Origin of the sequence: Pseudomonas sp. 22490 (assembly GCF_052044465.1) — a bacterium.
Taxonomy (GTDB): domain Bacteria; phylum Pseudomonadota; class Gammaproteobacteria; order Pseudomonadales; family Pseudomonadaceae; genus Pseudomonas; species Pseudomonas aeruginosa.
The window spans coordinates 1-169,992 of sequence record NZ_JBQENS010000015.1; the positions used below are offsets into that span (position 1 = coordinate 1).

At 65.0% G+C, this 169,992-nt stretch carries 146 protein-coding genes, 2 tRNA genes and 4 pseudogenes; 77 read left to right on the plus strand and 75 right to left on the minus strand.

The genetic code is table 11. The annotated features are described in order from the left end of the window. The 4 genes from ACTJJX_RS17665 to ACTJJX_RS17680 form a co-directional block, all read left to right on the plus strand. On the plus strand, positions 1-482 hold a 482-nt coding region (locus tag ACTJJX_RS17665; RefSeq protein ID WP_440782013.1), incomplete at its 5' end, for a bacteriophage T4 gp5 trimerisation domain-containing protein. A gap of 49 nt (positions 483-531) precedes the next feature. Beyond that, positions 532-4,485, plus strand: a complete 3,954-nt coding sequence (gene tse5 / locus ACTJJX_RS17670; RefSeq protein ID WP_016852727.1) for a type VI secretion system effector Tse5 — start codon at positions 532-534, stop codon at positions 4,483-4,485. Further along, positions 4,482-4,673 (plus strand): hypothetical protein, encoded by a 192-nt coding sequence (locus ACTJJX_RS17675; RefSeq protein WP_003090543.1) that lies wholly within the window; start codon positions 4,482-4,484, stop codon positions 4,671-4,673. The genes tse5 and ACTJJX_RS17675 overlap by 4 nt, the downstream gene beginning before the upstream one ends. A gap of 162 nt (positions 4,674-4,835) precedes the next feature. After that, positions 4,836-5,798 (plus strand): threo-3-hydroxy-L-aspartate ammonia-lyase, encoded by a 963-nt coding sequence (locus ACTJJX_RS17680; RefSeq protein ID WP_003090528.1) that lies wholly within the window; start codon positions 4,836-4,838, stop codon positions 5,796-5,798. A gap of 7 nt (positions 5,799-5,805) precedes the next feature. Here ACTJJX_RS17680 and ACTJJX_RS17685 read toward each other — a convergent pair whose 3' ends face one another. The 3 genes from ACTJJX_RS17685 to ACTJJX_RS17695 form a co-directional block, all read right to left on the minus strand. Then, entirely contained in the window at positions 5,806-7,047 is a 1,242-nt protein-coding gene (locus tag ACTJJX_RS17685; protein ID WP_016852728.1) for a dienelactone hydrolase family protein, read from the minus strand. A gap of 182 nt (positions 7,048-7,229) precedes the next feature. Further along, on the minus strand, positions 7,230-8,159 hold the full coding sequence (locus ACTJJX_RS17690) for a LysR family transcriptional regulator (RefSeq protein WP_003162124.1): 930 nt from the start codon (positions 8,157-8,159) through the stop codon (positions 7,230-7,232). A 22-nt stretch (positions 8,160-8,181) separates the two neighbouring features. Continuing rightward, on the minus strand, positions 8,182-9,156 hold the full coding sequence (locus ACTJJX_RS17695; protein WP_440782014.1) for a quinone oxidoreductase family protein: 975 nt from the start codon (positions 9,154-9,156) through the stop codon (positions 8,182-8,184). Positions 9,157-9,381: 225 nt separating this feature from the next. Between ACTJJX_RS17695 and ACTJJX_RS17700 the strand changes: the two genes are divergently transcribed. The 12 genes from ACTJJX_RS17700 (at position 9,382) to ACTJJX_RS17755 (ending at position 19,559) form a co-directional block, all read left to right on the plus strand. After that, a complete protein-coding gene (locus ACTJJX_RS17700; RefSeq protein ID WP_016852730.1) occupies positions 9,382-10,134 on the plus strand; it encodes a class I SAM-dependent methyltransferase in 753 nt (250 codons plus the stop codon). A gap of 589 nt (positions 10,135-10,723) precedes the next feature. Then, the gene (locus tag ACTJJX_RS17705) at positions 10,724-11,527 is read left to right on the plus strand and encodes an ABC transporter permease (protein WP_003131067.1); all 804 of its coding nucleotides are present in this window, start codon (positions 10,724-10,726) and stop codon (positions 11,525-11,527) included. Then, the gene (locus ACTJJX_RS17710) at positions 11,517-13,244 is read left to right on the plus strand and encodes a GspE/PulE family protein (RefSeq protein WP_016852731.1); all 1,728 of its coding nucleotides are present in this window, start codon (positions 11,517-11,519) and stop codon (positions 13,242-13,244) included. Before ACTJJX_RS17705 ends, ACTJJX_RS17710 begins: the two co-directional genes overlap by 11 nt. 4 nt (positions 13,245-13,248) lie before the next feature. Further along, on the plus strand, positions 13,249-14,436 hold the full coding sequence (locus ACTJJX_RS17715) for a type II secretion system F family protein (protein ID WP_003097729.1): 1,188 nt from the start codon (positions 13,249-13,251) through the stop codon (positions 14,434-14,436). Between the two features lie 53 nt (positions 14,437-14,489). Then, entirely contained in the window at positions 14,490-14,924 is a 435-nt protein-coding gene (gene gspG, locus ACTJJX_RS17720; RefSeq protein ID WP_003110089.1) for a type II secretion system major pseudopilin GspG, read from the plus strand. Then, on the plus strand, positions 14,893-15,303 hold the full coding sequence (locus tag ACTJJX_RS17725; protein WP_003097723.1) for a prepilin-type N-terminal cleavage/methylation domain-containing protein: 411 nt from the start codon (positions 14,893-14,895) through the stop codon (positions 15,301-15,303). The genes gspG and ACTJJX_RS17725 overlap by 32 nt, the downstream gene beginning before the upstream one ends. Beyond that, complete coding sequence (locus tag ACTJJX_RS17730; protein WP_003110087.1) at positions 15,303-15,728, plus strand: PulJ/GspJ family protein; 426 nt, start codon at positions 15,303-15,305, stop codon at positions 15,726-15,728. Before ACTJJX_RS17725 ends, ACTJJX_RS17730 begins: the two co-directional genes overlap by 1 nt. Next, complete coding sequence (locus ACTJJX_RS17735; RefSeq protein ID WP_016852732.1) at positions 15,725-16,315, plus strand: PulJ/GspJ family protein; 591 nt, start codon at positions 15,725-15,727, stop codon at positions 16,313-16,315. The genes ACTJJX_RS17730 and ACTJJX_RS17735 overlap by 4 nt, the downstream gene beginning before the upstream one ends. Then, the gene (locus tag ACTJJX_RS17740) at positions 16,305-17,384 is read left to right on the plus strand and encodes a general secretion pathway protein GspK (RefSeq protein WP_016852733.1); all 1,080 of its coding nucleotides are present in this window, start codon (positions 16,305-16,307) and stop codon (positions 17,382-17,384) included. The genes ACTJJX_RS17735 and ACTJJX_RS17740 overlap by 11 nt, the downstream gene beginning before the upstream one ends. 646 nt (positions 17,385-18,030) lie before the next feature. After that, positions 18,031-18,414 (plus strand): hypothetical protein, encoded by a 384-nt coding sequence (locus ACTJJX_RS17745; RefSeq protein WP_060774333.1) that lies wholly within the window; start codon positions 18,031-18,033, stop codon positions 18,412-18,414. Beyond that, positions 18,414-18,998, plus strand: coding sequence for a GspMb/PilO family protein (locus ACTJJX_RS17750; protein ID WP_003097715.1), 585 nt, complete (start codon positions 18,414-18,416; stop codon positions 18,996-18,998). The genes ACTJJX_RS17745 and ACTJJX_RS17750 overlap by 1 nt, the downstream gene beginning before the upstream one ends. Before the next feature lie 264 nt (positions 18,999-19,262). Continuing rightward, positions 19,263-19,559: a VF_A0006 family four-cysteine protein gene (locus tag ACTJJX_RS17755; protein ID WP_009877656.1), complete on the plus strand. Its 297-nt coding sequence runs from the start codon at positions 19,263-19,265 to the stop codon at positions 19,557-19,559. 75 nt (positions 19,560-19,634) lie between these two features. On the opposite strand, the gene mvaU is transcribed toward ACTJJX_RS17755, so the two are convergent. From mvaU to norR, 3 genes are all read right to left on the minus strand, one after another. Next, positions 19,635-19,988 (minus strand): histone-like nucleoid-structuring protein MvaU, encoded by a 354-nt coding sequence (mvaU, locus tag ACTJJX_RS17760; RefSeq protein ID WP_003090506.1) that lies wholly within the window; start codon positions 19,986-19,988, stop codon positions 19,635-19,637. Between the two features lie 307 nt (positions 19,989-20,295). Further along, complete coding sequence (queD, locus tag ACTJJX_RS17765) at positions 20,296-20,652, minus strand: 6-carboxytetrahydropterin synthase QueD (RefSeq protein ID WP_003090505.1); 357 nt, start codon at positions 20,650-20,652, stop codon at positions 20,296-20,298. 100 nt (positions 20,653-20,752) lie between these two features. Next, positions 20,753-22,306: a nitric oxide reductase transcriptional regulator NorR gene (norR, locus tag ACTJJX_RS17770; RefSeq protein ID WP_003113388.1), complete on the minus strand. Its 1,554-nt coding sequence runs from the start codon at positions 22,304-22,306 to the stop codon at positions 20,753-20,755. A 154-nt stretch (positions 22,307-22,460) separates the two neighbouring features. Here norR and hmpA point away from each other — a divergent pair, with 154 nt between their 5' ends. The 3 genes from hmpA to ACTJJX_RS17785 are packed head-to-tail and all read left to right on the plus strand — an operon-like array spanning position 22,461 to position 25,134. Further along, positions 22,461-23,642 (plus strand): NO-inducible flavohemoprotein, encoded by a 1,182-nt coding sequence (gene hmpA / locus ACTJJX_RS17775; protein WP_003113387.1) that lies wholly within the window; start codon positions 22,461-22,463, stop codon positions 23,640-23,642. 54 nt (positions 23,643-23,696) lie between these two features. Beyond that, a complete protein-coding gene (ppyR, locus tag ACTJJX_RS17780; protein ID WP_003090502.1) occupies positions 23,697-23,954 on the plus strand; it encodes a psl/pyoverdine operon transcriptional regulator PpyR in 258 nt (85 codons plus the stop codon). Continuing rightward, positions 23,941-25,134: an NnrS family protein gene (locus ACTJJX_RS17785; protein ID WP_003122598.1), complete on the plus strand. Its 1,194-nt coding sequence runs from the start codon at positions 23,941-23,943 to the stop codon at positions 25,132-25,134. Before ppyR ends, ACTJJX_RS17785 begins: the two co-directional genes overlap by 14 nt. Here the strand turns inward: ACTJJX_RS17785 and ACTJJX_RS17790 are convergent, their stop codons facing one another. From ACTJJX_RS17790 to ACTJJX_RS17800, 3 genes are read right to left on the minus strand one after another with little or no spacing between them, the layout of a single operon-like run. Continuing rightward, on the minus strand, positions 25,135-25,401 hold the full coding sequence (locus ACTJJX_RS17790; RefSeq protein WP_003115326.1) for a DUF5329 domain-containing protein: 267 nt from the start codon (positions 25,399-25,401) through the stop codon (positions 25,135-25,137). It abuts the gene before it with no gap. Then, positions 25,385-26,278 carry a hypothetical protein gene (locus tag ACTJJX_RS17795; RefSeq protein ID WP_003116712.1) on the minus strand — a complete coding sequence of 298 codons (894 nt, stop codon included), beginning with the start codon at positions 26,276-26,278 and terminating at the stop codon, positions 25,385-25,387. Before ACTJJX_RS17795 ends, ACTJJX_RS17790 begins: the two co-directional genes overlap by 17 nt. A gap of 26 nt (positions 26,279-26,304) precedes the next feature. Beyond that, complete coding sequence (locus ACTJJX_RS17800) at positions 26,305-27,387, minus strand: hypothetical protein (protein ID WP_003113385.1); 1,083 nt, start codon at positions 27,385-27,387, stop codon at positions 26,305-26,307. Between the two features lie 214 nt (positions 27,388-27,601). On the opposite strand from ACTJJX_RS17800, the gene ACTJJX_RS17805 reads away from it, so the two are divergent. The 5 genes from ACTJJX_RS17805 (at position 27,602) to ACTJJX_RS17825 (ending at position 30,628) form a co-directional block, all read left to right on the plus strand. Continuing rightward, entirely contained in the window at positions 27,602-27,910 is a 309-nt protein-coding gene (locus ACTJJX_RS17805) for a PepSY domain-containing protein (protein WP_003090497.1), read from the plus strand. Next, a complete protein-coding gene (locus tag ACTJJX_RS17810; RefSeq protein ID WP_003097704.1) occupies positions 27,910-28,224 on the plus strand; it encodes a PepSY domain-containing protein in 315 nt (104 codons plus the stop codon). Before ACTJJX_RS17805 ends, ACTJJX_RS17810 begins: the two co-directional genes overlap by 1 nt. Further along, positions 28,224-28,895 carry a two-component system response regulator CarR gene (gene carR, locus ACTJJX_RS17815; RefSeq protein ID WP_003090494.1) on the plus strand — a complete coding sequence of 224 codons (672 nt, stop codon included), beginning with the start codon at positions 28,224-28,226 and terminating at the stop codon, positions 28,893-28,895. The genes ACTJJX_RS17810 and carR overlap by 1 nt, the downstream gene beginning before the upstream one ends. Next, positions 28,892-30,229 carry a two-component system sensor histidine kinase CarS gene (gene carS, locus ACTJJX_RS17820; protein WP_003090493.1) on the plus strand — a complete coding sequence of 446 codons (1,338 nt, stop codon included), beginning with the start codon at positions 28,892-28,894 and terminating at the stop codon, positions 30,227-30,229. Before carR ends, carS begins: the two co-directional genes overlap by 4 nt. Positions 30,230-30,319: 90 nt before the next feature. Continuing rightward, positions 30,320-30,628, plus strand: coding sequence for a hypothetical protein (locus tag ACTJJX_RS17825; RefSeq protein WP_003116713.1), 309 nt, complete (start codon positions 30,320-30,322; stop codon positions 30,626-30,628). A 4-nt stretch (positions 30,629-30,632) separates the two neighbouring features. Here the strand turns inward: ACTJJX_RS17825 and ACTJJX_RS17830 are convergent. Both ACTJJX_RS17830 and ACTJJX_RS17835 read right to left on the minus strand, forming a co-directional pair. Then, a pseudogene (locus ACTJJX_RS17830) lies at positions 30,633-31,169 on the minus strand (methyl-accepting chemotaxis protein); the annotation flags it as partial. Between the two features lie 321 nt (positions 31,170-31,490). Further along, positions 31,491-32,777, minus strand: a pseudogene (locus ACTJJX_RS17835) (PDC sensor domain-containing protein); the annotation flags it as partial. Positions 32,778-33,035: 258 nt separating this feature from the next. Between ACTJJX_RS17835 and ACTJJX_RS17840 the strand changes: the two are divergent. From ACTJJX_RS17840 to ACTJJX_RS17850, 3 genes are all read left to right on the plus strand, one after another. Next, complete coding sequence (locus ACTJJX_RS17840; protein WP_003113382.1) at positions 33,036-34,361, plus strand: Na+/H+ antiporter family protein; 1,326 nt, start codon at positions 33,036-33,038, stop codon at positions 34,359-34,361. Between the two features lie 113 nt (positions 34,362-34,474). Then, positions 34,475-36,160 carry a methyl-accepting chemotaxis protein gene (locus tag ACTJJX_RS17845; protein WP_009876647.1) on the plus strand — a complete coding sequence of 562 codons (1,686 nt, stop codon included), beginning with the start codon at positions 34,475-34,477 and terminating at the stop codon, positions 36,158-36,160. A gap of 159 nt (positions 36,161-36,319) precedes the next feature. Next, the gene (locus ACTJJX_RS17850; RefSeq protein WP_003113380.1) at positions 36,320-37,378 is read left to right on the plus strand and encodes an AI-2E family transporter; all 1,059 of its coding nucleotides are present in this window, start codon (positions 36,320-36,322) and stop codon (positions 37,376-37,378) included. 47 nt (positions 37,379-37,425) lie between these two features. Here the strand turns inward: ACTJJX_RS17850 and ACTJJX_RS17855 are convergent, their stop codons facing one another. The 28 genes from ACTJJX_RS17855 to ACTJJX_RS17990 all read right to left on the minus strand — a co-directional run bounded on the left by ACTJJX_RS17855 (position 37,426) and on the right by ACTJJX_RS17990 (position 70,438). Further along, positions 37,426-38,829 carry an RtcB family protein gene (locus ACTJJX_RS17855; protein WP_003116715.1) on the minus strand — a complete coding sequence of 468 codons (1,404 nt, stop codon included), beginning with the start codon at positions 38,827-38,829 and terminating at the stop codon, positions 37,426-37,428. Between the two features lie 119 nt (positions 38,830-38,948). Next, positions 38,949-39,758 carry a class I SAM-dependent methyltransferase gene (locus ACTJJX_RS17860; RefSeq protein ID WP_003113379.1) on the minus strand — a complete coding sequence of 270 codons (810 nt, stop codon included), beginning with the start codon at positions 39,756-39,758 and terminating at the stop codon, positions 38,949-38,951. A gap of 114 nt (positions 39,759-39,872) precedes the next feature. Next, entirely contained in the window at positions 39,873-41,333 is a 1,461-nt protein-coding gene (nuoN, locus tag ACTJJX_RS17865; RefSeq protein WP_016852735.1) for an NADH-quinone oxidoreductase subunit NuoN, read from the minus strand. A 7-nt stretch (positions 41,334-41,340) separates the two neighbouring features. Continuing rightward, positions 41,341-42,870: an NADH-quinone oxidoreductase subunit M gene (nuoM, locus tag ACTJJX_RS17870; RefSeq protein ID WP_003097684.1), complete on the minus strand. Its 1,530-nt coding sequence runs from the start codon at positions 42,868-42,870 to the stop codon at positions 41,341-41,343. A 27-nt stretch (positions 42,871-42,897) separates the two neighbouring features. After that, on the minus strand, positions 42,898-44,745 hold the full coding sequence (gene nuoL / locus ACTJJX_RS17875) for an NADH-quinone oxidoreductase subunit L (protein ID WP_003097681.1): 1,848 nt from the start codon (positions 44,743-44,745) through the stop codon (positions 42,898-42,900). Next, positions 44,742-45,050, minus strand: a complete 309-nt coding sequence (gene nuoK / locus ACTJJX_RS17880; RefSeq protein WP_003090475.1) for an NADH-quinone oxidoreductase subunit NuoK — start codon at positions 45,048-45,050, stop codon at positions 44,742-44,744. Before nuoK ends, nuoL begins: the two co-directional genes overlap by 4 nt. A gap of 45 nt (positions 45,051-45,095) precedes the next feature. Beyond that, complete coding sequence (nuoJ, locus tag ACTJJX_RS17885; RefSeq protein ID WP_003090473.1) at positions 45,096-45,596, minus strand: NADH-quinone oxidoreductase subunit J; 501 nt, start codon at positions 45,594-45,596, stop codon at positions 45,096-45,098. 11 nt (positions 45,597-45,607) lie between these two features. Then, a complete protein-coding gene (gene nuoI, locus ACTJJX_RS17890; protein WP_003090467.1) occupies positions 45,608-46,156 on the minus strand; it encodes an NADH-quinone oxidoreductase subunit NuoI in 549 nt (182 codons plus the stop codon). Positions 46,157-46,167: 11 nt separating this feature from the next. Next, positions 46,168-47,163, minus strand: a complete 996-nt coding sequence (nuoH, locus tag ACTJJX_RS17895; RefSeq protein WP_003090465.1) for an NADH-quinone oxidoreductase subunit NuoH — start codon at positions 47,161-47,163, stop codon at positions 46,168-46,170. Further along, positions 47,160-49,877, minus strand: a complete 2,718-nt coding sequence (gene nuoG / locus ACTJJX_RS17900) for an NADH-quinone oxidoreductase subunit NuoG (RefSeq protein WP_003122603.1) — start codon at positions 49,875-49,877, stop codon at positions 47,160-47,162. The genes nuoH and nuoG overlap by 4 nt, the downstream gene beginning before the upstream one ends. A 131-nt stretch (positions 49,878-50,008) precedes the next feature. Then, positions 50,009-51,355 (minus strand): NADH-quinone oxidoreductase subunit NuoF, encoded by a 1,347-nt coding sequence (gene nuoF / locus ACTJJX_RS17905; protein WP_003097674.1) that lies wholly within the window; start codon positions 51,353-51,355, stop codon positions 50,009-50,011. Continuing rightward, positions 51,352-51,852, minus strand: coding sequence for an NADH-quinone oxidoreductase subunit NuoE (gene nuoE / locus ACTJJX_RS17910; protein ID WP_003090460.1), 501 nt, complete (start codon positions 51,850-51,852; stop codon positions 51,352-51,354). The genes nuoF and nuoE overlap by 4 nt, the downstream gene beginning before the upstream one ends. A 1-nt stretch (position 51,853) precedes the next feature. After that, on the minus strand, positions 51,854-53,635 hold the full coding sequence (gene nuoC / locus ACTJJX_RS17915; protein ID WP_003090458.1) for an NADH-quinone oxidoreductase subunit C/D: 1,782 nt from the start codon (positions 53,633-53,635) through the stop codon (positions 51,854-51,856). A gap of 80 nt (positions 53,636-53,715) precedes the next feature. Next, positions 53,716-54,393, minus strand: a complete 678-nt coding sequence (locus tag ACTJJX_RS17920; RefSeq protein ID WP_003090455.1) for a NuoB/complex I 20 kDa subunit family protein — start codon at positions 54,391-54,393, stop codon at positions 53,716-53,718. A 10-nt stretch (positions 54,394-54,403) separates the two neighbouring features. Next, on the minus strand, positions 54,404-54,817 hold the full coding sequence (locus tag ACTJJX_RS17925; protein WP_003090452.1) for an NADH-quinone oxidoreductase subunit A: 414 nt from the start codon (positions 54,815-54,817) through the stop codon (positions 54,404-54,406). Positions 54,818-55,416: 599 nt separating this feature from the next. Continuing rightward, positions 55,417-55,971, minus strand: coding sequence for a DUF4442 domain-containing protein (locus tag ACTJJX_RS17930; protein ID WP_016852736.1), 555 nt, complete (start codon positions 55,969-55,971; stop codon positions 55,417-55,419). A gap of 78 nt (positions 55,972-56,049) precedes the next feature. Further along, a complete protein-coding gene (locus ACTJJX_RS17935; RefSeq protein WP_016852737.1) occupies positions 56,050-58,068 on the minus strand; it encodes a PhoX family protein in 2,019 nt (672 codons plus the stop codon). Positions 58,069-58,246: 178 nt separating this feature from the next. Beyond that, positions 58,247-59,842 (minus strand): isocitrate lyase, encoded by a 1,596-nt coding sequence (locus ACTJJX_RS17940; protein ID WP_003090447.1) that lies wholly within the window; start codon positions 59,840-59,842, stop codon positions 58,247-58,249. 594 nt (positions 59,843-60,436) lie between these two features. Beyond that, positions 60,437-61,258: a secretin N-terminal domain-containing protein gene (locus tag ACTJJX_RS17945; RefSeq protein WP_003108752.1), complete on the minus strand. Its 822-nt coding sequence runs from the start codon at positions 61,256-61,258 to the stop codon at positions 60,437-60,439. Next, on the minus strand, positions 61,255-61,875 hold the full coding sequence (locus ACTJJX_RS17950; RefSeq protein WP_003097664.1) for a hypothetical protein: 621 nt from the start codon (positions 61,873-61,875) through the stop codon (positions 61,255-61,257). Before ACTJJX_RS17950 ends, ACTJJX_RS17945 begins: the two co-directional genes overlap by 4 nt. A 6-nt stretch (positions 61,876-61,881) precedes the next feature. Then, positions 61,882-62,307: a GNAT family N-acetyltransferase gene (locus ACTJJX_RS17955; RefSeq protein ID WP_003090444.1), complete on the minus strand. Its 426-nt coding sequence runs from the start codon at positions 62,305-62,307 to the stop codon at positions 61,882-61,884. Then, complete coding sequence (locus ACTJJX_RS17960; RefSeq protein ID WP_003097663.1) at positions 62,300-63,469, minus strand: ribosomal protein uL16 3-hydroxylase; 1,170 nt, start codon at positions 63,467-63,469, stop codon at positions 62,300-62,302. Before ACTJJX_RS17960 ends, ACTJJX_RS17955 begins: the two co-directional genes overlap by 8 nt. 59 nt (positions 63,470-63,528) lie before the next feature. After that, positions 63,529-64,899: an adenylosuccinate lyase gene (gene purB / locus ACTJJX_RS17965; RefSeq protein ID WP_003090442.1), complete on the minus strand. Its 1,371-nt coding sequence runs from the start codon at positions 64,897-64,899 to the stop codon at positions 63,529-63,531. A 75-nt stretch (positions 64,900-64,974) separates the two neighbouring features. Continuing rightward, entirely contained in the window at positions 64,975-65,865 is an 891-nt protein-coding gene (locus tag ACTJJX_RS17970; RefSeq protein WP_003097658.1) for a DMT family transporter, read from the minus strand. Positions 65,866-65,867: 2 nt separating this feature from the next. After that, positions 65,868-66,488, minus strand: a complete 621-nt coding sequence (hflD, locus tag ACTJJX_RS17975) for a high frequency lysogenization protein HflD (protein WP_003116717.1) — start codon at positions 66,486-66,488, stop codon at positions 65,868-65,870. Next, entirely contained in the window at positions 66,485-67,612 is a 1,128-nt protein-coding gene (gene mnmA / locus ACTJJX_RS17980; RefSeq protein WP_003143820.1) for a tRNA 2-thiouridine(34) synthase MnmA, read from the minus strand. Before mnmA ends, hflD begins: the two co-directional genes overlap by 4 nt. A gap of 43 nt (positions 67,613-67,655) precedes the next feature. Beyond that, positions 67,656-68,126 carry an NUDIX hydrolase gene (locus ACTJJX_RS17985; protein ID WP_003097654.1) on the minus strand — a complete coding sequence of 157 codons (471 nt, stop codon included), beginning with the start codon at positions 68,124-68,126 and terminating at the stop codon, positions 67,656-67,658. 86 nt (positions 68,127-68,212) lie between these two features. Then, positions 68,213-70,438 carry an NADP-dependent isocitrate dehydrogenase gene (locus tag ACTJJX_RS17990; protein WP_003116719.1) on the minus strand — a complete coding sequence of 742 codons (2,226 nt, stop codon included), beginning with the start codon at positions 70,436-70,438 and terminating at the stop codon, positions 68,213-68,215. 358 nt (positions 70,439-70,796) lie between these two features. On the opposite strand from ACTJJX_RS17990, the gene icd reads away from it, so the two are divergent. Next, positions 70,797-72,053, plus strand: coding sequence for an NADP-dependent isocitrate dehydrogenase (gene icd / locus ACTJJX_RS17995; protein WP_003090436.1), 1,257 nt, complete (start codon positions 70,797-70,799; stop codon positions 72,051-72,053). A gap of 72 nt (positions 72,054-72,125) precedes the next feature. Here the strand turns inward: icd and cspD are convergent, their stop codons facing one another. Further along, positions 72,126-72,398 (minus strand): cold shock domain-containing protein CspD, encoded by a 273-nt coding sequence (gene cspD, locus ACTJJX_RS18000; protein ID WP_003090435.1) that lies wholly within the window; start codon positions 72,396-72,398, stop codon positions 72,126-72,128. A 225-nt stretch (positions 72,399-72,623) separates the two neighbouring features. On the opposite strand from cspD, the gene clpS reads away from it, so the two are divergent. After that, a complete protein-coding gene (gene clpS / locus ACTJJX_RS18005; protein ID WP_003097649.1) occupies positions 72,624-72,992 on the plus strand; it encodes an ATP-dependent Clp protease adapter ClpS in 369 nt (122 codons plus the stop codon). 27 nt (positions 72,993-73,019) lie between these two features. After that, positions 73,020-75,296 (plus strand): ATP-dependent Clp protease ATP-binding subunit ClpA, encoded by a 2,277-nt coding sequence (clpA, locus tag ACTJJX_RS18010; RefSeq protein WP_003090432.1) that lies wholly within the window; start codon positions 73,020-73,022, stop codon positions 75,294-75,296. A gap of 81 nt (positions 75,297-75,377) precedes the next feature. Here the strand turns inward: clpA and infA are convergent, their stop codons facing one another. The 4 genes from infA to trxB form a co-directional block, all read right to left on the minus strand. Continuing rightward, a complete protein-coding gene (gene infA / locus ACTJJX_RS18015; RefSeq protein WP_002553999.1) occupies positions 75,378-75,596 on the minus strand; it encodes a translation initiation factor IF-1 in 219 nt (72 codons plus the stop codon). Between the two features lie 104 nt (positions 75,597-75,700). Then, positions 75,701-76,408 (minus strand): arginyltransferase, encoded by a 708-nt coding sequence (locus tag ACTJJX_RS18020; RefSeq protein WP_003097644.1) that lies wholly within the window; start codon positions 76,406-76,408, stop codon positions 75,701-75,703. A 54-nt stretch (positions 76,409-76,462) separates the two neighbouring features. Further along, positions 76,463-77,143, minus strand: coding sequence for a leucyl/phenylalanyl-tRNA--protein transferase (gene aat, locus ACTJJX_RS18025; protein WP_003108768.1), 681 nt, complete (start codon positions 77,141-77,143; stop codon positions 76,463-76,465). 37 nt (positions 77,144-77,180) lie between these two features. Beyond that, a complete protein-coding gene (gene trxB, locus ACTJJX_RS18030; protein ID WP_016852738.1) occupies positions 77,181-78,131 on the minus strand; it encodes a thioredoxin-disulfide reductase in 951 nt (316 codons plus the stop codon). A 227-nt stretch (positions 78,132-78,358) separates the two neighbouring features. Here trxB and ftsK point away from each other — a divergent pair, with 227 nt between their 5' ends. The 5 genes from ftsK (at position 78,359) to cysG (ending at position 85,582) form a co-directional block, all read left to right on the plus strand. Further along, complete coding sequence (ftsK, locus tag ACTJJX_RS18035; RefSeq protein WP_003131123.1) at positions 78,359-80,794, plus strand: DNA translocase FtsK; 2,436 nt, start codon at positions 78,359-78,361, stop codon at positions 80,792-80,794. Positions 80,795-80,819: 25 nt separating this feature from the next. Continuing rightward, positions 80,820-81,446 (plus strand): outer membrane lipoprotein chaperone LolA, encoded by a 627-nt coding sequence (lolA, locus tag ACTJJX_RS18040; RefSeq protein ID WP_003090414.1) that lies wholly within the window; start codon positions 80,820-80,822, stop codon positions 81,444-81,446. Positions 81,447-81,455: 9 nt separating this feature from the next. Beyond that, a complete protein-coding gene (locus ACTJJX_RS18045; protein ID WP_003097632.1) occupies positions 81,456-82,781 on the plus strand; it encodes a replication-associated recombination protein A in 1,326 nt (441 codons plus the stop codon). A gap of 121 nt (positions 82,782-82,902) precedes the next feature. After that, entirely contained in the window at positions 82,903-84,183 is a 1,281-nt protein-coding gene (gene serS / locus ACTJJX_RS18050; RefSeq protein ID WP_003119978.1) for a serine--tRNA ligase, read from the plus strand. A 1-nt stretch (position 84,184) separates the two neighbouring features. Next, positions 84,185-85,582, plus strand: coding sequence for a siroheme synthase CysG (cysG, locus tag ACTJJX_RS18055; RefSeq protein ID WP_003113366.1), 1,398 nt, complete (start codon positions 84,185-84,187; stop codon positions 85,580-85,582). 4 nt (positions 85,583-85,586) lie between these two features. Here the strand turns inward: cysG and ACTJJX_RS18060 are convergent, their stop codons facing one another. The 7 genes from ACTJJX_RS18060 to ACTJJX_RS18090 all read right to left on the minus strand — a co-directional run bounded on the left by ACTJJX_RS18060 (position 85,587) and on the right by ACTJJX_RS18090 (position 89,796). After that, positions 85,587-86,561, minus strand: coding sequence for a glutathione S-transferase family protein (locus ACTJJX_RS18060; protein ID WP_016852739.1), 975 nt, complete (start codon positions 86,559-86,561; stop codon positions 85,587-85,589). A gap of 87 nt (positions 86,562-86,648) precedes the next feature. Further along, positions 86,649-87,632 carry a glycosyl transferase family protein gene (locus ACTJJX_RS18065; RefSeq protein ID WP_003108776.1) on the minus strand — a complete coding sequence of 328 codons (984 nt, stop codon included), beginning with the start codon at positions 87,630-87,632 and terminating at the stop codon, positions 86,649-86,651. Next, positions 87,629-87,964: a TusE/DsrC/DsvC family sulfur relay protein gene (locus ACTJJX_RS18070; protein WP_003119979.1), complete on the minus strand. Its 336-nt coding sequence runs from the start codon at positions 87,962-87,964 to the stop codon at positions 87,629-87,631. Before ACTJJX_RS18070 ends, ACTJJX_RS18065 begins: the two co-directional genes overlap by 4 nt. Next, entirely contained in the window at positions 87,961-88,266 is a 306-nt protein-coding gene (gene tusB / locus ACTJJX_RS18075) for a sulfurtransferase complex subunit TusB (protein ID WP_003090391.1), read from the minus strand. The genes ACTJJX_RS18070 and tusB overlap by 4 nt, the downstream gene beginning before the upstream one ends. Beyond that, positions 88,266-88,625, minus strand: coding sequence for a sulfurtransferase complex subunit TusC (gene tusC, locus ACTJJX_RS18080; RefSeq protein ID WP_016562012.1), 360 nt, complete (start codon positions 88,623-88,625; stop codon positions 88,266-88,268). Before tusC ends, tusB begins: the two co-directional genes overlap by 1 nt. After that, complete coding sequence (tusD, locus tag ACTJJX_RS18085; protein WP_016562011.1) at positions 88,622-89,017, minus strand: sulfurtransferase complex subunit TusD; 396 nt, start codon at positions 89,015-89,017, stop codon at positions 88,622-88,624. Before tusD ends, tusC begins: the two co-directional genes overlap by 4 nt. A gap of 110 nt (positions 89,018-89,127) precedes the next feature. Next, positions 89,128-89,796 carry a Bax inhibitor-1/YccA family protein gene (locus tag ACTJJX_RS18090; RefSeq protein ID WP_003090386.1) on the minus strand — a complete coding sequence of 223 codons (669 nt, stop codon included), beginning with the start codon at positions 89,794-89,796 and terminating at the stop codon, positions 89,128-89,130. 129 nt (positions 89,797-89,925) lie between these two features. On the opposite strand from ACTJJX_RS18090, the gene ACTJJX_RS18095 reads away from it, so the two are divergent. Then, a tRNA-Ser gene (locus ACTJJX_RS18095) sits at positions 89,926-90,015 on the plus strand. Positions 90,016-90,149: 134 nt separating this feature from the next. Here ACTJJX_RS18095 and ACTJJX_RS18100 read toward each other — a convergent pair. Together ACTJJX_RS18100 and ACTJJX_RS18105 are read right to left on the minus strand one after the other, a co-directional pair. Beyond that, positions 90,150-91,733: a rhodanese-related sulfurtransferase gene (locus tag ACTJJX_RS18100; protein WP_016852784.1), complete on the minus strand. Its 1,584-nt coding sequence runs from the start codon at positions 91,731-91,733 to the stop codon at positions 90,150-90,152. After that, complete coding sequence (locus ACTJJX_RS18105; RefSeq protein ID WP_003097613.1) at positions 91,730-92,335, minus strand: 3-mercaptopropionate dioxygenase; 606 nt, start codon at positions 92,333-92,335, stop codon at positions 91,730-91,732. Before ACTJJX_RS18105 ends, ACTJJX_RS18100 begins: the two co-directional genes overlap by 4 nt. Before the next feature lie 112 nt (positions 92,336-92,447). On the opposite strand from ACTJJX_RS18105, the gene ACTJJX_RS18110 reads away from it, so the two are divergent. The 9 genes from ACTJJX_RS18110 (at position 92,448) to ACTJJX_RS18150 (ending at position 102,331) form a co-directional block, all read left to right on the plus strand. Then, positions 92,448-93,344 (plus strand): LysR family transcriptional regulator, encoded by an 897-nt coding sequence (locus tag ACTJJX_RS18110; RefSeq protein ID WP_003162148.1) that lies wholly within the window; start codon positions 92,448-92,450, stop codon positions 93,342-93,344. Between the two features lie 339 nt (positions 93,345-93,683). Continuing rightward, positions 93,684-94,751, plus strand: coding sequence for an LLM class flavin-dependent oxidoreductase (locus ACTJJX_RS18115; protein WP_003130938.1), 1,068 nt, complete (start codon positions 93,684-93,686; stop codon positions 94,749-94,751). A 9-nt stretch (positions 94,752-94,760) separates the two neighbouring features. Next, positions 94,761-95,705 (plus strand): ABC transporter substrate-binding protein, encoded by a 945-nt coding sequence (locus ACTJJX_RS18120; protein WP_016852785.1) that lies wholly within the window; start codon positions 94,761-94,763, stop codon positions 95,703-95,705. Between the two features lie 9 nt (positions 95,706-95,714). Further along, complete coding sequence (locus ACTJJX_RS18125; protein WP_003097607.1) at positions 95,715-96,797, plus strand: LLM class flavin-dependent oxidoreductase; 1,083 nt, start codon at positions 95,715-95,717, stop codon at positions 96,795-96,797. A gap of 4 nt (positions 96,798-96,801) precedes the next feature. After that, positions 96,802-97,953 carry an acyl-CoA dehydrogenase gene (locus ACTJJX_RS18130; protein WP_016852786.1) on the plus strand — a complete coding sequence of 384 codons (1,152 nt, stop codon included), beginning with the start codon at positions 96,802-96,804 and terminating at the stop codon, positions 97,951-97,953. Between the two features lie 107 nt (positions 97,954-98,060). Continuing rightward, entirely contained in the window at positions 98,061-99,047 is a 987-nt protein-coding gene (locus ACTJJX_RS18135) for an aliphatic sulfonate ABC transporter substrate-binding protein (RefSeq protein ID WP_015648972.1), read from the plus strand. 11 nt (positions 99,048-99,058) lie between these two features. Continuing rightward, entirely contained in the window at positions 99,059-100,015 is a 957-nt protein-coding gene (locus ACTJJX_RS18140) for an ABC transporter substrate-binding protein (RefSeq protein ID WP_003097601.1), read from the plus strand. A 135-nt stretch (positions 100,016-100,150) separates the two neighbouring features. Beyond that, positions 100,151-101,110 (plus strand): aliphatic sulfonate ABC transporter substrate-binding protein, encoded by a 960-nt coding sequence (locus tag ACTJJX_RS18145; RefSeq protein WP_003097598.1) that lies wholly within the window; start codon positions 100,151-100,153, stop codon positions 101,108-101,110. A gap of 171 nt (positions 101,111-101,281) precedes the next feature. After that, positions 101,282-102,331: a type III polyketide synthase gene (locus ACTJJX_RS18150; RefSeq protein WP_003097595.1), complete on the plus strand. Its 1,050-nt coding sequence runs from the start codon at positions 101,282-101,284 to the stop codon at positions 102,329-102,331. Between the two features lie 63 nt (positions 102,332-102,394). On the opposite strand, the gene ACTJJX_RS18155 is transcribed toward ACTJJX_RS18150, so the two are convergent. Then, on the minus strand, positions 102,395-103,909 hold the full coding sequence (locus tag ACTJJX_RS18155) for an NAD(P)/FAD-dependent oxidoreductase (protein WP_003097592.1): 1,515 nt from the start codon (positions 103,907-103,909) through the stop codon (positions 102,395-102,397). 58 nt (positions 103,910-103,967) lie between these two features. Continuing rightward, entirely contained in the window at positions 103,968-104,936 is a 969-nt protein-coding gene (locus ACTJJX_RS18160; protein ID WP_003122611.1) for a LysR family transcriptional regulator, read from the minus strand. Between the two features lie 652 nt (positions 104,937-105,588). On the opposite strand from ACTJJX_RS18160, the gene ACTJJX_RS18165 reads away from it, so the two are divergent. The 8 genes from ACTJJX_RS18165 (at position 105,589) to ACTJJX_RS18200 (ending at position 124,897) form a co-directional block, all read left to right on the plus strand. Continuing rightward, positions 105,589-105,855 carry an acyl carrier protein gene (locus ACTJJX_RS18165; protein WP_003097589.1) on the plus strand — a complete coding sequence of 89 codons (267 nt, stop codon included), beginning with the start codon at positions 105,589-105,591 and terminating at the stop codon, positions 105,853-105,855. Positions 105,856-105,871: 16 nt separating this feature from the next. Next, positions 105,872-107,221, plus strand: a complete 1,350-nt coding sequence (locus ACTJJX_RS18170; protein WP_003097588.1) for an NAD(P)/FAD-dependent oxidoreductase — start codon at positions 105,872-105,874, stop codon at positions 107,219-107,221. Between the two features lie 31 nt (positions 107,222-107,252). After that, positions 107,253-114,518 carry a type I polyketide synthase gene (locus ACTJJX_RS18175; RefSeq protein ID WP_023082398.1) on the plus strand — a complete coding sequence of 2,422 codons (7,266 nt, stop codon included), beginning with the start codon at positions 107,253-107,255 and terminating at the stop codon, positions 114,516-114,518. Between the two features lie 43 nt (positions 114,519-114,561). Next, positions 114,562-119,781, plus strand: a complete 5,220-nt coding sequence (locus ACTJJX_RS18180) for a type I polyketide synthase (RefSeq protein ID WP_019416299.1) — start codon at positions 114,562-114,564, stop codon at positions 119,779-119,781. Between the two features lie 55 nt (positions 119,782-119,836). Beyond that, positions 119,837-121,474 (plus strand): NAD(P)/FAD-dependent oxidoreductase, encoded by a 1,638-nt coding sequence (locus tag ACTJJX_RS18185; RefSeq protein WP_003122614.1) that lies wholly within the window; start codon positions 119,837-119,839, stop codon positions 121,472-121,474. A gap of 1 nt (position 121,475) precedes the next feature. Then, complete coding sequence (locus ACTJJX_RS18190) at positions 121,476-122,609, plus strand: acyl-CoA dehydrogenase family protein (RefSeq protein ID WP_003097582.1); 1,134 nt, start codon at positions 121,476-121,478, stop codon at positions 122,607-122,609. Next, complete coding sequence (locus ACTJJX_RS18195) at positions 122,606-124,099, plus strand: amino acid adenylation domain-containing protein (protein WP_016852789.1); 1,494 nt, start codon at positions 122,606-122,608, stop codon at positions 124,097-124,099. The genes ACTJJX_RS18190 and ACTJJX_RS18195 overlap by 4 nt, the downstream gene beginning before the upstream one ends. Before the next feature lie 69 nt (positions 124,100-124,168). Next, positions 124,169-124,897 (plus strand): thioesterase II family protein, encoded by a 729-nt coding sequence (locus ACTJJX_RS18200; RefSeq protein WP_223681684.1) that lies wholly within the window; start codon positions 124,169-124,171, stop codon positions 124,895-124,897. Between the two features lie 6 nt (positions 124,898-124,903). Here ACTJJX_RS18200 and ACTJJX_RS18205 read toward each other — a convergent pair whose 3' ends face one another. Then, the gene (locus tag ACTJJX_RS18205) at positions 124,904-125,554 is read right to left on the minus strand and encodes a TetR/AcrR family transcriptional regulator (protein ID WP_003097575.1); all 651 of its coding nucleotides are present in this window, start codon (positions 125,552-125,554) and stop codon (positions 124,904-124,906) included. A 110-nt stretch (positions 125,555-125,664) separates the two neighbouring features. Between ACTJJX_RS18205 and ACTJJX_RS18210 the strand changes: the two genes are divergently transcribed. From ACTJJX_RS18210 to ACTJJX_RS18235, 6 genes are all read left to right on the plus strand, one after another. Beyond that, on the plus strand, positions 125,665-126,675 hold the full coding sequence (locus ACTJJX_RS18210) for an HlyD family efflux transporter periplasmic adaptor subunit (protein ID WP_003097573.1): 1,011 nt from the start codon (positions 125,665-125,667) through the stop codon (positions 126,673-126,675). Further along, positions 126,675-128,444 (plus strand): ATP-binding cassette domain-containing protein, encoded by a 1,770-nt coding sequence (locus ACTJJX_RS18215; RefSeq protein ID WP_003097571.1) that lies wholly within the window; start codon positions 126,675-126,677, stop codon positions 128,442-128,444. Before ACTJJX_RS18210 ends, ACTJJX_RS18215 begins: the two co-directional genes overlap by 1 nt. 12 nt (positions 128,445-128,456) lie before the next feature. After that, positions 128,457-129,590, plus strand: coding sequence for an ABC transporter permease (locus ACTJJX_RS18220; protein WP_003097570.1), 1,134 nt, complete (start codon positions 128,457-128,459; stop codon positions 129,588-129,590). 4 nt (positions 129,591-129,594) lie between these two features. Continuing rightward, positions 129,595-130,713 (plus strand): ABC transporter permease, encoded by a 1,119-nt coding sequence (locus ACTJJX_RS18225; protein WP_003143845.1) that lies wholly within the window; start codon positions 129,595-129,597, stop codon positions 130,711-130,713. Between the two features lie 11 nt (positions 130,714-130,724). After that, positions 130,725-132,221, plus strand: a complete 1,497-nt coding sequence (locus tag ACTJJX_RS18230) for an efflux transporter outer membrane subunit (RefSeq protein ID WP_045107870.1) — start codon at positions 130,725-130,727, stop codon at positions 132,219-132,221. A gap of 67 nt (positions 132,222-132,288) precedes the next feature. Then, on the plus strand, positions 132,289-132,894 hold the full coding sequence (locus tag ACTJJX_RS18235; RefSeq protein WP_003097564.1) for a LysE family translocator: 606 nt from the start codon (positions 132,289-132,291) through the stop codon (positions 132,892-132,894). A 29-nt stretch (positions 132,895-132,923) separates the two neighbouring features. Here ACTJJX_RS18235 and qteE read toward each other — a convergent pair whose 3' ends face one another. Together qteE and ACTJJX_RS18245 are read right to left on the minus strand one after the other, a co-directional pair. Then, positions 132,924-133,496: a quorum threshold expression protein QteE gene (gene qteE / locus ACTJJX_RS18240; protein WP_003090369.1), complete on the minus strand. Its 573-nt coding sequence runs from the start codon at positions 133,494-133,496 to the stop codon at positions 132,924-132,926. A gap of 206 nt (positions 133,497-133,702) precedes the next feature. Next, a complete protein-coding gene (locus ACTJJX_RS18245; RefSeq protein WP_003160427.1) occupies positions 133,703-134,806 on the minus strand; it encodes a polyamine ABC transporter substrate-binding protein in 1,104 nt (367 codons plus the stop codon). Positions 134,807-134,958: 152 nt separating this feature from the next. Between ACTJJX_RS18245 and vqsR the strand changes: the two genes are divergently transcribed. From vqsR to ACTJJX_RS18260, 3 genes are all read left to right on the plus strand, one after another. Then, a complete protein-coding gene (gene vqsR / locus ACTJJX_RS18250; protein WP_003097562.1) occupies positions 134,959-135,765 on the plus strand; it encodes a transcriptional regulator VqsR in 807 nt (268 codons plus the stop codon). Positions 135,766-135,884: 119 nt separating this feature from the next. Beyond that, complete coding sequence (locus tag ACTJJX_RS18255) at positions 135,885-138,539, plus strand: TonB-dependent receptor (RefSeq protein ID WP_003143848.1); 2,655 nt, start codon at positions 135,885-135,887, stop codon at positions 138,537-138,539. Positions 138,540-138,549: 10 nt separating this feature from the next. Beyond that, positions 138,550-139,764, plus strand: a complete 1,215-nt coding sequence (locus ACTJJX_RS18260; RefSeq protein WP_016852791.1) for an MFS transporter — start codon at positions 138,550-138,552, stop codon at positions 139,762-139,764. A 15-nt stretch (positions 139,765-139,779) separates the two neighbouring features. Here the strand turns inward: ACTJJX_RS18260 and ACTJJX_RS18265 are convergent, their stop codons facing one another. After that, positions 139,780-140,808 carry an AraC family transcriptional regulator gene (locus ACTJJX_RS18265; protein ID WP_016852792.1) on the minus strand — a complete coding sequence of 343 codons (1,029 nt, stop codon included), beginning with the start codon at positions 140,806-140,808 and terminating at the stop codon, positions 139,780-139,782. Between the two features lie 617 nt (positions 140,809-141,425). Here ACTJJX_RS18265 and pqsH point away from each other — a divergent pair. The 6 genes from pqsH to ACTJJX_RS18295 all read left to right on the plus strand — a co-directional run bounded on the left by pqsH (position 141,426) and on the right by ACTJJX_RS18295 (position 148,187). Next, the gene (gene pqsH / locus ACTJJX_RS18270) at positions 141,426-142,574 is read left to right on the plus strand and encodes a 2-heptyl-3-hydroxy-4(1H)-quinolone synthase (RefSeq protein WP_003090354.1); all 1,149 of its coding nucleotides are present in this window, start codon (positions 141,426-141,428) and stop codon (positions 142,572-142,574) included. Positions 142,575-142,915: 341 nt separating this feature from the next. Continuing rightward, on the plus strand, positions 142,916-143,560 hold the full coding sequence (gene gacA, locus ACTJJX_RS18275) for a response regulator transcription factor GacA (RefSeq protein WP_003090351.1): 645 nt from the start codon (positions 142,916-142,918) through the stop codon (positions 143,558-143,560). After that, positions 143,561-145,387: an excinuclease ABC subunit UvrC gene (uvrC, locus tag ACTJJX_RS18280; RefSeq protein WP_003097551.1), complete on the plus strand. Its 1,827-nt coding sequence runs from the start codon at positions 143,561-143,563 to the stop codon at positions 145,385-145,387. Between the two features lie 33 nt (positions 145,388-145,420). After that, positions 145,421-145,981, plus strand: a complete 561-nt coding sequence (gene pgsA, locus ACTJJX_RS18285; RefSeq protein WP_003090349.1) for a CDP-diacylglycerol--glycerol-3-phosphate 3-phosphatidyltransferase — start codon at positions 145,421-145,423, stop codon at positions 145,979-145,981. Between the two features lie 68 nt (positions 145,982-146,049). Beyond that, a tRNA-Gly gene (locus tag ACTJJX_RS18290) sits at positions 146,050-146,125 on the plus strand. 226 nt (positions 146,126-146,351) lie between these two features. Next, a complete protein-coding gene (locus tag ACTJJX_RS18295) occupies positions 146,352-148,187 on the plus strand; it encodes a tyrosine-type recombinase/integrase (RefSeq protein ID WP_023102453.1) in 1,836 nt (611 codons plus the stop codon). Between the two features lie 78 nt (positions 148,188-148,265). Here the strand turns inward: ACTJJX_RS18295 and ACTJJX_RS18300 are convergent, their stop codons facing one another. Then, positions 148,266-148,922, minus strand: a complete 657-nt coding sequence (locus ACTJJX_RS18300; RefSeq protein WP_023102454.1) for a LysR family substrate-binding domain-containing protein — start codon at positions 148,920-148,922, stop codon at positions 148,266-148,268. 184 nt (positions 148,923-149,106) lie between these two features. On the opposite strand from ACTJJX_RS18300, the gene ACTJJX_RS18305 reads away from it, so the two are divergent. Further along, positions 149,107-149,355, plus strand: a complete 249-nt coding sequence (locus tag ACTJJX_RS18305; RefSeq protein ID WP_023102455.1) for a helix-turn-helix domain-containing protein — start codon at positions 149,107-149,109, stop codon at positions 149,353-149,355. 29 nt (positions 149,356-149,384) lie between these two features. On the opposite strand, the gene ACTJJX_RS18310 is transcribed toward ACTJJX_RS18305, so the two are convergent. Beyond that, entirely contained in the window at positions 149,385-149,528 is a 144-nt protein-coding gene (locus ACTJJX_RS18310; protein ID WP_146537840.1) for an Hha/YmoA family nucleoid-associated regulatory protein, read from the minus strand. Between the two features lie 768 nt (positions 149,529-150,296). Continuing rightward, entirely contained in the window at positions 150,297-152,156 is a 1,860-nt protein-coding gene (gene mobH / locus ACTJJX_RS18315; protein WP_023102456.1) for a MobH family relaxase, read from the minus strand. 485 nt (positions 152,157-152,641) lie between these two features. Here mobH and ACTJJX_RS18320 point away from each other — a divergent pair, with 485 nt between their 5' ends. The 4 genes from ACTJJX_RS18320 (at position 152,642) to ACTJJX_RS18335 (ending at position 154,203) form a co-directional block, all read left to right on the plus strand. Further along, positions 152,642-152,833, plus strand: coding sequence for a hypothetical protein (locus ACTJJX_RS18320; RefSeq protein WP_023102457.1), 192 nt, complete (start codon positions 152,642-152,644; stop codon positions 152,831-152,833). Positions 152,834-153,006: 173 nt separating this feature from the next. Beyond that, positions 153,007-153,261, plus strand: a complete 255-nt coding sequence (locus tag ACTJJX_RS18325) for a FitA-like ribbon-helix-helix domain-containing protein (RefSeq protein ID WP_023102458.1) — start codon at positions 153,007-153,009, stop codon at positions 153,259-153,261. Continuing rightward, positions 153,258-153,677 carry a type II toxin-antitoxin system VapC family toxin gene (locus ACTJJX_RS18330; RefSeq protein WP_023102459.1) on the plus strand — a complete coding sequence of 140 codons (420 nt, stop codon included), beginning with the start codon at positions 153,258-153,260 and terminating at the stop codon, positions 153,675-153,677. Before ACTJJX_RS18325 ends, ACTJJX_RS18330 begins: the two co-directional genes overlap by 4 nt. 145 nt (positions 153,678-153,822) lie before the next feature. Then, on the plus strand, positions 153,823-154,203 hold the full coding sequence (locus tag ACTJJX_RS18335) for a DUF3742 family protein (RefSeq protein WP_049874861.1): 381 nt from the start codon (positions 153,823-153,825) through the stop codon (positions 154,201-154,203). Between the two features lie 8 nt (positions 154,204-154,211). Here ACTJJX_RS18335 and ACTJJX_RS18340 read toward each other — a convergent pair whose 3' ends face one another. The 10 genes from ACTJJX_RS18340 to ACTJJX_RS18385 all read right to left on the minus strand — a co-directional run bounded on the left by ACTJJX_RS18340 (position 154,212) and on the right by ACTJJX_RS18385 (position 163,057). Next, a complete protein-coding gene (locus tag ACTJJX_RS18340; RefSeq protein WP_023102460.1) occupies positions 154,212-155,729 on the minus strand; it encodes a conjugal transfer protein TraG N-terminal domain-containing protein in 1,518 nt (505 codons plus the stop codon). A 15-nt stretch (positions 155,730-155,744) separates the two neighbouring features. Beyond that, a complete protein-coding gene (locus ACTJJX_RS18345) occupies positions 155,745-156,095 on the minus strand; it encodes a hypothetical protein (RefSeq protein WP_023102461.1) in 351 nt (116 codons plus the stop codon). Then, positions 156,092-157,495 (minus strand): integrating conjugative element protein, encoded by a 1,404-nt coding sequence (locus ACTJJX_RS18350; RefSeq protein ID WP_023102462.1) that lies wholly within the window; start codon positions 157,493-157,495, stop codon positions 156,092-156,094. The genes ACTJJX_RS18345 and ACTJJX_RS18350 overlap by 4 nt, the downstream gene beginning before the upstream one ends. Next, on the minus strand, positions 157,492-158,442 hold the full coding sequence (locus ACTJJX_RS18355; RefSeq protein WP_023102463.1) for a TIGR03756 family integrating conjugative element protein: 951 nt from the start codon (positions 158,440-158,442) through the stop codon (positions 157,492-157,494). Before ACTJJX_RS18355 ends, ACTJJX_RS18350 begins: the two co-directional genes overlap by 4 nt. Then, positions 158,439-158,888: a TIGR03757 family integrating conjugative element protein gene (locus ACTJJX_RS18360; protein ID WP_023102464.1), complete on the minus strand. Its 450-nt coding sequence runs from the start codon at positions 158,886-158,888 to the stop codon at positions 158,439-158,441. Before ACTJJX_RS18360 ends, ACTJJX_RS18355 begins: the two co-directional genes overlap by 4 nt. Before the next feature lie 191 nt (positions 158,889-159,079). Next, a complete protein-coding gene (locus tag ACTJJX_RS18365; RefSeq protein ID WP_023102465.1) occupies positions 159,080-160,192 on the minus strand; it encodes a VIT1/CCC1 transporter family protein in 1,113 nt (370 codons plus the stop codon). An 80-nt stretch (positions 160,193-160,272) separates the two neighbouring features. After that, positions 160,273-160,914 (minus strand): glutathione S-transferase family protein, encoded by a 642-nt coding sequence (locus tag ACTJJX_RS18370; protein WP_033938206.1) that lies wholly within the window; start codon positions 160,912-160,914, stop codon positions 160,273-160,275. 400 nt (positions 160,915-161,314) lie between these two features. After that, positions 161,315-162,067 (minus strand): SDR family oxidoreductase, encoded by a 753-nt coding sequence (locus ACTJJX_RS18375; RefSeq protein WP_023102467.1) that lies wholly within the window; start codon positions 162,065-162,067, stop codon positions 161,315-161,317. A gap of 63 nt (positions 162,068-162,130) precedes the next feature. After that, positions 162,131-162,586 (minus strand): MarR family winged helix-turn-helix transcriptional regulator, encoded by a 456-nt coding sequence (locus tag ACTJJX_RS18380; RefSeq protein ID WP_031633154.1) that lies wholly within the window; start codon positions 162,584-162,586, stop codon positions 162,131-162,133. A 45-nt stretch (positions 162,587-162,631) separates the two neighbouring features. Next, positions 162,632-163,057: an organic hydroperoxide resistance protein gene (locus ACTJJX_RS18385; protein WP_023102469.1), complete on the minus strand. Its 426-nt coding sequence runs from the start codon at positions 163,055-163,057 to the stop codon at positions 162,632-162,634. 208 nt (positions 163,058-163,265) lie between these two features. Between ACTJJX_RS18385 and ACTJJX_RS18390 the strand changes: the two are divergent. The 3 genes and pseudogenes from ACTJJX_RS18390 to ACTJJX_RS18400 form a co-directional block, all read left to right on the plus strand. Then, positions 163,266-164,228: pseudogene (locus tag ACTJJX_RS18390) on the plus strand (DUF3440 domain-containing protein); the annotation flags it as partial. Beyond that, positions 164,225-164,776: a GNAT family N-acetyltransferase gene (locus ACTJJX_RS18395; RefSeq protein ID WP_228379834.1), complete on the plus strand. Its 552-nt coding sequence runs from the start codon at positions 164,225-164,227 to the stop codon at positions 164,774-164,776. The pseudogene ACTJJX_RS18390 and the gene ACTJJX_RS18395, both read left to right, overlap by 4 nt. Then, on the plus strand, positions 164,715-165,290 hold the full coding sequence (locus tag ACTJJX_RS18400) for an IbrB-like domain-containing protein (RefSeq protein WP_228379838.1): 576 nt from the start codon (positions 164,715-164,717) through the stop codon (positions 165,288-165,290). Before ACTJJX_RS18395 ends, ACTJJX_RS18400 begins: the two co-directional genes overlap by 62 nt. 27 nt (positions 165,291-165,317) lie before the next feature. Here the strand turns inward: ACTJJX_RS18400 and ACTJJX_RS18405 are convergent, their stop codons facing one another. Then, positions 165,318-166,064 (minus strand): DsbA family protein, encoded by a 747-nt coding sequence (locus tag ACTJJX_RS18405; protein WP_023102473.1) that lies wholly within the window; start codon positions 166,062-166,064, stop codon positions 165,318-165,320. 512 nt (positions 166,065-166,576) lie between these two features. Between ACTJJX_RS18405 and ACTJJX_RS18410 the strand changes: the two are divergent. Further along, positions 166,577-167,089 (plus strand): annotated as a pseudogene (locus tag ACTJJX_RS18410) (IS5-like element ISPre1 family transposase); the annotation flags it as partial. A 411-nt stretch (positions 167,090-167,500) separates the two neighbouring features. On the opposite strand, the gene istB reads toward ACTJJX_RS18410, so the two are convergent. Both istB and istA read right to left on the minus strand, forming a co-directional pair. After that, positions 167,501-168,256 carry an IS21-like element ISPpu7 family helper ATPase IstB gene (gene istB, locus ACTJJX_RS18415; protein WP_045107743.1) on the minus strand — a complete coding sequence of 252 codons (756 nt, stop codon included), beginning with the start codon at positions 168,254-168,256 and terminating at the stop codon, positions 167,501-167,503. Positions 168,257-168,273: 17 nt separating this feature from the next. Then, a complete protein-coding gene (istA, locus tag ACTJJX_RS18420) occupies positions 168,274-169,788 on the minus strand; it encodes an IS21 family transposase (RefSeq protein WP_146537839.1) in 1,515 nt (504 codons plus the stop codon). Between the last annotated feature and the right edge of the window lie 204 nt (positions 169,789-169,992).

A 169,992-nucleotide genomic window follows, 5' to 3' on the forward strand; every position in this document is an offset into this window, starting at 1 on the left:
ACGAGACGGTGCATGTGAAGCACGATCGCACCGAGACCGTGGACAACAACGAGACCATCACCGTGCATGCCAACCGCAGCAAGACGGTCGACCGCAACGAGACGGTCAGGATCGGCATGAACAAGACGGAAACCATCCTCATGGCCTCGTTGCAGAACGTCGGCATGGGGCGCATGGAAAACGTCGGGCTCGGCTACAGCCTGAACGTCGGCATGATGATGAACACCGTGGTCGGGCTGAACCAGAGCACCCAGGTGATGAAGAAGAAGACCTTGTCGGTGGGCGATAGCTACGAAGTGAGCGTGGGCGGCAGCGACGATGGCTCTAAGATCACCCTGGACGGTCAGAGCATCACCCTCGGCAGCCAGCGCATCGAGCTGACCGCCGACCGCGAGATCCTCTTGCGCTGCGGCCAGAGCACGATCCGCCTGACGCCGGGGGAGATCGAGATCCTCTCGCCCAATGTCGATATCAACTGTTGAGCGGCGGGCGGATGTCCTGTCGCGGCTTTTCCCAAGGAAGGATGGATAGATGAGCGGCCTACCGGTTTCCCATGTCGGCGAGAAAGTCTCGGGAGGGGTTATCTCCACCGGCTCGCCCACCGTGCACGTCGGCAGCAGCGCGGTCGGCCTGGCCGACCGGGTGTCCGCCTGCGTGCCGTTGGTGGGCAAGCCGGTCAACCCGATGCTCGGCAGCAAGCTGCTGCCGGAAGAGGTCGATTTCGCCCTGGCGGCGCCGGACACCTTCACCTTCGCCCGTGGCTACCTGTCGAGCAACCCCCGTATCGGCCGGCTCGGCCGGGGCTGGTGGCTGCCGGGCGAGAGCATGCACCTGGAACTGAGCGAAGACGCCTGCGTGCTGGTCGACGCCCAGGGCCGCCGGATCGGCTTTCCTGCGCTGGCTCCCGGCGCCCAGCATTATTCCGGCAGCGAGGAGCTGTGGCTGCGCCGCGGCGGTTCGAGCGGCGGCGAAGCGCAGGCCTGGCGCGGGCGCTGGGCGGCGGTGCCGGCCGAACTGCAGACGCAGGAGGGCTCCGTGCTGGTGCTGTCCGGCCACAGCTACCTGCATTTCCAGCGTTGCCCCGACGGTATCTGGCGCCTGCAGGCCAGCTTCGGCCGCGCCGGCTACCGCACCGAGTTCCGCTGGAGCGGACGTGGCCTGCTCACCGGCGTGCGCGACAGCGCCGGGCGCAGCTATGCGCTGGTCTACCAGCAAGCCTGCGAGCCGAGCGAGGGCGACGACGGCCTGCGTCTGTTCGGCGTGATCCTGGCCAGCCACGACGGACCGCCTCCGGACTACATCGATCCGCAGAGCCCGGGGCTCGACTGGCTGGTGCGCTACCAGTTCAGCGACAGCGGCGATCTGATCGCCGTGCGCGACCGTCTTGGCCAGGTGGTCCGGGTATTCGCCTGGCGCGAGCACATGCTGGTCGCCCACGGCGAACCGGGCGGGCTGGAGGTTCGCTACGAGTGGGATGTCCATGCTCCGCACGGGCGGGTCGTGAAGCAGATCGAGGCGGGCGGCCTGACCCGTACCTTCCGCTACCTACGCGATGCCACCGAGGTCAGCGACAGCCTCGGCCGCGTCGAACGCTACGAGTTCGCCGGCGAGGGCGGGCAGCGGCGCTGGACCGCGCTGGTCAGGGCCGACGGCAGCCGTAGCGAGTTCGACTACGACCTGTTCGGCCGCCTGGTCGCCATGCGCGATCCGCTGGGACGGGAGACGCGGCGCCGGCGCGATGGCCAGGGGCGGATGCTCGAGGAGGAGTCGCCGGGCAAGGCGCGCTATCGCAAGCGCGTCGACGAAGAGACCGGGCTGCTGGTCGAGCTGGAGGACGCGATGCAGCGCCGCTGGACCTTCGAGCGCGACGAACGGGGCAATGCGACGACGGTGCGTGGCCCGGCCGGCAGCACCCGCTACGCCTACGAAGACCCGCGCCTGCCCGACCGGCCGACGCGAATCGTCGACCCGCGCGGCGGCGAGCGGCGCCTGGAGTGGAACCGCTTCGGCCTGTTGGCCGCGTTGACCGATTGTTCCGGCCAGGTCTGGCGTTACGACTACGACAACGAAGGACGTTTGGTCGCCAGCAGCGACCCGCTGGGACAACTGACCCGGCGCCGCTACGACCCGCTGGGGCAACTGATCGGCCTGGAATTGGCCGACGGCAGCGCCCTGAGCTATGAATACGACGCCCTTGGGCGGCAGACCCGTATCGCCGATGCCGAGGGGCACGCCACGCTGTTTTCCTGGGGGCACGGCGATCTGCTGGCGCGGGTTTCCGACGCCGGCGGCGGCGAATTGTCCTACCTGCACGACGAAGCCGGCAGGCTGGTTGCCCTGACCAACGAGAACGGCGTCCAGGCGCAGTTCCGCTACGACCTGCTGGACCGTCTGGTGGAAGAGACCGGCTTCGACGGTCGTCGCCAACGCTATCGCTACAACGCCGCTGACGAACTGATCGCCCGCGAGGATGCCGACGGTCGCGAGACCACCTATGCCTACGACCGCGACGGCCGCCTGGCGAGCATCCGGGTTCCCGCCACCGAGCACGCACCGGCCCTGGTCGAGCGTTACCGCTGGTTGGCCGACGGCCGCCTGGCCAGCGCCGGCGGGGCGGATTGCGAGGTGCGCTACACGTACGACGAGGTCGGTAACCTGCGCCTGGAAAGCCAGGTACATGCCGACGGTTGGGTCTACAGCGTCGAGCACAGCCACGACGCGCTAGGCGTGCGCCAGACCAGCCGCTACGGCGACGCGCCGCCGGTCGCCTGGCTGACCTATGGCCCGGGTCATCTGCACGGCGCGCTGGTCGGTGCGGTCGAGCTGGCCTTCGAGCGCGATGCCCTGCACCGCGAGGTGCGTCGCGACGCCCGCCGCGACGGGCAGGATGACGCGTTGTTCACCCAGGAGCGCCAGCACGCGCCGCTGGGACGCCTGCAGCGCAGCCGCCTGCGTCTGGCCGGCGGTTTCGACTGGCAGCGCGGCTATCGCTACGACGGACTTGGACAACTGGTCGGCATCGACGACAACCAGTATCCGTCGGTGCGCTACGAATACGACCTCGGCGGTCGCCTGCTGGCCAGCCGGCGCGCTGGCGCGGCGGCCAGCACCTACCGCTACGACGCCGCCGGCAACCGCCTGGAGGGCGTCGGCGAGTACGCGCGCGAGGACGCTCGCCAGGCATTCGCCGAGAACGAACTGTACCGCTCCGGTTTCAGTCGCTCCGAGACGCGCGCGAGCCAGGCCGGCGAAGGCCCGGCGCGCTGGGCCGGCAACCGCGTGGAGAGGATCGCCGGCAACCGCTATCGCTTCGATGCGCTGGGCAACCTGGTCGAGCGTATCGGCGCCGACGGCGAGCGCCTGCGCCTGGCCTACGACGGCGCGCAGCGCCTGGTCCATCTGACGCGCGATTACGCCGACGGCACGCGGCTGGAGGCGCGCTACCGCTACGACGCGCTGTCGCGACGGATCGCCAAGGTGGTGCTGCGCGACGGTGTCGAGCAGCAGGTGCGCTTCGGCTGGGACGGCGATCGCCAATGCGCCGAAGCCTTTGCGCGGGAACTGCGCACCACCGTTCACGAACCGGGCGGTTTCGTCCCGTTGCTGCGCCTGGAGCAGGCCTGCGAGCCCGATCCCCCGGAGCTGCTGCAACTGCGCCAGGCGTTCGCCGCCGAAGGCCAGCCGCTGCCGGCGCAATGCGTGCCGGCGCTGGGCGAGGCGCGGATCGCTTTCTTCCACACCGATCACCTCGGTACCCCCCTGCAGCTGAGCGACGAACGTGGCCAACTGCGTTGGCAGGGCGTTCCGGACGACTGGCGGGCGGTAGCGCCGGAACGACAGCCGGGTGCGCAGCCGATCCGCTTCCAGGGGCAGTACCACGATGAGGAAAGCGGCCTCTACTACAACCGCTACCGTTACTACCTGCCGGAAGCCGGGCGCTATGCCAGCCAGGACCCGCTCGGCCTAGGCGGTGGCCCCAACCCCTATGCCTACGCGCTGAACGCGCCCACGCTGGCCTACGATCCCACCGGCCTGATCATCCCGCTGGTGGTGATCGGCGCCTTCGCCGCCCGCGCCGCGATCGGAGCGGCGCTGGGCGCCGGCATCGAGCTGGGGATGCAGACCGGCAAGCAGGTGCTGGGGCAGATGAAGGACAACTGGGACAGCGATCGCGACCTCACCGATATCAAGTGGAAGTGCATCGACATCAACTGGAAACACGTCGGCGCCTCGGCGGCCATCGGCACCGTGGCGCCGGGCATGCTCAGCACCGGCAAGACCGTGGTGCAGTCCGCCAAGGCGATCAGGACCCTTTCCGGACAGGCGGCCAACACCGCCAACCGCGCGGCCAAGCTGGCCGCGCGCAAGGCCGCCCATGCCGATACCATCAAGAAGGCCGTGGCCACCCAGGCCGCCTGGCAGACGGGCAAGCAGATCGTCAAATGCCCGCTGAAGGACGAAGAAGAGGAGTGCCCGCCGCAATGATCAAGCATTACCTGCTGATGACCCTCGTCTGCATACCGCTGGCGTTGCTCTATGTCTGCCTGGAATGGTTCTTCGGCAACACCTGGGTGACCGTCGGGGTGTTCTTCGGCGTGCTCGTCGTGCTGCGCCTCGGGCTCTACCTCTACCGCCGCTCGAAGGGCATCAGGGACGGCTACCTGGACGAGTGAGGCCGACCCGGCATCGCGGAGCATCGACCCATGCAGGGCCTCTTCGTCAATGGCTCCGCCAGTCTTCCGCCGCCGATGCTGTCGCGCAGGCGCTGCTGGCGGCGTTCGCCTGGTAACCTGGCGACCTGCCTGTCTTCTTTGCCAAGGTCCGAGGAGCCGACCATGCACGACCTGCCTACCTACGACGATGTGATCGCCGCCGCCGCGCGGATCGCCGGGCATGCCAACCGCACGCCGGTGATGTCCTCGCGTACCCTCGACGAAGAACTCGGCGCGGAAGTCTTCTTCAAATGCGAAAACCTGCAGCGCATGGGAGCGTTCAAGTTCCGCGGCGCCTTCAACGCGCTGTCGCGGTTTTCCGCCGAGCAGCGTGCCGCCGGGGTGGTGGCGTTCTCCTCCGGCAACCACGCCCAGGCCATCGCCCTCTCGGCGCGCTTGCTGGGGATCCCGGCGACCATCGTGATGCCGGCCGACGCGCCGGCGGTGAAGATCGAGGCGACCCGTGGCTACGGCGGGCAGGTAGTGCTCTATGACCGCTATACGGAAGATCGCGAGCAGATCGGCCGCGACCTGGCGCAGCGCCATGGCCTGACCCTGATCCCGCCCTACGATCACCCCGACGTGCTGGCCGGGCAGGGCACCGCGGCCAAGGAACTGTTCGAAGAAGTCGGTCCGCTGGACGCCTTCTTCGCGCCCCTCGGCGGCGGCGGCTTGCTCTCCGGCTGCGCCCTGGCGATCCGCGCGCTGGCGCCGGCCTGCCGGATCTACGGGGTGGAGCCGGAGGCCGGCAACGATGGCCAGCGTTCGCTGCGCAGCGGCGCCATCGTGCATATCGATACGCCGCAGACCCTCGCCGATGGCGCCCAGACCCAGCATTTGGGCAATCTCACCTTCCCGCTGATCCAGCGCAACGTCGATGACATCCTCACCGCCAGCGACGCCGAACTGGTGGATGGCATGCGCTTCCTCGCCGCGCGGATGAAGCTGCTGGTCGAGCCCACCGGTTGCCTCGGCCTGGCCGCCGCCCGCCAGCGCAAGGACGAATTGCGCGGCAAGCGGGTCGGGATCCTGCTCAGCGGCGGTAACGTCGACCTGGCGCGTTTCTGCGCCTTGCTCGGCGGCTAGCCGGCCGCTAGAGGCCGAGTCCTTCGCTGGCTGCCCAGCGCGCCATCAGGCGGTTCGACGGCAGGCTTTCGTCGAGCAGCTTGCGCGCGCTTTCCACCCCCGCGACCGGCAGGCCCTGCGGGTCGAGCAGGCCGATCTGCACCAGCACGCCGGCCTGGTCCCAATAGATGTGCTCGTGGTAAAGGCGGTCGCCGCGAAAGCGCACCACGCCGAGCATGGGGATTTCCACGAAGCGCCCGGTGGGTGGGACGCCGGGCAGCAGCCAGTCGATCTCGCAGCTGTGGGTGAAGCGCATGACGAACTCGTCGACCACCTGCAGCGCCCCCACCGTCCGCGAAATCGGCGTGAGGGTCATGTCCGGCGGGTTGCCGTGGATGAAGTGATGGCGGTAGAAGCGGCTCAGTTCGCGCTGGCCGACGCCGCCGGTGAGGGTCGGGACATGGTTGACGTAGGGCTCGGCGACCATGGTCGCCATGGTCGCGGCGACGTCGCGGGTATCGAACTCGTGGCGCACATGCTCGTCCCACAGCGCGGAGAGGTCGAAGTTCGGCCCGATCTCCCGCTTCAGGGCGGCGATGCTGCGTTCGTGAGCCATCAGGTAGGCCGGTTTGTCGAAGTGCATGCCGCCGACGCGGGCGAAGGCGTGATCGACGCCGGGGTAGAGGTACAACTCGGTCTTGGGCAGGTTGCGCAGGCAGGGCAGGATCGCGTCGCGGGCCTGCTGCGGGCAGTAGGCGTCCTGTTCGGCGAAATGCAGCACCAGCCGGCCCTTGATCTGTTTCGCCTCGTCGAGCAGCGCCTCGATGCCTATGCCGTAGTAGCCCACCGAGCAGGAGACGTCGGTGCGCGTCGCGGCGAGGTAGGCCAGCTTGCCGCCCATGCAGAAGCCGACGAAGCCGATCCCGGCGTGGACCACCTCCTCGCGTTGGCGCAGGTGCTCGATACAGGCGGCGATGTCGTCCACCGCGGCGTCCAGGTCGATGCGCTGGAACAGCTCGATGGCCTTGGCGAAGGCCGCTTCGTCGTAGCCCAGGTCGACCCCCGGCTGCAGCCGCCAGAACAGGTCGGGGACCAGGGCCACGTAGCCCTCTTCGGCGTACAGGTCGGCCACCGCGCGCATGTTCGCGTTGACGCCGAAGATTTCCTGACCGATCACCACGCCCGGCCCCTTGCCGCTGGCGGGGAGCGCGAGATACGCGTCGAACCGGCCGCTGCCGTCGGACGCGGCGATGCTGACGTACTGTCCCATGCCTGGATTCCTCATCGGGTTGTTGTTGGAGTGGGAAAACGGGAAAGCGAAGCGAACCAGCCTAGTAGGAACCGGTCGGCGGGTCATTGGCTATCCGCATGCTGGCGGGAGGGTATCCGGATTGTCCGGGAGCGAGGGGCGGGAGGCGGCGCGCTCCTCGGCGAGCCGCTCGCGGATACCGCTCAGGCCCGCTGGCGCTGCCAGGGCGGGCCAGCGGCGAACCGCGCTTCCACCCATTGGCGGAACGCGCTGGCCGCCGCCGTGGCGTAGCGCGCCGAGGGGCGCACCAGGTAGACGCCGGCGTCGGCGTCCAGTTTCCACTCCGGCAGCACCCGTACCAGCCTGCCGGCTTCGAGGTCGCGGCTCATCAGCCACTCGCCGGCGGCGAAGATACCCAGGCCCTGGCGTGCGGCGCAGAGCAGGGCCTCGTTGTCGTTGCTGACCATCGAGCCGCGTACCCGCACGGGCTGCTGTTCGTCCTGGCGGGTCAGCTTCCATTCCGGGTACGAGTGCAGTCCGCTGAAGCCGAGGCAGTTGTGTGCCGCCAGGTCGGCCGGGATACGCGGTACCCCATGCCGCTCCAGGTAGTCGGGAGCGGCACCGAGGATGCGCCGATGGGCGCACAGCCGCCTGGCCACCAGGCGGCTGTCGGCCAGTTCGCCGACCCGGATCGCGAGGTCGAAGCCTTCCGCGATGATGTCGACGAAGCGCTCCGAATAGTCGGTTTCCAGCACCACCTGCGGATGCGCCAGGGCGAACTCCGCCAGCAGCGGACCGAGCCAGAGCCGGCCCATCGCCGACGGCAGGGCGATGCGCAGGCGTCCGCGCAGTTGCGCGGCGCCCAGGCTGGCTTCGTGCTCGGCCTCGTCGAGCAGGTCGACGGCCTGGCGGAAGCGGCTCGCCAGGCGCTCGCCTTCATCGGTGAAGCGCAGTTGCCGGGTGGTGCGTTCGACCAGGCGGATGCCGAGGCGACGCTCCAGTGCGCCGAGCCGCTTCGAGAGCACCGAGGGATGGCGTTGCAGGGCGCGGCCGGCGGCGGCGAACGAACCGTGCTCGGCCAGGGCCAGGAGCGTGGCGACTTCATCGGCCTGCCGGCTGTCGAACGGTTGCATGCATGCGCCTCTTGCGGGTGGGTCAGGGCAAGAGTACCAGCGCGCCTTGCGAGCGTCCCTCCAGCAGATCGGTATGCGCCACGGCCGCCTCGGCCAGCGGGTAGCGCCGCCAGACCCGGGGCTGGATGACACCGTCTGCATGGGCGCGCAGCACAGCCTGCGCGCGTAGCCGGTATTCCTCCGGGTTGGCGGTGTGGGCGGCGAGCGAGGGACGGGTGAGGAACAGCGAACCCTTGGCGTTGAGGGTGGCGACTTCGACGGCTGGCGGCACGCCGGAGGTAGCGCCGAAGGACACCAGCAGGCCGCGCGGACGCAAGCTGTTCAGGGATGCCTCGAAGGTAGCGCGACCGATGGGGTCGTAGACCACATCGACCTTGCGCCCGGCGGTCAGCTCGGCGACCTGGGCGGCGAGACTGGCCGCGTCGAACACCAGCACCTCGTCGCAGCCGGCAGCCCTGGCCCGCTCGACGCTTTCCGCCTTCGACACCACGCCGATCACCCAGGCGCCCAGGTGCCGGGCCCAGGCCGCCATCAACTGGCCGACGGCGCCCGCCGCGCCGTACAGCAGGATGCGTGTGCCGGGCCCGACGGGGTAGGTGGCGTGCAGCAGGTAGTGCGCGGTGATGCCCTTGAACAGCAGCGCCGCCGTGTCCTCGAAAGCGAGTGTGTCGGGCAGCTTCAGCAAGCGCTCGGCGGGGTAGAGCCGGGCGCTGGCATAGGCGCCCAGCGGGCCGGTGGCATAGGCGACGCGGTCGCCCGGCGCCAGTCCGGAGACTCCCGGACCCAGCGCGGCGACCACTCCGGCGCCTTCCAGGCCGAGGCCGGACGGCAGCGGAATCGGTACCGCTCCCGAGCGCTGGCCGAGGTCCAGCGGATTGACGCCGATGGCGGCCTGCTCCAGCCAGACCTCGCCGGGGCCCGGTTGCTGCGCCTGGACTTTCTCCAGGCGCAGGACCTCGGGGCCTCCGTTTGCGTTGAGGGTGATGCGACTGGGCATGGCGGTCTCCTTGGCTGCGTTCGTCGTTCCGGCAGTCTAATGAAGCATCCGGGGATGACCAGGTAGGTTCTTTGCAGTTGATTGCTGCACCGCATGCAGTAGTGAGACGGTGCTCCAAGGTGACCGAAAGTCGTGTTTCCGTATCGACAGGATTCGCCTAGTGTAAGGCGGCAGCCTGGACGGCCATGGTCCCTGTGGTCGCCGGGATCATTTCGGGAGAGTCCCATGACGGCACCTTTCAAGGATCATTTCTCCACGGGTTCGGCGAACTACGCCGCACATCGTCCGACCTACCCGGCGCAGTTGGTCGACGAGCTGGCCGCGCTCTGCCCCGGCACCCGCCTGGCCCTGGACTGCGGCTGCGGCACCGGACAGCTCACGGTGCTGTTGGCCGAGCGTTTCGAACGGGTGGTCGGTACCGACGCCAGCGCCGCGCAGATCGACAAGGCGCAGGCTCGCGAGCGGGTCGAGTATCGCGTGGCCCTGGCCGAGGACAGCGGACTGGCGGCGGCCAGCGCCGACCTGGTGACGGTCGCCCAGGCCGCCCACTGGCTGGACCTGCCGCGCTTCTACGAGGAAGTCCGGCGTGTGGCCCGCGCGGATGCCATCCTGGCCCTGGTTACCTATGGCGTATTGCATGTCGACGGACCCATGGAACCGCTGGTCCAGCACTTCTACCACCAGGTCGTCGGCCCCTACTGGCCTGCCGAGCGGCGCCACGTGGAGGAGGGCTACCGCAGTCTGCCGTTCCCCTTCGAGGAGCGTCGCCTGCCGGACCTGGCCATCGAGGTGGCCTGGACCCTGGACGAACTGCTGGGCTATGTCGGTACCTGGTCGGCGGTGAAGGAGGCCGGCAAGGCCCTTGGCCAGGATCCGGGCGCCGCGTTCGTCGATGAGCTGCGCGAAGCCTGGGGCGACCCGCAGACGCGCTATGGGGTCAGTTGGCCGCTGACGGTGCGCGCCGGGGTGATCCGCTGAGCCATCGGACGCAATCCGAAACTCAACCATGACGGCGGGGAGAGCGCCGATCGCGTCCGCCTGCCGTCTACGCAGGTCGCTGCAACCCCCTGGCAGCCGCGGCGTCGCTTGAGCGCGGGCAGGGGGCAGGTGGTGCGCCGAGTCGTATTCGTCGAACTCGCCATGCCGCCCCAGGCCGGGTCGGCGTGCAGGTTGCCAGTCCCTGGCGTACGGGGCGCTCAGTGCGTGCTTTCGTTTCACTGAGCCAGGTTTTCCAGCGCTATGAAGAAATCGCCCCGATTGCAGGATGAGTCTTGCTTTCGTCCCGGTTTCCCTGCCGCTGGCTGCTGAATCGAGGGTGCACTCCGCGCAGTCCGGCCCCTCACCTTGAGAGCCGTTGCCATTGTCGGGGTTACCCACGTGCTTTCCAGCAGGTACGGAGCCGATGGGAGATCGAGTTGGCGAGAGTGCCGGCTTGCTCCGGCCTTCTGAAGGCTCTTCTTGAATCAGAAAAACCTTACGCCAGAAGTAGTGGGGGCTGATGGCCCCGCTCGCTTCGATCCTTCATGGTTAGCGGGTTCTGTTCTTCTTCGCCGTGGAGAGTTTTTCTGTGAGTGGTTCCCTCTTGGTACCGGCCAGTCTCGCCAGTCGCATCAGGCTCCTGCTGGTCATGACCCGGCGCGAGGTCGAACTGCGTTATCGCGACGCCATGTTGGGCCGCATCTGGATCATCGTCTCGCCGTTCCTGCTCTTGCTGATCTATACGTTTGTCTTCGGCTTCGTGCTGAAGTCGCGCTGGGGCGGAAGCCAGAGCACGCTTTCCTTCGCCTTGACCCTGTTTTCCGGACTCCTGCTGAACGGGATCCTCGCTGAAAGCCTGTCCAGGGCCCCGACTATCATCCAGGCCAACGCCAACTACGTGAAGAAGCTGGTTTTTCCCCTGGAGATACTCCCCCTCACACCGCTGCTGGCCGCTTTCTTCAACGCCATGCTCGGCTACCTGGTGCTCTGTATCTTTCTTCTCTTCAGCGGCGTCGAGCCAGGCTGGCAACTGGTTCTGCTACCGCTTGCCCTGCTCCCCTTCCTGCTCTGCGTGACGGGGCTGGCGTGGTTCCTCGCGGGGCTCGGGGTCTATGTTCGCGACATAGGGCAGTTCGTCCAGTTTCTCCTGGTGCTTCTGCTATTCATCAGCCCGGTGTTCTATCCGCTGTCATCCTTGCCACCGGTAATGCAGCCCTACCTGTACCTCAATCCGCTGACGATCCCGGTGGAAATGGTCAGGGCGATCCTTTTCGATGCTCCCTATCCGACCCTTGAGGTCTTCAGCGTTTATTGCGTTGCGTCGCTGCTGGTCTGTTCATCGGGCTTCCTCTGGTTCCGTCGGGTACAGGAAGGTTTTGCAGATGTCCTCTGAGGCCGTTTCCCCGGGCCCGCAGGTGACGGCCGAGTGGATACCGCTGGGGCAGCGTTTGCTCGAACGCGGGTTGGTGAGCGGCCAGGAACTCGAGCGGGCGCTCGACCTGCAACGCCGGCTTGGCGGCCGCCTGGGAGGCATTCTCGTGCGTTCCGGAGCCATCTCGGAAAATACCCTCATGCAGGTGCTGGCGGAGCAACTGCGGTTGCCGCTGGTGGGGGACGACCTGCGGAAGCCGAGCGAAGAGTCCATCGCCGCATTCCTGCTCAGCACCCCGATCAATACCGATTGGTTCGTCGAAGAACAGCTGGTGGTCTGGGAGGAGGGCGAGCAACTGCTGTTCGCGGCGCGTGATCCGTTATCTCCTTCGATACGCGAAACCCTGGGCTATTTCTATCCGGAGCGCTCGATTCAAGCAGTGCTGTGCCGCTCCCAGGATCTGGACGGCTGGTTGGAGCACTCCCTGGACCTGACCCGGCAAGGTGCGGATCGGCACGCCTACGGCAGCGAAGACATCCGCTACCTGCGGGAGTTGGCGGAGGAGGCGCCGGTAGTCGAACTCGTCAACAACGTGATGAGCCAGGCCATGGAAAAGCGTTCTTCGGATATTCACATCGAACCCCGGGAGTTCGACTTCCGTATCCGCTTCCGCGTCGACGGCGTCCTGCACGACCAACTGAGCCTTCCCCGCGAGCGATTCGCGGCGGTCGTCTCGCGGATCAAGCTGATCTCCGCCATCGACATCGCGGAGCGACGGTTGCCGCAGGATGGACGCATGAGCATCCGGGTCAGCGGTACGGAGCTCGACGTGCGGGTCTCCACCTTGCCAGGGGTGCATGGCGAATCGGTGGTCATGCGCCTGTTGCCGAAGGAGCGCGAGGGGTTGCGCCTGGACCGGCTCGGGATGCTCCCGGACCACTTGCGGAGGATGCGTGCATGGGTAGCGGAACCCCACGGCATCATCCTGGTGACCGGCCCCACCGGATCGGGCAAGTCCACCACGCTCTATGGCGCGCTGGAGGAAATCAATGATGGCGTGCGCAAGCTCATCAGCGTGGAAGATCCCGTGGAATACCAGGTGCCCAATATCACCCAGGTCCAGGTCCATGCCGACATCGGCCTGACCTTCGCTGCCGCCTTGCGCTCGATCCTGCGGCAGGATCCCGATGTGATCATGATCGGGGAGATACGCGACCTGGAGACGGCGGAGATCGCCGTACAGTCCTCGCTCACCGGTCACCTGGTGCTTTCGACCCTGCATACCAACGATGCGGTGAGCGCCTTCACGCGTTTGATCGACATGGGCGTGGAACCCTTCCTGGTGGCTTCGCCGGTGCGCGGTGTCCAGGCCCAGCGACTGGTGCGCAGGTTGTGCGCCCACTGCGCGGAACCTTGCGAGCCAACCCTTGCTGCGGCCGATCTGGCAGCGACCCAGGCGGCCACCGCGCGGCTGTTCCCGGGGCAGGCAGCGCAATGGCGCGTGGCGCGAGGCTGCGGCCGCTGCGAAGGTACCGGCTACAGCGGCCGTGTGGGCATCTACGAACTCGTCGATCTGTCTTCCGAGATGCGCGACCTGATCGTGCAGAGAGCTTCCCTCGAACAGATGCATCGGCTTGCCGCCAGCCAGGGACAGCGCAATCTGCGTGAAGATGGCTTGATCAAGGCCTGGTTGGGTATGACCAGTCTTGACGAGGTGCATCGCGTGACCAGCGGCTAAGCCCATGAATTTCATCTACCAGGCCGTCGATCGCAAGGGCAGGCGCGTTCGTGGCGAACTCTGCCTCCCAACGCGCCAGGATGCGCTGCGGCAGTTGCAGCGCCAGGGGCTCACCCCGCTCAGCCTGGAGGTGAAACGCCGCAACCTGGGCTCGCGACGTCGGCTCAAGGCCGAGGAATTGAACATGGCCATCCACGAGCTGGCCACCATGCTCGCGGCGGGAGTGAGCATGGCCGACGCGGTGGAGGCTCAGGAGCGAGGCGCGCGCCACCCGAAGTTGATTACCGCCCTGCAGGCGATGGCCAATGGCCTGCGCCAGGGGCAATCCTTTCCCGTGGTGCTGGAGAGCGCCGGCCTCGACTTGCCGCGCTATGTATATCAACTGGTGGCGGCCGGCGAGATGACCGGAAACCTCGCAGGAGCCTTGAGGGACTGTGCCACGCAGATGGAATACGAACGGCGAACCCGCGCCGAGTTGCAAGGGGCGCTGATCTACCCTGCGATTCTGGTGCTCAGCGGGGTGCTCGCCGTGGCGACCCTGTTCGTCTTCGTCGTTCCGAAATTCGCCAATCTCCTGAACGAGACTGCCCAGCTCCCGTGGCTTGCCTGGGCAGTGCTGAGCATCGGGGTATGGAGCAACGAGAGTTCCGGCTTGCTGGCGTTCGCCGTCCTGCTGCTTGCTGGCGGCATCGCCGTGGCGCTGCGCAATCCGGCGCTCCGCGCCCATGCGCTCGACCAGTTGGTGCGCCTGCCCGTAGTCGGGGAATGGTTGATGCAGGCGGAAATAGCGCAATGGTCGAAGGTGCTTGGAACCCTGCTGGGAAATCGTGTGCCGCTGGTGGAGGCCCTGCTGCTTTCCGCCGCTGGCGTCCGCATTGCCCGGCAGCGCCGGACCCTGGAGCGAGTCACCCAGGATGTGCGGGCCGGCATCGCCTTGTCGGCAGCGTTGGAGGAGCGCCAGGCGGTCACGTCCATCGGTTCGAGCCTGGTGCGGGTTGGAGAGGCCTCCGGGCAGCTCGCGGAGATGCTGCAGAGCCTGGCGACGCTCTATGGAGAGGCCGGGCAGGCGCGAATGAAAAAGGCCCTGGTACTGATCGAGCCTTTGGCGATCCTGCTGATCGGCTCTGTGTTCGGCCTGATCATTACCGGCGTGGTACTGGCGATTACCAGCGCCAACGACATGGTGCTTTGAATGCCGGGTATCGATGCCGCGGCTGGTTGGATGAGACGTGAAGTGGAAACCGTATGAACAGAGCTGCACAACAGGGCTTCACCCTGCTCGAGATGATTGTGGTGTTGGTGATTATCGGCATGCTGATGGGGCTCGTCGGGCCGCGACTGTTCAATCAGGCCGACAAGGCGAAGGCGCAGACGGCGGATACCCAGGTGAAGATGCTCAAGGGCGCGTTGCTCACCATGCGCCTGGACATCGGCCGGCTGCCGACCGAAGAAGAAGGCCTGGCGCTACTCAACACGCCGCCTTCCGATGAACGTCTCGGGGCCTTCTGGCACGGGCCCTACCTCGAGGGCGGCGTACCGCTGGACCCCTGGAACCGGCCTTACCTGTACAGCGACAGGCCGAGTGCCGAACAACCCTTCACTCTCTACAGCCAGGGCGCGGATGGGCAGCCCGGTGGGAAAGGCCTGGATGCCGATGTCGGTTACGCGCCCAAACGTTGACCAGGCCGCGTTCACCTTGCTCGAACTGCTGGTGGTGCTGGTAATCGTCGGGGCCATTGCTGCGGTGGCGTTGCCCGGCCTGGTGAGGATGCAGGAGACCTGGGCGCGCAGGACCGCGCTGGACGATCTGTTCAATCAATTGCAGACCCTGGGCTATCGCGTGCGCAGCGATGGGCGGGAGCTGCTCATTGGTGAGAGCGGGGCGGTTCCCGAGCAGTTGCTGCGACTGCCCGATGGCTGGACGGTTACTGCTCGGCCGCCGATACGTTACATGGCAAACGGAGTTTGCCTGGGCGGAAAGTTGCAGGTCCATCATGGGCGCGCGACACATACGCTGCTGCTTCAGCCACCCCTCTGCGCGCCCGGGACGATCCGCTGATGCCGGCGCGGCAGGAAGGCTTCACGCTCCTGGAGGCGGTGGTTGCGCTGACGCTCCTGGCAGTGGTCGGCGGTGCGCTATTCGCCTGGCTCAACAGTGCCTTTCGGAGCATGCAGCGGGTCGAGGCGGCCGAGCTGCGCATCGAGACGGCCCGGGTGGCGATGGCCTATCTGGAGCGCATGAACCCTGCGCTCGAACCCGCAGGCAGGGTCCGGTTGGGGCATTACCGGCTGGAGTGGCGAAGTTCGCCGCTGTCCGCGTCGAAAGCGGCGGTGGGCCGCCATAGCGGCAGTCCGGGCATCTACGACGTGACCTTGTTCAGGGTCGTCGCCAGCATCCGGGCCGGCGATGGAACGCCGCAGACGCTGCAACTGGAGCTTCCCGGTTACGTGGTCATCCCAGCGCGACTGGGTGATGGACCATGATCCGCTCGCGACGAAAACAGGGTGCATTCACCCTGCTCGAGATGATCGTGGTGCTGCTGGTCGTTTCCTTCATCGGCACGTTGCTCATGCAAGGGTTGAGCTATGCCAGCAAGGCCAACCAGTCCTTGCACCAGAGCCTGGGGCGCGGACAGGTCCGGGCGCTGACCTTCGATTGGTTCCGTGATGCGGTGGAGAACCTGGTCGCTCCCGAGGCTGGCGAGGTCCGCTGGCGTCTGCGAGGGGACGAACTCAGTTTCGAGGCCATGTCTGCCGCGGCCCTGGATCGCCGTGCGGGCATCCCGACGCCCTTGGCCTTCCGGCTCGAGCGGCGGGCAGGAGAGGACAGGACCGAGTTGATCTATGTGCGAAGGCTGGAGGACAGTCGCTGGCCCCTCCTGCATCTGCGCGGCGAAGCTCGCTTCCGCTATCTGGACGGTCACGGCCAGTGGCACCGGGACTGGCCGCCGAGCGCGCAACTGGCCGATACCCTTCCCGAGGCGATGGCACTGACGGCTCCCGAGGAGCGCCTGTTTGTCCTTGTCGCGGTCGCGCTGCCCAGAGCGAGGCCCGCCGAACATGATTTCTGATGGCGCATGCCGACATGCGGCGTCTGCCCGCTCGTCTGGCTTCGTTCTGGTCGGAGTGGTCTGGTTCCTGGCCATCATGACCCTGCTGGCCAGTGCCGCTGTACTCTGGGTCGGGCGCTCGCTGGATGCCACGGAAAACCGGCGCAAGGCGCTGCTTCGTGAGCTGGAGGAGCATGCCTTGCTGGCGCGGGTCCAATGGCTGGTGGCTACCCAGCGCTATACCGTCGCGGGCCTGAGCGTACCGGGAAATGCTGGCGCCGCGCCGAGCAAGGTGGACATGGACACTTCGATCCTGCCCATTGGCGGGGAGCTGCCTCTGGATGGCCGGGAGTTCTGCATGGCCAATGGCTGGTGCGTTGCGCTGCTCGATCGCTCTGCGCGCCTCAGTCTTTCCGGCATCGATCCGCGGGTACTGTCCAGGCTGCTGGCGGGGTTGGGGGTTCCCGCCGAGCAGGTGCAGGTCATGGTCGCCCAATGGTTCAGCTATCTCTATCCCGGCGCCGCTCCACGACTGGGTAGTGCCGCGCAAGCCAGCGACAGGTCCTCTCCGGGCCAGGCCCGGCGCCGTCCGTTGCGCTCGGTGATGGAAGTCTTCCGGCTGGAGGCCTGGCGCCCCTGGGAAGCGCATTTGCTCGACGCCGGTTGGCGCGATCTGGTCGCGGCGGACGAGGCGGCGCTGAACATCAACACCGCGGATGCCCGAATCCTGTCTCTTGCCTGGGGACTACCGGAGGACGCTGTCGGCCGACTGCTGCAAGCCCGCTGGCAGCGTCCGTTCACCCGGATGTCGGACCTGCATGACATCCTCGGGGGTCATGCGAGGCTGGTTCCCGAGGATGGCTGGGCGCGCCTGGCCAGTCCGGTCCTGTCGATTCGGCTCTACCCGCCAGGAGCCGAGCAGGGGACGGAATACGAGGTCCGCTTCAACTCAGAGCACCGCCTGCTGCCACCCTGGCAGCTTCTCTCGAAGAGGTCCGTGAAGATAAATGATCGCTACTCGAATCCTCCGCTGCATCCCGATATCGCCCCCGGGGTTCTTGCCGCCCCGCTTGTGGCAAGGCCGTGGTAAGGATGGCCGGGCGCAGCTTGAGTGGGTACGTAGAGGTACAGGGTTGGCGCGGCGCGCCCCAGCGCAGTGGATCGTGGATCGGGCGTGGTGTGTCTATCGCTGTCTCGATCTCAATCATGTACCGCGCTCTGACCGGTATCAGGCACTGGCGTTGAAGCTTGCCGCCCTGGCGCCTTTTCGCCGCGCAGGCCATTACGTAGCCTGGCGGGGTGGCCATGCTCTGGTCTGGTTCTGGGATGAGGAGGTCCGGGAGGCCGTTGCCGAAGACTGCGTCGACCAACCTCGGCGTTATCGCTGTATCCCCGAATCCCTCCTGCAGGCTCCCCCTCGGTCGGTCGCGGAAGGCGAGACGGTTCGGCTGCTTCGGGTTCGCTCCGGGCTGGATCTCCAGGTCTGGAGAGATGACTGCCTTGTCCTGAGCCATTTCTTTCCCAGCCCACCCCAGCCAGAACAATGGGTTCGGTTGCTCCGGGGGCTGGCGGGAATACGCATCCCGGAGAGCCTGGTTGCCGAGCCTGGGGAAGCGCTGGGCCGTCCCTGGGCCGTTCCGGCGGCGGAAGCAACGCTGCTGCGATGGGAGCGTTGGTTGCCGCATGGGCTCATAGCCACCCTGTTGCTGGGATGCGGATTCAATCTGGGGGAAGGTTTGTCCTGGTGGTGGGCCGAGCGTGCGCTGCGAACGCAGTACGACCAACTGAACGGCCAGGTCTCGCCGATCCTCAGCGCACGCAACCAGGCCTTGCAGACCAATCGGATGGCCACGGAGCTGGGGCGCGCTTTGCAGCATCGCTCGCAGGTGGTGCTGCTGGGACAGGTAGCGGAACTGTTGCCGAAGGACAGTCGGTTGCTCGCCTGGCGCTATCGAGGCTCCGAGCTGGAGTTGCGGATTGGCACCGACAGTGTCGACCCGCGTCTCTATGTGAGGCGTTTCATGGAGTCGGGGAGTTTCGAAGATGTCAGGGTGGAACCTTCGCAGAGCGAGGGGCTATCGCTGAGCCTGGTCCTGCGTACGCCGGGGGAGGGTGCCTGATGTCGGACTTCCAGCGATCACTGCAGTTCCAGGGGCGGAACCTGCAACGACAATGGCAGGAAAAACCACTCTTGCGCATGGCCATCTGGAGCCTGTGCCTGCTGCTGGTTGTGCATCTGGTCATGCTCAGCATGGATTGGAGGGAGGAACGAGGGGAGGAATATCGTCGTCTGGCCGGGGAATGGCTCAAGCTCCAGGACGTTTCCCGGCAGACCGCCTGGCCGGAGCGGGCGATGCAGGCGGAGCAGGTCCTCAACCTTCAGCGAGAGCGCTTCTGGCAGGCGCCGAATGCGTCGCAGGCGAGGGCCGATGTGCAGGCCTGGCTGACCGAGCGGGTTCGCCTGGCGGGCGTCCCTGACGCGGAAGTGAGCGTACTGCTTCCTCGCGGCTTCGAGAAGCAAGGGACGATCGCGCGTATCGAGGCCCAGGTTCGCGGGCAGTTGCAGCCAGCCTCGTTCAGTCGGTTGTTGCAGGATATAGAAGCGGAGCAGCGACAAGTATCGGTGGAGTTTCTGGAACTGAACAATATGTTGTCGCCCATGCTCAATCTACAATTGTCGTTCCTGTTCGTAGCGGCCTATTGAAGCGGATGCGGATCGGGCAGCACCCGTTTGCCGGAAGAGTTCGGCTAGAGGTCGGCGCCCGTCGATGGAGCGAGTTGCCGCCAGGCGGCCGGGAAACCGAATCCGCTCGGGACGCCTGCGATTCGGCTCTCCGGCCCGCCACTGTCGCATTCGCGCAGCGAAGAACGGCCAGTCTGGTCCGGCCTGTAAACAAGTGCAAAATTTTACTTCATGGTCGGCTTGGCACTCCGAGCCGGCTCGTCCATGCTGGAGCACAACTTTCCCATGGATACCATTGCCATGAAGTTCCTGCTGCCCCTGCTGCTGTTATTTCCGCTTTCCACTCTCGCCGACGACAAGGACTACGACCAATGCATACTCGACTACCAACGCACGGCGAAGAGCGGGGTGGCGGTTCACTTCATCACCCAGGCCTGCGACAAGTTGTATAACGACGGTTCCTTCCTGCTGTCGCGGGAAAAGGCTTATTACGAGTGTCTGCTGGAGAACCTGCCGGGGGTGGAGAACAACCTGGCGGCGCAGAAGATCAGGAGCGCTTGCGAATCGAAGTCGCAGAATTGATCTGGCGAGGAGGGGAGCGAAAGTAGCCAGTGAGGTTTCCGACGGCATCGGCAGGATGCCGTCGGGAAAACCGGCTTAGCGTTGCAGCCAGGATTCGACGGTTTCGGAACCGTACTGTTCTTTCCAGGCTTTCAGAACCTTGTGGTTGCCGCCCTTGGTTTCGACGACTTCACCGTTGTTCGGGTTCTTGTAGACCTTCAGGGCGCGGGCACGGCGCTGCGGAGCGGCGCTGACGGTGACCGGAGCCTTGGGGTCGAGGATGGCGATGATGTTGTGCAGGGTCATGCCGTACTTGTCCATCAACGCCTGCAACTTGTCCTTGAATTCCAGTTCCTGCTTCAGGCTGCTGTCGCTTTTCAGCTTTTCCAGCAGGGCCAGTTGCTCCTGAAGTTTGCGCTCTGCCTCGCGGAACTCGGCAAGTTTGGACATTCGTTTCACTCCCGTTCTAAAAATATGGTGCTGGGTTTTGGTGCATTTATAGTGGCTTTACGGACTTTCCGTGTCCGCGGCAAAGGATAAGTCTTTATCTACTGGGAGAACAATATAGTTGCACGGTTTTATTGACTAACGGACTGTGGGGACAGCTTGCCGGATGTTTCCCGGAAGAATATGAAACCTTTATGTCCGTGGGGATAATGCTTCGTACAACCCATGGGAGAGAGACGGCAGAACGGGCCCGTTGTGTGGAAGCCCGTTTTAGAGCAGATGGCGAAGCGCCAGGGGAGAGTCGGGCGAATCAATCGCCCCGATATTCGCAACCGCTGGTGCAAGTTTCGTGGACGCGGACCTTGGAGAGTTCCGGCAACAGCGGCTTGAGTTGTTGCCAGATCCAGCGGCAGAGGTTTTCGCTGGTGGGGTTTTCCAGGCCTGGAATATCGTTCAGATAATTGTGGTCGAGTTGCTCGTAGATCGGCTTGAAGATCGCCTTGATTTCCGCGAAGTCGCGGATCCAGCCGGTATGCGGATCGACCTCACCTTCGATGTGGATGGCGACACGGAACGAGTGGCCGTGCAGGCGCCCGCATTTGTGGCCTTCGGGGACGTGGGGCAGGCGATGGGCGGATTCGAAGGTGAATTCTTTGAAGAGTTCCACTGTAGTGCGCTCTGGATCGGGGTTATCGGACAACCGGAATGGGGGCGCCATGGTAGCAGGTTTGCGCGCCGGACCCGGTCTGCTCCGACCGGGCGGTCGTTTACCTGAGTTGCAGGCGGCGCGCCAGGCGCGCCAGGTTGGCGCGATCCAGGCCCAGCTCGCGTGCAGCCGAGGCCCAGCTTCCCTGGTGGCGGGCCAGGCAGTCCTGGATCAGGCGGCGTTGGTAGGCGTCGGTGGCCGCGCGCAACGAGTGACCGGTCGTTGGCGCGGCGGGCGCGGGCTCGACCACGCTGCGAGGTGGCGCGGGGGTTTCCGCGGGCAGGTCGAGATCCTGCCGATGCAGGGTGACGATCCGCGACCGCTCCGGATTGTGGCCGAGGGCCTTGAGCGAGGCGCGGCCGACCAGGTGCTCGAGTTCGCGCACGTTGCCCGGCCAGCGATAGTCGAGGAGCGCGGCCTGGGCCTCGTGGTCCAGGCGCAGGCTGCGCAGTCCCAGGCGCGGTCGGTTTTCCTCGAGGAAGTAGCCGGCCAGCAGGAGGATATCGCGGCCGCGCTCGCGCAGCGGCGGCACGCGCAAGGGATAGACGCTGAGGCGATGGTAGAGATCGGCGCGGAAGCGCCCGGCACGCACTTCCTCGGCCAGGTCGCGGTTGGTGGCTGCGATCAGGCGTACGTCGACGCGGTGCTCGCGATCGGAGCCGACCCGCTGCAACTGCCCGCTCTGCAGCACGCGGAGCAGCTTGGCCTGCACCGCCAGCGGCAACTCGCCGACCTCGTCGAGGAACAGGCTGCCGCCGTCGGCCAGTTCGAACTTGCCGCGCCGTTCGTTGACCGCGCCGGAGAAGGCGCCGCGCACATGGCCGAACAATTCGCTTTCCACCAGGGTCTCGGGCAGCGCGGCGCAGTTGAGACTGATCATCGGCTTGCCGCTGCGCATGGAATGCCGGTGGATGGATTGCGCCACCAGTTCCTTGCCGACCCCGGTCTCGCCGGTGATCAGTACGCTCAGGTCGCTGTTGGCGACCAGGCGGATTTCTTCCAGCAGCGCCTTGTGCGCGGCGCTCTGGCCGATCATTTCCCGTGGCCGCTCGCCAGCGGCTTCGAGATAGGCCTCGGCGCGCTGGTGCTCGTCCTCGGCGCGGCGGGTCAGGTCGCGCATCCGCTCGCTGGCCTTGACCGTGGCGGCGGCGAGGCTGGCGAAGGCCTCCAGGGTATCCAGGTCGGCGCTGGCGAAGCGCGACGGATCGAGGGTATCCAGGGTCAGCAAGCCCCAGGGCTGGTCGTCGAGGTACAGCGGACAGCCCAGGCAATCATGGATTTCCAGGTGGCCGTGGAGGCCTTCCACCAGACCGTCGTAGGGATCGGGCAGGCCGCAGTCGGCGGGGAAGCGGGTCGGCCCGCGGCGCTCCAGGAGGGCCTCGAGGCGCGGATGTTCGCCGACCCGGAAGCGCCGGCCGAGGGTGTCCGGGCTGAGGCCGTCCACCGCCAGCGGGATCAGGTATTCGCCGTCCAGGCGCAGCAGCGCGGTGGCGTCGCAGGGCAGCAGGTCGCGCAGGGCCTGGAGCAGGCGGCGGTAGCGTTCGTCTTCCGGCAGGTCGCGGGACAGGTCGGCAACCAGCGGGATCAGGGTGGCAAGCAAGGGGTTGGTGGTCATTTCGACCTCTTTGCAGTCCTAATGACTCTGAATGGTTGCAGTCATTATGACCTATGCCGGCCTGCAAGGCCCGTGAATTCTGGTAGTTTGCCTTGGCACGCTTCCTGAAATGCTTCGAGGTGAAACAAAACCTTGCATGCGTCAGGAGTCATCTATGTTGTCCAATGCCCAACGTGCCCTCATCAAAGCCACCGTACCGCTGCTGGAGACCGGCGGTGAAGCGCTGATCACCCATTTCTACCGCACCATGCTCGGCGAGTACCCCGAGGTTCGCCCGCTGTTCAACCAGGCCCACCAGGCCAGCGGCGACCAGCCGCGGGCGCTGGCCAATGGCGTGCTGATGTACGCCAGGCACATCGACCAGTTGCAGGAACTCGGCCCGCTGGTGGCCAAGGTGGTGAACAAGCATGTCTCCCTGCAGGTGCTGCCCGAACACTATCCGATCGTCGGCACTTGCCTGTTGCGGGCGATCCGCGAGGTCCTCGGCGAACAGATCGCCACCGACGAAGTCCTCGAAGCCTGGGGCGCGGCCTACCAGCAACTGGCCGACCTGCTGATCGAGGCCGAGGAGTCGGTGTATGCCGCCAGCGCCCAGGCCGATGGCGGCTGGCGCGGCGTGCGGCGCTTCCGCGTGGCACGCAAGCAGGCGGAGAGCGAGGAAATCACCTCGTTCTACCTGGAGCCGGTGGACGGCCAGCCGCTGCTGGCGTTCCAGCCGGGACAGTACATCGGCCTGCGGCTGGACATCGACGGCGAGGAAGTGCGCCGCAACTATTCGCTTTCCGCTGCCAGCAACGGCCGCGAATACCGCATCAGCGTCAAGCGCGAGGCGGGTGGACGGGTCTCCAATTACCTGCATGACCGGGTCGCCGAGGGCGACGAGCTGGATCTGTTTCCGCCGGCTGGCGATTTCGTCCTGCGTGACAGCGACAAGCCGCTGGTGCTGATCACCGCCGGCGTCGGCATCACCCCGGCCCTGGCCATGTTGCAGGAAGCGCTGCCGCAGGCGCGGCCGATCCGCTTCATCCATTGCGCCCGGCATGGCGGCGTGCATGCCTTCCGCGACTGGATCGAAGACGTGTCGGCGCAGCACGAGCAGGTCGAGCACTTCTTCTGCTACAGCGAACCGCGCGCCGGCGACAGTGCCGACGCCGAGGGATTGCTGAGCCGCGAGAAACTGGCCGACTGGTTGCCGCAGGAGCGCGACCTGGACGCCTACTTCCTCGGACCCCGGCCTTTCATGGCGCAGGTCAAGCGCCACCTGGCCGACCTCGGCGTACCCTCGCAGCAATGCCACTACGAGTTCTTCGGTCCGGCCGCCGCGCTGGACGCCTGAAGCGACGGGCCGGCGCGAGGTGCGTCGGCCCTTTTTCGGAAAAAGGAGATCGAGATGAACGCTCTGTTCGATTGTCCACGGCGGGTGCTGCGGATCGGTCACGGGCTGCTGGCGGCCGGCCTGGCGCTGCTCGTCGCCGGCGTGATCGCCGCCTATTTCCTCGACCGCTACCTGAACATGCCGGCGCTGGTGTTTTCCCATGCGCTGGTGATCCTCGGCCCGACCCTGTTGAAGATCGGCTACGTGATGCGCCTGAGCGCGCTGTTCCGCATGCGTCGACCCGGTTGGGAGGTCTGCTGTGCAAGTGCTTGATCGTTCCAGGCTGATGGCCATACCGCCGATCTGGCGCCTGGGCTTCCGCCCGTTCTTCCTCGGCGGCGCGCTGTTCGCGGTCCTCGCCATCGCGCTCTGGCTGGCGGCGCTGGCCGGGCTCTGGAGCGGCTGGCAACCGGTCGGTGGCTGGCTGGCCTGGCATCGTCACGAAATGCTCTTCGGTTTCGGCGTGGCGATCATCGCCGGCTTCCTGTTGACCGCCGTGCAGACCTGGACCGGCGTACCCGGCCTGCAGGGCAAACCCCTGGCCCTGCTCGCCGGGCTCTGGCTGGCGGCGCGCCTGGCCTGGCTATTCGATGCGCCGCTGGCGCTGCTGCTGGTGCTGCAACTGAGCTTCCTGCCGCTATTGGCCTGGGCTATCGGTCGCAGCCTGTGGCGGGTGCGGCAGAAGCGCAATTACCCGGTGGTGGGCCTGTTGCTGCTGTTGACCCTGGCCGACGCCCTGGTCCTGCTCGGCCTGTTCGAGGGCAACGACGACTGGCAACGGCGTGCCTCCATCGCCGCGCTATGGCTGATCGCCGGGATGATGAACCTGATCGGCGGGCGGGTGATCCCGTTCTTCACCCAGCGCGGTCTCGGCCGTCAGCAGCAGGTGCCGGCGATCGCCTGGCTGGACAATGGCATCCTGCTGGGCTGTGTGCTGGTGGCGCTGCTCACCGCCGCGGGCGTCACGACGCAGCCGACGCCCTGGCTTGCAGGACTGTTCGCCGCCCTCGGTGGTGCGCAACTGTGGCGCCTGTGGCGTTGGCGCGATCGCGGCATCTGGCAGGTGCCGCTGCTCTGGTCTCTGCACCTGGCATATTTCTGGATCGCCGTGGCGCCGCTTGGCATGGCGCTCTGGAGCCTGGGCCTGGCGCTGGCGCCGAGCCAGGCGCTGCACGCGCTGGCGGTGGGCGGCATGGGCGGGTTGATCCTGGCGATGCTGGCACGGGTCACTCTCGGCCATACCGGTCGCGCGCTGCAACCGCCGGCAGCGATGCCCTGGGCTTTCGCCCTGCTCAATCTCGGCTGCGCGGCGCGGGTGTTCCTGCCCAGCCTGTTGCCGGCGAACTGGGCGCTGCCCCTGGCAGGCGGACTGTGGGCTTTGGCGTTCCTGCTGTTCGCCTGGTTCTATGCGCCGATGCTGTGTCGTCCGCGGGTCGACGGCCATCCCGGTTGATCAGGGGGCTTGCCGCAGACGCCGCAGCTCCTGGTTCAGCCAGTCGGCGGAGTTGCGCGTCTGCGTGGCGCAGCGCACCTGGTAGGGCTTGCCGCTGAGGCTGCTCTGGGTCGCGGCGCGCTCGATGAAGTCCTCGCTGCTGGCGACCAGATCCTTGCGCTCCAGGTAGTCGAGCTTCTTCTGCAGGTGGGCGCGGGCTTCCGCGGCCGGGTATTCGCTGCCGTTGCGGATGAAGGTGCAGCCGCTGTCTTCAACAAAGCTCAGCAAGCGGCCGATCTCCTGGCTCGCCTGCGGGGAGGGCGCGGCCAGCGCCGGCAGGCTCGAGGCCAGCAGCCAACAGGCGGCGCAGGTAGTCCGCCAGGTAATCGTGAAAGCGCGCATCGTTCCAGTACTCCATGTGGCTCAACGGGGTGTGCCGCTTGTACCAGGGACCGACCGGCAGGGCGAGGTCCTCGTGGACGACCGCGGCGTAGTTCTGCAACGGCCGCAGCGGATAGCCGAGCGGATCGGCCGGCGCGTAGACGTTCAGCCAGCGTGCCTGCTGGCGGATGGCCGGGGGCAGGCAGTGGCCGGGAAAGCGGATCGGACAGACCTTCTCGTAGGCGAAGGTGAACAGCGGGATGTTGCAACCGAAGGTGACCAGCCCGGCCAGGGTTTCCAGGCCGAGGAAGGGGTCGATCGAGCAACTCGGCGTGCGGTTGAGTTTCTGCTGGTCCCAGATGAAATTGGACACGATGTGCCCGCCCAGGGAGTGGGCGAGGATCACCAGCGGCGTCTGCGGCCCGACTTTCGCGCGCAGGGCCATGATCCCGCTGCGCACGTGCTGGTGGACCTGCTGGTAGGTGGTGTCGTAGGCGGCGCTGACCTTGCGGTAGCCGCTGGCGTCGCCGAGGAATAGCGTCACCGCCCGGCGCAGCCAGCGCCAGCCCAGCGGCTCGCGCTCGATGCGCTTGAGGTAGTCCAGCTCGCGGGCGTCCAGTACGCTGGCCCAGTACAGGCTCTGGAAGGCCACCTCGCCGGCTTCCGCGCCGAGACGTCGGCGCAGCGCCGCCACCAGTTCGCGGGCGTAGCTGTGCAGACCGTCCTCGTCGCGGCTATCGGGCTGGTCGCCGATGCCGTGGATCAGCGCTACGGCCAGTTTCATGCAGGATCCTTCTCGTCGGTGGCGGCTCAGTCCAGCGCTTGCAGGCGTTCGCCGAGCCGGCCGCCGTCGACCAGTTCGAGGAATTCGTCGCCGAGCCTGCGGCTTTCCGCCATCGCCTGGCGCCAGTAGCGCTCGCGGCCGTCGTCGTCGCCGAGGTAGCGGGTGAAGTCCTTGCGGTCCGGCAGCTTGGCGTGCGGCAGGCGCGCCAGGTACTCGCGCGACGGCGCCAGCAGCAGCACGTCCTGCAGGCGCCCGGCGTCGCCACGGCGCCAGGGCAAGCCCTTGTCGAACCAGCCGGGGATCACCTTGTCGGTGAAGTGCGGGTAGAGCACCACGCCGCGGTCCTCGTAGGGCAGGTCGAGATGGTAGTCGAGCAGGCCGCCGTCGCGGTAGGTGCCGGGGCCGGCGCCAGGCAGGTCGCGGACGCCTTCCATGACCATCGGGATCGAGCCGGAGGCGAGCAGCGCCTGGCGCAGGTTGCCGCCGTCCAGGTGCAGGTAGCGCGACGGGAAGTCGGTCAGCGCGGCCAGCGGCGGCGCCTGGCGGGCGTCATGCAGGATCACCCGTTCGAAGTGGCGGTGCAGATGGCGGCGGCCGATCAGGTTGTCGCGGATCACCGAGGACAGCCCCAGGCCGAGGCTGGCCTTGTGGTCGTGGGCGAGGCGCCCGTGGCTCTTCACCACCACCACGTTGAGGCGGTACAGCGGGTTGTCGAGGATCCGCGCGTCCTGGCCGGCGAGCAGGTCGTCGAGCATCGCCGCGCACTTGCGCGAGACTTCGGCGATGCTCACGCCCTTGGGAAAACGCTGCCGGGTGTACAGCTCGCCGAGGCGGGTGAGGCCGGCCACGGCGTCGGGCAGGCAGGCACTGGCGAAGCGCCAGGAACCGATGGAGGCGCCGATCAGCGAGCGTTCACGCGGGGCGCGCGGCAGCCACTCGCCGAAGATCGCCAGGTCCAGTCCCTGGATGCCCAGCGCCTTTGGCCCGCCGGCGGCACCGGGGACGATGCCGACGTCGGCCGGCTGCAGGCCGCGCTCGCGGATGCGGGCGAGGGCGCGGCGACCGGCCTTGAGGGTCAGTGCGGGGGACTTGATCTGGATGGCTGGCATGCTGGTCTTCTCCCTTGCGGACCGGCGATTATAGGACGAGTTGTCGCAGGACCAAGCGCTTTCGAACGCCGGCGAGCCCCATCGCAGAGGCTTTCCGTTACCCTATGGCGCGCCCCGGCCATGTCCTTGCGGCAAATTCAGCTTCAATTAAGAGCGCCCGGTTAATCTGCAAACCGTCGAAAGCAACACGATTGATTCCCACGGAGAGATTCCCATGAAGAAACTGACTGCCCTGTTCGCCGCCACCGCCATCGCCCTGACTGCCGGCCTGGCCCAGGCCCGCGACCTCGGCCCGGACGAGGCGCTGAAGCTGCGTGACGCCGGGACCATCAAGTCCTTCGAAGAGCTGAACAAGAACGCCATCGCCAAGCATCCCGGCTCGAGCGTCCACGATACCGAGCTGGAAGAGGAATACGGCCGCTACATCTACCAGGTCGAGTTGCGCGACCCGCAGGGCGTGAAATGGGACCTGGAGCTGGATGCCGCTACCGGCGCCGTGCTCAAGGACCACCAGGACGACTGATGAAGTGGCTCATGCGCTACGCCGGGATCGTCGCACTGGTCCTGGCGGTCATCAGCCTCGAAGCGATGGCGCGCGACCTGGACCAGGACGAGGTCCTGCGCCTGCGCCAGGACGGTGTGATACAGCCGCTCGAATCCCTCATGCAGGAAGCCCTGGGGCGTTACCCCGGGGCGCGCCTGCTGGAGGTCGAGCTGGAAGAGGAAGACGACGTGTATGTCTACGAGGTGGAGTTGCTCACCCGCGACGGCGTCGTGCGTGAACTGGAACTGGATGCCCGCAACGGCCGCATCCTGAAGGACGAGGAAGACGACTGATGCGGTTGCTGCTGGTTGAGGATCACGTTCCCCTGGCCGACGAACTGATGGCCAGCCTGACCCGCCAGGGCTACGCGGTGGACTGGCTGGCCGACGGCCGCGACGCGGCGGTGCAGGGCGCCAGCGAACCCTACGACCTGATCATCCTCGACCTCGGCCTGCCCGGGCGTCCCGGCCTGGAGATACTCCAGGAGTGGCGTGGGCTGGGACTCGCGACTCCGGTGCTGATCCTCACCGCGCGCGGTTCCTGGGCCGAACGCATCGATGGGCTCAAGGCCGGTGCCGACGACTATCTGACCAAGCCGTTCCATCCGGAAGAGTTGGCCTTGCGCATCCAGGCCCTGTTGCGCCGCGCCCATGGGCTGGCCAACCAGAGCCAGCTGGAGGCCGCCGGGCTGCGCCTGGACGAGCAGCGTCAGTGCGTGTGCCTGAACGGCGCCGACGTCGACCTGACCGCCGCCGAATTCCGCCTGCTGCGCTATTTCATGCTGCACCCCGGCCAGGTCCTGTCCAAGGGGCACCTGGCCGAGCATCTGTACGACGGCGAGACCGAACGCGATTCCAACGTCATCGAGGTCCACGTCAACCACCTGCGGCGCAAGCTCGGCCGCGAGGTGATCGAGACCCGCCGTGGCCAGGGCTACCGCTACGCCGGGGTGGCCGCCGGATGAGGTCGATCCAGCGGCGCCTGAGCGTCGGCCTGTTCGCGGTGCTGCTGGTGGTCGGGCTGGTCCTCGCGCAGACCGGCCTGTGGCTGTTCGACCAGGGCCTGCGGCGCTATTTCGCCGGCAACCTGCGCGAGGAGGCGGAGAACCTGCTGGTGGCCATGGTGCGCGGGCCGAACGGCATGCAACTGGACGAGCAACGCCTCAACCCGGCGTTCCAGCGCCCGTATTCCGGGCGCTATTTCGTCATCGAGCTGGAAAAGGACACCTGGCGCTCACGCTCCCTGTGGGACAGCGAGCTGGAAGTGCCGCACAAGAAAGGGCTGGTGCAGGGCCTGGTCGATGGGCCCGAGGAGCAGCGACTGCTGGTGTTCCGCGGCCACTACAAGCGCATGGGCCAGAAGCTGCGGATCGTGGTGGCGCAGGACTATACGCCGATCCTGGAAAGCTTCGCCCGTGTGCAGTGGATGGGTCTGGGCGCCGGCGCCCTGGCGCTGCTCCTGGTATTGCTGTTGCAGCGCCTGACCGTGCGTCGTTCGCTGCGTCCGCTGGAGGAGGTGCGCCTGCAGATCGCCCAGCTGCAGCAGGGCCAGCGTAGCCAACTGGACAACCAGGCTCCCGAGGAACTGGAGCCGCTGGTGGAGCAGATCAACCACCTGCTGGCGCACACCGAGGAGACCCTGAAGCGTTCGCGCAACGCCCTGGGCAACCTCGGTCACGCCCTGAAGACGCCGCTGGCGGTGCTGGTCAGCCTCGCCGAGCGCGAGGAGATGGCGCGCCAGCCGGAGTTGCAACAGGTCCTGCGCGAACAGCTGGAACAGATCCAGCAGCGCCTCGGTCGCGAGTTGGGCAAGGCCCGCCTGGTCGGCGAAGCGCTGCCTGGCGCACATTTCGATTGCGCCGAGGAGTTGCCGTCGCTGTGCGACACCCTGCGCCTGATCCACGGCCCGCACCTGCAGGTGAGCTGGAGCGCGCCGCCGGGGCTGCGCCTGCCATGGGACCGCGAGGACCTGCTGGAGATGCTCGGCAATCTGCTGGACAACGCCTGCAAGTGGGCCGATAGCGAAGTCCGCCTGACCGTCGCGCAGGGCGAGGGCATGGTCCGCCTGAAGGTCGACGATGACGGCCCCGGCATCCTCCCCGACCAGCGCCAGGCGGTGCTCGAGCGGGGTACCCGGCTCGACGAGCAGGTCAGCGGCCATGGCCTGGGCCTGGGCATCGCGCGCGACATCGCCGAGGCCTGCGGTGGCCGCCTGAGTCTCGAGGACAGCCCGCTGGGCGGCCTGCGGGTGAGCGTCGAGTTGCCGTTGCAGAAGAGCGGCCGCGCCGCCAGGGCTTAACAGTTCTTCACCATTTGCCGACAGTCCCGGCAAGATTTCCTCCTGCGCTTTCCCTAGCATCCCGGGCTTCTTGCAAGGAGGTCTTGGACGATGAAACGGCGGACGAGTACGGGCCGCTGGCGCTGGGCGCTGATGCTGCCGGTGCTGGTGTTCCTGTTGGGCGAGTCCAGTGGACAGCGAGAGGAGGGGCGGTCGCCGCGGTTACTCGCGCAGGCTCGCTACGAGCAGGCCGTGGAAAACGCGTTGCGCAGCGAGCGCGGCGAGCCGCGACAGGCCGGGACAGCGGCAGCGAAGGTGGCCGAGGCGGGAGCCCCGGCGCGTCTGCGTGGCTGGCTGCGCTCGCTGGCCCGCCTGGCGATCTGGGGGACCTACGGCCCCCCGGCGCTATTCAGGCCGTGAACGGTCAGGCCTTGAACTGTTCCATCAGGCCCTGCTGGTGGTTGGCCAGGCGGTTCAGCGACTGACTGACCTGGGCCGATTCCTCGGCCTGGCTCGACAGCGACTCGGTGACGTCACGGATCGCCGCGACATTGCGGTTGATCTCCTCGGCTACCGAGCTCTGTTCCTCGGCGGCGCTGGCAATCTGTAGATTCATGTCGTTGATCACCGTCACCGCCTCGCCGATCCGTTGCAGCGCGGCCACCGCTTCATCCACCTGCTCGACGCTGCCCTGGGCCTGGCGATGGCTGCCATGCATGGCGTCGACCACGTCGCGGGTGCCCTGTTGCAGGCCTTCGATCACCCCGCGGATCTGTTCCACCGAGTCCTGGGTGCGCCGGGCGAGGTTGCGCACTTCGTCGGCGACCACCGCGAAGCCGCGGCCGGCGTCGCCGGCGCGGGCCGCCTCGATGGCCGCGTTGAGCGCCAGCAGGTTGGTCTGCTCGGCGATGGCGCGGATCACTTCCAGCACCGAACCGATTTCCTCGCTGCTGCTGGCCAGTTGCTCGACCTGGCCCATGGCGCTGGTCAGGTTGGCGGCCAGGCTGTCGATGCTCTGTGTGGTGCGGTCGATCAGCGCCAGGCCGTCGCGGGTCGCCTGGTCGGCACCGCGCGCGGCGTCGGCGGCCTGGGCGGCGCTACGGGCGACGTCCTGGGCAGTGGCGGTCATCTCGTGGGATGCGGTGGCGACCTGGTCGATCTCGCGGAACTGCTGCTGCATGCCGGCGCTGGTCTGGCTGGAAATCGCCGCCGACTGGTCGGCGGTACTGCGCGCATCGCGCACCGAGACCTTCACGTCGCGGATGATCGGCTGCAGCTTGTCGAGAAAACGGTTGAACCAACCGGCCAGTTCGCCCAGCTCGTCGCGCCCGGTGTGCGGCAGACGCTGGGTCAGGTCGCCTTCGCCGCTGGCGATGTCGCGCAGCATGTGGGCGACGCCGAGGATCGGCCGGGTCACGCCGCGGGCGCTCAGCCACAGCACCAGCAGGCCGAGCACCGCGGCGCCGAGGCCGAGGCCCAGTTCGACCCAGGTGCCTTCGCGACGCATGTCGTCCAGTTGCCGCTCCAGCGCCAGGGCCGGGCCGAGCAGGGCGCTCTTCGGCACTTCAAGGAGCACGCCCCAGGGCTTGGCGCCGGGAATCGGCTGCAACGGTTGCAGCACCTTGAGGTCGTCGTTCTCGTTGAACAACCGGCTCTTGCCGGCGGCCAGCAGTTGCAGGAGTTCGCCGGCGTGCTGCGGATCCGCCTTGGCCAGGTTCTTGCCGAGCAGGCCGGCGTCGCGGCTGTTGCCGGCGAACAGCCCGGCCGGGCTGAGGATGCCGACCTGGCCGACGCCGTCGTAGAGTTCGCGGTTGCCCTGTTCGCTGAGCGCCTGCAGGTTGCTCAGGTTGATGTCCAGGCCCATCACGCCGATCACCTTGCCATCCAGTTCGAGGGGAAAGGCGATGCTGGTCATCAGCAGTTGGCGTTCGCCGACCTTGTCGAAGTAAGGATCGAGCACGCAGGGTTGCCCGCTTTCCTTCGGGCAGGTGTACCAGGCGTTGTAGGCCGCGCCGCTGGGCCCGCTGCTGGTGTCGGCGAGTTCGGACTCGATCATCGACTCGGATTCCAGCTGTCCCGGCGTGGCCTGCGCCCAGTACAGGGAGAAGCGTCCCTTGTCGTTGCTGCCCAGGGCGGGCTGGTCGACGAACAGTTCGTCCTTGCCGTCCAGCGCATTGGGTTCGAAGACCACGTACAGGCCGAGCACCTCGGGATTGGCGGCGAGCGCGGTGCGCACCTGGCGGGTCAGGTCTTCGCGCAGGTCGTAGGCATCGAGGAAGCGCTTCTGCGCCTGGTCGCGGAGGAACAGGATCTGCCGGGAGAAGCCCTTGCCGTACTGGAAGGCATCCATGAAATAGCGCTGGATGCGTAACGCCTGCAATTCCCCGCGGGCTTCCAGGCGCAGGCGCGCCGATTCGTCGAGCATCTGTGTACTGGCGCTTTTCACCAGCACGCTGCTGTGCTGCATGCGGTAGACCGAAAGGCCGACCAGCAAGGCGACCACGCCGAGCAGGCAGAGCCCTGCCAGCAGGGTGATCTTCCATTGGATGGACAGGCGGCGAAGGAACATGGGAGGGGTCCTTGTACGAAGAAACTGCGGGGGCCCAAGGCTTATCGGCAGGGCTCGCCCATTCTTGACGACGGTCCGTTCGCTGGCGCCGGATTGCCGTCGTTCGGCGAATCGCACGCAAGAACCGTGCACAACGGTTTATAGCCAGGCGACATTCGCGCATGCGCGGCTTTGACAGGCGGGGATGGCTGTAGCAGAGTACGCCCCTTTTTTCGGCCGCAGACGGTCGAGTTCGTTTCATTTGCAAGGAGTTCAACGATGAACGCAGTGGTGCTGGCGGTGGGGCTGATGCTCGTCCTCAGCCTTTGCCGTGTGCATGTCGTGCTGGCGCTGATCATCGGCGCGGTGGTCGGCGGACTGTTCGGTGGCCTAGGCCTGGAGGGGACTCTCAAGGCCTTCAACGGCGGCCTCGGCGGGGGTGCCACGGTGGCCCTGTCGTACGCCATGCTCGGCGCCTTCGCCGTGGCCATCGCCCGCTCCGGCGTGGCCCATGCGCTGGCCGACAAGGTCCTGGCGCTGCTCGGCCGGCACGACGAGCAGGGCAAGGGCGCCGGTGCGTTCAAGTGGATCCTGGTCGGCCTGCTGCTCTGCGTGGCGGTATCCTCGCAGAATATCCTGCCGATCCATATCGCCTTCATCCCGCTGCTGGTGCCGCCGCTGCTCTATGTGCTGAGCAAGCTGCAGATCGACCGGCGATTGATCGCCTGCGTCATCACCTTCGGCCTGATCACCCCGTACATGTTCCTGCCGGTGGGCTTCGGCAACATCTTCCTCAATGAAATCCTGCTGGCCAACGTGGCGCGCAACGGCGTCGACGTCAGCGGGATCAACGTCACCCACGCCATGTTCATCCCAGCCCTGGGCATGCTCGCCGGGTTGCTCATCGCGGTGCTGTTCAGCTACCGCCGCAAGCGCGTCTACGACTTGCAGCGGATCGAGCAGGCCGAACGCGTCGATGTCAGCTACAACCCGAAGAGCCTGGCGGTGGCCGGGGTATCCATCGTCGCCGCGTTCGTCGCACAGCTGTGGCTGGACTCGATGATCATCGGCGCGCTGGTCGGTTTCGTGGTCTTCTCGCTGTCCGGCGTGGTGCGCTGGAAGGAGACCGACGACCTGTTCACCGAAGGCATGAAGATGATGGCCACCATCGGTTTCATCATGATCGCCGCGGCCGGTTTCGCCGAGGTGATGAAGGCCACCGGCGAGGTGCAGAGCCTGGTCGACGCCTCGGTGGCCTGGATCGGCAACAGCAAGGCGGTCGGCGCCATGCTGATGCTGCTGGTCGGCCTGCTGGTCACCATGGGCATCGGCTCGTCGTTCTCCACCGTGCCGATCATCGCCGCGATCTTCGTCCCGCTGGCGGTGCAACTGGGCTTCAGCCCGCTGGCCATCGTCAGCATCGTCGGCACCGCCGGCGCGCTGGGGGATGCAGGTTCTCCGGCGTCGGACTCGACCCTTGGGCCGACCTCCGGGCTCAACGTCGACGGCCAGCACAATCACATCTGGGACACCGTGGTGCCGACCTTCCTGCACTACAACCTGCCGTTGCTGGTGTTCGGCTGGGCCGCCGCGATGTTGCTCTGAGTTCCATCTCGGGCGGTCGCCTGACGGAATGTCGGGCCGGCCGCTTAAGCTTCCGACGGGATTGCCGATGAAACGGGAATCCCGTTTTTTATTGGGCGTCATGCTAGGAGTTGATGATGCGTCTGACCCTGAAATCCAAAGTCCTCCTGCTGGCCATGGTGCCGGTGCTGCTCTTCGCCCTGGTGCTCAGCGGCGGAGCGGTGCTGATCCTGAAAAAACAGGCTGATGCCGAAGTCAAGGATACCCGCGAGCGCCTGCTCGGCGACCGTCGTGCCGAACTCGAGCACTACGTGCAGATCGCCATGGGCAGTATCCAGGCCGAGTACGACCGCTCGGCCAACGGCGACCTGAATGCCCGCGCCGAGGCCATCGCGCGCCTGTCGAAGATCAAGTACGGCAAGGACGGCTATATCTTCGGCTACGACTCCCAGGTGGTGCGCCTGTTTCGCGGCGACAGCCCGGTGGACGTCGGCAAGAGCTTCCGCGACCGCCGCGATCCCAGCGGCGTCTACCTCAACCGCGAACTGGTGGAGGCCGGCCGCAACGGCAGCCACTACGTGACCTATACCTCGCCGCTGCCGGGCAACGAGGGCGTCATGGTGCCCAAGCTGTCCTATACCCTGTACCTGCCGAAGTGGGACATGGTTATCGGCTCGGCGATCAACCTCGACGGCGTCGAGGCCCAGTTGGTGGAAATCAAGCAGGACATCGACGAGCGTATCGGCACCCTGATCGCCAGTATCGTGGGGATCGCCGGCGTCCTTCTGGTGGTCCTGCTGGTGATCGGCCTGGCGGTGGCCAACGCGATGCTGCGGCCGTTGCACCAGATCCGCCAGAACCTCGATGACATCGCCGCCGGCGAAGGCGACCTGACCCGTCGCCTACCGGTGACCAGCCACGACGAGCTGGGCGAGCTGGCCGGTTCCTTCAACCGCTTCGTCGAGAAGATCCACGGTCTGGTGCGGCAGATCGCCGGGATGACCGGCGACCTCAAGCAACTGGTGGAGCAGATGTCGGCCCAGGCCGAGCGTTCCGAGCAGGCCATGGAGCGCCAGCGCCACGAGACCGACCAGGTCGCCACCGCGATCAACGAGATGTCCGCCGCCGCCCATGAAGTGGCGCAGAGCGCCCAGCGCGCCGCCGAGGCCGCGCAGCAGACCGACCACGAAGGCCAGGCGGCCAAGCGCGTGGTGGACGGCAGCATCGAGCGCATCCACGCGCTGGTGGACGAGATCCGCGACAGCGGGACTTCTCTGGATAGCCTGCAGCAGGACGTGCAATCCATCGTCAGTGTGCTCGGGGTGATCCGCTCCATTGCCGAACAGACCAACCTGCTGGCGCTCAACGCGGCCATCGAGGCGGCCCGTGCCGGCGAGGCCGGACGTGGCTTTGCGGTGGTCGCCGACGAAGTGCGGGCGCTGGCCAGCCGCACCCAGCAGAGTACCCAGGAAATCCAGGGCATGATCGATCGCCTGCAGCAGGGCACCAACGCCGCGGTCGACGCCATGCGCCGTTCCGGCGAGGCCGGCGAGGGCACCAGCAACCAGGCCAACCAGGCCGGCGATTCGCTGGATGCCATCGCCCAGCTGATCGCCACCATCAACGCGATGAACGCGCAGATCGCCAGCGCCGCCGAGGAACAGACCGCGGTGGCCGAGGAGATCAACCGCAGCGTGCACCAGATCGCTGGCGCGGTGGACAGCGTCGCCGACGAGGCCCAGCAGGGCGCGCAGACCGCCCGCAGCCTGGCGCAACTGGGCCAGGGCCTGGGCCGACTGGTCGGTCAGTTCCGCATCTGACCCTTCCCCCGCGCGACCGCTGCCGGCAAAAGAGCCAGCCGGCAGTGGTGCGCCACAGAGCCTTCCTGTCATTATTCGGCGGAGTCGGCCGGCAGTCGTGAACGATCCACGTCCGCCGGCTGACTAATGCTTTGCTTCCCACTGCCAGATGGATTGGACATGCTCGACACGAAACTGGAATCCCGGACTTTTCTCCTGTTGCTGGCGGTGGTCACGCTCGCCTTCGGCTGGCTCTTGCTGCCGTTCTACGGCGCGGTGTTCTGGGGCACCATCCTGGCGATCATCTTCGCCCCGGTGCAACGCCGCCTGCAGGTGCGCCTGAGGGATCGGAAGAACCTCGCCGCGCTGATCACCCTGCTGATCTGCGTGCTGATCGTGATCATCCCGGTGATCTTCATCGCCGGTTCGCTGGTGCAGGAAGGCGCGAGCGTCTACCAGCGGGTCAAGTCCGGCGAACTGAACTTCGCCGCCTACCTGCAGCAGGCGGTGGCCGCCTTGCCGCCATCGGTGCACCAGTGGCTGGAGCGCTTCGACCTGGCCAATCTCTCGAGCCTGCAGGAGAAGCTCTCCTCGGTGGCGATGCAGGCCAGCCAGGTGGTGGCGACCAAGGCGTTCAGCATCGGCCAGAACACCCTCGACTTCGTCATCAGCTTCGGCATCATGCTCTACCTGCTGTTCTTCCTCCTCCGCGACGGTCGCGTGCTCGGCCGGCGGATCAAGCAGGCGGTGCCGCTGAGCCAGGAACACAAGCACCACCTGTTCGCCAAGTTCACCACGGTGATCCGCGCCACGGTGAAGGGCAACATCGCCGTGGCTGCCACCCAGGGCGCTCTCGGCGGCCTGATCTTCTGGCTGCTGGGCATCGAGGGCGCCTTGCTCTGGGGCACCCTGATGGCCTTCCTGTCGCTGCTGCCGGCCATCGGTGCGGCGCTGATCTGGGCGCCGGTGGCGGCCTACTTCCTGCTCACCGGGGCGATCTGGCAGGGTGTAGTGCTGATCCTGTTCTGCGTGGTGGTGATCGGCCTGGTGGACAACATCCTGCGCCCGATCCTGGTCGGCAAGGACACCAAGATGCCGGACTACGTGGTGCTGATCTCCACCCTCGGCGGCATGGCCCTGTTCGGTCTCAACGGCTTCGTCATCGGCCCGCTGATCGCTGCGCTGTTCATGGCCAGCTGGGACCTGTTCACTGGCCGCGAGGAAGAACCGCAGGCCTGAGTCGCGCCCGTGGCAGACAAGCCCCGCGAATGCGGGGCTTGTTCGTTTCAGGCCTTGAAGGTCAGCCACGGACGCAAGCGTGCCAGCGGCCGGATCAGCCCGGCACGCTCCTGGGCATCGATCACCGGCCCCACCGGCTTGTAGGCGCCCGGGGCCTCTTCGATGCGGCGCTCCTCACGGAGGGTCACGCAGTGCCAGGGCAGCGCGCTGTCGCCCGGGCCTTTCAGCGCTCGTAGCGCCTGCCGGCGGATGCTGCGGCCGGCCCCATGGCTGCAGGACCATAGCCAGTCCGGGTGGCCCAGGCCGCTGGCGATGTACGAGTAATCGCCCATCGAGCCGGGAATCAGCAGCAGATCGCCCTGGCGGGCCGGCGTGGCGCCCTTGCGGTGGAGATTCAGGCCCTGTTCCTGGAGCACCACGTTGTGCGGGACGTCCACCAGCAGGGCGCTGTCGTCGCGCTGGAAGGTCTCGCGCAAGACCTTGCGCACCAGCTCCGCCAGCACCACCCGGTTCAGCCAGGCATAGCGCGCAGCGCCACCCATGGCCTGGAGGTATTCTCCGGCCAGCTCGCCGCCCAGCGCGTAGAGGCCGGACGCGGGGTGGCGCCGGCCGCGCGGCCAGGCGGTGCGGGCACGGTCCATCCAGCGCTGGCCGACGTGGAAGCCGACATCGCGCGAGCCGCTGTGGATCATCACCACCAGTTCGTCGGCCCTGAGGCCCAGGGCGAAGGCCTGGTGGCGGTCGAGCAGGCGGTCCACCACCTGCAACTCGACGAAGTGATTGCCGGAACCGGTGGTACCCAGGCCGGGATCGCGGATCAGGCTGCGGCGGCGATCGCGCAAGGCCTCGGGGGCATACTCGAGACGCCCGCCGAATTCATCCAGACCGATGCAGCCCTGTAACTCGCGGAACAGCCGCGCCTGGTCGACCTCGGCCCACAGGCCGTCTTCGCTGAGACGCTCCAGGCAGTGCCCGGGGCTTTCGGCGAACAGCGCTTCGAACGCCTGGACCCGCAATGGTACGTCGCGACCGTTACGCAGCAGGACGTGGGTCAGGCCGGCGACCAGGGCTTGCCTGTGCTCCTCGGCGCTGGACAGGGTCAGGCCGGTACGCAGCAGGCGCATGCCGCAATTGATGTCGGTGCCGATGGCAGCGGGAATGACGAAGTCCGCCGTACTGGCGACGATGGAGCCGACCGGGGCGATGCTGCCGGGATGGAAGTCCGGCGTGGCGCAGGCCTTGCAGACGTGCCCGGTGTCGCCGGGTGCCTGGACCGAGGCGAAGTCGAGCAACTGGCGCACGGCCTTTTCCTCCAGCGCGAAGCTGGCGGGCAGCAGGACCTGGGCCGAAGTACCGTCGTGACGACGGGTGAGGGTGACGATGTCCTGCTGGCGGTCGACGAGGATGCCGCTGCGCAGGAAGGCTTTTTCAAGCCGGGAATGTTTGGACATGACAGTGCCGCTCTACAGACAATGCGAAGCCGTCCGGTGGAAACCGGAGGCTGGCGTCTTTCCGCTCAGCAGCACAGGCGGGAAGGGAGCGCGGACTCTAAGGTCCGCGCGCGCCGCTGTCAACCGGCGGCGGACCTCGGCTTGAGCGCGCAGGTGGCGAGGAAGGTCGGCACGAAGCGGTCGATGACGAAGCGCGGGTGCGGTTGCCAGTCTTCGTAGAAATCCTGCAGCAGCAGGCCGGCGGCGAGCTGGCCGGCGATCTGCTGGGTCAGGCTATGGCCGAACACCAGGGCTTCGCCTTTCTCGCGCTTTGCCGCGAGGGCTTCGGCGGAGAGGCTTTCCAGGTCGGAGTAGGGCAGGCGATGTCGCGGCCGGATCAGGCCCTGCTCTGCCAGTTCCGGCGAGCGGTCCTCGATGAACAGCGCCGGGTTGTAGAAGCTCGCCAGCAGCTTGCCGCCCGGCCGCAGCACCCGCGCGCATTCGCGCCAGACCGGCAGGACATCGTCGACGTAGAGATTGGAGATGGGATTGAAGACCAGGTCGAAGGAGGCATCGGCGAAGGTCGAGAGGTCGCGCATGTCGCCCTGCACGCAGGCCAGTTCGAGGCGGTCGCGGGCGGCGACCTGGCGGTCCTTGTCCAGCTGTCCCGCCGAGGCGTCGAACAGCGTGACCCGTGCGCCGGCGGCGGCAAGGATCGGCGCCTGCTGGCCGCCGGCCGAGGCCAGGCAGAGGATCTCGCGGCCGCGTACGTCGCCCAGCCAGTGAGCGGGTAACGCGCCCGGGGTCAGCTTCACCGCCCAGTCGCCGCGGCGTGCGGCGGCGACCTCTTCGGCGCTGACCGGTCGCGACCATTCGCAGTCACGGGCGGCCTGGGCGTCCCAACTGGCGCTGTTGTGTCGCAGGACGTCGATTTCGTGGAAGGTGGGCATGAGGCCTCCGGGTTCATCCATGGAGCGCGGAGCATGCCACGGCAGCGGGGCAGGGTGCGTGGGGCGGGCCAAAGAAAAACCCCGCCGAGGCGGGGTTTTCGTGGAGCGGGCGACTCAGCCGGCGAGGGCCAGGCCGGAATGCTGGAGGATTTCCAGCAGCGGCTGCGGGTAGACGCCGAGGAAGAACGCCAGCAGGGCGATGGCGACCAGCATGATGCCGCCGGCGCGCTGGCCCCAGTTGAACGGTGCGTCGTGCTGGCGGATGCCGGGCTCGACCAGGAACAGGGTGACCATGACCCGCAGGTAGTAGTACAGGCCGATGGCGCTGCCCAGCACCAGGGCGCCGATCAGCCACCACAGGTGCGACTCGACGCCGACCGCGATCACGTAGAACTTGCCGATGAAGCCGGCGGTCAGCGGGATGCCTGCCAGCGACAGCATCATCACGGTCATCACCGCGGTCAGTACCGGCCGGCGCCAGAACAAGCCGCGGTACTCGAACAGCGCATCGGCGTCGCGGCCGCTGTACGGGGTGGACATCAGGGTGATCACGCCGAACGCGCCGAGGGAGGTCAGTACGTAGGTAGCCAGGTAGACGCCGACCGCTTCCACGGCCATGCCCTTGCTGGCGATCAGGGCGACCAGCAGGTAGCCCAGGTGGGCGATGGACGAGTAGCCGAGCAGGCGCTTGATGTTGCTCTGGGTCAGTGCCAGCAGGTTGCCGAAGAGGATCGAGGCGACCGCGATGACGCTCAGGGAGATGTTCAGCAGTTGGTTGTCCAGGGCCACAGGGGCGATCTGGAACAGCCGCAGCAGCACGGCGAACACCGCGACCTTGCTGGCGGTGGCGAGGAACGCCGAGACCGGCGCCGGGGCGCCTTCGTAGACATCCGGGGTCCACAGGTGGAAGGGCACCAGCGACAGCTTGAAGCCCAGGCCGACCAGCATCATGCCTACGCCAACGCTGACCAGCGGACCGCTCAGCACGTGCTCGGCGACCTTGGCGCCAAGGCCGGCGAAGCCCAGGGTACCGGACTCGGCGTAGAGCAGGGCCATGCCGAACAGCAGGAAGGCGGAGCCGGCGGCCGAGAGCACGGTGTACTTGATGCCGGCTTCCAGCGAGCGCTTGTTGAAGAAGGCGTAGGCGACCATCCCGTAGACCGGGACCGAGAGCAGCTCCAGGCCGATGAACAGGCTGGCCAGGTGCTGCGCGCTGACCAGCACCAGGCCGCCGGCGGTGGCCAGCAGCAGGAGCAGGTACAGCTCTTCGCGGTTACCCGGATAGCTTTCCATGTAGGCGTGGGCGAGGGTCACGCAGGCCAGGGCGGAGACCAGCACCAGGGCCATGTAGAAGCAGGCGTAGTTGTCCACCAGCACCAGCGGTGTCACCTCGATCGGGGTGACGCCGAGGACCGGCAGCAGCGACAGCAGGGCCAGGTTGAGGCCGATCACCGAGAGGGTGGCGGTGAACGAGTGATTGCGTTTCCAGGCTACCGCCAGCATCACCACCACCAGGGTGGCGCTGGTGATCAGCAGTGGCAGGAGCGCGATGAAGTGTTGGATCGTAAAGGTCATTTCGCGACTACCGTCCTGCAAGGGTGGAAAGGGCTGCGCCCAGCCATTGCTGCACGCCGTGCATGCTGGCCGCGGAGATGTCCAGCACTGGCTGCGGGTAGACCCCGAGCAGGACCAGCAGGACCGCCAGGCCGAGCACCATGCTCAGTTCGCGGGCATCGAGGCCGAGGATCGGCTCGTCGGACTGGCTGGGGCCGAAGTAGGCGCGGTGGATCATGATCAGCGAGTAGACCGAGGCGAAGACCAGGCCGAAGGTGGCGATCACGATGATCACCGGGACCACCTTGAAGGCGCCGATCAGGATCAGGAACTCCCCGACGAAGTTGCCGGTACCGGGCAGGCCCAGCGACGCCGAGGCGAAGAACAGGCTGATCGCCGGCAGGTAGGGCATGCGCGACCACAGGCCGCCCATCTTGCGCATGTCGCGGGTATGCAGGCGCTCGTAGAGCTGGCCGCAGAGGATGAACAGCGCCGCGGCGGAGAGGCCGTGGGCGATCATCTGCACCACCACGCCCTGCAGCGCTACCTGGCTGCCGGAGTAGATGCCGATCATCACGAAGCCCATGTGCGAAACGCTGGAGTAGGCGACCAGGCGCTTGATGTCGGTCTGCGCGAAGGACAGCAGGGCACCGTAGAAGATGCCGATGATGCCGAGCCACATGGCGATCGGCGCGAATTCCGCCGAGGCGTTGGGGAACAGCGGCAGGGCGAAGCGGATCAGGCCGTAGGCGGCGGTCTTCAGGAGGATGCCGGCGAGGTCCACGGAGCCGGCGGTGGGCGCCTGGGCGTGGGCGTCCGGCAGCCAGGAATGCACCGGCACCACCGGCATCTTCACCGCGAAGGCGACGAAGAAGCCGAGCATCAGCAGCCATTCCACGTGGGGGCTCAGCTGGGTCTTCAGCAGGGTGGCGTAGTCGAAGGTGATCACGCCGGTGGCATTGAAGTTGACGAACACCAGGCCGAGGATCGCCACCAGCATCACCAGGCCGCTGGCCTGGGTGAAGATGAAGAACTTGGTGGCGGCGTAGATGCGGGTCTTCTTGCCGTCATCGGAACTGTGTCCCCACAGCGCGATGAGGAAGTACATCGGCACCAGCATCATTTCCCAGAAGAAGAAGAACAGGAACAGGTCGATGGCGAGGAACACGCCGATCACACCGCCCAGGATCCACAGCAGGTTCAGATGGAAGAAGCCGATGCGGCGCTGGATCTCGTTCCAGGAGCAGAGGACCGAGAGCACGCCGAGCAGGCCGGTGAGGGCGACCATCAGCAGCGACAGGCCATCCATCGCCAGGTGGATGCTGATGCCGAGACGCTCGATCCACAGCACCTTGAATTGCAGGGTCCATTCCGGCTCGCCGCCGGGCGCGGGCGCCAGCTGGAAGTCGCCGGTGGCCCAGATCCACAGGCTCAGGATCAGGACCAGGGTCATCGAAAGCAGCGCGATCCAGCGGGGCAGGGTCTTGCTGCTGTGTTCGGCGATCCAGCAGAGGAAACCGCCGATGAAGGGGATCAGGATTAGCCAGGGCAGAATCATGACAGGCTCAGTCTCTCCGTGAATTCGTTAGGCCAGCAGCAGCGCGCCGAGCAGGATGGCGGCGCCACCCACCAGGGAAGCGGCGTACCAGCGCAGGCGGCCGTTCTCGGTGAGGCTGAGGAGGTTGTGTCCGCCGCGCACGCTGAACGGAACGACGCCCAGGGTACGGTCGATGGGGTCGCGCCCCAGCAATTGGCAGAGCAGCAGGTAGGGTTTCACGAACAGCTTGTCGTACAGCCAGTCGAAGCCCCAGGCGTGGTACCACCAGGTACCGAAGAAGCGACCCGGGGCGCTCTTCGCCAGGGCGCTGACGAAGCGGCGCTGGCCGAGGAAGAGCAGGGCGGCCAGCAGGATACCGGCGATGGCGATGGCACCCGAGGCCAGTTCCAGGCTGTGCTTGGCTTCGCCACCGGCGTGGCCGACGCTTTCCGGCAGGACGCCAGCCAGCGGCGGGGTGATCAGGGCGCCGACGAAGGTCGACAGGACGATCAGCACGCTGAGCGGCAACCAGTGGGAAATCCCGTGGCCGGCGTGGGCTTCGGTCTTCGGCTCGCCGTGGAAGGCGACGAAGATCAGGCGGAAGGTGTAGATCGAGGTCAGGAACGCACCCACCAGGCCGGCGATCAGCAGTTCGCGATGGCCGCTGGCGAAGGCCTCCCAGAGGATCTCGTCCTTGGAGTAGAAGCCCGCGGTGAGGAAGGGCAGGGCGGCCAGCGCCGCACCGCCGACCACGAAGCTGGCGTAGGCCAGCGGCAGCTTCTTCCACAAGCCGCCCATCTTGAAGATGTTCTGCTCGTGGTGGCAGGCGACGATCACCGCGCCCGAGGCAAGGAACAGCAGGGCCTTGAAGAAGGCGTGGGTCATCAGGTGGAAGATCGCCGCGTCCCAGGCGCCGACGCCGAGGGCGAGGAACATGTAGCCGATCTGGCTCATGGTCGAGTAGGCGAGGATGCGCTTGATATCGGTCTGTACCAGGGCGGCGAAGCCGGCCAGGACCAAGGTCACCGCGCCGACGATGCCGACCAGTTCGAGGATGTCCGGGGCCAGGGTGAACAGGCCGTGGCAACGGGCGATCAGGTAGACGCCGGCGGTCACCATGGTGGCGGCGTGGATCAGCGCGGAGACCGGGGTCGGGCCGGCCATGGCGTCGGCCAGCCAGGTCTGCAGCGGCAGCTGGGCGGACTTGCCGACCGCGCCGCCGAGCAGGGCCAGGGTCGCCAGGGTCAGCCAGAGGTTGCCTTCCGGGAACTTCTGCGGCGCCAGCACCAGCAGCTCCTGGATGTTCAGGGTGCCGAACTGCTGGAACAGGATGAACAGGCCGAAAGCCATGAACACGTCGCCGACGCGGGTGACGATGAATGCCTTGAGCGCCGCGTTACCGTTGTTGCGATTGCTGTAGTAGAAGCCGATCAGCAGGTAGCTGCACAGGCCCACGCCTTCCCAGCCGAAGTAGAGGAACAGCAGGTTGTCGCCCAGCACCAGGAACAGCATGCTGGCGATGAACAGGTTGGTGTAGGCGAAGAAGCGCGAATAGCCGGTTTCGCCACGCATGTACCAGGAGGCAAACAGGTGGATCAGGAAGCCGACGCCGGTAACCACGCCGAGCATGGTTACCGAGAGGCCGTCCAGGTACAGGGTGAAGTTGGTGCTGAAGTCGCCGGCCGCCATCCACTGCCACAGCACCAGGCTGTAGGCACCGCCTTCCGGCGGACTGCTGTGGAAGCTGAAGATGGCCCAGGCCGCGCTCAGGGCGGAGAGGCCGACCGAGCCGACGCCGACCAGCGCCGAAAGGTTTTCCGACCACCTGCCGCGGGAGAACGACAGCAGCAGGAAGCCGACCAGGGGGAACAGGAAGGTAAGAGGTAGAAGGTTCATCCGCGCATCTCGCTGGCAGCGTCGATATCGAGGGTGTGGAAGCGGCGATACAGTTGCAGCAGGATCGCCAGGCCGATGCTCGCTTCGGCGGCCGCGAGGCTCAGCACCAGGATGAACATCACCTGGCCGTCGGGTTGGCCCCAGCGGCTGCCGGCGACCACGAAGGCGAGGGCGGCGGCGTTCATCATCACTTCCAGGCTCATCAGTACGAACAGGATGTTGCGTCGCACCATCAAGCCGACCAGTCCGAGGGCGAACAGGACGCTGGCGAGGGCCAGGCCGTGTTCCAGTGGTATTGCGTTCATAGCGTTACGTTCCCTTGGGGCGGGCGCAGGGCGCCCGCCGAACCTTTATTGTTTGGCGTCTTGACGACCCAGGTGATAGGCAGCGACCAGGGCCGCGAGCAACAGCATGGAGGCCAGTTCGACCACCAGCAGGTACGGGCCGTAGAGGCTGATGCCGACCGCCTTGGCGTCTACCGTGGTATGGCCGATGCCGGCACCGCTCGGGGTGCGGGCGAGGACCACCAGCAGTTCCACCAGCAGGACCAGGGCCAGGGCCGAAGGCCCGACCCAGATGCCGGGCGTGAGCCACTTGCGCTCCTGCTCGACCACGGCCGGGCCGAGGTTGAGCATCATCACCACGAAGACGAACAGAACCATGATGGCGCCAGCGTAGACGATGATCTCCAGGGCACCGGCGAAGGGTGCGCCGAGGCTGAAGAAGGTCATCGAGATGGCCAGCAGGGAAATGATCAGGTAGAGCAGGGCATGCACCGGGTTGCTGTTGGTGATGACCCGCAGCGTGGCCAGTACGGCGACGCCGGCAGCGAAATAGAAAGCGAATTCCACGCGACGTCTCCTTATGGCAGCAGGCTTTTCACGTTGATCGGTTCGGCTTCGTTCTGCGCGGCGCCTTTCGGCTTGCCGGCGATCGCCATCCCCGCAACGCGGTAGTAGTTGTAGTCCGGGTTCTTGCCCGGCCCGGAGATCAGCAGGTCGTGCTTCTCGTAGACCAGGTCCTGGCGCTTGAACTCGCCCATCTCGAAGTCCGGGGTGAGCTGGATCGCGGTGGTCGGGCAGGCTTCCTCGCACAGGCCGCAGAAGATGCAGCGCGAGAAGTTGATGCGGAAGAACTCCGGATACCAGCGACCGTCCTCGGTCTCGGCCTTCTGCAGGGAGATGCAGCCAACCGGACAGGCCACGGCGCACAGGTTGCAGGCTACGCAGCGTTCCTCGCCGTCGGGGTCGCGGGTCAGGACGATCCGGCCACGATAGCGCGGCGGCAGGTAGACCGGCTCTTCGGGGTATTGCAGGGTGTCGCGCTTGCGGAAGGCATGGCCGAAGATCATCACCAGGCTGCGAAGCTGGGTGAAGGTGCCATGCACGACGTTGATGATTTCTTTGATCACGGTGGTTCTCCTTACTGGGCCGCGGCCAGCACGAGCGCGCCGGTCACCAGCAGGTTGATCAGGGTCAGCGGCAGGCACACCTTCCAGCTGAACGCCATCACCTGGTCATAGCGCGGACGCGGCAGCGAGGCGCGGATCAGGATGAAGAGCATGATGAAGAAGCCGGTCTTGGCGGCGAAGTAGAAGAACGACAGCCAGGGCAGGGTGTCCAGGAACGGACCGTGCCAGCCGCCGAAGAACAGGGTCGCCAGCAGCGCCGAGACCAGTACGATGCCGATGTACTCGCCGACGAAGAACATGCCCCATTTCATCCCGGCGTACTCGATGTGGTAGCCGTCCGCCAGTTCCTGCTCCGCTTCCGGCTGGTCGAACGGGTGACGGTGGGTCACGGCGACGCCGGCGATGATGAAGGTGCAGAAGCCGAAGAACTGCGGAATGATGAACCAGACGTTGTCGATCTGGTACTGGACGATGTCGCGCATGTTGAACGAGCCGACCTGGGCGACGATGCCCATCAGCGACAGGGCCAGGAACACCTCGTAGGATATGGTCTGGGCCGAGGCGCGCAGGCTGCCGAGCAGGGCGAACTTGTTGTTGCTCGACCAGCCGGCGAACAGCACGGCGTACACCGTCAGGCCGGCCATGGCGAAGAAGAACAGGATGCCGATGTTCAGGTCCGCCACGCCCCAGGTGGGGGTGATCGGCACGATGGCGAAGGCGACGAGCAGGGCGCCCATCGCGATTACCGGGGCCAGGGTGAAGATCATCTTGTCGGCGAACGGCGGGGTCCAGTCCTCCTTGAAGAACATCTTGACCATGTCCGCGCCGAGCTGGAACGCACCGAACGGACCGACCCGGTTGGGGCCGTAGCGGTCCTGCCAGAGGCCGAGCAGGCGGCGCTCGACCCAGCTTAGCAGGGCGCCGCAGATGACCACGGCGAGCAGCACCACGATGGCCTTGACCACGGTGAGGATGATGGTGACCAGAGCGGGAGTCAGCCAACTCATTGTGCAGCCTCCTGCAGACCTTCCACGGAGCAGCCGGCGATCGCCGCCGGGATGCCGGCGAAGCCGACCGGCAGGCCGATCAGGCCGGCGCCGAGTTGTTCATCGATGCGCAGCGGCAGGCGCAGGGCCTGGCCCTTGAGCTGGAAGCCGAGGGTCGCGCCGTCGTTGACGCCGAGGCGGTCCGCGTCTTCCTTGGACAGGGCGACGTAGGTCTCCGGGATGCGCTGCTGGATCGGCGCGGCCCGCGAGCTGTTTTCCTCGCTGCCGAACAGGTGGTACAGCGGCACTACCTTCCAGCTGTCGGCCTTGGCGCTGAACGGCACCGGCACGGCCTGGAACCAGTCGAGGCCTTCGCCCTTCGGTTCGATCAGGCGCACGCCGGGGTCGCCGGCGCGCAGGTGGCCGCCGACCTCGTCCTGGAACTTGTTCCAGGCCTGCGGCGAGTTCCAGCCCGGCGACCAGGCGAACGGGATCTGCTGACGGTCTTCCTGGCTGCCGGAGTAGCCTTCCATGGAGAAGGCGAACGCCGAGTCGATGTCCTGCGGGGTGCGCGGCTCGTGCACGCTGATATTGGCGCGCATGGCGGTGCGCCCGCTGTAGCGGTGCGGTTCGCGGGCCAGCTTGAGGCCCTTGATGCGGAACGAGGCGGCCGGTGCGGCGTCGCGGATGCCGGCCAGGATCGGCTTGGCCTCGGCCACGGCTTCGGTGACGTGGTCCAGCTGGGTCCAGTCGACGCGCTTGCCTTGCAGGGTGCTGTGGATCGCATGCAGCCAGCGCCAGCCCTCGCGGACCATGTTCCTGGCGTCGTAGTAGGTCGGGTCGAACACCTGGAAGAAGCGCTGGGCGCGGCCTTCCTGGCTGACCAGGGTGCCGTCGCCTTCGGCGAAGCTGGCCGCCGGCAGCACCAGGTGCGCCTTGGCGGTGGTGGCGGTCTGCTGGTGATCGGCGACGATCACCACCTTGGCCGCCGCCAGGGCCGCGTCGACACGGGCGGCGTCGGTGCGGCGATAGAGATCGTTCTCCAGCACCACCACGGCGTCGGCCTGTCCGGAGGTCAGTCGCTCGAGCGCGGCTTCCACGGAGTCGCCGCCGAAGAGCGCCAGGCCGAGGCTGTTGGCTTCGCCGACCACCAGGCTGATGGAACCGTTCTTCTCGCGCTGCTTGAGGGCCTTGGCGATGTTCGCCGCGGCTTCGATCAATGCCTTGTTGCCCAGCGAGTTGCCGGACACTACCAGCGGACGCTTGGCCGCCAGCAGGGCATCGGCGATGCGCTGGGCGAAGGCCTGGGCCTGAGGGTCGAGGTCGGCCACGGACGGGGCGCTTGGGTCGATCGCGTGGGCCACGGCGAAGCCGAGGCGAGCGAGATCGTCCGGCGCGGCGTGAACGGTTTCCTCGGCCACGTCGTCGAGGCGGGTCGCGCTGACGCTGGCGATGAACAGCGGGTTCTGCGCATGCTGGGCGATGTTCTTCACCGCGGCGTCGAGCCACGGCTGGACCTTCATGTCGGCAGCCATCTCGACGGCCTTGCCCTTCACCGACTGGCGCAGGGCCAGGGCGATGCGGGCGGCGGTCTGGGTCAGGTCCTCGCCGAGGACGAAGACCGCGTCGTGGTCCTCGATGTCGCGGATGCTCGGCACCGGCAGCGGGCCTTCCTGCATGACCTGCAGGATCAGGCGCAGGCGGTCGAGCTCGCCTTCGTTGATGCCGCTGTAGAAGTTGCCTTCGCCAACCAGCTCGCGCAGGGCGAAGTTGCTTTCCAGGCTGGCGCGCGGCGAACCGATGCCGACCACCTTGCGCTCCTTCAGCAGGGCGGCGGCCTGGTCGAGGGCGCCGTCCAGGCTCAGCTTCTGCTTGCTCAGCACCAGCAGCGGCTGGCGCGGACGGTCTTCGCGGTTGACGTAGCCGTAGCCGAAGCGACCGCGGTCGCAGAGGAAGTAGTGGTTGACCGAGCCGTTGTAGCGGTTCTCGATGCGGCGGATCTCGCCGTAGCGCTCGCCGGGGCTGATGTTGCAGCCGCTGGAGCAGCCGTGGCAGATGCTCGGGGCGAACTGCATGTCCCACTTGCGGTTGTAGCGCTCGGAGTGGGTCTTGTCGGTGAACACGCCGGTGGGGCAGACCTCGGTGAGGTTGCCGGAGAACTCGCTTTCCAGCACGCCGTCCTCGACCCGTCCGAAGTAGACGTTGTCGTGGGCGCCGTAGACGCCGAGGTCGGTGCCGCCGGCGTAGTCCTTGTAGTAGCGCACGCAGCGGTAGCAGGCGATGCAGCGGTTCATCTCGTGGGCGATGAACGGGCCGAGTTCCTGGTTCTGGTGGGTGCGCTTGGTGAAGCGGTACCGGCGCTCGTTGTGGCCGGTCATCACCGTCATGTCCTGCAGGTGGCAGTGACCGCCTTCCTCGCACACCGGGCAGTCGTGCGGGTGGTTGGTCATCAGCCATTCGACGACGCTGGCGCGGAACTGCTTGGCCTCTTCGTCTTCGATGGAGATCCAGGTGTTGTCGGTGGCGGGGGTCATGCAGGACATGACGAGGCGACCACGCTTGTCGTTCTCGTCGGTGTACTGCTTCACCGCGCACTGGCGGCAGGCGCCGACGCTACCGAGCGCCGGGTGCCAGCAGAAGTAGGGAATGTCGAGACCGAGGGACAGACAGGCCTGCAGGAGGTTGTCTGCACCATCGACTTCGAGCGTCTTGCCGTCTACGTGGATAGTGGCCATGGTTCAAGTCTTCGTTGGCCCGTTGTCAGCGGGCGTGGCTAATAGAAACTCACGGTTCCGTCGGGCCTGCGGCCGGGCCGCGGCACGACGACGAAACATCGCCGGACGGCTGGCCGTCCGGCTGCAAAGCATCAGGCGCCGACCGTTGCCGGGCGCGGCGCGGCCGAAGGCTGGCGGGAGATGCCCGCCTCGAATTCGGCACGGAAATACTTGAGGGCGCTGCCCAGCGGCTCGACGGCTCCCGGCGCGTGGGCGCAGAAGGTCTTGCCTGGGCCGAGGAAGTTGACCAGCTGCTCGAGGGTCTCGAGGTCGCCGGGCTGGCCTTCGCCCCGCTCCAGGGCGCGCAGCAGCTTCACGCTCCACGGCAGGCCATCGCGGCAGGGGGTGCACCAGCCGCAGGACTCGCGGGCGAAGAACTCTTCCATGTTGCGCAGCAGGGAAACCATGTTGATGCTGTCGTCCACCGCCATGGCCAGGCCGGTGCCCATCCGGGTGCCGACCTTGGCGATGCCGCCGGCGAACATCTGCGCATCCAGGTGCTCCGGGAGCAGGAAGCCGGTACCGGCGCCGCCGGGCTGCCAGGCCTTGAGCTGGAAGCCGTCGCGCATGCCGCCGGCGTAGTCCTCGAACAGCTCGCGGGCGCTGACGCCGAACGGCAGTTCCCACAGGCCGGGGTTCTTCACCTTGCCGGAGAAGCCCATCAGCTTGGTGCCCATGTCTTCGCTGCCGGGGCGGGCCAGGGTCTTGTACCAGTCCACGCCGTTGCCGACGATGGCCGGCACGTTGCACAGCGTCTCCACGTTGTTCACGCAGGTCGGCTTGCCCCAGACGCCGACGGCGGCAGGGAAGGGCGGTTTGGAACGCGGGTTGGCGCGGCGGCCTTCCAGCGAGTTGATCAGCGCGGTCTCTTCGCCGCAGATGTAGCGGCCGGCACCGGTGTGGACGAACAGCTCGAAATCGAAGCCGCTGCCGAGGATGTTCTTGCCGAGCAGGCCGGCGGCCTTGGCTTCGTCGATGGCGCGGTTGAGGTTGCGCGCCGCGTCGACGTATTCGCCGCGCAGGAAGATGTAGCCGCGGTAGGCCTTCAGCGCGCGCGCGGAAATCAGCATGCCTTCCACCAGCAGGTGCGGCAGCTGCTCCATGAGCATGCGGTCCTTCCAGGTGTTCGGCTCCATCTCGTCCGCGTTGCACAGCAGGTAGCGGATGTTCAGCGACTCGTCCTTCGGCATCAGGCCCCACTTCACGCCGGTGGGGAAGCCCGCGCCGCCGCGGCCCTTGAGGCCGGAGTCCTTGACGGTCTGGACGATGTCGTCCTGGGCCATCTGGGTCAGCGCCTTGCGCGCCGCGGCATAGCCGTCCTTGCTCTGGTATTCCTCGAGCCAGACGGGCTGGGCGTCTTCGCGCAGGCGCCAGGTCAGCGGATGGGTTTCCGCCGAACGCGCCATGCGGTTGGCCGGACCAATGGAGGTAAGGGTCATACGTAGGCCTCCAGCAGTTTGGCGACACCGTCGGGACGCACGTCGCCATGGGTGTCGTCGTCGATCATCAGCGCCGGGGCCTTGTCGCAGTTGCCCAGGCAGCAGACCGGGAGCAGGGTGAAGCGTCCGTCGGCGGTAGTCTGGCCGAGACCGATGCCGAGTTGCTTCTGGATCTCGCCGACCACCGACTCGTGGCCGCCGATGTAGCAGACCATGCTGTCGCAGACGCGGATGATGTGGCGGCCCACCGGCTGGCGGAATATCTGACTATAGAAGGTGGCGACGCCTTCGACGTCGCTGGCCGGGATCCCCAGCACCTCGCCGATCGCCGGGATGGCGCCGTCCGGCACCCAGCCGCGCTGTTTCTGGACGATCTTCAGGGCTTCGATGGACGCCGCGCGCGGGTCCTCGTAGTGATGCATTTCATGCTCGATGGACGAGCGCTCGGTTTCGCTGAGGACGAAACGGTCGGTCTGAATCAGGTTGCTCTGGCTCATGTCAGCGGTCCACGTCAGCCATAACGAAATCGATGCTACCCAGGTAGGCGATCAGGTCCGCGATCATGCTGCCGTTGATCACCGAGGGGATCTGTTGCAGGTGCGCGAAGCTGGGCGTCCGGATACGCGTGCGGTAGCTCATGGTGCTGCCGTCGCTGGTCAGGTAGTAGCTGTTGATACCCTTGGTCGCCTCGATCATCTGGAAGGCTTCGTTGGCCGGCATGACCGGGCCCCAGGAAACCTGCAGGAAGTGGGTGATCAGGGTTTCGATGTGTTGCAGCGTGCGTTCTTTCGGCGGCGGCGTGGTCAGCGGATGGTCGGCCTTGTAAGGGCCTTCCGGCATGTTCTTCAGGCACTGTTCGATGATCCGCAGGCTCTGGCGCATCTCGCCCATCTTGACCATGCAGCGGTCGTAGGCGTCGCCGTTGTGGGCCAGCGGTACCTCGAACTCGAAGTTCTCGTAGCCGGAGTAGGGGCGGGCCTTGCGCAGGTCGAAGTCGCAACCGGTGGCGCGCAGGCCGGCGCCGGTGGTGCCCCACTCGAGGGCTTCCTTGGTGTTGTACTGGGCGACGCCGATGGTCCGGCCGCGCAGGATGCTGTTCTTCAGGGCCGCGGTCTCGTACTCGTCGAGGCGCTTGGGCATCCAGTCGAGGAACTCGCGGACCAGCTTGTCCCAGCCGCGCGGCAGGTCGTGGGCGACGCCGCCGATGCGGTACCAGGCCGGGTGCAGGCGGAAGCCGGTGATGGCCTCGACCACCTTGTAGGCGCGCTGGCGGTCGGTGAAGGTGAAGAACACCGGGGTCATGGCGCCGACGTCCTGGATATAGGTGCCCAGGTACAGCAGGTGGTTCAGGATACGGAAGAACTCCGCCATCATGATCCGGATCACGTCGACCCGCTGCGGCACCTTGATCCCGGCGAGCTTCTCCACCGAGAGTACGTAGGGCAGGTTGTTCATCACCCCGCCGAGGTAGTCGATGCGGTCGGTGTAGGGAATGAAACTGTGCCAGGACTGGCGCTCGGCCATCTTCTCGGCGCCGCGGTGGTGGTAGCCGATCTCCGGGACGCAGTCGATGATCTCCTCGCCGTCCAGCTGCAGGATGATGCGGAACGCGCCGTGGGCGGACGGGTGGTTCGGGCCGAGGTTGAGGAACATGTAGTCCTCGTTCTCGCCGTGGCGCTTCATGCCCCAGTCTTCCGGCTTGAAGCGCAGGGCCTCCTGCTCCAGGTCCTGCTTGGCGGCGGACAGGGAGTAGGGATCGAACTCGGTGGCGCGCGCCGGGTAGTCCTTGCGCAGCGGATGGCCCTGCCAGGTCGGCGGCATCAGCATGCGGGTCAGGTGCGGGTGGCCGGTGAAGGTGATGCCGTACATGTCCCACACTTCGCGCTCGTACCAGTTGGCGTTGGGCCAGATACGGGTGGCGGTGGGCAGGTTGAGGTCGCGCTCGGACAAGGCGACCTTGATCATCACGTCACTATTACGCTCCAGCGACATCAGGTGGTAGAACACGCTGAAGTCGGCGCTCGGCAGGCCGCGGCGATGGGTGCGCAGCCGCTCGTCGACGCCGTGCAGGTCGTAGAGCATCACGTAGGGCTTGGGTACCTGACGGAGGAAGGTCAGGACTTCGATCAGTCTTTCGCGCGGGACCCAGAGCACCGGCATGCCGGTACGGGTGGGCTGGACGGTGAAGGTCTCGGCGCCAAAGCGGGAATTCAGTTCGACGACGATATCCTGGTCGTCTGCCTTGTAAGGCGGGATGTACAGAGCGGAGTCTGCAGTCATGGTCTCGGTCGCTTTCGGTCAACGGTGGGGTGAACGCGGCTGGTCTCGGCCGGCCAGCGGGGCTGGCCGGGAGTTCCGGATCACACTTCGTCGGGGCTGCGCAGGTTGGTCACCTGGATGCGCTGCTCGCGTTTCAGGTCTTTCTGGGCCGGCATTTCGGCGCGGTAGACCCCCTGGTCGCCAACGACCCAGGACAGCGGGCGGCGCTCCTGGCCGATGGATTCCTGCAACAGCATCAGGCCTTGCAGGAACGCCTCCGGACGGGGCGGGCAGCCGGGGATGTAGACGTCCACGGGGAGGAACTTGTCGACCCCCTGGACCACCGAATAGATGTCGTACATGCCGCCGGAATTGGCGCACGAGCCCATGGAGATAACCCACTTGGGTTCGAGCATCTGCTCGTAGAGGCGCTGGATGACCGGGGCCATCTTGATGAAGCAGGTGCCGGCGATGACCATGAAGTCGGCCTGGCGCGGCGACGCCCGGATCACTTCGGCGCCGAAGCGGGCGATATCGTGCGGCGCGGTGAAGGCGGTGGTCATCTCCACGTAGCAGCACGACAGCCCGAAGTTATAGGGCCAGAGCGAGTTCTTGCGACCCCAGTTGACGGTGGAGTTCAGCACATCCTCGAGCTTGCCCATGAAGATGTTCTTGTGAACCTGGCCCTCGACCAGCGGGTCGGCTACGGTTTCCCGTTCGCCTATCGGGTATTGGTCGTTGGCCGCATCGGGATCGATCCGGGTAAGTTTGTATTGCATCGCCAAAGCCTCATTGTTTTAGCTTCGCCTGCCGCTTGCGACGGCTTTCGGGAGCCCAATCGAGCGCACCGATCCGCCAAAGATAGACAAGACCCGCCAACAGAATTGCTATGAAAATGGTTGCCTCGATCAGGCCGGCCCAGCCGCTTTCGCGAACCGACACCGACCAGGCGAAGAGGAAGAGGGCTTCGACGTCGAAGATCACGAAGAGCATCGCGACCAGATAGAATTTTGCCGAGAGACGCAGGCGTGCGCCTCCGGTGGGGACGATCCCGGATTCGAAGGGTTCGTTCTTGCTGCGACCAAATGCCTTGCTGCCAAGCAGGGACGAAACCCCTAGCATGAAGGCGAGAAGGCCAACGACCCCTAGAAGGAAGGCAGCGAATCCCCAGTGATGAGCTGCAAGTTCAGCTGGGTTTGGCATGCTGATACTCCTTCTGTACCGGATATATAAGATCGTGGGTTCTGGGCGCAATGCCCGACTTCTTGTGCAACCCGCTGCGTAGTGAGCTAAGGGTTGTATGTATCTTTCCGATTTTATGCCCAAAGCGCCGGACAAGTAAATTTTTCTAACACAAACAGACGCTTCTCTGCTTTTTCCAGCGCTTTGGTTAATCCCCGAAACCCTCGTGAATGCTGTCTTTGCGAGAAATGGCGCGGCCTGGCTGGCTTTTGGTCGTATTGCCGCGAAGCGTGGTGGAGGGCTCTTTGCAAGGCTTCAAACGATAATGAATATCGTTTGCAATGTCGCATCCGTATAACTTCGCTACATATATTCTTCGCCGCGTTACTATTGTTTACCCTTTTATTGGTAATTACTCTCGCCCAATCCGTTATTGCATTAAACCGGGAATATTCTCCGGGCCGGGCGCATGGCGGTTTTTCTTCTTTCCGCACCATGGCAACCCGGCTGCGGCGCCGCCTGGGGCTGCGCCCGCGGTTCTTCGTGACGGATGCGAAGGCGCTGGGCAAGGTTTGCGGCGGTTCGCGTCGCAGCGTAGATGTAGTCGCTCCGGAGGTGCGCTACCTGGGGGCTGCGGTAGCGACCCGGGGTTTCTTGCCGACCCAGGCCCAGACCATTTCGCAGGCGATCGGCTGGTTGCCGTTCTCGTCGCTGACCAACACCGCCACGCGGACCTCGCCCTTGTCCTGTTGCCGGATCTGCTCGATCTGTCCGGCCTCCAGCGTCGCGATGGCGGTCAGGTCGCCCTGGGCGCGCTTGAGATAGTCGATCTTCATGGTCTTGATCAGCGGCAGCTTGTCGTCCGGTACGTTCATTCCGACCAGGAAGCCGCTGGCCGACTCGGCGAGCAAGGCCATCGCCGCGGCATGGATACCTTTTATGTGGTTCTGCACCGGTCGACGGTTCTTCAGGCTGAGGATGGCGCGCTCCTGTCCCAGTTCATGGATGCGCACCCTGGCAGTGCCGGCGAAGCGCACCTGGGAGCCCAGCAGCAGCGACAGGCTGCGGCTGCGCAGGCGGCGGGGGAGGAGGTTGATGGCGCCGACGGCGCGGCTGAGACGATTGCGCTTGGGCATGCTGGCGTCCTTCCATAGAGAGGGGAGCCTGCATTCCACCCGCTTTGCCCGGGCTTGCCCACGGCTGTAGCGGCGACCTGCGCCGGCATTCCGGCCAACGCAGGTCGTCGTGGCGCGTCAGAGCAGGCGTCGGCCGTCTTCGCGGGTGATCACCACGGTGGCCGAGCGTGGCCGGCGGCCCGGCCCGTCCGGCCAGGTGCTGAGGAGGTTATCGGCGGTCGAGCCTTCCCCCGGGTGCTGGATGTTGATGAACAGCGTACGGAAGTCCGGCGTCGCGGCAATGCCGGTCACCTCGCAACCCTGCGGACCGGTGAGGAAGCGCTTCAGTTCGCCGGTGCGCGGGTCGGCCACCAGCATCTGGTTGTTGCCGAACGGGCCGCTGCTCAACTGGCTGCCGCTCATGTCGGTCTGGATCCACAGGCGGCCTTCCGGGTCGAACCAGAGGCCGTCGGGGCTGGCCAGGATATTGTCCTGGTTCAGCGGCTTGCCGTCCGGGCCGCGGCTGTCTTCGCCGGGACCGGCGAGCATGAACAGGTCCCAGGTGAAGCGTTGCCCGGCATAGTCGCGGCTGCGTTCGCGCCAGCGGATGATATGGCCGTAGGCGTTCTTCACCCGTGGGTTGGCCGCGTCGGCGACGGTGCGCGACGTGTTGTTGGTGAGGGTGAAGTAGACGTCGCCGTTGTCCGGGTTGACCGCGCCCCACTCCGGGCGATCCATCTTGGTCGCGCCGAGGACATCGGCGGCCAGGCGGGTGTTGATCAGCACTTCGCCCTGGTCGGCGAAGCTCACCCCGGCCTTGCGACAGGCCGCGCGGAAGTTGCCGTCGGCGATGTCCAGCGGCAGCCACTGGCCGCTGCCATCGGCGTTGAAGCGGGCGACGTAGAGGGTGCCTTCGTCGAGCAGGCGAGCGTTGCTGCGACCCGGACGGAACTTGTCGCGGCTGACGTACTTGTAGATGTACTCGTTCTGCGAGTCGTCGCCGGAGTAGCAGACTACCTGGCGGCCCGGCTTGACCGGGGCGAAGACCAGGCCTTCGTGGGCGAAGCGGCCGAGAGCGGTGCGCTTGACCGGCACCGATTGCGGGTCGAACGGGTCGATCTCGACGATCCAGCCGAAGTTGTTCGGTTCGTTGCGGTAGTCGTCCTGGGCCTGTTTGCCCTTGCGGGTGGCGTCGAAGCGTTCGAACTCGTCGCCCGCCAGGGTTTCCCAGCCGAAACGGCTGGTGTTGCGAATGCCGTAGCGGGTCAGTTCGCGCGGCAGTTCGCTGTCTTGGGTGGAGAAATAGCCGACCCAGTTCTCCTCGCAGGTGAGGTAGGTGCCCCAGGGGGTGAAACCGTTGGAACAGTTGTTATGGGTGCCGCGGGTGCGGGTGCCGTCCGGACTGTGGCGGGTGCGCAGCAGTTCGTGGCCGCGCGCCGGGCCGGCGATACGCATCGGCGTGGCGGCGGTGATCCGGCGATTTCGTTGCGACGGCACGACATTCCACTCGCCACGCACGTTGCGACGGATCTCCACGACGGAAACGCCATGGGCGTTGATTTCCTTGCGCACTTCATCGGCGACGGTGCGCTTGCCATCGACCACGGTCGGGCCATTGGTGTGCAGCAGCGGCGCGTCGATGTATTCATGGTTGAGCACCAGCAGGCCATGGTTGCTGATGTGTCCGCCGCCGAAGCCGAACTGCGCGTCGATCGGGAAGAAGTGCATGCCGTCGTGGTGCATGCCGATCTGTTCGGCCTGGTCCTGGGCGCTGTTGCTGGCGTCGTCGAGGAAGCCCGGATAACTGCCGCTGATCGGGGTACCCCAGGGTATGAAGGGCGTCGCCTTGTAGCCGGCGGGCACCCGGATGGTATCGGCACGGCCGCTGGCGATGGCTTCGAAGGGCAAGCGGTTGCGGCGTTTGAAAGGCAAGCCGCGCAGGCCTTCCGCGGCGGGCACCTGCGCTTCGGCGGGAGCGGCGCTGGCGGGGAGCGCGACGCCGAGGAAGGCGAGGGCGCCGAGCGCCGCGCCGCCGGCCAGGACCTGGCGGCGGCCGAGGCCGGCGATCAGGTCGTTCATGTGCGGGTTGTTCGAATGGTTGCTGGGCAACTCGTCGCCATCACCGAACAGGATGGCATCTTTTTTCTCCAGGCTCACGGACGTGCTCCTTGTGGGCTGATCGGCGGAGCATTGACGCTAACCGCTGAAAGCGACGGGACGATGACAGGCACTCGAGGCCTTTTGCCATGATCCGGAAATGAAAAACCCCGGCCGGAGCCGGGGTTTTCGCGAGGCGGGCCGGGCAGATCGTGGCTGCCCGGCTGGCCCCTGTTCCTTAGTGGAACTGGTTCATGGTGTTGTCTTTGCCGCTGGCCTTCAGAGCGGCTTCGCCAGCGAAGTACTCTTTATGGTTGTCGCCGATGTCGGAGCCCGCCATGTTCTGGTGCTTGACGCAGGCGATGCCCTGGCGCAGTTCCTGGCGCTGCACGCCCTTCACGTAGGCCAGCATGCCTTCGTCGGCGAAGTAGCCCTTGGCCAGGTTGTCGGTGGACAGCGCGGCGGTGTGGTAGGTCGGCAGGGTGATCAGGTGGTGGAAGATGCCGGCGTGGGCCGAGCCATCGCGCTGGAAGGTGCGGATCTTCTCGTCGGCGACCTTGGCCAGCTCGGTGTCGTCGTACTCGACGCTCATCAGCTTGTTGCGGTCGTAGGCGGAAACGTCCTTGCCTTCGGCGACGAACGCATCGAACACCTGCTGGCGGAAGTTCAGGGTCCAGTTGAAGGACGGGCTGTTGTTGTAGACCAGCTTGGCGTTCGGAATCACTTCGCGGATGCGATCGACCATTGCCTTGATCTGGCCGACGTGCGGCTTCTCGGTTTCGATCCAGAGCAGGTCGGCGCCGTTCTGCAGCGAGGTGATGCAATCCAGGACGCAGCGATCTTCGCCGGTGCCCTTGCGGAACTGGAACAGGTTGGAGGCCAGGCGCTTCGGACGCAGCAGCTTGCCTTCGCGCTTGATCACGACGTCGCCGTTGCCCAGCTCGGCCTCGGAGATCTCTTCGCAATCCAGGAAGGAGTTGTACAGGTCGCCCAGGTCGCCCGGCTCGTTGGTCACGGCGATCTGCTTGGTCAGGCCGGCGCCCAGGGAGTCGGTACGGGCGACGATCACGCCATCGTCCACGCCCAGCTCGAGGAAGGCGTAGCGTACGGCATTGATCTTGGCGAGGAAGTCGATGTGCGGAACGGTGACCTTGCCGTCCTGGTGGCCGCACTGCTTCTCGTCGGACACCTGGTTCTCGATCTGGATGCAGCAGGCGCCGGCTTCGATCATCTTCTTGGCCAGCAGGTAGGTCGCCTCGGCGTTGCCGAAGCCGGCGTCGATGTCGGCGATGATCGGCACCACGTGGGTTTCGAAGTTGTCGATCTGGGCCAGCAGCTCGGCTTCCTTGGCCTTGTCGCCAGCGGCGCGGGCAGCGTCCAGGCCGGTGAACAGCAGGTCCAGCTCGCGGGCGTCAGCCTGGCGCAGGAAGGTGTACAGCTCTTCGATCAGGCCGGAAACCGCGGTTTTCTCGTGCATGGACTGGTCCGGCAGCGGGCCGAAGTCGGAGCGCAGCGCGGCGACCATCCAACCGGACAGGTAGAGGTAGCGCTTGTTGGTGGTCTTCAGGTGCTTCTTGATCGAGATCAGCTTCTGCTGCCCGATGAAGCCGTGCCAGCAACCCAGCGACTGGGTGTAGACGGAGGAGTCCGCATCGTATTCGGCCATGTCCTTGCGCATGATGGCCGCGGTGTACTTGGCGATATCCAGGCCGGTCTTGAAGCGGTTCTGGATACGCATGCGAGCTGCGTACTCGGGGTTGATCGCGCTCCAGCTGCTGCCGTTCTTCTCTTTCAGCGCGGCAACTGCCTTGATCTCGTTCTGATATGCGGACATGGTCAATCCTTCAAGAAATGTATTGGTTGAGCACCGACTGACCCACTCAAAACCTGCTGGTGAAGGTTGTCTTGCGGGTGGCTCACCGCTGCATGGCGAGAGAATGACCGTGGCGAAGAATGACGCCGAGGAGGGGGTGGAGACGAACAGTTCGCGGACCGTGCTTCTCGACTGGATCAAGTGCCGTTCGGCTCGTGGTTGCCGGTGGGCGACTCGCTGTCGAGTCTTTCGATCTGGCTGATACGTAAACGCTTCCCCGTCCCTCAGGACAACTTCGTTCCAGTCGCAATCTCGTCAAGCCGCCTTGTGGGCAGATCAACACGGTGGAGGCCGAGGGCGTATCGGCGCAGGCACCGGGAGCTCGTCGTTTCAGAGCCCCTGATTAGCGGGAGCGGGGCCATCATGCTCTGGAAAAAATCCGTCGTCAAACGTTTTGTAGTGTTTTTTCAAGACTACTACACGAAGGTCTAAGAGTGACCGGATGGTCTTGTCTGGTCGAGATGTTTCCGTTTGCATCGAAAATGCCCGCAAAAGCCCGCGCCCCGCGGCTTTGCCGGAGCGGGAGGCAATTCGCGCTGGAAAGAGCGCCGTCGGTCAGTCGAGGGTTTCGACTTTCAGGCGCAGGCTGGTGTCGTCGCGTCCCTGGGTCGAGTAGCGACGCACGAAGCCGTGCTGGTCGGCTTGGTTCTGTTCGCTGACGCCGCCCAGGGTGATCCACTCGCCGAGCTTGCCGCTGACCCGGGTGTCGGTGCTCTGGGTATCGATGACGCCGGGATGGCTCTGGCTGAGGCGGTCATTGCTGGAGCTGATGGTGACGTGCACCAGGTTGCCGGTCAGCGTCGCGGTGACGTAGAAGCCGCGGTTGACGTTGCGGTATTCGGTCTGGCTGTAGATCTGCCCGTAGGGACCGGTGGCGGTGCTGGTGATGGGGACGCTCTGGCCGACCTGGATCAGCGCCGGGTAGCCCTCGGTGGCCTGGACCTGCTGGCTGCCGCCGGAACGGCTGTCGGTGGAGCGACGGATGATGCGGACTCGATCCTTGCCGTTGACCTCGCCGCGGCCGCTCTGGATCTCGATGTTGCCGGCGCTGGCCGAACCATCCACCGAATAGCCGCGGCTGTCCTGTTGCAGGTTCTCGCTGGTATCCACGGTGATCAGCAGGCGATGCGGGCGCGAGTCGATCTGCTGCAGGACCGATTGCAACTCGCGGATCTTCGCCGGCTCGGCATTGACGATCAACTGGTTGCCATAGGCGGTGACCTTGCCTTCGCTGCCGATGACCGACTGGGCCACCGCCATCACGTCGTCGGCGGTGCGGTAGTTGAGCGGGATCACTTCGGTGCGCGGGGCGGCCGAGGCACCGAGAACGACTGTCGCCAACAGCGAGGAGAGCAGGGTGGTGCGCAACAGGGTCACAGGAGGAAGCTCCGCAGGTCCGGGTCGGAAAGACTGGTGTCCCAGGCCTGCTCGAAGCGGGCCTGGAGTTGACGCACCCGCCCGGCGGCACGGTAGCAGGCGTAGCCCGCCGGTTGCGCCGGTTTCGGGCGCAGCAGCAGGCCCTGGTCGTCGGCCAGGAGGAAGGCGTCGTCCTCTTTAGGGTAGTCCGGGTTGAGGCGGCGGATCAGGCAGTTGCTCGACAGGCGGCGCGAAAGGTTGATCAGGCGGTGGCCGTTGCGCACGGCCTGGGCGCTGTCGCCAACGAGGATACGCAGGCGATTGCGTGGATTGGCCAGGAGAAAACGGGTGCAGGCTTCCTGGATGCTGCTGTGGTGATAGAGCCAGCTTTCCAGGTCGGGACTGTGCAGGCAGAGCGAGCGGCGGGCCTGCTGCAGGAGGGCCAGGGCATGGGCGCGGGCTTCCTGCGGATGCTCGAAGCGCTCCAGCGGCTCATGTTCGCCGAGGCGGAATGGCGCTGGTTCCCAGCGTTCCGCAGGCAGCGCGGCGCTGGCCGGGTTGCGTACCGCAAAGCACCCCGGAGAGCTGAATTCGATGGCCGGCAGGTCGGCCGGCGAGGTCTCCGGGGCGTCGCTCATCGGGCCTCAGTCGCTGTCGCGAACCATGTCGACATGGGGCAGGCCGGCGTCGAGGAACTCGCCGCTGTCGACCTTGAAGCCCAGTCGCTCGTAGAAGGGTATGGCATAGACCTGCGCGGTCAGCAGTTGGCGCTTCAGGCCGCGTCGCTCGGCTTCCTCGATGGCCGCGCGCATCAGCGCGTCGCCTACCTTCAGGCCGCGCCAGTCCTTGAGTACCGAGACCCTGCCGATGTGCCCGTCGCCCAGCAGGCGCGCGGTGCCGATCGCGTATTCGCCTTCATAGGCGAGAAAATGCACGGCTTCGTCGTCTTCGGCGTCCCACTCCAGTTCCGGCGGAACCGACTGTTCGGCAATGAAGACCGCTTCGCGGATGCGGCGCAGCTCGGCATTGTCCTTCTGCCAGTCGGCTACGCGTACGCGGATCTTATTCATCTGCAAACTCCAAACTGCCCTGTTTGACCAACTCCGCCAACAGCTTACGCGCATCGTCATCGGCCAGCCATTGGCCGAGGTTTTCCAGATGCAACGCATCGGCCGAGCAGACCAGCTTCAGCAGTTCCTTGAGCTGCCCGGGCAGGAGTACGCTCTGGCCGCTGGCGAACAGCACCAGGCCGATGTCGATCTCGCTCCAGGCCAGGCGGGCGCTGGGGTTGCGCACCAGCAGCGCGCCATCCTCGAGGGCGCCGAACAGCTCCTCCTCGGGGATCTCCTCGCCGGCAACCAGTTCGGGATAGCGCGGCTCGGTCATGAACTGGCCGAACCAAGTCAGCAGCAGGCGCTCGTCGCTCATGTGCTCCTGGATCAGGCCCTGCAGGCGCTCCAGAGCGTCGCGCTGGATCTGGTGCGGATCGTCGCCTACCGGTTGCAGGCCGGCATCGGTGTAGCGCTCCTCGTCGGAGAGGAACTGGCCGAGGAAGTCGGTGAAATGGGTCAGCACTTCGGCGGCGCTGGGCGCGCGGAAGCCGATCGAGTAGGTCATGCACTCGTCTTCGGCGATGCCGTAGTGGGCGAGGCGCGGGGGCAGGTAGAGCATGTCGCCGGGCTCCAGGACCCACTCGTCGCTCTGTTCGAAGTCGGCGAGGATGCGCAGGTCGGCGTGCTCGCGCAGCGGGCTGTCGCTGCTGCACATCTGTCCGACTTTCCAGCGCCGGCGTCCGTGGCCCTGAAGCAGGAATACGTCGTAGTTGTCGAAGTGCGGACCGACGCCGCCGCCGGGAGCGGCGTAGCTGATCATTACGTCGTCGATCCGCCAGCTGGGCAGGAAGCGGAATTGCTCCAGCAGTTGGGCGACTTCCGGGACGAACTGGTCGACCGCCTGGACCAGCAGGGTCCAGTCCTGTTCCGGCAGGTGCTGGTAGTCCTCCTCCTGGAACGGGCCACGGCGCATTTCCCACGGGGTTTTCCCGTGTTCGAGGACGATGCGCGATTCCACCGACTCCTCCAGCGACAGCCCGGCCAGCTCGTCGGCGGACAGCGGGCTTTCGAAGTCCGGGATCGCCTGGCGGACCAGCAGCGGTTTGCGCTGCCAGTAGTCGCGGAGGAATTCGGCAGCGGTCAGTCCGCCCAGAAGTTGCAGGGGAGTATCAGCATTCATGGTTAAGTCCTTGAAACAAAAACGCCCGGCGCAGCCGGGCGTGCAAAAGGGTTGCGTGCTCAGATGCGCTTGGCCTGGGCGGCGGCATTGCCGACGTAGCCGGCCGGGGTCAGCTTCTTCAGCTCGACCTTGGCCTCGGCGGGAATCGCCAGCTCTTCGATGAAAGTCTGCAAGGCTTCGGCGCTGATGCCTTTGCCGCGGGTCAGTTCCTTCAGCTTCTCGTAGGGGTTTTCCACGCCATAGCGACGCATCACGGTCTGCACCGGCTCGGCGAGGACTTCCCAGCAGGCGTCCAGGTCCTCGGCGATGCGCTGGGCGTTCAGCTCCAGCTTGCCGATGCCCTTCAGGCTGGCCTCGTAGGCGATGACGCTGTGGGCGATGCCGACGCCGAGGTTGCGCAGCACGGTGGAGTCGGTCAGGTCGCGCTGCCAGCGCGAGATCGGCAGCTTGCTGGCCAGGTGCTGGAACAGCGCGTTGGCGATGCCGAGGTTACCCTCGGAGTTCTCGAAGTCGATCGGGTTGACCTTGTGCGGCATGGTCGAGGAGCCGATCTCGCCGGCCACGGTCTTCTGCTTGAAATAGCCGAGGGAGATGTAGCCCCAGACGTCGCGGTCGAAGTCGATGAGAATGGTATTGAAGCGGGCGATCGCATCGAACAGCTCGGCGATGTAGTCGTGCGGCTCGATCTGGGTGGTGTAGGGGTTGAAGGTCAGGCCGAGGTCGCCTTCGATGAACTGGCGGGCGTTGGCTTCCCAGTCGACTTCGGGATAGGCGGACAGGTGGGCGTTGTAGTTGCCCACGGCGCCGTTGATCTTGCCCAGCAACTCGATGCCGGCGACCTGCTTGATCTGCCGCTCCAGGCGGTAGACGACGTTAGCCAGTTCCTTGCCCAGGGTGGTCGGCGAGGCGGGCTGGCCGTGGGTGCGGGAGAGCATCGGCACGTCGGCGAATTTCACCGCCAGTTCGCGGATGGCCTCGGCGATCTGGCGCATCAGCGGCAGCAGCACGCTGTCGCGACCCTCGCGGAGCATCAGGGCGTGGGACAGGTTGTTGATGTCCTCGGAGGTGCAGGCGAAGTGGATGAACTCGCTGACCGCGGCCAGCTCCGGGAGCTTGGCGGCCTGTTCCTTGAGCAGGTACTCCACGGCTTTCACGTCGTGGTTGGTGGTGCGCTCGATTTCCTTGATGCGTTCGGCGTGTTCCAGCTGGAAGTCGCTGGCCAGGCTGTCGAGCAGGGCGTTGGCTTCGGCGGAGAACGGCGCGACCTCGGGAATCCCGGCGTGGGCGGCGAGGCGCTGCAGCCAGCGGACTTCCACCATGACGCGGAAACGGATCAGGCCGTATTCGCTGAAGATCGGACGCAGGCTGCTGGTTTTGCCGGCATAGCGGCCATCGACGGGGGATACCGCGGTGAGCGAGGAAAGCTGCATGAGACGTTCTCGTGGCTGGAAGTCAACGAAAAAGGGGCGCATATCATACATGAAAGGTGCGCCCCGGTGGGGCATTCAGCGGGGCCTTTCGGCGGGGCGGTTGCCCAGCAGGGGGATCAGGCTGGCGGCGAAGATCAGGGCGGCGCCGAGCAGCGACGTGTGGCTGGGCAGTTCGTCCCAGCGCAGCCAGGCGATCACCCCGGCGAAAACGATGGCCATGTAGGCGATCGGTCCGATCACTCCCGGGGAGGCCAGGGCATAGGCCTGCGACATGGTCAGTTGGCCGAGGCTGGCGAACAGTCCGGCGCCGAGCAGCAGGAGCAGTTCCTGGCCGTTCAGCGGCTGCCAGGCCCAGGCCAGCGGCACGGCGGAGAACAGGGTGCCGAACAGGGCGAAGTAGAACACGATGCGATAGGCTGGCTCGCTGTCGCTCATTTCGCGGATCGAGACGAAGGCGCAGGCAGCCATCAGGCTGGAGGCGATGCCGACCAGGGCGATCGGCGCCACTACCGCGCCGCTGGGCCTGGCCACCAGCAGCACGCCGAGGAAGCCGACCAGGGTGGCGACCATCATGCGGCGGGTCAGCGGCTCCTTGATCCACAGGTGTGCGATCAGCGGCGTGAACACCGGCGCGGCATAGCTGAACAGCATGGCGTCGGTCAGCGGCAGGTGGGCGAGGGCGTAGAAGTAGCAGTACATGCCGCCCAGGCCGTAGGTGGTGCGCAGCAGGTGCGATAGCGGGCGGCGGGTGCGCAGCGGGCCGATGCCGCGAGTCAGCGCCAGGGGCAGGAAGAACAGCACGCCGACGAGGTTGCGGAAGAACACCACGGTTTCGTTGTTGACGGTGCTGGAGGCCTCGCGGATCAGGCCGCCCATCAGGGCGAAGAACAGCGCCGAAAGAGCCAGCATGGCGGCGCCCTGGGTCGGGCTGTTGCGCCGTTGCGGCTGGCTCCCGGCCATGGCCATGGCTAGCCGCGCAGCAGGGGATAGAGTTCGTTGAGCAGCCGGCGCCGGCTGAATACCATCTGCCAGCGGCTGCCGCCCAGTTGCCGCCAGAGCCGCGCCGAGCGGATGCCGGCGAGCAGCAGGGCGCGGATCCGCGCGGCGTTGCTGCTGACCTGCAGGTGGCGCATGTCGCCGTGTACCTGGATGCGCTGGCGGAAGGTGCTGAGGGTGTCCTGGTAGATGCTGGCGAACGAGGCGATGACGTTCTCGTGGACCAGGCCGAAGTGCTGGACCTGCTGTTCGACCTGGTCGAGGCGCTGGCCGATCAGGTCGAGCATGTCGCCGCGCTTGTCCAGTTGCCGTTCCAGGGTCAGCATCGCCAGGGCGTAGCGCAGCGGTTCGCGCTGCAGGCTGCCGGGCTTGCGCTCCAGGGCGCTGGCCAGGGCCTTGAAGCCGTCGCGCAGGTTGAGGCTGTCGCCACCGTAGACGTCCAGGGTGCTGGCCGGGTTGCGCGCCAGCAGGCTGCCGAGCATGCAGCCCATCGGGGCTTCGCTGATCTGCCCGGTGCGTGCCAGCTTGTCGACCAGGGCTGCGGATTCGAAGACGGCGCCGAGGGCAATCAGTTGCTGTCGCGGATCGCTCACGGGCGTCCTCCGAAATCCCAGGCTTCCGCCGTTTCGATCACGCCGCCACCGAGGCAGACGTCGCCGTCGTAGAACACCACCGATTGCCCCGGGGTCACTGCGCGCTGCGGTTCGTCGAACACCGCGCGGTAGCCTTCGGCGATTTTCTCCAGGACGCAGTCCTGGTCGCTCTGCCGGTAGCGCACCTTGGCCCGCAGGCGGCGCGGCCGCTCCAGTTCGACCGGGTTGACCCAGTAGATTCGCGAGGCCAGCAGGGCGCGGGAGAACAGCAGCGGGTGGTCGTTGCCCTGGCCGACCAGCAGCACGTTGCGTTGCAGGTCCTTGCCGAGCACGTACCAGGGATCGTCGCCGGCTTCCTTGAGACCGCCGATGCCGAGGCCCTGGCGCTGACCGATGGTGTGGTACATCAGGCCGCTGTGGCGACCGATGACCTTGCCTTCGGTGGTCTCGATGTCGCCCGGCTGGGCCGGCAGGTACTGCTTGAGGAAATCGGTGAAGCGTCGCTCGCCAATGAAGCAGATGCCCGTGGAGTCCTTCTTCTTCGCCGTGGCGAGGCCATGCTTCTCGGCGATGGCGCGGACTTCCGGCTTCTCCAGTTCGCCGACGGGGAACAGGCTGCGGGCGATCTGCTCGCCGCCCACCGCGTGCAGGAAGTAGCTCTGGTCCTTGTTCGGGTCCAGGCCCTTGAGCAGCTCGGTGCGCCCGTCGCGGTCGCGGCGCCGCACATAGTGGCCGGTGGCGATCAGGTCCGCGCCGAGCATCAGCGCGTAGTCGAGGAACGCCTTGAACTTGATTTCGCGGTTGCAGAGGATGTCCGGGTTCGGCGTACGGCCGGCCTTGTACTCGGCAAGGAAGTGCTCGAACACGTTATCCCAGTATTCCGCGGCGAAGTTCGCCGTGTGCAGCTTGATGCCGATCCGGTCGCAGACGGCCTGGGCGTCGGCCAGGTCCTCGCGGGCGGTACAGTATTCGGTGCCGTCGTCCTCGTCCCAGTTCTTCATGAACAGGCCTTCGACCTGATAGCCCTGCTGCAACAGGAGCAGGGCGGAGACGGACGAGTCGACGCCGCCGGACATGCCGACGATCACGCGCTCGCGGCGTGGGGTGGGGGCGGATTCAGACATAGCGATCAGGCGTCACGGGCGAATTCGTAAAACGCGGATTCTATCAGGCCTGGGGCAGGGAGGGCGACACGTGGGTGTCGCGGATCAGCGCCAGGGGATAGCGGCCGCCGGCCAGGTAGTCGTCGATGCAGCGCAGCACCAGGTGGCTGCGCCAGCGCTGCGGCTGGGCGGCCAGTTCGTCGCGGGTCAGCCAGCGCGGGCCGATGATGCCGTCGTCGAGGGCGCGTTCGGGGTGGTGGCGCACGGGGCGGGCGGCGAAGCATACGCGCTGATAGGTGACACCGTTGGACGGGGCGGTGTACAGGTAGATGCCGGTGACGGCGCTCAGCTCGACCTCCCAGCCGGTTTCCTCGAGGGTTTCGCGCAGGGCGGCCTCGAGCAGGCTTTCGGCGGGCTCCAGGTGCCCGGCGGGCTGGTTCAGCACCTCGCGGCCGTCGGCCTGTTCCTCGACCAGCAGGAAGCGGCCCTGGTCCTCGACGATGGTCGCTACGGTGACATGGGGATGCCAGCTCATGGATGTCTCCTCGGTACGGAAAAGGCCTCGATAAAAAGAAACCCCGAGCGTAGGCCCGGGGTTTCTGCTTCGTCAGCGTGACGCTATCAGGCCAGGCTGTCGATCGCCGCGTTGAAGGTGGCGCTGGGGCGCATCACCTTGCTGGTCAGCTCCGGGTTGGAGCGATAGTAGCCGCCGATCTCGGCCGGCTTGCCCTGGACCGCATTGAGTTCGGCGACGATGGTCGCTTCCTGCTCGGTCAGGGCCTTGGCCAGCGGTGCGAAGTGCGCTTTCAGTTCGGCGTCTTCGTCCTGGGCGGCCAGGGCCTGGGCCCAGTACATCGCCAGGTAGAAGTGGCTGCCGCGGTTGTCGATGTCGCCGACCTTGCGCGACGGCGACTTGTTGTTGTCCAGCAGCTTGCCGGTGGCTTCGTCCAGCGCCTTGCCGAGCAGCTTGGCCTTGGCGTTGCCGGTCTTGATCCCGGTTTCCTCCAGGGACACGGCCAGGGCCAGGAACTCGCCCAGGGAGTCCCAGCGCAGGTAGTTCTCTTCCACCAGTTGCTGGACGTGCTTGGGTGCCGAGCCGCCGGCGCCGGTTTCGTACATGCCGCCGCCCGCCATCAGCGGAACGATGGAGAGCATCTTGGCCGAGGTGCCCAGTTCCATGATCGGGAACAGGTCGGTCAGGTAGTCGCGCAGGACATTGCCGGTCACCGAGATGGTGTCCTTGCCGCGGATCAGGCGTTCCATGCTGACGCGAATGGCCTCGTTGTAGCCCATGATGCTGATGTCGAGACCGGTCAGGTCGTGGTCCTTGAGGTACAGCTCGACCTTCTTGCGCAGTTCGCGGTCGTGGGCGCGCTCCGGGTCCAGCCAGAAGATCGCCGGGGTATCGGACTGGCGTGCGCGGGTGACGGCCAGCTTGACCCAGTCGCGGATCGGTGCGTCCTTGGTCTGGCAGGCGCGCCAGATGTCGCCGGTCTCCACGTCGTGCTGCATCAGCACGCTGCCGTCGGCCAGGACCACGCGCATGGTGCCGTCGGCGGTCATTTCGAAGGTCTTGTCGTGGGAGCCGTATTCCTCGGCCTTCTGCGCCATCAGGCCGACGTTCGGCACGCTGCCCATGGTGGTCGGGTCGAAGGCGCCGTTGGTCTTGCAGAAGTTGATCATCTCCTGGTAGATGCGGGCGTAGGTGCTTTCCGGCATTACCGCCTTGGTGTCTTTCTGCTTGCCGTCCTTGCCCCACATCTGGCCGGAGTTGCGGATCATCGCCGGCATCGAGGCGTCGACGATGACGTCGCTCGGAATGTGCAGGTTGGTGATGCCTTTCACGGAGTCGACCATCGCCATTTCCGGGCGGTGGCTGTACACCTCGTGGATGTCGTGGAGGATCTCTTCCTGCTGGGAGGCGGGCAGCGACTTGATCTTGTCGTAGACGCTGGAGATACCGTTGTTCGGGTTCACGCCGAGCTCTTCGAAGAGTTGGCCCCACTTGTCGAAGACGTCCTTGTAGTAGACGCTCACCGCATGTCCGAAGACGATCGGGTGGGAAATCTTCATCATGGTCGCCTTGACGTGCAGGGACCACATGACGCCGGTTTCCTTGCAGTCCTGCAGGGTCTTCTCGAAGAAGTCGCGCAGCTTGCCGCAGCTCATGAACATGCTGTCGAGCACTTCGCCTTCCTGCAGGCTCAGTTGCTTCTTGACCTCGACCTTGCCGTCCTTGCCGACGAATTCGATGCGCACGTCACCGGCCTTGGCCATGGTGATGGACTGTTCGCTGGAGAAGAAGTCGCCGCCGCGCATGTAGTCGGCGTGGGAGCGCGAGGCCATGCTCCACTTGCCCATGGAGTGCGGGTGCTTGCGGGCGTAGGCCTTCACTGCGGCAGGCGCGCGACGGTCGGAATTGCCTTCGCGCAGGACCGGGTTCACGGCGCTGCCGAGGATCTTCGCGTAGCGTGCGCGAACCTCTTTCTCTTCGTCGGTCTGCGGGTCTTCCGGGAAGTCGGGAACCTTGTAGCCCAGGCCCTGCAGCTCGGCGATCGCGCCTTTCAGCTGGGGCACCGAGGCGCTGATGTTGGGCAGCTTGATGATATTGGCGTCGGGCGAGGTGGCCAGGACCGCCAGGCGGGCGAGGTCGTCTTCGATACGCTGGTCGGCTTCGAGGCGGTCGGCGAAGTTGGCCAGGATGCGTCCTGCAAGAGAGATGTCGCTGGTCTCGACGTCGATGCCGGCGGAAGCGGCAAAGGCCTTGACGATGGGGAGGAGCGAGTAGGTGGCGAGCGCGGGTGCTTCGTCGGTGAAGGTGTAGGTGATCTTCGAGCGGATGGACATCTACGGTAACTCTCTTTTTTGCTGGGCGCGCACAGAGTCTCGATACGCGTTGGTGGACGCGATGCCTTCGCTCAACATCGGGTTGAATCGAAATCGAGATATGCCGCGGGATATAGGGGCGCCAGTAGAGCGTTGTACGGCGGGTTCATGGTGGCGAACCCGACGCTGCGAGGGGAGAGGGTCTGGTCCCAGACTGCTCGGACCTCGATGACTGCGAAGTCATGGCGCGCAGTATACCACCCTCTCGCCGGGCTGATGCGCTCGCCTGTTTAGACTAAGGAAGATGTGGTTTCCGGGCGGACAACTGGGCTACCCTAGAAGGCTGCAACAGGGTTTTAACCACAACACGGAGTTCAGCATGGGATACCAAAAGATCCAGGTGCCGGCGACCGGTGACAAAATCACTGTGAATGCCGACATGTCCTTGAGCGTACCGAAGAACCCGATCATCCCGTTCATCGAGGGTGATGGCATCGGCGTCGATATCAGCCCGGTCATGATCAAGGTTGTCGACGCTGCAGTGGAAAAAGCATACAAGGGCGAGCGCAAGATCGCCTGGATGGAAGTCTACGCCGGCGAGAAGGCCACCCAGGTGTATGACCAGGACACCTGGCTGCCCCAGGAAACCCTGGACGCCGTGCGCGACTACGTGGTTTCCATCAAGGGCCCGCTGACCACCCCGGTCGGTGGCGGCATCCGCTCCCTGAACGTGGCCCTGCGCCAGCAACTCGATCTCTACGTCTGCCAGCGCCCGGTACGCTGGTTCGAAGGCGTGCCCAGCCCGGTGAAGAAGCCCGGCGACGTGGACATGGTGATCTTCCGCGAGAACTCCGAGGACATCTATGCCGGCGTCGAGTGGAAGGCCGGTTCGCCGGAAGCGGAGAAGGTCATCAAGTTCCTCACCGAGGAAATGGGCGTCAAGAAGATCCGCTTCACCGAGAACTGCGGCATCGGCATCAAGCCGGTTTCCCAGGAAGGCACCAAGCGCCTGGTGCGCAAGGCCCTGCAATACGCCGTCGACAACGACCGCAGTTCGGTGACCCTGGTGCACAAGGGCAACATCATGAAGTTCACCGAGGGTGCCTTCAAGGATTGGGGCTACGAAGTCGCGCGCGATGAATTCGGCGCCGAGCTGCTGGACGGCGGTCCGTGGATGCAGTTCAAGAATCCGAAGACCGGCAAGAACGTCGTGGTCAAGGACGTGATCGCCGACGCCATGTTGCAGCAGATCCTGCTGCGCCCCGCCGAGTACGACGTGATCGCCACCCTGAACCTGAACGGCGACTATCTCTCCGACGCCCTGGCGGCCGAGGTCGGCGGCATCGGCATCGCGCCCGGCGCCAACCTGTCCGATTCGGTGGCCATGTTCGAGGCGACCCACGGCACCGCGCCGAAGTACGCCGGCCAGGACAAGGTCAACCCGGGTTCGCTGATCCTCTCCGCGGAGATGATGCTGCGCCACATGGGTTGGACCGAGGCGGCCGACCTGATCATCAAGGGCACCAACGGGGCGATCGCCGCCAAGACCGTGACCTATGACTTCGAACGCCTGATGGACGGCGCGACCCTGCTGTCCTGCTCGGAGTTCGGCGACGCGATGATTGCCAAGATGTAGGAAGGGCTAGCGCCCGAACGAGAAAAAGGCCGGTTCGCACCGGCCTTTTTCATTTCCGCATCCGCGCTGGGGTCAGGCTTCGATGGGCGTCGCCTGCGGCTCTTCCTGCGGGGCGGGGGCGGAGGGTGCGGCGGTTGTCGCGGTGGCGGGGCTGATGTTGATGGCATGCAGTCCCTTCGGTCCCTGGATGATCTCGAAATTGACCGGCTGGCCCGCCTTGAGTGTCTTGTAACCGTCCATCTGAATGGCCGAGTAATGGGCGAACAGGTCCTCATCTCGGCCCTCGGCCAGGATGAACCCGTAGCCCTTGGCGTTGTTGAACCACTTGACCTTACCGCTGAGCATGCTCATATCCCTCTGCAAAGGACTCCAACGCTGGAGTATCATCCACTACGATCCCGCGTCCGACCTGGGTCGAGACGGGTGCGGAACCCCTGATACCCTGTAGGGGTATTCCATTGTTTGTAACACCCTTTTGCAGTTAGTCAAGGCGCTGAACCATACGCCTGAGAAACGGATCAACATCATGTCGGTCCATAACTTTCCAGAAAGGCAAAGCTTTTTTTCCTCATGCATGCACCTAGCCAGATTCGACTAACATTCAATCAGGACCATCCCGAGCCTCATGAGCACGAGGACGAAGGGGCGGGGCTCGCGGTACAGGAGTCGAAGCCTGTATTACAGCCGCCACCGTTGTATAAGGTGGTACTGTTCAACGACGATTACACGCCGATGGACTTTGTTGTTGAAGTGCTGGAAGTGTTCTTCAACATGGACCGGGAAAAAGCCACCAAGATCATGTTGACGGTACATACTCAGGGTAAGGCGGTCTGCGGCTTGTTTACCCGGGACGTGGCCGAAACCAAGGCGATGCAGGTCAATCAGTATGCACGGGAGAGCCAGCATCCATTGCTCTGCGAGATAGAGAAAGACAGTTGATCGGATGTTTGGGAGCGAGGTGAAGCCATGTTGAATCGAGAGCTCGAAGTCACCCTCAATCTCGCCTTCAAGGAGGCGAGGGCCAAACGCCATGAATTCATGACGGTTGAGCACCTGCTGCTGGCCTTGCTGGACAATGAGGCGGCGGCAACGGTATTGCGTGCGTGCGGTGCCAACCTGGACAAGCTGCGGCGCGACCTGCAGGAATTCATCGATTCCACCACGCCGCTGATCCCGCAGCACGACGACGAGCGCGAAACCCAGCCGACGCTGGGCTTCCAGCGCGTCCTGCAGCGTGCGGTGTTCCACGTGCAGAGTTCCGGCAAGCGCGAAGTGACCGGGGCCAATGTCCTGGTGGCGATCTTCAGCGAACAGGAAAGCCAGGCGGTGTTCCTGCTCAAGCAGCAGAGCATCGCGCGTATCGATGTGGTGAACTACATCGCCCATGGTATCTCCAAGGTGCCCGGGCATGCCGAACATCCGCAGGATGGGGAGCAGGATATGCAGGATGAGGAAGGTGGCGAGTCGGCCACGTCCAACCATCCGCTGGACGCCTATGCCAGCAACCTCAACGAACTGGCTCGCCAGGGGCGGATCGACCCGCTGGTGGGGCGTGAGCATGAAGTCGAGCGGGTGGCGCAGATCCTTGCCCGCCGGCGCAAGAACAACCCGCTGCTGGTAGGCGAGGCGGGGGTCGGCAAGACGGCCATCGCCGAGGGCCTGGCCAAACGCATCGTCGATGGCCAGGTGCCGGACCTGCTGGCCGACAGCGTGGTCTACTCCCTCGACCTGGGTGCCTTGCTCGCGGGTACCAAGTACCGCGGCGACTTCGAGAAGCGCTTCAAGGCCTTGCTCAACGAGTTGCGCAAGCGCCCGCACGCGGTGCTGTTCATCGACGAGATCCATACCATCATTGGCGCCGGTGCGGCATCCGGCGGGGTAATGGACGCCTCCAACCTGCTCAAGCCGGTTCTGTCCTCGGGCGAGATCCGCTGCATCGGCTCGACCACCTTCCAGGAGTTCCGCGGCATCTTCGAGAAGGACCGGGCCTTGGCGCGGCGCTTCCAGAAGGTCGACGTGACCGAGCCGTCGGTGGAAGACACCTATGGCATCCTCAAGGGCCTCAAGGGGCGCTTCGAGCAGCATCACCACATCGAGTACAGCGACGAGGCGCTGCGCGCCGCGGCCGAGCTGGCGGCGCGCTACATCAACGACCGGCACATGCCGGACAAGGCCATCGACGTCATCGACGAGGCGGGCGCCTACCAGCGCCTGCAGCCGGAAGAGAAGCGCGTGAAGCGCATCGAGGTGGCGCAGGTCGAGGATATCGTGGCGAAGATCGCGCGGATCCCGCCGAAACACGTCACCACCTCCGACAAGGAGTTGCTGCGCAACCTCGAACGCGACCTCAAGCTGACCGTGTTCGGCCAGGACGACGCCATCGAGTCGCTGTCCACGGCGATCAAGCTGTCCCGGGCCGGGCTCAAGGCGCCGGACAAGCCGGTCGGCTCGTTCCTCTTCGCCGGTCCCACCGGCGTGGGCAAGACCGAGGTGGCGCGGCAGTTGGCGAAGGCCTTGGGCGTGGAGCTGGTGCGCTTCGACATGTCCGAGTACATGGAGCGGCATACCGTGTCGCGGCTGATCGGTGCGCCTCCGGGCTACGTCGGCTTCGACCAGGGCGGCCTGCTCACCGAGGCGATCACCAAGACCCCGCACTGCGTGTTGCTGCTCGACGAGATCGAGAAGGCTCACCCGGAGGTCTTCAACCTGCTGCTGCAGGTGATGGACCACGGCACCCTGACCGACAACAACGGGCGCAAGGCGGACTTCCGCAACATCATCCTGATCATGACCACCAACGCCGGCGCGGAAGTGGCGGCGCGCGCGTCGATCGGCTTCAACCAGCAGGATCACACCACCGATGCGATGGAAGTGATCAAGAAGAGCTTCACCCCGGAGTTCCGCAACCGCCTGGATACCATCATCCAGTTCGGCCGCCTGAGCACCGAGACGATCAAGAGCGTGGTCGACAAGTTCCTCACCGAGCTGCAGGCGCAGCTGGAGGACAAGCGCGTCCAGCTCGAGGTCAGCGATGCGGCGCGCGGCTGGCTGGCGGAGAAGGGCTACGACGTGCAGATGGGTGCGCGACCGATGGCGCGGCTTATCCAGGACAAGATCAAGCGGCCGTTGGCCGAGGAGATCCTGTTCGGCGAGCTGGCCGAGCATGGCGGCCTGGTGCATGTCGACCTGAAGGGCGACGAGCTGGCCTTCGAGTTCGAGATCACGGCGGCGGAGCCCGCCTGATCCGAGCGAGGCAACGAAAACGCCCGGCAGATGCCGGGCGTTTTCTTTTGCAATCGGCGAGCCGCAGCGGCTCGTGTCGACTCAGCGGGCGCGGTAGGTGATGCGGCCCTTGCTCAGGTCGTAGGGCGTCAGTTCCACGCGGACCTTGTCGCCGGTGAGGATGCGGATGTAGTTCTTGCGCATTTTGCCGGAGATGTGCGCGGTGACGACGTGCCCATTTTCCAACTCCACACGGAACATGGTGTTGGGCAGGGTGTCGACGACAGTACCTTCCATTTCGAAGCTGTCTTCTTTCGACATGCAGTAGAGCCCTCGGTATCTATGGGTGGCCCTTTCAATGAGAGGTGGGCCGTGAAAAGCGGCGTGCATTGTGCCAGAAAATCGACAATAGCGCCACACGGCTATCAGGTGAGGGCGACCCAGCGCTGGTTGACGAACAGTTCGATGGGCCGGTACTGGGTCTTGTAGTTCATCTTGCGGCAATTCTTGATCCAGTAGCCCAGGTAGACGGCCTGCAGGCCCAGGCGTTCGGTCTCGGCGATCTGCCAGAGGATCGCGTAGCGTCCCAGGCTGCGCTGCTCTTCGTCGGGATCGTAGAAGGTATAGACGGCCGAGAGTCCGTTCGGCAGCACGTCCGTCACGGCTATGGCCAGCAGGCGGCCATGCAGGCGGAACTCGAAGAAGCAGCAGAAGGGCAGGTCGCGGACCAGGAAGGTGGCGAACTGGTCGCGGCTGGGCGGATACATGTCGCCGTCGGCGTGGCGTTGCTCGATGTAGCGCCGATAGAGGTCGTAGTACTCCTCGTTGAAGCTCGGTCGCTTGCGGATCACCTGCAGTTCCGCATTGCGCTTGAGGATGCGCCGCTGCTGGCGGTTCGGGCTGAAGCCGGCGACCGGTATGCGCGCGGCGATGCAGGCGGTGCAATGCTGGCAGTGCGGACGATAGAGATGGTCGCCGCTGCGGCGGAAGCCGACCTCCGACAGCGAGGCGTACAGCTGCGTGTCCATGGGCTGGCTGGGATCGAGGAACAGGGTGGTTGCCTGCTCCTCGGGCAGGTAGCTGCACGGGTGCGGTTGCGTCGCGTAGAACTTCAGTCGGGCGAGTTCGGTCATGGTGAACTCCAGCAGGGACCCATAAGCAAGTTTATGCCAGGCACGGAAACTCGCCTAAAAATCCAGGTCGCCGGTAGGAGGCTGGTCGCGATAGCGTTGCAGGTAGTCGGCGAATTCCCCCCGGCTGATGGCGCGGGCGCCCAGGCTGTGCAGGTGGCGGGTCGGCATCTGGCAGTCGATGAGGACGAAGCCGGCGTCGCGCAGATGGCGGACCAGCGTGACGAAGCCGACCTTGGAAGCGTTGTCGGCGCGGCTGAACATCGATTCGCCGAAGAACAGCCTGCCCATGGCCAGGCCGTAGAGGCCGCCGACCAGTTGTCGCTCCTGCCAGACTTCCACGGAGTGGGCGATGCCGCGCAGGTGCAGCTCCTGGTAGGCCAGTTGCATCGGCGTGGTGATCCAGGTGCCGTCGGCGTAGTCACGCGGCGCGGCACAAGCCTGGATCACCGCCCGGAAGTCACGGTTGAAAGTGACTTCGAAGCGTTGCTGGCGCAGGCACTTGGCCAGGCTGCGGGAAACGTGCAGTTCGTCGGGGAACAGGACGGTGCGCGGGTCGGGCGACCACCAGAGGATCGGCTGGCCATCCTGGTACCAGGGGAAGCAGCCGTGGCGATAGGCTGCGACCAGGCGTTGCGGATTGAGGTCGCCGCCGGCCGCGAGCAGCCCGTTGGGCTCCTGCAGGGCCTTGTCGAGGGGTGGAAAGTCGAAGTCGGTGCGGGAAAGCCAGGTCAGCATGGCGGGGTAGGGGAGGGCGGGCCTCCCCCGGGTCCGATCAATGGTCGTCGAGGTATTTTTCGGCATCCAGCGCGGCCATGCAGCCGGCGCCGGCGGAAGTGATGGCCTGGCGGTAGACGTGGTCGGCCACGTCGCCGGCGGCGAACACGCCTTCGATGCTGGTCTGGGTGGCATTGCCTTCGCTGCCGCCGTGGATCCGCAGGTAGCCGTCGCGCATTTCCAGTTGGCCCTGGAACAGGTCGGTGTTCGGCTTGTGGCCGATGGCGATGAACACGCCGGCCAGCGATAGCTCGCTGGTGCTGCCGTCGATGGTGCTCTTCAGGCGTACGCCGGTGACGCCGCTGGCGTCGCCCAGCACCTCGTCCAGGGTGGTGTTCCAGTGCAGGCGCACGTTGCCGTTCTCGGCCTTGTCGAGCAGCTTGTCCTGGAGGATCTTCTCCGAGCGCAGCTTGTCGCGACGGTGGATCAGGTGGACTTCCTTGGCGATGTTGGCCAGGTACAGCGCTTCCTCGACGGCGGTATTGCCGCCGCCGACCACGCAGACCACCTGGTTGCGGTAGAAGAAGCCGTCGCAGGTGGCGCAGGCGGAAACGCCCTTGCCCATGAAGGCTTCTTCCGACGACATGCCCAGGTATTGCGCGGAGGCACCGGTGGCAATGATCAATGCATCGCAGGTATAAGTGCCACTATCGCCCTTCAGTGTGAAGGGGCGCTGTTGCAACTCGGCGGTGTGGATGTGGTCGTAGACGATCTCGGTGTCGAAACGCTCGGCGTGCTGCTGCATGCGGGTCATCAGCGCCGGGCCGGTAAGGCCTTCGACGTCGCCCGGCCAGTTGTCGACTTCGGTGGTGGTGGTCAGCTGGCCGCCTGGCTGGATGCCGGTGATCACCACTGGCTTGAGATTGGCGCGTGCGGCGTACACGGCGGCGGTATAGCCGGCCGGACCGGAGCCCAGGATGATGAGGCGCGAATGCTTGACTTCACTCATAAAAAGACTCCATAAGCCTTTGTCACATAAGAAAATGCGTGCTCCAATGGAGCCGCCTGAAGAGTTCTGCCGGCTATGCTACACCTATCCGCAAAAGGCCGGCAAAACCCCGGGGCCGGGATCAGCCACGCACGGATTGCCGCTGATTTCGGGTGTGATTTTTCAGAGTTTCCCTAAAGCCGTACAATAGGCGCGTTTTGACCAAGACAGCTTCTAAAGCACCAGCCGTGCGCAGGAAAAATAGCGATTTGAAGGATTCGACCACCGCGAGCCATGCCGCCGCATGGCGTCAGCAACTGCATTCCCGCCTGAAGGAAGGGGTCCTGATCGCGCTGGGCGCGCTCTGCCTCTACTTGTGGATGGCTCTGCTCACCTATGATCCGGCCGATCCGAGCTGGAGTCACTCGAGCCAGGTTGACCAGGTGCAGAATGCCGCCGGTCGGCTCGGTGCGGTATCCGCCGATATCCTGTTCATGACGCTCGGCTACTTCGCCTACCTCTTTCCGCTGTTGCTGGGCATCAAGACCTGGCAGGTATTCCGCCGCCGCAACCTACCGTGGGAATGGAACACCTGGCTGTTTTCCTGGCGCCTGGTCGGGCTGATCTTCCTGATCCTGGCCGGCTCGGCACTGGCCTACATCCATTTCCACGCCAGCGGCCACATGCCGGCCAGCGCCTCGGCCGGCGGCGCCATCGGCCAGAGCCTGGGCCGCGTCGCGGTGGATGCGCTGAACGTGCAGGGCAGCACGCTGGTGTTCTTCGCCCTGTTCCTCTTCGGCCTGACGGTGTTCGCCGACCTCTCCTGGTTCAAGGTGATGGATGTCACCGGCAAGATCACCCTGGACTTCTTCGAACTGATCCAGAACGCCTTCAATCGCTGGATGGGCGCGCGCGCCGAGCGCAAGCAACTGGTCGCGCAACTGCGCGAGGTCGACGAGCGCGTCGCCGAGGTGGTGGCGCCGAGCGTGCCGGACCGCCGCGAACAGTCCAAGGCCAAGGAGCGCCTGCTGGAACGCGAAGAGGCCCTGGCCAAGCACATGAGCGAGCGGGAGAAGCGCCCGCCGCCGAAGATCGATCCGCCACCGCCGCCGAAGGCCCCGGAGCCGAGCAAGCGCGTGCTGAAAGAGAAGCAGGCGCCGCTGTTCGTCGATACGGCGGTGGAGGGCACCCTGCCGCCGCTGTCGCTGCTCGATCCGGCGGAAGTGAAGCAGAAGAGCTACTCGCCCGAGTCGCTGGAGGCGATGTCGCGCCTGCTGGAGATCAAGCTGAAGGAGTTCGGCGTCGAGGTCAGCGTGGATTCGGTGCATCCGGGCCCCGTGATCACCCGTTTCGAGATCCAGCCCGCGGCGGGGGTCAAGGTCAGCCGCATTTCCAACCTGGCCAAGGACCTAGCGCGCTCGCTGGCGGTGATCAGCGTGCGGGTGGTGGAAGTGATTCCCGGCAAGACCACTGTCGGCATCGAGATTCCCAACGAAGACCGGCAGATGGTGCGCTTCTCCGAAGTGCTGTCGTCGCCGGAGTACGACGAGCACAAGTCCACCGTGCCGCTGGCCCTGGGCCACGACATCGGCGGTCGGCCGATCATCACCGACCTGGCGAAGATGCCGCACCTGCTGGTGGCCGGTACCACCGGCTCCGGTAAGTCGGTGGGGGTCAACGCCATGCTCCTGTCGATCCTGTTCAAGTCCACGCCGAGTGAGGCGCGACTGATCATGATCGACCCGAAGATGCTCGAACTGTCGATCTACGAAGGGATCCCGCACCTGCTCTGCCCGGTGGTCACCGACATGAAGGAAGCCGCCAACGCCCTGCGCTGGAGCGTGGCGGAGATGGAGCGGCGCTACCGCCTGATGGCGGCCATGGGCGTGCGCAACCTGGCTGGCTTCAACCGCAAGGTGAAGGACGCCGAGGAGGCCGGCACGCCGCTGACCGACCCGCTGTTCCGTCGCGAAAGCCCGGACGACGAGCCGCCGCAGCTGAGCACCCTGCCGACCATCGTGGTGGTGGTCGACGAATTCGCCGACATGATGATGATCGTCGGCAAGAAGGTCGAGGAGCTTATCGCCCGTATCGCGCAGAAGGCGCGGGCGGCCGGTATCCACCTGATCCTGGCGACCCAGCGGCCGTCGGTGGACGTGATCACCGGCCTGATCAAGGCCAACATTCCGACCCGGATCGCCTTCCAGGTCTCCAGCAAGATCGACTCGCGCACCATCCTCGACCAGGGGGGCGCCGAACAACTGCTCGGCCACGGCGACATGCTCTACCTGCCGCCGGGCACAGGCCTGCCGATTCGCGTACACGGCGCCTTCGTTTCCGACGACGAGGTGCACCGGGTGGTCGAGGCCTGGAAGCTGCGCGGCGCGCCCGACTACATCGAGGACATCCTCGCTGGCGTCGACGAAGGCGGCGGCGGTGGCGGTTCCTTCGATGGCGGCGACGGCTCCGGCGAAGGCAGCGAGGACGACCCGCTCTACGACGAGGCGGTACGTTTCGTCACCGAGAGTCGCCGGGCATCGATCTCCGCCGTGCAACGCAAGCTGAAGATCGGCTACAACCGCGCCGCGCGGATGATCGAGGCGATGGAGATGGCCGGCGTGGTCACCCCGATGAATACCAACGGCTCCCGCGAAGTCATCGCGCCGGCGCCGGTTCGTGATTGAACCCGACAGGTTTTAGAGGATTCCGATGCGACTGATCCGCACGTTGTTCGTTGCCGCCCTGGCCATGGGCGCTTCGCTGGCCCATGCCGACGACAGCGCCGCTGTCCAGCGCCTGACCGGCCTGCTGAACAAGGCCCAGACCCTGACCGCGCGTTTTTCCCAACTGACCCTGGACGGTAGCGGCACGCGCCTGCAGGAAACCGCCGGCCAACTGAGCCTGAAGCGGCCGGGACTGTTCCGCTGGCATACCGATGCGCCGAACGAGCAATTGCTCATTTCCAACGGCGAGAAGGTCTGGCTGTACGACCCGGACCTGGAGCAGGTGACCATCCAGAAGCTCGATCAGCGCCTGACCCAGACGCCGGCGCTGCTGCTCTCCGGCGACATCTCGAAGATCAGCGAAAGCTTCGCCATCACCTACAAGGAAGGCGGCAACGTAGTCGATTTCGTGCTCAAGCCGAAGACCAAGGACACCCTCTTCGACACCTTGCGTCTGTCGTTCCGCAGCGGCAAGGTGAACGACATGCAGATGATCGATGGCGTCGGCCAGCGCACCAACATCCTGTTCTTCGACGTGAAGATGAACGAGGCGCTGGATGCCAAGCAATTCACCTTCGACGTTCCGCCGGGCGTCGACGTGATCCAGGAGTAAGCGCAAGCCGTGGATCTGTTCCGCAGCGAGCCCGTCGCGCAGCCCCTGGCGGCACGGCTGAGGCCCGCAAACCTGGACGAGTACGTGGGGCAGGAACACCTGCTGGCCCGCGGCAAGCCCTTGCGCGAGGCGCTGGAGCAGGGCGCGCTGCACTCGATGATCTTCTGGGGCCCGCCGGGAGTCGGCAAGACTACCCTGGCGCGGCTGCTGGCGCAGGTGTCGGACGCCCATTTCGAGACCATTTCCGCGGTGCTGTCCGGGGTCAAGGAGATCCGCCAGGCGGTCGAGGTGGCCAAGCAGCACGCGGCGCAATACGGGCGCCGGACCATCCTGTTCGTCGATGAGGTGCACCGCTTCAACAAGAGCCAGCAGGATGCCTTCCTGCCCTATGTGGAAGACGGCACGCTGATCTTCATTGGCGCGACCACCGAGAACCCGTCCTTCGAGTTGAACAATGCGCTGCTCTCGCGGGCTCGCGTGTATGTCCTCAAGAGCCTCGACGAAGCCGCCCTGCGCAAGCTGGTGGGCCGCGCGCTGAACGAGGACAAGGGCCTCGGCAAGCGCAAGCTGAGGCTGCCGGAGGAGAGCTTCCAGGTTCTCCTGGCCGCCGCCGACGGCGATGGGCGGCGCCTGCTGAACCTGCTGGAGAACGCTGCCGACCTCGCCGAGGACGGCAGCGAGATCAGCCCCGAGCTGCTGCAGAATCTGCTCGGCGATACCCGCCGACGTTTCGACAAGGGCGGCGAGGCGTTCTACGACCAGATCAGCGCGCTGCACAAGTCGGTGCGCGGCTCCAATCCCGACGCGGCACTCTATTGGTTCGCGCGTATGCTCGACGGCGGCTGCGATCCCCTGTACATCGCCCGGCGGGTGGTGCGCATGGCCAGCGAGGAGGTTGGCAACGCCGATCCTCGCGCCCTCGGCCTATGCCTGTCGGCCTGGGACGTGCAGGAGCGCCTGGGCAGCCCCGAAGGCGAGCTGGCGGTGGCCCAGGCCATCGTCTACCTGGCCTGTGCGCCGAAGAGCAATGCGGTGTACAGCGCGTTCAACGCGGCGATGCGCGACGTCGCCGAAAGCGGCTCGCGGGAAGTGCCATTGCACTTGCGCAACGCGCCGACCAAATTGATGAAGAGCCTCGGCTATGGCGAGGAATACCGCTACGCCCACGACGAGCCGGATGCCTATGCCGCCGGAGAGGATTATTTCCCCGAGGATCTGGAGCCGCGGCGTTACTATCAACCGGTGCCGAGGGGCCTGGAACTGAAGATCCGCGACAAGCTGGAACACCTGGCCGAGCTGGATCGCACCAGTCCCCGCCAACGCAGAAAATCCTGAGCGGTATGGGCTCGGCGGAGCTAGCCAGGCTTCCGCGACGGCGTCGATGACGTCGCCGGGGCCGGCGAAGCGCCAACCGGGCCACGAACCGCCGATAACCGACACGAGACGAGAAAAGAGCATGCTCGATCCCAAACTGGTACGCACCCAGCCGCAAGAAGTGGCTGCCCGCCTGGCCACCCGTGGCTTCCAACTGGATGTCGCACGCATCGAAGCGCTGGAAGAGCAGCGCAAGTCGGTACAGACCCGTACCGAGCAGCTGCAAGCCGAGCGCAACGCGCGTTCCAAGGCGATCGGCCAGGCCAAGCAGCGTGGCGAGGACATCGCGCCGCTGCTGGCCGATGTCGATCGCATGGGCTCCGAGCTGGAGGAAGGCAAGCGCCAGCTGGACGCCATCCAGGGCGAACTGGATGCCATGCTGCTGGGCATTCCCAACCTGCCGCACGAGTCGGTGCCGGTCGGTGCCGACGAGGACGCCAACGTCGAAGTGCGTCGCTGGGGCACGCCGAAGACCTTCGATTTCGAGGTCAAGGACCATGTCGCCCTCGGTGAACGGCACGGCTGGCTGGATTTCGAGACCGCTGCCAAGCTTTCCGGCGCGCGCTTCGCCCTCATGCGCGGCCCGATCGCCCGCCTGCATCGCGCCCTGGCGCAGTTCATGATCAACCTGCATACCGCCGAGCATGGCTACGAGGAGGCCTACACCCCTTATCTCGTCCAGGCTCCGGCGCTGCAAGGCACCGGCCAGTTGCCGAAGTTCGAGGAGGACCTGTTCAAGATCGGCCGCGACGGCGAAGCTGACCTCTACCTGATCCCGACCGCCGAGGTTTCGCTGACCAACATCGTCTCCGGGCAGATCCTCGACGCCAAGCAATTGCCGCTGAAGTTCGTCGCCCATACCCCGTGCTTCCGCAGCGAGGCCGGTGCCTCCGGGCGCGATACCCGCGGCATGATCCGCCAGCATCAGTTCGACAAGGTGGAGATGGTGCAGATCGTCGATCCGGCCACTTCCTACGAGGCGCTGGAAGGCCTGACCGCCAACGCCGAGCGCGTCCTGCAACTGCTCGAGTTGCCGTATCGGGTGCTGGCGCTGTGCACCGGCGACATGGGCTTCGGTTCGACCAAGACCTACGACCTGGAAGTCTGGGTTCCCAGCCAGGACAAGTACCGCGAGATTTCCTCCTGCTCCAACTGCGGCGACTTCCAGGCCCGGCGCATGCAGGCCCGCTACCGCAATCCGGAAACCGGCAAGCCCGAGCTGGTGCACACCCTCAACGGCTCCGGCCTGGCCGTCGGCCGCACCTTGGTGGCGGTACTGGAGAACTACCAGCAGGCGGACGGCTCGATCCGTGTGCCGGAAGTCCTCAAGCCCTACATGGCTGGCATCGAGGTGATCGGCTGACATGGATTTCCTGCCGCTGTTCCACTCCTTGCAAGGGCGCCTCGCGCTGGTGGTCGGTGGCGGCGAAGTCGCCCTGCGCAAGGCGCGCCTGCTGGCCGACGCCGGCGCGCGTCTGCGCGTGGTCGCGCCGCAGATCCACATCGAACTGCGGCATCTGGTGGAGCAGGGCGGCGGCGAGCTGCTCGAACGCGACTACCAGGACGGCGACCAGCCCGGCTGCGCCCTGATCATCGCCGCCACCGACGACGAACCGCTGAACGCCGAGGTGTCGCGAGCGGCCAATGCGCGCGGGATACCGGTCAACGTGGTGGACGCGCCGGCCCTGTGCAGCGTGATCTTCCCGGCCATCGTCGACCGTTCGCCGCTGGTGGTGGCGGTCTCCAGCGGCGGCGATGCGCCCGTGCTGGCGCGGCTGATCCGGGCCAAGCTGGAAACCTGGATTCCCTCGACCTACGGGCAACTGGCCGGACTCGCCAGCCGCTTCCGCCACCGGGTCAAGGAATTGCTACCCGACCTGCAGCAGCGCCGGGTGTTCTGGGAAAACCTGTTCCAGGGCGAGATCGCCGAGCGTGTCCTGGCCGGCCGTCCGGCGGAAGCCGAGCGTCTCCTGGAGGAGCACCTGGCCGGCGGCCTCGCGCACATAGCCACGGGCGAGGTATATCTGGTCGGGGCCGGGCCGGGGGATCCGGACCTGCTGACGTTCCGTGCCCTGCGCCTGATGCAGCAGGCCGACGTGGTGCTCTACGATCGCCTGGTGGCGCCGTCGATCCTCGAATTATGCCGCCGCGATGCCGAACGCCTGTACGTCGGCAAGCGCCGCGCCGAACATGCGGTGCCGCAGGATCGGATCAACCGCCTGCTGGTGGAGCTGGCCAGCCAGGGCAAGCGCGTGCTGCGCCTGAAGGGTGGCGACCCGTTCATCTTCGGCCGCGGCGGTGAGGAAATCGACGAACTGGCTGCCCACGGCATACCTTTCCAGGTCGTGCCGGGAATCACCGCGGCCAGCGGCTGCGCGGCCTACGCCGGGATTCCACTGACTCATCGCGATCATGCGCAATCGGTTCGTTTCGTCACCGGTCATCTGAAGGACGGCACCACCGACCTGCCGTGGCAGGACCTGGTAGCGCCTGGCCAGACCCTGGTGTTCTACATGGGCCTGGTGGGATTGCCGGTGATCTGCGAGCAACTGGTCGCCCACGGTCGCTCCGCACAGACCCCGGCGGCGCTGATCCAGCAGGGGACCACCGCCCAGCAGCGGGTATTCACCGGAACCCTGGAAAACCTGCCGCAACTGGTGGCTGAGCACGAAGTGCATGCGCCGACCCTGGTGATCGTCGGCGAAGTCGTGCAACTGCGCGACAAGCTGGCCTGGTTCGAAGGCGCCCGCGAGGACGCCTGAGCCTTCAGCCTTCTCCCCAGATGCCCTTGCCGGGAAGTCGTTCCCGGCCTGGCGCGCGCGCCAGGTCGAGACGCGGGCCCAGCGGTACTATCCCGGTCGGGTTGATGGTGCGGTGGCTGGCGTAGTAGTGCCCCTTGATATGTTCGAAGTCCACTGTCTCGCCGATGCCCGGGCGTTGGTACAGCTCGCGCAACCAGCCGGAGAGATTCGGGTAGTCTTCGATGCGCCGCAGGTTGCACTTGAAGTGTCCGTGGTACACCGCATCGAAGCGCACCAGGGTGGTGAACAGGCGGATATCGGCCTCGGTCAGGTATTCGCCGGCCAGGTAGCGGCGTTCGCCGAGCAAGCCTTCCAGGTAGTCCAGCTCCTCGAACAACTGGACGAAGGCCTCCTCGTAGGCGTCCTGGCGAGTGGCGAAGCCAGCACGGTACACGCCGTTGTTGACCGCAGGATAGATGCGTCCGTTGAGGCGTTCGATCTCCTCGCGCAGCGGCTCCGGGTAGAAGTCCAGCGCGTTGGCGCCGATGGCGTCGAAGGCGCTGTTGAAGATGCGGACGATATCGGCTGATTCGTTGTTGACGATCTTCTGCGCCTGCTTGTCCCACAGCAGCGGCACCGTGACCCGGCCGCTGTAGTGCGGGTCGTCGCGGGTGTAGCGCTGGTGCAGAAAGGCCAGGCCGTCGAGGCGATCGCCGGTGGAGCCGTGGGCGGGGTCGAAGGTCCAGCCGTTCTCGCGCATCAGCCAACTGACCACCGAAACATCGACCAGCGACTCCAGCCCCTTCAGCTTGCGCACGATCAGGGTCCGATGGGCCCAGGGGCAGGCCAGCGAGACATAGAGATGGTAGCGCCCGCTCTCGGCGGGGAACGCCGGCTCGCCCAGCCAATGGCGGCGCTGGGCGTTTTCGCGCTGGAAGCGGCCGTCTTTCTGTGTGTCATACCACTGGTCGTGCCAGCGGCCATCGATCAACTGTCCCATGAGCGGGTTCCTCCATACGTCGTTGGAGGAACAGTCTAGTGTCGGGCGATCGATAAATTTATATAAATAAAGGGCTATTCGTATCGATCAGATCGATTCGTTTCGGGTCGCCCAGTAGTGTGCGGCTTCCTTGAAGGCTTCTTCGCGATTCTTGCCAAGGGCCCGTAGCGCCAGGGCCATGCTGGAGAGCACCGCCAGGTGGCCATAGGCGTCGCCTTCGCGGCCGTCCCAGACGGCCCGAAGGAAACCCGGGTCGAGCTGTTCCGGCTTCATGTGCCGGTGCGTCGACAATGCCGGCCATTCCTCGTCCCAGGCTTCGCCCTGGTCGCAACCATACAGGTGGGCGACGACGTCCGGGTTGACTTCGATCTCGCCGCCTTCGCCCTTGATGACGATGGCCCGGTCGCCGAGCAGGCGGCTGGCCTCGCGGTGGGTTTCCTGGTAACCGGGGTGGAAGATGCTCTGCAGGATGCAATCCGCATTCAGGGGGTTGAGCAGGCGAACCAGCGAATGGATCGGCGAGCGCAGGCCGAGGGTATTGCGCAGATCGATCATGCGTTGCAGCACCGGCATCCAGGCACCGAGCGGAATGAACGCCAGGTGGCCGCGCTCCAGGGCCTGTTCTACCTGCAGCCAGTCGTGGCAGAGCGGGATCTCCAGCGCCGCCAGCAACTGTTCGCTGTACAGGCGTCCGGCGGTATGCGCGCCGCCGCCGTGCATGAGGATGCGCACGCCATGGCCGGCCAGGCACTTGGCGGCCAGCAGGTACCAGGGCAGGTGGCGCTTCTTGCCGGCGTAACTGGGCCAGTCGAGGTCGACGCGCAAGGACGGGACTTGCAGGCGCTCGCGCACCGCCTCGGTGAAACCGGCCAGTTCCTCGCTGCTTTCCTCCTTGTGCCGCAGGAGCATGAGGAAGGCGCCCAGCTGGGTGTCCTCGACCCGGCCGTCGAGGATCATGCCGAGGGCCTCGCGGGCTTCCTCCCGGGTCAGGCTGCGCGCTCCGCGCTTGCCTTTGCCGAGGATGCGGACGAACTGGGCGAACGGATGTTCGGCGGGAGTCGAGAGAGTCATAGACAGTTGCTCGGTTTCGGCAGGCCGGCCAGCTTCGCGCCAAGCTTGGCCGGGGCGCCCTTGAACAGGTGGTTGAGGTGCAGGCTGTTGCCCTTGTCCGGACCCAGTCGCTGGGCGACGTACTTGATCAGCGGGCGGTTGGCCGGAGACAGCTGGAACTCCGCATAGAACTCGCGGAGCAGTTGGAGAATCTCCCAGTGCTCGGCGGTCAGGGCCAGCTCCTCGCGGGCGGCCAGGGCTTCCGCCACCGGCTCCGACCAATCGTCGAGGGCGGCGAGGTAGCCGTCCTTGTCCAGCCGGATTTCCCGGCCTTCCAGCATAAGGAGCGTCATAGCCAACTGTTGACCTTGTCGAAGCGGGTGGCGAGTTCGACGAAGCCGGGGTAGTCCACCGCCACCAGGCGAGCGGGGACGTCCTCGATACCGCGCGCCTGGAGGTCTTCCAGCAGGGCGAACAGTTCGATTTCCGCCGGCATCAGTTCCAGGGCCTGGCAGGCGTGGCTGCCGGCCAGCAGGGCGTGCACGGCGTCGCCGCAGAGCAGCAGGCCGTCGCCGGGGTTGAGCAGGTACAGGCAACTGCCCAGGCGGCCGTCATTGAACGGCGAGCGGGACAGTACGTGGAGGGTCGTGGCCATCAGAGGGTAATCACCTGGTCGTAGCGTTGCAGCAGGTCGCGCAGGGCCTGGTCGTTGAGCACCTCGACCGCGAGGGCCAGGCGCTCTTCAGCCAGGCCACGCTCGCGCAGGCTACGGGCCGAGACGTAGAGGTCGTCCACGCCGAACATCGGCAGGGCCTGCAGGTTGGCCTGCAGGTCCTTCTGCTGCAGGTGCGCAGGATGCTGGCCGGGAGCCAGCTGGAACGCGCCGTCGTCGAGGAACAGCATGCCGACCGGTAGATCGAAGGCGCCGCCGGCCAGGGCTATGTCCAGCGCCTCGCGGGCGCTCGGGCCGGACCAGGGCGACTGGCGGCTGATGATCAGCAGCGACTGGCTCATCGGTCGCCTCCGAAGCAGACCAGGCGGTCCGCGCTTTGCGCCGCCTCGTGCAACTGGCCGAGTCCGGACAGTTCCCATGGTGCGCCAAGGTTGGCGCCGGGACGGCCGTAGCGTTCGGCTTCCTCGGCGTTCAGCACGCCGCGGCGCAGGGCGGCGGCGATGCAGACCACGGCGTCCAGGCCGTTGCGCTCGACCAGCTCGCGCCAGGCGGTGGGCAGGTCGAACTCGTCCTGGCCGCTCACGACGTTGGCCGAGGCGCTGTGCACGCCGTCCTGGTAGAAGAACAGGCGGACGATTTCGTGCCCGCCGGCCAGCGCGGCTTCGCTGAAGCGCAGCGCGCGGCGGGCGGCGGGGGAGTGGGGAGGGTCGAATAGGGCGATGGTGAATTTCATGCTGCGATACGCGAAGGATTTCTTCGAATGATAAACCAATGCCTGTGTTTTGCCGGTCCGCAAATGAAAAAGCCCGTCGCGGGGACGGGCTTTTCCGGAGGCGTTTTCTATCAGTCGTCGCCGCCGGCGATGCCGAAGATCTGCAACAGGCTGATGAACAGGTTGTAGATCGACACGTACAGGCTGATGGTGGCCATGATGTAGTTGCGTTCGCCGCCGTGGATGATCGCGCTGGTCTGGTAGAGGATCATCGCCGAGGAGAACAGGACGAAGCCGGCGCTGATCGCCAGTTGCAGGCCGCTGATCTGGAAGAACAGCGATACCAGCACGGCGCCCAGCAGGACGAAGAAGCCGGCGGTGATGAAGCCGGACAGGAAGCTCATGTCCTTGCGGGTGGTCAGCACATAGGCGGACAGGCCGAAGAACACCAGGGCGGTCATGGCGAACGCCGAAGTGATGACGCTGCCGCCGTTGGGCAGGCCGAGGTACATGTTGAGGATCGGGCCGAGCGTGTAGCCCATGAAGCCGGTCAGGGCGAAAGTGCTGACCAGACCCCAGGCGCTGTTGCGCAGCTTCACGGTGAGGAAGAACAGGCCGTAGAAGCCGATCAGCACCACGAACACGTTCGGATAGGGCAGGCGCATCTGCTGCGAAACGTAGGCCACCAGGCCGCTGAAGGCCAGGGTGAGTGCCAGCAGGCCGTAGGTATTGCGCAGAACGCCGCTGACTTCACGCTGTTCCGCGACGGCGGAGTTCAGCTGATATTGCTGTTCTTGCATGGTGTGGGTACTCCTTAACGGGAACGGGTCCATGACGTACTGATGGGCATGATAGCAAAGCCTCTGCCAGGGCCAATCGATAGAGTTTGACAGTGTGTTGCTATCCGGTACTATGGCGCCCCGCGATGCGGAGGTGTGGCCGAGTGGTTTAAGGCAACGGTCTTGAAAACCGTCGAAGGGGAGACTCTTCCGTGAGTTCGAATCTCACCGCCTCCGCCATATCCGCGTACTGAAAAGCCCCGCTGAGCGGGGCTTTTGCATTTTCGGGGCGCCGCTCTTCCGCACTTCCGGGTCGTTTCCGCAGCCTGCCCGGCGTCGATTCGATGACTCTCCGATTTCATCGGGTAATGGCTTCAGATCACGAAGAAGCCGTGGGTTCCGTCGCGACCGAGTTGTTCCACCAGGCCGAACTCCCAGTCCAGGTAGCCCTGCATCGCTTCGCGCGGATTGTCGGTACCTTCGTAGGGGCGGCGGTAGCGGTCGATGCGCGGCGACGCCAACAGGCTTTCGCCGTCTTCCGTCGGCAGGCCCGCGGCGACCCAGGCGCTGGTGCCGCCGTCGAGAAGGAACACTGGCTTGCCGCTGAGTGCCTGGACTTCCGCCACGGCGAAGCGCGCCAGCAGGCTGCTGCCGCAGGTGAGTACGTAGCGCTCGGCCGTGCCCAGCCGTTCCAGTGCCTGCTTCAACTGGCTGCGCAATACCCAGGCGGCGCCGGGGATGTGGCGTTTCGCATAGTTGGCGCTGGCGGTGAAGTCGAGCACCCGGGTGCCCGGTTCGCCCAGCCAGTCGGCGAGGGTGGTCGGGTCGGTGGTGTCGGCCCGGGGTTGCCTCGGCAGCGGCGCGCTCCAGGCGCCTCTCTCGCTTAAGTCGGCGTCGGAGAGTCCGTCCAGTACCGCGACCTGCCAGCCCATCTGGGCCAGCCAGGAGGCGCTCATGTTGGCGCGTACGCCATCGTCGTCCACCAGTACCAGGCGCGCGCCGCGCACGCTGGCGACATGGTCGGTTTCCTGAACCAACTGGCCACCGGGCGTGGAGCGGGAGCCAGGCAGGTGACCGGCTTCGTATTCCTCGGGCGTGCGTACGTCGAGCAGGTAGGTGGTGCGGTCGTGCTCGTCCTGCCATTGGGCCAGACCGGCCAGGTCGAGGCGTTCGACGCCGGCGCGGTCGGCGACGGCACGGGCGCGCTGGGCGGCGGCCTTGCGAGTGTCCTGGGAGATCGCACCGAAGCGTCGCGTCTGGCCGTGTTCCAGTTGCTGACCGGCCAGCGTCCAGCCGATGGTGCCGTTGCGTAATGCCGCCACCGGGTTGGGGATGCCGGCGTTGAGCAGCGACTGGGTACCGATGATGCTACGAGTGCGCCCGGCACAGTTGACTATCACCCGGGTGCGCGGGTCCGGCGCCAGTTCGGCGACGCGCAGCACCAGTTCGGCGCCGGGCACGCTGATGCCGCCGGGGATACTCATGGTCTGGTATTCGTCGAAACGACGGGCATCCAGGATCACCGCGTCGGCCCTGGCGTCGAGCAAAGCCTGTACTTCCTCCGCGGCCAGCGATGGCGTGTGGCGCTCGGCCTCCACCAGTTCGCCGAAGGCCTTGCTTGGCACGTTCACATCCCTGAACAGCTCGCCGCCGGCGTTGCGCCAACCGGACAGGCCGCCATCGAGCAAGGCCACGTCGCTGTAGCCGAGGTCGAGGAGGCGTTGCGCGGCGACCGGCGCCAGGCCTTCGCCGTCGTCGTAGACGGTAATCGGCGTGTCGCGGCGCGGCACCCGGGCATGGATCTCCAGTTCCAGCCTGGACAGCGGCAGGTTGGCGGCGAACAGGGGATGGGCCTGGGCGAACGGGTCCTCCTCGCGCACGTCGAGCAGCGCCAGCTCCCGGCGGGCGAGGAGAGCGGCGCGGATATCGTGGAAGGTGCGTACGGCGATCTGGCTCATGCGGGGTTCTCTTTCGACAGGTCCCAGATATTGGGCAAGCGGCTGTTGGAATAGCCGGAAATGAAGGGTTTTTCCTCACCTTCGGCGCTGAACACGGCACGCCGTACCGCACCGATATTGGCGCCGTAGACGTGGATACTGATGGATGTGCGGTCGCTGAAGGCGTTGCTCACCTGGTGCACGTCGCCAATGCGTGGCGACAGCGCTTCGACCTCGCCGGGCTCCAGGCGTCGACGGGCTCCGCTGGGATGCGGACGCCCCCCCGCATCGAAGGCGTACGGCTGCGAGTATTCGGCCCCGCGGAGCATGCCGATCAGGCCCCAGACCCGATGATCGTGTACCGGTGTGATCTGGCCCGGCCCCCAGACGAAGCTGACCACCGAGAAGCGCTGCCGTGAGTCGACATGCAGCAGGTACTGTTGGTAGCGCTGTGGATCGGGGCGGGCGCAGTCTTCCGGCAGCCAGTCGTCCTGGCGCACCAGCTCGGCCAGCAGGGGGTGGGCTTGGGCGAGCAGGGTGGATTCGTCGGGACGGCTGTCGAGCAGTGTCGCCAGCTCGCCGATGAACTGGCGCAGGCGGTCGAGGCGCAGGATGGATGACATGCGGGGATTCACTCCGGGAAGTTCTGGCGGTACGGTAGCAAACGCTTTTTTATTCCTGAAATGCATTTTGAATCTAAGCTAATATGCGAGAAATGCAATTGGTGCCGGCCCCATGAAAATCGATGACATCGACGCCTTCGTCGCGGTGATCCGCAACGCTTCCCTGAGCCAGGCCGCCGAGAGCCTGGGCCTGACCCAGTCTGCGATCACCCGGCGGGTACAGAGCCTGGAGGAGTCCCTCGGAGTGGCATTGCTGGACCGCAATACCAAGCCGCTCAAACCCACCGCCAGCGGACTGCGGGTCTACGAACAGTGCCGGCGGGTGCTGCGCGAGGTGGATGGCCTGCGTGAACTGGTGGCCGGTGACGCCACACCAAGTGGCGTGCTGCGCCTGGGCGTGCCGCAGAGTATCGGCGAGGTGGTGTTGCTGGATGCCCTTCGGCGGCTGGCCGACGAGTACCCGGAGCTGCGCGCGCAGGTCGGCACTGGCTGGGGCAGCCATTTGCTGGCGCGCCTGGAGAATGCCGAACTGGACGCGGCAGTGGTGTTGTTTCCGCCAAGCAAGGTGTTCCCCGAAGAACTCGGCGCCACGCCCCTAGGGCGCATGGAACTCTGCGTGGTGGTCGCCCGCGACAGTACCATCCAGGCGCGACGCCTGCTCGATTGCTACCACCATGGCTGGGTGCTCAACCCCGATGGCTGCGGCTTCCGTGCCGGCCTGCAACGGGCCCTGGCCGATCAGGGCCTGGGCCTGCAACTGAACCTCGAGACTTTCGGCAGCGAGCTGCAACTGGGCCTGGTCGCCGCGGGCCGGGGTCTCGGCCTGGTGCCGGCGCCGGCCCTGGCGCGTAGCCGCTACCGCGATCAGTTGCAGGTGCTGCAACTGGAGGATTTCCAGCCGCTGATCCAGCTCTGGCTGGTGCGTCCGCGCCTGCTGGGCAATCTGGAGACGCCGGCACGGCTGTTCGGCAGGGCGGTGGCCGAGGGGTTGGATATGCAAGCCGGTTGAGTAGCGGCGCCGGGAGATCCCCGGGAGACGGGAGCGTGAATGAGAAGGGGCTGCAGTCGGGATCAACATTCCCCTGCGAGCCCCTTTTCGCTTCAGAGGGAAGAGGGAGCGAGGGCGGCTACGCATAATGTCCGCCTTGGGAAACGCAAAGACGGAAAAGCTAAATATGCGCGTTTAGCATATTAAGATATGACAAAAATGAATTTCCATCATGTAGTTTCAGTCTGTAGCTTCTAAGAAAAGCACCCATGCAGATGTTTTTCTTATAACGACAGCCGCCAACCTTATCAGTCGAGCGGCCCAGGCGAGGGCAACAGCGTGAGCGTGGAAATTCTCGGCATGATCACCGCCACACCGAGTTCCGAGGTGGACCAGCCGTTGGGGGAGGCTGTGGACGCCGGTTTCGTCCGGCGTTTCGCCCAGGCCCATGAGGACGCCGGCTTCGACCGGGTGCTGGTGGGGTATTTCAGCAATGCCGCCGAGGGCGCGGTGGTCAGTTCCTTCGTCGCCGCTGCCACCCGGCGCCTTGGCGTTCTCCTGGCCTATCGCCCGGGGGTGATTGCAGCGCCGCTGGCGGCACGCCAACTGGCTACCCTGGATCAGTTCAGCGAGGGCCGCCTGGCCCTGAACGTAGTCAGTGGTGGTAACGACGAGGACCTCGCGCGCGATGGCGACTACCTCGACCATGACCGCCGCTACGCCCGTACCGACGAATACCTGCAAGCCCTGCGTGCTATCTGGACCGCCACGGGACCGGTGGATTTCGACGGCGAGTTCTACCGCTTCCAGGGCGCCTCGCCAGCGGTGCGCCCGCGCCAGTCGCCGCACATACCGATCTATTTCAGTGGCTCCTCCGACGCAGCCATCGAGGTCGCCGCCAGGCACGCCGACACCTACATGCTCTGGGGCGAGCCGCTGGCCGCGGTCGACGGGCATATCCGCCGAGTGCGCGCCGCCGCCAAGGCCCAGGGACGCGATCCGCGCTTCTCGGTGTCATTCCGGCCGATCGTCGCGGATACCGAGGAGGCCGCCTGGAAGCGTGCCGCCGAGGTGCTCGAACAGGTCCGCGAGAACCGTGCGCGCCTCGGTCTGCCGCTGCGCGACCACCAGCCGCAGAACGTCGGTTCGCAGCGCCTGCTGGCCGCTGCCGAGCAGGGCGAAGTGCTCGACAGCCGTTTGTGGACCGGCGTGGCCCGGCTGACCGGGGCGCGCTGGAACTCCACCGCCCTGGTAGGCACCCCCGAGCAGGTTGCCGCTGCGCTTGGCGAGTACTACCGGCTGGGCGTCTCGACCTTCCTGATTCGAGGCTTCGATCCGCTCGGCGACGCCGTGCGCTACGGCCAGGGCCTGATTCCCGCCATACATGACCATATCGCCCGCCTGCCGCTGTTGCGGCACGCCGGTTGAGGAACTCCGATGAAACTCAAGCAATACCTGCTAACCAGCTTCGCCACGCTTCTGCTCGGTGCCTCCCTGGCCCAGGCCGCAGAGCTGCCGACGTTGCGTGTGGGCGACCAGAACTACTACAACGTGCGGGCTTCCATGGAGGCCTCGGGAGTTCTCGAAGGCGCGCCTTACCAGGTCGAATGGAAGCATTTCCAGTCCGCCGCGCCGGTGGCCGAAGGGTTGCAGGCCGGAGCGCTGGACCTGGGTTTCCTCGGCGACTCGGGCTTCATCTTCCTCGCCGCCAAGGGTGCGCCGGTGAAGCTGGTCGGCGTCTCGCGGCAGAACCCCGATACCATAGCCCTGCTGGTGCCGAAGGATTCTCCGGTGCGCAGCATTGCCGATCTCAAGGGCAGGAAAGTCGCCTACTGGCCCGGTGCCTGGAGCCAGCAACTGACCTTGCGCGCGCTGGAGAAAGCCGGCCTGCCGAAGGACTACGTGGAGTTCGTCAAGCTGATGCCGATCGACGCCGCCGCCGCCTTGCCGCGCGGCAGCATCGATGCCTTTCCGGTGTGGGAGCCGTATATCTCGCAGCAGATCGTGGTTTCCGGCGCACGGCCGATTCTCACCGCCCGCGACCTGATGCCGGGGCTGTCCAGCATCGCCGCCAACGCTGCTTCCATCGAGCCCAGGCGCGCGCAGATCGCCGACTTCCTCGGCCGCCTGCGCAAGGCACGGGCCTGGGTCGAGGCACACAAGGAGCAGTACGCCGACCTCTGGGCGCAGAAGGCCAATCTCGACCGGGCAGTCTCCCGCCATTGGATCGGCCAGGCCGGCATGAGCGTCGGCCCGGTAGACGCCCAGGCCGCCACCGACTACCAGAAGACCGCGGATTTCCTGCTGCAGACCGGTGCCTTGCCCAAGCCGTTCGACACTTCCACGGTGATCGACACGTCCTTCAACGAAGCCTTCCACTGAGTACGGACCATGAGCATCCAGTTTCTCGGCATGATCGGCCATCGCCTGGCCTCGGAGACCCTCGCGCCGGTCGGACCTATCCTCGACAAGCCTTACATCGCCGCTTTCGCACGCGCCCACGAAGAGGCCGGCTTCGATCGAATCCTGGTCGGCTACTGGTCGGACCAGCCGGATGGATTCCTGGTGGCCGCCGCCGCTGGCCTGGCCACTTCCCGGATCGGTCTGCTGCTGGCGCACCGCCCCGGTTTCGTCGCCCCGACCCTGGCCGCGCGCAAGCTGGCGACCCTCGAACACCTCCTCGACGGGCGCCTGGCGGTGCATATCATCAGCGGCGGCAGCGACGCCGACCAGCGCAAGGACGGCGATTATCTCGACCACGACCAGCGCTATGCCCGCAGCGACGAATTCATCGAACTGCTCAAGCGCACCTGGACCAGCACCGAACCCTTCGATTTCCACGGCGCGCACTACCGCGTGGAGCACGCCTTCTCGGCCATCCGTCCGCAGCAGAAACCGCACATTCCGGTGTATTTCGGCGGCTCCTCGGAAGCCGCGCTGAAGGTCGCCGGCAAGCAGGCCGATGTGTTCATGCTCTGGGGCGAACCCCTGGCACAGGCCGCCGAAACCATCTCCGCTGTGCGCGAACAGGCGCGCTCGAATGGTCGCGAAGTGGAATTCAGCCTGTCGTTCCGGCCCATCCTCGGGCGCACGGAGGACGAGGCCTGGGCCAAGGCCGAGGCGATACGCGCAAGCGCCGGCGCGCGCCTGGGCGAGGCCGGCTTCCCCAAGGGCAAGCCGCAGAGCGTCGGCGCCCAGCGTCTGCTCAAGGCGGTGGAGCAGGGCGAGCGCCTCGACGAGCGCCTTTGGACCGGAATCGCCAGGCTGGTCGGTGGCGGGCACAACTCCACCGCCCTGGTTGGTACCGCGGAACAGGTGGCCGACGCCCTGCTCGCCTACTACGACCTGGGCGTGCGCAATATCCTCATTCGCGGTTTCGATCCCCTCGCCGATGCCGTGGAATATGGCCGCGAGCTGATCCCGCTGACCCGCGCCAAAGTCGCCGAGCGCGAGCGCCGGCGCGCCACGGCCTGATCCCATGGCCGTCCTGCAGACTCCCTCGGCGGCGTTCGATGAACGGCTGCCAGAACTGACCCGGCAACTGGCGGAAAGCGCCGATGCCCATGACCGCAGCGGAGATTTTCCCCATGCCAACCTGGCCCTGCTGCGACACCACGGGCTGCTCGCCCTGGCCTTGCCGCCTGCGCTCGGCGGTCCCGGCGCCAGCCTCGGCGAGCTGCGCCGGGTAATCGGCGCGGTGGCTCGCGGCGAACCCTCCACGGCCCTGGTGCTGTGCATGCAGTACCTGCATTTGCGGCGCCTGGCCGATAACCCCGATTGGCCCGGCGCGCTCAAGCGGCGCGTGGCGCGCGAGGTGCTGGAGCAGGGGGCGTTGATCAATAGCCTGCGCGTGGAGCCCGAGCTGGGTTCGCCGTCACGCGGCGGTCTGCCGGGTACGCTGGCGCGGCGTGTCGGCGACGGCTGGCAGCTGTCCGGGCACAAGCTCTACACCACCGGCATTCCCGGCCTGACCTGGCTGGCGGTATGGGCGCGCAGCGACGAGCCGATCCCCCGCGTGGGTACCTGGCTGGTGCGCCGCGACAGCCCAGGCATCCGTATCGTGGAGAGCTGGGACCATCTGGGCATGCGCGCCAGCGGCAGCCACGAGGTGCTCTTCGAAGAGGTGGCGGTGCCTCTGGAAAACGCCATCGGCCTGCATCCCCACGACCAGCCTCCGGCGCCGGACCAGGCCGTGCTGCGCGACTTCGCCCAGGCTAGCGCGGTGTTGCTTGGCGCTCTCTACGACGGTATCGCCGGGAGCGCCCGCGAGTGGCTCGTCGGCTGGCTGCGCGAGCGCGTGCCGGCCAGTCTCGGCGCGCCGTTGGCGAGCCTGCCGAGGATGCAGGAGGCGCTCGGTGAGATCGACGGCCTGCTCCTGCAGAACCGCCTGCTGCTCGATGCCGCGTGCTGCGGACAGTTGCCCGCCAGCGACTCCGGGCTGCTCAAGGTCGCGGTCATCGACAACGCGTTGGCGGTGGTCGAGAAGGCCCTGGAACTGAGCGGCAACCACGGCCTCAGCCGGCACAGTCCGCTACAGCGGCACTACCGCGACGTGCTTTGCGGACGTGTCCACACGCCACAGAAAGATAGCGTCTGGAGCGCGGCGGGGAGGGCGGCGCTGAGTCTTTGAAACGTACCTCCCACGATTCTCGACCCTGGCCTTGTCGGCGACCGCACCGGCGGAACGGATAGCCCAGGATAGCCCCGGCTCCGTGCGGAGCTGCCTGGAGATTGCCCATGAAACGACCCCTGTGTGTGCTTGCCGGCCTGCTGGCCGCGACCCTGCTGGCTGGAGCCGCCAGCGCCGCCGACCTCATCAGCCTGCGCCTGGGCGATGTGAAGGGCGACCGCTACGCCGCCCTGCGCGCGTCCGGCGAGCTCGACGACCTGCCGTACAAGCTGGAAATGTCGGCGTTCCCCTCCGGTGCACCGGTGCTCGAGGCGCTCAACGCCGGGGCCCTGGACATAGGCTTTACCGGCGACATCCCGTTCCTCTTCGTCTACGCTGCCGGCGCGCCGCTCAAGGCGGTGGGCGCCTGGCACTTCAACCCGGCGACCGTGGCGCTGGTGGTCGGCAAGGACTCGCCGATCCGTTCGGTGGCCGGCCTCAAGGGCAAGCGCATTGCCGTCAATCGCGGCGGCTGGGGGCATTTCCTCGCCCTTGGCGCGTTGCGTCGCGCCGGCCTCGGACCGCAGGACGTAAGCTTTTCCTTCCTTGGTCCGGTGGACGGCCGCGCCGCCCTGGTGCGTGGCTCGGTAGACGCCTGGGTGCCCTGGGAGCCCTATACCTCCAGCGCCGTGCTGCTCGATCAGGCGCGGGTCATCGACAACGGTGCCGGGATCATGAGCGGCTACTCCTATGCCCTGGCCAGCGACGCTGCGATCGCCCGCAAGAAGGCCGCGATCAGCGACCTGCTGACCCGCCTGGCGCGTGCCCAGGCCTGGGCCCTGAGGCACCCGGAGGCGTTCGCCGAGGCCCTGGCCAAGGATCTGAACATGCCGCGCGAAGTCACTCGGCGCTGGGTTGGCGAGGCGCGCATCAGTCCTGTGGTCTTCGGTCCGGAGGTTGCCGCCACCCTGCAGACCGCCGCCGATTTCTTCCATGCCGAAGGCGTGCTGCCGAAGTCGCTGGAGGTCGCCCCGGCGTTCGACTTCAGCCTGTCCGCCGGTGCCGCCGAAGTGGCCCGCCAGTTGCCCGCCGACCTCCGCGTCGGCCAGCGTTGAGGAGTTACGGAATGCGTCAGACCCTGAGCCTGTTCCTGCTTCTCTGCCTGCTCGTCGGCCAGGCCTGTGCCGACGAGCGCGTGACCCTGCGCCTGGCCGACCAGAAGGGCAACATGCGCGCCCAGTTGGAGGCTGCCGGCGCGCTGGACGACCTGACCTACGACATCCGCTGGTTCGAATTCCCCGCCGCCGCCCCCCTCGCCGAAGCACTCAATGCCGGTGCGGTGGATGCCGGCATCATCGGCGACGCGCCATTGCTCTTCGCCCTGGCCGCCGGTGCCCGGCTGAAGGCCATCGCCGTCGACAAATCCGATCCCTACGGTACCGCCGTGCTGGTGAGAGGGGATTCGCCGCTGCGCTCGGCCAATGACCTGAAAGGCCAGCGCATTGCCACCGGGCGCGGTTCCATCGGCCACTTCGTCGCGCTCAAGGCCTTGGCCTCGGTCGGGCTGGGCGAGAAGGACGTCGAATTCCGCTTCCTCGGCCCGGTGGACGCGAAAATGGCCCTCGCCAATGGTTCCGTGGATGCCTGGGCGACCTGGGAGCCCTACACCGCGTTCGCGGAGACCGCCGACAAGGCTCGGGTACTGGTCGACGGTCGCGGCCTGTGGGCTGGCAACAGCTTCCTCGCTGCTACCGATAGCGCACTGGCCGACCCGGCGAAACGCGCCGTGCTGCAGGACTACCTGCAACGCCTGGCCAGCGCCCAGCGCTGGGCGTACCTGCACCTGGACGAGTATTCGCGAAGCCTGGCGCAGATCATCGGCTTCCCCGAGGACGCCGCGCGCTTGCAGTTCGAACGCCGGCGCTTGCGTTGGCAGGCGCTGGATGAGCGAACGCTCGGCCAGCAGCAGGAGACCGCCGATTTCTACCAGGCCCATGGATTGATTCCGCAGCGCCTCGATGTGCGGCCGACCTTCGCCAGCGGCTTTGCGGTCAGGCAGGCGTCGGATGCGGATATCCGGTAGGCGCTGCCCGGGCATTAATTGATAACTATAAGTTATTTATCGATTGTTTTTTATTCCAATAATCTATCCGTTCCGTCGCCGGCAGCTGGAACTCCCGTCCCTGCGGGCGCTCGCACCTATCCCAGGAGTCATCGCATGTCTCGTCCGTTCCTGCGTCGCTTGGCCATCGTGTTTGCCGCTTCCGTCGTCCTGTCGGGCATTGGTGGCGCACAGGCCGAGGAGGTCCTGCGCATCGGCTTCCAGAAATCCTCGACTCTGCTGACCCTGATCCGCAGCCAGGGCACCTTCGAGCGCGAGTTGGCTAGGCAGGGCATCCGGGTGTCCTGGCATGAGTTCCCCAGCGGCCTGCCGTTGCTCGAATCGCTCAATGTCGGCAACGTCGATCTCTCCGCCGACGTCGCCGACACCGTGCCGGTGTTCGCCCAGGCGGCGGGTGCTCGCCTGACCTACTTCGCCCGCGAAACACCTTCGCCCGCGGCGCAGGCGATACTGGTCGGCGAACATTCGCCGCTGAAGTCCCTGGCCGAGCTGAAGGGCAAGCGCATCGCCGTGACCAAGGCCGCCGGCAGCCACTACCTGCTGATCGCCGCGCTGGCCAGCGCCGGGCTTGAGTTCTCCGACATCCAGCCAGCCTACCTGACGCCAGCCGACGGCCGCGCCGCCTTCGAGAACGGCAAGGTCGACGCCTGGGTGACCTGGGACCCCTACGTGGCAAGCGCCCAGCGCCAGCAACGCGCGCGGGTACTGGCCGACGGCCAGGGCCTGGCCAGCTACCAGCGCTACTACCTCGCCTCCAGCGACTACGCCAGGAAACATCCTGAAGTGCTCCAGCAGGTCTTCGCCGAACTGCAGCGCACCGGGCGCTGGCTCAAGAGCCACCCGGCCGACGCGGCCAAGGTGCTGGGGCCGCTGTGGGGCAATCTCGATGCCGCTACCGTCGAGCAGGCGAATGCGCGGCGCAGCTACGACGTACAACCGGTGAGCGCAGATGGTCTCGACGAGCAACAGCGCATCGCCGACGCCTTCCACGCCCAGGGACTGCTACCCAAACCGGTGGATGCGCGCGCCGTGGAGGTATGGCAGCCGCGGCACTGAGCGGCGCGGCTGCCCCGAACCCTTCGATGCCGACGTGGCAGCGTGGTGCGGCGCCCCTTTTGCTTTCCAGTGTGATACCCGGAAGAGAGCGTTGGCCGCGACCAACGCTCCGCGGGCACGCGCGTCGCGTGTGCCCGCGCCATTCCCATTGGATCAGCTTGAGGCAATGCCATGTCGACGCTCTGTCTTCCCCACGTACTGTTTCCGCAACACATCATTACCCAGCAGCAAATGATCGAGCACCTGCAACAGTTGCACCGGGACCACCCGCAGCTGGCCCTGGCCGCGCGGATGATCCGCAACACCGAGGTCAGGCAACGCCACCTGTTGCTGCCGATCGAGGCGTTGACGGCACACCGGGGCATCGCACGGCGCAGCGAGTTATACGAACAGGAGGCCCGGCGGATGTCTTCCCGTGCAGCCCGTCAGGCTTTACGTAACGCCGGCCTGCGCCCGCAGGATATCCGCATGGTCGTCGTGACCTCCTGTACCGGTTTCATGATGCCGTCGCTGACCGCTCACCTGATCAATGACCTGGGCTTGCCGGGCTCCACCGTCCAGTTGCCCATCGCTCAGTTGGGGTGTGTGGCCGGAGCAGCCGCCATTGCCCGCGCTTACGATTTCTCCAGGCAGGGACCGGACCGTCATGTGCTGCTGGTGTCCCTGGAGTTTTCCTCGTTGTGCTACCAGCCGCAGGATGCCCAATTGCAATCCTTCGTTGCCGGCGCGCTGTTCGGCGATGCCGTCTCCGCCTGCGTGCTGCGTGCCGACGATGGCGCGAAGGGATTCAGGGTCGAAGCCACCGGCTCCTTCTTTCTGCCTGACAGCGAGCACTACATTCGCTACGAGGTACTCGATACCGGTTTTCATTTTCGCCTGGACAAGGCGGTAATGAAGGCGATCTCGGCGGTGGCGCCGGAGATGGAGCGGCTCAGCCGCGAGCATTTCGACCAGGTATGCGCCCGTTGCGACTTTTTCATATTCCACACGGGCGGCCGCAGGATACTCGACGAACTGGTGGCCCATCTGACGCTCGCCGAGGAGCAGGTCGCGCCGTCGAGAGCCAGCCTCGCCGAGGTCGGCAACGTGGCCAGCGTGGTGGTTTTCGATGTGCTTCGCAGGCTTTTCGAAAATCCGCCGGAAGCTGGCGCCAGGGGCTTGTTGGCCGCCTTCGGCCCAGGCTTCAGTGCGGAGATGGCGCTGGGACAGTGGACGGACTGAAACGCCCGGACCGAAGTGGCGCGGGTGAGTCGGGCATTCGCTCGCGCCGGACCTCGGGCCTGGCTATTGAACCCTGCACTTGCGCAGGAAGCGATTGTCCAGGTTGGCATAGTCATACGGCAGCAGGTCTGCGGCGTGCTGCCCGAGCAGGCGGTGCAGGGTCGAGATGGCATCCGCCGATGACAGGCGCTTCTGTCGCACCCCGTCCATCACCCGACAGGCGCTTTCGAAGAAGTCCTCGTATCCGGGGGCGTCGAACGACAGGTGGCCGGGGCAGCGCGCCGACTCGAGGTGGGCATCGAACGCCGAGCCGGACTGGCCGTCGCGGAGTGCCTGCAGCAAGCCACCCAGATAGGCGCCTCCGAGGTTCGAACCGCTGAGCCAGACGCGATGCCAGGCGTTCCACAGCGGGAAGTCGCGGAAAGCTTCGTACGAGCAGGACACCAGGCGGTCGTTGACCGCCACCGCGTTGCGCAGGTGACGCTCGACGCTGGCGAATCTGTCCAGTTGCCAGTGATCCTGGCGCACGGCGTCGATCAATCGGGGCATCAGGCGCAGGATGGATTCGAAGGTGGTTATCAGGCCGCGGGAGAACAGCGGGTCGATGAAACCTGCGGCTTGTGCCAGCAGGCAGAAGCGTTCGCCAAGGATGGTCCGGCTACGGTAGTTGAGCCGTGGCGCATGCACCCAGTCACGCGCTACGCGGGCCTCGGTGAAGTGCCGGGCGATCGACGGATATCGGTCCAGCAACCTGGAGAACTCCTGTTCCGGCGTGCCGCTGGGCTGGTATTTCAGACAGTTGTACTGGAAGCCCACGCTACATAGCCTGTTGGTACTCTCGGAGTGGTTGTCGAACGGGATGATCCAGAGCCAGCCCTCCTCGAAGATGTGGTGGAGCGTGCTCTGGAACAGGGGGATGGGAGATTGGTCGGTGTTGCTGGCGACTTCCTCGTAAGCCTTCACGTTGAGCATATGGGTGAAGAAGGAGCAGGTGTGGGTTGCCAGGCCATCGGTGGTGCGCACGCCCAGTTGACGTGCGAGCGGCGATCCCTGCGCGGCGGCATCGATGACATAGCGAGCTTGCAGGCTTTCGCCGTCGGCGAGACGGATGGCCACACCCTCGGGAAGGAACTCGAATCCTTCGATGCGCGTGTGGTGGCGGGCGTTCGCGCCGTGCTGGAGCGCGAGCAGCAAGGCGTAGAAGTCGATGTCCTGGCGATACAGGTGGGCCTCCGGAGCGTCCAGCGGCGGGGCGACGACATGCTCGGCAGCGCTGTCCACGCCGGCAGCGTGCCAGGCGAAGCTGAATGCCAGCTTGATCCCGCAGGCGGACGATCCGATGTGTCGGACGATCTGTTCGGGACTGGCGATGAAGGCCAGTTCGGGGATCCCGAAGCGTTGCGCGAGGAGGCGCAGGAGCAGGCCGCTCTCGGGGGTCATGGCCTCGCCGATGGAGAATCGCGGATGTTGACCGGCATCCAGGATGAGAGTTTTCAGACCGTGCTTCGCCAGAATCGCTGCCGAAATCGAGCCTGCGATACCGCTGCCAATGATGACTATGTCGTACGTACGACTCATGAACTAACCCGGTTTGTCGTGGTGGATCTGGAAAGTGTCGTGGTGCGTGACGCGGATGTTAGAAGGAGCCGGCCAATTGAGCTGGCGTCTGCTGGAACGGCAGGTCCCAGTAGGGCGTCTCGCCGATTGCGCTCTTCAGCTCGCTGAGAAACAGCGAGATCTTCGCCGGTACCACCGAACCCTGCGGTCGCAGTGCGTAGATGCCACCCTGTGCCTGCTCCGGCAGAGCGTGTCGGTCGAGAAAGGTCACCAGCCTGCCGCTGGCCACTTCTTCGTGGACCAGCCAGGTCGGCGCATGAATGATCCCCAAGCCTTGCAAGGCTCCTTCCACCAGGAGCTCGGCACTGTTCACGGACAGGCGGCTGACCGGCGAGATCCTGATTCGCCTGGTAATGTCGGCGCTGCTGAACTGCCAGCTCAATGAGGCGTTGCTGCAGCCGTTGTGTTGCAGGCAGGTGTGCCGTTCGAGTTCTTCCGGGGTGCGTGGCAGACCGTGCTTCAGCAGGTATTCCGGGCTGGCGCAGAGCACCCGGCGTAGCCCCGCCAGCTTCGAGCAGATCAGGCTGCTGTCCGGCAGGATGCCGAGACGGATGCAGAGATCGAGTTTTTCCCCGACGGGATCGGCAATCCTGTCGTTCAGGGAGAAATCCAGTTTGAGGCCGGGATTCTTTTTCAGCAGTGTGCTGACCAGTGGTGCGATATGTCGCCGGCCGAACGCGACCGGTGCCGAGACTCTCAACGTACCTACGGCCGAAGAGGTGTGTTCCTTTATTTCGTTTCTGGCCTGGTTGATGTTCTCGGATATTTTCCTGGCGTGTTTTAGAAACAGAGCACCGGTTTCCGTCAAGACCAGTTTCTTGGTCGAGCGATTGATGAGTCTGGTCTCGAGTTTTTCCTCGAGGTTGTTTATTCGGCGCATGACCGATGAAGCGGGCATCTCGAAGACTCTGCCGGTTTCCGAAAAACTACCGGTAAGTGCTACGGATATATAGAGGTCGAAATCATCGCTAAATCCAAGTGTTTTCATCCTATGAATACCTTGAAGCGTTATAGTTATATATTGCCAGTTAATATGCACTGGCGATTCGCTATCCCCTTGTATGACCATCATGGAAGGATGTCAAGAGCGAGGTGTAAGCAGTTGCGACATCGGAAAGTTACCCCGTCATTCGATTGCGGCGACATCCTGTTGACCTTGGAAAGTCATGAAACCGAAACCGGAAGATATAGCCGGACGTAACCAGGAGAGTCGATTCGAGCGCGTGTATCGTTTCACTTCAGGCAGATACTTTAGGCATGTTCATACAATGGTCGAGATGCTCTTCGTCCCTTGATCTGCATCAAGGTGACGGGGAGTGGATCCTGTAGTTGCGCTGCGCGCGAATATTGTAATTGGTAGTCATTGTCAAGCTGTGACAATTAGCAGGTCGTCCGGCCTCGGCGCAGCCTCTTCAGGGAACCGCGAGCTCCCGCATGCCATTGCTTGCAGCGGCTTGGACGGTTGCCATGGCGATTCCTTCCGGGAACGTTGCGCGATAGTCCCCGTACCGTCCTAGAGCGCCTTTGCGCAGCCGCAAAGGCCTTTTGCGGATTGCGCTATTCAAATTCCAAATGTTCTCGTGGAAGGTTGGCTGGCAATTTAATTCGTGCCGCTTAATGAACTTCTAGGGGACGTGCTCATGGATATGGAAGAGATTAAGGGAAAAATACGTCGTTATATTATCGACGACCTTGTCGGTGATGGTGTTAAGGAAAACGAGTTGCAGGACGATACTCCGCTGCTCGAGTGGGGGATATTGAATTCCATGAATATCGTGAAGCTTATAGTTTTCGTCAGGGATGAAATGGGAGTGCATATTCCCTCGACGCACATAACTGGAAAGTATTTCCGGGATATCAATGCGGTTTCCACGACCGTCATGCAGCTCAATGCCGAACCGGCTTGAATCGAGGGAGTTTCTCATGGGTGATTATGATTTCGACGTAGGCATCATCGGCGGAGGCCCAGCCGGTTCCACGATGGCGTCTTATCTGGCCAAAGCTGGTATCTCGTGCGCCGTATTCGAGAAGGAGCTGTTCGAGCGCGAACATGTGGGAGAGTCCCTGGTGCCGGCCACCACGCCGGTCCTGCTGGACATCGGCGTGATGGACAAAATCGAGAAGGCCAACTTCCCGCGCAAGTTCGGTGCCGCCTGGACCTCGGCGGATTCCGGACCGGAAGACAAGATGGGTTTCCAGGGGCTGGACCACGACTTCCGCGCGGCGGAGATCCTCTTCAACGAGCGCCAGCAGGAAGGGGTCGATCGTGACTTCACGTTCCACGTCGATCGCGGCAAGTTCGACCGCATACTCCTGGAGCACGCCGGTTCGCTGGGCGCGAAGGTCTTCCAGGGCGTCGAGGTGGCGGACGTCGATTTCGTGAAGCCCGGTGATGTCCGCCTTAATGTGAAGCTCGGCAACCAGAAGGTCGGCATCAGGACCAGGATGGTGGTTGACGCCAGCGGACGCCATGTCCTGCTCGGGCGGCGCCTGGGGTTGCGGGAAAAGGACCCGGTGTTCAACCAGTTCGCCATCCACGCCTGGTTCGACAATTTCGATCGTCGCTCGGCAACGCGCAATCCGGACAAGGTCGACTACATCTTCATCCACTTCCTGCCTCTGACCAACACCTGGGTTTGGCAGATCCCGATCACCGAGACCATCACCAGCATCGGCGTAGTCACGCAGAAGCAGAACTACACGAAATCCGGCCTTTCATACGACGACTTCTTCTGGGAGGCGGTGAAGACCCGCGAGAACCTCTACGACGCCCTGAAAGCCTCGGAACAGGTGCGTCCGTTCAAGAAGGAGGCGGACTACAGCTACGGCATGAAAGAGGTCTGCGGCGACAGCTTCGTCCTGGTCGGCGACGCTGCGCGCTTCGTCGACCCGATCTTCTCAAGCGGTGTGAGCGTGGCCCTGAACAGCGCACGCATTGCCAGCAAGGACATCATCGCTGCGGTCAGGAACAACGACTTCGGCAAGGCCAGCTTCGCCGAGTACGAGGGAATGATCCGCAACGGCATCAAGAACTGGTACGAGTTCATCACCCTCTACTACCGCCTGAACATCCTTTTCACCGCCTTCGTGCAGGACCCTCGCTATCGCCTGGATGTGCTCCAGCTTCTCCAGGGCGACGTGTACAGCGGCGAGCGGTTGAAGGTCCTGGACAAGATGCACGAAATCGTCGCCACCGTGGAAAGCGATCCCGATCACCTCTGGCACAAGTATCTCGGTGACATGCAGGTGCCGACCGCAGAACCGGCGTTCTGATGGGCAATACCCACATGGAGGAGTGATTCGGATGGTTCCGAAGGCATCTGCGGGTTTCGAACCCGTCGCAATCATCGGCAGCGCTTGCCGTTTTCCCGGCGGAGCGTCGTCGCCGGAGGCATTCTGGAACCTCCTTCGTCGTGGGACCGATTTCGTCGGGCCGGTCCCCGCGGGCCGCTGGGATGGCGAGGCGATTCACGACGCTGGTGCGAGCCGTCCCGGTACCACCTATTGCCGGGAGGGGGCCTTCCTTGATGAGGTGGACCGCTTCGACGCGCGTTTCTTCGGGATATCCGCTTCCGAGGCTCGCGAAATGGACCCCCAGCAGCGGCTGCTGCTGGAGGTCGTCTGGGAATGCATGGAACGGGCGGGGCTCTGCTCTGAACGCCTGAAAGGTTCCCGCACTGCGGTCTACGTCGGCATGCTGGGCATGGATTACCTTACCCTGCATGCGCGCGAGGCCGGTATCCCGGCGATCAATCCATTCTATGCGGCTGGCAAGGAGTTCAGCTTCGCCGCCGGGCGCATCGCCTATCACCTTGGCGTGCACGGTCCGGCGATGGCGGTGAGCACCGCCTGCTCCTCTTCGCTGGTGGCGATTCACCTGGGTTGTCGCGCCTTGCAGAATCGCGAGGCGGACCTGGCGATAGCCGCTGGCGTCAATCTGATGCTGTCGCCCGAGCTGACTATCTACATGAGCCAGATCAAGGCGATTTCGCCGAGCGGACGCTGCCGGGTCTTCGACGCCGCCGCCGATGGCATCGTCCGCGGCGAAGGGGGTGGCGCGTTGCTGCTCAAGCGTCTGGAGGACGCTCGAGCCGACGGCGACCCGATCCTGGCGGTGATTCGTGGCTCGGCGATCAACCAGGACGGCGAGAGCGCCGGCCAGACCGTGCCCAACGCCAATGCCCAGGCCGCTGTGGTACGCGCGGCACTCGACGCTGCGGGGCTGGAGATCGACGACATCGCCTATGTCGAGGCCCACGGGACCGGAACGCCCCTGGGCGATCCGATCGAGCTGTCGTCGCTGGCCGAAGTCTTCCGCCAGCGGAAGAAACCTCTGCTGGTGGGATCGGTCAAGGCCAACATGGGGCACCTCGATGCCGCCGCCGGCATGGCTAGCGTGATCAAGACGATGCAGTTGCTGCGCCATGGCGAAGTACCGCCGCAGTTGCACCTGGTCAAGCCGAATGCGCTGGTCGACTGGCAGCGCTCCAGCCTGCGGGTGGCAACTTCCCTTGAGACACTGCCGGAAGGACCGCGCCTGGCAGGCGTCAGTGCATTCGGCCTCAGCGGCACGAATGTCCACCTCATCCTCGAAGGGGCGGATAGCGCTGAAGCGCCGCCGGATGCTGTCGACATTCAGCGGACCTGGGTGCTGCCGGTGTCGGCGAAGACGGAAGCGGCCGTACGCGAGCTGGCGCGGCGCTATGCCCAGGCGCTGCCGGAGGAAGACGCGGCCCTGCGCACCTTCGTCGCCCGGGTGGCCAGCTACCGCGACCACCATGTCCGGCGCGCGGCGCTGGTCGGTGGCGACGCCGCGAGCCTCCGGCAACAGCTTGCGTATCTTGGCGGTGGAACGCTTGCTGTCAGCGAGATACGCGACGGCAAGCCGGCCGACGGGCCGGTTTTCGTCTATACCGGCCAGGGCGCGCAGTGGCTCGGCATGGCCACCGGCCTGCTGCAACGCGAGCCGGCCTTCCTCGAGACGATCCGCCTGTGCGATCGGCACATGCGCGAGTGGTCCGGTTGGTCGATCGAAACCGAGTTGCTCAGGCCGGCGGGGGAGTCCCGTCTGCACCTGACCGAAATCGCCCAGCCGGCGATTTTCGCCATCCAGGTCGCCCTCACCGAATGCCTGCGCCGCTGGGGTGTCACGCCAGGCGCGGTGGTTGGGCATTCGATGGGCGAGGTGGCGGCGGCCTGGTGCGCCGGCGCCCTGGACCTGCGCTCGGCGGTACAGGTCATCTATCACCGCGCCAACGCCATGAAGGGTACCCTCGGCGGCGGCCGCATGATGGTGGTCGGGGCTTCCGCCGAAGAGCTGCAACCCATGCTTGGCCCGTCGCTGGAAATCTCGGTGGTCAACAGCCACGTCTCCTGCGTGGTATCCGGTGAGGCGGGCGCCGTGGCCGCCCTGGAACAGCGCCTGGGAGAAGCCGGCAGGTTCACCTTCCTGATGCCGGCACCCTATGCGTTCCATTCGTGGCAGATGGAGCCGTGCCTTGCCGACATCCAGGCCAGTCTCGCCGACATCGAGCCGGATGCCGCGAAAATTCCATGGATTTCCAGCAGCGCCGCTAACCTGCAGGGCGAATGCGCCGACGCCGCCTACTGGGTGCGCAATGCCCGCGGAGTGGTGCGCTTCGATCGTGCTATCGAGCGACTGCTCGAGGACGGCGCACGCCTGTTCGTCGAATTGGGGCCGCACGCGGTTCTGGCGCAGTCGATCCAGCAACTGGCGGTGCGCGCCGGGAAAGCGGCGCGGGTGTTCAGCGCCCTGCAGCGCGAGGGCGATGGATCCACGGAGCTGGCGGCTATCCTCGCCGGCCTTTACGAAAACGGTGTGGCGCCGGACTGGAAGGCATACCAGGGGGACGCTGGCTTCGTCGAACTGCCTACCTACCCCTGGCAACGCGAGGCCTACTGGTTCCAGGCGACGCAGGGCGTGCCGGCGCGCGCGCAAGCCTTGCATGCCAGGGTGCAGGTGTTCGACGCTGAGGGACGACTCTGTGCCACGGCCGAGGATGTCGCCCTGTGCACGGTCGACGAGCCTGCGGCAGCGCTTGCCAATGTTCTGGCGAAGAAGGCTGGGGCGCGCCCGGCGGTCACCCTGGCGCAGGCGCGGGAAGTGGTCAGCGCGGCGTTGTCGGAGATACTCGGGGTGCCATGCGACGAGCTGGATGCCGAAAGGGGTTTTTTCGAACTCGGCCTGACCTCGATCTCGCTGATCGAGTTCAAGCGCAAGCTGGAGGCACGGGTGGGATTGGAACTGCCTGCCACGGTCGGCTTCGACTATCCGAATCTGGAGGCGCTGGCGCGGCGCCTCGAGCAGTTGGGTGCGGCGAAGGAAATCCAGCCGACGACCTGTGCGCCGGCCGCGCGCGGGGCGGATACCGGACACGAGGTGGCAGTGCTGGGGATGGCTTGCCGGCTGCCGCGTGCGGACAGTCCCGAGGCGCTCTGGGAAGTATTGCTCGAGCAGGCGACATGCGTCGTGCCGGTGCCGTCGTCGCGCCTGACCGAGCCGGTCAACACCCGGCGCCATGCCAGCCTGGTCGAGCGCGTGGAAGGGTTCGACGAGGACTTTTTCCGGATCTCGCCACGGGAAGCGGGCAGCATGGATCCGCAGCAACGCCTGTTCCTGATGGTTGCCTGGGAGGCCCTGGAGCGGGCAGGTATTCCGCCGCATGACTTGCGCGAACGCCAGGTCGGTGTTTTCGTCGGCGCCAATGCCCACGACTACGAGGCACGTTTGCTGGCCTGCGCCGCCGGCATCGACGCGAACTACGGTACCGGCAGCGCGTTCTCGGCGATTTCCGGCCGACTGTCGCATTTCCTTGGCCTGCGCGGTCCCTCCCTGACCGTGGACACGGCGTGCTCGTCATCGCTGACGGCTGTGCACCTGGCCTGCAACAGCCTGCTAGCCGGGGAGTGCGAGATTGCTATCGTCGGCGGGGTGAACGTCATCGCATCCTCGGCAATCTTCCAATCCATGGGCGATGCCGGTGCGCTATCGGCGGACGGCACCTGCAAGACCTTCGACGATCGTGCCGATGGCTACGGCCGCGGCGAGGGTTGCGGCGTGGTGATCCTCAAGCGGGCGGAACGGGCGCGGGCGGACGGCGACCGGGTCATCGCCGTTCTGCTGGGCTCGGCGGTCAACCATGACGGCGCCTGCGCGGGGCTCACGGTACCCAACGGACCGGCCCAGGAGGCGTTGATTCGCGAAGCGCTGGCCAACGCCAGCCTGTCGGCCGCGGCGGTGGGCTATGTCGAGGCCCATGGGACCGGCACAGTGCTCGGCGATCCGATCGAGTTGCAGGCCCTGGCCAACGCCTATCGAGGTACTGAGCGCGTGCCCTTGGCGGTGGCATCGGTGAAAGGTAACGTCGGACATCTGGAGGCCGCCGCCGGTATCGCTTCGTTGATCAAGGCCTGCCTGGTGGTCGAGCGTGGGGTGATTCCCGGACAGGCTGGCTTCCAGCGTCCTAACAGCCGCTTCGACTGGCAGGCAACGAGTCTCCAGGTGCCGCAGGCCAATCAGCCCTGGGAGGTGCCAGCGGCAGAACGGATCGCGGGCATCAGCGCTTTCGGTTTCACCGGTACCAATGTCCATGTGCTGTTGCGCGGTGAGGTGCGGGACCCCAGCGAAAGGAGCGACGGCGACGGTTCGCGACCCTGGCCGTTGTGCCTCTCGGCGCATACCGACGAGGCGTTGCGGGACATGGCCGCCAGCTACGAGCGCTTCCTGGCCGCTGGCGAAGCGTCCGCAGCGGCGGTCTGCCGTAGTGCCGCGCTCGGCCGCAGTCCGCTCAAGGCACGCCTGCTGGTGTTCGGACGCGGTTCAGCCGAGCTCGCGGTGGCGCTCGCGGACTGGCGCCGGGGGATCGATGCAAGCATGCCTGCTGAGCTGGACGAAGGGACTCGCAGCGCGTGCACGGCCTTCCTGAATGGACAGCCGGCGGACTGGCTCGCGGTGTTCGGCGATGTCCGGGCATGGGTCGACCTGCCGACCTATCCCTGGCAACTGCGTGATTACTGGCTCGAGTATGGCGTCCGGGAGCCGGCGCTGGAGGATGATCATCCGTGCCTGCTGTTGCACAGCCGTGGGATGGGTGGCGAGTGGCAATGGCTGGGTCGCCTGCCCGAGGAAAAGAGCGGCGACGAGACTCACTGGCATCCGTCCGGTGCGCTTCTGCTGGATGCCTTGCTGCAGGCGCTGGCAGTGGCCGAGCCGGAGCGCGCCTTCGCCCTGGTCGAGCTGCGCCTGTCGGTGCCACGATTTTCGCGTTGCGGGCCGCTCGCTTCGCGGCTGACCTTGAGCCTCTCGGACAAGGCCTCGATCACCCTGGCGTTGCGTGGCGAGCATGACCATGAATGGCGTGACGTGCTCAGCGCCGTGCCGTTGGAGTGCGCCTCCCCGGATGTCGATCAGCTCGAACTGTCCCCGGCGGACCTCGGCCAGGCCGAAGCCGGCCTGGTTGCGGCCGCGCTCGAGGGGCAGCGCGACGGCCGGTACGGCAACTATCGCTTTCCTCTGCGCAGCGATGCGGCTCGTCGACGGCTGCTGCTGGCGGAAACCCTCGCGCTCTTCGAAGGCGCCCATGCCGCTCCCGTGGTCGGATTCGCCCGGGTGCAGGTCCTGGACGACCTGCCCGAGCACATTGCGGTGCGGGTTTCCGGCGCCGAACTGGGGCGCCTGCAATCGCTGTACGCGGTCGACGAGGATGGCTGCGTGGTGGCCCTGTTCGAAGGGCCGCTGTTGCTGGCGGACGAACCAGAGCAACTGGCCTTGGCGGATGAACCGGCAGCCTCCTTCCTGGTCGCTCGCTGGGAGGACTTTCCGGATGAGCCGGTGGTACGGAAAAGCGGCGAGTGGCGGCTTCTGCTTCCTGGTGGAGCCGGCATGTCGCGCCTGGTTTCGGCATTCTCGGCGCGCGGGCTGGGCGTCCGCGAGATGCCCTGGGAGGACGTCCCGGACCGCTCGGAGTGGCTGGCCGAGGCTGCGCTCGATACGACCTGTGAGGGCCTGCTCGTGCCCTGCTGCGGTGACTGCGACGAGCAGCGTTTCGCTGACTTTCTGCTCGCCCTGGGGCGGGCGGTGGCGACGTGCCCGACGGGTAAGCCGATCTGGTTCCTGCATCCGCCAGCCGAGCGTGCCGATGCCGCCGCAGCCAGGAGGCTCGGGATACTGTATGGGGCGACGCGGGCGTTGGCGCTGGAACAACCCGCCTGGTGGGGTGGGGTGGTCGAGCTCGACCCGGCCGACGGTCGCGGCCTGCATCGCTTCGCTCGCCTGCTTGTCGGCGTGCCCCGGCACGATCACCTGAAGATCCGCGGAACGCGGGTCTTCGCCCGGTATCTGGAGGTCCGACCGGCCGCGTCGCGCCGAATCGGTAGCGCCTCGGCGGGGGGCGGCACGGTTTTGTTGCATGTCCGCGCCGGTACCGACCTGACGCCCTACCTGCTGCTCTCGCCGGTACGCCGGGCGCGGCGCCTGGTGGTGCTGTGCGAACAGCCACCGAGACTGCCCGTGGAGTGGGCCGGCGCGCCACTGCCGGAGACATTGATTGTCGATTGCGCGGACCGTCGCGCCCTGGCCGAGGTCCTTGGGCGCCTGCAGGCGGAGCAGTCGATCACTGGTTTCATCCAGGCACGGCCGGAATGGACCGCTGGTCGGTTGGAAGAGCCGACATCCGCCACCCGGGTTGCCGCCGCTCGGCGCGAAATGCACGCGCTGGAGAACTTCCATGGGTTGCTGGCGGGACAGCCGCTGGCGTTCTTCCTGATTCTGGGCAGCCTGTCCTCGCTGCTGGGGGGGGCGGGTTTCGCCCACCAGGCGATGGTCGATGGCTTCGCCCTGTGGCTTCACGGCGAACGCCGCCGCGCGGGACTTCCCTGCCAGTTGCTGCTGGGCCTGCAGACCGAGGCCGAGCTGGATGGTCTGCACGAGGTTCGTCAACGCCTGCTGGGCAGCGGCCTGCAGCCGCTGAAGGAGGAGCGGCTCGTTCGGGCGCTCGAGACTCTGCTGGAGGAGCCCGACGGCTGTGTCGGATTGGCCGATGGTGTCGATTGGGCGCAGTTGAAGCCGCTCTACCAGAACGAGCTGCCGTGGCCGCTGCTGGACCGGCTCGGACAGCCGTCCGCGACGGTTCCGGAACGGGCTGCGGGGTTCGCGCGGATGCCCGAGCACCTGAGGCGCAGGGCCCTGGCGGCATTGGTAGCGGAACAGGTCGCCGCAGTCTTCGGCTATCCGGATGCGGATGCCATAGAGCGCAGCAAGGGCTTCACCGAGATGGGCATGTCCTCGGTGATGTCGCTGGATTTCCGTTCGCGCCTCGGCCGCGCGCTGGGTCTCCAGCTGCCCGCCACCTTCGCCTTCGAATACTGCTCGATAGATGCCGTCACCGACTATCTCGCCCTGCACCTGCAGGCCGGGCCCGCACCCGTGTCCACCGAGCCCCCGGCGCGCCCCGCGCAGGAGCCCGGTGAGCGGCGCGAGATATCCGCGCTGTCGCGCAGCGAACTGATCGACGCGCTGGAAGAGGAACTGAGAGATATCGAGAACTACTAGTTCACCGCACCGCAGGACGACTGAGACCCGATCGAGGCCTTTCATGGAAAACGAAACGTCAGATGTGAGCAAGCAGCAGTTGGAGGCCAGTCTCGCCCAGGCCATCGGCACTATCCGCAGCCTGAAGGAGAAGCTGGCGGGAAGGACGCACAGCGGGGCCGGACCGATCGCGGTGGTCGGCCTGGGTTGCCGCCTGCCGGGTGGCGCGGATAGCCCCAGGCGGCTGTGGAGCCTGTTGAAGAACGCTACCGACGCGACCGGCGACATGCCCGCCGAGCGACGCTACGCCACCGATTACTACGATCCCGACCCGGATGTCCCGGGAAAGGCCTACGTGATGCGCGGCGGCTTCGTCGAAGGCGTGGAGCGCTTCGACGCGGCCTTCTTCGGTATCTCGCCGAGCGAGGCCGAGGGCATGGACCCGCAACAGCGAATCGCGCTCGAAGTTGCCTGGGAAGCGCTGGAGCATGCGGCTATCGACCCGTTTTCCCTCGATGGCAGCAAGCTGGGCGTGTTCATGGGGGCCAGTACCAACGACTATGTACGGCTGCGCCAGCAACTCGGCGAGGTGGCTGACGTCAATGCGCACCAGTTCTACGGCGAGACCAGCTTTATCGCCGGACGTATCGCCTACACCCTGGGCGGGCAAGGCCCGGCGATGATGATCGACACCTCCTGCTCGTCTTCGCTGGTGGCGCTGCACCAGGCCTGCCAGAGCCTGCGCAGCGGTGAAAGCGACCTGGCGCTGGCCGGCGGGGTGAACCTGATCCTTTCGCCCTATGGTTTCGTCCTGGTCAGCAAGTTGCGGGCGGTCGCCAGCGATGGGCGTTGCAAGACCTTCGACGCCGCCGCCGACGGCTATGGCCGGGGAGAGGGCTGCGTGGTGCTGGTTCTCAAGCGCCTGGCCGACGCCGAGCGTGACCGGGATCCGGTGCTCGGGGTGATCCAGGGTAGCGCGCTCAACAACGACGGCTCCAGCAGCGGAATCACGGTTCCGAACATCCACGCCCAGCAAGCGGTGATCGCCGCTGCCTTGCGCAATGCCGGAGCCCAGGCGAGCCAGGTCGACTACATCGAGGCACATGGTACCGGCACTCCGCTGGGCGACCCGATCGAACTGCGCGCGCTGGATGCCGTGCTCGGCGCGCAGCGCCCGGCTGACAGGCCGCTGCTGGTGGGATCGATAAAGGCCAACATCGGCCACCTCGAGCCAGTGGCCGGCGCTGCGGGACTGGCGAAGATCCTGCTCGCGTTGCAACACGACGAGTTGCCCGGACAGGTCAACTTCCACACTCCCAACCCACGCGTCGAATGGCGACGCATGGCGTTGCGGGTGGTGCGCGAGGCGACTCCCTGGCCGCGTCACGAGGGCCAGCGGCTGGCCGGCGTGAGTTCGTTCGGCGTGACCGGAACCAACGCCCATGTGCTGGTCGGCGACGCTACACCGCGGGCGCGCGGAGCGGGCCGGGGCAATCCCTGGCAGCTGTTCACCGCGTCCGGCCGTGGCGAGACACCGAGGCGGCAGATGTGCGGACGTTACGAGCGCTATGTCGCCGAACATCCGCAGGTGCCGCTGGAAGACCTCTGCTATACGGTGAACGCCGGTCGCGCGCACTTCGAGCATCGTTTCGCTTGCGTCGCCGACGACCGTGAGCGCCTACGCGAGCAATTGGCGGCCTACGCTTCTCGGAAGCTGGTCGGCGATACCTTCGAGGGTGTCTGTCGGCCTGGTGTGCCGCCGGCATCCGCCTGGCTGTTTCCCGGCCAGGGCTGCCAGTATCCGGGAATGGCCAGGACGCTGTACGACAGCGAGCTGCCGTTCCGTGAGGCATTGGACGAGTGTCTCGTGGCGTTGCGCGGGATGGGTGTCGAGCTGTCCTGCGCCTTGTTCGAGTCGACGCCGGAGGCAGAGGCGTTGCTGGCGCAGACACGCTATGCGCAGCCGGCGATTTTCGCCGTGGAATACGCGCTGGCCCGCTTGTGGATGGCCTGGGGCGTGCTCCCCGGCGCGCTGTTCGGTCACAGTTTCGGTGAAATTGGCGCCGCCTGTATCGCCGGGGCCCTCACGCTGGAGGACGCCCTGAGGATGGTCGAGGCGCGCGGACGCCTGGCCCAGGAACTGATGACCGCCGGAGGGGTGATGCATGCCGTGAACCTCGGTGAAGCGGAATTGCTCGGGCTGCTGCGCGAGCAAGGATTGGCGGGTATCGAGCTGGCGGCGGTGAACAGTCCCGAGGACCTGGTTGTCGCCGGTCCTGAAGCGGACGTCGAAGTGCTGCTGGAAAAACTCGCGGCGATGCAGGTGAGGACCCGCAAGCTCGCGGTTTCCCACGCCTTCCACAGTGCCGCGGCCGAGCCCATGCTCGAGCGTTTCCGCGAGGTAGTCCGCGAGATCCGTTTCAGCGAGCCGCGGATACCGCTGGTGTCCGGCGTCAGCGGACGCCTGCATACGCTGGAAAGCCTGTCGTCCGCCGACTACTGGTGTGCCCATAGCCGTGACAGCGTACGTTTCAGCGACGGCGTACGTACCTTGCTGGAGCAGGGTACCGAGCTGTTCCTGGAAGTCGCGCCGGAAGCGGTGCTGACACCGCTGGTGCTTCGTCACCAGGTGGACCGGTCATTGCTCGTCGTGCCCAGCATGCGCCGTGGCGGTGATGCAGTGCGGGAAATACGCCTGGCGGCTGCGCAGTTGTACACCGGTGGCGTCGACCTGGATTGGCAGCGCCTGCATGCGCACGACGGCGCCTTGCGCCAGGCGTTGCCTGGCTATGCTTTCCAGCGCGAGCGCTACTGGTTTACCCCGGCCCGTGCCCAGGCTGGCGGGCGCAGCCAGATTGGCGGCGTGGGACGCTTGCTCGGGCAACCGATCAATGCGCCATTCCCGGTCTTCGAGGCGACCCTCGACGCCGATGCCATGCTGGCGCTGGGCGCCACGGCTAGCGAGGAGCTGGTGCGGCTGGAGCCAGGCAGGCTGCTTTCGCTCCTGCTCGAGGATGTCCTTGACCACCTCGGTCTGGATGACTTCGAGCTGAGCCTGGAGCGACTCGGTGAGGGCCTGGCGATCCATCCTGGCGATCGGCTCTATCTCTATACCGAGCTGGAAGCCTTGCCGGAAAAATGCTGGTCCGTCACCTGCTCGCTGCGTAGCGAGGCCGAATGCCAGGCGGGCCTGGGTTGGCGCGAGGCGGTCTTGGCGATGGTCCATGCGCTGCCGGCATCGAGCGCTCTGTCGCCGCTGGACGGGGAGGGGCGGTCGGTGGAACTCGGCGGCGCTGCTAGCGGGTGCCTGTTCGCCCGCCTGCTCGACGGCAAGCCGGCTTCCGCCCTCGAGTCGATCCGCAGGATGCGCGGACGCCGTGCGCTGTTGAACCAGACCTGGCGATCGCTCCTCATGCCGGCCGAGGATGGCGTGGGCTTCGACTGCAACCTTTACGACGCCGGTCAGGAGCTCCTCGGTACGCTCGAGGGGATGTCGCTCGGGATGGCGCTGGAAGATGCCAGGTTGGTGGAACGCATCGCGCAACCCGATGTGCTGTATCGGCTCGACTGGCCATCGCGGCCACGCCAGCCAGGCAACCCGTGTCTCGGCGAACGAGGTTTCGCGGTGCTGTCGTCGGATATCGAGGCCGCTCGCCAGTTGGCGGCGCTCATGCAGGCACGCGGGCTGCGCGCGCAACCCTTCCAGCCTGGCCAACTGCAGGAGGCGCTGGATAGCGTCGCCCCCTGCGATATCGTTTTTCTCGACGAACGCGCAAGGGGGGCCGGGCCAACCCTGGATAGCCTGGACACGCTGCGGTCACGGGTACTGCATCCGTTGCTGGCGCTGATCCAGGCGATTCTGCCACTTGGCGACGAGGCCGTTGGCCGGCTCTGGCTGGTCACCTTTGGCGCCCAGGCCGCCGGGCTCGCCAGCGGCGTGCCGGTGAACGTGGCGGGAGCCCCGCTATGGGGGCTTGGCAAGAGCATGGCGCTCGAGCATCCGGAGCACTGGGGAGGGTTGGTCGACCTGGCGCCGGACGACCCCGACTGGTGCGCCAACCTGCTGGACGAACTGCTGCTGAACGATGGTGAGAATCAGGTCTGCCTGCGTCGCGATGGCCGCCGGGTGCATCGCCTGGAGCGCGACACCGGCACTGGTTGGCCGAACTCCGTCTTCGCCCCGAGCAAGGATGGCTGCTATCTGATCAGCGGGGGAATGGGTGGGATAGGCCTGGGCATGGCCGATTGGCTACTGGCGCACGGCGCTGGTCAGGTGGTCATCACCGGACGCAGTCCGGCGCGGGCCCAGGGCGAGAAACTGGCGCGCTTCGGTGCGGCGGTCTCCCGGGTTCGCTACGTACAGGCGGACATCGCCTCGAAGGCGGAGATGAGCGCATTGTTCGAGGAGCTGTCGGCGATGCCGGGTGGGCTCCGCGGAATTTTCCATGCCGCTGGCATTTCGATTCCACAGGATCTTCGAGACGCCGACCGCGACAGCTTCGACCGGGTGCTGAGGCCGAAGGTGGACGGCGCCTGGCTGCTCCATGAATTGTCCCTGGGGCTGGAACTGGAGTTCTTCGCCATGTGCTCGACCATCGCTTGCGTCTGGGGCTCCCAGCACATCGCCAGCTACGCCGCAGCCAATCAGTTCCTCGATGGCCTCGCGGCCTATCGCCATGCCCTGGGGCTGCCCGCGCTGGTGGTCGACTGGGGGCTGTGGGCTGGCGGTAGTCATCTGTTCGACGAGGAAGTGCTCGGTTTCCTCAAGAGCGTTGGCCTGAAACCGCTGGCGCCGGCCCAGGGCATCGGCTTGCTGGCCCGCTTGCTGGGCAGCGACGTTGGCCACCAGGTGATCGCCGGGGTCGACTGGGCGCGCTTCAAGGCCTTGCTCGAGTCGCGCGGGGCGCAGCCCCTGCTGGAGCACATCGAGGTCGAGGACACACCGACCAGGCCCGGCGATGTCGCGGCGGACCAGGGCTTGCTGCGGAAGCTTTCCGCGGTGGAGGGGCGCGAGCGCTTCCAGTTGGTCGATGACTATGTCTGGGGGCAGTACGCCAACCTGCTGGGTGTGAAGGTCGAGCAGGTCCGGGCCAAGCTCGAGGACGGAGGCAGTCTCATGGACTACGGACTCGATTCTCTGTTGGTGATGGAGATGGTGGCGCGTTGCCGGCGCGACCTGAAGGTGCAGATAAAGGCCCGGGAATTCCTCGAGTGCCCCGGCCTGATGTGGCCGGATTTCCTCGCCAGGTCCATCGAACAACAAGGAGTGCTCGACGCCGTATAGACAGCGGGGCGGCGCGCGTCGCCCTTTCCATCCTTCATGCAACGGTGAGGTCACCATGGTTGGTATGTCCAGCATGCCTGGAACGAGGCATTTCGATATCGCGCTGTTCGGCTCCACGGCGAGCGTGTACATGCTCGCCGCGTGCTTGGCGCGTAATGGCATTGGCGTGGCCCTGTTCCAGGACCGTTCGACAGAGCCCGATACCACGGGGGAGGCGACGATTCCCTATACCTCGATGATCTTCGAACTGGTCGCTGACCGTTACCAGGTCGCGGAGATCAAGGATATCGCCCGGACCCGCGATATCCATAGGCAGGTAATGCCGTCTTCCGGGGTCAAGAAGAACCTCGGTTTCATCTATCACGAGCCCGGTCGCGCCGTGGACATGGGCAAGGCCCTGCAGTTCAACGTGCCCTCGGAGCATGGCGAGAACCATCTCTACCGACCGGATGTCGATGCTCATCTGCTGAACGCCGCGGTGCGCTACGGTGCGACAGTCTTCTCGGTCGGCACGGATGCGCGGATCGAATTGCATGACGACAAGGGAGTGCGGGTCCTCACCCGGCAAGGCCAGTGGGTCGCTGCCGACTTCCTGGTCGATGGCAGCTATCGCGGGGCCGCGCTGGCGAAAGCGTTGCCGCGGATGCCGGACGAGGCGCCGCTGAGGACAGCCTCGACCTGCCTGGCGGCGCACATGCTGGATGTCGAGCCGTTCGACGCCTGCGTGTCGTCCGACTTTCCGGGCCAATGGCATGCCGGGACGCTGCACCATGTGTTCGCCGAGGGCTGGATCGGCGTGATCCCCTTCAACAACCACCAACACTCGCGGAATCCGCGGGTCTCGGTGCTGCTGTCGATCAATCGGAGAATGCTCGATCCGGCCGATGGGGATCGCCTGCTGGCCGAACTGATCGACCGCTATCCTTCGCTGCGCCAGCACTTGGCGAGTGCTCGGCGGGTAGGGGAGTGGCAGGTCCGGGCACCAGCCCAGCACTTCCACCATGAGCCCCTGGGCCGACGCCACCTGCTGTTCGACGAGGGGGCGGCGTCCAATGACCTGCTGTTTTCCCGAAAGCTGTCCAACGCCGGCGAGTTGGTCCTGGCGCTGGCGCACCGTTTGATCGATGCGGCACGCCAGGGCGATTACCAGAGCACCGCCTTGCAGGCGTTCGTCGGCATCCAGAACAGCATCGTCCACCTGAACGACCGGATCACCCGGGGAGCCTATATTGCTTTCCGCGATCCGGATCTCTGGAACGCCTACGCTCGTGTCTGGCTGCTGCAATCGATCGCTGCCACCATCACCGCCCGCAAGATCAACGATGCCTTCGCCCGGACCCGGGACCCGCACGTCTTCGACGAGATCGACCGGGTCACCGACGACGGTTTCTGGATGCCGCTCTACCAGGGCTACAAGGACATCCTGAACTTCGCACTGGAACGTTGCCATGAAGTCGAGATCGGGAACCTGTCGTCGTCCGACGCCGCGCGGCAGATCTTCGCGCAGCTTGCCGCTGCCGATTTTGTTCCGCCTATTTTTGATTTTGCTGATCCTGACGCTCGTGTCTATCAGCTGACTACCTGGCGAAAGCTCAAGGCGTTGTGGTGGGGGCTGGTGAAAGTGCCCTCGGAAGTGGGGCGCCTGATCTTCTACCGCTCCTTCAGAAACCCATCCATGCGCAAGGAGAGTTGACATGGACTTCAACCTTGACGATTCCCAGAAAAAGCTGGCACGACAAATCGCCGAGACCTGCCGCGAACGCCTGCCGGAGCGCCCGACCGCGCATTTCTCGCCCGAGCAATGGGCTGTCTGCGGGGAGGCCGGCCTGCTCGGCCTCTCCATTCCCCGCGACTATGGCGGGCAGGGGCTTGGCGCGCTGTCGACGGCGGTCGCGATGCACGCCTTCGGACACTCCTGTGCGGACATGGGCCTGGTGTTTGCAGCGGCAGCCCACCAGTTCGCCTGCGCGATGCCCATCGTCGAATTCGCCAGCGAATCGCTGCGGCGCGACCTGCTGCCGAAGATGGCCAGTGGCGAACTGATCGGCTCCAACGCCATCACCGAGCCAGGCGCGGGTTCCGACTCGACCGCACTGAAGACCCGCGCACTGCCGCAGGACGACGGTGGTTATATCCTTGACGGTTTCAAGAGCTTCGCCGGCAACGCACCGGTAGCTGATGTATTCGTCGCCTACGCCACCACCCAGCCGGAATACGGTGCGCTGGGCATCACCGGGTTCGTGGTGGAGAGCGAGCGCCCGGGCGTTATGGTCAGCGAGCCGTTGCGCAAGGTCTGCCTGCGCAGCTGTCCTGCCGGCGAAGTGACTTTCGCCGGCTGCCGGGTCCCTGTTGCCAACCGCCTGGGTGAAGAAGGGCAGGGCCGCTTCGTGTTCCAGAGTTCGATGGGCTGGGAGCGCGCCTGCCTGTTCGCGGCATTCCTGGGCATGATGGAGCGCCAACTCGAAGAGACGCTTGCCTACGCCCGTTCGCGTCGCCAGTTCGGCAAGGCGATCGGCGCCTACCAGGCGGTATCGCACCGTATCGCCGAAATGAAGTTTCGCCTGGAATCCTCCCGCCTGCTGCTGTACCGGGCCTGCTGGGGCATGGACCAGGGCGATCCCCAGCAACTCCACATCGCCTTGTCGAAACTGGCCATCAGCGAGGGCGCGCTGGCCTCGAGCCTGGACGCTGTGCGCATCTTCGGCGGTCGTGGTTGCCTGGAGGGGTTCGGCATCGAGGAAATGTTCCGCGACTCGGTCGGCACGGTGATCTTTTCCGGAACCTCGGACATGCAGCGCGAGATCGTTGCCCGGGAGCTCGGCCTATGAAGCTCCTGCATGAGTGCCTCGTGCGCAGTGCGCGCGAGTATCCGGGCAATATCGCCGTCGTTGACCAGGCCGGCTCCTGTAGCTATGCCGAACTGGACGCGCGGGCCGAGGCCTATGCCGGCTTGCTGGTTGCGCTGGGGGTGGGGCGCGGAGAGCGGATCCTGCTCTGGGCGGAAAAGTCGGTGGAGTTGCCGGCGCTGATGCAGGGGGCCTTGCGCAAGGGCGTTGTCTATGTCCCGGTGGATCCGCTGGGACCGGTGTCACGGCTGGAAAAGATTCTCGCCGACAGCGGGGCGAGCCTGGTTTTTTCCACCGCGAGTCGTCTGGCGGATCTGGACGCTCTGGAACGGCGCCCGCGTATCGTGGTCCTGGACGATCCCGCATGCCCCCTGCACTGGTCTCATGTGGAGCTACCCGCCAGCGCATCCGCCCCGGAGGAAATAGGCGAACACGATCTGGCCTACATCCTCTACACCTCGGGCTCTACCGGCACGCCGAAAGGCGTTGCGCTGAGCCACCGCAATGCCCTGGCCTTCGTGGAGTGGGCCAATGAGCGTTTTGCCTTCGAGGCACGCGATCGGTTTTCCAACCATGCTCCGTTCCATTTCGACCTGTCGGTGCTCGATCTCTATTGCGCCTTCAGCCGTGGCGCGGCGGTTTGCCTGGTTCCGGAAGGCATCGCCTTTTCCCCGGCGCTGTTGACGGCGTTCCTCCAGGAACAGCGGATCAGCGTCTGGTATTCGGTACCTTCGGTCCTGCTCATGATGATGCGCGACGGCAACCTGCTGCAGTCTTGCCCGGACTCCCTCAGAGTCGTGCTGTTCGCCGGTGAGCCTTTTCCGATCAAACACCTGCGTGTGCTCCGGGAAGCGTTCCCAGGGCTGCGCATGGCCAACCTGTTCGGTCCCACCGAGACCAATGTCTGCACCTGTTACGAGGTTGTCGCGGTCGATCCTGCTCGTCTCCAGCCGGTGCCCATCGGGACGGCTGCTTCCGGCGACGAAGTCTGGGCGGAAAAGGACGATGGCCGGCGCTGCGAGGTCGGGGAGGAGGGCGAGCTGATCGTTCGCGGCCCCACCGTGATGCTCGGCTATTTCGGCCAGCCGGCGGTTACCGGGAGCTATCGCACCGGCGACCTCGTCAGGCAACTGGACGATGGCAACTACGAGTATCTCGGTCGTCGTGACGACATGCTCAAGGTTCGTGGCTATCGCATCGAACGGGGCGAGGTGGAGGCCGCTCTGCTGGCCCATCCGCGGGTACGCGAGGCTGCGGTGATCGTCGCCGGTGGCGGCATGGACGCCGCGCTCTGGGCGTTCCTGGTGCCAAGCGATGGCGAGGCAGTCTCGCTCATCGAACTCAAGCGTCACTGCGCTGAGCGACTGCCGCGCTACATGATCGTCGACCGGGCGAAGACGCTAGCGGAACTGCCGCGCAACGCTAACGGCAAGGTCGATCGCTTCAAGTTGAAAGCCCTGGTGGAGGACTGACAGATGAGGCTCTCTGCGATGTCGGAAATGGCCCTCTGGTTTCCCTATGCCAACCGGCCACGGGGAAAGATGCGACTATTCACCTTTCCCTATGCCGGCAGCGGTGCGTCGGTATTCCATAACTGGTTCCTGCCGCTGTACGACAGCGTCGATCTTTACGCACTGCAGTTGCCCGGCCGGGAAAGCCGTGCGGCCGAGGCTCCCTACCGCGACATGGAGGAGGCCGGCGGGGCGATCGCCGATTGCCTGGCGAACCTGTTCGACGACGATGTCCCGTATGTTTTCTTCGGCCATAGCATGGGCGCGCTGCTGGCTTACCGGGTCGCCTGCGTCCTGCGCGCGCGTGGGCGGACGGAGCCCTGTCGGCTAGTGCTTTCCGGCATGGCTCCGCCGCACCTAGGGCAGGCGGTGCAGCCCTTGCATCGCCTGCCGGCCAACCAGGCGATCACGCTGCTCGGGAGAATGGGCGGGGTGCCTGACATCGTACTTGGCGAGCCCGACCTCATGGAGATGTTCCTGCCGATCATCCAGGCGGATATCGAGCTGGTCTACTCCCATGGCTGCCGGGAGCCGCAGCCGCTGGACTGCGCGCTGACCTGCCTGGCGGGAGATCGAGATCGAATCGCCCCCGCCGATCGGATGGCGGAATGGCGGCGCTACAGCAGCGGGCCGTTCGAGCATGCCTGCCTACCGGGCGGGCATTTTTTCCTCAACGAAAGCGGGGTCCAGGCCATGGCCCGGATTCGCTCGGCACTGGCTGCGAGCAGCGCGGTCTCGTGCGCGTTCGTCACACTCTGAGCCGCGTCAGGAGGGGTCGTGGTGCCGGCGTATGGCTTCCAGTCCGCTGCGGGCGAAGAGGTTCAGGTGGTTCTTCAGGGCGTCGGCGTCGTGCAGCAGGATCGCTTGCATCGGGCTCGACTGGTCGCGATCGATGACCATCAGCATCAGGCAGGGCGCGATGATGCTTATGACGCAGCGCGACAGGGCGGGGTCGTGGCGGGGCAGGCCGGTGATCTCGCCGATGATCCGCTCCAAGGCTTCGAACTTGGGCATCACCTCCTCGCGGATCAGGCTGGCGAAGTGCGCCGTCGGCGCGAGGATTTCGCGAGCGCAGACCTTGCTCTGCCAACTGCGGTCGTCGAGCAGGCGGGAAACGATGGCATTGATGAAACGCTCCAGCTTGGTTTCCGGCGGAAGAGCGCTATCCGCCAGTTCGCGGAGGTCGTGCAGGCTGACGAACTGCTTGTGTCCTTCGACCAGCACCGCCTTGTACAAGGCGTCGCGGCTACCGAAGTGGTAGTTGATCGCGGCAAGGTCGGCCCCAGCTTCCTCGCAGATGGCCTTGCTGGCGGTATTGGCATAACCGTGCTGGGCGAACAGCCGGCCGGCGACTTCGAGAATCCGTGCGCGGGTACTTTCGCCGTCGCTTCGTGGGGTGCGGCGTCGTGTGCTCATGGGAGTCCTGCTGTCAGGGGGTTGATAAGGGCGATTGTCTGTTATTTACTAGATCAAATTCAATTGGAATTTGATTTCGACATCTCCTGCGCTGACCAAGGGACCCAGACATGAAGAAGCAGCTGATTGCCGGAGCCGCCGTACTGCTTGCCATAGGAGCGGGGGCGAGCTGGTATTTCCTTGGCGCGGACGACAGCGAGGATGCCCTGAAACTGTACGGCAACGTCGACATCCGTCAGGTTTCCCTGGCGTTCGAGAACAGCGAACGGATCGTTGCGCTGCATGCGGAGGAAGGCGACAAGGTGCGCGCCGGGCAGGTTCTGGCCGAGCTCGATACGCGCACCCTTCGCCTGCGTATCGAGACCGCCAGGGCGAGGATCGGTGTGCAGGAGCAAGTGTTGCTGCGCCTGCGCAACGGCACCCGGCCGCAGGAGGTCGACCAGTCCAGGGCGCGCCTGCAGGCGGCACAGGCGGAAGCCGAACTGGCCCGCCTGGAGTTGGTGCGCCTGCAGCGGATCGCCGGTGGCACCGACGGCAAGGGCGTCAGTCGGCAGAGCCTGGATGCGGCCGCCGCGCGACTGAAGGTCGCCAGGGCCGAAGTGGAGAACCAGCGCAAGGCCTGGCAGCTCGCCGACATCGGCCCGCGGGACGAGGACATCGCCCAGGCGCAGGCCGAACTGGAGGTCGCCCGGGCCGACCTGAGGCTTCTCGAGCATTATCTTTCGCAGGCGCAATTGAAGGCACCTCGCGACGCGACCGTCCGGACGCGCTTGCTGGAACCGGGCGACATGGCTTCGCCGAGCAGGCCGGTGTTCGCTCTGGCGCTGACCGATCCGAAATGGGTGCGCGCCTATGTCAACGAGCGGCAACTGGGACGCGTGCATCCCGGACAGAAGGCGCGGGTGGTCACCGACAGCGTGCCGGAGCGGCCCGTCGATGGGCGGGTCGGCTATATCTCCTCGGTTGCTGAGTTCACCCCGAAGACGGTGGAGACCGAGGACCTGAGGACCAGCCTGGTCTATGAGATCCGGGTGTTGCTGGACGATCCCGAGGATCGCCTGCGGCTGGGGATGCCCGCCACCGTCTACCTCGACGAACCCGGCGCCGGGGGTGGGCAGTGATGGAGACGGTGGTCCCGGTAGAGGCGTGTGGACTGGTCAAGCGCTTCGCCACCCGCGGCGGCACCCCGCTAGTCGCGCTCGACGAGGTCAGCCTGCGGATTCCGGCGGGGCGGCTCAGCGCCCTGGTCGGGCCGGACGGTGCCGGCAAGACCACCCTGCTGCGACTGATCGCCGGGCTGATGAAGGCCGATGGAGGGCAACTGAGGGTACTCGGGCTGGACGTTGGCGCCGAACCCCAAGCCGTGCAGGACCGGATCAGCTACATGCCGCAGAAGTTCGGACTCTACGAGGACCTGACGATCCAGGAAAATCTTGATCTTTACGCCGACCTGCACGGTGTGGAACCTGGCCAGCGCAAGGAGCGTTTTGCGCGTCTGCTGGAGATGACCGATCTTTCACGCTTCACCGGGCGCCTGGCCGGCCAGTTGTCCGGTGGCATGAAGCAGAAGCTCGGCCTGGCCTGCACCCTGGTGCGTTCGCCGGACCTGCTGCTGCTGGACGAACCCACGGTCGGCGTGGATCCGCTGTCACGCCGTGAGCTCTGGCAGATCATCGAGCAACTGATCGAGCAGGAGCGGCTGAGCGTGCTGATCAGTACCGCCTACATGGACGAGGCGCAGCGTTGCGCCCAGGTCTTCGTGTTGTACCAGGGCAACCTGATCGCCGAGGGAACCCCGGAAGACCTGAGCGAGCGTGCCAAGGACCTGTGCTATGGCATCGAGCCGGCAGCCGGGGTGCCGGCCAGGACCTTGCAGGCCAGGCTGATCGATGACCGGGAGCATATCGTCGATGCCGTTCCTCATGGTGGCCAGGTGCGTTTCATCCGCTCCGGCCATGCGTCGCTCGAGGAGATTCCCTCGCTACACGGAGAGCAGGCTGCGCAGCCGCTGGCGGCTCGTCTCGAGGATGGCTTCATGGTGCTGTTGCGCGAGCACGCCAGCGACCAGGGCCAGCCCTCTCCCCAGGCGCCTGCGGACGAGCCGGGCGGCGAGGAGGAACTGGAGAGCGAGCGTCGCCCGATCATCGAGGTCCGCGACTTGGTGCGCAAGTTCGGTGATTTCACGGCGGTCGCCAGTACCTCGTTCAAAGTGTTCAAGGGCGAGATTTTTGGTCTGCTCGGCCCCAACGGAGCCGGCAAGACCACCACCTTTCGCATGCTCTGCGGCTTGCTGCCAGCCTCCAGCGGCCACCTGGAAGTGGCCGGGGTTAACCTGAGGAGCGCCCGGGCCGCCGCTCGGCGGCGCATCGGCTACGTTTCGCAGAAGTTCTCTCTCTACGGCAACCTGTCTGTCCAGGAGAACCTGGAGTTCTTCGGCGGGGCCTACGGCCTGTTCGGGGGGCGACTCAAGGCACGGCTCGATACCGTCCTGCGCCAGTTCGAGTTGCAGGGGCAGCGCAATGATCGCAGCGGGGACCTGCCGGGCGGCTACAAGCAGCGCCTGGCCATGGCGGTGGCCTTGCTCCACGAGCCGGACATCCTCTTCCTCGACGAGCCTACCAGCGGCATCGACCCGCTGGCGCGCCGCGCCTTCTGGCGGCAGATCACCGAACTGGCCGCGGCGGGGACCACCGTCGTCATCACCACGCACTTCATGGAGGAAGCGGAGTACTGCGACCGGATCGTCATCCAGGATGCCGGGCGCCTGCTGGCGCTGGGAACGCCGGAAGAGGTCCGGCGACAGGGAGGCGAGCAGGCTTCCGACATGGACAGTGCCTTCATCGCCGTGGTCGAGCGCTCGCGCGCCCGACTGGGCATGGCGGCGGGCTAGGAGGAACGACGCATGCACCATCCGGATAGCGGTTTCAGGCGGCGCCTCGTCGCCCTGACGCGCAAGGAACTCCGCCAGTTGCTGCGCGACAGGAGCAACCTGGCGATCGGCGTGATCCTGCCCATCGTGCTGATCCTGATCTTCGGCTACGGGCTTTCTCTGGATATCCGCAACACGCCCCTGGCGATCGTTCTCGAGGACAGCTCGCCGGCTGCGAGGGACGTGGCTGCGAAGCTGGCGGGCTCGAGCTACTTCTCGACCGTCCAGGTGGCAAGTATCCGCGAGGCGGAAGACCTGATGCGGCAGCGTACGGTAGACGGCATCCTGCGCATCCCGGTGGATTTCTCGCGACGCCTGGAGCAGGGGGACGGGCGCATCCAGCTACTCCTGCATGGTGCCGACGCGAACAGCGCGGCCACCCTCGGGCGCTACGTGAACGGGGCGCTGCGGGTCTGGCACGAGCAACGCGTGGACCGTCTGGGCGGCGAGCGGGTGCAGGGGGGCGTGCGGATCGTCGAGCGGATGTGGTTCAACGCCGCCAACAGCAGTACCTGGTACCTGGTACCGGGGCTGATCGCCCTTATCATCACCCTCGTCGGCGCCTTCCTGACCTCGCTCGTGGTGGCGCGCGAATGGGAGAGGGGGACGCTGGAGTCCCTTTTCGTCACCCCGGTGCGCTCCGCGGAGATCCTGCTGGCCAAGATCATCCCCTACTTCCTGGTCGGTCTCCTGGGATTATCGATGTGCCTGGTGTCGGCCCGCCTGCTGTTCCGCGTACCGATACAGGGATCGCTGGTGCTGCTGCTGTTCAGTTCCATGCTGTATCTGTTCGTCACCCTCGGCATCGGCCTGCTGATCTCCGCCAGGACACGCAACCAGTTCCTTGCCAGCCAGGTAGCGATCCTCTCCAGCTTCCTTCCTGCACTAATGCTGTCGGGCTTCCTGTTCGACCTGCGCAACGTGCCGACCTTCATCCGCCTGGTCGGCTCGATCCTGCCAGCGACCTATTTTATGGAACTGGTCAAGACCCTGTTCCTGGCCGGCGACAACTGGCACCTGGCGCTGAAGAACCTGCTCATCCTCGCCGGCTACGCGGTATTCCTGCTGAACGCTGCGCGGCTATGCACACGCAAGAAGCTGGACTGACGCCATGGCCAATCTCATCTCGGTCGTCCGCGGCCTGTTGTACCTCTGTCGCAAGGAGTTCCTGGCCATCGTCAAGGATCCCGCCAACCGTGTGATCCTCATCGCGCCGGCGATCGTGCAGACGCTGTTGTTCGGCTACGGCGCGACCTACGACCTCAACTACGTGCCCTACGCCGTGCTTGACCAGAGCAACGGGACAGCGTCCCGCGAACTGCTCGCCCGCTTCGACTCCACCGGGGTCTTCCAGCGGGTGGAGACCCTGCGGCGGGTGGAAGATATTGCCAGGGTCATCGATGGCGGCGATGCCCTCCTCGTGCTGCACATGGGCCCCGATTTCGAGGAGCGCCTGGCCAGGGAGCGAGGCAGCGACCTGCAACTGATCCTGGACGGTCGCAACTCCACCACCGCCGGCATGGCTGCGGGCCACATCAGCCGCCTGGTCGGCGAGTTCAACGCGCGCTATCTGCGCCAGGGGCAGCCACGTGTGCAGTTGGAGATGCGCGCCTGGTTCAACCCGAACCTGGAGACCCGCTGGAATATCGTGCCAGGCCTGATCGCGGCTCTTAGCATGATCCAGACTCTGATGCTGGCCGCGCTCTCGGTCGCAAGGGAGCGTGAGCAGGGCACCTTCGACCAACTGCTGGTGACTCCGCTGACGCCGCTGGAAATCCTCATCGGCAAGGCGGTGCCGTCGGTCCTCATCGGCCTCCTGCAGTCGACCCTGATCCTCGCCATCGGTCTTTTCTGGTTCCGCATCCCAATGGCCGGTTCGCTGCTCGACCTGTATCTGGGTCTGCTGGTGTTCACTACCGCGTGCGTCGGCATCGGCCTGTCGGTCTCGGCACTGTCGGGCAACATGCAGCAGGCGATGGTCTACACCTTCGTCATCATGATGCCGCTGATCCTGCTCTCCGGTCTCATCACGCCTATCCACAGCATGCCGGAAACCCTGCAGATTCTGACCTACGCCGACCCGTTGCGCTTCGCCATCGACCTGGTGCGCAGGGTGTACCTGGAAGGCGCGAGCCTGGCCGACATTTCCGGGAACTTCATTCCAATGCTGAGCGTCGCCGCAGTCACCCTGCCGCTGGCGGCTTGGCTGTTTCGCAATCGACTCGTCTGATGGGGCATGCCATGCACGCTATTCATCTTCATACCAGGTCAGGCGCAGGTGTCCTGCGCGGGTTGGTGCTGCTGCTGTCGCTCTCGTCGAGCGCCTGCACCGTGGGCCCCGACTACCAGCCGCCGCAAAGCGTTTCTCCACAACGCTGGGGCGACTGGCACAGCGGGCCGGAAGCCCTGCGCAGTACCCGACACGAGGGCGAAAGACTGCGCGACCAAGCCTGGTGGAAGGTGTTCGGCGATCCGGTGCTGGACGACCTCCAGGCCAGGGCGATACAGGCCAACCCGGAACTGCATGGCGCTATCCTGCGCTTCGCCCAGGCTCGTATGCAGCGCCGGATAGTCTCCAGCGCCTACCTGCCGGAAGTGACGCTGGAAGGGGGAGTGTCGCGCCAGAAACAGAGCCTCTACGGTATGAACAACCGCTTGCTGGAGGCTACCGAGCCGGGCAACCGGGAGGCCTTGGAGAAAGCCCTCGGCGACCCGTTCACGCTGTACCAGGCAGGCTTCGACGCCTCGTGGGAGCCGGACCTCTGGGGGCGGGTCGGACGTTCGGTAGAGGCGGCCCGGGCGGAGATCGGCATGGCCGCGGCCGCGCTCGACGACACGCTGTTGAGTATCTCGAGCGAGGTTGCCAGGAGCTATATCGAGGTGCGTACCGCACAACGCCAGATCCGTCTGCTCGAGGAGGACATCCGCATGCTCGAGGAGCGTCTGCGCCTGGTGCGGGTGAGGGCGGGCGAAGGCCTGACCGATGAGCTCTATGTCGAGCGGCAGAAAGCTGAGCTGGAGGCGTTGCGCGGACGGCTGCCGGCCTGGCAGGCGAGCGAGACGGAAGCGACCAACCGCATCGCCGTGTTGCTGGGCGAACGTCCCGGCGCCCTGGCACGGGCGCTCGAGGCGAAGCCGGGCAACGTGCTGGAAAGGGCGTTGCCCGATTTCAGGCTCGGCGTGCCCTCCGAGCTGGTCCGGCAGAGACCTGACATTCGTGCGGCGGAGCAATCCCTGCACCGTGCCACCGCGGACATCGGCATCGCCAAGGCGGCGCTCTATCCGAGCATCGCCCTGGGCGCGCGCTTCGGCTACGAGTCCTACCGGGACGGGAAGTTCGGCGAATGGGGCAGTCGCGCCTGGAGCATCGGGCCCACTCTCGACCTGCCGCTGTTCGATGCCGGCCGCAGGCGAACCGTCGTGCGTCTGCGTGAACTGGAGCAGCAGGAGGCCGCGGTGACCTTCCAGCGTACGGTGCTGGGCGCCTGGCAGGAGGTCGACGATGCCCTGAGCCGCTACCACGCCGAATACCAGCGCAACCTGCACATGCGCGACAAGGCCGCCAGCAGCCGCCAGGCCTATGAATGGACACAGGTCAAGTACGCCCAGGGGCAGGTGGACTTCCTCGAGGAAATCGACGCCCAGCGTACGTCCATGCAGGCGCAGCGCGAGCTGATCGATAGCGAGGCGCTGCTGAGGACCCAACTGATCGCACTCTACAAGACCCTGGGTGGCTGAAGGACGCCGCCCGGTTCCACGCGTTCGTCAACAGGAAAACAACAACGGCTTCTCGCTGGAGGGAACCATGCTTGCCGAAGATATCTACGCGATCATGCTGTTTTCATCGCTCATCCTGGTCGTCCCGGGGCCATCCAACACCTTGCTGCTCAGCGCCGGTTTCCATTTCGGCTCGCTGCGGGCGGCGCCCTTCATCCTGCTCGAGGCGTTGGGCTACTCGCTATCCATTTCGGCATGGGGCTGGGTATTGGCGCGCCTGTCCGAGAGCAATCCATGGATCATCAGTCTGACCAAGGCACTCTGCGCGCTGTATGTGGCGCTCCTGGCGGTGAAGACCTGGAATGCCTCGATCCGCAGTGCCGGGACCGGTAACTTCCGCCGATGGCCCTTGCACCTGTTCGTGGCAACCCTGTCGAACCCGAAGGCGCTGATCTTCGCCAGCGTGATCTTTCCCGGCAAGGCGTTCCTCGACTTCTGGAACAACTACACGATCTCGCTGCTGGCCTTCCTGGTTGTGCTGGCGCCCATCGGGATGCTTTGGGTCGGGCTGGGGGCCGGTATTCGAAAAGGCTACCTGGGGTCGATATCCGGCCCGCTGTTCTCCAAGGTCACCTCGGTCATCCTGGCACTGTTTTCAGCTTCCCTGACCTATACCATGGTGCGGGCGGCCTGAGCGTGCCATCCGTGGTCCTCGATGCTCGCTCAGGCCAGCCCATAGCTGATCTGCTCGGCCTTGACGTGGAACGCCTGCTCACGGCTCGGAAGATGCTGGTTGGCATCGGCGTTGCCCTGGCGCAGGCGTTCGGACCTCAGCGTCGGCAGGCGGAACACATCCTGCCGCTCGGTCTGCAACGCATTGCCGCGCATCAGTTCCATCAACGGAACCTGCATGGCCGGGGTGCTCTGGCCGAGGAAGTAGTTGGGCACCTCGTCGCACCACAGCAGCATGTAGTCGCTCACCGCATCGTGCTCGGCGTCGAGCACCACGTACTCGACGCGGTGGCGCAGGACCACTTCGGCGTCGATGCTCCAGCGGGTGTCCACGGTGAACAGCGGAACGTGCTTTTCCACGTCCACCAGCAGGCCATTCACCGCCTTGCAGCCGGACTTGCGGCAGGCCACGTGGTAGCGCTTGTCGGGGAGGGGGTGACGCGCCACCACGTCGCGCCCGCCAAGCAGGTGCAGGTCGAACTCCTTGATGCGGATGTCGATCAACTCGCACGGCAGGTCGAACCCCGCAGGCGTCAGCAGCCTGGGGCAGAAATGGATAAGCATGGTTTTCTCCATCAGGCATGCCCGGGGCTTTCCCGCCCTGGGGGAGAGGTATCTCTATCGGTCGCAGGTCAGCCGGCAAGCCGCATCCTGACGGACGAGGCAGAGCCTCGCCCGGTGAAAGACGCGAACGCCGGTCCTGGCGGACCTCGCTGGATTTTTCTGGCTCCGGGCGCTCCCGCGCTTCCAGGGGGCGTCTCGGGCGAGTGTCAGCTCCCGGTCTTGACCCGGCTCCAGACCCGGGTACGTATTCTCTCGACCTTCAGTGGCAGGGTTTCCAGCGGGAAGAGGGTCGCCATGGTTTCCTTGCTCAGGTAAACCGCCGGGTTTTCCCGCAGCTTCCGCTCTACCAGCGGCAGCGCCGCCTGGTTGCCATTCGGATAGCCCACGTAGTTGGAGGTCCTGGCGATGACCTCCGGACGCAGCAGGTAGTCGATCAGCGCATAACCCTGCTGCGGATGCGGTGCATCCTTGAGCAGCACCATGTTCTCGGCCCAGACCAGCGAGCCTTCCCGGGGAATGCTGTAGGCGATATGGCGACCGTTCCCGGCCTGTTCGTTGTTGACCTGGGCCATGTAGGCCGTGCCCTGCCAGCCGACCACCACGCAGACGTTGCCGTTGGAGAGATCGGTGTCGACTCTGGAGGAGTCGAAATAGCGAATGTAGGGGCGAACCTTCAGCAACAGTTTCTGGGCTTTCTGGTAGTCCTCGGGATTCTGGCTGTTGTGCGGCAGGCCCAGGTAGTTGAGGGCGATGGACACCAGCTCGGTGGAGGAGTCCAGCGTGGCCACGCCGCACTGGCTGAGGCGGGAGATGTTCTCCTCCTTGAAGACCAGGTCCCAGGAGTCGACCGGCGCGTCGGGGCCGAGCAGCTTGCGGACCTTGTCCACGTCGTAGGCGATCCCGGTGGTTCCCCAGAGATAAGGTACGGCATAGCGATTGCCGGGATCGTTGGCCTGGAGCTTCCCGAGGATGTCCGCGTCGAGGTTCTTCCAGTGGGGGAGCCGGTCGCGGTCGAGTTCCTGGAGGACGCCCGCCTTGATCAGCCCGGGCAGGATGTTGGAGGTGATCACCACCACGTCGTAGCCGGAGCGGCCGACCATCAGTTTGCCCTGCGCGGTCTCGGCGCTGTCGAAGGTGTCGAGGACGACACGGGTGCCGGTTTCCTTCTGGAAAGCCTTGGGCGTTTCCGGGGCGATGAAGTCATACCAGTTGTAAAGATGGACGCTGGTTTGCGCAGCCCATGCACTGTCCGCCGCTGTCGCACCGATCGTCGTCAGGATCGATAACGCCAGTGCACAAACTTTTTTCATTGGATTTCCTTTCCGAAACGAAACAAGTTGGATTTTGCACCTACCAGAACTGGTAGTTCTGACCTGTGGCTATCTTCGAAGGCATCGATATTATGCACATTGGAACTCTTCATGACATAACGCCGAGTGACTAATCCCAGAGGAGTAGTTGTGTGGATATCGCATTGCACGGCGGCGCCTGGCACGAGTCACTGGGAAAGTTGCTCGAAGCGCTGGACCGGCCGTTCTTCTGGCGGATCCTGGCGCAGACCCTCGGCCAGTTCGCCCCCGTCGACAACTGGGCGGCCCTGATATTCAGCGATTCCAGTCCCTTGATTCTTTCCTTCATGGAGGAGGAGAGAGAAGAAGTCGAGCCGGACCCGCTGATCAGTCGATATATAACCGGACTTTATCTGCAAGATCCTTTCTACCAGGTATCCAGGAACTGTCGGCGCGGCGGGCTTTTTCATCTTGCGGATATCGTCTCCGAAGATTTCGAAACGACCGAATATTACAATACGTACTTTGCGCATTATGTGGTGACGGACGAAGTTCAATATAACGTCCCGCTGGATGGTGAAAGAACCCTATGCCTGTCGTTGGGCAGCGAGAGCCGCTTCGGTGCCGAGCAGATCGCGCTGTTCGAGCTGCTTCGCCCGTGGGTCATCGCGCTGATGAAAAAACGCATCCACTTCGAGGATGCGGTCAGGGAGGAGGCGAAACCGATCGCAGCGGCGGAGGTGGAAGTCCAGCCCTGGAGAGGGTTGATATCGCCGCTGACCGCGCGGGAGTCGGATGTCATCCGGCTGATGCTGGATGGATACTCGAACAAGGAAATAGCGGATCGGCTGACGCTGTCGATCGCCACTATCAAGGTGCATCGCCGGCACATCTACGCGAAGCTGAACGTGAAGTCCCACTCCGAGATATTCGCGCTGTTGATCAACCCGCCCGCGCCGCGGCTCGCCGACGCACGCTAGTGCGCCGCCTGCGGAGGAACCCGGGCGCATAAGGTTATGCGAAATTCATATTGCCCGACGCTGAAAAAGCCGGCGTCGGATTGCACTCATGGGCGAATTCCATCCAGGACGATTCGACCATGCCCGATGTACGTCTTTCCTCTCGTTCGTTGACCCCCGTGCTCTGTGCGGTGGGGCTCGCCTGCGCGCTGCAGGGCGAGGTGCAGGCCGCCGACGGTGGGCCGCGCGACGTGGCCACGGCGCCCCGGGTATTCGACATAGCGCCCGGCGAACTGGCCGAGGTGTTGTTGAACATCGTGCGCCAGGGACACGTGCCGATCGCCTTCGACCAGCGCCTGGTGGCGGGGTTGCGCGGACCGGATATCCGCGGCCGGCTCAGTGTCGAGGACGCCTTGCGGCGTGCCCTGGCCGGCAGCGGGCTGGCATACGCGCAGGACGAAAGCGGTGCCTTCGTCCTGCGCCGCGGACAGGCGCCTGTGCAGGAGACGCGAGGTGCGACGGTGGCACCGACCTTGTCCACCGTGGTGGTCACCGGCACGCGCAAGAGCGATGTGAAGGCGCAGGACAGCCTGAGCCCGATCGACGTGGTCAGCGCTACCCAGCTACGCAGCAGCGGTGCGGTCGACCTGCGCGATGCGCTGGTCAAACTGCTGCCCTCGCTGACCCGCCAGGCCCAGCCGTTCAACGCCTCGGCGTTGACCCACACGCAGTCGCTGCGCGGGCTGAGCCCCAACCATGTGCTGGTGCTGGTGAACGGCAAGCGTCGCCACGAAACGGCCAATCTCAATATCAGCGGCGGGCTGGAGAAGGGCTCCACCGGGGTCGATCTGGACACCATCCCGATCAACGCCATCGAACGTGTCGAGGTGCTGCGCGACGGTGCTTCGGCACAGTACGGTTCGGACGCCATCGCCGGGGTGATCAACGTCATCCTCAAGTCCGCCGACAGCGGCGGGTCGGCGGCCGCTGACGTCGGGCAGACCGGCGACGGCGACGGCTTCACCCATGGCGGCGGGGGGAACATCGGGCTGGCCTTCGGCGATAGCGGCTTCGTCAACCTCACCGCCGAATATCGCGAGCAGGAGCGCACGATGCGCAGCGGCATCGATGAGCGCACCGGTCGGCGCGACAATATTTCCATGGGCGATCCCGCGTTCCACCGGCAATCGTTGGCGCTCAACTCGGGTTTCGGGTTGGGCGACGATATCGAGGTGTACGGCTTCGGCACCTATACCCGGCGCAAGGCCTCCTCGGCGGCCAACTATCGCCTGGCTTCGGTGGCGCCGACGCTGTATCCGGACGGCTTCACGCCGCGCCCGAACAGCGACGAGGACGACTATGCGTTCCTCGCCGGGGTGCGCGGCGAGCGTCTGCTGGATGCCTGGCACTGGGACCTGAGCAGTGGCTACGGCGCCGACCGTCCCGATATCGGCATGACCCAGTCGGTGAACGCGGCGATCTACCGTGAAACCGGCAACAGCCCGAGAAGCTTCGACCTGGCGCGCTACCGCAACAGCCAATGGACCAGCAACCTGGACCTGGGGCGAGAATTCGAACTGGATTTCCTCGCTGCTCCGCTGGCGTTGTCGCTGGGTGCGGAATACCGGCGGGAAAGCTACCGCATCGACGCCGGCGACCCGGCGTCCTACTACAGCGGCGGGGCGGAATCCCTGGCTGGCCTCTCGCCGCTCAGCGAGGGGCAATGGTCGCGGCACGCCTGGGCGTCCTACCTGGACCTGGGTACCTCCCTGACCCCAGCCTGGGAGGTCGACGTGGCGGTGCGCCACGAGAAATTCAGCGACTTCGGCAGCACCACCAACGGCAAGTTCGCCACCCGTTACCAGTTCGATCCGCGGGTGGCGCTGCGCGCCAGCGTAAGCAGCGGGTTCCGCGCGCCGTCCCTGGTCCAGGAGCACTACACCGGCCTCAGCGTCGGCCCGACCATCGCCCTTGGCCTGCTGGCGGCCAACTCGCCGGCGGCGAAGATGCTCGGCGCCGACGAACTGCAACCGGAGAAGTCGACCAGCTTCAACCTTGGCCTGGTACTCAGCCCGTGGGAAAACGTCGGGCTGAACATCGACGCCTACCAGATCAGCATCCGCGACCGCATCGTCGACAGCGCCACCTATTCCGGCCAGGAAGCCATCGATGCCCTGGCCGCGGCGGGGATCTCGTTGCCGGCCAGTGCCAGTACGGTCAGTACCCACTACCTGGCCAACGGTGCCGACACCCGCACCCGCGGTGTCGACATCACCGGTCACTACCTCGTCGCGCTTGGCGAGTACGGGCAGGTCGACTGGGAACTGTCGGCCAACTTCAACCGCACCACCTTGCGCAAGAACCATCGAGGCGCCAACGGCGAGCCGCTGCTCAATGCCCAGCAGGTCGCCTGGATCACCAGCTCCACCCCGCGCAGCCAGGTTTCCCTCGGCGGCACCTGGAGCCGCCAGGACTGGGAGGTCAGCCTGCGCCTGACGCGCTACGGCCGGACCAGCTCGGAACTCGACTACACGGTAGGGCCGGACGCCTGGTCGACGGAGAAATTCAACCATTTCGTCAACGACCCGAAGTACATCACCGACATCGCCGCGCGCTACCGGCTCAGCGCCGACCTGACGCTGACCGCCGGCGCCGACAACCTGTTCGACGTCCGTCCGGACAAGCTGCCCGCGCAGAACACCACCTATGGCGACGTGCTGCGCTACGACACCTATGCCTCGCAGATCGGCTTCAACGGCGCCTTCTACTACCTACGCGCGGCATACCGCTTCTAGAGGGCCAGGCGTGGCGCAACGAGAATTTTCCGCGACCAGCGGCGGCGTGCTGCTGGCGTCGGTGGTGGCGATCATGCTCGGGCCCACCGGCATCCTGCTGAACACCTTCAGTCTGTTCATCGCACCGATGAGCGGCGAGTACGCCTGGGACCGCGCCGAGGTGTCGTTGCTGGTGACGCTGTTCGGACTGGCGGTCGCCATCACCAGCCCGCTCAAGGGCTGGCTGATCGACCGTTGGGGCGCGCGGCGGACAATGCTCGGGCTGACCGCGGCCCTGTCGCTGCCGCTGCTCGGCCTGGCGGCGGTGAATGCCGTCTGGCAACTCTACGCGCTGTTCCTGCTGATCGGCCTGCTGGCGCCAGGCAACCTGCCTTACGGACGTATCCTCGGACTCTGGTTCCGCCAACGCCTGGGCGTGGCCTACGGCCTGTTAGGCCTGGGCTTCGGGGTGGGCGGGCCGCTGGGCCTGCTGGTCGGCCACCAGAGCCTCGAAGCGTGGGGCTGGCGCGGCGCTTTCCTGGTCTACGGCGTGCTCGAACTGGGCCTGGCGCTGCCGCTGCTGGCCTGGCTGTTCCGCGAGCCAGCGCCGGGTGCTGGCGTGGCCGCCGGCGCGGCCGTAGCGGAAACCGCGCTGAGCGGATCGACGGCGCCCCAGGCCTGGCGCAGCGCCAGTTTCTGGCTGGTGCTGGGCAACCAGGTACTGGCGGTGTTCGTGATGTCCGGGATCATGACCCATGGCGTGCCGATGCTGGTGGAGCGCGGTTTGTCCCGGGGCGAGGCGGGCACCGCGCTGTCGGCGTTGTGGGTCGGCATGATGCTGTCGCAGCCGCTGATGGGCTGGCTTCTCGACCGCGTGGCGACGCCTCGGGTGGCGTTGCCCTTCGCCCTGGCGGCGGTGCTCGGCATGGCCTGGTTCCTGGTGGGCGACACACCGAGCGGTCTATGGCTGGCGGTGTTCCTGGTCGGCCTGGGTGGAGGAGGGGAAAGCGGCACCACCAAGTACCTGTTGATGCGCTACTTCGGCCTGCGCAGCTTCGGTGTGATCTACGGTTCGATCCAGCCGTTCACCTTCGCCCTGTCGATCAGTCTCGGCGCTTACCTGCTGGGCTGGCTGTACGACCGCGCCGAAGGCTACGGGACGGCCGAATGGGTGCTGCTCGCGGCTTTTTCCCTGGCTGCGTGCAGCCTGTTCGTCTTTCGCCCCTATCCGCAGAAATTGCCCTGAAGGGAATCATGCCGGCTAGCGTTCGCCCTGGCGCCGCGCGGTCTTGCCGGCGAGGCGGGCCTGGCGATAGTCGTTGGCACACTGTCCCGTCCAGCGACGGAAGGCGTGGCGAAAACTGGAGGTATCCATGTAGCCCAGCCTCTCGGCGACTTCCTCGATGCGCAGTCGCTCGTCCCGCAGCAGTTGGCGCGCCCTGTCGTGGCGGACCAGGTCGAGCACTTCCCGGTAGTTGGTGCCCTCGTCGGCGAGCCGTCGGCGCAGCGTCCGCTCGGTGACCTTCAACTGCCGGGCGACCCAGGCGATGCTCGGGTAGCGGTCCTGTAGCACCTCCAGCAGTGCCACGATGCGTTGGCGGTAGCCGCCCATCTCGCGGGTGACGCGGGTGTTGAAGGCCTTGCTGCCGAGCGCCAGCGAGGCCTGGAACACGGCGGAGTTGGCAGTGGCGATCTCGGCCTCGAGCAATTCCTCGGGGAGGGTGAAGGTGATGCCTGCGCCGGCGAAATACACCGGCACCCGGAAATACTCCTCGTATGCCCGCACGTCGCCGTTCCTTTCCGGGAGGCGCAGGCGGACCAGTTCCAGCTCGCCCAGCAGCAGGTCGCGGAACACCGCGTAGGCGGCCGACGCCAGGACGTTGGCGTGATACAGCCGGGCCGACTGCGGCCAGTCCGGCTTGTCCTGCAGGTCGATATCCACATCCACGGTGTCGCAACTGGAACGTCGCACCGCGATCCCGCGGATATCCTTGCGGAACAGCAGCATGTTGGTCTTGATCAGTTGCAAGGCTTCGCCCACGGTGCCGGCACTCTGCAATGCCAGCCCGGCGACGCCGTAGTCGGAAAGGCGGTAGTGCTCCCCCAGGCTCAGGCCTTCCAGGGGGGAGCGTCCGTTCAGCACGATCCACTCGTAGAGCGCTTCGCTGGGCAGGCGCGGCTCGGCAGCCGAACCCTGACGCATGTCCGGAGGCGTGATGCGTTGCGCGGCGAGGTAGTTGTTGAGTGGTCGCCACTCGAAATCGTACTGGATGTTTTCGGACGGGCTCATCGGTTACCTCTTGCACGCGATGCTATCGCCCTGAAGGCGTCAGGGCTTCGTTATTCCATGCGGATGTCGTTTCGGTTGATTTTCGTACGCTGGGCTTCCGGCAATCACTACCTTGCGTAAGGGGTTGACAGGAGCGGGGTCTGCGTATAGCCGCGCCTCCGCGACGCCGTGCCGATCGGTCGTGCATGCTTGCCGTGGCCCGGCTGAGCACTGCCGTCCCGGCCACTCTCGCCGGGGTGGCTGCGCCTGGATGATCGTCGTGGGCGGTGGTGGCGCGGGCCGGTCGCCCTGAGCTTCAGGCGCCATCGCCGCTTGCCGGCGCTCGGGAGGCCGCTGGCCAAGGAAAACCGTAGCGCCGCGGCGGGCGGCGGCTAGCGGGGATTTCCGGCCACGCGTGCCGTGCCCGGGCCACGCTTGCCTTCCCGGCGCGCCGGACTCCCGGTGGCCTGGAGGACAGGAAAAGCGAGCGGCGAGGTGTCGGCGAGCAGGGTCAACTCGATCTTCTGATAGGGGCGGTGGGCTGTCCGGGGCGGCTAGGATGGACATTTTCATCGTCTCGGGCAGGCCTGTCGCGACCGCGCGAAGTCGCGACGGATGCCGCTGCTAAGGAGCAACGGATGACCGTTCTTATCCAGGGGGCCGGGATCGCCGGCCTGGCGCTGGCGCGCGAATTCACCAAGGCAGGCATCGACTGGCTGCTGGTCGAGCGGGCCAGCGAGATCAGGCCCATCGGTACCGGCATCACCCTGGCGAGCAATGCGTTGACGGCGTTGTCCAGCACCCTGGATCTCGACCGGCTGTTCCGCCGTGGCATGCCGTTGGCCGGCATCAACGTATACGCCCACGACGGTTCGATGCTGATGTCGATGCCTTCCAGTCTGGGTGGGAATTCCCGCGGCGGCCTGGCGTTGCAGCGCCACGAACTGCATGCGGCGCTACTGGAGGGGCTGGATGAGTCGCGCATTCGGGTCGGGGTCTCCATCGTGCAGATCCTCGACGGACTCGACCACGAACGCGTGACCCTGAGCGACGGCACTGTCCACGACTGTTCGCTGGTGGTCGGTGCGGATGGCATTCGTTCGAGCGTGCGACGTTATGTCTGGCCGGAGGCGACCTTGCGTCATTCCGGCGAAACCTGCTGGCGCCTGGTCGTTCCCCATCGGCTGGAGGACGCCGAGCTGGCGGGAGAGGTCTGGGGGCACGGCAAGCGCCTCGGCTTCATCCAGATCAGCCCGCGCGAGATGTATGTCTACGCGACCCTGAAGGTGCGCCGGGAGGAGCCCGAGGACGAGGAGGGCTTCGTCACCCCGCAACGGCTGGCCGCCCACTACGCGGACTTCGACGGCATCGGCGCGAGCATCGCCCGGCTCATACCGAGCGCCACCACGCTGGTGCACAACGACCTCGAGGAGTTGGCCGGCGCCTCCTGGTGCCGCGGACGGGTAGTGCTGATCGGTGACGCCGCACACGCCATGACGCCGAACCTGGGGCAGGGCGCGGCCATGGCCCTGGAGGACGCCTTCCTGCTGGCGCGCCTGTGGTGTCTGGCGCCGCGCGCCGAGACGCTGATCCTGTTCCAGCAGCAACGCGAGGCGCGGATCGAGTTCATCAGGAAGCAATCCTGGATCGTCGGCCGCCTTGGTCAATGGGAATCGCCCTGGAGCGTCTGGCTGAGGAATACCCTCGTTCGCCTGGTGCCGAATGCCAGTCGCAGGCGCCTCCACCAGCGTCTTTTCACCGGTGTCGGTGAGATGGCCGCGCAGTAGCCGCCGGTGCCAGTGGCGTCTTGGTCGCCTGTTTTCGACTTCGGCGATGGTCGCTATGGAGGAGTCCCGGGCAACCAGGGCGCTTGCGCTTTACCAGGCCCGGCGTCGCTGGGCTCTCCACAGATTCGCCGGTTTTTGCTGCGATCCGGTCTGCCGCTCGCTGGGGGCTGGCGGTATACTTCGCAGTGCCCGTTCGATGCCGTCGAATGATGTTTCCATGACGCTTGATTTATGACGCCTTTGCGCCAAGCTAGGTCATGGGATGGCTTTCTGTTAAGGTTGCCGAAATCTCCTGGGGGCCCGTGTGGGCGGTTGTCTGCTAATGCGCGACGAGGTGCAGCGTGATTAAGGTGCTGGTGGTCGACGACCACGATCTGGTACGCACCGGTATTACCCGCATGCTGGCCGACATCGAAGGCTTGCAAGTGGTCGGCCAGGCCGACTGCGGTGAAGACTGTCTGAAACTGGCCCGCGAACTGAAGCCGGATGTCGTCCTGATGGACGTGAAGATGCCCGGTATCGGCGGCCTGGAGGCAACCCGCAAGCTGCTGCGCAGCCAGCCCGACATCAAGGTCGTGGTAGTCACCGTCTGCGAAGAGGATCCGTTCCCCACCCGCCTCATGCAGGCCGGCGCCGCCGGCTACATGACCAAGGGCGCGGGGCTGGAGGAAATGGTCCAGGCGATTCGCCAGGTCTTCGCCGGCCAGCGCTATATCAGCCCGCAGATCGCCCAGCAACTGGCGCTGAAGTCCTTCCAGCCGCAGCAGCACGATTCCCCCTTCGATTCGCTGTCCGAGCGCGAGATCCAGATCGCCCTGATGATCGCCAACTGCCACAAGGTGCAGAGCATCTCCGACAAGCTGTGCCTGTCGCCGAAGACCGTGAATACCTATCGCTACCGCATCTTCGAGAAGCTCTCGATCACCAGCGACGTGGAGCTGGCGCTGCTCGCCGTCCGCCACGGCATGGTCGATGCCGCCAGCTAGATGAGCGCCGTTTTCGACGCAAGCGCTTTCCTCGCTACCTGCAGCAATCGTCCGGGCGTCTACCGCATGTTCGATGCGGACGCCAAGCTTCTCTACGTGGGCAAGGCGAAGAGCCTGAAGAAGCGCCTGGCCAGCTATTTCCGCAAGTCCGGCCTGGCGCCGAAGACCGCTGCGCTGGTGGCGCGGATCGCCCAGGTGGAAACCACCATCACCGCCAATGAAACCGAGGCGTTGCTGCTGGAGCAGACGCTGATCAAGGAGTGGCGGCCGCCCTACAACATCCTGCTGCGGGACGACAAGTCCTATCCCTTCGTGTTCCTCTCCAGCGAGGACGAGTATCCGCGGCTGTCCCTGCACCGTGGCGCGAAGAAGCGCAAGGGGCGTTACTTCGGTCCCTATCCGAGCGCGGGAGCGATCCGCGAGAGCCTCAACCTGCTGCAGAAGGCGTTTCTCGTCCGCCAGTGCGAGGACAGCTATTTCCGCAACCGTACGCGGCCCTGCCTGCAATACCAGATCAAGCGCTGCAAGGGGCCCTGCGTGGGGCTGGTCAGTCCTGAGGAGTACGCCGAGGACGTGCGCCACTCGGTGATGTTCCTCGAAGGAAGGAGCAACGCGCTGGCCGACGAGCTGAACGTCGGCATGGAGCAGGCGGCGATGCGCCTGGACTTCGAGAAGGCGGCGGAGTTGCGCGACCAGGTGGCGATCCTGCGGCGGGTCCAGGACCAGCAGAGCATGGAAGGTGGCAACGGCGACGTCGACATCGTCGCCGCCATCGTCACCCCTGGCGGCGCTTGCGTACACCTGATCAGCGTACGCGGCGGGCGGGTGCTGGGCAGCAAGAACTTCTTCCCGCAGGTCGCGATCGAGGAGGAGGTGGGCGAAGTGCTGCTGGCGTTCCTTGGCCAGTACTATCTCAGCCACCAGGAGCGCGACCTGCCGGCGGAGTTGATCGTCAACGTGACGCACGAGGATTTCCCGGTGCTGGTTTCGGCGATCGCCGAAGCGCGAGGCCGCGAACTGGAGATCAGCTACCGGGTGCGTGGTACCCGCGCCCGCTGGCAGCAACTGGCGGTGACCAACGCCGAACAGGCCCTGGGCGCACGCCTGGCCAACCGCCAGCATGTGGCGGCACGCTTCGAAGCCCTTGCCGAGGCGCTCGACCTGGCGGAGCCGCCGCAACGCCTGGAGTGCTTCGATATCAGTCACTCCAGCGGCGAGGCCACCGTGGCTTCCTGCGTGGTGTTCGGCCCGGAAGGGCCGCTGAAGTCGGACTATCGCCGCTACAACATCGAAGGCGTCACGGCCGGCGACGACTACGCGGCGATGCACCAGGCGCTGACCCGCCGCTTCAGTCGCCTGAAGGACGGCGAGGGGAAGATGCCCGACATTCTCCTGGTGGATGGCGGCAAGGGGCAATTGGCCATGGCCCAGGAGGTGCTCCAGGAACTGGCGGTCGCCGGTCTGATCCTGCTCGGCGTGGCCAAGGGCGTGACCCGCAAGCCGGGGCTGGAAACCCTCTACCTGAACGATGCCTCCCACGAGTTCACCCTGCCGGCCGATTCGCCGGCGCTGCACCTGATCCAGCAGATACGTGACGAAGCGCACCGTTTCGCCATCACCGGCCACCGTGCGCGGCGCGGCAAGGCACGGCGGACGTCGACGCTGGAGGACGTCCCTGGCGTCGGCCCGAAACGTCGGCGCGACTTGCTCAAGCATTTCGGCGGGTTGCAGGAATTGTCGCGGGCGAGTATCGATGAACTGGCCAAAGCCCCCGGTATCAGTAAAAAGCTTGCCGAGCAGATTTATGCCGTCCTGCACAGCGAGTAGAATGCCGGCTCACCTCGCAGCCTAGATGGTCCGATGAATATCCCCAATCTGCTCACGTTACTGCGCGTCCTGCTCATTCCGATCTTCATTCTGCTGTTCTATCTGCCGACGTCCTGGAGCTACCTGACCGCCAGTGCCGTGTTCGCCCTGGCCGCCGCCACCGACTGGCTGGACGGCTACCTCGCCCGGCGCCTCGGCCAGAGCACGCCGTTCGGCGCCTTCCTCGACCCGGTCGCGGACAAGCTGATGGTGGCGGTTGCGCTGGTCTTGCTGGTGGAAGAGCACGCCAACCTGTGGCTGACCCTGCCGGCGGTGATCATCATCGGCCGCGAGATCGTGGTTTCCGCCTTGCGTGAGTGGATGGCCGAACTGGGGGCGAGGGCGCAGGTCGCGGTGTCCAACCTGGGCAAGTGGAAGACCGCGGCGCAGATGCTGGCGCTGGTCATTCTCCTGGCGAATCCGCCGCTGATGACCTTCTGGGTGATTCTCGGCTACGTGCTGCTGATCATCTCCGCGGCGCTGACCCTGTGGTCCATGGTGCACTACCTGCTGGCCGCGTGGCCGCATCTGTCGACCACCCCGAAAGAGAAATAAACTTTTTTGAATCAAGGAGTTGACACGGCGCCGCGATGCTATACAATGGCGCCCGTCACCAAGACGATGCGGGAATAGCTCAGTTGGTAGAGCACGACCTTGCCAAGGTCGGGGTCGCGAGTTCGAGTCTCGTTTCCCGCTCCAATTTTGGTTCTGTAGAGTTCCACTGAATTCTGCAAGCCATTGAAAACAGGGCCGAAAGGCCCTTTTTTCATTCCAGTGACGTCCGCTGGAAACCGCCAACATCCGGGACTTTTAAGTCCATTTTTAAGTCCATGAATACGGATGAGGCGCTTTCCGGATTGTTGCTGGAGGAGCGAGGCCAACGAGACAAGCATCTAGTCCTGACTCATAGTTCAGGAGCTGGAGCATGGCACTCTCAGATATGGCTGCCCGGAACGCCAAGGCGACCGGCAAGGCTTACACCGTCAGCGACATCGACGGCCTCTCCCTCGCGGTCTCTCCGACCGGAGGTAAGACCTGGCACTACCGTTACTACTGGGCTGGCAAGCAGAAGCGCATGTCGCTGGGCACCTATCCGGAGGTTGGCCTTCGGGAAGCGCGCGCCCTCCGCGATGCGGCCCGCGCGTTGCTGGCCAAGGGCATCAATCCCCGAGCAGATCGCAAGCAGAAGCGCCAGGCTGTCCGTCTGGCCGACGAACACACCTTCCAGGCCGTGTTCGACAAGTGGGTCGAGCACCGCAGGCTCGTCCTCAAGGAAGGGCGTCAGAGCACTCTGACGCAGATCCTTCGCATCTTTAAAAAAGACATCCTGCCCACACTCGGGAAACGCCCCGTCTACGAAATTCAGCGTCCGGACCTTCTGGAGGTCGTAGCCAGGATTGAGCGTCGGAAGGCGCTCAGCGTGGCGGAGAAGGTGCGTACCTGGTTCAGGCAGATGTTCCGATACGCGCTGATCATCGTGCCTGGCCTGCCGCAGAACCCGGCGTTCGATCTGGATGTGGTGGCGTTGCCGATGCCGCCCGTTCGTCACAACCCGTTCCTGCGAATGGATGAGTTGCCGGCAATGCTGTCACGGCTGAGAAAGTACCATGGTCGGCTTCAGACACAGCTGGGGCTTCGACTGCTGCTCCTGACCGGCGTGCGTACGGGGGAGCTTCGGCTGGCGACACCTGATCAGTTTCATCTCGATCAGGGTCTATGGATCATCCCCCCGGAGGTTGTGAAACAGTTGCAGCTTGAGATGCGCAAGGAGGGCAAGCGGCCCGGCGACATTCCTCCCTACATCGTTCCTCTGTCGGCACAGGCCATGGAGATCGTTCAGCACATGCTGGAGCAGTTCAAACCTGCTCAGCGCTACCTGTTCTCACATGGCTGGGACCTGAAGAAGCGCATCAGCGAGAACACACTCAATCAGGCTCTCAAGCGCATGGGCTATACGGATCAATTGACGGGGCATGGCATTCGGGCGACGATTTCGACTGCACTGAATGAAATCGGCTATCCGAAAGTCTGGGTAGACGCGCAGCTTTCGCATTCAGATCCTGACAAGGTGAGCGCCGCCTACAACCATGCGGAATACGTGGAGCAGCGCCGACGCATGATGCAGGATTGGGCTGACCGGCTCGATCTGTTCGAACAGCATCAGGTGGAGGCCGCGAGCATGCACCTGACCGTCCATCTGGAAGGTGTTCCGGAGGTTCCTGATGAAGTTCCAGAGGGGGCGGAGGTCGCCATTGCACCTGCCCCTATCGTGTTGGTCTCGAAGCCTGGAGTCGGCATGCCTGCGCTGCCGGACACGGTGCATCGACTGTCCGCGATCACGGGGCCGCGTACACCACCGGTCTTGTCGGAAAGCCAGCGCGAGCAACTGGAGCGGTTGGATATCTTCAATTCGCCACACCTGCTTTCTGCGGCCGATTTTGCAAAAATGGCTGGCAAGTCGCGGCGGTGGATCAGCTACGAGATCAGCGGACGCAAGATGTTGGCGCTGAGCCTCGGCAACCTCGGTCAGCGCGTCCCGGATTGGCACTTCACGCCCCTCAAGCACAAGCTGATACAGGCGGTTCTCAAGTTCGCGCGTGATGCGGACTCGTGGGAGATCTACCGCGCGCTTTCTGGGCCGCACGATGACTTCAAGGGGCTTGCCCCCATCGAAGCGGTGACCGCAGAGAACCTGCACGAAGTCGTTATGGTGGTGTGTTTTTCGCTGAAGGACAGCCAGGCGATGCTTCGGCTGGCGTAGTGGCCTGCTGGCAACGCTGTGTTGAGACCTGGCGGGCTGCGCTCAAAGTCAGGCCATTTAAGAACTTGCGGCGGTCAACTAAGTGATACCGACTGATCGAGACTGATCGAGCTTGCGCGCTCGCTCGATCAGCCGTTCGGTGAATGGTGAAGGCGCGTTTTGAGCGCGTAGCAAATACGTGCTCAGATCGTTCGGCGATCCCGCCAGCGGCCGCATCACGATGCCAAGCTTTCGTGCCGTATCGATGCGTGATTTTCCCGCGAAGCCGATTCCGTAGCCCGCAGCGACCAGAACGGCCATCAGTTCGAAAGATTTCGCGTGGTCGACCACGTTGAGTTTCGACGTGGCCGAGCTCAACAATTCCATGATCTGATGGCTAAGGGGCTCACAGTGCTCTGCTGACCAAAGCACCAGGGGGTACTGCACGGCCTTTTCCAGCGTGATTTCCGGGAACTCCAGGAGCGGTGAGAGCGCTGGAACCGCCACGGCAATCTCATCATGCCACAGCAGCTCGTTTTGCAGCTTGGCCTCAGCGGGCGGTGCGACAGCAAATCCAAGATCGTAACGACCATCCTTCACCCCGCTGACCTGCTCGGAAAACAAAGTCTCGGTAAGGCATATCGCCGTGCCGGGCTCCTCTGCGCGCTGCTTCGCCAAGAGGTGCGTCAATGTTGCGGTGAAGGCTCCGAAGGAGACGGCGATCCGTACCGATTCAGGGGGTTGCTGGCATTGCATGGCTGGCTCTCCTGTAAAGAAGGATGCGGTAGACAATGCCAGATAATAGCAGTCCGCGTTTAATTAAACGTGGTTTAATTTATGCTCTTATTTCACGCTTTTGTAGATGCAAAAGCGTGAAATAAGGCGAGGCCGGCCTACAGGCAGTACAAGTTTTGAGGCGGAGCCGGCCAAGGCGTTTGGCATGGCGGTAAAGGCGTTGAGGACGGAGCGCGGAACGGCCCAGGAGGCACTGGGAAACATGGCCGGAATCGAACGCGCGCACATGGGCAGAATCGAGCGGGGTGAGCACATGCCCACCCTGGCGCTGATCCTGCGCATTGCAGATGCGCTGGAATGCAGCGCGGCTCTGCTTATCGAAGAGACAGAGAAGTGCCTGAAGCTTGTTCGCGCCGGCGTCATGGCGAATGAAGGACAGGCCGATCGCGTTTGATGCTCACCATCAGATTACATCGGTGGCATCTACTCGACATTCTTCCAGGCGGATGCGGGAACTCTGTCCCACAGTTGACCATGGGTGATTTCTGCGCGGCGGTGGTCGCATGCCCCTTCAAATTCTCCTAGTTCAGAAGATGGGGTTTGGGGAGCAGTGGAACCAAAAACCAACGTAAGGCTTAGCTAGAGTTCACCGCTGCCGAAAATAGGGGCGGTTATCCAGACTTTGTTTTACTGAACGACTTTTCTGCACTGCTTTTCATGCGTTTGGACGGCCTGGCGTCAGTGCCTGCCAGGGTTCGACAAAAGGATGGTTTTCCCGAACTAACCAGACGCCACAAGGGTTTGCGGGCAGGCGCTGGGCTTAAGTGCACTTTCTGTTCCGTTGCTCCCCAAACCCCAAGATGGAACGCGGTCTTTCATATGACTGTAGACCTGTTCCAAGGTGTGCAAGGTCTGGCATTTTCTGAACTGCATTAAATATCTTTTTCTTATCATTGATTGTCGCTTGCATTTATCCGAATTGACAATTGAGGGAGACGCTTCTGGTGTTTGGTTTAAATGTAACTCGGTGGAAATTGTTATTAGAATGTGCTTAAAGATTATATTTTCGTGAATGCATTCACACCGAATTGTTGACGTGTGCTCATAAGATTTTCAGGTTTCGATTTGAGCAGGATTTTCGTTAGGCGAACGACATAGGTGGAAGGCAAATCCCGCGGCAGGTATTTGCCTCAATGTGATGGTCTACAAGGTGCGCTGGAGGCGATCCAGGTTGCAGCCGAAATTCGTTCCTCGTTCGTTGATTTTCCAGGAGATGGGCGCTGGCTGCGCTTTTGGATATCCTCATCCGCTGGGCATGGAAGGCCGCGCAGCATGCCGAGCTTGATTACCGTACCTGAAAAAAGGTAGATTTCGCCAAACTCAATTTGCAGCGCCTCAATATACGCCTGATGCCGTTGGTGATGTGGTCGTTGCCAAAGTCAAGTATGGATTGTTAGGCGGAACTTCATCGAAAAGACGTGTGGGATCAGCCAACAGATAGCCATGCAATCGCCTTGATTTCCGTGGCCCGGTGACCTCGCAAGTCCAGATATTCAGGCCGCTATCCTGTTTACGATGCAATTGCAGCTTTTCGAACGCTTTCTGAATCCACTGCCAATCCGCAACATTTTCCTGTTTTGCCAGAAATGCCGTTTTGGGATGCTCTTGTGCGTAGCGCTGAAACAATCCTGGGCTGACCAGGTAAACGGTATCGGAGACGGTATGCACCAGGGCTTTAGCGTCGTTAATAATCAGCTTGCGGGTGCTGATATGCTGACGCAGCCAGGCGATGAAGTGTTCGCCAGATGGAGGCACCTGAGTTTCGTTTTTCACTTCGGCAGTTGAAGGAGCGGCAGGCGGCAGCTCAGGCTCCTGATCCTGCGTGGTGCCTGTCTCAGTTGGTTCGTTCGGAGATGCTGTGGTCGACGGCAGCGTCACGTCCGGTGTCCCGAGCAGATCGAGCAACGCATCGACGCCATCCACGCTGGCCGCCTGCGTACCAGGTCCAGGAGCGGAGAGCGCTGGAGCAGCTGCCGAGCCGGTGGACGGCAAAGGCTGCTCCGCAACGTTTGGTGAAGCGGGGGATGCATCCGCCGTAGAGGTGTCATCCTGCACCACTTCCACGGTTCCCTGAAACGCCGGCGGGCGTTCACTGCCTTCCCATATCAATGCTGGTGCAAGCCGAAGCAGAGTGAACGTGTGGGTCCAGCCAGTGTCGCTGGTGACGACCGCTTTCCAGATAGCCTTGTCATCCGGCGTGGCCTGGAGCATGCCGTGGTCCTGCAGGATATTGAAGACGGCCGTGTTGTTGGCCGGAATACCCTCGATGCCCTGAGACAGCAAATGTGCGCGCAGCTTGTCCGAGACAGTCTTGGAAACAAGCCACAAGGCATCCTGCGTCAGCCAACCGTCCGAGGCCTGTGGTTGATTCAGCTTTAACTCTTCCTTGAGCAGGTAGCGAAGCCCCTCCAACAATTTGCGCTGCAATGTATGCTTCGGTGCAGCCATCGCCTTGGCGGGATCTCCGCCGAGTTCCTGCGCCACGGAAGCCCGATCGGCATTCGTGACCAGTTCGCCCAATACTCCGGCGTGCTCATGCTGGCCGGCCAGGACATAAAGCAGCGCCGCCCACAGTTCGGGGTAGCTGCTGAGCCAGTCCAGGATCTCGCGATCGAGCACGCAGTTGTAAAGCAATCCACTCGCGGCGTTGTGCAGGCGGTACTCGCGATCCTTCCGATAGCGAAAGCGGTATGGATGCTGCAACGGTCCATGCCAGGGGTGCCACAAACTGCCGTCGTTCATCTCGACGTGCAGATCGACTGCAATTTTGCCGATGTCATGCAGCAGCGCCGCATAGGCTGTAGCGGCTGTCCAGGCCTCGGCCTGCGCGGCTTGATCTTCCGGTGTCGCCCCGGCTGGGAGAAGGTGGGACTGTCGCAGCTTGAGTGCGTAGGCGACGATCTCAAGCCCGTGGTCAAGCAGGCCGCCGGGATAGGCGTGGTGGTGCGATTCCGACGCTGGAAACTGTTGGACCAACTCGGCGTACCGTTCCAACGGGCCGAGGTACAGCACTGCGAATTGCTGACGCGAGAGTGATGTTCGCTGCCATATGTGCTCCAGCAGCTTCTGCCGGCGCGCGGTGGCCAGCAGCGATGCGGCCGGTTCCGGTCGCATCAGCCCTTTGGCCTTTGTTGCAGTGGCGGGCGCTGTGGTAGCGGCCTGCACGGGTCGTTTTCGTTGGAACAGCGCGAACATGAAAGCACCTGAAATTGCGGTCGGCGGGGAGCCTTTTCCTTTTCCGGATAGGCCCATTCCCCTTGGGCCCCATTCCCTTGCCCCTTGACGACCTTTTGCCCTTGCCGAAACCCTTTGATATAGCCCTCTGGGCCAGTTCCAGCGAGCAGGAATGCGGCACGGATGCAGTCCCTTTGTCGTCGTCCAAGATGCCTTCGTACGGCAGTTCTAGGCTGCGACAGAATTTGGCCTTATCTAGCGGAAAAAATTGATCTTTTTATTGCTCCAGCAAATTGCGATGTGCAATCCTTGCGGTGCGCCACTCATAGGCGCCGGGTGTGAGAACCCGAACTTGATACCAGCGGGTCGCGTTATGGCGATCCGTAGGGCAGACGTTCGCGTCTGGCCGGTCTGGTATCAGCCGGTTTCTCACCCCTGCGGGTCGCCGCCATCTATCGGATTCCATTCCGGGCGGCGCAGGGGAACAAGGCCACGGAGGGGACAACATGGATCATTCAGACAACAACAGAACCAGCATTCACGCGCAACGCGCGTATGCGCTCATCATGTCGGGCGTAGCGGAATGCGATACCGCACTGGACCAGCGCCTATTGCTCGACTCTCTCATCTGCCAGTGTGCGGTGTTCACCCGCATTCTGGGGGCGAACGCGAATTTTTTGATCTGCTGGAGAAGTTGAGGCGCGTTGATCTCGATACTGCGGGCGACCTGATGCCTGCCACACAGCATTGATATCCGCCTACGGCCGATGCGATCCCTGCTGTCGCACAAGCAGGCCGATGTGAGAGCTGCCACCTTGCGTTTCCGTTAGTCGGTGACTAATATGTCATCAATGACTAATGGAGGTGCGACATGGCAATGACCACGATGACCATCAGGAACATTGACGAGGGGCTGAAAGCGCGTCTGCGCGTGCAAGCCGCTCAGCATGGCCGTTCGATGGAAGATGAGGCTCGCGACATCTTGCGGGCGGCTTTATCGACCGAGACTGCACGCGGCAATTCTTTGATCGAGGCTATTCGTGCGCGGGTAGAGCCGCTAGGCGGGATCGAGCTAGACCTGCCGGCGCGGGATGCCATTCGTAACCCGCCGGAGTTTGATGCATGATCGTCCTCGACACCAACGTTCTGTCCGAGACACTTCGCCCAGCTCCCGATGCACTTGCGCTGACCTGGCTGGCTCAGCAACCTCGCTCAGCGCTGTTCACCACGACAGTCACGCGGGCGGAGTTGCTGTATGGCGTGCGCCTGCTGCCGGACGGCCAACGCAAGGCCGCGCTCATGGAGGCGATTCACGGCATCTTTGCTTCGGATATGGCCGGACAGGTGCTGGGCTTCGACAATGACGCATCCGATGCCTACGCCGAAATCGCAGCGTCACGCAAACTGGCGGGCAAGCCGATCAGCCAGTTCGACGCCATGATCGCGGCGATCGCAAAGTCGCGAGGCGCCAGCCTGGCAACCCGCAACGTCAAGGACTTCGTGGACTGTGGCATCACAGTGATCGATCCGTGGAAGCGTTGATCCAGGTGCTTGAGAAACTAGAACGAACAAAGCTCCCTTGTGGAGGTCTGAAGTAAGAAAGCAGTGCCTCCAACCCGTCTGCGAACGACACAGGAAGATATTTCGACGATGAACTAATGCAACAGTGAGAAGCGAGGATATGACCATGGCAACGCACGCACACAACAAGGGATGGGCCTATCGGCTCGGTAGCGGCATGGGGCGTGCCTGGCGTGGTTATACACGGTTGGAAAAGAAGGCTGCTCGCTGGCTGGTTGCGCAAGGCGTCCCCGGACTGGTGGCGTCGGCTCTCCCATGGCTTGCCAGGCTCGCGGTGCTTGGCGTTCTCCTCTGCGTCGCCTTCTGGCTGGCCTTGCTGCTCCTGTTCGTTGTCGCAGTTGCCTGGTCAGCCGGACAAGGCGCTGATGCAGAGGAAGATAAGTGGCCATCCACTAGGCATGATGATCTCAGGGAAATGCCCTGGTACGATCCTGTGCCTTATAACGACACGGACCACCCCGATTTCCCTGATGAAAAAGATCTGTAAGCGTTAAGTTATTTCAGCTTGCTGGAGATAACGCTAGGTCCTTTTCCTCCAGCCGCAGTGGCATCTTTCGTTGCGCTTGCCAATCCAGCAACTACGCCAGCAGCTCGAATTCCCACCCAAGTAAGCGTAGTAACCCAAAAAGTTGGTAGCACAAGGAACATCATTCCCATCACGAAGTTCAGCAGCAGATCCCCGAATGCATTGTTCAGCCCCATCACCGGGTCGAAATAGGTCATCGGACGGTTGTAGCCCCATCCCCAGCCATAGAGCGCGTCCAGGATCGTGGAGTCGACCCACCTTGCCAATTGGAACCAGAAATCCACGAAGAACAGGGCGAACTGGATCACGCTGACGGTCACCACGGTCTTCAGGTCGTAGGTGCCGATCACCAGCACGAGCGGAATGCAAATCACCAGCGCCATCTTGAGCAGTGACAACGCCATGGGCAAAGCCTGACGCATGACGTCCATCGCCGGGAAGAACCCCACGGCACCCACCGCCATCCCCACATCGCCCGCGGCTCGGGTAACGACATTCGGCAAGGTCTTGTCGATCTGGCCGCCGTAGTCGGTGTAGACGGCGCCCTGGTTCAGTTTCTGTTGCCGCGGGGCCGCGATGGCGCGGATCACGGAATCGTCCAGCTCGGTCCTGGAGATGAAGCCAGCCCAGTTCGCCATGCGTGAAAGCAGATTGGGATCGACCTGAGCCAGCAGGCGCGCACGTAGTCCGGTTGAACCATCCGACCACCATTCCCGGCAGTTCGGGTAACCGGCGCCGCTAGGCACCTCGGTCAGCCCCGCATCACGGCTGTCATCGTACGGCCATGACTCGCGAGGCGTGCTTGAGCGATAAGTGTCGTAGTAGCCGGGCGTGTCGACAAAGTAATTGGAGCCGATCCAGCTGACGTCCGCCATCTGCTCTTCGCTCAGAGTCGGGCGGTTCATGAACAGCTTGGCTCGGGCGGGACCGTAGCAATTGAGCGCGAAATCTGTCACTTCCTGAGCCAGCAAGGGGTCGTCGATACGGGTGTTGTCGATGTCCATCCTCATCTGCCGCAGGTCGGTTCCGCACGGGATCGCCGCGACGGCGGCACCGGTGACAGCCTTGGAGATCGAGTGCATGAAAAACCACCAGACCGGCACCTTGGCCGACTGGTTGTTGAGCGTGGTGAATGACTGGCCCCAACCTGTATCGCTGGGCGCGGGAACGTTCACCTGGCACTGGCTGGAGCGGGACTGATCGAAGCTGATGGTGTTGAGATCCACATCGATGAACGGAATGCCGGCGAACATGATCACCACGATGGCGACGAACACCCGGTTTTCGATCCGCATCGAGGAAAGCACGCCCTTGTTGCCCTCGTCAGCTCCCTCCGCGCGTGCTTTCAGCCATTCCTGAATGACGATCGCGATAAACGGGAGCGCAAACAAGCCGCTGGCGACCAGGACCGACCAGATGCCGTTATGAACGATCCACCCAACCAGTGTCAGGTAATACTCCAGATAATCGGACGTATAGAGCGTCATCGTGTCCTCCGCTCATCAAGTGGACTGCAGCAGCAGGCTGCCTTCCAGAACGGCCAGAGCCACCACGCCGGCGATTTCGACACGGATGAGGCGCTGGTGTGGTTCCGTACCAGGTTCGCGAGCCAGGACCCGTTTACGCATCCAGAGCCAACCCCAGGCGAGGCCCGCATAAAGCAGCAGACGCCAGGCCAGGAAATAGCCCGTATGGTCGTCCATCCAGCGCTGCCAGCCTTCGATACTGCCAAGCACACGGATGCCAATCAGGTTGATGGAGATCGCCACAACAAGCAGCAGGATCGTCCACAGCAACGCGAAGCCGACACGGCGATTGAACAACCACCGCATGCGAAGCCAGGCCGGGATCATGGATTGCTTCCTCCCGATTGCGAGCGCTGCAATTCATCGAGGCGATTGGGGATGGGATCGCCCTGGTACACACCCCGCGAACCCGCAGCCCGGGTGCTGTGGCGCTGGATGATCTGCATCGGGGAGTTGTTGGCCAGCTCACGGCGCAGTTCGAGCTCAGTCTTGAGGTTGTTGATCTCGCGGTCGAGAATGTTGCTCTCCTGCGTGACCGCCTCCTGGGCCATTTCGTTCGCGGCCACATTCGGCTCCATCCGCCCGGTCAGCAGCGTGCGCTGAAGCAGCAATGCTTTTTCCAGCACGCTGGCGAGCGCAACCTCGGAAGCGAGACGCCTTGCGAGGATGTCCTGATCGGGTTCATCACGCAGCGCCTCGATCACGCCACGGGTAATCGGCAACGAGGTGCTGCTGGCCGCCTGCAGGTTGTCGAAGCTCATCGACTTGCTGCCCGAGATCAGTTCCTGCAAGCTCTCCAGCTTGGTCTCGTACTCTTCCTGAATGAGCGGTGTCAGACCGACGCCGGGCGTGGTCTGCGTCTTGGTGCAGCTCTCGCAGGTGCGTTGTTCCTGCTCGCCCAGCACACGCGTAGCCCAGGTGACGGCAGCCTGCGGAGAGGTCCAGGTCTGGCACGCCAGTCGGTCGCCGCAACTGCCGGAATCGATGGATGAGGTGTCATCGACGCTGCGCCCGTTGACCAGGTTGTAGCCGGCGCGCGTCACGTCAGCGACCACGCGGATAGGCGCCTGGCCCGAGCCGCCGGCATTGTCGCCTCCGACCCAGGGCACGCCTTCATTGCCCTTGCTGCTTTCTGCCTCCTCGATCGCGGAAACCGCATCGGTGCTGGCAACCGCCTTCTTGAGCGCCATGCCTTCCGCGAGCTGGTCCCAGCCGAGCTGGCCACCGGCCATGTCGGCCATCCTGTTCGCGATCGCCCTGCAGGTGAGTTTCGAGCGGTCGAAATCGAGCCTGGCTTGCAGGACACCGTTGGTGAGCAGGTTATAGAGACCGGGATCAGCGCGCTGGATGATCAGCGCAGGCAGCGAAGCCACCGCACTGGTGGCGTTCTGGATCACATTCGACATGATGGTCTGGAACCCGTTGGTGATGCCGTTCAACTGGTTCTGCAACGTGGTGGTGAGGCTCATGTCGCCGCAAATGAGGTTGCTGTTCCAGCCAACGCCGACGCCGATCGAGCGCATGTTTGCCGCGCCCGTCATGGATACCGCCCGTCCGCCGCCGATGCTGTACAGCACATCGTCGCCAATGACGCTGCCGCGATGCTGCAGGCCATATTCGTTGACACTCGTCTGGGCGGCAGCACCAGAGCATGCCGCCGTCAGGGCGCAAACAAGCAGGCCCCGGCGGAAGTGCTTGCTGAGTGCGAGAGTGGAGGATGAAGTCATCGTGCGCTCCCTCCGCTAAAGTCGACGCTGCCGAGGAAGGTCTGTCCGCGGCGCTGGCAGCAGCTGTAGGGCCGCCAAAGCGCCCAGGCATAGTCGCCTTGCTGGGCCTGGACGCGCTGGTTCGAATGGGGAAAGACGGCGCACGAACTGGACATCGTGGGGGTGAGTTCCTGCCACTTGCCGGTGGAGGCGTCGCCTTCGGCGAGCTCGCCTGCGGGCCAGTAGCCGTCGCGCGCGGTAGCGAGCAGCGGCTGGTAGACGTGAATCTGGCCGCGGCGGGTGACGATATCGCCGGCGCGCTGCGCGACGACGGCACCGCTCTTGTAGTCGTCGGTCTGATGCAGGAATCCGCCCCTCGGGTAGACGGCGCCCCACAGGTTGAGAGAGGTCCGAGCTCCGATCTCGCGCATGCCAGGGATCAGTGCTTCCGGATAGACGGCCTCCGGCACGTTATAGCGCCATGCCACCGTGTCGAGCGTGCTCAGCAGGTATGGCATGAAGGCCGTGCCTGCACCTTCGCAGGAATAGCCCGAAGCACTGGCGAGCTGACCCAGGACAGCCCCGCCGGGGTGACCGATCACGTCAGCGTTTTTGAACTTTGACAGGTTGTTTTCGTGGTCCTGGTTCGTTGTGCCATCGCCGCCGGCCTGTGCCGTGGTGTTCGGCATGCTCATGGCACGCACTTCTACCCACGGGTTCTCGCCAGTATTGGCGTAGCTGGAAACCACGGCATCGGGCACGTAATGGCTAACTTTCACCGAGGTCCGCACCGAGCAGCCGAAGGTGGTGCAGAAGAGCCAGTAGCAGATCCCGACGACCCGGTATTCGAGGCAATCGGGGGATAGGGCCGAGGCTGTGATCGATGCGGTGTTGAGCGCGAAGGCCGACGATGCGGTTCCAAGCATCAGGGCCGCGATCGCGGCGCGGAGACGACGGGCGCGCTTCATGGCTGCGCCCTCCGGTATGCCTCGATACGGGCTTCCGCCCTCGCTACGTCCGACTCACCGTAAATGACGTAGCGCCGGTCGACCACGACTGCAGGAACGGTTGAAACGCTGAGGCCCCAGGCATCGGCCACGCCCTGCCAGGCGGAAGCAAGGGCGCGTTGCAGCTGCCAGCCGCCCTGCTGAAGGCGTCCCTGGACGATGGCCTGGGCACGATGGGGATCGGCGGGCAGATCGGCCGCGAGGCTGGCCTCGATTTCCTGTGCAGTGTCGAGGTGAACGACATTGGCGTTATCCGCCGATGTCAGCGTGACGGATCGGTCGGTGAAAACGGTCACTTCTGCGGCGCTGGCCGCCTGATTGGCCAGGCCCAATGCTACGCACAAGGCGCTGGCTACCGCCGATGGAAAGCGTATCGGCCCGGATTGGGTGCGAAACGGGTTGAGCATGTCCGGACTCCTGAAACAGATTGCTGTTGTGGAGTCTCAGAGTTCATCCGGAACGTGCCCGCGGGTCAGCCAACAATCGGAAACCCGCCTTATCCGCATTGTGCTCGCTGAACAAACCAAGGCATCGCTGGAGTTGAAGTCCGCCTCGATGGACCGCGGCAAGGATGAGCGGCCAAAAGCTCGATGGTGCCTTAGCCGAGTGTCACGCCGAAAATGGCGCCGATGCCATAGGTGACCGCGGCGGCGGCCAGTCCGATGGCGACCTGGCGGGCGGCGGAGAACAGCGTGCCGCGCCCGGTGAACAGGCTGGTACCTGCACCCAGCAGGCCGAGTGCTAAACCGCTGGTGGCCAGACTGGAAACCAATGCTGGTATACCCGATAGAAACATGAACGGCAGCACCGGGACGATGGCGCCAGCCGCGAACAACATGAAGGATGATACGGCCGCGGCGGTCGCCGAGCCGCCAAGCCCCTCGGGGTCGATTCCGAGTTCCTCGCGGGCCAGGGTGTCCAGTGCGGCCCCTGGTGTGCCCAACAGCTTGTCGGCCAGTGCGCGCGCCTGCAGCTCCGTCAGGCCTTTGGCCTGATAGATCAGGGTCAGTTCCTCGCGTTCCTCATCCGGAAACTCGTACAGTTCGTCGGCCTCGATGGCGATCTGGCTGCGGTAGAACTCCCGCGAGCTGGTCACCGACAGCCACTCGCCCATGGCCATCGAGCCGGCGCCGGCGATAAGTCCGGCCAGGCCCGCCAACAGGATGGCCGAGCCCGGCGCCGCGGCGCCTGCCACGCCCATCACCAGGCTGAGGTTGGACACCAGTCCGTCGTTGGCGCCCAGTACAGCGGCGCGAAGGGTGTTGCCGCCACCGCGATGGCGACCTTCCAGTATCGCAAGAATGGGACCGGAAAGTCCTCCGCTCCCGGCGGCTTCCCGCATCAGCAGCGCGTGAGAACGCTCGTCCTGGGCGAGCCCCGCCGCGCGCGCCTCGGGCTGATCGTCGTATGTCCGACTGCCCAGGGTTTCCGCGGCAGCAAGTATCGGCAGCAGGGTGGCGGCGCCATGCCTGCGCACCAGCCAGGCCACGAATCGGGCACGGCGAGAGGGGCGGGGTGAGAAGTGATCCCCGGTTGCCTCCATCCGTTTCTTCCAGAATTCGCCATGAGCCGCTTCCACAGCCGCCAGTCGCCGGAACACGCCGGCCAGGTCGGGATTGGATTCGCTCTCTGCAAGCGCAGTGTAGATCGCGGCGCCGTCCACCTCGCCCTGCAGATTGGCGCGGTAGCGGCCTGTCGTCGTATTGGTCATGGGGCCGTTCCTCCGGGGTTGGTTGCCGCACTGAGAGCGTCGTGGCCGCTGGCGGGGCGCCGAGCGGCTTGATCACGGCGTCAGGCGAGCAGGGGCAGCATGCCAGGGTCTGCCTTGGCCATGGCTCGCCGGTAGGCTTCCCGCTCGCCGATCCGCTTCAGGTAGCCGAGAATGTTCGGATAGCCTGCAAGATCCTTGGGCATGAAATGCCGCATGGTGGTGAGCGGAAATAGCAGCATGATGTCGGCGGCCGTGAAGGCTTCGCCGGCAATATGGGCGGTGCGCCCGAGTTGGTTTTCGACCAACCCGAAGGCGGTATCGATCCGCTCCTCCGCGAACGCAAGACTCCCTTCGCCATCGCGCCCGCCCGCTGCGACCAGCATCATTCTGGCCATCTCCATCGCGGTGAGCGAACTGTTGGCGAAATGGAACCAGAACAGATACACGGGGTAGTTCGCATGCTCCGGCGCAACCGCCAGGCGGCCGCCACCGTGCCGGTGAATGAGGTACTCCATGATGGCTCCCGATTCGCTCAGCACGATGTCGCCATCGCGCACGACCGGTGACGTTCTGGTTGGCGAGATGGACTTGTATTCGGGCGGGGCCAGCCGTGTCATGGGGTCGCGCTCGAAGCGACGAAGCGCATAGGCAAGTCCAAGCTCCTCGCACAGCCAGACGACTCTCTCCGACTGCGAAACGCCCAGGTGATATATGGTGATCATGTGTGGATCCTCCTCGGTAAAACTGCGTAACCGACTTGCAAAGTCAGGCCGAAAATTGAGCCGATGCCACCGGTGCCCGCAGTGGCGGCCAGTTCTGGCGGGCGTTGGAGAACAACGCGCCGCCCATCGAGCAGGCGGGCTGCGCCTCGATCAGCGGGCGATGCGAGCTGATACGGACGCTGTCGCGTCGCCGGGATGCAGCAGCCAATCAATGGCCCGGGCGGGCGGCTTTCTCCCGCATGCCGGCCGTCAAGTTCCTCTGGGCCGACATCAGGGGGCTAATCGCGCAGTGCGCGGTTGCAAAAAAACGGGATCTCCGCAGGCGCGTAGTCGCCTTGCGGCCCCTGCGGCAGCACCGTGAAACGGTGTGCCGCAAGACCTTGTCGTGGCGCCTGCCGGGTCACAGCTCCTGCGCGGTCGGCCGCAGCAGAATTTCGTTGATGTCCACCTCGTCCGGCTGTTCGATGGCATAGGCGATCGCTCGGGCAACGGCGTCCGCTGGAATCTGCGAGGCCTCGTAGAACGCCTGTATCCCCTTGGCGGTCTCCGGATCGGTGGTGTGGAACTTGAGGTCGGTATCGACCGCGCCCGGCGAGATCACCGTGGTGCGGATGTGGCTGCCGACTTCGGCGCGCAAGCCTTCCGACAGCGCGAGCACAGCGAACTTGCTGGCGCTGTAGACCGTCCCCATAGGCGACAGCACCTTGTGCCCGGCCACCGAAGACAGGTTGATGAAGTGGCCGCTGCCTTGCGCCTCGAAGCGCGGCAGCGCCGCAGCGATGCCGTAGAGCACGCCCTTGATGTTGATGTCGATGATGCTTTCCCACTCATCGACCTTGAGCTTGTTCAGTGGCGCCAGCGGCATGGTGCCGGCGTTGTTGATCAGCACGTCGATGCGACCGAACTTTTCGACGCCGGCAGCGACCAGCGCCTCCAGGTCGTCACGGCGGGTCACGTCGGTCTTCACCGCAATAGCCTGACCGCCCGCCGCGACGATGTCTGTGACGATGGTGTCGAGTCGGTCTTGCCGGCGTGCGCCCAGCACCAGTTTGGCGCCCAGCCCAGCGAGATGGCGCGCGGTGGCTTCGCCCAGCCCGCTGCTGCCGCCGGTGATGACCACGACTTGGTCCTGGATGTTGTTGGAAGTACCCATGTTGTGTTCCTTTGGTGTTGAAGAATGAAGTGCAGTGGATCTGCACGGGATGTCCCGGGCGGGTTACTGGCTGGCCAGCACCCGCACCAGCACCTTCACGGCATCGCGCAGACCATCAATGGCTTCCGGTTCGAGGCCTAGTTGCCTGGAGAGCGTCTCCGGGACAGCCAGCGCAGCGTGGCGTAGATCGGCTCCGTGCGGCGTCAGCGTGATCAGGACCCGCCGCTCGTCCTCGGGATCACGATGCCGGCTGACGAATCCGCCTCGATCCATGCGCTTGAGCAACGGCGTCAGCGTCCCGCTGTCCAGATGCAGTTGCTCGCCCAGTTCACCGACACTGATCGGCGAACGCTCCCACAGCACCAGCATGACCAGGTACTGCGAATAGGTCAGACCCAGTGGTGCCAGTACCGGCCGGTAGACCCTGGTGAGCAGGTTTGAGGCGGCATAGATCGGAAAGCAGATCTGACGATCCAACAGTAGCGGGTCGTCTTCCTTGGGGGAGGTAGTTCCGCTCACTCCGCGTTCATCGGCGCACCTGCCTGTCTTCGTCGTCATGGCGTTTCAGCGTGTACGCACCGACAGCGCCACCTCGATGTTGCCGCGTGTGGCATTGGAGTAGGGGCAGACCTTGTGCGCCTCGGCGACGATCGCCTCGGCCTTGGCCTGGTCGACCCCGGCCAGCGTCACCTCCAGCGCCACCGTCAGGGCGAAACCGCCGCTGCCATTGGGCTCCATGCCGACCTGGGCCACCACGTCCACGTCGTTGTCGCGGATTTTCGCGTCCTGGTTGCGAGTGATGTGGATGACCGCGTTGCCGAAGCAAGCGGCATAGCCGGCGGCAAAGAGTTGCTCGGGGTTGGTCGCGCCGCCTTTGCCGCCCAGTGCCGGCGGAAGAGACAATTGCAGGTCGAGCAGGCCGTCCTCGCTGCGGACGGTGCCATTGCGACCGCCGTTGGCGGTGACACGGGTGGAATACAGTGCGCTCATGGTGTTTCTCCTGATGTGGCGGGTTTGCAAAGATTGCCTAAAATTGTATTGTTACCAATTTAATTGTCAATAGTATATCTTCGCGAAGCAGCACTTCGGAGCCATGCGTAGCATCGGCGCCTGCTGAGGTTTCGGACACGGCTAAACTCCCAGAGGAATGCACATGACGGAAGAACTGCGGATCTCACCATTCGACAAGACCTTGACCTGGATCTGCCTGCCGATCAATCTGCGCAATGCTTCCAGCCTGCAGGAGCCCTATTGGTGCGCATGGGAACCGGGGCGTGAGGCGGACTGGATCAGGCCGATGCCAACCCATCCATCCGTCATCAGCGATCCTACGCGGTTCCCTTTCTATCGCCATCGGATGGAGTTCGAGGAATTCGTTCCTGAATTCAACGAGTGGCTCGCAAGGGATGTGCCTACCGCCTTTCTGGTCGGCATCCGGTCCGATGAAGCGCTCAATCGCTTTCTGGCGGTCAAACGCCGTGCCAGGGTGAAGAAGCGCGCCTGGACGCCGCCTGGTACGCATACGCCGGTCCAGTGGAGCGCAAAGGACCAGCCGGACAGCCGCGCCGTTACCTTCTTTCCGATCTACGACTGGCGGTTCGAGGACCTCTGGCGGTACGTCGCAGATCATGGCCATGCCTTCAACCGGCTCTACGATCGCATGCATCTGGCGGGCCTGCCGTTTTCGCAAATGCGTATTTGCCAGCCTTACGGAGACGACTAGCGCAAGGGACTCGATCTGTTCCACAAGCTGGAGCCCGAGACCTGGTTCCGCGTCGTGCAGCGTGTCGCCGGCGCGAACTACGCCGCGCGGTACAGCCGCCAGCGTTTCCTCGGCTATCGAGGCGGGATGGGGTTGCCGCCGACTTTCGATACCTGGCGGCAATACTGTGAATTCCTGCTGCGAAGCATGCCGGGGCCGCTGCGTCAGGTCTATCAGCGTCGTATCGGGGTCTTCATCGACTGGTGGGAGAAGCACAACTACCCGCTGTCTTCCTGGCCCGATGCCGGCATTCCTGAGCTGGAAAACCGCAAGGCCCAACCCTCCTGGCGTCGTGTCGCCCTGTCGCTGCTCAAGCAGGACATGGCGCGCTCACTGTCCTTCGGTTTCGCTCGTCAGGACATCGACACGCTGGCGCTGATCGAGGGGCAATCATCATGAAGCCCTTCGCAAAATACGAATTCGCCCAGATACGCTCGGCCGATGGCGAGGCGGCGTTCTTTTCCCATATGGGCTACTTCTTCGCCAGCCCAAGCGTGCGGCGCGAATGCGGAGGCTATCCGCTCAACGATGGGCCGCTGTACCGCTGGTTCATCGTCCGCCGCAAGGGCGAGGCTCGCGTTCTGGGCTTCATCAGCATCGAGCAGCGCTCCGATATCGTGCGCCTGCGCGAAGGCTACCTGCGCGCTGAGGCGCGCGGCCGGGGTTTGTTCGGTGAACTGCGCCGCCAGGTTCTGGAACATGTCGATGGCCTGGGTCTGATCTGCACGGCGCGCGTGCAGCAGGCTGCTGCAAGGTTCCTCGAACCGCACGGATTCAACGTTCAGTCCTCCCGCGGAAGCTGGGTGACTTTGGAGAGACAGAAATATGCCACAAGTAATCAACCTGACGAACCGGGCCGAAGCCCTGTTCACCGAACTGGACAGCCTGCCGCTGGCGAAGCGAGTCGAAGCCATCAACCAGATCCGGCTGCGGCTGCACGAGCATAGCCCGTTCGCCGATGAGCCGGTGGACTGCGTTCAATGGGTCCGGGGCGAACAGGTTGAGGCCAATGACTACAACCCGAATTCCGTCGCGACGCCGGAAATGAAGCTGCTCGAATTGTCGATCGACGCCGATGGCTTCACCCAGCCCATCGTCACGCATCGCGAGCAGGAAGAAAGCCATGTCGTGGTCGATGGTTTCCACCGTCAGAAGATCGGCAAGAAGCAGGGGCCGATCAGGAAACGATTGCACGGCTACCTGCCGGTGGTTTCGATCAGAAGCGGGCGCGCGGCAACGGCAGACCGGATCGCCGCCACCATCCGTCACAACCGCGCTCGCGGTGTCTATTCCGTGCTGCCGATGACCGACATCGTGGTCAGGCTTCTGCAGACAGGATGGACTGAGGGCGATGTGGCCCGCGAGTTGGGCATGGATGATGATGAGGTGTTGCGGTTCAAGCAGGTGTCCGGCCTGCCTGGTCTGTTCAAGGACCATGACTATTCGAAGTCATGGGATTAGATCTCGCTTTTCCTTGAGAGCCGCAAGCTATCTGGGGGCGTTGCCAACGCCGTCGTCGGGTGTCCCGGCATTCTTTCCCTGGCCGGTGTCGCGATCGCTTGATAGCAAATCCAGGGCTGACAACAGTGCGTCGCCTTCGACGGGACCGGGCAGGACAAGTGTATGGCCGCTCTGGTTGTCGCTGAGCTTCAGCGTCGGGGTCGCGGTAACGCCTTCACGCGAACCTTCGTTCGCCTGCGCCTGAATGATTGCCTCGGTGCGTGTGCTGTCCAGGCAGGCCTGGATTTCCGGGGTGAGTGCCGGGTATTGCATGTTTTCAGGTATGCCGGCCCCGTCGCTGCGGGTTTGTTGATAGATCCAGGTAACCGCCTGCCAGAACGCGGCGTGGCCCCCGGCCTCTCCCGCGCATTCGGCCAGCCGGGCTTGTCGTGTTGCGGCGGGCTCGTGCATGGGGAGCGGCAGATGGTGCCATTGCAGGTTCGCCTCCGGATTCCGGTCGACCCATGCCCTGAGCAGCGGGTAGTAGCTCTTGCAGTATGGGCATTCCAGATCGGCATACAGCACCAGCGTAAAGCGCGCGTCGGCCTTGCCGTAACGCCATGGCGGTCCCGCCTGAAAACTTTGCGAGACGGCGTTGCCCGCACCGGTCTTTGCAGGTGAGCCGGATTGGCTCGTCAAATACCAGGTCGCCACAAGCAACAAGGTGAGCGCGAGAGCCATCAGGGGCCCCAGCATGCGGCGAAGGGGAAAACGAGAGAAAAGAGAAGATTGCATGACAGGTTCCTGATCGCCCACCGCAAGGTCGGGTTGCTTCACACCGGTTCGTCACCACAGTCGAACACAACCGTCCCGTTCCTGGTGCAAACAAAGCGAACTTGACCGAACCGGGTTGTTGGTTGGCCCGGTGCGTCTATCTGGTCACGATGCAGAAAGCCGATGTCCAAATGGCTCGGTGCCGCTGTGTCCGGGTCAGGTGCCGGTGCTGTCTGACTGGATTGGGCTGCGATTCAAGTTCGGGCCGAACCCGTCGATATATTTTGAATATCCAGTTCCGGTCATGTGGCCTGGCGGCGCTGAAATCCGACAACGGCGAGGAGGGAAAAACGGCGCTGGGAAGCGCGACCGCATCTTGGGCGGTGTGTGATGAGAATCACCTGTTCTTATTATTATAACACTCAGATGGCTGGAAATGCACTTGGTTGGTGCTCGATCCCTTCTTAAGGAAACCCTGAAGAAGACTCCCCGTTTCTGGTGAAATACGCCGATCCCGTTGCCCGAGTATCCCGATGAAGCAGATGACCTTCGCCGACGCCGAGTACGCAGGTAAGCGCAAGCAGACCCGCAAGGAGCTGTTCCTGATCGAGATGGATCGGGTGGTGCCATGGAAGGGCTTGATTGCGCTGATCGAGCCTCACTACCCCAAGGGTGACGGTGGCCGGCCAGCCTATCCGCTGATAGCGATGCTGCGTGTCCATCTGATGCAGAACTGGTTCGGCTACAGCGACCCGGCGATGGAAGAGGCGCTTTATGAGACCACCATTCTGCGCCAGTTTGCGGGCTTGAGCCTGGAGCGCATCCCTGACGAAACAACCATTCTCAACTTCCGGCGGTTGCTGGAAAAACACGAGCTGGCGGCAGGAATCTTGGCCGTCATCAATGGCTACCTGGGCGACCGCGGTCTCTTTCTGCGGCAAGGCACGATCGTCGACGCCACGCTGATCAACGCACCGAGCTCGACCAAGAACAAGGACGGCAAGCGGGACCCGGAGATGCACCAGACCAAGAAGGGCAACCAGTATTGTGTGTCACGAACACAGGTCGTATGACCTGTGATGCTGTACCGAAGATGGAAGTAGGCCTTCCGAAGTCGGCTTGCAGGAGCAGGCTTCAAACCACCCGGTGCTGCTGCATCCAAAAGGTGCGGTGGTGAGCAACCGAGGAAAAGTCATCCCATGATGATGGCAGGTGAGTATGGAGAAGATGAGCGAAAGCAAACCGTCCGATGACGCATCGTTATTCCCTAAAGTGCTGTCGAAACTGAGGTTGAGTACTGGCTTCAGGACGAGTTGGGGCGTTACCTGCTGCGGATTCCACACCATCCGGCCACCCAGTCCACGCTCATCTGGCCAGGCATTCCACGGCCATCTGGCCACCTGTTCCACGGCCATCCGGCCGGGCAGTCGGAGCGCAGCGACGCAGGGGTGGCATTGTTAGTCTGAGGTGCCCGGCGTCGTCAATTTCTGCGTCCGTTTGCGCATTGATTCACCCTTCAGATTGATCCGATAAGCGTTGTGCACCAGGCGGTCGAGGATGGCGTCGGCCAGGGTCGGGTCGCCGATCAGCTCGTGCCAGTTGTCCACCGGCATCTGGCTGGTGACGATGGTCGAGCGCTGGCCGTAGCGGTCGTCCAGTAGCTCCAGCATGTCGCGCCGCTGTTCGGCGGTGAACGGGGCCAGGCCCCAGTCGTCGAGGATCAGCAGGTCGGTCTTGGCGTAGCTGCTCATCAGCTTGGCGAAGCGGCCGTCGCCATGGGCCAGACCCAGTTCTTCCAGCAAACGTGGCAGGCGCAGGTAGCGCACGCTGTAGCCCTCCCGGCAGGCCTGGTGGGCCAGGGCACAGGCCAGCCAGGTTTTACCGACACCGGTGGGGCCGCCGATGATCAGGTTGAGGCCGTCGCGCAGCCACTGGCCACTGCTCAGTTGCAGGATCAGCGCCTTATCCAGTCCGCGCGGGCTGCGGTAGTCGATGTCTTCGAGGCAGGCGTTGTGCTTGAGCCGGGCCTGGCGCAGGCGGCTGCTCAGGCGCTTGTCATCGCGTTCGGTCAGCTCGCGGTCGACCAGCAGGCCGAGGCGTTCTTCGAAGCTCAGGCTGTCGATGTCCGGGGTTTTCAGTTGTTCATTCAGCGCCTTGAGCATGCCGTGCAGGCGCAGGGTTTGCAGCTTGTCCAGGGTCGGATGGGGCAGCATGGTGGGATTCCTTGGGGTCAGTGGTAGTAGGCGGATCCGCGCAGGTTGGCGTGGTCGTCCGGCAGCAGCGGCAGGTTGGTTTGAGCTAGCGGCAGGTTTTCCAGCCCCTGGCGCAGGATCGATTCGAGGCTCTTGTAGCTGCACGTGCCGAGGCTGATGGCGCGACGGCAGGCCAACTCCAGACGCGCCTCACCGTGGGTTTTACCCAGGCGCAGGATGCCCAGGCAGGCCCGGTAGCCCTGCTGCGGATGGATGCGCCGTTCGAGGATGTGCCGGATCACGCCGGCGGTGTTCGGCCCGGTCTGCTCGGCCCAGCGGATCAGCCGTTGCGGCGTCCACTCGGCATGCTCGCGATGGCTCTTGGGCATGTGCTCGGCCTGCGTGCTGTGCCTGCCCTTGTGCATTGAGCGCAGGTGGCTGGCCACTCGCTGGTTGGCGTGGAAAAACTCGACGGTGCGCGCCGTCAGGCGCACCTCCAGCTGCTTCTTCACCAGTTGATACGGCACCGAGTAGTAATGCCCATCGACCTCGACGTGGTAGTCGATGTGCACCCGCGCCTTCTTCCACTCGGCGTAGACGTAGGGTTGCTCCGGCAGGGGGCGCAGCGCCGGACGATCCAGGCTGTCGAAGGCCGACTGCCGGGAGCCCGGCAGCTTCTTGAACGGGCGTTGGTTGAGCCGCTCCAGCAGCCCGGCGATGGCCGTGTTGAGTTCATCCAGGGAGAAGAACTGCCGATTCCTCAGTGCGGCGAGGATCCAACGCTCGACCACCTGCACGCCGACTTCGGCCTTGGCCTTGTCGCGCGGTTTGCGTGCCCGCGCCGGCACCACCGCCACGCCATAGTGCTCGGCCAGATCGCGGTAGCTGGGGTTGATGTCCGGCTCGTAGCGGTGACTCTTGCTCACCGCGCTGCGCAGGTTGTCCGGCACCACGATCTCCGGCACGCCGCCGAGGAAGGCGAAGCAGCGGGCATGGGAGCCTAGCCAGTCCGGCAGCTGCTGCGACCAGGTGGCTTCGGCGAAGGTGTAGCTGGACGCGCCGAGCACCGCGACGAACACCTGCGCCTGGCGGATCTCGCCGCTGTGGCGATCGATAACCGGCACCGTCTGGCCGGCATAGTCGACGAACAGCTTCTCGCCGACGCGGTGCTCCTGACGCATCACCACGTCCAACTTGCCCTGCCAGGCTCGGTAGTGCTCACAGAACCAGCTGTACTGAAAGCCCTGAGGCTGGCTCAGGCGGTACTCCTGCCAGAGCAGCGCCAGGGTCACCCCGGGGCGGCGCAGTTCGGCATGCACCCATGCCCAATCGGGTAAAGGCCGCTTCTCACTGGCAACCGCCGGGGCCGGCGGGAACAGTTGCTGCTCCAACTCGGCATCGGACAACGAACAGGGCCAACTGAGACCGCTGGCGGCAAAACGATTGAGGTAGTCGCCGACGGTGACACGACCGACCTGCACGCTGACCGCAATCTGGCGAGCCGATAGTCCGACCTCGAACTTGAGACGTAGTACTTCGCGAATCTTACGCATGGATAAACGCTCCACGACGACCTCTCTGCTTCGAAAAAGAGGTCGATGGTAGTGAAGAAATCCTGCGTTACTGCCTGCCCGGTTGAGTGGCCGGATGGCCGTGGAATCAGTGGCCGGATGCGCGTGGAATGGGTGGCCGGATCACCGTGGAATCGGTGGTCAGATGCTCATGGAATGGGTGGCCAGATGACCGTGGAATCCGCA

What these genes read in the sequence shown, in the direction of transcription:
- tse5 (WP_016852727.1), top strand. Translation starts at nt 532, where the DNA reads ATGAGCGGCCTACCGGTTTCCCATGTCGGCGAGAAAGTCTCGGGAGGG.
- ACTJJX_RS17675 (WP_003090543.1), top strand. Translation starts at nt 4,482, where the DNA reads ATGATCAAGCATTACCTGCTGATGACCCTCGTCTGCATACCGCTGGCG.
- ACTJJX_RS17680 (WP_003090528.1), top strand. Translation starts at nt 4,836, where the DNA reads ATGCACGACCTGCCTACCTACGACGATGTGATCGCCGCCGCCGCGCGG.
- ACTJJX_RS17685 (WP_016852728.1), bottom strand. Translation starts at nt 7,047, where the DNA reads ATGGGACAGTACGTCAGCATCGCCGCGTCCGACGGCAGCGGCCGGTTC.
- ACTJJX_RS17690 (WP_003162124.1), bottom strand. Translation starts at nt 8,159, where the DNA reads ATGCAACCGTTCGACAGCCGGCAGGCCGATGAAGTCGCCACGCTCCTG.
- ACTJJX_RS17695 (WP_440782014.1), bottom strand. Translation starts at nt 9,156, where the DNA reads ATGCCCAGTCGCATCACCCTCAACGCAAACGGAGGCCCCGAGGTCCTG.
- ACTJJX_RS17700 (WP_016852730.1), top strand. Translation starts at nt 9,382, where the DNA reads ATGACGGCACCTTTCAAGGATCATTTCTCCACGGGTTCGGCGAACTAC.
- ACTJJX_RS17710 (WP_016852731.1), top strand. Translation starts at nt 11,517, where the DNA reads ATGTCCTCTGAGGCCGTTTCCCCGGGCCCGCAGGTGACGGCCGAGTGG.
- ACTJJX_RS17715 (WP_003097729.1), top strand. Translation starts at nt 13,249, where the DNA reads ATGAATTTCATCTACCAGGCCGTCGATCGCAAGGGCAGGCGCGTTCGT.
- gspG (WP_003110089.1), top strand. Translation starts at nt 14,490, where the DNA reads ATGAACAGAGCTGCACAACAGGGCTTCACCCTGCTCGAGATGATTGTG.
- ACTJJX_RS17725 (WP_003097723.1), top strand. Translation starts at nt 14,893, where the DNA reads ATGCCGATGTCGGTTACGCGCCCAAACGTTGACCAGGCCGCGTTCACC.
- ACTJJX_RS17730 (WP_003110087.1), top strand. Translation starts at nt 15,303, where the DNA reads ATGCCGGCGCGGCAGGAAGGCTTCACGCTCCTGGAGGCGGTGGTTGCG.
- ACTJJX_RS17735 (WP_016852732.1), top strand. Translation starts at nt 15,725, where the DNA reads ATGATCCGCTCGCGACGAAAACAGGGTGCATTCACCCTGCTCGAGATG.
- ACTJJX_RS17740 (WP_016852733.1), top strand. Translation starts at nt 16,305, where the DNA reads ATGATTTCTGATGGCGCATGCCGACATGCGGCGTCTGCCCGCTCGTCT.
- ACTJJX_RS17750 (WP_003097715.1), top strand. Translation starts at nt 18,414, where the DNA reads ATGTCGGACTTCCAGCGATCACTGCAGTTCCAGGGGCGGAACCTGCAA.
- ACTJJX_RS17755 (WP_009877656.1), top strand. Translation starts at nt 19,263, where the DNA reads ATGGATACCATTGCCATGAAGTTCCTGCTGCCCCTGCTGCTGTTATTT.
- mvaU (WP_003090506.1), bottom strand. Translation starts at nt 19,988, where the DNA reads ATGTCCAAACTTGCCGAGTTCCGCGAGGCAGAGCGCAAACTTCAGGAG.
- norR (WP_003113388.1), bottom strand. Translation starts at nt 22,306, where the DNA reads ATGACCACCAACCCCTTGCTTGCCACCCTGATCCCGCTGGTTGCCGAC.
- hmpA (WP_003113387.1), top strand. Translation starts at nt 22,461, where the DNA reads ATGTTGTCCAATGCCCAACGTGCCCTCATCAAAGCCACCGTACCGCTG.
- ppyR (WP_003090502.1), top strand. Translation starts at nt 23,697, where the DNA reads ATGAACGCTCTGTTCGATTGTCCACGGCGGGTGCTGCGGATCGGTCAC.
- ACTJJX_RS17795 (WP_003116712.1), bottom strand. Translation starts at nt 26,278, where the DNA reads ATGAAACTGGCCGTAGCGCTGATCCACGGCATCGGCGACCAGCCCGAT.
- ACTJJX_RS17800 (WP_003113385.1), bottom strand. Translation starts at nt 27,387, where the DNA reads ATGCCAGCCATCCAGATCAAGTCCCCCGCACTGACCCTCAAGGCCGGT.
- ACTJJX_RS17805 (WP_003090497.1), top strand. Translation starts at nt 27,602, where the DNA reads ATGAAGAAACTGACTGCCCTGTTCGCCGCCACCGCCATCGCCCTGACT.
- ACTJJX_RS17810 (WP_003097704.1), top strand. Translation starts at nt 27,910, where the DNA reads ATGAAGTGGCTCATGCGCTACGCCGGGATCGTCGCACTGGTCCTGGCG.
- carR (WP_003090494.1), top strand. Translation starts at nt 28,224, where the DNA reads ATGCGGTTGCTGCTGGTTGAGGATCACGTTCCCCTGGCCGACGAACTG.
- carS (WP_003090493.1), top strand. Translation starts at nt 28,892, where the DNA reads ATGAGGTCGATCCAGCGGCGCCTGAGCGTCGGCCTGTTCGCGGTGCTG.
- ACTJJX_RS17825 (WP_003116713.1), top strand. Translation starts at nt 30,320, where the DNA reads ATGAAACGGCGGACGAGTACGGGCCGCTGGCGCTGGGCGCTGATGCTG.
- ACTJJX_RS17840 (WP_003113382.1), top strand. Translation starts at nt 33,036, where the DNA reads ATGAACGCAGTGGTGCTGGCGGTGGGGCTGATGCTCGTCCTCAGCCTT.
- ACTJJX_RS17845 (WP_009876647.1), top strand. Translation starts at nt 34,475, where the DNA reads ATGATGCGTCTGACCCTGAAATCCAAAGTCCTCCTGCTGGCCATGGTG.
- ACTJJX_RS17850 (WP_003113380.1), top strand. Translation starts at nt 36,320, where the DNA reads ATGCTCGACACGAAACTGGAATCCCGGACTTTTCTCCTGTTGCTGGCG.
- ACTJJX_RS17855 (WP_003116715.1), bottom strand. Translation starts at nt 38,829, where the DNA reads ATGTCCAAACATTCCCGGCTTGAAAAAGCCTTCCTGCGCAGCGGCATC.
- ACTJJX_RS17860 (WP_003113379.1), bottom strand. Translation starts at nt 39,758, where the DNA reads ATGCCCACCTTCCACGAAATCGACGTCCTGCGACACAACAGCGCCAGT.
- nuoN (WP_016852735.1), bottom strand. Translation starts at nt 41,333, where the DNA reads ATGACCTTTACGATCCAACACTTCATCGCGCTCCTGCCACTGCTGATC.
- nuoM (WP_003097684.1), bottom strand. Translation starts at nt 42,870, where the DNA reads ATGATTCTGCCCTGGCTAATCCTGATCCCCTTCATCGGCGGTTTCCTC.
- nuoL (WP_003097681.1), bottom strand. Translation starts at nt 44,745, where the DNA reads ATGAACCTTCTACCTCTTACCTTCCTGTTCCCCCTGGTCGGCTTCCTG.
- nuoK (WP_003090475.1), bottom strand. Translation starts at nt 45,050, where the DNA reads ATGAACGCAATACCACTGGAACACGGCCTGGCCCTCGCCAGCGTCCTG.
- nuoH (WP_003090465.1), bottom strand. Translation starts at nt 47,163, where the DNA reads ATGAGTTGGCTGACTCCCGCTCTGGTCACCATCATCCTCACCGTGGTC.
- nuoG (WP_003122603.1), bottom strand. Translation starts at nt 49,877, where the DNA reads ATGGCCACTATCCACGTAGACGGCAAGACGCTCGAAGTCGATGGTGCA.
- nuoF (WP_003097674.1), bottom strand. Translation starts at nt 51,355, where the DNA reads ATGACCCTTACCTCCATTGGTCCGGCCAACCGCATGGCGCGTTCGGCG.
- nuoE (WP_003090460.1), bottom strand. Translation starts at nt 51,852, where the DNA reads ATGAGCCAGAGCAACCTGATTCAGACCGACCGTTTCGTCCTCAGCGAA.
- nuoC (WP_003090458.1), bottom strand. Translation starts at nt 53,635, where the DNA reads ATGACTGCAGACTCCGCTCTGTACATCCCGCCTTACAAGGCAGACGAC.
- ACTJJX_RS17920 (WP_003090455.1), bottom strand. Translation starts at nt 54,393, where the DNA reads ATGCAATACAAACTTACCCGGATCGATCCCGATGCGGCCAACGACCAA.
- ACTJJX_RS17925 (WP_003090452.1), bottom strand. Translation starts at nt 54,817, where the DNA reads ATGCCAAACCCAGCTGAACTTGCAGCTCATCACTGGGGATTCGCTGCC.
- ACTJJX_RS17940 (WP_003090447.1), bottom strand. Translation starts at nt 59,842, where the DNA reads ATGTCCGCATATCAGAACGAGATCAAGGCAGTTGCCGCGCTGAAAGAG.
- ACTJJX_RS17950 (WP_003097664.1), bottom strand. Translation starts at nt 61,875, where the DNA reads ATGAGCGACGCCCCGGAGACCTCGCCGGCCGACCTGCCGGCCATCGAA.
- ACTJJX_RS17955 (WP_003090444.1), bottom strand. Translation starts at nt 62,307, where the DNA reads ATGAATAAGATCCGCGTACGCGTAGCCGACTGGCAGAAGGACAATGCC.
- ACTJJX_RS17960 (WP_003097663.1), bottom strand. Translation starts at nt 63,469, where the DNA reads ATGAATGCTGATACTCCCCTGCAACTTCTGGGCGGACTGACCGCTGCC.
- purB (WP_003090442.1), bottom strand. Translation starts at nt 64,899, where the DNA reads ATGCAGCTTTCCTCGCTCACCGCGGTATCCCCCGTCGATGGCCGCTAT.
- ACTJJX_RS17970 (WP_003097658.1), bottom strand. Translation starts at nt 65,865, where the DNA reads ATGGCCATGGCCGGGAGCCAGCCGCAACGGCGCAACAGCCCGACCCAG.
- mnmA (WP_003143820.1), bottom strand. Translation starts at nt 67,612, where the DNA reads ATGTCTGAATCCGCCCCCACCCCACGCCGCGAGCGCGTGATCGTCGGC.
- ACTJJX_RS17985 (WP_003097654.1), bottom strand. Translation starts at nt 68,126, where the DNA reads ATGAGCTGGCATCCCCATGTCACCGTAGCGACCATCGTCGAGGACCAG.
- ACTJJX_RS17990 (WP_003116719.1), bottom strand. Translation starts at nt 70,438, where the DNA reads ATGTCCATCCGCTCGAAGATCACCTACACCTTCACCGACGAAGCACCC.
- icd (WP_003090436.1), top strand. Translation starts at nt 70,797, where the DNA reads ATGGGATACCAAAAGATCCAGGTGCCGGCGACCGGTGACAAAATCACT.
- cspD (WP_003090435.1), bottom strand. Translation starts at nt 72,398, where the DNA reads ATGCTCAGCGGTAAGGTCAAGTGGTTCAACAACGCCAAGGGCTACGGG.
- clpS (WP_003097649.1), top strand. Translation starts at nt 72,624, where the DNA reads ATGCATGCACCTAGCCAGATTCGACTAACATTCAATCAGGACCATCCC.
- clpA (WP_003090432.1), top strand. Translation starts at nt 73,020, where the DNA reads ATGTTGAATCGAGAGCTCGAAGTCACCCTCAATCTCGCCTTCAAGGAG.
- infA (WP_002553999.1), bottom strand. Translation starts at nt 75,596, where the DNA reads ATGTCGAAAGAAGACAGCTTCGAAATGGAAGGTACTGTCGTCGACACC.
- ACTJJX_RS18020 (WP_003097644.1), bottom strand. Translation starts at nt 76,408, where the DNA reads ATGACCGAACTCGCCCGACTGAAGTTCTACGCGACGCAACCGCACCCG.
- aat (WP_003108768.1), bottom strand. Translation starts at nt 77,143, where the DNA reads ATGCTGACCTGGCTTTCCCGCACCGACTTCGACTTTCCACCCCTCGAC.
- trxB (WP_016852738.1), bottom strand. Translation starts at nt 78,131, where the DNA reads ATGAGTGAAGTCAAGCATTCGCGCCTCATCATCCTGGGCTCCGGTCCG.
- lolA (WP_003090414.1), top strand. Translation starts at nt 80,820, where the DNA reads ATGCGACTGATCCGCACGTTGTTCGTTGCCGCCCTGGCCATGGGCGCT.
- serS (WP_003119978.1), top strand. Translation starts at nt 82,903, where the DNA reads ATGCTCGATCCCAAACTGGTACGCACCCAGCCGCAAGAAGTGGCTGCC.
- cysG (WP_003113366.1), top strand. Translation starts at nt 84,185, where the DNA reads ATGGATTTCCTGCCGCTGTTCCACTCCTTGCAAGGGCGCCTCGCGCTG.
- ACTJJX_RS18060 (WP_016852739.1), bottom strand. Translation starts at nt 86,561, where the DNA reads ATGGGACAGTTGATCGATGGCCGCTGGCACGACCAGTGGTATGACACA.
- ACTJJX_RS18065 (WP_003108776.1), bottom strand. Translation starts at nt 87,632, where the DNA reads ATGACTCTCTCGACTCCCGCCGAACATCCGTTCGCCCAGTTCGTCCGC.
- ACTJJX_RS18070 (WP_003119979.1), bottom strand. Translation starts at nt 87,964, where the DNA reads ATGACGCTCCTTATGCTGGAAGGCCGGGAAATCCGGCTGGACAAGGAC.
- tusB (WP_003090391.1), bottom strand. Translation starts at nt 88,266, where the DNA reads ATGGCCACGACCCTCCACGTACTGTCCCGCTCGCCGTTCAATGACGGC.
- tusC (WP_016562012.1), bottom strand. Translation starts at nt 88,625, where the DNA reads ATGAGCCAGTCGCTGCTGATCATCAGCCGCCAGTCGCCCTGGTCCGGC.
- tusD (WP_016562011.1), bottom strand. Translation starts at nt 89,017, where the DNA reads ATGAAATTCACCATCGCCCTATTCGACCCTCCCCACTCCCCCGCCGCC.
- ACTJJX_RS18090 (WP_003090386.1), bottom strand. Translation starts at nt 89,796, where the DNA reads ATGCAAGAACAGCAATATCAGCTGAACTCCGCCGTCGCGGAACAGCGT.
- ACTJJX_RS18100 (WP_016852784.1), bottom strand. Translation starts at nt 91,733, where the DNA reads ATGAGCCAGATCGCCGTACGCACCTTCCACGATATCCGCGCCGCTCTC.
- ACTJJX_RS18105 (WP_003097613.1), bottom strand. Translation starts at nt 92,335, where the DNA reads ATGTCATCCATCCTGCGCCTCGACCGCCTGCGCCAGTTCATCGGCGAG.
- ACTJJX_RS18110 (WP_003162148.1), top strand. Translation starts at nt 92,448, where the DNA reads ATGAAAATCGATGACATCGACGCCTTCGTCGCGGTGATCCGCAACGCT.
- ACTJJX_RS18115 (WP_003130938.1), top strand. Translation starts at nt 93,684, where the DNA reads ATGATCACCGCCACACCGAGTTCCGAGGTGGACCAGCCGTTGGGGGAG.
- ACTJJX_RS18120 (WP_016852785.1), top strand. Translation starts at nt 94,761, where the DNA reads ATGAAACTCAAGCAATACCTGCTAACCAGCTTCGCCACGCTTCTGCTC.
- ACTJJX_RS18125 (WP_003097607.1), top strand. Translation starts at nt 95,715, where the DNA reads ATGAGCATCCAGTTTCTCGGCATGATCGGCCATCGCCTGGCCTCGGAG.
- ACTJJX_RS18130 (WP_016852786.1), top strand. Translation starts at nt 96,802, where the DNA reads ATGGCCGTCCTGCAGACTCCCTCGGCGGCGTTCGATGAACGGCTGCCA.
- ACTJJX_RS18135 (WP_015648972.1), top strand. Translation starts at nt 98,061, where the DNA reads ATGAAACGACCCCTGTGTGTGCTTGCCGGCCTGCTGGCCGCGACCCTG.
- ACTJJX_RS18140 (WP_003097601.1), top strand. Translation starts at nt 99,059, where the DNA reads ATGCGTCAGACCCTGAGCCTGTTCCTGCTTCTCTGCCTGCTCGTCGGC.
- ACTJJX_RS18145 (WP_003097598.1), top strand. Translation starts at nt 100,151, where the DNA reads ATGTCTCGTCCGTTCCTGCGTCGCTTGGCCATCGTGTTTGCCGCTTCC.
- ACTJJX_RS18150 (WP_003097595.1), top strand. Translation starts at nt 101,282, where the DNA reads ATGTCGACGCTCTGTCTTCCCCACGTACTGTTTCCGCAACACATCATT.
- ACTJJX_RS18155 (WP_003097592.1), bottom strand. Translation starts at nt 103,909, where the DNA reads ATGAGTCGTACGTACGACATAGTCATCATTGGCAGCGGTATCGCAGGC.
- ACTJJX_RS18160 (WP_003122611.1), bottom strand. Translation starts at nt 104,936, where the DNA reads ATGAAAACACTTGGATTTAGCGATGATTTCGACCTCTATATATCCGTA.
- ACTJJX_RS18165 (WP_003097589.1), top strand. Translation starts at nt 105,589, where the DNA reads ATGGATATGGAAGAGATTAAGGGAAAAATACGTCGTTATATTATCGAC.
- ACTJJX_RS18170 (WP_003097588.1), top strand. Translation starts at nt 105,872, where the DNA reads ATGGGTGATTATGATTTCGACGTAGGCATCATCGGCGGAGGCCCAGCC.
- ACTJJX_RS18175 (WP_023082398.1), top strand. Translation starts at nt 107,253, where the DNA reads ATGGTTCCGAAGGCATCTGCGGGTTTCGAACCCGTCGCAATCATCGGC.
- ACTJJX_RS18180 (WP_019416299.1), top strand. Translation starts at nt 114,562, where the DNA reads ATGGAAAACGAAACGTCAGATGTGAGCAAGCAGCAGTTGGAGGCCAGT.
- ACTJJX_RS18185 (WP_003122614.1), top strand. Translation starts at nt 119,837, where the DNA reads ATGGTTGGTATGTCCAGCATGCCTGGAACGAGGCATTTCGATATCGCG.
- ACTJJX_RS18190 (WP_003097582.1), top strand. Translation starts at nt 121,476, where the DNA reads ATGGACTTCAACCTTGACGATTCCCAGAAAAAGCTGGCACGACAAATC.
- ACTJJX_RS18195 (WP_016852789.1), top strand. Translation starts at nt 122,606, where the DNA reads ATGAAGCTCCTGCATGAGTGCCTCGTGCGCAGTGCGCGCGAGTATCCG.
- ACTJJX_RS18200 (WP_223681684.1), top strand. Translation starts at nt 124,169, where the DNA reads ATGCGACTATTCACCTTTCCCTATGCCGGCAGCGGTGCGTCGGTATTC.
- ACTJJX_RS18205 (WP_003097575.1), bottom strand. Translation starts at nt 125,554, where the DNA reads ATGAGCACACGACGCCGCACCCCACGAAGCGACGGCGAAAGTACCCGC.
- ACTJJX_RS18210 (WP_003097573.1), top strand. Translation starts at nt 125,665, where the DNA reads ATGAAGAAGCAGCTGATTGCCGGAGCCGCCGTACTGCTTGCCATAGGA.
- ACTJJX_RS18215 (WP_003097571.1), top strand. Translation starts at nt 126,675, where the DNA reads ATGGAGACGGTGGTCCCGGTAGAGGCGTGTGGACTGGTCAAGCGCTTC.
- ACTJJX_RS18220 (WP_003097570.1), top strand. Translation starts at nt 128,457, where the DNA reads ATGCACCATCCGGATAGCGGTTTCAGGCGGCGCCTCGTCGCCCTGACG.
- ACTJJX_RS18225 (WP_003143845.1), top strand. Translation starts at nt 129,595, where the DNA reads ATGGCCAATCTCATCTCGGTCGTCCGCGGCCTGTTGTACCTCTGTCGC.
- ACTJJX_RS18230 (WP_045107870.1), top strand. Translation starts at nt 130,725, where the DNA reads ATGCACGCTATTCATCTTCATACCAGGTCAGGCGCAGGTGTCCTGCGC.
- ACTJJX_RS18235 (WP_003097564.1), top strand. Translation starts at nt 132,289, where the DNA reads ATGCTTGCCGAAGATATCTACGCGATCATGCTGTTTTCATCGCTCATC.
- qteE (WP_003090369.1), bottom strand. Translation starts at nt 133,496, where the DNA reads ATGCTTATCCATTTCTGCCCCAGGCTGCTGACGCCTGCGGGGTTCGAC.
- ACTJJX_RS18245 (WP_003160427.1), bottom strand. Translation starts at nt 134,806, where the DNA reads ATGAAAAAAGTTTGTGCACTGGCGTTATCGATCCTGACGACGATCGGT.
- ACTJJX_RS18255 (WP_003143848.1), top strand. Translation starts at nt 135,885, where the DNA reads ATGCCCGATGTACGTCTTTCCTCTCGTTCGTTGACCCCCGTGCTCTGT.
- ACTJJX_RS18265 (WP_016852792.1), bottom strand. Translation starts at nt 140,808, where the DNA reads ATGAGCCCGTCCGAAAACATCCAGTACGATTTCGAGTGGCGACCACTC.
- pqsH (WP_003090354.1), top strand. Translation starts at nt 141,426, where the DNA reads ATGACCGTTCTTATCCAGGGGGCCGGGATCGCCGGCCTGGCGCTGGCG.
- uvrC (WP_003097551.1), top strand. Translation starts at nt 143,561, where the DNA reads ATGAGCGCCGTTTTCGACGCAAGCGCTTTCCTCGCTACCTGCAGCAAT.
- pgsA (WP_003090349.1), top strand. Translation starts at nt 145,421, where the DNA reads ATGAATATCCCCAATCTGCTCACGTTACTGCGCGTCCTGCTCATTCCG.
- ACTJJX_RS18295 (WP_023102453.1), top strand. Translation starts at nt 146,352, where the DNA reads ATGGCACTCTCAGATATGGCTGCCCGGAACGCCAAGGCGACCGGCAAG.
- ACTJJX_RS18300 (WP_023102454.1), bottom strand. Translation starts at nt 148,922, where the DNA reads ATGCAATGCCAGCAACCCCCTGAATCGGTACGGATCGCCGTCTCCTTC.
- ACTJJX_RS18305 (WP_023102455.1), top strand. Translation starts at nt 149,107, where the DNA reads ATGGCGGTAAAGGCGTTGAGGACGGAGCGCGGAACGGCCCAGGAGGCA.
- mobH (WP_023102456.1), bottom strand. Translation starts at nt 152,156, where the DNA reads ATGTTCGCGCTGTTCCAACGAAAACGACCCGTGCAGGCCGCTACCACA.
- ACTJJX_RS18320 (WP_023102457.1), top strand. Translation starts at nt 152,642, where the DNA reads ATGGATCATTCAGACAACAACAGAACCAGCATTCACGCGCAACGCGCG.
- ACTJJX_RS18325 (WP_023102458.1), top strand. Translation starts at nt 153,007, where the DNA reads ATGGCAATGACCACGATGACCATCAGGAACATTGACGAGGGGCTGAAA.
- ACTJJX_RS18330 (WP_023102459.1), top strand. Translation starts at nt 153,258, where the DNA reads ATGATCGTCCTCGACACCAACGTTCTGTCCGAGACACTTCGCCCAGCT.
- ACTJJX_RS18335 (WP_049874861.1), top strand. Translation starts at nt 153,823, where the DNA reads ATGGCAACGCACGCACACAACAAGGGATGGGCCTATCGGCTCGGTAGC.
- ACTJJX_RS18340 (WP_023102460.1), bottom strand. Translation starts at nt 155,729, where the DNA reads ATGACGCTCTATACGTCCGATTATCTGGAGTATTACCTGACACTGGTT.
- ACTJJX_RS18345 (WP_023102461.1), bottom strand. Translation starts at nt 156,095, where the DNA reads ATGATCCCGGCCTGGCTTCGCATGCGGTGGTTGTTCAATCGCCGTGTC.
- ACTJJX_RS18350 (WP_023102462.1), bottom strand. Translation starts at nt 157,495, where the DNA reads ATGACTTCATCCTCCACTCTCGCACTCAGCAAGCACTTCCGCCGGGGC.
- ACTJJX_RS18355 (WP_023102463.1), bottom strand. Translation starts at nt 158,442, where the DNA reads ATGAAGCGCGCCCGTCGTCTCCGCGCCGCGATCGCGGCCCTGATGCTT.
- ACTJJX_RS18360 (WP_023102464.1), bottom strand. Translation starts at nt 158,888, where the DNA reads ATGCTCAACCCGTTTCGCACCCAATCCGGGCCGATACGCTTTCCATCG.
- ACTJJX_RS18365 (WP_023102465.1), bottom strand. Translation starts at nt 160,192, where the DNA reads ATGACCAATACGACGACAGGCCGCTACCGCGCCAATCTGCAGGGCGAG.
- ACTJJX_RS18370 (WP_033938206.1), bottom strand. Translation starts at nt 160,914, where the DNA reads ATGATCACCATATATCACCTGGGCGTTTCGCAGTCGGAGAGAGTCGTC.
- ACTJJX_RS18375 (WP_023102467.1), bottom strand. Translation starts at nt 162,067, where the DNA reads ATGGGTACTTCCAACAACATCCAGGACCAAGTCGTGGTCATCACCGGC.
- ACTJJX_RS18385 (WP_023102469.1), bottom strand. Translation starts at nt 163,057, where the DNA reads ATGAGCGCACTGTATTCCACCCGTGTCACCGCCAACGGCGGTCGCAAT.
- ACTJJX_RS18395 (WP_228379834.1), top strand. Translation starts at nt 164,225, where the DNA reads ATGAAGCCCTTCGCAAAATACGAATTCGCCCAGATACGCTCGGCCGAT.
- ACTJJX_RS18405 (WP_023102473.1), bottom strand. Translation starts at nt 166,064, where the DNA reads ATGCAATCTTCTCTTTTCTCTCGTTTTCCCCTTCGCCGCATGCTGGGG.
- istB (WP_045107743.1), bottom strand. Translation starts at nt 168,256, where the DNA reads ATGCTGCCCCATCCGACCCTGGACAAGCTGCAAACCCTGCGCCTGCAC.
- istA (WP_146537839.1), bottom strand. Translation starts at nt 169,788, where the DNA reads ATGCGTAAGATTCGCGAAGTACTACGTCTCAAGTTCGAGGTCGGACTA.